At 59.7% G+C, this 230,686-nt stretch carries 186 protein-coding genes, 3 tRNA genes and 5 pseudogenes (2 of these 194 cut by a window edge); 89 read left to right on the forward strand and 105 right to left on the reverse strand.

The window, feature by feature from the left end:
* Positions 1-856 carry the 3' portion of a MurR/RpiR family transcriptional regulator gene (locus IH404_RS22060; protein ID WP_169856377.1) on the forward strand. Its footprint begins 5 nt before the window's first position, so the window shows 856 of its 861 coding nt (coding positions 6-861); the start codon falls outside the window, past its left edge; it ends in the stop codon at positions 854-856.
* 121 nt (positions 857-977) lie between these two features.
* On the opposite strand, the gene IH404_RS22065 is transcribed toward IH404_RS22060, so the two are convergent.
* The 10 genes from IH404_RS22065 to IH404_RS22110 form a co-directional block, all read right to left on the reverse strand.
* Complete coding sequence (locus IH404_RS22065) at positions 978-1,823, reverse strand: D-hexose-6-phosphate mutarotase (protein ID WP_194439033.1); 846 nt, start codon at positions 1,821-1,823, stop codon at positions 978-980.
* A 98-nt stretch (positions 1,824-1,921) separates the two neighbouring features.
* Positions 1,922-3,271, reverse strand: coding sequence for a carbohydrate porin (locus tag IH404_RS22070; RefSeq protein ID WP_005790775.1), 1,350 nt, complete (start codon positions 3,269-3,271; stop codon positions 1,922-1,924).
* Between the two features lie 137 nt (positions 3,272-3,408).
* Complete coding sequence (gene ugpC, locus IH404_RS22075) at positions 3,409-4,572, reverse strand: sn-glycerol-3-phosphate ABC transporter ATP-binding protein UgpC (protein WP_103734747.1); 1,164 nt, start codon at positions 4,570-4,572, stop codon at positions 3,409-3,411.
* 2 nt (positions 4,573-4,574) lie between these two features.
* The gene (locus tag IH404_RS22080) at positions 4,575-5,420 is read right to left on the reverse strand and encodes a carbohydrate ABC transporter permease (protein ID WP_005790778.1); all 846 of its coding nucleotides are present in this window, start codon (positions 5,418-5,420) and stop codon (positions 4,575-4,577) included.
* Positions 5,413-6,321 (reverse strand): sugar ABC transporter permease, encoded by a 909-nt coding sequence (locus IH404_RS22085; protein ID WP_005790780.1) that lies wholly within the window; start codon positions 6,319-6,321, stop codon positions 5,413-5,415. Before IH404_RS22085 ends, IH404_RS22080 begins: the two co-directional genes overlap by 8 nt.
* Before the next feature lie 181 nt (positions 6,322-6,502).
* A complete protein-coding gene (locus IH404_RS22090; RefSeq protein ID WP_194439035.1) occupies positions 6,503-7,789 on the reverse strand; it encodes an ABC transporter substrate-binding protein in 1,287 nt (428 codons plus the stop codon).
* Between the two features lie 104 nt (positions 7,790-7,893).
* On the reverse strand, positions 7,894-9,153 hold the full coding sequence (locus IH404_RS22095; protein WP_194439037.1) for an AGE family epimerase/isomerase: 1,260 nt from the start codon (positions 9,151-9,153) through the stop codon (positions 7,894-7,896).
* 184 nt (positions 9,154-9,337) lie between these two features.
* A complete protein-coding gene (locus IH404_RS22100; RefSeq protein ID WP_194439038.1) occupies positions 9,338-10,162 on the reverse strand; it encodes an ATPase in 825 nt (274 codons plus the stop codon).
* Positions 10,163-10,286: 124 nt separating this feature from the next.
* Positions 10,287-11,285, reverse strand: coding sequence for an NAD-dependent epimerase/dehydratase family protein (locus IH404_RS22105; protein ID WP_194439040.1), 999 nt, complete (start codon positions 11,283-11,285; stop codon positions 10,287-10,289).
* 52 nt (positions 11,286-11,337) lie between these two features.
* The gene (locus tag IH404_RS22110) at positions 11,338-12,231 is read right to left on the reverse strand and encodes a LysR family transcriptional regulator ArgP (protein ID WP_194439042.1); all 894 of its coding nucleotides are present in this window, start codon (positions 12,229-12,231) and stop codon (positions 11,338-11,340) included.
* A gap of 100 nt (positions 12,232-12,331) precedes the next feature.
* Here IH404_RS22110 and IH404_RS22115 point away from each other — a divergent pair, with 100 nt between their 5' ends.
* The 6 genes from IH404_RS22115 to IH404_RS22140 all read left to right on the forward strand — a co-directional run bounded on the left by IH404_RS22115 (position 12,332) and on the right by IH404_RS22140 (position 19,355).
* Positions 12,332-12,931 (forward strand): LysE/ArgO family amino acid transporter, encoded by a 600-nt coding sequence (locus IH404_RS22115; RefSeq protein WP_005790791.1) that lies wholly within the window; start codon positions 12,332-12,334, stop codon positions 12,929-12,931.
* A 178-nt stretch (positions 12,932-13,109) separates the two neighbouring features.
* Positions 13,110-13,706: a Fe-Mn family superoxide dismutase gene (locus IH404_RS22120; RefSeq protein WP_003212997.1), complete on the forward strand. Its 597-nt coding sequence runs from the start codon at positions 13,110-13,112 to the stop codon at positions 13,704-13,706.
* Between the two features lie 156 nt (positions 13,707-13,862).
* Positions 13,863-14,072 (forward strand): hypothetical protein, encoded by a 210-nt coding sequence (locus tag IH404_RS22125; protein ID WP_143508477.1) that lies wholly within the window; start codon positions 13,863-13,865, stop codon positions 14,070-14,072.
* Positions 14,073-14,265: 193 nt separating this feature from the next.
* Positions 14,266-16,317: a GGDEF domain-containing phosphodiesterase gene (locus IH404_RS22130; protein WP_005790793.1), complete on the forward strand. Its 2,052-nt coding sequence runs from the start codon at positions 14,266-14,268 to the stop codon at positions 16,315-16,317.
* 126 nt (positions 16,318-16,443) lie between these two features.
* Positions 16,444-17,772 carry an imelysin family protein gene (locus IH404_RS22135; protein ID WP_078822164.1) on the forward strand — a complete coding sequence of 443 codons (1,329 nt, stop codon included), beginning with the start codon at positions 16,444-16,446 and terminating at the stop codon, positions 17,770-17,772.
* Positions 17,773-17,900: 128 nt separating this feature from the next.
* Positions 17,901-19,355 carry a TrkH family potassium uptake protein gene (locus tag IH404_RS22140; RefSeq protein ID WP_005790797.1) on the forward strand — a complete coding sequence of 485 codons (1,455 nt, stop codon included), beginning with the start codon at positions 17,901-17,903 and terminating at the stop codon, positions 19,353-19,355.
* Here IH404_RS22140 and IH404_RS22145 read toward each other — a convergent pair.
* The gene (locus IH404_RS22145; protein WP_005790800.1) at positions 19,312-20,370 is read right to left on the reverse strand and encodes an AraC family transcriptional regulator; all 1,059 of its coding nucleotides are present in this window, start codon (positions 20,368-20,370) and stop codon (positions 19,312-19,314) included. The genes IH404_RS22140 and IH404_RS22145 overlap by 44 nt on opposite strands.
* Positions 20,371-20,531: 161 nt before the next feature.
* Between IH404_RS22145 and IH404_RS22150 the strand changes: the two genes are divergently transcribed.
* The 3 genes from IH404_RS22150 (at position 20,532) to IH404_RS22160 (ending at position 22,686) form a co-directional block, all read left to right on the forward strand.
* Complete coding sequence (locus IH404_RS22150) at positions 20,532-20,843, forward strand: DUF962 domain-containing protein (protein ID WP_005790802.1); 312 nt, start codon at positions 20,532-20,534, stop codon at positions 20,841-20,843.
* A gap of 360 nt (positions 20,844-21,203) precedes the next feature.
* Positions 21,204-21,386 carry a hypothetical protein gene (locus tag IH404_RS22155; RefSeq protein ID WP_005790805.1) on the forward strand — a complete coding sequence of 61 codons (183 nt, stop codon included), beginning with the start codon at positions 21,204-21,206 and terminating at the stop codon, positions 21,384-21,386.
* 103 nt (positions 21,387-21,489) lie between these two features.
* Positions 21,490-22,686, forward strand: a complete 1,197-nt coding sequence (locus tag IH404_RS22160; RefSeq protein ID WP_005790807.1) for an MFS transporter — start codon at positions 21,490-21,492, stop codon at positions 22,684-22,686.
* Here the strand turns inward: IH404_RS22160 and arfB are convergent.
* Both arfB and IH404_RS22170 read right to left on the reverse strand, forming a co-directional pair.
* Positions 22,683-23,096, reverse strand: a complete 414-nt coding sequence (gene arfB, locus IH404_RS22165) for an alternative ribosome rescue aminoacyl-tRNA hydrolase ArfB (protein WP_003193787.1) — start codon at positions 23,094-23,096, stop codon at positions 22,683-22,685. The genes IH404_RS22160 and arfB overlap by 4 nt on opposite strands.
* Positions 23,097-23,205: 109 nt before the next feature.
* Complete coding sequence (locus IH404_RS22170) at positions 23,206-24,624, reverse strand: amino acid permease (RefSeq protein WP_005790812.1); 1,419 nt, start codon at positions 24,622-24,624, stop codon at positions 23,206-23,208.
* Positions 24,625-25,271: 647 nt separating this feature from the next.
* Here IH404_RS22170 and IH404_RS22175 point away from each other — a divergent pair.
* Together IH404_RS22175 and IH404_RS22180 are read left to right on the forward strand one after the other, a co-directional pair.
* Positions 25,272-25,409, forward strand: coding sequence for a hypothetical protein (locus tag IH404_RS22175; RefSeq protein WP_003237751.1), 138 nt, complete (start codon positions 25,272-25,274; stop codon positions 25,407-25,409).
* Positions 25,410-25,482: 73 nt separating this feature from the next.
* A complete protein-coding gene (locus tag IH404_RS22180) occupies positions 25,483-26,442 on the forward strand; it encodes a hypothetical protein (RefSeq protein ID WP_005790813.1) in 960 nt (319 codons plus the stop codon).
* A 191-nt stretch (positions 26,443-26,633) separates the two neighbouring features.
* Here the strand turns inward: IH404_RS22180 and rluB are convergent, their stop codons facing one another.
* The 6 genes from rluB to IH404_RS22210 all read right to left on the reverse strand — a co-directional run bounded on the left by rluB (position 26,634) and on the right by IH404_RS22210 (position 31,591).
* Positions 26,634-27,854 (reverse strand): 23S rRNA pseudouridine(2605) synthase RluB, encoded by a 1,221-nt coding sequence (gene rluB, locus IH404_RS22185; protein WP_005790814.1) that lies wholly within the window; start codon positions 27,852-27,854, stop codon positions 26,634-26,636.
* 144 nt (positions 27,855-27,998) lie between these two features.
* Positions 27,999-28,190 carry a DUF1289 domain-containing protein gene (locus IH404_RS22190; RefSeq protein ID WP_005790815.1) on the reverse strand — a complete coding sequence of 64 codons (192 nt, stop codon included), beginning with the start codon at positions 28,188-28,190 and terminating at the stop codon, positions 27,999-28,001.
* A 148-nt stretch (positions 28,191-28,338) separates the two neighbouring features.
* Positions 28,339-29,253, reverse strand: a complete 915-nt coding sequence (gene scpB / locus IH404_RS22195; protein WP_005790816.1) for an SMC-Scp complex subunit ScpB — start codon at positions 29,251-29,253, stop codon at positions 28,339-28,341.
* Between the two features lie 12 nt (positions 29,254-29,265).
* On the reverse strand, positions 29,266-29,964 hold the full coding sequence (locus tag IH404_RS22200; protein WP_164365898.1) for a ScpA family protein: 699 nt from the start codon (positions 29,962-29,964) through the stop codon (positions 29,266-29,268).
* A 120-nt stretch (positions 29,965-30,084) separates the two neighbouring features.
* On the reverse strand, positions 30,085-30,714 hold the full coding sequence (locus IH404_RS22205) for an L-threonylcarbamoyladenylate synthase (protein ID WP_003193796.1): 630 nt from the start codon (positions 30,712-30,714) through the stop codon (positions 30,085-30,087).
* A gap of 13 nt (positions 30,715-30,727) precedes the next feature.
* Positions 30,728-31,591 (reverse strand): PHP domain-containing protein, encoded by an 864-nt coding sequence (locus IH404_RS22210; RefSeq protein ID WP_005790818.1) that lies wholly within the window; start codon positions 31,589-31,591, stop codon positions 30,728-30,730.
* 87 nt (positions 31,592-31,678) lie between these two features.
* On the opposite strand from IH404_RS22210, the gene IH404_RS22215 reads away from it, so the two are divergent.
* The 6 genes from IH404_RS22215 (at position 31,679) to IH404_RS22240 (ending at position 36,863) form a co-directional block, all read left to right on the forward strand.
* Positions 31,679-32,275: a septation protein A gene (locus IH404_RS22215; RefSeq protein WP_005790819.1), complete on the forward strand. Its 597-nt coding sequence runs from the start codon at positions 31,679-31,681 to the stop codon at positions 32,273-32,275.
* A gap of 1 nt (position 32,276) precedes the next feature.
* The gene (locus IH404_RS22220; RefSeq protein ID WP_005790820.1) at positions 32,277-32,576 is read left to right on the forward strand and encodes a YciI family protein; all 300 of its coding nucleotides are present in this window, start codon (positions 32,277-32,279) and stop codon (positions 32,574-32,576) included.
* A gap of 100 nt (positions 32,577-32,676) precedes the next feature.
* A complete protein-coding gene (locus tag IH404_RS22225; RefSeq protein ID WP_122733628.1) occupies positions 32,677-33,354 on the forward strand; it encodes a response regulator transcription factor in 678 nt (225 codons plus the stop codon).
* Between the two features lie 251 nt (positions 33,355-33,605).
* Complete coding sequence (locus IH404_RS22230) at positions 33,606-34,064, forward strand: hypothetical protein (protein ID WP_005790823.1); 459 nt, start codon at positions 33,606-33,608, stop codon at positions 34,062-34,064.
* Between the two features lie 65 nt (positions 34,065-34,129).
* Positions 34,130-35,473 (forward strand): HAMP domain-containing sensor histidine kinase, encoded by a 1,344-nt coding sequence (locus tag IH404_RS22235; protein ID WP_194439044.1) that lies wholly within the window; start codon positions 34,130-34,132, stop codon positions 35,471-35,473.
* A 40-nt stretch (positions 35,474-35,513) separates the two neighbouring features.
* On the forward strand, positions 35,514-36,863 hold the full coding sequence (locus tag IH404_RS22240) for a CoA transferase (protein WP_194439046.1): 1,350 nt from the start codon (positions 35,514-35,516) through the stop codon (positions 36,861-36,863).
* Between the two features lie 102 nt (positions 36,864-36,965).
* Here the strand turns inward: IH404_RS22240 and IH404_RS22245 are convergent, their stop codons facing one another.
* Positions 36,966-37,829 (reverse strand): AlkA N-terminal domain-containing protein, encoded by an 864-nt coding sequence (locus tag IH404_RS22245; RefSeq protein ID WP_194439048.1) that lies wholly within the window; start codon positions 37,827-37,829, stop codon positions 36,966-36,968.
* Entirely contained in the window at positions 37,826-39,253 is a 1,428-nt protein-coding gene (gene arcD / locus IH404_RS22250; RefSeq protein ID WP_005790831.1) for an arginine-ornithine antiporter, read from the reverse strand. Before arcD (IH404_RS22250) ends, IH404_RS22245 begins: the two co-directional genes overlap by 4 nt.
* 404 nt (positions 39,254-39,657) lie before the next feature.
* Between arcD (IH404_RS22250) and arcD (IH404_RS22255) the strand changes: the two genes are divergently transcribed.
* The 12 genes from arcD (IH404_RS22255) (at position 39,658) to IH404_RS22310 (ending at position 54,019) form a co-directional block, all read left to right on the forward strand.
* Positions 39,658-41,085: an arginine-ornithine antiporter gene (gene arcD, locus IH404_RS22255; RefSeq protein ID WP_005790833.1), complete on the forward strand. Its 1,428-nt coding sequence runs from the start codon at positions 39,658-39,660 to the stop codon at positions 41,083-41,085.
* 25 nt (positions 41,086-41,110) lie between these two features.
* Entirely contained in the window at positions 41,111-42,367 is a 1,257-nt protein-coding gene (gene arcA, locus IH404_RS22260; protein WP_122733621.1) for an arginine deiminase, read from the forward strand.
* Positions 42,368-42,379: 12 nt separating this feature from the next.
* Positions 42,380-43,390 (forward strand): ornithine carbamoyltransferase, encoded by a 1,011-nt coding sequence (locus tag IH404_RS22265; protein ID WP_005790837.1) that lies wholly within the window; start codon positions 42,380-42,382, stop codon positions 43,388-43,390.
* A gap of 154 nt (positions 43,391-43,544) precedes the next feature.
* Positions 43,545-44,474: a carbamate kinase gene (arcC, locus tag IH404_RS22270; RefSeq protein ID WP_194439050.1), complete on the forward strand. Its 930-nt coding sequence runs from the start codon at positions 43,545-43,547 to the stop codon at positions 44,472-44,474.
* An 18-nt stretch (positions 44,475-44,492) separates the two neighbouring features.
* Positions 44,493-44,855, forward strand: a complete 363-nt coding sequence (locus IH404_RS22275; protein WP_194439052.1) for a DUF5064 family protein — start codon at positions 44,493-44,495, stop codon at positions 44,853-44,855.
* A gap of 185 nt (positions 44,856-45,040) precedes the next feature.
* The gene (locus IH404_RS22280) at positions 45,041-46,549 is read left to right on the forward strand and encodes a sigma-54-dependent transcriptional regulator (protein WP_005790844.1); all 1,509 of its coding nucleotides are present in this window, start codon (positions 45,041-45,043) and stop codon (positions 46,547-46,549) included.
* Positions 46,550-46,895: 346 nt separating this feature from the next.
* Positions 46,896-47,279 (forward strand): glycine cleavage system protein GcvH, encoded by a 384-nt coding sequence (gene gcvH, locus IH404_RS22285; RefSeq protein ID WP_005790845.1) that lies wholly within the window; start codon positions 46,896-46,898, stop codon positions 47,277-47,279.
* 10 nt (positions 47,280-47,289) lie between these two features.
* On the forward strand, positions 47,290-50,127 hold the full coding sequence (gene gcvP / locus IH404_RS22290; protein ID WP_194439054.1) for an aminomethyl-transferring glycine dehydrogenase: 2,838 nt from the start codon (positions 47,290-47,292) through the stop codon (positions 50,125-50,127).
* Positions 50,128-50,289: 162 nt separating this feature from the next.
* The gene (locus IH404_RS22295) at positions 50,290-51,666 is read left to right on the forward strand and encodes an L-serine ammonia-lyase (RefSeq protein WP_005790847.1); all 1,377 of its coding nucleotides are present in this window, start codon (positions 50,290-50,292) and stop codon (positions 51,664-51,666) included.
* 39 nt (positions 51,667-51,705) lie between these two features.
* On the forward strand, positions 51,706-52,830 hold the full coding sequence (gene gcvT / locus IH404_RS22300) for a glycine cleavage system aminomethyltransferase GcvT (protein WP_005790848.1): 1,125 nt from the start codon (positions 51,706-51,708) through the stop codon (positions 52,828-52,830).
* Between the two features lie 393 nt (positions 52,831-53,223).
* Positions 53,224-53,436 (forward strand): cold-shock protein, encoded by a 213-nt coding sequence (locus tag IH404_RS22305; RefSeq protein WP_005790849.1) that lies wholly within the window; start codon positions 53,224-53,226, stop codon positions 53,434-53,436.
* A gap of 94 nt (positions 53,437-53,530) precedes the next feature.
* Positions 53,531-54,019 carry an RDD family protein gene (locus IH404_RS22310; protein WP_005790850.1) on the forward strand — a complete coding sequence of 163 codons (489 nt, stop codon included), beginning with the start codon at positions 53,531-53,533 and terminating at the stop codon, positions 54,017-54,019.
* A 123-nt stretch (positions 54,020-54,142) separates the two neighbouring features.
* Here IH404_RS22310 and nadA read toward each other — a convergent pair whose 3' ends face one another.
* A complete protein-coding gene (gene nadA / locus IH404_RS22315; protein WP_032879720.1) occupies positions 54,143-55,201 on the reverse strand; it encodes a quinolinate synthase NadA in 1,059 nt (352 codons plus the stop codon).
* 471 nt (positions 55,202-55,672) lie between these two features.
* Between nadA and IH404_RS22320 the strand changes: the two genes are divergently transcribed.
* Complete coding sequence (locus IH404_RS22320) at positions 55,673-57,388, forward strand: ShlB/FhaC/HecB family hemolysin secretion/activation protein (RefSeq protein WP_005790852.1); 1,716 nt, start codon at positions 55,673-55,675, stop codon at positions 57,386-57,388.
* A 106-nt stretch (positions 57,389-57,494) separates the two neighbouring features.
* Complete coding sequence (locus tag IH404_RS22325) at positions 57,495-62,450, forward strand: hemagglutinin repeat-containing protein (protein ID WP_194439055.1); 4,956 nt, start codon at positions 57,495-57,497, stop codon at positions 62,448-62,450.
* Positions 62,451-62,593: 143 nt separating this feature from the next.
* Here the strand turns inward: IH404_RS22325 and IH404_RS22330 are convergent, their stop codons facing one another.
* The 4 genes from IH404_RS22330 to IH404_RS22345 form a co-directional block, all read right to left on the reverse strand.
* Positions 62,594-63,055, reverse strand: a complete 462-nt coding sequence (locus IH404_RS22330) for an SRPBCC family protein (RefSeq protein WP_005790854.1) — start codon at positions 63,053-63,055, stop codon at positions 62,594-62,596.
* An 86-nt stretch (positions 63,056-63,141) separates the two neighbouring features.
* On the reverse strand, positions 63,142-64,689 hold the full coding sequence (locus IH404_RS22335) for an MDR family MFS transporter (protein WP_194439056.1): 1,548 nt from the start codon (positions 64,687-64,689) through the stop codon (positions 63,142-63,144).
* Positions 64,682-65,833, reverse strand: a complete 1,152-nt coding sequence (locus tag IH404_RS22340) for an HlyD family secretion protein (RefSeq protein ID WP_194439057.1) — start codon at positions 65,831-65,833, stop codon at positions 64,682-64,684. The genes IH404_RS22335 and IH404_RS22340 overlap by 8 nt, the downstream gene beginning before the upstream one ends.
* Positions 65,830-67,311: a TolC family protein gene (locus IH404_RS22345; protein ID WP_194439058.1), complete on the reverse strand. Its 1,482-nt coding sequence runs from the start codon at positions 67,309-67,311 to the stop codon at positions 65,830-65,832. Before IH404_RS22345 ends, IH404_RS22340 begins: the two co-directional genes overlap by 4 nt.
* Before the next feature lie 1,100 nt (positions 67,312-68,411).
* On the opposite strand from IH404_RS22345, the gene IH404_RS22350 reads away from it, so the two are divergent.
* Positions 68,412-69,800, forward strand: a complete 1,389-nt coding sequence (locus IH404_RS22350; RefSeq protein ID WP_005790861.1) for a lipid II-degrading bacteriocin — start codon at positions 68,412-68,414, stop codon at positions 69,798-69,800.
* 745 nt (positions 69,801-70,545) lie between these two features.
* Here the strand turns inward: IH404_RS22350 and IH404_RS22355 are convergent.
* From IH404_RS22355 to IH404_RS22380, 6 genes and pseudogenes are all read right to left on the reverse strand, one after another.
* Positions 70,546-71,424: a PoNe immunity protein domain-containing protein gene (locus tag IH404_RS22355; protein WP_005790865.1), complete on the reverse strand. Its 879-nt coding sequence runs from the start codon at positions 71,422-71,424 to the stop codon at positions 70,546-70,548.
* A 92-nt stretch (positions 71,425-71,516) separates the two neighbouring features.
* On the reverse strand, positions 71,517-72,116 hold the full coding sequence (locus IH404_RS22360; protein ID WP_005790867.1) for a hypothetical protein: 600 nt from the start codon (positions 72,114-72,116) through the stop codon (positions 71,517-71,519).
* A 13-nt stretch (positions 72,117-72,129) separates the two neighbouring features.
* On the reverse strand, positions 72,130-72,714 hold the full coding sequence (locus tag IH404_RS22365; protein ID WP_005790869.1) for a papain-like cysteine protease family protein: 585 nt from the start codon (positions 72,712-72,714) through the stop codon (positions 72,130-72,132).
* Between the two features lie 382 nt (positions 72,715-73,096).
* Complete coding sequence (locus IH404_RS22370) at positions 73,097-73,837, reverse strand: helix-turn-helix transcriptional regulator (protein ID WP_194439059.1); 741 nt, start codon at positions 73,835-73,837, stop codon at positions 73,097-73,099.
* A gap of 288 nt (positions 73,838-74,125) precedes the next feature.
* Positions 74,126-76,729: an autotransporter outer membrane beta-barrel domain-containing protein gene (locus tag IH404_RS22375; protein ID WP_194439060.1), complete on the reverse strand. Its 2,604-nt coding sequence runs from the start codon at positions 76,727-76,729 to the stop codon at positions 74,126-74,128.
* A gap of 69 nt (positions 76,730-76,798) precedes the next feature.
* Positions 76,799-77,014: pseudogene (locus IH404_RS22380) on the reverse strand (hypothetical protein); the annotation flags it as partial.
* Between IH404_RS22380 and IH404_RS22385 the strand changes: the two are divergent.
* Positions 77,004-77,165, forward strand: a pseudogene (locus IH404_RS22385) (integrase core domain-containing protein); the annotation flags it as partial. The pseudogenes IH404_RS22380 and IH404_RS22385 overlap by 11 nt on opposite strands.
* 97 nt (positions 77,166-77,262) lie before the next feature.
* Here the strand turns inward: IH404_RS22385 and IH404_RS22390 are convergent.
* The 4 genes and pseudogenes from IH404_RS22390 to IH404_RS22405 all read right to left on the reverse strand — a co-directional run.
* Positions 77,263-77,625, reverse strand: a complete 363-nt coding sequence (locus IH404_RS22390) for a hypothetical protein (RefSeq protein WP_032803692.1) — start codon at positions 77,623-77,625, stop codon at positions 77,263-77,265.
* Between the two features lie 181 nt (positions 77,626-77,806).
* A pseudogene (locus tag IH404_RS22395) lies at positions 77,807-79,192 on the reverse strand (IS4 family transposase).
* A 191-nt stretch (positions 79,193-79,383) separates the two neighbouring features.
* A complete protein-coding gene (locus IH404_RS22400; RefSeq protein ID WP_032803693.1) occupies positions 79,384-79,626 on the reverse strand; it encodes a hypothetical protein in 243 nt (80 codons plus the stop codon).
* A gap of 587 nt (positions 79,627-80,213) precedes the next feature.
* A pseudogene (locus tag IH404_RS22405) lies at positions 80,214-82,949 on the reverse strand (DUF637 domain-containing protein); the annotation flags it as partial.
* 423 nt (positions 82,950-83,372) lie between these two features.
* On the opposite strand from IH404_RS22405, the gene IH404_RS22410 reads away from it, so the two are divergent.
* Positions 83,373-83,642, forward strand: a complete 270-nt coding sequence (locus IH404_RS22410; protein ID WP_194439062.1) for a hypothetical protein — start codon at positions 83,373-83,375, stop codon at positions 83,640-83,642.
* A gap of 485 nt (positions 83,643-84,127) precedes the next feature.
* Here the strand turns inward: IH404_RS22410 and IH404_RS22415 are convergent, their stop codons facing one another.
* Together IH404_RS22415 and IH404_RS22420 are read right to left on the reverse strand one after the other, a co-directional pair.
* Complete coding sequence (locus IH404_RS22415; protein ID WP_032803698.1) at positions 84,128-84,382, reverse strand: hypothetical protein; 255 nt, start codon at positions 84,380-84,382, stop codon at positions 84,128-84,130.
* The gene (locus IH404_RS22420; RefSeq protein WP_242462626.1) at positions 84,379-87,393 is read right to left on the reverse strand and encodes a DUF637 domain-containing protein; all 3,015 of its coding nucleotides are present in this window, start codon (positions 87,391-87,393) and stop codon (positions 84,379-84,381) included. Before IH404_RS22420 ends, IH404_RS22415 begins: the two co-directional genes overlap by 4 nt.
* A 375-nt stretch (positions 87,394-87,768) precedes the next feature.
* Here IH404_RS22420 and IH404_RS22425 point away from each other — a divergent pair, with 375 nt between their 5' ends.
* Together IH404_RS22425 and IH404_RS22430 are read left to right on the forward strand one after the other, a co-directional pair.
* Positions 87,769-88,017: a DUF3077 domain-containing protein gene (locus IH404_RS22425; RefSeq protein WP_194439064.1), complete on the forward strand. Its 249-nt coding sequence runs from the start codon at positions 87,769-87,771 to the stop codon at positions 88,015-88,017.
* A gap of 20 nt (positions 88,018-88,037) precedes the next feature.
* Positions 88,038-88,322 (forward strand): hypothetical protein, encoded by a 285-nt coding sequence (locus IH404_RS22430; protein ID WP_194439066.1) that lies wholly within the window; start codon positions 88,038-88,040, stop codon positions 88,320-88,322.
* A gap of 2 nt (positions 88,323-88,324) precedes the next feature.
* Here the strand turns inward: IH404_RS22430 and IH404_RS22435 are convergent, their stop codons facing one another.
* Together IH404_RS22435 and IH404_RS22440 are read right to left on the reverse strand one after the other, a co-directional pair.
* Positions 88,325-88,732 carry a hypothetical protein gene (locus tag IH404_RS22435; RefSeq protein WP_194439068.1) on the reverse strand — a complete coding sequence of 136 codons (408 nt, stop codon included), beginning with the start codon at positions 88,730-88,732 and terminating at the stop codon, positions 88,325-88,327.
* A gap of 9 nt (positions 88,733-88,741) precedes the next feature.
* Positions 88,742-92,344 (reverse strand): annotated as a pseudogene (locus tag IH404_RS22440) (DUF637 domain-containing protein); the annotation flags it as partial.
* 423 nt (positions 92,345-92,767) lie between these two features.
* Here IH404_RS22440 and IH404_RS22445 point away from each other — a divergent pair.
* Both IH404_RS22445 and IH404_RS22450 read left to right on the forward strand, forming a co-directional pair.
* Positions 92,768-93,037, forward strand: coding sequence for a hypothetical protein (locus tag IH404_RS22445; RefSeq protein ID WP_194439072.1), 270 nt, complete (start codon positions 92,768-92,770; stop codon positions 93,035-93,037).
* A 190-nt stretch (positions 93,038-93,227) separates the two neighbouring features.
* Positions 93,228-93,827 (forward strand): RNA 2'-phosphotransferase, encoded by a 600-nt coding sequence (locus IH404_RS22450; RefSeq protein WP_194439074.1) that lies wholly within the window; start codon positions 93,228-93,230, stop codon positions 93,825-93,827.
* A 391-nt stretch (positions 93,828-94,218) separates the two neighbouring features.
* Here the strand turns inward: IH404_RS22450 and IH404_RS22455 are convergent, their stop codons facing one another.
* The 19 genes from IH404_RS22455 to IH404_RS22545 all read right to left on the reverse strand — a co-directional run bounded on the left by IH404_RS22455 (position 94,219) and on the right by IH404_RS22545 (position 120,031).
* Complete coding sequence (locus IH404_RS22455) at positions 94,219-104,736, reverse strand: filamentous hemagglutinin N-terminal domain-containing protein (protein WP_242462627.1); 10,518 nt, start codon at positions 104,734-104,736, stop codon at positions 94,219-94,221.
* Positions 104,737-104,766: 30 nt separating this feature from the next.
* A complete protein-coding gene (locus IH404_RS22460) occupies positions 104,767-106,488 on the reverse strand; it encodes a ShlB/FhaC/HecB family hemolysin secretion/activation protein (RefSeq protein WP_194439076.1) in 1,722 nt (573 codons plus the stop codon).
* Positions 106,489-106,885: 397 nt separating this feature from the next.
* A tRNA-Lys gene (locus IH404_RS22465) sits at positions 106,886-106,961 on the reverse strand.
* A 123-nt stretch (positions 106,962-107,084) separates the two neighbouring features.
* Positions 107,085-107,732 (reverse strand): 7-carboxy-7-deazaguanine synthase QueE, encoded by a 648-nt coding sequence (gene queE, locus IH404_RS22470; RefSeq protein WP_032879702.1) that lies wholly within the window; start codon positions 107,730-107,732, stop codon positions 107,085-107,087.
* 164 nt (positions 107,733-107,896) lie between these two features.
* Positions 107,897-108,727 (reverse strand): tol-pal system protein YbgF, encoded by an 831-nt coding sequence (gene ybgF, locus IH404_RS22475; RefSeq protein WP_005790895.1) that lies wholly within the window; start codon positions 108,725-108,727, stop codon positions 107,897-107,899.
* A 6-nt stretch (positions 108,728-108,733) separates the two neighbouring features.
* Positions 108,734-109,234, reverse strand: a complete 501-nt coding sequence (pal, locus tag IH404_RS22480) for a peptidoglycan-associated lipoprotein Pal (protein WP_003193861.1) — start codon at positions 109,232-109,234, stop codon at positions 108,734-108,736.
* A gap of 55 nt (positions 109,235-109,289) precedes the next feature.
* Positions 109,290-110,570, reverse strand: a complete 1,281-nt coding sequence (gene tolB / locus IH404_RS22485; RefSeq protein WP_032803700.1) for a Tol-Pal system beta propeller repeat protein TolB — start codon at positions 110,568-110,570, stop codon at positions 109,290-109,292.
* A 17-nt stretch (positions 110,571-110,587) separates the two neighbouring features.
* Positions 110,588-111,661 (reverse strand): cell envelope integrity protein TolA, encoded by a 1,074-nt coding sequence (gene tolA, locus IH404_RS22490; protein WP_005790902.1) that lies wholly within the window; start codon positions 111,659-111,661, stop codon positions 110,588-110,590.
* Complete coding sequence (gene tolR, locus IH404_RS22495; protein ID WP_161793227.1) at positions 111,661-112,113, reverse strand: protein TolR; 453 nt, start codon at positions 112,111-112,113, stop codon at positions 111,661-111,663. The genes tolA and tolR overlap by 1 nt, the downstream gene beginning before the upstream one ends.
* Positions 112,114-112,136: 23 nt before the next feature.
* A complete protein-coding gene (gene tolQ, locus IH404_RS22500; RefSeq protein ID WP_003193865.1) occupies positions 112,137-112,832 on the reverse strand; it encodes a protein TolQ in 696 nt (231 codons plus the stop codon).
* A gap of 1 nt (position 112,833) precedes the next feature.
* On the reverse strand, positions 112,834-113,289 hold the full coding sequence (gene ybgC / locus IH404_RS22505; protein WP_005790903.1) for a tol-pal system-associated acyl-CoA thioesterase: 456 nt from the start codon (positions 113,287-113,289) through the stop codon (positions 112,834-112,836).
* Positions 113,290-113,429: 140 nt separating this feature from the next.
* On the reverse strand, positions 113,430-114,488 hold the full coding sequence (ruvB, locus tag IH404_RS22510) for a Holliday junction branch migration DNA helicase RuvB (RefSeq protein WP_005790907.1): 1,059 nt from the start codon (positions 114,486-114,488) through the stop codon (positions 113,430-113,432).
* On the reverse strand, positions 114,489-115,100 hold the full coding sequence (ruvA, locus tag IH404_RS22515; RefSeq protein WP_005790908.1) for a Holliday junction branch migration protein RuvA: 612 nt from the start codon (positions 115,098-115,100) through the stop codon (positions 114,489-114,491).
* A 68-nt stretch (positions 115,101-115,168) separates the two neighbouring features.
* Positions 115,169-115,693: a crossover junction endodeoxyribonuclease RuvC gene (ruvC, locus tag IH404_RS22520; RefSeq protein WP_005790910.1), complete on the reverse strand. Its 525-nt coding sequence runs from the start codon at positions 115,691-115,693 to the stop codon at positions 115,169-115,171.
* A 170-nt stretch (positions 115,694-115,863) separates the two neighbouring features.
* On the reverse strand, positions 115,864-116,610 hold the full coding sequence (locus IH404_RS22525) for a YebC/PmpR family DNA-binding transcriptional regulator (RefSeq protein WP_194439078.1): 747 nt from the start codon (positions 116,608-116,610) through the stop codon (positions 115,864-115,866).
* Between the two features lie 136 nt (positions 116,611-116,746).
* Positions 116,747-118,522, reverse strand: a complete 1,776-nt coding sequence (gene aspS / locus IH404_RS22530; RefSeq protein ID WP_005790914.1) for an aspartate--tRNA ligase — start codon at positions 118,520-118,522, stop codon at positions 116,747-116,749.
* A gap of 108 nt (positions 118,523-118,630) precedes the next feature.
* Positions 118,631-118,852 (reverse strand): zinc ribbon domain-containing protein, encoded by a 222-nt coding sequence (locus IH404_RS22535; RefSeq protein ID WP_003193872.1) that lies wholly within the window; start codon positions 118,850-118,852, stop codon positions 118,631-118,633.
* 170 nt (positions 118,853-119,022) lie between these two features.
* Positions 119,023-119,376, reverse strand: a complete 354-nt coding sequence (locus tag IH404_RS22540; protein ID WP_032803701.1) for a ribbon-helix-helix domain-containing protein — start codon at positions 119,374-119,376, stop codon at positions 119,023-119,025.
* A gap of 181 nt (positions 119,377-119,557) precedes the next feature.
* Positions 119,558-120,031 carry a Dps family protein gene (locus IH404_RS22545; RefSeq protein WP_003193874.1) on the reverse strand — a complete coding sequence of 158 codons (474 nt, stop codon included), beginning with the start codon at positions 120,029-120,031 and terminating at the stop codon, positions 119,558-119,560.
* 428 nt (positions 120,032-120,459) lie between these two features.
* Between IH404_RS22545 and IH404_RS27995 the strand changes: the two genes are divergently transcribed.
* The gene (locus IH404_RS27995) at positions 120,460-121,062 is read left to right on the forward strand and encodes a cold-shock protein (protein ID WP_005790922.1); all 603 of its coding nucleotides are present in this window, start codon (positions 120,460-120,462) and stop codon (positions 121,060-121,062) included.
* A gap of 72 nt (positions 121,063-121,134) precedes the next feature.
* Here IH404_RS27995 and IH404_RS22555 read toward each other — a convergent pair whose 3' ends face one another.
* Entirely contained in the window at positions 121,135-121,341 is a 207-nt protein-coding gene (locus IH404_RS22555) for a SlyX family protein (RefSeq protein ID WP_194439080.1), read from the reverse strand.
* A 3-nt stretch (positions 121,342-121,344) separates the two neighbouring features.
* Positions 121,345-121,770, reverse strand: coding sequence for an HIT domain-containing protein (locus IH404_RS22560; RefSeq protein ID WP_005790926.1), 426 nt, complete (start codon positions 121,768-121,770; stop codon positions 121,345-121,347).
* 740 nt (positions 121,771-122,510) lie between these two features.
* On the opposite strand from IH404_RS22560, the gene IH404_RS22565 reads away from it, so the two are divergent.
* Positions 122,511-123,809, forward strand: a complete 1,299-nt coding sequence (locus IH404_RS22565; protein ID WP_005790933.1) for an OprD family porin — start codon at positions 122,511-122,513, stop codon at positions 123,807-123,809.
* Between the two features lie 182 nt (positions 123,810-123,991).
* On the opposite strand, the gene IH404_RS22570 is transcribed toward IH404_RS22565, so the two are convergent.
* Both IH404_RS22570 and IH404_RS22575 read right to left on the reverse strand, forming a co-directional pair.
* Complete coding sequence (locus IH404_RS22570) at positions 123,992-124,834, reverse strand: mechanosensitive ion channel family protein (protein WP_005790935.1); 843 nt, start codon at positions 124,832-124,834, stop codon at positions 123,992-123,994.
* 136 nt (positions 124,835-124,970) lie between these two features.
* Positions 124,971-125,456, reverse strand: coding sequence for a YajQ family cyclic di-GMP-binding protein (locus IH404_RS22575; protein ID WP_003193880.1), 486 nt, complete (start codon positions 125,454-125,456; stop codon positions 124,971-124,973).
* Positions 125,457-125,579: 123 nt separating this feature from the next.
* On the opposite strand from IH404_RS22575, the gene IH404_RS22580 reads away from it, so the two are divergent.
* The 3 genes from IH404_RS22580 to IH404_RS22590 are packed head-to-tail and all read left to right on the forward strand — an operon-like array spanning position 125,580 to position 129,161.
* Positions 125,580-126,497 carry a putative 2-dehydropantoate 2-reductase gene (locus IH404_RS22580; RefSeq protein ID WP_194439082.1) on the forward strand — a complete coding sequence of 306 codons (918 nt, stop codon included), beginning with the start codon at positions 125,580-125,582 and terminating at the stop codon, positions 126,495-126,497.
* Positions 126,498-126,543: 46 nt separating this feature from the next.
* Positions 126,544-128,580, forward strand: a complete 2,037-nt coding sequence (locus IH404_RS22585; RefSeq protein WP_148852627.1) for an ATP-binding protein — start codon at positions 126,544-126,546, stop codon at positions 128,578-128,580.
* Between the two features lie 2 nt (positions 128,581-128,582).
* The gene (locus IH404_RS22590; protein WP_005790941.1) at positions 128,583-129,161 is read left to right on the forward strand and encodes a cob(I)yrinic acid a,c-diamide adenosyltransferase; all 579 of its coding nucleotides are present in this window, start codon (positions 128,583-128,585) and stop codon (positions 129,159-129,161) included.
* A gap of 117 nt (positions 129,162-129,278) precedes the next feature.
* On the opposite strand, the gene IH404_RS22595 is transcribed toward IH404_RS22590, so the two are convergent.
* The 3 genes from IH404_RS22595 to secA all read right to left on the reverse strand — a co-directional run bounded on the left by IH404_RS22595 (position 129,279) and on the right by secA (position 134,321).
* Positions 129,279-130,223 (reverse strand): Nudix family hydrolase, encoded by a 945-nt coding sequence (locus tag IH404_RS22595; protein WP_194439084.1) that lies wholly within the window; start codon positions 130,221-130,223, stop codon positions 129,279-129,281.
* Between the two features lie 19 nt (positions 130,224-130,242).
* Positions 130,243-131,460, reverse strand: a complete 1,218-nt coding sequence (gene argJ, locus IH404_RS22600) for a bifunctional glutamate N-acetyltransferase/amino-acid acetyltransferase ArgJ (RefSeq protein WP_005790945.1) — start codon at positions 131,458-131,460, stop codon at positions 130,243-130,245.
* A gap of 125 nt (positions 131,461-131,585) precedes the next feature.
* A complete protein-coding gene (gene secA / locus IH404_RS22605) occupies positions 131,586-134,321 on the reverse strand; it encodes a preprotein translocase subunit SecA (protein WP_005790947.1) in 2,736 nt (911 codons plus the stop codon).
* Between the two features lie 306 nt (positions 134,322-134,627).
* Between secA and IH404_RS22610 the strand changes: the two genes are divergently transcribed.
* Positions 134,628-135,083: a DciA family protein gene (locus tag IH404_RS22610; protein ID WP_005790949.1), complete on the forward strand. Its 456-nt coding sequence runs from the start codon at positions 134,628-134,630 to the stop codon at positions 135,081-135,083.
* Positions 135,084-135,086: 3 nt separating this feature from the next.
* Here the strand turns inward: IH404_RS22610 and IH404_RS22615 are convergent, their stop codons facing one another.
* Positions 135,087-136,565, reverse strand: coding sequence for a helicase HerA-like domain-containing protein (locus IH404_RS22615; RefSeq protein ID WP_194439085.1), 1,479 nt, complete (start codon positions 136,563-136,565; stop codon positions 135,087-135,089).
* A gap of 205 nt (positions 136,566-136,770) precedes the next feature.
* Between IH404_RS22615 and IH404_RS22620 the strand changes: the two genes are divergently transcribed.
* The 4 genes from IH404_RS22620 (at position 136,771) to IH404_RS22635 (ending at position 141,772) form a co-directional block, all read left to right on the forward strand.
* Complete coding sequence (locus tag IH404_RS22620; protein ID WP_194439087.1) at positions 136,771-138,660, forward strand: methyl-accepting chemotaxis protein; 1,890 nt, start codon at positions 136,771-136,773, stop codon at positions 138,658-138,660.
* Positions 138,661-138,808: 148 nt separating this feature from the next.
* Entirely contained in the window at positions 138,809-139,930 is a 1,122-nt protein-coding gene (locus tag IH404_RS22625) for a glycosyltransferase family 1 protein (RefSeq protein WP_194439089.1), read from the forward strand.
* The gene (locus IH404_RS22630; RefSeq protein WP_032879686.1) at positions 139,923-140,675 is read left to right on the forward strand and encodes a polysaccharide deacetylase family protein; all 753 of its coding nucleotides are present in this window, start codon (positions 139,923-139,925) and stop codon (positions 140,673-140,675) included. Before IH404_RS22625 ends, IH404_RS22630 begins: the two co-directional genes overlap by 8 nt.
* Positions 140,663-141,772: a lysylphosphatidylglycerol synthase transmembrane domain-containing protein gene (locus IH404_RS22635; protein ID WP_194439090.1), complete on the forward strand. Its 1,110-nt coding sequence runs from the start codon at positions 140,663-140,665 to the stop codon at positions 141,770-141,772. Before IH404_RS22630 ends, IH404_RS22635 begins: the two co-directional genes overlap by 13 nt.
* A 124-nt stretch (positions 141,773-141,896) precedes the next feature.
* Here the strand turns inward: IH404_RS22635 and purU are convergent, their stop codons facing one another.
* Positions 141,897-142,745 carry a formyltetrahydrofolate deformylase gene (purU, locus tag IH404_RS22640; RefSeq protein WP_005790961.1) on the reverse strand — a complete coding sequence of 283 codons (849 nt, stop codon included), beginning with the start codon at positions 142,743-142,745 and terminating at the stop codon, positions 141,897-141,899.
* A 350-nt stretch (positions 142,746-143,095) separates the two neighbouring features.
* On the opposite strand from purU, the gene mvaT reads away from it, so the two are divergent.
* Complete coding sequence (gene mvaT / locus IH404_RS22645; protein WP_005790963.1) at positions 143,096-143,470, forward strand: histone-like nucleoid-structuring protein MvaT; 375 nt, start codon at positions 143,096-143,098, stop codon at positions 143,468-143,470.
* Between the two features lie 90 nt (positions 143,471-143,560).
* Here the strand turns inward: mvaT and sbcB are convergent, their stop codons facing one another.
* Complete coding sequence (sbcB, locus tag IH404_RS22650) at positions 143,561-144,988, reverse strand: exodeoxyribonuclease I (protein WP_194439092.1); 1,428 nt, start codon at positions 144,986-144,988, stop codon at positions 143,561-143,563.
* Between the two features lie 167 nt (positions 144,989-145,155).
* Here sbcB and IH404_RS22655 point away from each other — a divergent pair, with 167 nt between their 5' ends.
* The 6 genes from IH404_RS22655 to IH404_RS22680 are packed head-to-tail and all read left to right on the forward strand — an operon-like array spanning position 145,156 to position 151,826.
* Positions 145,156-145,848 carry an RDD family protein gene (locus IH404_RS22655; RefSeq protein WP_005790966.1) on the forward strand — a complete coding sequence of 231 codons (693 nt, stop codon included), beginning with the start codon at positions 145,156-145,158 and terminating at the stop codon, positions 145,846-145,848.
* Positions 145,845-146,825, forward strand: coding sequence for a stage II sporulation protein M (locus IH404_RS22660; RefSeq protein ID WP_005790967.1), 981 nt, complete (start codon positions 145,845-145,847; stop codon positions 146,823-146,825). Before IH404_RS22655 ends, IH404_RS22660 begins: the two co-directional genes overlap by 4 nt.
* Positions 146,812-148,341, forward strand: coding sequence for a DUF4129 domain-containing protein (locus tag IH404_RS22665; protein ID WP_194439094.1), 1,530 nt, complete (start codon positions 146,812-146,814; stop codon positions 148,339-148,341). The genes IH404_RS22660 and IH404_RS22665 overlap by 14 nt, the downstream gene beginning before the upstream one ends.
* A complete protein-coding gene (locus tag IH404_RS22670; RefSeq protein WP_005790968.1) occupies positions 148,338-149,495 on the forward strand; it encodes a DUF4350 domain-containing protein in 1,158 nt (385 codons plus the stop codon). The genes IH404_RS22665 and IH404_RS22670 overlap by 4 nt, the downstream gene beginning before the upstream one ends.
* Positions 149,492-150,487, forward strand: coding sequence for a MoxR family ATPase (locus tag IH404_RS22675; RefSeq protein ID WP_194439095.1), 996 nt, complete (start codon positions 149,492-149,494; stop codon positions 150,485-150,487). Before IH404_RS22670 ends, IH404_RS22675 begins: the two co-directional genes overlap by 4 nt.
* A gap of 7 nt (positions 150,488-150,494) precedes the next feature.
* Positions 150,495-151,826 (forward strand): DUF58 domain-containing protein, encoded by a 1,332-nt coding sequence (locus IH404_RS22680; protein WP_194439097.1) that lies wholly within the window; start codon positions 150,495-150,497, stop codon positions 151,824-151,826.
* A gap of 9 nt (positions 151,827-151,835) precedes the next feature.
* Here the strand turns inward: IH404_RS22680 and IH404_RS22685 are convergent, their stop codons facing one another.
* Together IH404_RS22685 and IH404_RS22690 are read right to left on the reverse strand one after the other, a co-directional pair.
* The gene (locus IH404_RS22685) at positions 151,836-152,195 is read right to left on the reverse strand and encodes a PilZ domain-containing protein (protein WP_005790973.1); all 360 of its coding nucleotides are present in this window, start codon (positions 152,193-152,195) and stop codon (positions 151,836-151,838) included.
* Positions 152,196-152,418: 223 nt separating this feature from the next.
* Positions 152,419-152,793 carry a hypothetical protein gene (locus IH404_RS22690; protein ID WP_005790974.1) on the reverse strand — a complete coding sequence of 125 codons (375 nt, stop codon included), beginning with the start codon at positions 152,791-152,793 and terminating at the stop codon, positions 152,419-152,421.
* A gap of 176 nt (positions 152,794-152,969) precedes the next feature.
* Here IH404_RS22690 and pyk point away from each other — a divergent pair, with 176 nt between their 5' ends.
* Positions 152,970-154,421: a pyruvate kinase gene (gene pyk / locus IH404_RS22695; protein ID WP_005790976.1), complete on the forward strand. Its 1,452-nt coding sequence runs from the start codon at positions 152,970-152,972 to the stop codon at positions 154,419-154,421.
* A gap of 160 nt (positions 154,422-154,581) precedes the next feature.
* On the opposite strand, the gene IH404_RS22700 is transcribed toward pyk, so the two are convergent.
* Positions 154,582-155,514 carry an iron-sulfur-binding ferredoxin reductase gene (locus tag IH404_RS22700; protein WP_194439099.1) on the reverse strand — a complete coding sequence of 311 codons (933 nt, stop codon included), beginning with the start codon at positions 155,512-155,514 and terminating at the stop codon, positions 154,582-154,584.
* A gap of 217 nt (positions 155,515-155,731) precedes the next feature.
* Between IH404_RS22700 and IH404_RS22705 the strand changes: the two genes are divergently transcribed.
* The 5 genes from IH404_RS22705 (at position 155,732) to IH404_RS22725 (ending at position 162,764) form a co-directional block, all read left to right on the forward strand.
* Positions 155,732-157,255, forward strand: a complete 1,524-nt coding sequence (locus IH404_RS22705; protein ID WP_005790979.1) for a fumarate hydratase — start codon at positions 155,732-155,734, stop codon at positions 157,253-157,255.
* 182 nt (positions 157,256-157,437) lie between these two features.
* On the forward strand, positions 157,438-159,204 hold the full coding sequence (locus tag IH404_RS22710) for an ATP-binding protein (protein ID WP_194439100.1): 1,767 nt from the start codon (positions 157,438-157,440) through the stop codon (positions 159,202-159,204).
* Positions 159,198-160,523 (forward strand): sigma-54 dependent transcriptional regulator, encoded by a 1,326-nt coding sequence (locus IH404_RS22715; RefSeq protein WP_194439102.1) that lies wholly within the window; start codon positions 159,198-159,200, stop codon positions 160,521-160,523. Before IH404_RS22710 ends, IH404_RS22715 begins: the two co-directional genes overlap by 7 nt.
* 214 nt (positions 160,524-160,737) lie before the next feature.
* Positions 160,738-162,057 carry an MFS transporter gene (locus IH404_RS22720; protein ID WP_005790985.1) on the forward strand — a complete coding sequence of 440 codons (1,320 nt, stop codon included), beginning with the start codon at positions 160,738-160,740 and terminating at the stop codon, positions 162,055-162,057.
* A 74-nt stretch (positions 162,058-162,131) separates the two neighbouring features.
* Entirely contained in the window at positions 162,132-162,764 is a 633-nt protein-coding gene (locus IH404_RS22725; protein ID WP_194439104.1) for a flavin reductase family protein, read from the forward strand.
* 124 nt (positions 162,765-162,888) lie between these two features.
* Here IH404_RS22725 and IH404_RS22730 read toward each other — a convergent pair whose 3' ends face one another.
* Positions 162,889-163,137, reverse strand: a complete 249-nt coding sequence (locus IH404_RS22730; protein ID WP_194439105.1) for a hypothetical protein — start codon at positions 163,135-163,137, stop codon at positions 162,889-162,891.
* Between the two features lie 45 nt (positions 163,138-163,182).
* Positions 163,183-163,524: an antibiotic biosynthesis monooxygenase family protein gene (locus IH404_RS22735; protein ID WP_194439106.1), complete on the reverse strand. Its 342-nt coding sequence runs from the start codon at positions 163,522-163,524 to the stop codon at positions 163,183-163,185.
* A gap of 328 nt (positions 163,525-163,852) precedes the next feature.
* Between IH404_RS22735 and IH404_RS22740 the strand changes: the two genes are divergently transcribed.
* Positions 163,853-164,782 carry an AraC family transcriptional regulator gene (locus IH404_RS22740; RefSeq protein ID WP_032879669.1) on the forward strand — a complete coding sequence of 310 codons (930 nt, stop codon included), beginning with the start codon at positions 163,853-163,855 and terminating at the stop codon, positions 164,780-164,782.
* A gap of 123 nt (positions 164,783-164,905) precedes the next feature.
* On the opposite strand, the gene IH404_RS22745 is transcribed toward IH404_RS22740, so the two are convergent.
* The 4 genes from IH404_RS22745 to edd all read right to left on the reverse strand — a co-directional run bounded on the left by IH404_RS22745 (position 164,906) and on the right by edd (position 170,015).
* Positions 164,906-166,375 (reverse strand): ATP-binding protein, encoded by a 1,470-nt coding sequence (locus IH404_RS22745; RefSeq protein ID WP_005790995.1) that lies wholly within the window; start codon positions 166,373-166,375, stop codon positions 164,906-164,908.
* Positions 166,365-167,099 (reverse strand): response regulator transcription factor, encoded by a 735-nt coding sequence (locus tag IH404_RS22750; RefSeq protein WP_005790997.1) that lies wholly within the window; start codon positions 167,097-167,099, stop codon positions 166,365-166,367. The genes IH404_RS22745 and IH404_RS22750 overlap by 11 nt, the downstream gene beginning before the upstream one ends.
* A gap of 136 nt (positions 167,100-167,235) precedes the next feature.
* Complete coding sequence (locus tag IH404_RS22755) at positions 167,236-168,192, reverse strand: glucokinase (RefSeq protein ID WP_005790999.1); 957 nt, start codon at positions 168,190-168,192, stop codon at positions 167,236-167,238.
* Positions 168,189-170,015: a phosphogluconate dehydratase gene (edd, locus tag IH404_RS22760; protein ID WP_005791001.1), complete on the reverse strand. Its 1,827-nt coding sequence runs from the start codon at positions 170,013-170,015 to the stop codon at positions 168,189-168,191. Before edd ends, IH404_RS22755 begins: the two co-directional genes overlap by 4 nt.
* A 222-nt stretch (positions 170,016-170,237) precedes the next feature.
* Here edd and gap point away from each other — a divergent pair, with 222 nt between their 5' ends.
* The 7 genes from gap to IH404_RS22795 all read left to right on the forward strand — a co-directional run bounded on the left by gap (position 170,238) and on the right by IH404_RS22795 (position 179,147).
* Positions 170,238-171,239, forward strand: coding sequence for a type I glyceraldehyde-3-phosphate dehydrogenase (gap, locus tag IH404_RS22765; RefSeq protein ID WP_005791003.1), 1,002 nt, complete (start codon positions 170,238-170,240; stop codon positions 171,237-171,239).
* Between the two features lie 132 nt (positions 171,240-171,371).
* Entirely contained in the window at positions 171,372-171,890 is a 519-nt protein-coding gene (locus tag IH404_RS22770) for a sigma-70 family RNA polymerase sigma factor (RefSeq protein WP_005791005.1), read from the forward strand.
* 75 nt (positions 171,891-171,965) lie between these two features.
* A complete protein-coding gene (locus tag IH404_RS22775; protein WP_194439107.1) occupies positions 171,966-172,934 on the forward strand; it encodes a FecR domain-containing protein in 969 nt (322 codons plus the stop codon).
* 115 nt (positions 172,935-173,049) lie between these two features.
* Positions 173,050-175,614, forward strand: a complete 2,565-nt coding sequence (locus IH404_RS22780; protein ID WP_194439108.1) for a TonB-dependent receptor — start codon at positions 173,050-173,052, stop codon at positions 175,612-175,614.
* Positions 175,615-175,751: 137 nt separating this feature from the next.
* A complete protein-coding gene (locus IH404_RS22785; RefSeq protein ID WP_078822215.1) occupies positions 175,752-176,360 on the forward strand; it encodes a biliverdin-producing heme oxygenase in 609 nt (202 codons plus the stop codon).
* Positions 176,361-176,468: 108 nt separating this feature from the next.
* Positions 176,469-176,870, forward strand: coding sequence for a YbaN family protein (locus IH404_RS22790; RefSeq protein WP_005791013.1), 402 nt, complete (start codon positions 176,469-176,471; stop codon positions 176,868-176,870).
* 138 nt (positions 176,871-177,008) lie between these two features.
* On the forward strand, positions 177,009-179,147 hold the full coding sequence (locus tag IH404_RS22795; RefSeq protein WP_005791014.1) for a methyl-accepting chemotaxis protein: 2,139 nt from the start codon (positions 177,009-177,011) through the stop codon (positions 179,145-179,147).
* Between the two features lie 62 nt (positions 179,148-179,209).
* Here IH404_RS22795 and IH404_RS22800 read toward each other — a convergent pair whose 3' ends face one another.
* Positions 179,210-179,785 carry an NAD(P)H nitroreductase gene (locus IH404_RS22800; RefSeq protein WP_005791016.1) on the reverse strand — a complete coding sequence of 192 codons (576 nt, stop codon included), beginning with the start codon at positions 179,783-179,785 and terminating at the stop codon, positions 179,210-179,212.
* Positions 179,786-179,925: 140 nt separating this feature from the next.
* On the opposite strand from IH404_RS22800, the gene IH404_RS22805 reads away from it, so the two are divergent.
* The 3 genes from IH404_RS22805 to IH404_RS22815 are packed head-to-tail and all read left to right on the forward strand — an operon-like array spanning position 179,926 to position 183,561.
* The gene (locus tag IH404_RS22805) at positions 179,926-181,365 is read left to right on the forward strand and encodes a di-heme oxidoredictase family protein (RefSeq protein WP_194439109.1); all 1,440 of its coding nucleotides are present in this window, start codon (positions 179,926-179,928) and stop codon (positions 181,363-181,365) included.
* A 31-nt stretch (positions 181,366-181,396) separates the two neighbouring features.
* Positions 181,397-182,461 (forward strand): imelysin family protein, encoded by a 1,065-nt coding sequence (locus IH404_RS22810; protein ID WP_005791021.1) that lies wholly within the window; start codon positions 181,397-181,399, stop codon positions 182,459-182,461.
* Between the two features lie 2 nt (positions 182,462-182,463).
* Positions 182,464-183,561 (forward strand): DUF1513 domain-containing protein, encoded by a 1,098-nt coding sequence (locus IH404_RS22815; protein WP_194440705.1) that lies wholly within the window; start codon positions 182,464-182,466, stop codon positions 183,559-183,561.
* A gap of 101 nt (positions 183,562-183,662) precedes the next feature.
* On the opposite strand, the gene IH404_RS22820 is transcribed toward IH404_RS22815, so the two are convergent.
* The 5 genes from IH404_RS22820 to colR all read right to left on the reverse strand — a co-directional run bounded on the left by IH404_RS22820 (position 183,663) and on the right by colR (position 187,432).
* Positions 183,663-183,890, reverse strand: coding sequence for a hypothetical protein (locus tag IH404_RS22820; RefSeq protein ID WP_005791025.1), 228 nt, complete (start codon positions 183,888-183,890; stop codon positions 183,663-183,665).
* Positions 183,887-184,606 carry a lipopolysaccharide kinase InaA family protein gene (locus tag IH404_RS22825; protein ID WP_005791027.1) on the reverse strand — a complete coding sequence of 240 codons (720 nt, stop codon included), beginning with the start codon at positions 184,604-184,606 and terminating at the stop codon, positions 183,887-183,889. Before IH404_RS22825 ends, IH404_RS22820 begins: the two co-directional genes overlap by 4 nt.
* A 3-nt stretch (positions 184,607-184,609) precedes the next feature.
* Positions 184,610-185,290 carry a class I SAM-dependent methyltransferase gene (locus IH404_RS22830; RefSeq protein ID WP_005791029.1) on the reverse strand — a complete coding sequence of 227 codons (681 nt, stop codon included), beginning with the start codon at positions 185,288-185,290 and terminating at the stop codon, positions 184,610-184,612.
* 188 nt (positions 185,291-185,478) lie between these two features.
* Positions 185,479-186,759 carry a HAMP domain-containing sensor histidine kinase gene (locus IH404_RS22835; protein ID WP_005791031.1) on the reverse strand — a complete coding sequence of 427 codons (1,281 nt, stop codon included), beginning with the start codon at positions 186,757-186,759 and terminating at the stop codon, positions 185,479-185,481.
* On the reverse strand, positions 186,749-187,432 hold the full coding sequence (gene colR, locus IH404_RS22840) for a two-component system response regulator ColR (protein WP_003208587.1): 684 nt from the start codon (positions 187,430-187,432) through the stop codon (positions 186,749-186,751). Before colR ends, IH404_RS22835 begins: the two co-directional genes overlap by 11 nt.
* Positions 187,433-187,633: 201 nt before the next feature.
* On the opposite strand from colR, the gene IH404_RS22845 reads away from it, so the two are divergent.
* Both IH404_RS22845 and IH404_RS22850 read left to right on the forward strand, forming a co-directional pair.
* On the forward strand, positions 187,634-189,583 hold the full coding sequence (locus IH404_RS22845; RefSeq protein ID WP_194439110.1) for an LTA synthase family protein: 1,950 nt from the start codon (positions 187,634-187,636) through the stop codon (positions 189,581-189,583).
* Between the two features lie 50 nt (positions 189,584-189,633).
* Complete coding sequence (locus tag IH404_RS22850) at positions 189,634-190,347, forward strand: phosphatase PAP2 family protein (protein WP_194439112.1); 714 nt, start codon at positions 189,634-189,636, stop codon at positions 190,345-190,347.
* Positions 190,348-190,522: 175 nt separating this feature from the next.
* Here the strand turns inward: IH404_RS22850 and groL are convergent, their stop codons facing one another.
* The 5 genes from groL to IH404_RS22875 all read right to left on the reverse strand — a co-directional run bounded on the left by groL (position 190,523) and on the right by IH404_RS22875 (position 195,149).
* Complete coding sequence (gene groL, locus IH404_RS22855) at positions 190,523-192,169, reverse strand: chaperonin GroEL (protein WP_005791041.1); 1,647 nt, start codon at positions 192,167-192,169, stop codon at positions 190,523-190,525.
* A 50-nt stretch (positions 192,170-192,219) separates the two neighbouring features.
* Entirely contained in the window at positions 192,220-192,513 is a 294-nt protein-coding gene (locus IH404_RS22860; RefSeq protein ID WP_003193940.1) for a co-chaperone GroES, read from the reverse strand.
* A gap of 250 nt (positions 192,514-192,763) precedes the next feature.
* On the reverse strand, positions 192,764-193,240 hold the full coding sequence (locus IH404_RS22865) for an FxsA family protein (RefSeq protein WP_032879654.1): 477 nt from the start codon (positions 193,238-193,240) through the stop codon (positions 192,764-192,766).
* 66 nt (positions 193,241-193,306) lie between these two features.
* Positions 193,307-194,038: a HugZ family protein gene (locus IH404_RS22870; protein WP_148852649.1), complete on the reverse strand. Its 732-nt coding sequence runs from the start codon at positions 194,036-194,038 to the stop codon at positions 193,307-193,309.
* A gap of 103 nt (positions 194,039-194,141) precedes the next feature.
* Positions 194,142-195,149 carry a DUF481 domain-containing protein gene (locus IH404_RS22875; protein ID WP_005791049.1) on the reverse strand — a complete coding sequence of 336 codons (1,008 nt, stop codon included), beginning with the start codon at positions 195,147-195,149 and terminating at the stop codon, positions 194,142-194,144.
* Positions 195,150-195,343: 194 nt separating this feature from the next.
* Here IH404_RS22875 and IH404_RS22880 point away from each other — a divergent pair, with 194 nt between their 5' ends.
* From IH404_RS22880 to IH404_RS22895, 4 genes are all read left to right on the forward strand, one after another.
* A complete protein-coding gene (locus tag IH404_RS22880; protein ID WP_050549437.1) occupies positions 195,344-195,658 on the forward strand; it encodes an MGMT family protein in 315 nt (104 codons plus the stop codon).
* A 43-nt stretch (positions 195,659-195,701) separates the two neighbouring features.
* Positions 195,702-197,234 (forward strand): AmpG family muropeptide MFS transporter, encoded by a 1,533-nt coding sequence (locus tag IH404_RS22885; protein ID WP_005791052.1) that lies wholly within the window; start codon positions 195,702-195,704, stop codon positions 197,232-197,234.
* Positions 197,235-197,431: 197 nt separating this feature from the next.
* On the forward strand, positions 197,432-199,147 hold the full coding sequence (locus IH404_RS22890; protein WP_005791054.1) for a proline--tRNA ligase: 1,716 nt from the start codon (positions 197,432-197,434) through the stop codon (positions 199,145-199,147).
* Between the two features lie 20 nt (positions 199,148-199,167).
* Positions 199,168-200,121 (forward strand): hypothetical protein, encoded by a 954-nt coding sequence (locus IH404_RS22895; RefSeq protein ID WP_005791056.1) that lies wholly within the window; start codon positions 199,168-199,170, stop codon positions 200,119-200,121.
* A gap of 129 nt (positions 200,122-200,250) precedes the next feature.
* Here IH404_RS22895 and dinB read toward each other — a convergent pair whose 3' ends face one another.
* Positions 200,251-201,309, reverse strand: a complete 1,059-nt coding sequence (gene dinB / locus IH404_RS22900; RefSeq protein WP_005791058.1) for a DNA polymerase IV — start codon at positions 201,307-201,309, stop codon at positions 200,251-200,253.
* A gap of 278 nt (positions 201,310-201,587) precedes the next feature.
* Between dinB and IH404_RS22905 the strand changes: the two genes are divergently transcribed.
* The 4 genes from IH404_RS22905 (at position 201,588) to IH404_RS22920 (ending at position 206,119) form a co-directional block, all read left to right on the forward strand.
* A tRNA-Met gene (locus IH404_RS22905) sits at positions 201,588-201,664 on the forward strand.
* 176 nt (positions 201,665-201,840) lie between these two features.
* Positions 201,841-201,917 (forward strand) — tRNA-Met (locus IH404_RS22910).
* A gap of 279 nt (positions 201,918-202,196) precedes the next feature.
* Entirely contained in the window at positions 202,197-204,839 is a 2,643-nt protein-coding gene (gene mprF / locus IH404_RS22915; protein ID WP_005791060.1) for a bifunctional lysylphosphatidylglycerol flippase/synthetase MprF, read from the forward strand.
* Positions 204,839-206,119 (forward strand): virulence factor family protein, encoded by a 1,281-nt coding sequence (locus IH404_RS22920; protein WP_194439116.1) that lies wholly within the window; start codon positions 204,839-204,841, stop codon positions 206,117-206,119. The genes mprF and IH404_RS22920 overlap by 1 nt, the downstream gene beginning before the upstream one ends.
* Before the next feature lie 77 nt (positions 206,120-206,196).
* On the opposite strand, the gene recJ is transcribed toward IH404_RS22920, so the two are convergent.
* Both recJ and IH404_RS22930 read right to left on the reverse strand, forming a co-directional pair.
* Positions 206,197-207,906 (reverse strand): single-stranded-DNA-specific exonuclease RecJ, encoded by a 1,710-nt coding sequence (gene recJ, locus IH404_RS22925; protein WP_005791065.1) that lies wholly within the window; start codon positions 207,904-207,906, stop codon positions 206,197-206,199.
* A gap of 157 nt (positions 207,907-208,063) precedes the next feature.
* On the reverse strand, positions 208,064-208,606 hold the full coding sequence (locus IH404_RS22930; protein WP_003193952.1) for a YaeQ family protein: 543 nt from the start codon (positions 208,604-208,606) through the stop codon (positions 208,064-208,066).
* Between the two features lie 137 nt (positions 208,607-208,743).
* Here IH404_RS22930 and IH404_RS22935 point away from each other — a divergent pair, with 137 nt between their 5' ends.
* Entirely contained in the window at positions 208,744-209,943 is a 1,200-nt protein-coding gene (locus IH404_RS22935) for a CaiB/BaiF CoA-transferase family protein (RefSeq protein WP_194439118.1), read from the forward strand.
* Between the two features lie 170 nt (positions 209,944-210,113).
* Here the strand turns inward: IH404_RS22935 and IH404_RS22940 are convergent, their stop codons facing one another.
* A complete protein-coding gene (locus IH404_RS22940) occupies positions 210,114-210,398 on the reverse strand; it encodes a DUF3509 domain-containing protein (protein WP_032803962.1) in 285 nt (94 codons plus the stop codon).
* A gap of 206 nt (positions 210,399-210,604) precedes the next feature.
* On the opposite strand from IH404_RS22940, the gene IH404_RS22945 reads away from it, so the two are divergent.
* A complete protein-coding gene (locus tag IH404_RS22945; RefSeq protein ID WP_005791073.1) occupies positions 210,605-211,267 on the forward strand; it encodes a response regulator transcription factor in 663 nt (220 codons plus the stop codon).
* Here the strand turns inward: IH404_RS22945 and IH404_RS22950 are convergent.
* From IH404_RS22950 to xerD, 6 genes are all read right to left on the reverse strand, one after another.
* Complete coding sequence (locus IH404_RS22950) at positions 211,236-212,480, reverse strand: EAL domain-containing response regulator (RefSeq protein ID WP_032879641.1); 1,245 nt, start codon at positions 212,478-212,480, stop codon at positions 211,236-211,238. The two genes, IH404_RS22945 and IH404_RS22950, sit on opposite strands and share 32 nt — an antisense overlap.
* 233 nt (positions 212,481-212,713) lie before the next feature.
* Positions 212,714-216,283: a transporter substrate-binding domain-containing protein gene (locus IH404_RS22955; protein WP_194439120.1), complete on the reverse strand. Its 3,570-nt coding sequence runs from the start codon at positions 216,281-216,283 to the stop codon at positions 212,714-212,716.
* A 129-nt stretch (positions 216,284-216,412) separates the two neighbouring features.
* Positions 216,413-217,822, reverse strand: a complete 1,410-nt coding sequence (thrC, locus tag IH404_RS22960) for a threonine synthase (protein WP_194439122.1) — start codon at positions 217,820-217,822, stop codon at positions 216,413-216,415.
* 67 nt (positions 217,823-217,889) lie between these two features.
* Positions 217,890-219,194 carry a homoserine dehydrogenase gene (locus IH404_RS22965; RefSeq protein ID WP_005791086.1) on the reverse strand — a complete coding sequence of 435 codons (1,305 nt, stop codon included), beginning with the start codon at positions 219,192-219,194 and terminating at the stop codon, positions 217,890-217,892.
* A 127-nt stretch (positions 219,195-219,321) separates the two neighbouring features.
* Positions 219,322-220,053: a thioredoxin fold domain-containing protein gene (locus IH404_RS22970; RefSeq protein ID WP_005791088.1), complete on the reverse strand. Its 732-nt coding sequence runs from the start codon at positions 220,051-220,053 to the stop codon at positions 219,322-219,324.
* A gap of 148 nt (positions 220,054-220,201) precedes the next feature.
* Positions 220,202-221,098: a site-specific tyrosine recombinase XerD gene (xerD, locus tag IH404_RS22975; RefSeq protein WP_194439125.1), complete on the reverse strand. Its 897-nt coding sequence runs from the start codon at positions 221,096-221,098 to the stop codon at positions 220,202-220,204.
* Positions 221,099-221,205: 107 nt separating this feature from the next.
* Here xerD and IH404_RS22980 point away from each other — a divergent pair, with 107 nt between their 5' ends.
* Complete coding sequence (locus IH404_RS22980) at positions 221,206-223,014, forward strand: sodium:proton antiporter (protein WP_194439127.1); 1,809 nt, start codon at positions 221,206-221,208, stop codon at positions 223,012-223,014.
* Here the strand turns inward: IH404_RS22980 and IH404_RS22985 are convergent, their stop codons facing one another.
* From IH404_RS22985 to ffh, 6 genes are all read right to left on the reverse strand, one after another.
* The gene (locus IH404_RS22985; RefSeq protein ID WP_005791095.1) at positions 223,015-223,428 is read right to left on the reverse strand and encodes an acyl-CoA thioesterase; all 414 of its coding nucleotides are present in this window, start codon (positions 223,426-223,428) and stop codon (positions 223,015-223,017) included.
* Positions 223,429-223,509: 81 nt separating this feature from the next.
* A complete protein-coding gene (gene rplS / locus IH404_RS22990; RefSeq protein ID WP_003175895.1) occupies positions 223,510-223,860 on the reverse strand; it encodes a 50S ribosomal protein L19 in 351 nt (116 codons plus the stop codon).
* A gap of 45 nt (positions 223,861-223,905) precedes the next feature.
* Positions 223,906-224,679 (reverse strand): tRNA (guanosine(37)-N1)-methyltransferase TrmD, encoded by a 774-nt coding sequence (trmD, locus tag IH404_RS22995; RefSeq protein WP_173664496.1) that lies wholly within the window; start codon positions 224,677-224,679, stop codon positions 223,906-223,908.
* Entirely contained in the window at positions 224,661-225,197 is a 537-nt protein-coding gene (rimM, locus tag IH404_RS23000; RefSeq protein WP_194439129.1) for a ribosome maturation factor RimM, read from the reverse strand. The genes trmD and rimM overlap by 19 nt, the downstream gene beginning before the upstream one ends.
* A 5-nt stretch (positions 225,198-225,202) precedes the next feature.
* Complete coding sequence (rpsP, locus tag IH404_RS23005) at positions 225,203-225,454, reverse strand: 30S ribosomal protein S16 (protein WP_003175899.1); 252 nt, start codon at positions 225,452-225,454, stop codon at positions 225,203-225,205.
* 251 nt (positions 225,455-225,705) lie between these two features.
* Positions 225,706-227,082 carry a signal recognition particle protein gene (gene ffh, locus IH404_RS23010; protein ID WP_017139724.1) on the reverse strand — a complete coding sequence of 459 codons (1,377 nt, stop codon included), beginning with the start codon at positions 227,080-227,082 and terminating at the stop codon, positions 225,706-225,708.
* A gap of 241 nt (positions 227,083-227,323) precedes the next feature.
* Here ffh and ccsA point away from each other — a divergent pair, with 241 nt between their 5' ends.
* The 3 genes from ccsA to IH404_RS23025 all read left to right on the forward strand — a co-directional run.
* A complete protein-coding gene (gene ccsA / locus IH404_RS23015) occupies positions 227,324-228,127 on the forward strand; it encodes a cytochrome c biogenesis protein CcsA (protein WP_019817239.1) in 804 nt (267 codons plus the stop codon).
* 12 nt (positions 228,128-228,139) lie between these two features.
* Positions 228,140-229,378 (forward strand): transporter associated domain-containing protein, encoded by a 1,239-nt coding sequence (locus tag IH404_RS23020; protein ID WP_005791125.1) that lies wholly within the window; start codon positions 228,140-228,142, stop codon positions 229,376-229,378.
* 281 nt (positions 229,379-229,659) lie between these two features.
* Positions 229,660-230,686, forward strand: the 5' portion of a protein-coding gene (locus tag IH404_RS23025; protein ID WP_005791128.1) for an MFS transporter. 284 nt of this gene lie beyond the right edge of the window; 1,027 of the gene's 1,311 nt are visible here — the first part of the coding sequence; it begins with the start codon at positions 229,660-229,662; its stop codon lies beyond the right edge, outside the window.

A 230,686-nucleotide genomic window follows, 5' to 3' on the forward strand; every position in this document is an offset into this window, starting at 1 on the left:
AAATCTTCTGGAACAGATCCGGAACCGCCTCGAAGAATTAAACAAGGCCGAGCGCAAAGTCGCTGAAGTCATCCTGCTCAACCCGCAGCAGGCTACACGCTTCTCGATCGCCGCCCTCGCCCAGGCCGCCTCGGTCAGCGAACCGACGGTCAACCGCTTCTGCCGTTCGTTCGGCGTCAGCGGTTACCCTGAACTTAAATTGCAGCTGGCGCAAAGCCTGGCCAGTGGCGCCGCGTATGTCAGCCGTGCCGTGGAGGCCGATGATAACCCCGAGGCCTACACCCAGAAGATCTTTGGCAGCGCCATCGCGTCCCTGGACAGCGCTTGCCAGGCCCTGGACCCGGCGCTGATCAGCAAAGCCGTGGATTTGTTGATCCAGGCGCGCCAGATTCACTTCTTCGGCCTGGGCGCCTCGGCGCCGGTGGCCATGGATGCGCTGCACAAATTTTTCCGCTTCAACCTGGCAGTGACCGCTCATGCGGATGTGCTGATGCAGCGCATGATCGCTTCGGTGGCGCATACCGGTGAGTTGTTTGTGATCATTTCCTACACCGGGCGTACCCGCGAGCTGGTGGAAGTGGCGCGTATCGCCCGGGAAAACGGTGCGTCGGTGCTGGGCGTAACCGCCGAGAACTCGCCTTTGGCCAAGGCCAGTACGGTAAGCCTGAACATCCCGCTGCCGGAAGACACCGACATCTATATGCCGATGACCTCGCGGATCATTCAATTGACGGTGCTGGATGTGTTGGCGACCGGCATGACGTTGCGCCGTGGGGTAGATTTCCAGCCGCATTTGCGCAAGATCAAAGAGAGCTTGAATGACAGCCGGTATCCGGTAGGGGATGAGTTCAACTAAGACTGGACCTGTGGTGGCTGCACTGGCCCCATCGGGAGCAAGCCCCCTCCCACAGTTTGATGTGTGAATACCTTCAAATGTGGGAGCTGGCTTGCCTGCGATAGCGCCATCAGCCACACCGCTAAGCTCCAGCCCGAGCCTGCAGACTCAAATGCGCCCTCTCCCCCGGCGCCAGGCTCGCCCCGGCCATCGCCGACTCCACACACACAAACCCCGACGCCTCGTTAAAGCTCACGCCCAGTAATGGCCGGCTCCCCGGATGCCACACCACCGTGTCGGCGCTGTCGCCGGTGTCGATGCACAGTTCACGCTGCCAGGCGTGGTCCTTGAGCTGTAGTTCGCCCTCATGCTGGAACACCCGCTGGCAACCGCCATCGACCCGCAGTTCACCTTCCTGCTGGCAGACCTGACGGTTGAGCTGATCATAACCTTGCGCGCCGTCGAGCCCAGACAGCGCTACCTCGTCAACGTGACCAATACGCCAGTAAGCGTGCAAAGCATGGCTCAACTGGCACGGCAACTCGTCCTGATGCTCGGTGCTCAGGCGCAGTTCCAGGGTTTCACCCAGGTGTGCGTGCAAGTCCACCTGCCAGTCGCACAATTGCAATTGCCAGTGCAGGCGCACGCCATCGTCATCGGTGCTGCTATCGAGCAGTTTCCAGTCGATCAAGCGCGCCCAGCCATGGGACGGCCATGCGTTTTCGCTGGGGTGACGGCCATACCACGGCCAGCACACCGGTACGCCACCACGGATAGCCCCGACTTGCGGCCATCTGGCGGCGCACCACAGCCACGGCTTCTGGCCCGTCGGTTGAAAGTGCAGCAATTGCGCACCCTGGCGACTGAACACCGCCTGGCACAGGGGGTGGTCGATCACCAACACATCGCGCATCTGAAAGCGCTCCCAGGCGAACACCGGCCGCTCGCGCAGGGATTTGAAAAAGCGTTGCAGCGGTTGCTCATGCATGTGCACAGGTTCCGAATATCACAGTGCAAGCCAAAAAAAAGCGGATAGCCATGGCTACCCGCAAATGCGCACAGAGAGAGGAGCTTATCGCAACAGCGTTAGAAGGTAGACTGAATTTTCAGGCCGGCGACCAAGGCGTTGTCGACTTGATCCACACCACCTGGGTGGGTGATGTATTGCAGGTTAGGGCGTACGGTCAGCCAATTGGTGACATGGAAGCCGTAGTTGATTTCGTAGTTGTATTCGGTACCTTGCAGCGGCATGTAACCGGCCTGGCTGTAGTCAGTGAAACCACCTGCCGCGTTACGCAGCTCTGCGGTTTTCTTCACGTCATCGTTGACATGGATACGGGCAAAACCGATGCCGATGTCATCCTTTGGACGCGCATCGAACGGGCCCTTGTACACAAACATCAGCGACTGATAGTTGTCGATGAAGTTGGTGTCCTTGTCGTGGAAGGTGACGTTAGCCGCAACGTTCAGACCACGGGAGGCATCACCGTTGTGGGTGGTGAGTTGCTGTTGCACCACGCCCCAGTAGCCGCTTTTGCTGTTGCGAACGCGCAGGGCATCGCCAGTGGCGCCAGCGTCGCCGCCGTTGACGTCTTCGCGCACATCATCAGCGTCAGCCGTGCTCTTGTAGTAACCCACGCGGTACTCGCCCGGCAGGCCATTGACCTTCGGCGACCACACCAATTCAACTGGCAACACGGTGCCCTTGGTGCCGCTACCGCTGAGCTTGAAGCCGTTGCCCATTTCGGTTTGCGATGGGTTCTGGTTGTACGCGCCAATTTGCGCATACAGTTCAGGCGTGATGTGGTATTTCACACGCAGAGCGGCCTGGCTGACGGGCCAGTTGTACCAGATGTTGGTGGCCCAGTTACCCACTTGCGAACCGCAGAACGCCAGGTTCTGGAACTCGCAGGGGAAGGTGTTGAAGTCTTCGCCTTCACCGAAGTAACCGGCTTTGACGTCCAGTTTGCCGTCGAGGAACTGGTGCTGGATCCACAGTTGGGTCAGACGCACCATGTGGCCACGGCCATACACTTCCTGCGATGAACTCAAGGTGCCGGCACGCGGGTCGCCAATACGGTCGTTGGAGATGTTCTCGCCATTACGATTGGTCAACTGGATCTTGGCCTGGGTGTTATCCCAGCCCCACAGTTTTTGCAGGTCCAGTGCCACGCCAAGACCAAACTGGTCAGAGTAGCGACCGGTCTTGTCGTCGTTGTAGCCACCGTGAGCGTTGTAGCCCATCTCCCCAACGTAGTCGGCCTTGATGTCGATACCTTGCTCGATCAGCTTGGTACGCTCGCCGCCCCAATCGCCGGTCATCCACTTGGAATCGGCACTGAAGGCTTCATCCGCCATCGCATTGGCGGACAAAACCAGGGCTGCTACCGCTGACAACTGGCAGATCAGCCGGGTGTTGTTGTGTTGCTTTTTCATCCCTACATCCTCGTCTTTATTGTTATTAAACTGTTTTTATCTAACGCGGGTTACATTTTTTAATTAAAACAACTGGTTATCTTCTTTTTCCTGTGGGAGCCGGGCTTGCCTGCGATGCAGGCGCCTCGGTCCTGCAGTTACAACGCGGTGACGCCATCGCGGGCAAGCCCGGCTCCCACAGATGCCCCCAGTGAGCCAGCAGTCCCCAATCGCTCACCGGTCTTGGCGTCAAACAGCAACACCTTGGCCGGGTCGAATTGCAGCGTCAGGGTCTCGCCCACCTGCGGCGCGACGTCCGGCGCCAAGCGGCAGCAGACCTTGGTGTCGTTGAGCTGCACAAACACCAGCGTGTCCGGGCCGGTCGGCTCGGTGACCTGGACTTCGGCACGAATACTCGACGAGCCGTTGCCCTCGCCCGCAGCCAGCACGATCTGCTCCGGGCGCAGGCCGAGGATCACATCACGGTCTTCAAGCCCGGCGTCGTTCATGCTCAGCGGTAGCTCGCAACGGGCCTGGCCGCTGTCCAGCAGCGCGACCAGACGACCGTCCTTGCGTTGCAGGCGCAAAGGCACGAAGTTCATCGGTGGTGAACCGATAAAGCTTGCCACAAACAGGTTCGCCGGGTCGTTATAGATTTCTTTCGGCGTGCCGAATTGTTGGATGATGCCATCCTTCATCACCGCCACCTTGTCGCCCAGGGTCATCGCTTCGATCTGGTCGTGGGTGACATAGACGGTGGTGGTTTTCAGACGCTGGTGCATCAGCTTCATTTCGGTGCGCATCTCGACGCGCAATTTGGCGTCGAGGTTGGACAGCGGTTCGTCGAACAGGTAGATCTTCGGCCGCCGCGCCAGCGCTCGGCCCATGGCCACACGCTGCTGCTGGCCACCGGACAGTTGGCCCGGCTTGCGGTTGAGCAGGTGTTCGATCTGCAGCAGCTTGGCCACGCGTGCGACTTCGGCGTCGATGTCGGCTTGCGGCATCTTGCGGATCTTCAGACCGAACTCGATGTTCTCGCGCACGCTCATGGTCGGGTACAGCGCATAGGACTGGAACACCATGGCGATGTCGCGGTCCTTGGGGCTCATGCCGCTCACGTCTTGATCACCGATCATGATCGCGCCGCCGGTGATGGTCTCAAGGCCGGCGATGCAGTTCATCAGCGTGGACTTGCCGCACCCCGAAGGGCCGACCAGGATCAGGAATTCGCCTTCCTTGATCGACAGTTCGATGTTCTTCAAGGTGTCGGGCAGGCCGGCGCCGTAGGTTTTGTTTACATTGCGAAGTTCAAGCGTAGCCATGATTACCCCTTGACCGCGCCGGCCGTGAGGCCGCGCACGAAATACTTGCCTGCGATCACATAGACCAGCAGGGTCGGCAGCCCGGCGATCATCGCCGCCGCCATATCCACGTTATATTCCTTGGCCCCGGTGCTGGTGTTGACCAGGTTGTTCAGCGCCACCGTGATGGGCTGGGAGTCGCCACTGGAGAACACCACGCCGAACAGGAAGTCGTTCCAGATCTGCGTGAACTGCCAGATCAGGCAGACCATGATGATCGGCGTCGACATCGGCAGAATGATCTGCCGGAAGATGGTGAAGAAACCCGCACCGTCCAGGCGTGCCGCCTTGATCAGCGCATCCGGGATGCTTACGTAGTAGTTACGGAAGAACAGCGTGGTGAACGCCAGGCCGTAGACCACGTGGATAAACACCAGGCCGGTGGTTGTGCTCGCCAGACCCATTTTGCCGAGGGTGAACGACGCGGGCAGCAGCACGGTCTGGAACGGCAGGAAGCAGCCGAACAGCAACAATCCAAAGAACAGTTGCGAACCTCGGAAGCGCCAGAACGACAGCACATACCCATTCAAGGCCCCGATGGCGGTGGAAATCAGCACGGCTGGAACGGTGATCTTGATCGAGTTCCAGAAGTAGCCATCCACAGTGGCCCAGGCCTTGACCCAGCCGATGCCACTGACCACGGTCGGCCAGCTCAGCAGGTTGCCGCTGCTGATGTCTTCGGGAGTCTTGAAGCTGGTGAGCAGCATCACCACCAGCGGCACCAGGTACAGCAGCACGGCGAGGATCAGCACCGCATAGATCGCGATACGACTCAGGCTGATGGCAGGTTTGGAGGCGAGACTAGTCATTACGTTTGGTCCTCAGCTCGGAGTAGAGGTACGGCACGATGATCGCGAGGATCGCACCGAGCATCAGGATTGCACTGGCCGAGCCCATGCCCATCTGGCCACGGCTGAAGGTGAACGAGTACATGAACATCGCCGGCAGATCGGACGAATAGCCCGGGCCACCCGCGGTCATCGCCGCCACCAGGTCGAAGCTCTTGATCGCAATGTGCGCCAGGATCATCACCGCACTGAAGAACACCGGACGCAGGCTTGGTAGCACCACGCTCCAATAAATGCGTGGCAGGCTGGCGCCGTCGATCTGGGCGGCGCGAATGATCGATTGATCAACCCCACGCAGGCCAGCCAGGAACATCGCCATGATAAAGCCCGAGGCTTGCCACACAGCGGCGATCACCAGGCAGTAGACCACGCGGTCGGGGTCGATCAGCCAGTCGAGACGGAAGCCTTCCCAGCCCCAATCCCGCAGAAGTTTGTCCAGGCCCATGCCCGGGTTCAGCAGCCATTTCCAGGCGGTACCGGTGACGATCATCGAGAGCGCCATCGGGTACAGGTAAATGGTGCGGATAAAGCCTTCGCGGCGGATTTTCTGGTCGAGGAAAATCGCCAGCGTCACGCCGATCACCAGGGTGATGCCAATGAACATGCCGCCGAACAGCGCCAGGTTTTTGCTCGCCACCCACCAACGGTCGTTGTCGAACAACCGCTCATACTGAGCCAGGCCCGCCCACTTGTAGCTGGGCAGGAACGTGGAAGTGGTGAACGACAGCACGAACGTCCACAGGATGTAGCCGTAAAAGCCCACCAGCACGATGAACATGCTCGGCGCCAGCACCAGTTTGGGTAGCCAGCGTTGCAGCACATCGAACGGCGAGGCCTTGCTGAACACAGCAACAGAACTCATGGGAAAATCCACTACAGGGAAAAAGGACTACAAGGTGAGTCTCTTGTCGAACGCGGTTTGTGTGGGAGCTGGCTTGTCGAATCGTCGCACCGCTGCGATGGCATCACCTCGGTGTAACCGGTACACCGAGTTGCTTGCATCGCGGGCAAGCCCGGCTCCCACAAAAATCCGCTACCAAGTGTTACTTGGCCGACTTGATCGCAGCACCCAGCTTCTTGGCGGTGTCGGCCGGGTCGGCTTTCGGGTCGTTGATGTAGTTGGTCACTACGTCAAAGAACGCACCTTGCACCGCCAGGGTAGTGGCCATGTTGTGCGCCATGCTTGGCTGCAGGCCGCCGGTCTTGGCGTCGGTCAGGAAGTCCTTGGCGGCGGTCTGGGCGCAGGAGTCGAAGCCGTAGGAATCCATCTTGGTCAGCATGTCGTTACGCACAGGGATCGAGCCCTTGTTGATGCTGAACACTTTCTGGAAGTTTTCACCCAGCACGACTTTGGCAATGTCCTGCTGACCTGCGGCAGTGCCTTTGTCTTTCTGCTTGAACACCGCCAGGGAGTCGATGTTGTAGGTGAAGGCTTTGTCGGTGCCAGGGAACGCTACGCACTCGTAGTCCTTGCCAGCGACTTTCTTGGCGGCAGTCCACTCGGACTTGGCCCAGTCACCCATGATCTGCATACCGGCCTTGCCGTTGATGACCTTGCCGGCTTCGAGGTTCCAGTCCTGGCCTTTGCCGTCCACGTCCATGTAGGTCGCGACTTTCTTCAGCTCAGTGAGGGACTTGACCATTTGCGGACCGGTCAGGGCGTCGTTATCCAGGTCGACCAGGGCTTTCTTGTAACCATCAGCCCCCATGACCGAGAGCACTACCGCTTCGAAAACGGTGCTGTCCTGCCAAGGCTGGCCGCCGTGGGCAAGCGCAATGAAGCCTGCAGCTTTGAGCTTGTCGCCGGCTGCGTAGAATTCTTCGAGGGTGGTCGGGTTCTTGGTGATACCGGCTTTCTTGAAGACTTCCGGGTTGATCCACAGCCAGTTCACACGGTGGATATTCACCGGTACGGCCACGTAGTCACCGTCGTACTTCACGGTATCGGAGACTTTCTTGTCGAGCAGGGAATCCCACTTTTCGTCTTTGGCGACGTCTTTGAGCACGTCGGTGTCGAGCAGGCCAGTGGACGCCCATTCCTGGATGTCGGGGCCTTTGATCTGGGCTACGCCCGGTGGGTTGCCGGCAACCGCACGGCTTTTCAGCACGGTCATGGCGGTGGCGCCACCGCCACCTGCAACGGCACCGTCTTTCCAGGTGAAGCCGTCTTTCTCAACTTGGGCCTTCAGGACATCCACAGCTGCTTTTTCACCACCGGAAGTCCACCAATGCACCACTTCCACCGTACCTTTGGAGTCGGCGGCAAATGCACTGAGGGGAAACAACGAGGCAATGGAAATAGCAACGGCGAGGCGATTAATCGCGTTCATCTGAGTACCTTTTCTTGTTGTTATGCATGCAAGTCTAGAGCTTGCGCTGCACGGAGTTTAAACAGGGATTTTCCAGGCGCAGGTAACAAAGGGACGCACAAATGTCACCACTTGGTGACATAACGTCCGCTGCCCAATGCACTGGCCAGGCTGGGTGCCAAGGGTAACGCAGGCAGCACCACAGCTTGCCAGGCATGGTACAGATCAGGTTTGCCGCCCCAGATTTTGCTGCTGGGTTGGTTGTGCGGGCTGAGTTCGTGGTGCCAACTGCCATGGAGCCGATCGATGAAGTGGGTTTCACAAAACTCCCAGATGCGTCGATACCAGATCTCGTAATGCAGTTCACCCGTACGTTTGAGCAGTGCCTGAGCAGCGGCGCTGGCTTCTGCGTGGGTCCAGTGCAAGCGCTCGCGTACAACCGGGCGCCGACTCCAATCCAAGGTGTAGACAATGCCCGGTGCACCATCCACGGCCCAGGCATATTCACAGGCGCTGGCAAACAGCCCTTTGGCGTCGTCAACCAACCAAGCCGGCGTATCCAGCCCGGCCTGCAGGCGCGCTGCTTCCAGGTGCAGTAGCAGCCGCGCCCATTCGAAACCGTGCCCAGGGGTGATGCCGTAGGGGCGAAACCCATCAGCGGGGTTATCTTCGTTGTAGCCCAGTAGAGGTTTCCACTGCGCGTCAAAGTGCTCGATCACCATGAACTGGTTGCTGGCGGCGTGGGTGTGGATCACCCGCTCGACGATGCGCAGCGCACGGTCCAGCCAACGGCTGTCAGCGGTGACATCGGCCAGGGCCAGGAAAGCCTCGGTGGCGTGCATGTTGCTGTTGGCGCCGCGATAGCCTTCGACACCACTCCAGTCCCGGGCGAAAGATTCAAGCATGACGCCCTCCTCCTCGCTCCAGAAGAACTGGTCGATGATATGAATGGCGTCGTTCAACAAGGTTTGCGCACCCGGCGCGCCAGCCACCACCGCAGAGCTGGCGGCCAGGGCCACGAATGCATGCAGGTACGCCGCTTTGCCGGTGTTGCCATCCAGGGCTTGAGCCGCGGCGAACCACCCACCCTGCTCACTGTCGTGCAGCGGGCCGCTGAGAGCCGTCACGCCATGCGCCATCAGCTCGGCATAACCTGGCAGCCCCATGGCATGGGCCATGGCGAAGCTGTGGGTCATACGGGCGGTGTTCATGGTTTCGGCGCGGGCATCGGCGGGCAACTGGCCTTTATCGTCGAGGTTGCCGAACCCGTCCGGCAGGCGCGATGCCTTGGCGAACGCCAACAGGCGCTGGCCTTCAGCGGCGAGCCAGGCGTGGTGGGCAGGTGCGTTCAGCCAACTGCTGGCAGGCAGTGGATGGGTGGTCATGGGTGGCCCTTATTGTTTTTTTGGGATGACCGGAGTCTAAACAAGGGCGCGGCAAGGGCAAGTAACGAAGGAGAGAAGAAATGTCACTATCCGGTGACAATCAATCTCCAAGTGAAAATCCGAAATGTGGGAGGGGGCTTGCCCCCTCCCACATTTAGATCTCATTCAAAGACCATAACTTCGTTCATTGACCCAGCGGTGTGGCCGCAGCAGGCGCATTGAGGCGCTGGTTCAGATTCTGCACCTGGCTCTGCAAGGTGGTGATATTGCGCGTGGTCTGGATGCGGAACACATCAAACTCCTTGTTGGTCGGCGCATCGACGTTGGCAGGCTGGTTTTCCTGGGCACTCTTGAGTACCAGCAAATCCTGCTCAAGACGGGCGATGGCGGCGCCTGGATTGCCCTGCTTCTTCAAGGCTGCCACATCAGTGGACAAGTCCTTGATCTCACCTTGGGCCGCCTTGAGGCTGGCGACAGCGTCGGTCAGGGCCTGCACCTGGCCTTGCAGCTTGGCATTGGCAGCCGTCAGTTCGGTGGTACTGGCGCTCATCTGGGCCAGGCGACTGTCCAGCTCGGTGGCTTGGCCGGCGACGCCCAACTGTTGCTTGCCCTGCTCCTGCAACTGGGCTTGCAACTGCTTGATCTGCAATTTCAGCGCCTCGCTGCCGTTGTTCACGCTGGCTTCGCTGGCCACGACCTTGCCGGAAATATCCTGCAGGCGCCCCGCCGCTTCCTCGCTGATGCGGGCGAAGCTTTCCTGGGTGGCGACCAGTTGCTGGCCCATCAGGGAAATCTGCTGGAAGCTCCACCAGGCCAGGCCGGCGAAAGCAATCAGCAATGCGCCTACCAACGCCCACAACGGGCCGGTGCTGGCACTTTTAACGTTGACCACTGGTGTGGTTCGCGAGCGCACCGAAGTGGCGGCAGTCGGCACGAAATCATCGTCGTCCCCGAGGTCTGCCCGCAGGCTGGGCACGTTGTCGAAGTCGTCTTTTGCATCGTTACGCATGAATCTACCTTGAATCAATGAGGTGGCTGCTCAGAGGCCGAGCGGCGCAAGTATAAACCGTGCTCCAGACGCATAGGTCGACACGCCGGCGAATTCGGTTCCCGATGTGTTGCTGGTTATGAGCTTACTTGAGGCCCGGATCCTGGGCTTTCCACCAACTGCAGAACTCATCGAGTGCGGCCCACAGGCTGACCTTGGGCTCGTAGTCCAGATAATGCCTGGCACGGCTGATGTCGAGGGTGAAATCTTTGTTCATCACCTGCATGCCCAAACGCGATAACGAAGGCTCCGGCCGCCCCGGCCACATCGCACAGAACGCCTCATTCAAGGCTGCCACGCTGTAGGACAAACCGTAAGACCGATAACGGGTCACTTGGGGCAGCTCCATTTGCCGCATCACATAATTGACCACATCCCATATAGGCACCGGTGCGCCGTTACTGATGTTGTACGCCTTGCCCAGCGCCGAACCGGGTGCGAGCAGGCTGCTGAGCAGCGCTTCATTGAGGTTGTGCACGCTGGTGAAGTCGACCTTGTTCAGGCCGTCGCCGACAATGGCCAGGCGGTTCTTGCGCTGCATCTTCAACAGCCGCGGGAAGATGCTCATGTCGCCGGCACCGGTGACAAAACGCGGGCGCAGGGCCAGCACTTCAAGACCGAACTCCTGGGCACCGAAGACCTTCTGCTCGGCCAGATATTTGGTGGCGGCATAGGGATGCTTGAAACGCTTGGGCACCTGCTCTTCGGTGATGCCTGAATGGTCGCGGCCGTCGAAGTAGATCGACGGCGACGACAGGTGCACCAGGCGCCCCACGCGCTGCTTGAGGCAGGCTTCGACCACGTTTTCAGTGACCAGCACATTGCCTTGGTGAAAGTCCTGATACTTGCCCCACAACCCGACGGCGCCGGCGCAATGCACCACGGCTTCAACGTCGCGGCACAGGTCACGCACCAGGTCGGCATCATTCAAGTCACCCTGGATAAACTCGGCACCGCGCCGGACCAGGTGTTCGACACCCTCGGCGCGTCGCCCGTTGACCCGCACATCCAGGCCCTGTTCAAGGGCAAAACGCGCAAAGCGCCCGCCGATGAAGCCGCTTGCGCCGGTGACCAGAATTTTCATGTAGTACTCCGTGTTCTTTCGTTTTTCATCGCTGTGGCCTTGACGCCCGCCATCACTTCAACGGCACCAACCAGTGGCCACAAACCTGGGCCAGATGGTCGGTCAACAAGCTCAACAGTTGCCCGCCACTGCGCCAATGATGCCAGTACAGCGGCACATCGATGGGCTTATCTGGCAATAACTCGACCAATACGCCGGTTTCCATCTGGTCGCGCACCTGTAATTCGGGCACCAGGCCCCACCCAAGACCGGCTTCCGTCAGGCGAATAAAACCTTCGGACGACGGGCATAGATGGTGCTCAAAACCTCCGTCCACCCCGAGGGAAGCCAGGTAACGGTGTTGCAGGAAATCATCCGGGCCGAACACCAGCGCCGGCGTGCGCGCCAATTGATCGGCGCGCACGCCCGCCGGAAAATGCCGGGCAATAAACGCCGGGCTGGCCAGCGCCCGATAACGCATGGCGCCCAGTAACAGACTGCGAGCACCAGCCACCGGACGCTCGCTGGCACAAATACAGGCCGCGACCTCACCGGCGCGCATACGTTTGAGGCCCACGGTCTGGTCTTCGACCACCAGGTCCAGCAGCAAGTGCTGTTCGGCGCAGAAGTCGCTGATGGCCTCGGCCCACCAGGTGGCCAGGCTGTCGGCATTCAGGGCGATGCGCAAGCGCTCGGGCATACCCTCCTCGTCCAGCGCCGGCACCTGGCTTTGCAGGTCACGCTCCAGCAAACGCACCTGCTGCACATGGTTGAGCAGGCGTCGGCCGATGTCGGTCGGGGTTGGAGGCGAGGCCCGTACCAGCACCGGTTGCCCGATACGTGCCTCCAGCAGCTTGATGCGCTGGGAGATCGCCGACTGCGACAGCCCCAGCACCTGCGCACCACGCTCGAAGCCGGCTTGTTCCACCACCGCCGCGAGGGCAGAAAGCAATTTATAGTCGAACATCAGTTTTCCTAATGAGCGATCAGCAATATTGGTTTTTCTTATACAGGCCCGACCCGCACCATAGCCAGCATCGTTTAAGCATCAACAAGGATTCCTCAGTATGTGGCAGAGCTATATGAATGGCTTGCTGGTGGCCCTCGGGCTGATCATGGCAATCGGCACCCAGAACGCGTTCGTCCTCGCGCAAAGCCTGCGCCGCGAGCATCACTTGCCCGTCGCGGCCTTGTGCGTGATCTGCGATGCGCTGCTGGTGGCCGCCGGGGTGTTCGGCCTGGCCACCGTGCTGGCACAAAGCCCGATACTGCTTGCGGTGGCACGCTGGGGCGGCGCGGCGTTTCTGCTGTGGTATGGCGCATGTGCGCTGCGCCGGGCCTGTTCGAAACAAAGCCTGGATCAGGATGCCAGTCTCAAGACCCGCTCATTGCGCGCGGTCCTGTTGAGCGCGCTGGCGGTGACCCTGCTCAACCCCCATGTGTACCTGGACACCGTGCTGCTGATCGGTTCCCTGGGCGCGCAACAAACCGAACCGGGGGCCTACGTGGCCGGTGCAGCCAGCGCTTCGTTCCTTTGGTTCACCACCCTGGCACTCGGCGCGGCGTGGCTGGCACCCTGGCTGGCACGCCCGGCCACCTGGCGCCTGCTGGACTTGCTGGTGGCGGTGATGATGTTCTCGGTGGCCTACCAATTGATCAGCGCCTGACCAATAGTTGAAAACGCGCTGGAACCTCTATCCCACACAGTTGTTGCGTGGTTATGCCGCACCCCCGGTGCTATGATCGGACCCCTGCGCCGCAAAGAGTACAAACTCCCCGGCGCATGTTTGGCCGCCCGTGATCGGCCTTGCGCTCACCGCAACTGACCTGATTAGGAGAATCATCATGGCTTTCGAATTGCCGCCGCTGCCCTACGCACACGATGCCCTGCAGCCGCACATCTCCAAGGAAACCTTGGAATACCACCACGACAAGCACCACAACACCTATGTCGTGAACCTGAACAACCTGGTGCCTGGCACCGAGTTCGAAGGCAAGACCCTGGAAGAAATCGTCAAGTCTTCCTCGGGCGGCATCTTCAACAACGCCGCTCAGGTCTGGAACCACACCTTCTACTGGAACTGCCTGGCGCCAAACGCCGGCGGCCAACCAACCGGCGCACTGGCTGAAGCCATCAACGCTGCGTTCGGTTCGTTCGACAAGTTCAAGGAAGAGTTCACCAAAACGTCCGTCGGCACCTTCGGTTCCGGTTGGGGCTGGCTGGTGAAAAAGGCTGACGGTTCCCTGGCCCTGGCCAGCACCATCGGTGCCGGCAACCCGCTGACCAGCGGCGACACCCCGCTGCTGACCTGCGACGTATGGGAACACGCCTACTACATCGACTACCGCAACGTGCGTCCAAAGTATGTGGAAGCGTTCTGGAACCTGGTCAACTGGAAGTTCGTGGCTGAGCAGTTCGAAGGCAAGACCTTCACTGCCTAAGCAGCGCGTTCAGTAAAGAGAGCCCGGCGATTGCCGGGCTTTTTTGTGCGCGCCAGGCAGACCGCCCAGAAATAGCGGAACTCAACAGTAACAATTCACCACACAAACGCCAGGAGGAATAAACCTCCTGGTTCTAATTCAATGTGGAGAATAACGATGGATCCTATTTCGATGGCAGCAGGGGTTGCAGGTGCGATCCCAATGGTCGCGGGTGTTGTTGATAAAGGGCTGGATCTGGCAAACGGTGCAATGAATGCCGGAAACAAAGTCCTGGACATGGCAAGCAAAGTCCTGGACATGGCCGGTGAAAGCTCCAAGATCGGTGGGGAAGCGCCAAAGCCCCAGGGTAAAATCGATTTTTCTTAAATCGTCACCCACTCGAAGGCGGACCTCCTCCGCCTTCTCCGCTGCAGGGCTTTGAGCCCCCTGACCTTTCCTGCGTTTATCCGGCCAAAACCTCAATTAAGCTGCGGCCCCAATGTCCCTTTGACTGCCATCCTCAGATTGCCAATACTCATGGCATATTGACGGCCACCCGCATGAGACAAGGAATGCCCCTTTGAAGCTGGAACTCAAAAACAGCTTGTCGGTGAAGTTGCTACGGGTTGTGCTGCTGTCGGCCTTGATCGTCGGCGTGGCGTTGAGCGTGGCGCAGATCGTTTTTGATGCCTACAAGACACGCCAGGCTGTGGCTGGCGATGCGCAACGCATCCTCGACATGTTTCGCGACCCTTCGACCCAGGCCGTCTACAGCCTGGACCGCGAGATGGGTATGCAGGTGATCGAAGGATTGTTCCAGGACGACGCCGTGCGCATGGCCTCCATCGGTCATCCCAACGAGACCATGCTGGCGGAAAAAAGCCGTGCGTTGCAGCAATCCCCCAGCCGCTGGCTGACCGACCTGATTCTCGGCCAGGAACGCTCCTTTACCACCGCATTGGTCGGCAAAGGCCCCTACAGCGAATATTACGGCGACCTCAGTATCACCCTGGATACCGCCACCTATGGCAGAGGTTTTCTGGTCAGCTCGGTCATCATCTTTATCTCGGGCGTATTGCGCGCCCTGGCCATGGGGCTGGTGCTGTACCTGGTGTATCACTGGATGCTGACCAAACCGCTGTCACGGATTATCCAGCACCTGACCTCGATCAACCCGGACCGCCCCAGCGCACACAAGATCCCTCAGCTCAAGGGCCACGAACGCAACGAACTGGGGCAGTGGATAAACACCGCCAACCAGTTGCTCGAATCCATCGAGCGCAATACCCACCTGCGCCACGAGGCCGAATCCAGCCTGTTGCGCATGGCTCAATATGACTTCCTGACCGGCCTGCCCAACCGCCAGAAGCTGCAGGAACAGCTGGACAAGATCCTCACTGACGCCGGCCGCAGGCAGCGCCGGGTGGCGGTGTTGTGCGTTGGGCTGGATGATTTCAAGAGCGTCAACGAACAATTCACCTACCAGGCCGGCGACAAACTGCTACTGGCCCTGGCCGATCGCCTGCGCGCCCACAGCGGACGCCTCGGCACGCTTGCCCGCTTGGGCGGCGACCAGTTCGCCCTGGTGCAGGCCGATATCGACCAGCCCTACGAAGCCGCCGAACTGGCGCAAAGCATTTTGGATGACCTGGAGGCGGAGTTCGCGTTTGAGCATGACCTGATCAGGCTGCGTGCCACCATCGGCATCACGCTGTTCCCGGAAGATGGCGACAGCACCGAGAAGTTGCTGCAAAAAGCCGAGCAGACCATGACCCTGGCCAAGAGCCGCTCGCGCAACCGCTATCAGTTCTATATCGCCAGCGTCGACAGCGAAATGCGCCGGCGCCGCGAATTGGAAAAGGACCTGCGCGATGCGCTGAGCCGCGACCAGTTCCACCTGGTGTACCAGCCGCAAATCAGCTACCGCGACCATCGCGTAGTCGGCGTAGAGGCCCTGTTGCGCTGGCAACACCCGGAACACGGCCTGGTACCGCCGGATCTGTTTATTCCGCTGGCGGAACAGAACGGCACCATCATCCCGATCGGCGAATGGGTGCTGGACCAGGCGTGCCGGCAACTGCGCGAATGGCACGATCAGGGCTTCACCACGCTGCGCATCGCCGTCAACCTGTCCACCGTGCAACTGCACCACACCGAGTTGCCGCGGGTGGTCAACAACCTGATGCAGATCTATCGCTTGCCGCCCCGCAGCCTGGAACTGGAAGTGACCGAGACCGGCCTGATGGAAGATATCAGCACCGCCGCCCAGCACCTGCTGAGCCTGCGTCGCTCCGGGGCGCTGATCGCCATTGATGACTTCGGCACCGGTTATTCATCCCTGAGCTACCTGAAAAGCTTGCCGCTGGACAAGATCAAGATCGACAAAAGCTTCGTCCAGGACCTGCAGGATGATGACGATGACGCAACGATCGTGCGCGCCATCATCCAACTGGGCAAAAGCCTGGGTATGCAGGTGATTGCCGAAGGCGTGGAGACCGCCGAACAAGAGGCGTACATCATCTCCGAAGGCTGCCATGAGGGTCAGGGTTATCACTACAGCAAACCGCTGCAGGCGCGGGAGCTGGCGGCTTATTTGAAGCAGTCCGAGCGTAATAACGCAGTGAGTCTGTGAATTAACCAACCAATACCAAATATTTCCCGCGTATAAGCCTTTACACAAAATGCAAATCTTTCGCATTATGTCGCAGCTTTTGCGCTCCCCGCGCGCCCTATTCACACTCGAAGCAGGATGTTCGCCATGATTCGTATGCCCCTGGCCACCGCCAGTCTGCTGGCCATTGCCATTTCTCTCGCCGGTTGTGGCGAAGGTAAAGACAAGGCCGCCGCGCCTCAAGCACCCGCCGCCGCCAGCACAACCGCACCGGCTGCCGGCCAGGTCGACGAAGCAGCCGCCAAGGCGGTTGTCGCGCACTACGCAGACATGGTGTTTGCGGTATACAGCGATGCCGAATCCACCGCGAAAACCCTGCAGACTGCGGTCGACACCTTCCTCGCCAACCCGAACGACGAAACCCTGAAAGCGGCCCGTACCGCCTGGATCGCCGCGCGCGTCCCGTACCTGCAAAGTGAAGTGTTCCGCTTCGGCAACACCATCATCGACGACTGGGAAGGCCAAGTGAACGCCTGGCCCCTGGACGAAGGCTTGATCGACTACGTCGACAAGTCCTACGAGCACGCCCTGGGTAACCCGGGCGCCAACGCCAACATCATTGCCAACAGCGAGATCCAGGTCGGCGAAGACAAGATCGACGTCAAGGAAATCACCCCGGAAAAACTCGCCAGCCTCAATGAGCTGGGCGGTTCCGAGGCGAACGTTGCCACCGGCTACCACGCCATCGAATTCCTGCTCTGGGGCCAGGACCTCAACGGCACCGGCCCAGGCGCGGGCAACCGTCCGGCCTCGGACTACCTGACGGGTGACGGTGCCACCGGCGGTCACAATGAGCGCCGCCGCACTTACCTGCGCGCAGTGACTCAACTGCTGGTCAGCGACCTGGAAGAAATGGTCGGCAACTGGAAACCCAACGTCGAAGACAACTACCGCGCCACCCTGGAGTCGGATCCGGCTACCGACGGCCTGCGTAAAATGCTGTTCGGCATGGGCAGCCTGTCGTTGGGCGAGCTGGCCGGCGAGCGCATGAAGGTGTCCCTGGAAGCCAATTCGCCGGAAGACGAACATGACTGCTTCAGCGATAACACCCACAATTCGCAGTTCTACGACGCCAAGGGCATCCGCAACGTTTATCTGGGTGAATACACCCGCGTTGACGGCACCAAGCTGACCGGCGCCAGCCTGTCGTCCCTGGTGGCCAAGGCCGATCCGGCTGCCGATGCCGCTCTCAAGGCGGACCTGGCGGCAACCGAAGCGAAGATCCAGGTCATGGTCGACCGCGCCAACGCCGGCGAGCACTACGACCAGTTGATCGCCGCAGGCAACGACAAGGGCAACCAGATCGTACGCGACGCGATTGCCGCCCTGGTCAAGCAGACCGGTTCGATCGAGGCCGCTGCCGGCAAGCTGGGCATCAGTGACCTGAACCCGGACAGCGCTGATCACGAGTTCTGATCCCGCGTGGGAGGGGCGGTCGCACCGCCCCTCCCACATTTTGCTGCGTATAACCTGAAGCACTCTGGTTTACATGCCCTGTACCGTCGGTAGAATGGCGCCTCTGCCCAATCACCCGAGCGAACTTCATGGCGTTGCCGACCCTACGCATCATCGGTTTCATCATCGGCATCTTCCTGATCACCCTTGCCGTCGCCATGGTCATCCCGATGGCCACCCTGGTGATCTTCGAACGCACCAGCGACCTGCCCTCATTCCTGTGGGCCAGCCTGATCACCTTTATCGCCGGGTTGGCGCTGGTCATCCCCGGTCGCCCGGAGCATGTGCACTTGCGCCCCCGGGACATGTACCTGCTGACGGTCAGCAGTTGGGTGGTGGTGTGCATCTTCGCCGCCCTGCCCTTTTTGCTGACCCAGCACATCAGCTACACCGACTCGTTCTTTGAAAGCATGTCCGGCATCACCGCCACCGGCTCCACCGTGCTGAGCGGCCTGGACAGCATGTCACCGGGCATCCTGATGTGGCGCTCGTTGCTGCACTGGCTCGGGGGTATCGGCTTTATCGGCATGGCGGTAGCGATCCTGCCACTGCTGCGTATTGGTGGTATGCGCCTGTTCCAGACCGAATCCTCGGACCGCTCGGAAAAGGTCATGCCCCGCTCGCACATGGTGGCGCGGCTGATCGTGGCGGCGTATGTGGGCATCACTATCTTCGGCAGCCTGGCCTTCTGGTGGGCCGGGATGGGCGTATTCGATGCGATCAACCACGCGATGTCGGCAATTTCCACGGGTGGGTTTTCGACCTCGGATGAGTCCCTCGCGCACTGGAAACAACCTGCGGTGCACTGGGTCGCGGTGGTGGTGATGATCCTCGGCAGCTTGCCGTTTGCCCTGTATGTGGCGACGTTGCGCGGCAACCGACGGGCGCTGATCAAGGACCAGCAGGTGCAAGGCTTGCTCGGCCTGTTAATCGTGACCTGGCTGGTACTCGGCACCTGGTATTGGTGGACCACCAACCTGCATTGGCTCGATGCCTTGCGCCATGTGGCGCTGAACGTAACGTCAGTGGTGACGACTACCGGCTTTGCGCTGGGGGACTACAGCCTGTGGGGCAACTTCTCACTGATGCTGTTCTTCTACCTGGGCTTTATCGGCGGCTGCTCGGGCTCCACCGCAGGCGGCATCAAGATCTTCCGTTTCCAGGTCGCCTATATCCTGCTCAAGGCCAACTTGAACCAACTGATCCACCCCAGAGCGGTGATCAAACAGAAGTACAACGGCCATCGCCTGGATGAAGAAATCGTGCGGTCGATTCTGACCTTTTCGTTTTTCTTCGCGATCACCATCTGCGTTATCGCCCTGGCCTTGTCACTGCTGGGCGTGGACTGGATGACCGCGCTGACCGGTGCCGCCAGCACCGTGTCCGGCGTCGGCCCGGGCCTGGGTGAAACCATCGGCCCGGCCGGTAACTTCGCCACCCTGCCGGATGCGGCCAAATGGATTCTGTCGCTGGGCATGCTGCTGGGGAGACTGGAGATCATTACCGTGTTCGTGCTGTGTATTCCGGCATTTTGGCGCCACTGACCGACGACATTTCCTGCAGCCGTGCCCGGTACTCGCCGGGCGTGGCATTGAACCAGCGGCGAAACGCGCGGAAGAAGTTGCTCGGGTCGGCGAACCCCAGCAGGTAGGCAATTTCCAGCAAGGTCATGTTCGGCTGCGCCAGGTATTGCTCGGCCAGCTCGCGGCGGGTGTCATCGAGCAAGGCCTGGAAACTGGTGCCCTCCTCCTGCAAACGTCTTTGCAAGGTACGTTGGGACAGGTGCAGTGTCTGGGCCACCGCTTCGCGCTTGGGCTCCCCCTGGGGCAGCAGGCGGCACAACACCTGTCGCGCGTTGTGGGTGACGCGACTTTCGGAGAAACGCGCCAGGTACTCACCGGCAAAACGATCGTGCAATAGCGCCATGGCCTCGTTGGCCGTGGGCAGCGGCGCATCCATGTCGGCTTGCTCGAAGATCAGCGCGTCATAGGGCGCATTGAATTGCAGCGGCGCATGGAAGGCCTGTTTGTACGGCGCCAGGTCCGCTGGTTGATCGCCCTGCAGCAGCACTTTGCGCGGTTGCAGGGTGCGCCCGGTAAGCCAGCCGCACAGCGCCAACGCGCTGGCCAGCGAGGCTTCGGCGCTTTGCCGGGTCGGCGGCAGATGATCGCCATGCACTGTCAGAATCAACGCATAGCCTTCGGGTAAGAGTCGGAAGCTCAAGTCGGCGCTTTCGGCGATGATGCGCTGGTAGCGCACCAATCGCATAAAGCCTTCAGCCAGGGTGTTGCTGGACATCAGCGCATAACCGGCCACATGGAACGAGGCCGGCCGCACCACCTTGCCCATGTTCAAGCCAATCGCCGGGTTGCCTGACACCTCCACCGCCCGCTGCCACAGGCGGGTCATGGAATCCTGGGGAAAACGCGCGTCCGGGTCACTGAGGGCGGCATAGTCCAGGCCCAGTTGCTTGAACAACGCACGGCAATCCAGGCCGTCCATTTCCAACGCCTTGACTATCCCCATCGCCCAGCTTGCAGAAGTTGTTCGTTCGCTCATGGCGTCTTCTTATTGAAAGCAGGCTCAAACGGCAGCCAGGAAGCCAAGGATACTAAAGTGGCATCTATTGTCACTGGCTGATACCAGTGATCACTCTAGACTCAAATAAGCTCCCCGCCGAACACCTGTTGGGCGGCACAACAACCAGAGGGCCGGGCACCGTGGAAAACACCAGGAAATTCAACAGCTTTGCCGAGTTTTACCCGTACTACCTGAGCGAACATGGCAATAGCACCTGCCGGCGCTTGCACTTCATCGGCACCACCCTGGTGATCGGCATCCTCGCATACGCCATCGGCCGGGGGTCACTGCTCCTGTTGCTGGCCCTGCCAATCGCAGGCTACACCTTTGCCTGGATAGGCCACTTCTTTTTCGAAAAGAACCGCCCGGCGACCTTTCAGCACCCGTTCTATAGCTTGCTGGGGGATTTCGTGATGTACCGCGACATGATCCTGGGCAAGGTACCGTTCTAGGGTGTGACCTCATGTCACTTGCGTCGCAAGCATGAAAAATTATGCATCCGCCGAGATAAAAGTCTTTTTGTCATTTACGGTGCTGTATCCTGCCAAGGCTTTTTGAGAGCGCGCAATCACCTGCGATTGAAAACAGACCTTGCGAGGAGCGACGACGATGCACGAGATACCTAATCTCCCCTTCCCAAGCCTGCACCCAACCGAGCAGCCAACACCGCAGCAGGCCAGCAACAAGCAGCCTGCGACCAAAGAAGCAAAACCAGTCGACAGCAAACGCCAAGACTGACGCCGTACCAGACCGTGTGGAAAGCGCACCTTTGAGCGCTTTCCACACTGCCTGAATCATTCGAGACGCTCATCATGACCACAACCCTTCCCGATACGCCGGACGCCGCCGTGCTCGACGCTGCCTTGCAGATGGTCGAAGTCTGGAACCGCCTCAGTGCCGACAAGCAAGCGGCACTGCTCAAGCGCTTCGGCACCCAGGAAAACGCCCTGGCAGCCCTGGTGACGACTCAATTGCTGGCTCCCGCCCACGCCTGATGCATCTTTGCTCCGAGGTTTTACATTTTTGCCGCCCTGCCCGGCCTGCGCGCCGGTATCATTAGCAGCCTATCTTTACCTGCTGCGACAGTGGACCTCTCCCATGCCAGATACCCAGCGACCCATGGCCGTCACGCTGCAAGTCGTTTCCATCGTGCTGTTTACCTTTATCGGCTACCTGAATATCGGCATCCCCCTGGCTGTATTGCCGGGCTACGTGCATAGCCAATTGGGCTATGGCGCCGTGATCGCCGGGCTGGTCATCAGCGTGCAATACCTGGCGACCCTGTTGAGCCGCCCCTATGCCGGCAAGATTATCGACAACCTGGGCAGCAAGCGCGCCGTGCTGATTGGCCTGGTGGGCTGCGGTTCAAGTGGCGTGTTCATGTTGCTGGCGGCGTGGTTCTCCAGCCTGCCGGCAGTGAGCCTGGGCAGCCTGTTGATCGGTCGACTGGTGCTGGGCAGCGCCGAAAGCCTGGTGGGGTCCGGCGCAATCGGCTGGGGCATCGGCCGCGTCGGCGCGGCGAACACCGCCAAAGTCATCTCCTGGAACGGTATTGCCAGCTACGGCGCGCTGGCGGTCGGCGCACCACTGGGGGTGCTGTTGGTCAGTCGTTTCGGGCTGTGGAGCATGGGCGTGAGCATCATTCTGCTCGCCGTGCTGGGCGTGTTGTTGGCCTGGAAAAAACAAGCCGCGCCGATTGTGCCCGGCGTACGTCTGCCGTTCATGAATGTGCTGGGCCGCGTGTTGCCACACGGTTGCGCGCTGGCGCTGGGCTCCATCGGCTTTGGCACCATCGCCACCTTTATCACCCTGTATTACACCACCCAGCACTGGGATAACGCGGTGTGGGCCTTGAGCCTGTTCGGCGCCAGTTTTATCGGCGCACGCTTGCTGTTTGGCAATTTGATCAACCGTATTGGCGGCTTTCGTGTCGCGATTGCTTGCCTGTCGGTAGAAGTCCTCGGCCTGCTGTTGCTGTGGCTGGCGCCGGATGCCCAACTGGCGCTGGCTGGCGCGGCGTTGAGCGGCTTCGGCTTTTCCCTGGTATTTCCGGCGCTGGGCGTGGAGGCGGTCAACCTGGTGCCCGCCTCCAGCCGTGGCTCGGCGGTAGGCGCCTATTCGCTGTTTATCGACTTGTCCCTGGGCATCACCGGGCCACTGGCGGGCGCCGTGGCAGCAGGTTTCGGCTTTGCATCGATCTTCCTGTTCGCCGCCCTCGCCGCCGCCGCCGGTTTGCTGCTGAGTCTGTACCTGTACCGCCAGGCACCCAAGGCCCGGGAAACGCGCGACGCCTAGAAGTCGACCTTGCCTCGCCCGGCCTTGATGCTGCCGCGCTTGGTCTTGGACTCCAGGCGGCGCTTCTTGGACCCCAGGGTGGGCTTGGTCGGACGGCGCTTTTTCTCGACCTTGGTGGCGCTCTGGATCAACTCCACCAGGCGCTCCAACGCATCGGCACGATTCTGCTCCTGGGTACGGTATTGCTGGGCCTTGAGCACCAGCACACCTTCGCTGGTAATACGGCTGTCGCGCAGCGCCAGCAGGCGCTCCTTGTAGAACTCCGGCAAGGACGAGGCTGGAATGTCAAAACGCAGGTGCACTGCGCTCGACACCTTGTTGACGTTCTGACCACCGGCGCCCTGGGCGCGGATCGCGGTCAGCTCGATCTCGGCATCGGGCAACTGTACGTTGTTGGAAATCACCAGCATGAGTAACACGGTCCTCCGGAAGAAGCCCTAGGATACGCGAATGCACCTTGGCCATCCCCTCAAACAACAAACCCGGCACAAGGCCGGGTCTGCTTAACAACATTGACGCTTACTTCACCGCAGGGACCGCCATATCCATGGACTGCTGCGCCCGCTTGTTCTTGACCCAGTAACACACGCCCATGAACGCCACCCACACCGGGATCGCGTACACCGAGCGGTCAATGCCCGGAATCATCAACATGGTGCCCAGGATAAACACCACGAACGCCACGCAGATAATGTTGCCATACGGATACCACAGCGCCTTGAACAGCGGCACCTGGCCGGTGCGGTTCATGTGCTGGCGGAACTTGAAGTGCGAGAAGCTGATCATCGCCCAGTTGATCACCAGCGTGGCCACCACCAGCGACATCAGCAGTTCCAGCGCGTTATGGGGCATCAGGTAGTTCATCAGCACCGCCACCAGGGTGATCGCTGCCGAGGCCAGGATCGAGCGCACCGGCACGCCACGCTTGTCGATCTTCGCCAGGGCCTTGGGCGCGTCGCCCTGCTCGGCCATGCCCAGCAACATACGGCTATTGCAGTAGGTGCCGCTGTTGTACACCGACAGCGCCGCCGTCAGCACCACGAAGTTGAGGATATGCGCGGCGGTATTGCTGCCCAGCATCGAGAACACCTGCACGAACGGGCTGCCACTGTAGGCATCGCCGGAGGCGTTGAGGGTCGCCAGCAGGCTGTCCCACGGCGTCAGCGACAACAGCACCACCAGAGCGCCGATGTAGAAAATCAGGATACGGTAGATCACCTGATTGATCGCCTTGGGGATCACGGTGCGTGGTTGATCGGCTTCGGCAGCGGTAAAACCGAGCATTTCCAGGCCGCCGAACGAGAACATGATGATCGCCATGGCCATCACCAACCCGCCAACACCATGGGGGAAAAACCCGCCGTGGTCCCACAGGTTGCTCACCGAGGCTTGCGGGCCGCCGCTGCCACTGACCAGCAGATAGCTGCCCAGGGCAATCATGCCAACGATTGCCACCACCTTGATGATGGCAAACCAGAACTCGGCTTCACCGAAGACCTTGACGTTGGCCAGGTTGATCACGTTGATCAGCACGAAAAAGGCCGCCGCAGACACCCAGGTCGGGATCTCCGGCCACCAGTAGTGCACGTATTTGCCGACAGCGGTCAGCTCCGACATACCCACCAGAATGTAAAGAATCCAGCAGTTCCAGCCCGACAGAAAGCCGGCGAAACCGCCCCAGTATTTGTGGGCAAAATGGCTGAACGAACCGGCTACCGGCTCCTCGACGATCATCTCGCCGAGCTGGCGCATGATCATGAAGGCGATAAAGCCGCAGATGGCATAGCCCAGGATCATCGACGGGCCGGCGGATTTGAGCACCCCGGCCGAGCCCAGGAACAGGCCGGTGCCGATGGCGCCACCGAGGGCGATCAACTGGATATGCCGATTTTTCAGGCCGCGTTTCAGCTCGCCTGAAGAGGAATGGGTTCCACTCATGAAAGGGTCTCACGCAAGGTTTGAGGATATGAATGCAGGTTGCTGCCTTGAATTACCGACTCAAGCAGCGCCGCTCAAACCCCGGCGCAGGCACCAGGAGTACAGCGTCTTTCTAACGGTCATGCGTCACCTGTTTGTTTTTATCTGTGACGAAATCGAACCCGTCCGGCTCGTGGCCAGGCGGAATGATCAGGGGGATCGAACCCTGAGGTCTTGGCCTTTTGCGTGGGTACGCAAGGGGAGTCACAGTACAACGCGGCGCATTGTACACCGCTCGACAGCTTCGGCACGCCCCAACAGAGTGCACGCGACAAACTGTCAGCTAATCCTTACAGCTACAGGTCGCCCAAGACTCTCGGGGCAAATGCGTAAACTTATCGTTACGATGCGGAAATGCTGCGTTACAGCCAGGTTTTACGGACAGCCAACGGAAAATTGTCAGTGTGAATTTTCTGAATAAACGGTTCAGCCAATTAGCTGTTTTTTCTGAATAAAAAATAGCTCGCCAAAAACAGAAGAAAAAATCCAAATGAAACCGTGTCAATAAATTTTTTGCATTTTGAAACACTCTCTTCTAGGTTCTTTCCACTTGCCCGCGAAGCCCGCGGGCAAGCCGTTCTCAATCAACGTCCTCTAGGAGATACACCATGCAAGCACTGGAAAAAGACCTGGAAACCGAACTGCAACTCGACGATTGGTTTGAAGCGCCGACCCATGAGGCCGCCGTTGAAATGATGCAAGCCGATGCCGTTGTGCCTTTCGGCACCGCGATGTGGCCTTTCTAATACCCGGCAGGCATCCGGCAGGTGCTGTGCACGGCACCTGCCCCCTTACCCAAGGCACAGAAGGACACCCGTCATGGACAAGGCCCGCGCCGTCGAACACTTTCTCTACTATCTTGCTCACCATCCGGCCCTCCAGGGCCTGAGTCGCCCCAACGTGCTGCTGGGCCATACCGAACGCTACGACGCCATCGCCCAGGCAATCACCCACGGCAGCGCCGCCCGCTTCAACTTCCAGTTGCAACGCCTGGACCTGGCTCCCAGCGAAGCCCTGGTGCAAGCCATCGAAGCCTGTGACCTGTACCTGTTTCTCTACGACTCCTCCACCCTGCCCAACCCACGCGCCGAAGGCCCGGACTTTATCCGCGCCCTGCACGGCGTGATGGCCGAGCACTGGAAGAAATCCCTGCTATTCAAGGATTATGGTGATTACTTCTACGACACCTTCAGCGTCGAGCCACAGCGTATTGCCGACCTTAACGCCACGCTGATCCGACGCATGTCCCAGGCCAATGTACTGAGCTTTACCGACAAGCACGGTTCACGTCTTGAAGCGCCGATGAGCAGCATCAAGAAGTGGACCAATATCAACGGCGTCGGCAACCACGACCTGGCCCCCGGCGAAATCGCCACCCACAGTGAAGCCATCAACGGCCAGGTGCGGTTTGTGGGTACCTTCCTCAGCACTATTCCGTTTGCGCGCAAATACGGCGTGCTGCAATCACCGCTGGAATTGTGGATCGAGAACTCGACCATTTGCAGCGTGGCCAGCGACGTGCCGGGGCTGGCGGATGATTTCAACAAGTACCTGAATGCCAACCCGTCCAACCGTCGGGTGGAGGAGCTAGGGATTGGCACCAACGAAGGGGTCAAGGATCTTTATGCGCGCAATGCCGGGTTCGAGGAGCGCCATTGCGGGCTGCACCTGGGCCTGGGCGGCGGGCAGAAAGGCAGTCATCACTTGGATTTGATCTTTGCCAGTGGGGTGTTGGCGCTGGATGACAAGCCGGTGTTTGATGGCTCCTTTGCCTTTTAAAAGATCATCAGACGTGTAGATATCCCTGTGGGAGCCAGGCTTGCCCGCGTTAGCGGTGGGTCAGTTAGCACAAAGGTGACTGGCACACCGCTATCGCAGGCAAGCCAGCTCCCACAGTTGATTGCATTTCAAATTCAGATCAAAAAAAACGCCAACCCTAGGGTTGGCGTTTTTATGCAGCGCTTAACGCATCACTGCGGCTTCTTGCGACCAAAACCAGGACGCTGCCCCGAACCTGCCGGTGCGCCACGGCGCTTGCCCGACGGCTCATCAGCTACCAGTTTCGGGCCAGGGCGCTTGTTCGCCGCCGGCTTGGCTGGACGCTTGGTACTGGCATTGTCGGCCGGGCGATCGGCTTCACCACGGTTGCTGCGACCGCCGCTTGGCGCTTCGCCACGAGCAGGGCGCGGCGTGCGTGGCGCACGATCACCTTCCTGGCGGGACGGTGCGGTTGGGCGACGCTCACCTTCGATCTGCGGCTCGCGAGAGATACGACCGCCGGTTGCCGGTGCATTCAGCGCCGGGCGAAGGGTGCGAGCCACGCGCTCGGTACGCGCAACAGGGCGCGACGATTTACGCTGCATACGCTCAAGCTTGTCTTTGCTCTTGGCATTCATCTGCGGCATGGCGACCGGCGTCAGGCCGACTTCGGCGCTGAGGATGTCGACTTCGTACTGGCTCATTTCGCGCCAGCGGCCCATCGGCAGGTCGGAGTTCAGGAACACCGGGCCGAAACGCACGCGCTTGAGGCGGCTGACCACCAGCCCCTGGGATTCCCACAGGCGACGCACTTCACGGTTACGCCCTTCCATCACCACGCAGTGGTACCAGTGGTTGAAACCTTCGCCGCCTGGCGCCTGCTTGATGTCGGTGAACTTGGCCGGGCCGTCTTCCAGCACCACGCCGGCCTTGAGGCGTTCGATCATCTCGTCATCGACTTCACCGCGTACACGCACGGCGTATTCACGGTCCATCTCGTAGGACGGGTGCATCAGGCGGTTGGCCAGTTCGCCGTCAGTGGTGAACATCAGCAAGCCGGTGGTGTTGATGTCCAGACGACCGATGTTGATCCAGCGGCCTTCCTTGGGCTTGGGCATCTTGTCGAACACGGTCGGACGGCCTTCCGGGTCGTCACGGGTGCAGATTTCGCCATCGGGCTTGTTGTACATGATCACGCGGCGCACCGATTCGGCGGCCTCTTCACGCTTGATGACCTTGCCATCAATGGTGATTGCATCGTGCAGGTCGACGCGCTGGCCGAGGGTAGCCTCGACGCCGTTGACCTTGATGCGCTTCTGGGTGATCCAGGCTTCGACGTCGCGGCGCGAGCCCACACCGATACGCGCCAGCACTTTTTGCAGCTTTTCGCCTGCTGGGCCGATTTCCTGGTCTTTCTGGTCTTGGTCATTCATCGTAAGCACCTCCCGGTGGGTCGATTCAGGCGTGGCCTGAGGGGTCTTGAAAGCGGGGCCTTGGCCGAATAGGTCGGCAAGGGGTCGCGAATCATACGCGCATGACGCGTGTTGCGCATCACAGACTAGTCGATAACGCCCAAGTCATTTGCTTTTCCGCCGACCGGTGGCACCCAGCGCCAGCAATCGCAGCTCGGCTTCAGCCAGCACCGTGCGCTTGTCGACTTTGTCGAGCTTCTTCCAGGCACGGATTTCGCGCTTGCTGCGGCCACAGCCGACGCAGATGTCGTCGCTGAACTTGCAGATGCTGATGCAGGGGTCTTTGGTGGAACTCATGTTTTCTCCCAGACAATCCAGACCAATGGAGACAATGGAGATCCAATGTGGGAGGGGGCTTGCTCCCGATAGAAGTGGATCAGTTGATGCATCTGCTGCCTGACACTGCGCTATCGGGAGCAAGCCCCCTCCCACAGTTTTTATTGCGTCAGTCTTCGAGTTGGCGGCGTTCGTTTTCGATGGCTTCGGCCAGCGCCCGGGCTTCGTCTTCTTCGTCGCTCAGCGGCGGCTGTTCCAGGGCGGCGACGGCGGCCAGCAGTTTTTCCCGGGCATCGGCGACGCCGAGGATGTCTGCTTCGACTTCGGGCTCGGGTTCAACGTTCACCTCGGTCTGCGGCTCGTCGGCAGCATCACGCAAGAGGTCGTCAAAATCAGTCTTGATCCCTTGCTCCATATCATCGAGCTCCAACAACAGCGTATGGAAGCTGGTTTCGTCCTTGGGCTCCTCCGGCTCGGCGCTGGCATCGGCCAGTTCCTGCAGGCTTTGCGGTACCGGCGCATCGTCGAAGTCGAGCACCGGCTCGGCCTCCATTTCGCGCAGTTCAGCCAGGGGCGGCAGATCGTCGAGGTTCTTCAGGTTGAAATGATCGAGGAACACCTTGGTGGTGGCGAACATCGCCGGTTTGCCGGGCACGTCGCGGTAACCCACGATGCGGATCCACTCGCGCTCCAGCAGAGTCTTGACGATATGGCTGTTGACCGCCACACCACGCACATCCTCGATTTCGCCACGGGTAATCGGCTGGCGATAGGCGATCAGCGCCATGGTTTCCAGCATTGCCCGCGAATAACGCTGCGGCCGCTCTTCCCACAAGCGCCCCACCCACGGCGAAAACTTCTCACGGATCTGCAGGCGATAACCCGACGCCACTTCGCGCAACTCAAAGGCACGGCCGTCGCAGGACTTGCGCAGGATCTCCAGCGCCTTCTTGAATACCGGCGGCTCCGGGCGTTCGGCTTCTTCAAAGAGTTCGAACAGGCGCTCCAGGGATTGCGGCTTACCCGAGGCCAGGAGAAAGGCCTCCAGCAAGGGTGCCAGTTCGCGGGGTTCAGTCAGATTCATCGATTCAGCTCGTTATTCGGCTCGCGCCCGCACGTGGATAGCCGCAAAAGGCTCATTCTGCACCAGCTCGACCAAGGATTCCTTGACCAGTTCGAGGATCGCCATAAAGGTCACCACCACACCTAGTCGGCCTTCTTCGGCGGTGAACAGTTCGACAAACGGCACAAACCCACCGCCCTTCAGGCGCTCCAGCACATCACTCATGCGCTCGCGGGTAGACAGCGCTTCGCGGCTGACCTGGTGGCTTTCAAACATATCGCCACGGCGCAGCACCTCGGCCATGGACATCAGCAATTCTTCCAGGCTCACGTCCGGCAGCAATTTGCGCGCACGGGCCTCGGGTGCGTCGAGCTTGGGCACCACCACATCACGGCCCACGCGGCTCAGGCCGTCAATGCCTTCGGCGGCGGCCTTGAAGCGTTCGTACTCCTGCAAGCGGCGGATCAGTTCGGCGCGCGGGTCATCCTCTTCGGCCTCCACCGTCTCCGAGCGCGGCAACAACATGCGCGACTTGATCTCGGCGAGCATGGCCGCCATCACCAGGTACTCGGCGGCCAACTCCAGGCGCACCGACTGCATCAGCTCGACGTAGCCCATGTACTGACGGGTGATTTCTGCCACCGGGATGTCGAGGATATTGATGTTCTGCTTGCGGATCAGGTACAGCAGCAAGTCCAGCGGGCCTTCGAAGGCTTCCAGGAAGACCTCCAGGGCATCCGGTGGAATGTACAGGTCCAGGGGCATTTCCATGACCGCCTGGCCATAGACCATGGCGAACGGCAGTTCCTGCTGGGCGCCGGCCTGGGGATCAGCGGTTTCCACGGCCGACATTCAGGCCTCGACCATAAATGGCGCCGGATCGCCACAGCCCACACGCACCACTTCAGGCTCGCCGTCAGCCAGGTTGATCACCGTCGAGGCTTTGTTGCCGCCGTAGCCGCCATCGATGATCAGGTCGACATGCTTTTCCAGCAGGCGCCGCATTTCGTAAGGGTCGTACAACGGTTCGGTTTCACCGGGCAGGATCAACGACACGCTCATCAGCGGCTCACCCAGCTCGGCCAACAGCGCCAGGGCTATCGGGTGTTCCGGCACGCGCAGGCCGATGGTGCGCTTCTTGGGGTGCAGTAAAAGGCGCGGCACTTCGCGGGTGGCATTGAGAATGAAGGTATAAGGCCCCGGCGTATGGGCCTTGAGCAGGCGGAACGTACCGGTGTCGACCTTGGCGAACAGGCCCAGTTGAGACAAGTCGCTGCAAATCAGTGCGAAGTTGTGCTTGTCGTCCAGCTGGCGCAGGCGCCTTACACGCTCGACCGCGCCCTTGTCGCCGATCTGGCAACCGATGGCGTAGGACGAATCAGTTGGATAGATCACCACGCCGCCGGCACGGATAATCTCCACGGCCTGTTTAATCAGGCGCGCCTGAGGGTTTTCCGGATGAATCTGGAAGAATTGACTCACGTGCTCTACCTGTTCAGACGGTGGCAATAATGGGGTCATGCTTGAATCGCCCCCACAACAGCGGCAGATCTTCCGGGACCTGGCGATACTCGCCAATCTCGGACCAGCCGCCTGGGCCATGAAAATCACTGCCGGCACTGACCAGCAGACCAAATTCGCGAGCAAGGATCGCCAGGCTGCCGACCTGTTCCGCCGGTTGATGCCCGTTGACCACCTCAATCGCGTGGCCACCCGCACCAATATAGTCGCTGATCAGCTTGCGGCGCTTGCTGCGGGTGAAATCGTAATGCCAGGGATGCGCCAGGCTGACCCAGGCCCCGGAAGCCCGCAAGGTCTGGACGGTGTCTTCCAGGGTCGGCCAATGCAGCTTCACATCGCCCAACTTGCCGGCCCCCAGCCATTTGCGAAAGGCTTCGGCGCGATCCTTGACATAGCCTTCGCGCACCATCCAGTCGGCAAAGTGCGGACGGGCCGGTGCGTTGCCGCTGTCACCCAGTTCCTGCTGGATGGCACGGGCGCCGTCGAGGGCGCCGGGCATACCTTTAAGGCTGAGCTTGCGGCTTATTTCTTCGGACCGCAGCCAGCGGCCATCGTGCAATTGGGCAATGGCCGCCACCAACGGCGGGGCATTCTGATCGAAACCGTAGCCAAGTACATGAATGGTGGCGCCGCCCCAGGTGCAGGACAATTCCACCCCGTTGACCAACTGCATGCCCAAAGAATGCGCGGCTACGCGGGCCTCATCGAGGCCTTCGAGGGTGTCGTGGTCGGTCAACGCCAGCACTTGCACGCCTTTTTCAAACGCACGCGCAACCAGTACCGCGGGCGCCAGGGCGCCGTCGGAGGCCGTGCTGTGGCAGTGCAAATCAACATTCACGTGGGTATGTAACCTCAAGTCAGCTGGCGCTATCGCAACCAAGGATGTTTGTTATTATGCCGCCACATCCAGCTTCTGGCTCTTACTGTGAAACAATTCATCGACTTCATCCCGCTGTTGCTGTTTTTCATCGTTACCAAACTCGACCCCAGGGTCATCGAAATCGCCGGTCACGAGCTGTCGTTCGGGGGTATCTACAGTGCCACTGCCGTACTGATCATCAGCTCCATCGTGGTCTACGGCGCCATCTTCATCTCCCAGCGCAAGCTGGAAAAAAGCCAATGGCTGACCCTTATCGCCTGCCTGGTCTTTGGCGGACTGACCCTGGCCTTCCACAGCGAAACCTTCCTTAAATGGAAAGCCCCGGTGGTCAACTGGCTGTTCGCCCTGGTCTTTATCGGCAGCCACTTCATCGGTGACCGCTTGCTGATCAAGCGGATCATGGGCCACGCGCTGACCTTGCCGGAACCGGTGTGGGTACGCCTGAACGTGGCCTGGATCGTGTTTTTCCTGTTCTGCGGTGCCGCCAACCTGTTCGTAGCCTTTACCTTCCAGGACTACTGGGTCGACTTCAAGGTGTTCGGCAGCCTGGGCATGACCGTATTGTTCCTGATCGGCCAGGGGATCTACCTGTCGCGTCACCTGCATGACACCGCGCCTACCACGCCGAAAACCGAGGACTGACATGCTCTACGCCATCATTGCCACCGATATTGCCAACTCGCTGGAAAAACGCCTGAGCGTACGCCCGGCCCACGTCGAGCGCCTTAAACAGCTGCAAGCCGAAGGCCGTATCGTACTGGCCGGCCCGCACCCGGCGGTCGACAGCAATGACCCGGGCGACGCCGGTTTCACCGGCAGCCTGATTGTCGCCGAGTTCGCCTCCCTGGCCGACGCCCAGGCCTGGGCCAAGGCCGACCCCTATGTCGCAGCAGGCGTCTACGCTGATGTGGTGATCAAGCCGTTCAAGCAAGTCCTGCCTTGAACCCGGCTGCGTCGAACCTAATCGTTTCGGCGCACTCCTAATGGCTCACGGCGTCACCGGTGGGGTCGTCGCCGTCGACAATGGCTAAATCGAGTGAGTCATGAGCGAGCTGTTACTGATAGATGATGACCAGGAGCTCTGTGAGCTGCTGACCAGTTGGTTGAGCCAGGAAGGCTTCCAGGTGCGCGCCTGCCACGATGGCCTGAGCGCCCGTAAAGCCTTGGCCGAAGCCGCCCCGGCGGCGGTGGTGCTCGACGTGATGCTGCCCGACGGCAGCGGCCTGGAACTGCTCAAGCAACTGCGCAACGACCACCCGGAACTGCCGGTGCTGATGCTCTCGGCGCGGGGCGAACCCCTGGACCGCATCCTCGGCCTGGAACTGGGCGCCGACGACTACCTGGCCAAGCCTTGCGATCCGCGCGAACTGACCGCCCGCCTGCGTGCCGTATTGCGCCGCAGCCACCCGACCGCGGTCTCGACCCAGCTTGAGCTGGGCGACCTGTGCTTCAGCCCGGTGCGCGGCGTGGTGAGTATCGATGAGCAGGAGTTCACCCTGACCGTCTCCGAAAGCCGCCTGCTCGAAGCCTTGCTGCGCCAGCCCGGCGAGCCCCTCGATAAACAGGAACTGGCGCAGATCGCCCTGGGTCGCAAGTTGACCCTTTACGATCGCAGCCTGGACATGCACGTCAGCAACCTGCGCAAAAAGATCGGCCCGCACCCGGATGGCCGGCCGCGGATCGTGGCGCTGCGCAGTCGCGGCTACTACTACAGCCTCTAAACATCACGCTTAACCCTGTGGGAGCTGGCTTGCCTGCGATAGCGGTGGGCCAGTTAGCATAACGGTGGACTGACACACCGCTATCGCAGGCAAGCCAGCTCCCACCATTGATTTCATCACCTTCAAGGGTTTTGTCAGCTCCTGTCAAACCCGTCTTTACCGAAGCTTTACTCTCCCCTGACCGCCGCTGACCTTGCTCTGCGTAACCTACTCACATCCGGACTCACCGGAATAGAGACAGGAGAATCACCATGCGCAAGACCCTTATCGCTTTGATGCTCGCCGCTGCACTGCCTACCGTCGCCATGGCCATGCCTGAAGGCCCGGGCCCGATGGGCGGTCACGAAGGCCACATGATGGGCGGCCCAGGCCACGGTGAACACGGCCCGCGTGGTAAAGGCGGCCCGTTCAGCCAGTTGGACTTGAGCAAGGAACAGCGTGAGCAGATCCGCAAGCTGATGGGTGACCAATGGCACGCTCGCAAAGACCTGACCCAAAAGTACCTGGACAAACTCCCGGCCGCTGACCAGAAAGCCATGCAGGACGAGATCGCCGCCGGCAAGCAGAAAACCCAGGCCAATATCCGCGCCGTGCTCAAGCCTGACCAGCAGAAGCAATACGACGAGATCGTCAAAAAGCAAGCCGAGCGCCGTGCCGAGTGGAAGCAATTCCAGGAATGGAAAGCCCAGCAAGCGCAAAAAGCGCAATAATGCGAACGTAATGCCTACGGCCCAGTGGTTCACACCACTGGGCTTTTCCTGTTTGAGGGTTTCCTGTGCGTTCATTGTTCTGGCGTATCCTGGCGAGTTTCTGGCTGGCCATCGCCCTGGTTGGCGGGTTGTCGATTCTGCTTGGGCATATGCTCAACCAGGACGCCTGGATTCTCAGCCGCCACCCCGGCGTCAACAACCTGGCGCAAGAGTGGACGCAACTCTACGAAGCCCAGGGTGAGGAAGCCGCCCAGGACTTGCTGCAACAGCGCAAACGCCAGTACCACATCGATGTGCAAGTGCTTAACGAGAGCGGCGAGCCGGTAGTGCGCGGTACCTTCCCGCGTCGCGCCGCCGCCTTTGAAGCCCGGCAGAATGACAGCCAGGACGGCCACCTGCCCTGGCGGCGCCTGACCGCCGAGTACACCAGCGAAAAAACCGGCGACACCTACCTGCTGATCTACCGTATTCCCCACCCGGAGTTGGAAGCGTGGCACCGCAGCAGCCTGCTGTGGCCGCTCAGTGCCCTGGCAATCACCCTGGTGGTGCTGACCCTGTTCAGCCTGCTGGTGACCTTGTCCATCACCCGCCCGCTCAGCCGTCTACGCGGCGCGGTGCATGACCTGGGGCAAACCACCTATCAACAAAACAGCCTGGCGCAACTGGCCAACAGGCGCGACGAGTTCGGTGTATTGGCCAACGATTTCAACCGCATGGGCGCGCGCCTGCAAAGCCTGATCGGTAGCCAGCGCCAGTTGCTGCGCGATGTGTCCCACGAACTGCGCTCGCCCCTGGCACGCTTGCGTATCGCCCTGGCCCTGGCCGAGCGCGCCAGCCCCGAAGAGCGGGAAAAACTCTGGCCGCGCCTGACCCGCGAATGCGACCGCCTGGAAGCCTTGATCAGCGAAATCCTGGTACTGGCGCGGGTCGACGCCGATAACGCCAGCGCCGAAGACATTGACCTCAACCCATTGCTCAAGACCCTGCAAAAGGACGCCCAACTCGGCGCACCGGAGCAAGTGGTGCACCTCAGCACCGACGTCGACCTGCGGCTCAAGGGCTGGCCGACCATGATCGAGCGCGCCGTGGATAACCTTCTGCGCAATGCCCAACGCTTCAACCCGGCCGGCCAACCGATTCAATTGCAGGCCCAGCATCAAAACGGGCGCATTCTGATCAGCGTACGCGACCACGGCCCCGGCGTTGATGCCGAGCACCTGGGCCAACTGGGCGAGCCGTTTTACCGTGCGCCGGGCCAGACTGCGCAAGGTCATGGCCTGGGCCTGGCCATTGCCCGCCGTGCTGCCGAGCGCCATGGCGGCACCCTGATCCTGGCCAATCATCCCGACGGCGGTTTTGTCGCCAGCATCGAACTGCCCTTGGTCCCAGGGGCTGCCACAGCGGTGTGATGTTCTTCTATAGTGGCCCTTCTCTTACGGAGGGCCTTAGATGACTGACCTGCTGACTCCCATCCAAGCTGCACTCGATTTACCGCACATTGCGCTGCCCGAGACCTCGGCAGGCGCGCTGCCCTCGTCCTTCGCCGTGACCGACCTGGCCGTCGCCAGCATCGGCGCCGCTGGCCAGGCTGTTGCCCAGTTGATCCAGCAACAGACCGGGCGGCTGCCCAGCGTCAGCGTGGATCGGCGTCTCGCCTCGCTGTGGTTTTCGTCGTCGATTCGCCCCGTGGGTTGGCAAGTGCCGCCGCTGTGGGACCCGGTGGCCGGTGACTACGCCAGCGCCGATGGCTGGATTCGTTTGCACACCAACGCGCCCCATCACCGTGCAGCGGCCGAGCGGGTGCTTGGGCCTGTGGCCCACCGCGCCGAGATGGCGACCAAAGTCGCTACATGGAACGCCGCAGAACTGGAACAGGCCATTGTCGACGCCGGCGGTTGTGCGGCGCAGATGCGTACGTGGCAAGCCTGGCAGCAGCATCCGCAAGGCTTGGCGGTGAATGCCGAAGAGTTGATACAGCGTCAGGTCTTCGACACTGGTATCGACAAACCCTGGCTTGGCTCACCTGCGCGCCCGCTGGCGGGTATCAAGGTGTTGGACTTGACCCGCGTATTGGCCGGCCCCGTGGCCAGTCGTTTCCTCGCCGGATTGGGTGCAGATGTACTGCGCATCGATTCGCCAACCTGGAACGAACCGGGCGTGGTACCGGAAATGACCCTGGGCAAGCGCTGTGCCCGCCTCGACCTGAAAAGCCCTGAAGGCCGGCAGGTATTCGAAGCCTTGCTCAAGGACGCTGACGTACTGTTCCATGGTTACCGCGCCGATGCACTGGAACAGCTGGGTTACACCCTCGGCGAACGGCAACACCTCGCCCCCGGGCTGATCGACGTCAGCCTCAACGCCTACGGCTGGAGTGGCCCGTGGCGCAACCGTCGCGGTTTTGACAGCCTGGTGCAGATGAGCAGCGGAATCGCCGAGGCGGGCATGGCCTGCGAGCAAGCGGATAAGCCCGTGCCGCTGCCGGTGCAGGCGCTGGATCACGCTACCGGTTACCTGATGGCCGCCAGTGCGATCCAGGCCTTGAGCGAGCGGTTTGCGTCAGGCCGGGGCGGTTCGGCGCGGTTGTCACTGGCGCGCACGGCCAAGTTGCTGGTGGACCCAGGACAGGTGCCGCAGCAGGCAGCGTTGCGCGGCGAAGACATCAATGATCAAGGCTTGGTGGTAGAGCAGACCGCCTGGGGCCAGGCCCATCGGTTACTGGCGCCGCTGAGCATCAGTGGCACGCCGTTGCAGTGGGATTTGCCGGCAGGGGAATTGGGCGCGCACCGGCCTCAGTGGTGAACTGAAGACCGCCATCGGGGGCAACCCCCCTCCCACTTTTGAATGTATTCACACATCAAATGTGGGAGGGGCTTGCCCCCGATGAGGCCAGTACAGCCCCCATCAATCCCCCCGCCCCAAAGACGTCCACAAATGCTGCGCCGCATACGCCCTCAACGGCCGCCACGCCTCGGCCCGCGCCAGCAACTGCCGTGCCGACACCGGCTCGCCTTCCAGCGCCGTCAGCGCATTGATCAAGCCAATGTCCCCCGACGCAAACGCATCCGCCTCGCGCAACTGGCGCATGGCGATGTACTGCGCGGTCCAGTCGCCAATCCCCGGCAACGCCACCAACCGTGCAACACCGTCCTTGAGACTGGCCTTGGGCTCGAAAATCCGAGGGTCATCCAACAACGCCTGGGCCACACCGGACAAGGTGCGGCCTCGCGCCTTGGGCATGCCCAGGGCCGCCAGGTCCGCCGCCGCCAGCACCTCGGGTGCCGGGAACAGGTGAGTAATACCGGCGTGGGGGGTTTGCAACGGCTGGCCATACTGCGCCACCAGCTTGCCCGCCAACCGGATCGCCGCCACCACCGTGATCTGCTGGCCCAGCACTGCGCGAATGGCCAACTCCAGGCCGTCCCATGTACCCGGCAACCGCAGCCCTGGTCGAGCCGCAACCAGTTGCGCCATCAACGGGTCCCTGGCCAATTGCAGGTTGATCACGGCGGGCACGGCGTCCAGATCAAACATCCTGCGCAGGCGCCGCTCGATCTCGGGCAGCGCGGTCGGCTCGGGAAAGTCGACCGTCACCTCCAGCCAATCCCCCGCCCCCGGCTCGACGCTGATCCAGCCATGTCGCCCGGCCACACTGATGCTGCGTCGATACACTCCGGCCACCACGGTTTCCAACCCGGTGATTGCCCGGGCCGATAAGAACGCCACCATCGCCGCCCAGTCATAAGGCGGTTGATACGCCAACCTCACAGCGACAATACCCCGCTATACAGCCCATACGCGGCTAACCCGGCGCCCGCGATCACACAACCGAAAATGCCTTTTTCAAGCGAGGTAAACAACGGGCGGCCCTGCTCCCGCTTGGCCAGGGCAAACAGGATCACACCCGGTGCATACAGCAGCGCCGACAGCAGCAGATATTTCAAACCGCCCGCATACAGCAGCCACACCGCGTAACCGAGAGCAATCAAGCCTACCAGCAGATCTTTCATGCGTCGGCGCTGAGCGCCTTGATAGGTTTCGCCACGCGCGCTCAACAGCACCGCATAGGCCGCCGACCACAGGTACGGCACCAGAATCATCGACGACGCCAGGTAGATCAGGGTGGTGTAGGTACTGGCCGAAAACAGCGTGATCACCAGAAATGCCTGGATCATCACATTGGTCAGCCACAACGCGTTAACCGGCACCTGATTGGCATTTTCCTTTTTCAGGAACGCCGGCATGGTCTTGTCATGGGCAGTGGCATAGAGGATTTCCGCGCAGAGCAACGCCCACGAAAGCAATGCCCCGAGCAGCGAAACCGCCAGGCCGAGGCTGATCAATATCGCTCCCCAGGGCCCGACAATGTGTTCCAGCACGCCCGCCAGGGACGGGTTCTGCAACTGCGCCAGTTCCGGCTGGCCCATGATGCCCAACGACAGCACATTCACCAGCACCAGCAGCGCCAGCACCCCCAGGAAACCAATCACCGTCGCGCGCCCCACATCCGAGCGTTTCTCGGCCCGCGCCGAGTACACACTGGCGCCTTCGATACCGATAAACACAAACACCGTGACCAGCATCATGTGGCGCACCTGCTCGACCACGCTGCCCATCTGCGGATTGCCCAGGCCCCAGATATCACGGGTGAAGATGTCGGCCTTGAACGCTACGGCGGCAATCACGATAAACATCAGCAGCGGCACGATCTTCGCCACGGTGGTGATCTGGTTGATGAACGCCGCTTCCTTGATCCCGCGCATCACCAGAAAATGCACCGCCCACAGCAACAGCGATGCACAACCGATGGCCAGTGGTGTATTGCCCTGACCGAACGCCGGGAAAAAGTAACCCAGGGTGCTGAACAGCAACACGAAATAGCCGACGTTGCCCATCCACGCACTGATCCAGTAGCCCCAGGCCGAGGAGAACCCCATGTAATCGCCGAAGCCGGCCTTGGCGTAGGCGTACACCCCGGAATCCAGTTCCGGTTTGCGGTTGGCCAGGGTCTGGAACACAAACGCCAGGGTCAACATGCCAACCGCGGTAATGGCCCAACCGATCAGCACTGCTCCCACTTCGGCGCGGGCTGCCATGTTTTGCGGGAGCGAGAAGATCCCGCCGCCGATCATCGAACCTACTACCAGGGCGATCAGGGCACTGAGCCGAAGTTTCTGGGCTGGTTGAGACATGCAGGTTCCTCGCAATAAATGTTTGAGCCGACCACCGCGCACTCAACTAATTCAATTTAATGACGCTAGCGCTTCATAACATATGGGTATGTAAACGCGGGAAGTTTAGGCTTATTTAGAATTTAAATACGGCAATTATGAAGCGCTCGTCAGACAACGTACAAAAAGTTTGCACATCCGCAAATACGAACTAGCGTCAACATCCATGCCCCTGACCAAATGATTAACCACATTGTAGGAGACCGCTCTAGCGAGCGCCTTTGCACAGGCCGTGTCGCCCCGCAACTGCCACCCTAAGTCGTTAATTCACAATGGAATGTGCCAATGAAGTGATCTGAGTCAGCTGTTTTATTAGCGCACGGAATTATTCTGTGATCTCTCTTCTCCTGCATTGGAGTCACGCAATGTCTGATTCTCCCGGAAAACTTAGGCTTGGTGCGCTGGTTGCACTTGTCGTGGGCTCAATGATTGGCGGCGGGATCTTTTCACTCCCGCAAAACATGGCCGCCAGTGCCGACGTAGGCGCCGTGTTGATTGGTTGGGTGATCACCGCCATCGGCATGTTGACCCTCGCATTCGTGTTCCAGACCCTCGCCAACCGCAAGCCCGATCTCGACGGCGGGGTGTACGCCTACGCCAAGGCCGGTTTCGGCGATTACATGGGGTTTTCATCAGCCTGGGGCTACTGGATCAGTGCCTGGCTGGGCAACGTCGGGTACTTCGTACTCTTGTTCAGCACCCTGGGTTACTTCTTCCCGATCTTTGGCGAAGGCAACACGCCAGCGGCGGTGATAGGTGCCTCGGTACTGCTGTGGGCGGTGCACTTTCTGGTGCTGCGCGGCATCAAGGAAGCAGCGTTCATCAACCTGGTGACCACGGTCGCCAAGGTCGTGCCGCTACTGCTGTTCGTGCTCATCGCCCTGTTCGCGTTCAAGCTGGACATCTTCACCGCTGACATCTGGGGTGTGAAAAACCCCGACCTGGGCAGTGTGATGAACCAGGTGCGCAACATGATGCTGGTCACCGTGTGGGTGTTCATCGGCATCGAAGGCGCGAGCATCTTTTCCTCCCGTGCCGAGAAACGCAGCGACGTGGGCAAGGCCACCGTGATTGGTTTTATCACTGTGCTGCTGTTCCTGATGCTGGTGAACGTGCTGTCTTTGGGGATCATGACCCAACCGGAACTGGCCAAGTTGCAGAACCCGTCGATGGCTGCCGTGCTTGAGCATGTGGTGGGCCACTGGGGTGCGGTGCTGATCAGCGTCGGCCTGATCATCTCGTTGCTGGGCGCGTTGCTGTCGTGGGTGCTTCTGTGTGCGGAGATCATGTTTGCCGCCGCCAAGGACCACACCATGCCGGAGTTCCTGCGCAAGGAAAACGCCAACCATGTGCCGGTCAACGCCCTGTGGCTGACCAACGCGATGGTGCAGATATTTTTGGTGATCACCCTGTTTTCCGCGAGCACCTACCTGTCGCTGATCTACCTCGCCACCTCGATGATCCTGGTGCCTTACCTGTGGTCGGCGGCCTACGCCCTGCTGCTGGCGGTGCGCGGCGAGACCTACGAAAACGCGCTCAAGGAGCGCAAGAAAGACCTGTTCATCGGCGCCATCGCCCTGATCTACGCGATCTGGCTGCTCTATGCCGGCGGCACCAAATACCTGCTGCTCTCCGCCCTGCTCTACGCCCCTGGCGCGATCCTGTTCGCCAAGGCCAAGCGTGAACTGGGCAAACCGATTTTCACCAACGTCGAGAAGCTGATTTTTGCCGCAGTGGTCATTGGCGCCCTGGTGGCGGCCTATGGGCTCTACGACGGCTTCCTGACTCTGTAATTGTATGTTCACTGGAGGATCTGTAATGACCACGGAAAAAGTTAAGTACGGCGTACATTCCGAAGCCGGCAAACTGCGCAAAGTCATGGTGTGCTCCCCAGGTTTGGCCCACCAGCGGCTGACCCCCAACAACTGCGACGAGCTGCTGTTCGATGACGTGCTGTGGGTGGCCCAGGCCAAACGCGACCACTTCGACTTCGTGACCAAGATGCGCGAGCGGGATATTGATGTGCTGGAAATGCACAACCTGCTCACCGATATCGTCGCCATCCCCGAAGCGCTGGACTGGATCCTGCAACGCAAGATCACCGCCAACACCGTGGGCCTGGGCCTGGTCGACGAAGTCGGCTCGTGGCTGCGTAGCCTTGAGCCGCGCAAGATCAGCGAGTTCCTGATTGGCGGTGTCTCGGCCGATGACCTGCCGAGCAGCTTTGGTGGCAAGACCATCGAGATGTTCCGCGACTTCCTCGGCCACGCCAGCTTCATCCTGCCGCCGCTGCCCAACACCCAGTTCACCCGCGACACCACCTGCTGGATCTATGGCGGCGTAACGCTCAACCCGATGTACTGGCCGGCGCGACGCCAGGAAACCCTGCTGACCTCCGCCATCTACAAGTTCCACCCGGAGTTCACCAACGCAGATTTCCAGATCTGGTACGGCGACCCCGACCAGGAGCACGGCGCTGCCACACTGGAAGGCGGCGACGTGATGCCGATTGGCAACGGCGTGGTGTTGATCGGCATGGGCGAGCGCTCGTCCCACCAAGCCATCGGCCAACTGGCGCGCAACCTGTTCAAGAACAAAGCGGTGGAGCGCGTCATCGTGGCCGGCCTGCCCAAATCCCGCGCAGCGATGCACCTGGACACCGTGTTCAGCTTCTGCGACCGCGACCTGGTCACCGTCTTCCCGGAAGTGGTCAACCAGATCGTGCCGTTCACCCTGCGCCCTGACGAAAGCAAGCCTCACGGTATCGACATTCAACGGGAGAAAACCAACTTCCTCGAAACCGTCGCCGCAGCGCTCAACCTCAAGGCCCTGCGCGTGGTCGAGACCGGCGGCAACAGCTTCGCCGCCGAACGCGAGCAGTGGGATGACGGCAACAACGTAGTGGCCGTGGAACCCGGCGTGGTGATCGGTTACGACCGCAACACCTACACCAACACCTTGCTGCGCAAGGCCGGTGTGGAAGTCATCACCATCAGCGCCGGTGAGCTCGGCCGTGGCCGTGGCGGCGGCCACTGCATGACCTGCCCGATCATCCGCGACCCTATCGACTATTAAGGAGATTCCATCATGGCTTTCAATATGCGCAACCGCAGCCTGCTGTCGCTGATGCACCACACTACTCGCGAACTGAACTACCTGCTGGACCTGTCCCGCGACCTCAAGCGCGCTAAGTACACCGGCACCGAGCGTCCGCACCTGCAAGGCAAGAACATCGCGTTGATCTTCGAAAAAACCTCGACCCGCACCCGTTGCGCCTTCGAAGTCGCGGCCCATGACCAGGGCGCCCACGTCACCTACATCGACCCGGTGTCGTCGCAGATCGGCCACAAAGAAAGCATGAAAGACACCGCCCGTGTCCTGGGCCGGATGTTCGATGCCATCGAGTACCGTGGCTTCGAACAGGAAATCGTCGAAGAGCTGGCCAAGTTCGCCGGTGTGCCGGTGTTCAACGGCCTCACTGCCGAATTCCACCCGACCCAAATGATCGCCGACACCCTGACCATGCGCGAACACAGCGACAAGCCGCTGCATGACATCAGCTACGCCTACCTCGGGGACGCCCGCTACAACATGGGCAACTCGCTGCTGATGATCGGCGCCAAGCTCGGCATGGACGTGCGCATCGGCGCGCCGAAAGCGCTGTGGCCGCACGAGGATTTCATCAAGCAATGCCAGGCGTTTGCCGAGGAAAGCGGCGCACGCATCACCATCACTGAAGACCCGAAAGAAGCAGTGAAGGGCGTGGACTTCATCCACACCGATATCTGGGTGTCCATGGGCGAGCCGGTGGAAGCGTGGGACGAGCGTATCGAGCAACTGCTGCCGTACCAGGTCAACGCCAAGATGATGAAAGCCTCGGGCAACCCCCGGGTGAAATTCATGCACTGCTTGCCGGCGTTCCATAACAGCGAAACCAAGGTCGGCAAGGACATCGCTGCGCGCTATCCGCACCTGGCCAACGGCGTGGAAGTGACCGAGGAAGTCTTCGAGTCGCCGGCCAATATCGCGTTTGAGCAGGCGGAAAACCGCATGCATACCATCAAGGCGATCCTGGTGTCGGCGTTGGCAGACATTTAATTTCCACGGTGTGAACACCGTCAGTGTGGGAGCTGGCTTGCCTGCGATAGCGGTGGGCCTGGCAACAGCAGGTCGCCTGCCAGGCCCCCATCGCAGGCAAGCCAGCTCCCACATTGACCAAGGTGTTCATGCGTTCCCTGAAAGGACATTCTCTATGCGCATCGTCGTAGCCCTGGGCGGCAATGCCCTCCTGCGCCGTGGTGAACCCATGACCGCAGACAACCAACGCGCCAATATCCGCATCGCTACCGAACAGATCGCCAAGATCCACGCCGGCAACGAGCTGGTGATCGCCCACGGCAATGGCCCGCAAGTCGGCCTGCTGTCGTTGCAGGCGGCGGCCTACACCAGCGTCTCACCCTACCCGCTGGACGTACTGGGCGCTGAAACCGAAGGCATGATCGGCTACATCATCGAACAGGAACTTGGCAACCTGCTGGACTTTGAAGTGCCGTTCGCCACTCTGCTCACCCAGGTGGAAGTGGACGCCAAGGACCCGGCCTTCCAGAACCCCACCAAGCCTATTGGCCCGGTGTATGCCAAAGCCGAGGCGGAACAACTCGCCGCCGAAAAAGGCTGGGCCATCGCCCCCGATGGCGACAAATACCGCCGTGTGGTTGCCAGCCCGCGCCCCAAACGCATCTTTGAAATCCGCCCGATCAAATGGCTGCTGGAGAAAAAAGCCATCGTGATCTGCGCCGGCGGCGGCGGCATCCCGACGATGTATGGCGAAGACGGCAAGCTGCGCGGCATTGAAGCGGTGATCGACAAAGACCTGTGCTCGTCGCTGCTGGCCGCGCAACTGGACGCCGACCTGCTGGTAATCGCCACCGACGTCAATGCCGCTTTTATCGACTTCGGCAAGCCAACCCAGAAGGCCATCAGCCAGGCCCACCCGGACGACATGGAAAAACTCGGCTTCGCCGCGGGCTCCATGGGCCCCAAGGTACAGGCAGCCTGCGAGTTCGCCCGCCAGACTGGCAAAACCGCGGTGATCGGTTCACTCTCGGACATCGAAGCCATCGTCCAGGGCAGCGCCGGCACCCGCATCAGCACGGCCACACCTGGCATCACCTATCTGTGAAGTAGAGGAGAAACGCCTATGGCTATCTTTGAACCCGGTCACTTGCACGTCGAACGTCACGCGCTCAACAAGGACGACTACAGCTACAACCTGTGCATCGACTATGAAGTCAGCCAGGACCCCAAGGAAGGCAAAGGCATGTTATTCAAACTGCACGGTTCGGTGCAGGGCAAGGACCTCAAGGAGGAGTTCTTCCTGCCCAAGGACCAGGCATTCGACTTTGCACGGCATGCAATGAACATCGCGCAGAAATACGGCATGCCGAAGGTCGCGGTGTTGAACGGTTCGATGCACAAGCAGTACGACTTGATGTTCGAGGATGTGCGGCATCAGCTGGATGTGAAATCAGGTGATCCAGTCAAACCCGAACACCTGGAGTAACCCCGCCCCCACAGCCAAAACAGATCAAGTGTGGGAGCTGGCTTGCCTGCGATAGCGGTGGATCAGTCGCCGCAAGTATTGACTGATCGTTCGCCGTCGCAGGCAACCCCCCTCCCACATTTTTGATCTCCATCACCTCTCAGGCATACTTGCCACCTCTGCTCTCCAGAATTGCCAACCGCCCCATGCGTATCCACGTCAGCTTCATCGACCGCGTCGGCATTACCCAGGAAGTCCTGGCCTTGCTCGGTGGGCGCAATCTCAACCTGGATGCGGTGGAGATGGTGCCGCCCAACGTCTATATCGACGCCCCCACCCTCAGCGCCGAGGTGCTCGAAGAGCTGCGCGATGCGTTGTTCAGCGTGCACGGCGTGCAAGCGGTGAAGGTGGTCGACATCCTCCCGGGCCAACGCCGCCACCTGCAACTGGACGCTCTGCTGGCAGCCATGACCGACCCGGTGCTGGCCCTGGACAGCGCGGGCAAGATTTTGCTGGCCAACCCGGCATTGATCGCGCTGTACGGGCGCGAACCTGCCGGCGAAAGCATCGCCGAGTTGTTCAACGACCCTGCGCTGCTGGAGACCTTGCTGGAGCATGGCTTTCGCTTGCCGTTGCGCGAGATCAGCGTCAATGGCCAGACCCTGCTGCTGGACGCCACGCCGATCACCGACGCCGGTGCCCTGCTCACCCTCTACCAGCCCAACCGCATCGGCGAACAGCTATCGGCGCTGCACCACGACCATGCTGAAGGTTTTGATGCGCTGCTGGGCGAATCCCCGGCGATCCGCACCCTCAAGGCCCGGGCACAACGGGTGGCGGCGCTGGATGCACCGCTGCTGATCCAGGGCGAAACCGGCACCGGCAAGGAGCTGGTGGCCCGCGCCTGCCACGCGATCAGCACGCGCCACAGTGCGCCGTTTTTGGCGTTGAACTGCGCGGCGCTGCCGGAAAACCTCGCCGAAAGCGAGTTGTTCGGTTACGCCCCTGGCGCCTTTACCGGCGCCCAGCGCGGTGGCAAGCCAGGGCTGATGGAACTGGCGAACCAGGGCACGGTGTTTCTCGATGAGATCGGCGAGATGTCACCGTACCTGCAAGCCAAGTTGCTGCGTTTTCTCAATGACGGCAGCTTTCGTCGGGTGGGCGGTGACCGTGAGGTGAAGGTCAATGTGCGCATCCTCAGCGCTACCCACCGCGACCTGGAAAAAATGGTCAGTGAGGGCACCTTTCGCGAAGACCTGTTCTACCGCCTCAATGTGCTTAACGTTGAAGTGCCGCCGCTGCGCGAACGCGGCCAGGACATCCTGCTGCTGGCCCGCTATTTCATGCAGCAAGCCTGCGCGCAGATCCAGCGCCCGGTCTGCCGCCTGGCGCCCGGCACTTACCCGGCGCTGCTGGGCAACCGCTGGCCGGGCAACGTGCGGCAACTGCAAAACGTGATCTTCCGCGCTGCGGCCATCTGCGAAGGAAGCCTGGTAGATATCGGCGACCTGGACATCGCCGGTACGTCGGTGGCGCGCCAGAGCGATGGCGAAGTCGACAGCCTGGAACAGGCGGTGGAAGACTTTGAGCGCGATCTGCTGGAAAAGCTCTACGCCAGCTACCCCTCGACGCGCCAGCTCGCCAGCCGCCTACAGACCTCACATACCGCAATTGCCCATCGCTTGCGCAAATACGGCATCCCCAACAAACCCTGATTCAAGTTGGAATACAAACAAATGTGGGAGCAAGCCCCCTCCCACATTTGGAGAGCATTCCAAAATTTGGTCCAGGAACGACATTCAGTGTACTGAAAGCGCTACAGCGTAACGATATCGCTACAACCCTGTTTTCTACGCGCCCTGCAAGGCTTTGATCCACATAGGCTTTTTTTAACGCACTCGACTGTAGCGAAATCGCTACACCCAAACACGCCAACGTTATAGCTATTTTCATCAAGTATCTGATTTATAAAGATTTAATAACCTTGGCCGCAATATTGCTAAGCAACTCCCCATTATTCCAATCCCGTCCACCAGACGATTCTGGCCCTGAGGAGTTTCCATGAGCGAGTTGCGTTTCACTGAAGATCACGAATGGCTGCGCGCCGAAGCCGATGGCAGCGTCACCGTGGGCATCACCGCTTTCGCGCAGAACGCGCTGGGTGATGTGGTTTTCGTGCAACTGCCGGAGTTGCAGGCTTACGACAAGGGCGCCGAAGCCTCCACCGTGGAATCGGTCAAAGCCGCCAGCGGCGTCTACATGCCGCTGGACGGTGAAGTGCTGGAAGTGAACGACAAACTCGATGGCAGCCCGGAACTGGTCAACGAAGACCCGATGGGCGAAGGCTGGTTCTTCCGCTTTAAACCCGCCGACGCCGATGCAGTGGCTAAGCTGTTGGATCAGGATGCGTACGACCGTCTGATCAAAGCCAACGCAGAAGCCTGAGGAGCGCGCCATGACCGTTAATCTGACCACCGCCAACGAATTCATCGCCCGCCACATCGGCCCGCGCCAGGAAGATGAGCAGCAAATGCTCGCCAGCCTGGGCTTTGATTCCCTCGAAGCCCTCAGCGCCAGCGTGATCCCGGAAAGCATCAAGGGTACCAGCGTGCTCGGCCTGGAAGACGGCTTGAGCGAAGCAGAGGCCCTGGCCAAGATCAAGGCCATTGCCGGAAAGAACCAACTGTTCAAGACCTACATCGGCCAGGGCTATTACAACTGCCACACGCCGTCGCCGATCCTGCGCAACCTGCTGGAAAACCCGGCCTGGTACACCGCTTACACGCCCTATCAACCCGAGATTTCCCAGGGCCGCCTGGAAGCGCTGCTCAATTTCCAGACCCTGATCAGCGACCTCACCGGCCTGCCGATTGCCAACGCTTCCCTGCTCGATGAAGCCACCGCCGCCGCCGAAGCCATGACCTTCTGCAAGCGCCTGAGCAAGAACAAAGGCAGCAACGCATTCTTCGCTTCGGTGCACAGCCACCCGCAAACCCTCGACGTACTGCGCACCCGTGCCGAGCCACTGGGCATCGACGTGGTGGTGGGCGATGAGCGCGAACTGACCGACGTCAGCCCGTTCTTCGGCGCCCTGCTGCAATACCCGGCCAGCAACGGCGATGTATTCGATTACCACGAACTGACCGAGCGCTTCCACGCCGCCAACGCACTGGTAGCCGTGGCCGCCGACCTGCTGGCCCTGACCCTGCTGACCCCGCCGGGTGAATTCGGCGCCGACGTCGCTATTGGCAGCGCACAACGCTTCGGCGTGCCGCTGGGCTTCGGTGGCCCGCACGCGGCGTACTTCTCCACCAAGGATGCGTTCAAGCGCGATATGCCAGGCCGTCTGGTCGGCGTGTCGGTAGACCGCTTCGGCAGGCCGGCCCTGCGCCTGGCCATGCAGACTCGCGAGCAACATATCCGCCGCGAGAAAGCCACCAGCAATATCTGCACCGCCCAAGTGCTGCTGGCCAATATCGCCAGCATGTACGCCGTGTACCACGGCCCCAAGGGCCTGACCCAGATCGCCCAGCGCATTCACCAGTTGACCGCGACCCTGGCCAAGGGCTTGACGGCCCTGGGCTTGAAAGTCGAGCAGCAACACTTCTTCGACACCCTGACAATCAACACCGGCACCCACACCGCCGCCCTGCATGACAAGGCCCGCGCCCAGCGCATCAACCTGCGCGTCGTGGACGCCGAGCGTGTTGGCCTGTCGGTCGACGAAACCACCACCCAGGCTGATATCCAGGCCTTGTGGGCCATCTTCGCCGACGGCAAAACCCTGCCGGCCTTCGCTGCAACCGACAGCACCCTGCCGGCCGCCCTGCTGCGCCAGTCGCCGATCCTCAGCCACCCGGTGTTCAACCGCTATCACTCCGAAACCGAGCTGATGCGCTACCTGCGCAAGCTGGCCGACAAGGACCTGGCACTGGACCGCACCATGATCCCGCTGGGTTCGTGCACCATGAAGCTCAACGCCGCCAGCGAAATGATCCCGGTGACCTGGGCCGAGTTCGGTGCCCTGCACCCTTTCGCCCCCGCCGCGCAAAGCGCCGGCTACCTGCAACTGACCACCGAACTGGAAGCCATGCTCTGCGCGGCGACCGGCTACGATGCGATCTCCTTGCAGCCCAACGCGGGTTCCCAGGGTGAATACGCAGGCCTCCTGGCCATCCGCGCCTATCACCAGAGCCGTGGCGAAGAACGTCGCGACATCTGCCTGATCCCGTCGTCGGCCCACGGCACCAATCCCGCCACCGCCAACATGGCCGGTATGCGCGTAGTGGTAACCGCTTGCGATGCGCGCGGCAACGTGGACATCGAAGACCTGCGCGCCAAGGCCATCGAACACCGTGAGCACCTCGCCGCGCTGATGATCACCTACCCGTCCACTCACGGTGTGTTCGAGGAAGGCATCCGCGAAATCTGCGCGATCATCCACGACAACGGCGGCCAGGTGTACATCGACGGCGCCAACATGAACGCGATGGTCGGCCTCTGCGCACCGGGCAAGTTCGGCGGCGACGTGTCCCACCTGAACCTGCACAAGACCTTCTGCATCCCCCATGGCGGTGGCGGCCCGGGTGTTGGCCCGATTGGCGTCAAGTCGCACCTCACGCCGTTCCTGCCCGGCCACGCGGCCATGGAACGCAAGGAAGGCGCGGTATGCGCCGCACCGTTCGGCAGCGCGAGCATTTTGCCGATCACCTGGATGTACATCAGCATGATGGGCGGCGCCGGCCTCAAGCGCGCGTCGCAGTTGGCGATCCTGAATGCCAACTACATCTCCCGTCGCCTCGAAGAGCATTACCCCGTGCTCTATACCGGCAGCAACGGCCTGGTGGCCCACGAATGCATCCTCGACCTGCGCCCGTTGAAAGACAGCAGCGGCATCAGCGTGGACGACGTGGCCAAGCGCCTGATCGATTTTGGTTTCCATGCGCCGACCATGTCGTTCCCGGTGGCCGGCACCTTGATGATCGAGCCGACCGAAAGTGAATCCAAGGAAGAACTGGACCGCTTCTGCGACGCCATGATCGCCATCCGCGAAGAGATCCGTGCAGTGGAAAACGGCACGTTGGACAAGGACGACAACCCGCTCAAGAACGCGCCGCACACCGCTGCTGAACTGGTGGGCGAATGGAGCCACCCCTACAGCCGTGAGCAAGCGGTGTACCCGGTTGCTTCGCTGATCGAAGGCAAGTACTGGCCGCCGGTTGGCCGGGTCGACAATGTGTTTGGCGATCGTAACCTCGTTTGCGCATGCCCATCGATCGAGAGCTACGCCTGATCTGACTGGAGAAACGCGGTCATTATGGGAGCTGGCTTGCCTGCGATAGCGGTGTATCAGTTGACAGCGATGTTGCCTGAGCCACCGCGATCGCGGGCAAGCCCGGCTCCCACACTGACCGAGTCGGTATTCAGAAAATAATAAGAAACCGGAGAACAACTCATGTCTTTAAGCGTGTTCGACCTGTTCAAGATTGGCATCGGCCCCTCCAGCTCCCACACCGTCGGCCCGATGCGTGCGGCGGCTCGATTCGTCGAGGGCCTCAAGCGTGACAACCTGCTGAGCGCCACCACCGGCATCAAAGTGGAACTCTATGGCTCGCTCGGCGCCACCGGCAAAGGCCACGGCAGCGACAAGGCCGTACTGCTGGGCCTGGAAGGCGAACACCCGGACACCGTCAATACCGAAACCGTGGCTGCACGCCTGGCGCAGATGCGCAGCGACGGGCGCCTCAACCTGCTCGGAGAACACAGCATTGCGTTCAACGAGAAAGAACACCTGGCGATGATTCGCAAACCCCTCGCCTACCATCCCAACGGCATGATCTTCCGCGCCTTTGACGCCGCCGGCATCCAGATTCGCAGCCGCGAGTACTACTCGGTCGGTGGTGGGTTTGTGGTGGATGAAGACGCTGCCGGCGCCGACCGGATCGTCGAAGATGCAACGCCCTTGACCTTCCCGTTCAAGCACGCCAAGGACCTGCTCGGCCATTGCACCACCTATGGGCTGTCCATCAGCCAGGTGATGCTGACCAACGAAAGCGCCTGGCGCCCGGAAGCGGAAACCCGCAGCGGCCTGTTGAAAATCTGGCAGGTCATGCAGGACTGCGTCGACGCCGGCTGTCGCAACGAAGGCATCTTGCCCGGAGGCTTGAAGGTCAAGCGCCGGGCGGCGGCGCTGCACAGGCAATTGTGCAAGAACCCCGAGTCCGCCCTGCGCGACCCGCTGTCGGTGCTGGACTGGGTCAACCTCTACGCCCTGGCGGTCAACGAAGAAAACGCCAATGGCGGGCGCGTGGTCACCGCGCCCACCAACGGTGCAGCGGGGATCGTACCGGCGGTGCTGCATTACTACATGCGGTTTATCCCGGGCGCTAACGAAGACGGCGTGGTGCGCTTCCTGCTCACCGCCGCCGCCATCGGCATCCTGTACAAGGAAAACGCCTCGATCTCGGGCGCCGAAGTCGGCTGCCAGGGTGAAGTGGGCGTGGCCTGTTCCATGGCCGCGGGCGCCCTGTGCGAAGTGCTGGGCGGCAGCGTGTCCCAAGTGGAAAACGCCGCCGAGATCGGCATGGAACACAACCTCGGCCTGACCTGCGACCCGATTGGCGGGTTGGTGCAGGTGCCGTGCATCGAGCGCAATGCCATGGGCTCGGTGAAGGCGATCAATGCCGTGCGCATGGCCCTGCGCGGCGACGGGCAGCATTTTGTATCCCTCGACAAGGTCATCCGCACCATGCGCCAGACCGGCGCCGATATGAAAAGCAAATACAAGGAAACCGCCCGTGGCGGTTTGGCGGTCAACATTATCGAGTGCTGACGCCCACAAGCGCGTCGGCACGTTTTTCAGGAGCTGAATATGTCCACCGAAACCCTGTTGAAAACCCCTCTGCACGCCCTGCACCTCGAACTGGGCGCACGCATGGTGCCCTTCGCCGGCTACGACATGCCGGTGCAGTACCCGCTGGGTGTTATGAAAGAACACCAGCACACCCGTGATCAGGCCGGGTTGTTCGACGTGTCGCACATGGGCCAGATCCGCCTGACCGGTGCCAATGCCGCCAAGGCCCTGGAAACCCTGGTGCCGGTCGACATCATCGACCTGCCGGTGGGCATGCAGCGCTACGCCATGTTCACCAACGAGCAAGGCGGCATCCTCGACGACTTGATGGTGGCCAACCTGGGCAACGACGAACTGTTCCTGGTGGTCAATGCCGCCTGCAAGGACCAGGACCTGGCACACCTGCGTCAACACATCGGCGACCAATGCACCATCGAACCGCTGTTCGAAGAACGCGCCCTGCTGGCCCTGCAAGGCCCGGCTGCGGTGAAGGTGCTGGCGCGGTTGGCACCTGAAGTCACCCGGATGACCTTTATGCAATTCGCCACCCTGCGTTTGCTGGGCGTGGACTGCTATGTCAGCCGCTCCGGCTATACCGGTGAAGACGGCTTCGAAATCTCCGTGCCGGCTGAAAATGCCGAAAGCCTCGCACGCAGCCTGCTGGCCGAAGCCGAAGTACAGGCTATCGGCCTGGGCGCCCGCGATTCGCTGCGCCTGGAAGCCGGCCTGTGCCTGTACGGCCACGACATGAACACCGACACCACCCCGATCGAAGCCAGCCTGCTGTGGGCGATCTCCAAGGCCCGGCGTGCCGATGGCCCGCGTGCCGGCGCTTTCCCCGGCGCCGACCGGATCTTCACCCAGCAACAAGCTGGCGTCAGCCGCAAGCGCGTGGGCCTGCTGCCTCAGGAGCGCACCCCGGTGCGTGAAGGTGCAGAGATTGTCGACGAACACGGCACCGTGATCGGCACCGTGTGCAGCGGCGGTTTTGGCCCGAGCCTGGGGGGCCCGCTGGCCATGGGTTACCTGGACACGGCCTTCACTGCACTGGATACCGAAGTGTCTGCGTTGGTGCGTGGGAAAAAGGTGCCACTACGTGTAAGTAAAATGCCATTTGTGCCGCAACGTTACTATCGCGGCTGAGGGATTGTTTCTATAAGTAACGCGGTTGCGTTAACGTGCACTAAACTGTAACGCAACCGCCATAAAACAGTGCATTTACGATAGTCATTTTTATAGGAATAGCCCTATAACAAGTGAACTACTCTATCGAATAAGCCAGCCGTTCAGCATTCAACAAAGTGTCATGCACCCCAGCAAAACCGGGGCCTTGCGCGGGGCTTGTTTTTTTCATATTAGTTGGCGTAGAGTTTGCTCACTGTGTTTGCATGGGTCGCTTGGAACCTGGACCTGGGCAGTAGCTGAAGTAGTTGCTACAACCCGTTCGACGTCTCTTAACTTTCCTGCAACCCAGCCCAGTACTCTTTCGTGTGAAAGGGGCTGTCATTAATTTTTAGCGTCAAAGGAAAGAAGAAAATGGCTGAGCGTCAGAGCGGTACCGTCAAGTGGTTCAACGACGAAAAAGGCTTTGGTTTTATCACTCCTGAGAGCGGCCCGGATCTGTTCGTGCATTTCCGCGCTATTCAGGGCAATGGCTTCAAGAGCCTGAAGGAAGGCCAGAAGGTCACCTTCATTTCAGTACAAGGCCAAAAAGGCCTGCAGGCTGACGAAGTACAAGCAGAAGGCTGATCCCTACTGCGACAAAAAGCCCCTGATATGACATCAGGGGCTTTTTTATGGGCGCCATTGCGTAAACTGCGTGCTTTCTCCAGAGAGCCCTGCCATGTCCAAACCCCTGTTGAGCCCCCAGGGCGAATTCCCCGCCGTTGGCCTGGGCCGTCGCCTGGCAGCGATGTTCTATGACTTCCTGTTATGCACCGCCCTGCTGATCGTCACGGCGTTCATCTACAAGCTGGTGTGGATCGCCTTCATCGGCGAAGCGAAGATGCGCACACTCACCGAGTCCGGCGCGCTGGACGGTGACCCGTTGTTGTCGACGATCCTGTTGTTTGTACTGTTTGGTTTCTTCGCCAAGTTCTGGACCCATTCGGGGCAAACCCTGGGCATGCAGGTGTGGGGCGTACGCGTGCAAAACGCCGACGGCTCGCGGATCAGCCTGTGGCAGGCGTTGCTGCGTTTTGTGGTGTCGATTGCGTCGTGGTTGTGCGTGGGGCTGGGGTTTATCTGGTCGTTGTTCGATAAACACAAACGCAGCTGGCATGACATCTATTCGGATACGCAACTGGTGCGGATCCCGAAGCAAAAGAAGTAACTCAAGCACATCGCCGATCAACTGTGGGAGCTGGCTTGCCTGCGATAGCGGAGTAACAGTCACAGGTGCTTGGCTGCAAGACCGCTATCGCAGGCAAGCCAGCTCCCACATTTTGATTTGTGTTCAGGCGTTGCCGGCCAGTTTCAACCGTGCAGCCTGGGTAAAATCCAACATCCGCTTGAGCGGCCGCACCGCCTGCGGAATCACCGACGGCTCGACGAAAATCTCGTTACTGCCCTCACGCAAACACTGCAATGTACGCTCCAGCGTATTCATCGCCATCCACGGGCAGTGCGCGCAGCTGCGGCACGCGGCGCCGTTGCCGGCGGTGGGTGCTTCGATGAAGACCTTGTCCGGACACAGCTGCTGCATCTTGTAGAAGATGCCGCGATCAGTCGCCACGATAAAGGTCTTGTTCGGCAAGCGCTGCGCCGCAGCGATCAGTTGGCTGGTGGAACCCACCGCGTCCGCCAATTCGATCACCGAAGTCGGTGACTCCGGATGCACCAGGATCGCCGCATCCGGGTACAGCGCCTTCATGTCTTCCAGCTGCTTGGACTTGAACTCTTCGTGCACGATGCAGGCACCGTCCCACAGCAGCATGTCGGCGCCGGTCTGGCGCTGGATGTAGGTGCCCAGGTGTTTGTCCGGGCCCCAGATAATGGTCTCGCCGTTGTCCATCAGGCTCTCGACGATTTCCAGCGCGCAACTGGAGGTCACCACCCAATCGGCGCGGGCTTTGACCGCGGCCGAGGTGTTGGCGTACACCACCACGGTGCGCTCGGGATGCTGATCACAAAATGCAGAAAACTCATCCACCGGGCACCCCAGGTCCAGGGAGCACGTCGCTTCCAGGGTAGGCATCAGAATGCGTTTTTCCGGGGTGAGGATCTTGGCGGTCTCCCCCATGAATCGCACACCGGCCACCAGCACGGTCTTGGCTGGGTGGGCTGCGCCGAAGCGGGCCATTTCCAGGGAGTCGGAAACACAGCCGCCAGTTTCTTCGGCCAGGGCCTGAATCACCGGGTCGCAGTAAAAGTGGGCGACCAGCACCGCGTCCTGAGCCTTGAGCTCGGCGGCGATGGCAGTACGCAAGCTTGCCTCTTCAGCAACGCTGAGAACCTTGGGCTGTTTGGCGTCGAGGTGGGCTTGAACCAGTAGGCGTTCGGAAATGTGCGTCATGTTCGCAAGACCTGCAGGCGCAGTAGCGCGAAAGTCGAGTGTACCACCGGCTCGGGAGCCCTTCGGGCGCCGCCGGACGAAGTGTTTTTGTTCATCAAGCACGGGTAAAGCTGAAGCTGCGCAAGGCTACAGAATATCCAATGGATTCAAAAGCCTAATCTGGCAACGAGGCGAGCTGCCGTCCCTTGATCGGGTCCAGCCGATTAGGCGAAGTCTTGACAACAATCCAAACCATCCCTCTGCCACTTAAACGCCTTTAAACGCAGGAATGACGGGCCTGCACACCTCAAGCTGCACCAAAAATGTGCATAAAAGCACTTAATTACGCGACCTTTCTTACGTATTGTGTGATAAATCCTACAGCGATGTAACAAACCGTCTACCACTCACTCAAGTGTGGCAAGTCCCGCTGAGTTCACTGTTTGGCTCGGGCGGATGCATCGCGTGTATTTCTACGTTTAAGGAAGTCGAGTGCCACATCAGCTCTCAACCGCACACCTGTGTTGTACCCGAAAACTGGGCATCGCCCTGCTCTGCCTGTGGGCACTGCCAGTGGCTGCCGCCGATGGCCCACAGCCCGGCCAGGAAGCCCTGCGCTTGCAGCAGCAACAGCAGCGCGATTTGCAGCAATTACAATTGGAGCAACGCCAGCGCCAAATGCAGCGCGGCAGTTTCGGCACGCAACCGGCCACGCCGGCCATGCCAAAAGAGACTGCCAAGGATGAAGGTTGCTGGCCCCTGAGCGGTACGCGTCTGGCCGGAGTTACGCTGTTCACCCGTAGCGAGCTGGACAAACACATCGAACCCTACCTGGCCCCGTGCATGGGTGTCACGCAGATCAACCGCCTGCTGGCGCAGATCACCCAGCTGTACGTCGAGGCCGGTTACATCGCCAGCCGCCCGTACCTGATCAGTGCGCCGGCCGCCGGGCAGCCGTTGGATATTCATGTCGAAGAAGGCTACCTGGAGGCCATCGAGCTGGCCGATCAGAGCCTGCCGGTGGCGCTGGGCGGGGCATTCCCCGGGATGCTCGGCAAACCGCTGAACCTGCGCGACCTGGAGCAGGGCCTGGACCAGCTCAACCGCCTGCGCTCGGTGGACCTGACCGCCGACATCGCCCCCGGCAGCACACCCGGCGCCTCACGCATCATCCTGCGCTCGCGCAGCAGTGCCTCGCGCTGGGCGCTCGGGCTTGGGGTCGATAACCTCGGCAGCGCCGGCACCGGGCGTGATCGCAACGCCATCAGCGTGAGCCTGGACAGCCCGTTGCAAATCAACGACTCGCTCAACCTGAGCTTCAGTGACACGCTCAACCATGGGCCACGCTACAGCCGCAGCCACAGCCTGTTCTATTCCATCCCTTACGGTTACTGGACCTACAGCCTGTTCGCCAGCCATGCCGAATACCGCTCACCGTTCAAGCTCAGCCGCACGACGCTTTACAACAGTGGCCGCACCGATCAGCTCAGCCTGCGCAGCGACCGCGTGCTGTGGCGCGACCAGAGCCACCAACTGAGCGCCAACCTGCAACTGGCCTACAAGGACGTCGACAGTTACCTGCAAAAGGTTCATCTGGACATTCAGAGCCCGACGCTGACGGTGGCCGAAGCGGGCCTCAACCTGTTCTGGCTCAACAGTGCGGTGTGGAACCTGGACGTCAATTACGCCCAGGGCCTGACGTGGTTCGGCGCCGATCGGGATGCCGACCAGGTGCAAAAAAAACACCCCAAGGCGCAGTTCCACAAGTACCGCGCCAACCTCACCCAATGGCGCAACGGCCAATGGTCAGCGCAGCCGTGGCAGTGGCAAAGCCAGCTGTCGGTGCAATACAGCCCGGACGCCCTGCCCGCCATCGAACAACTGCTGATCACCGACGACTCGGCGGTGCGCGGCTACCGCGAAAACAGCACCTCCGGCGCGCTTGGCGCGGTGTGGCGCAACACCCTGCGCCTGCCGCTTAACAGCGACTTACCGGTAAAGATCACCCCGCGCCTGGGCGTGGACAACGGCTGGGTCAAGCGCGAACACGGCGCCCAGAGCCAACGCCTGAGCGGTGCCAGTGCTGGGCTCAACCTGAGCTGGAAGAACGTGCAACTGGACATCGATTACCAACGCAACCTCAACACTCCCACAGGTTTTCGCCAGGAGCCGGAGGTCTGGCTGACACGCCTGAGCCTGCAAATATGAACCACCGCTGTTTTTAGCCTGAGACAACCGCCGTACCTGACCACCACAGCAGCGTTGCAACGAACAACGCACGTCGCGGATCAGCCAACACAGAGCGAAATTATTTATGCCGACTACTTCACACAGCTTTCACCTTTCACCCCAGGGCAAACTGCGCTGGGCCATTGCCAGCCTGTTTCTGCTGCCACAGTTGGTACTGGCTGGCGGCGTGACCGTCGTCACAGGCCCAGGCGGCACGCCGCAACTGCAAGACCAGGGCGGTGTACCCATCGTCAACATTGTCGCGCCGAATGCCGGCGGCCTGTCCCATAACCAGTTTCTGGACTACAACGTCGACCGCCAGGGCCTGGTGTTGAACAACGCCTTGCAGGCCGGCCAATCCCAACTGGCCGGGCAACTGGCGGCCAACCCGCAGTTTCAGGGCCAGGCGGCGAGCGTGATCCTCAACGAAGTGATCAGCCACAATGCCTCGGCCCTCAACGGCGCCCAGGAGATTTTCGGCCAGGCCGCCGATTATGTGCTGGCCAACCCCAACGGCATTTCGGTCAATGGCGGCAGCTTCATCAACACCCCGAATGCCAACCTGGTGGTGGGCCGCCCGGAACTCAACGACGGCAAGCTGCAAGCCTTGAGCACCCGCGATGCCAACGGCCAACTGACGATCCAGGGCCAGGGCCTGCACAACCGCGAGGGCTCCATCAAGCTGATCGCGCCACGCATCGACAGCGAGGGTCGCCTCAGTGCCCGTGATCAATTGAACCTCACAGTCGGTCGCAACCAGGTGGATTTCGCCAGCGGCGAAGTACGCCAGGTCGACCCGGCCGGCAAGACCCAGGAGCAACGCATCGACGCACGCCTGTTCGGCGCGATGCAGGCCGGGCGCATCAATATCATCAGCACCGCTGAGGGGGCCGGGGTACGTGTGGGTGGTGTGCAGGTGCAAGGCACTGACGGTGTAAAGATCAGCTCGGCCGGCGACCTCGATATCAGCGGCCAAGTCCACGCCAACAGCCTCGACGCCACCCGCGCCGGGGTGCAGAGCCGCCAGGGCGACGTCGACTTGCGCAGCGCCAAGGACTTGAACCTGGCCGCCACTGACGTAGGCGGGCGCAACGTCAAGCTGGATGCCGGGCGCAACCTGACCCTCAGCAGCCTGGAAAGCCGCAAGCTTCAGGAAAAACGTGAACAGTGGGACAACAGCAACTTCCTGTTCACCTACGAAACCTACGACCGCACCACCACCGACAAGGATTCCCGCCAGCACGGCAACACGCTCGTCGCCCAACAGGACGCGGCATTGTCTTCCGGCGCCAAGGCCGACATCAAAGCCAGCCACGTCGAAGCGGGCCACGCCTTGCGCGTCAACAGCGGCGCCGACCTGCAGGTGACCGCCGCTACCGAAACCCATGAGACCCGCGACCAGGGCAACCACCGCAAGCACCTGTGGAAAGCCAACTGGGACAAATCCAGCAGCGAACAGCGCAGCATCACCAGCAGCCTCAAGGCCGGCCACACGCTGGAGCTGACCAGTAAACAGAAACTGCAATTGCAGGGCGCCGAGCTGAAAACCCCAGGGGACATCCAATTGGCAGGCCGCCAAGTGGACATCACCAGCGCCAGCCGCACCCAAAGCAGCAGCGACAACACCTACGCAGGCGACCTCACCGGCGGCAGCTTCTTCGGCAAGAACGGCGACGGCAACCAGGGCAAGACCTTGAACACCGCCAGCAAGGTGAATGCCGACGGCAAGCTGATCGTCCAGGCCGACGACGTGCGCATCAGCGGCAGCCAGGCCCGAGGCGGCAAGCAGGCCAGTGTCATCAGCGACAAAGGCTCGCTGGTGATCGACGGCGTACAAGACACCTCCCACGACAACCGCTACAGCAACGACAGCAAGTTCTTCGGCATCTCCAAGGATGAAAGCCGCAAGAACCTCAAGGACAGCACCGTGGTTGCCAGTAACCTGCGCTCGGACAGCAACCTCAAGCTGCAAAGCGCCAAGGACATCACGGTGAGTGGCTCCCAGGTGTCCGCCGCGGGTGAACTGCAAGCGAATGCCAAGGGCGATATCAAGGTCGTTGCGGAGCAGAACACCGCCCACGACACCACCAGCACCCATACCCGCGGCTTCGATGGCTACGCCAAGGAAACTGAAGGTGTCAGCCGCCAGTACCGTGCGGGCCTGAGCTATGAAGACCAGCAGCAAACCCGCCAGACCGACACCACCGGGCAGCAGGCTTCAAGCATCAACGGCGCCAGTGTGGCGATTAACGCCGGTGGTGACGTCAGCATCAGCGGCTCCAACCTCCAGGCCACCGATGGCGATGCGAGCCTGAGCGGCAAAAACGTCGAGCTGTTGGCCGCCCACGACCAGCGCACCGAAGCCGTAGACAAGACCACCACCGGCGGCAGTTTCTACTACACCGGCGGCATTGATCGGGCAGGCAATGGTGCTCAGTTCAGCCACCAGAGCAGCCACGACACCGCTGAAAAAACCACCGCGCAAACCAGCACCGTGGCCGCGACCGGCAAGCTGACCATCAATGCTGGCAACACCTTCACCAGCGAGGGTGCACAGGCCAAGGCCGGCACCGAGCTGCGCGTCAACGCGGGCCAGATCGACAACCTGGCCGCCCATTCCACCGAGACCAGTACCCACAAGCAAAACGGCTGGACCGCCGATGTCGGCGCCAATGTGGAATACAAAGGCATTACCCGCCCGATCGAAAAAGCTGTTGAAGGCGTGGCCCAGGCCAAGTTCCATCAGCCGGGTTTGCTGGACGCATTCGAACAACCCAATGTCGGGCTGGATGTGGAAGTCGGGCATACCCACAGCACCCGCACACAACAGGACAGCACCGCCGTGGTCAGCCAATTCAGTGGCGCCACGGTGCAGGTCGATAGCGTCGGCAAGTTGCAGGATGAGGGCACGCAATACCGCGCCACCGAGGGCGGGCTGACCATCAATGCCGGCGAGCATATCGCCAAGGCGGCAGCCAATACCCACAGCAGCAGCGAGCAAGGCGTGGACGCCAAGGTCGGCGTGCGGGTCTACACCACCACCGGCGAGGACGTGAATGTACGTGGCAGCGGCAGCGGCGGCAGCCGTGATGTAAGCCAAGCCAGCAGCACGGCGGTGGTCGGCAGCTACGCGGGCACCCAGGGCGTGAGCCTCCAGACCAAGGGCGATGCGAGTTATGAAGGCAGCCAGTTCAACGGCGGCCAGGCAAGCGTCAACCTCAAGACCGGCGGTGAGTTGGCGCTCAACCAGGCCAACGACACCCAGAGCAACACCAGCAGCACGTTGCGCGGTAACGCGTCATTGACCGTGGGCACAGCGCCCGGCGCCAATGGCACCAACATCAACCTCGGTGCCGGTGTGCAATTGGATAACCAGCGCCTCGACACCCAGGACAGCCAGGCCCGCGTCGCGACGCTCCAGGGCAGCGGGCCGATCCAACTCGGTAGCGGCGGCGACATGACCCTGCAAGGCACGCAGATCGGTACCGACACCGCCAAGACCGGCGATATCAGCCTCAATGCCGGCGGCAAGCTGGACCTGCAAGCCGCCACCCACCGCCACGTCAGCAACGGCAGCAACCTGGGCGGCGGCCTGACCCTTGGCGCCGGCAAAACCAGCAGCGCCGAAAGCAGCAGCAAGACCGGCAACCTCAGCGCCAATTTCAACATCGGCAAGGTGGCCGAAGATGACCAGGCCGTAGTCGTCGGGCAACTGCACAGCACCGGCAAGGTCAGCCTCGCCAGCGGTGCCGATGCAGCCGATGCCATTCACTTGCTGGGTACTCAGGTCAGCGCGGCCAGCGTCAACCTCGACGCACAAAACGGCGGCGTCCTGCAGGAGTCGGCACAGTCGACCCAGGCTCATGACAGCTGGGGCGTGACCCTGGGCGCGGGCGCCAGCGTGGGCAAGACCACCTTGGCCGACGCCGGTGAACACGAGACACCCAAGACCCAACGCGGCATCAATGCGCGGGCCAAGGTCGATGTGGATCACGTGCAAGGCACCACCCAGCACGACAGCCTGATCAAGGCCGATACCGTGGTCATCAACAGTGCCGGCGATACCCGTCTGGCGGGCGCACGCATCGACGCCGAGCAGGTGAGCGGCAAGGTGGGTGGCGACCTCGTTGTCGAAAGCCGCAAGGACCAGGTCACCAGCACCCAGGTTCATGTCGATGCCAAACTGGATGTCGAGAAAAACCAGCCTGGCGTGGTCGATAAACTCGCCAAAGCCAGCGGCCCGCTCAAGGACACCGTAAAAGCCAAGGCCGAAGGCGCGTTCGACAAGCATCGCGACAAATTGGAGAACGTGGTCGACAAGGGCACCGGGCACCTGGCTGCGGCCAAGGACAAAGTGCTCGACAGCGTGGTCAACGCCAAGGAACGCCTCGAAGAAAAACTCACCCGCAGCGCCAGTTACGACGTGAACCCCGAGCCCCGCGGCGCCTTCAGCACCCGCGTGGACAAGGCCAAGGCTTACCTGGCAGACAAGACGGATGCGCTGGGCACGCGCCTGTCGGGCTTCAAGGACAAGGTCTGGCCAAAAACCAGCGACAGCTACGTTGTCAGCGGCAAGAACACCACCGGCAGCAAGGTGGCCGATACGGCTGAAAGCGTGTTGTTCGGTGACAAGAGTGGCAACACCAACTACACCCCGACCCTGAACCTGGACGTCAGCCATGTGATCAAGGACAGCGTCGCTCAGGCGTCAGGCATTCGCGGCAGCCAGGGCGTCAGTCTGCAGGTCGGTGGTGATACGCGCCTCACGGGTGCGCGGATCAGTGCCGAGCATGGCAAGGTCGAGCTGGGCGGTTCCAGGGTCACCGCAACCACACTGGCAGGCAGCGACTACCGCGCCGATGTCGGGCTGAATGTCTCCAAATCACCGGTCAACCTCGCACTCGGGGCCAAGGACGAACTGACCCAGAAACAGGACGACGCCACGCGCAAGGATCAAGCCTTGAACCTGGGCCTTCTGCGCGCCGGTGGCCATCGAGAGAGCCAGGCCTTGCAGGCGGGGATTGATCAGGCCGTCAACTAACGCTTAAAACAGCAGAATGCTTCTGTGGCGAGGGAGCTTGCTCCCGCTGGACTGCGCAGCAGTCCTATTCTCAGGGCCGCTTCGCGCCCCAACGGGAGCAAGCTCCCTCGCCACGGAATCAGCCACTGCCTGCTCGTTCTATGTCAGTTGAACAGCGCCTGCAGGTTCTTCATCGCATCATCGGCAAAGCCTTGCAGGAACGCTTCGAACGCCGGCATATCCTCCTTGCCGCCAGTGCAGGGCTGGCCAATGATGGTCCAGGTCACCAGGCTCTGGTTCGGGCCTTGCGGCGCCACTTCCATCAGCGCCCACAGGTTGCCGATATTCAGTGAGGTGTAAATCAGTGACCAGGTCATCGTCATGGCTTGGTCGTCACGGGTGTTGAGTTGCTCAATCACCACGTTGCCGTCCTTGAACAGTTTCTTGCGGACCGAACGCACGCCCTCGCCCGTCATTTCGATATGGGACAACGCCGGAATGAATTTCGCGAACCCCGCAAAATCTCCGACGATACTCCACACGCTGCGCGCATCGCCATTCACGGTGACGCGGGCGACTACAGGATTGCCGAGCGGGTTACGGACCAGGGTATCGGGTTGTTGCATGAGAGAGCTCCTCTTTTCCGGGGGGCGGATAGTGGGCTCCAACCAAACGCAGTGGGCTGTACAAGTTCAACACCTCCTTGGCGTGGTTAAGCGTTCTTGGCTGACTGCCGTAATGCCAAGGCCGCGACACCACACAAGATCAACGCGATACAGGACACATAGAACGCATCGCTATAGGCCATCAGGTACGCCTCGCGACGCACGATGTGGATCAAGCCCTCGATAACCTGCTGTTGAGCGGGCAACAGTTGGTTGAAGATAAAGCCCTCGCTGTCAGCCATGCTGGCGCGCAGGCGTTCCTGCAAGGACGGGGAAAACAGTGTGATCGACTCCCCTACCCGCTCGGAGTGAAAGCGTTCGCGCAGGGCGACGATCTGCGTCAGGCCCGCCGTACCCACGGCACCGCCAAGGTTACGCAGCATGGAGAACAACGCCGAGGCAGAGCCGGCTTCGTCTTTGGCCAGCCCGGACACCGCCAGTACCGACAGCGCCACCATGATCAGCGGCTGTCCGATACCGCGCACCACCGTGGAAGGAATGATCACGTTAGCGGCGCTATCCACATCCAGATGCGCCCCCAGATAACACCCCAGCGCCATGATGAAAAAGCCACTGGCGACCATCAGTTTCGGATTGAGCCACTTCATCAGGCGCGGCATAAACGGCGCCAGTACCAGTTGCACCATGCCGTAGGCGATCAGGCTGATACCAATCTCCCGAGCGTTGTAACCCTGCAACTGGGAGAGGTAATTGGGCACCAGGAATACCAGGCCGAACGTGGCCCCGCCGAAGATGAACATCGCCGCGCTGGCCACTCCGAAGTTGTAGCTTTTGAGCAGGCGCAGGTTGATAAAAGCGCGGGTGCCATACAGCTGCGACAGTACGAAATACACCAGGGCAACGCCTGCGGCCAGCGACATCCACACGATGAAATCGGAGCCGAACCAATCCTTGCGCCCGCCCTCTTCCAGCACAATCTGCAAGCCCCCCAGGCCGACGATCATGGCGATGATGCCGCTCCAGTCGCCGCGCTTGAGCAGGCTCAACTGCATGGGTTTGGCATCGATGGACCACGCCACCGCCAGCAGCAAAAGAATGCCGGGAGCCAGTTGCAAGTAGAAGATCCAGCGCCAGGAATAGGCATCGGTCAGCCAGCCGCCAATGGACGGCCCGGCGGCTTGGGCGACGCTGTTGGACAGGGCGAACAGGGCCATGCCCATTGCGATCTTGCCGGGCGGCAGCTCGGTGATGATCAACTGGAATGACAACGGGATCAGCACGGCGCCGGCCGCGCCCTGGATCACCCGAATGATGATCATCACCGCAAGGTTGGGCGCCCAGGAACAGGCAATCGACGCCACCAGGAACACAAACGAGCCGACGAGCATCACCCGGCGCAGGGAGAACACCTGCACCAGCCACGCGGTGAGCGGGATCATCACGATCTCCGCGACCAGGTAGGCGGTGGAGATCCACGAGCCTTCCTCGAACGTCGCCCCCAGGGAACCCTCGATCTCCGGCAGCGCGGCGCTGGTCACGTGCACGTTCATGCCGGCCATGAAACAACCGAACAGCCCGCCGATTACCGCCACCCAGGCGCGAAAGGAGACGTTCTTTTCAGCGGCTTCAGTCATGTGCAGCGCCCTGCTCATCTGGGCGGGTGTCCACCGTGGTGATCACCGACATGCCCGGCAAAACTGGCCCGCCCTCGTCATGCTCATCAATGACGATCTTCACTGGAAAGCGCTGCACGATCTTGGTGAAGTTGCCGGTGGCGTTGTCCGACGGCAACAGTGCGAACACCGCCCCGGAAGCTGGCGAGAAACTCACCACATGGCCTTTGAGCTTGCGTCCTGAATAGCTGTCGATGCTGATGTCCACGGGTTGGCCGGCGCGCATGTCACGCAATTGGGTTTCCTTGTAGTTGGCCACCACGTAGGCCTGCTGCAAGGGCACCACTGCCAGCAGCGGCAAGCCTGGCGCGACGTACTGGCGGGTGCGCACTTTGCGCTGCCCTACCACGCCGTCGATGGGCGAGCGGATCAAGGTGTCCTCCAAGGCATGAGCCGCCAGGTTCAACTGCGCCTCGGCCTGGCTGCGCCGTGCTATCTGTTGCTGGAGCGAGGCTTGGGCCAATTGGCGTCGGGTGACGGCCACGGTCAAGCGGGTTTCCTGTTGGCGTTGCATGGCCTTGGCAATTTCCACCGCGGCATTGGCCTGGGTGTAACTGGCGGCGGCTGTTTCCAGACGCTGGGCGCTGGCGGCGTGGTCGCGCACCAACCCTTCGTAGCGGCGCTGGTCGAGGCTTGCGCGGCGCAATTCTGCGGCCACACTGCGGGCGTGAGCCTCAGCCTGGGCAACGCCGGCCTTCTGCTGGGCGATCAGGCTGTCGGTGACGTGCAGGTTGGCCTCTTGCGCCGCCACCGAGGCTTGGGTTTCGGCCAGTTGTGCGCGGGCCTGTGCCAAGCGCGCCTGGTAGTCACGGTCCTCGATGCGCACCAGCACGTCCCCGGCCTTGACGGGCTGATCGTCCTCCACCACCACCTCGGCCACATAGCCTGAGACCTTCGGGCTGATGGGAATCCAGTCGGCCCGCACATAGGCATCATCGGTCTGTTCCAGGTAGCGGCCGACCGTCATCCAGTACACGCCGAACACCACCGCAGCGATCAACAGCGCGGCGCCGCCCAGCAAGAGCAGATGCCTTTTGCGACGTTGCTTGCGCGTATGCGCCTGTTCATCCTGGACAGCACTTTTTTCATCAACGGCGATATTCATGGCTGGGTACCGGAAAAAGTGGTGTGAGCGTGGGTGGGCGCTGAAGGCTGCCAACCACCGCCAAGCGCCCGAAACAGGCTGATCTGGCGTTGCAGCAACTGGCCGTCGGCGTCGGCGCGAGTGGCCTGCAAGCGGATCAGTTCACGCTCGCTGTCCAACACATCCAGAAAGTCGATAGACCCGGCGTCGTAGTTGAATTGGGCCAACCTGTAGGCGTGGCGGCTGCTGTCCAGTGCCTGGCTCAAGGCCGCGTGGCGCTGGCGTTCGCCGTCGTATAACGCCAGGGCCTGGCGCACCTCCTTGAGGGCCTTGAGCACGCTGGCCTCGAATTGCGCCACCTCTACCTGCTCAAGCGCCCGGGCCTGCTTGACCCGCGCGCGGTTGGCGCGCCAATTGGGGAACTGCCAGGTGATCAGCGGGCCAATGCCGAACATCACCGCGCTGCTATCGCCCAGCTCATGGAATTTGTTGGCTGAGGAAGACACTGAAGCGCCGAAGGTGACCTTGGGGTACAGGTCGGCCTGGACGATATCCACTTGCAGCGTGGCCGCCTGCAACGCTCTCTCGGCCTGACGGATGTCGGGGCGGCGCGCCAATAATTGCCAGCCATCGCCCACCGGCAGTTCGGCATTGAGGTGTGGAACCACCTCACAGCTCGCAGCGCCAGCGCCTTGCTCCAAATCAGCCACGCCGGTCAGCATTGCCAGTTCGTACAGCGCAGCCTGTCGACGCGCCTCCAGCATCGGCAGCAAGGCTTGGGTTTCGCCCTGCAAGGCTTGCATACGCGTGTATTCAAGGTCCGTCACCACACCGGCCTGGCGCTGGCGATCAATCAACGCCAGGCTGCGCCCGACCACGTCCAACGAATGACGCTGGACCTTGGCACGAACACCGAGGGCACAAGCATTCACATAGGCGCGGGTGGTTTGCGCCACGACCGTGATGCGCAACAGGTCTTCGGCGTCCTGCGCCGCCGCGGCTTGCACCTGGGCTCGTTCGATCGTGCGCTGGACCTGGCCCCACACATCCACTTGATACGCCAATTCCATGCCTGGGTTGAACGCCCATTCCGACGGTGCATGGCTATCGGTGGCCTTGGCCAGGGTCTGGTCATCGGCGGTCTTGCCGTAAGCGGCACCCAATGACGCTTGGGTGGACGGCCAGCGCTCGGCATCAGCCTGCATGATCCCGGCCAGCATCGCCTGCACATGGGCCTGGGCCGCTACCAGGTCACGGTTGTGCAGCAATGCCTGCTGCACCAGCCCATCGAGCTGTGGATCGTTGTACAACTGCCACCAGCGCTCGGGTAATGCCTGGGCCGAAACACCTTGCGGCAGATGGCTCAGGGCATTGATTCGTTCGGGATGTGGCTGTGCCGGCGTATGCGCGACCCAGGATGAACAACCCGCCAACAACGCCACCGCCACGCCGAGCAGCGAGAGACGGCCATGCCGTGGGGAAAAAGAAGGCGAACCCATCGAGTAAATCCAGAAGGCCAAGTAGAGACGCAGGGTAAAAGCGCAGCGGGGTGCGCATCTCCCGAGTTCTGGACAACCATCGTTTTGATTGGGACAAGGTGCGAGGTGGCTTGGCAGTACTCGATCCAAATGTGGGAGGGGGCTTGCCCCCGATAAGCATGGGTATCTACACAACTCTGACGTAGCAACCATCAGTAACCACGATGCGAAGCGAGCCGCTCTTGATCTTGATCTGCTTTTGATCTCAGGCGCCCCGTCAAACCACGCTGGCCGGAATTCGACAGGGATTTGGGGGGTAAACCGGCAGGGATGCCGGTTTAGCCGCCCCGCGCCATGGATGGCGCGTGGCGGCGGCCCCCCAAATCCCTGTCGGATTACGGGCACACCGAGCCTGAGCGAGGTGCCGAGTGGTGGGGCGAAGGCCTTTTGCTTACTTTTGGGCGTCTCCAAAAGTGAGTCGCTGTAAGAGCGAAACCATAAGCGGCCGTTACCGCAGCAACGGATATGTACTCGGTCTGATCCAACATCCTGGTCGGCTGTCAGGCCGCCTTCGCAGGCAAGCCAGCTCCCACATTTGGATCGCGTCGCATCATTTAGATAGTCGGTGGCTGTCAGGCCGCCACGGGAGCAAGCTCCCTCGCCACAGGTTCAGGGCCATGCCAAAGTTGCGTAGAGACCTATGCCCCGATAAGGGAGTGTCAGTTAGCAAATCTGTAACTGCCCCAACGCCATCGGGGCATAGGTCTCTACACAACTCCTGGCATGGCGCTGTAGCAGGCCATCGCGGGGTTTGCTCGTCTTGGGGGAAGCGAGCTATGTCGGCAATTGCAGGAAGAGGTTGTGGGCATCATATCGTTTCTCCTTTTTAGGGCAGACCGCCAGGAGCGTTCGGCGCGTCTTGAGTGCGCAAATAACCCGCACATCAGAAAAAATGCACAAATGCATATTTTTCCTTGAAAACTTCACTGTATGAATACACAGTATCAGTAGGCCTCATCTTATGCCGATTCATCGCTACCGACGAGCAGCGCGGCGAGGCCGAGCCAGAGGGGTAATTCCCAACAATTGACCGAAATATATATCGATAAGGATATCGACTCATGACTATCGTTCTTCCACCCATCGTCGTCACTGCCACCGAGCCCGGTTACCCGGCAAATCCTGGAGGCCTGCCGTTTCCCGCGCCGAACCCGGCAGTTGTGTTCCAAGGGCAGATGCTGGAGCGCTTTGCTTATTATCGCCAGGGGTTGTGGCGCGAGATGCTAATCAAAATCGCCAACGAACAGGTCACCTGGGGAATGACAGGGGGGCCAGCGCCAGGGATCGTCCATGATTTGCAATCGGTGCCGTTTGCAGATAGCTATCTTTACTTTAATCCGGGCCTGACTTCTGGCCATGGTCTGAATTACGCCCAGCAATATTTCCAATCAGGTGGCGTAACCTCCTCTCCAGGCCTCTCGGGCGGTGACCTGACTCCGGTCGCGGCCGTTGGGCACTTTCTTTACGGCAAAGGTACTCCAACCGAAACCTCAATCAACCTATTCGGGCTGAACTCACCGAGCATCTCAAGCGCTGTGTTCAATGATGTTCTAGCCTCAGCGCCAATTGGAACGTCGCCGATTTCCATTGGCAATATTCCTTTTACGCCAGACGCCACGTCCTGGCAGCTTGCAACGTGGATAGACAATCTTTCCCTGACCTTGCAAGGCACCCTCAATAAGGGTCAAGACGGTAGTTATCAATTTAACGGCTCTGTATCCGCCGCCAACCACACCTACGATTCGATGCCTGCCGGTTTCAAAGCGGCCATCGGCGAAGCGGCTGCAAATACGCTTCAAAGCGTATTTGACGCTCATGGCGCTATGCCCTTTGAGGTCGTGATCAAAGGCGAAACCGCAGTTACCGTTACCAAAGAGCTCACACCCGATGAAAAGGCTGCCTATACAGACGCTGTCAGCTTCGTATCGACCGCCAACGAACAAATGCTTCAAAAATATGGTGCCAACTTGAGCAAAGTCGCCCAAGACATGCAGGCTGAGATCGCTGGCAAGAAAGTCAGAAGTTATGCGGAAGCAATGGCGACCTTTGAGAAAATCAGCGCTAACCCCGCTATGAAACTGAATGCGTTGGACACCCAAGCAGTGGTTGATGCGCTGAATGCACTGGATAAGGCGAGCTTTGCGGATAACATCACCCGTTTGGGCAAAGCATTCGGTGTGGTCGGTAAAGTCGTACAAGCAGAAGCCATCCGCGAGAAAACCGTTTCCGGTTTTCAAACCGGCGACTGGAAGCCTCTGATGCTTGAACTTGAAGCGATGGCAGTCGGCACAGGTGCTGGAATTTTGCTCGCCACCAGCATGGCGTTCTTCTTTCCTGTTTTTGCGTCGGCTGCCGCTGGAGTCGTCGTGGTGGCCTTGATGATGGCAGCCACCGCTGCCTATTTTGATGCAGCCAAAGTCGATGAGATCAACAACCTGATTCTTAACTAAAACAAAGGGTCCGGGCGAGCCGAGTCTTGTCCGGGCCCAGCGTGTTAGGATTAAAAATCGTACAACAGGATTTCCGAGCAATGAACAAGTCAATCAAACAGTGCATACCTCTGCCCTATTTATTCATTGCAATGACCATGGCACCTATATTTTTCATAGCTTTTTTATTTCCTGCAAAGGCCACATCCGCGCCCTATACAAATATTGAAAGCTTCATAAACACCTACCTGCTCGGCGTGGTAGGGTTTTGGTCGTCTAACTTCCCTTTCAGCTCCACAGTCATAACAAACTACATTGGCTTGTTCGGACCGATATTTGCGGTGATCTTTTTCTTGAAGGTCCGCAAGGGGATGATCATCGATGCCGATCAATATGCAAACATGACCATCAGCAAATATCTGTTCGGCCTGATAGTTTTATCGAGCTTTATCTATATGATCATATCCGTGAGCTATTTTTACCCGCATGATCTGGCGACTCACAACTTGAAATGGCGATTGTTTGGCACACACATATTCACATATGCAATATTCTCTTCGGGCGTGCTATTTATTATTTACTTTATTACCTTGATTTCATACTTCTCCTTATTATACATACCGAGACTTTTAATAAAAAAGAATAAACAGCACTAGCTTCACGCCATATAGCAAGATGACGGATAAAAGGATATTTAGTCCCGAAACAGGTGTAAGCCTATTTCGGATTGGAGACCATATCCCCTTCTCCCACTGCCACACCAATACTAGTGCCCTTTGCTGTCTTTACGGCTTTTCAGCCCCAGCAACCGCCCCCACCACCCAGACTCGGCACTTGAATCAGGTGTTGGTATCACTTTCTCATTGGGATGTAGCAAATCACCCGGATAGTGCTCATGCCCAATGCAATCGCTGTCCTCAAGCCCAAATACTTTCACGGCGGCGACCGCCTCAAAACACCAGCGGCCGAAGTAGCTTCCCATCTCAAGTGGGTGCATTACCGGATCACCATAAATGTACCACCACGGTTGCTGTTTACCGCGCCTGTTCAGCTCTGGATACCAATGCTCCACGAACGCCAGCAGTAGAGTTGCTTGCTGCGCCTGTTGCGCATCAATTGCCTTGAGCAGTCTCGCATATGGCTTGGCGTGTAGCAGCTTCTCCCCAATTTCCCGCTCTGGTTGGCGGTACGCAATGATCCGATCCAGCAGAATGTCCTGCCCCCCATCACCTATTAACGCAACCAATCGAAGCCACTGCTCATCGGGAATTTCCAGAGCAAGCGCTAGCCCCACCAGCCAGAAACAATAGATGTAATGGTTTAAATCGGTCAGTTCGAAGGTCCAGTCTCGGCAAGTCTTAAGATCATTTTCAGCGCATATTTTGTCGGACTCTCGGTTGGAAATTTCCCATGCATCCAGAACGCCGGGGAAGAATGTTGCAATCGTCGTAATATTTCCACCACTCGAGTAGCCCCGTATAGCCGCGCGCAAATTATCTTTGGCAAAGTCAAACGTAAATTGCGCTCTATATACGGGATTAGCCGAAGGCTCCGACAGAATCTTGCCGGCACGCTCAATCCATTGCAGATCTTTTGCCTCACGATCATCCCAATACTGCTTACTTCCCCAAGGTGCACGAATCATGGAAAAACTCCATTCAACGCCGCCTTTTTACAGGCGGCGCCTTTATTTACAAGGCAAACCCGGACAGTGTCCGGTGATTACCTAAGAGTTGATCAACTGCCCAACAGTCCACTGGTGTCCGCCTCGAAGCGCTTGCGGGCCTGATCAGCCGCCGGTTTGAGCAGCATGAGCAGCGCCGCCTCACTGTACAACTGAGTGACCGCCAGTTCCTTGGGGGTCGGCTCAATCGGGATCAGCACATCTTCGCTGTCTGCGTGCAGCCAGATTGCCACAACGTGCAATGCCGAGATGAACAGCACTCGCAGCTCAACGGTTTTACCTTGCAATTGCGGGGACTGTTCCGCCATTTTCAGCGCATCCACCGTCGCCGCGGCCAGGGGCCCGTGGTTGAGCGAGGCGAACTCGACATGCCCGCCTACGTCGGCCAATTGCGCATCCGCAATCGTCACGCCATCGGCAAACACCAAGTAATGCCAATCGCCGACCTCAGCGTCTTTCAGACCTTTACCGTGAGTCAAATCCTCGAGGGTGAGCGAGTAGCCACGATAGGCTTCGCTCAGCCTGATGTTGCCCGGTGCGGCGGCCGCGAATGAGTGATTGCGCCCCAGGCCCTGGGTTTGCAGCGCGGCTTGCAACGCCGGACGCAGTGTCTGTACGCCGTTTGAGGGCGCCTTTGGATAAATCAGTTGCATGATGCAGCCCTCCTCAGTTTTTTACGGTGAAGTAAGTGTTGGTCCAATTGCCGCCGCCGTTGTACGAACCGGGGAACGCGTTCAACGCACGGGTCGAGTAACCGTAGATCGAATCTGCGATCAACAAGTAGTTGCCGTTGGTCCCATAGATCACCAAAAAGTGCGCACCGCCACCGTACCAGGCACAACGCAAACCGATGGGGCGGCCCCTGTTAATCTGGTTCTGGATGGCCGACATCTGCAACGAGCCTTGATTCATGCCGTTATAGCTGCGCGTGGTTCGTAAGGCGGAATCCAGATAGCCGTAGACGTTGCACGGTCCAGGTTGGTTGCAGCAGTTGCGGTCAAGCTCGCTGCTGGCTACACCGCACTGGGTCCAGGACCCGGTGCCATAGTAGTTGCCGACCGAGGCAGAGAGCGCCGCCCAGCACCAATTGCTCTGGGTTTGTCTCTGCATGCTGAAATTGAGACTGGCGGCAGCCATTGCTTGGGGCTGTGCAGCCGCTTTGACTTCGACCAGTTGCGGATCGAGCAGATGGCCGACCAGGCAATTGGGCGGTGTGTCGCCGGTGAGTCGGGTTGTTTCAGTGGATAACATTTTTCAATCCTCCATGAATGAAAACCAGCGTCCTGCTGGTAAGCGCGTAGCGGTGTTGCTGAGCTTTCGACGTTCAAGGTGGCCCATATTTGATGGGGGCGTTGCGATCTGGCTCGAGGTAACCCTAGACGCACATATGCATATACGCAAACTCATTAATGCACTGGTGCATTTTTTTGACAAATGCCTGTGGTTTGTCTGGCGGAGTGAACCTCAAAAATCCCTCGCCACAGGTTTAGCGTCGTACCGAAGTTGTGTAGATACCTATGCCCCGATGAGGGAGTATCAGTCAGCAAATCTGTAACTGACGCACCGCCATCGGGGCAAGCCCCCCTCCCACATTTGGACCGAGGCTGACAGGGAAGCCTATCGCCAAATCAAATCACACCAATCGACAGTTACTCGGGGTGTAACCCATGGTGCGTTTGAACATTGCAGTAAACGCACTCGGGCTTTGATAGCCATGCTCCAACGCCACTTCCAGGATCGACACGCCACTGGCCAGCCGCTGCATGCTGAGCAACAAGCGCGTGCGCTTGCGCCATTCGCCATAACTCATGCCCAGTTCTTTCTGGAACAACCGAGCCAGGGTGCGTGAACTCATATTGAGTTGCGCCGCCCAATTCTCCAGTTTCGATTCCTGGGAAGGGTTGTGGATAAAGTCGGCACATAGCGCCTTGAGCCGCGGCTCATCCGGAATCGGCACATGCGCCAGCACCCGCTGCGCCCGGTCGAGCTCGGAGAAAATCAGATCGACAATCTGTAGATGGCGCAGCAACGCCGGCTCATTGTCAGGCTCATCGCCCGCGGCAACAATCAGCTCGCGCAACAACGGCGAAACCCTTATGACCTGACACTCATGCGTCAAGCCGCGATGCGCCCCCGGCGAGATCAACAAAGTGCGCATACGCACCTCGCCGGTCATGCGGATCTGATGCTCCATCGCCGGGGGCACCCACAGCGCGTGCCCGGAAGGCAGCACCCAGGTTGTCTGCTGCACCGACACCAGCATCACACCGTTGATGGCATAGACCAACTGACCCTCGTCATGTCGGTGAGCAGCCACAATGTCGCCGTGAAGATAGTTACCGGCGAGGGCCGCCAATGGGGTATGCACGTTCATTTCAGCAAGCCGCGAGCAGGTCAGGCCGGCCACTGTTGGAAGGATCCTTGGGCATCATGTCGCTTCTCCTTTTTTTGAACAGAGTGACCCATTGGGGCTCAGTAGCCACTGGGTCCAATACTAAACAAAGAAAGGGTGCGGGAAATTGCGTATTAGGGTGGGGACTGTGAAAAAACGTCGAGTAAAAATTAAAAAAACCAAAATATCGGCGAGCAAATTTCAAGAAAAAAAGATTATTGCTTTTGGGGATAACAGGGGCTCGCAAAGAGCCCCTGTTCGGGTTGAACCCTAAAACGCGTAACGCGCCTTGACCATCACCCCATCAGCATCAAACCCGCTACGCGCCTGGCGGGTATAGTTGGCGCCCACCGTCAGCGCCGACACCTGATAATTCAGGCCCAGGCTGGCCTCGTAACTGTCACGTGCGACCGAAGCGCCCGTGACGGTAAACGCCGAACCGCCCAGCACAAAACTGGAGGTTTGCGCCACGCGGTCGCCCATCAGGTCGTGATAAGCCATCAAGGTCGCTTCCGGTTGCAGGCTGCCGGTGGCCAACGGGAAGTTGCCGGCCAAGCGCACACCCGCGCCCAACTCGCCCACTTCATAGCGTTGCGAGCCGGTGCTCAGTGCCGCCGAAGAGCCCTTCTCGGTGAAGCTGTCCATGCGCACGTTGGAATAACGTGCCGCCACTCGCGGCTCTATCACGGCAGCATCCGACAGCTTGAAGCTGTAGCCGCCCAATACGCTGGCCGACAACACATTGCTGTCGTAGCTGCCCTTGGCGGTAGTACCCGCCACACGACGCTTGCTGTCATTGTCGTTATGGCCGTAGCTCAGGCTGCCGTCGACAAACCAGTTCTGCAGCGACCAGTTGCCGTACAACGACAGCGCATGGCCCTGCACGTCGGTCTTGGTACCCAGGTCCGAATGGATGTTGGAATTGAGGTAGCTGTAAGCCACACCCACCGTGGTGCTGTCGTTCAACCGACCATCCACACCCACCGCCATACCGCTGCTGTTGGCCGAATAACCGTTGTCGCCGCTACGGCCATCCTGATCCATGTTGCTGCTCAAGCCTTGCAACCACACACCCACGGCTTCGCGATTATCACGCTGGCCCGAGAGGCGATTGAGGATCGCGCCATTGACCACCGTCTGGCCCGACACGGCCACGTCCAGCGCACCACGGTTGACGTCCGGCTTGAGTTGCTCGCCCACCTGCGCCAACTGCTGCGCCGTGCCCGCGTTGGCCAGGGCCTGGAACACCGGATCATCCGTTGCCAACTGCCCGAGCACGTCATTTTTTGCTTCGTTGACCACAGTCACGACAGGGTCAGTGGCGCCCGCGCTAGTCAGCTCCTCTTGCACCTGCTGATTGCTCTTCAAGCCCACCACGGCCTTGACCGTTTGTGCATCGGCCGAGTAACTGAGCACGTCCAGCAACGACGAAGTGCTGGCAACCGACAGACCGTTGTTCTGCACACTGCTGGCTTGCAGCAAGGTGTACTCGGTGCCGCTCGGCACGGCAGTGAAATCGCCAGGGGTGGCGCTCAAGGTCACTTTTGATGCCTGGGCGAAATTCGCCGCACCGTTGACCGTCAGGTATGGCGTGGTTGGTACCACGCTGTTGGCCAGACGCATATCAATGCCTGCACCGCTGGCGACGTTGAGGTCACCGGTGAGCGCCGTGCCAGGGGCCGACAGGTTCAGAGAGCCCGAGTTGATCGACACCGGCGCGATGATGCGGCTGCCGGAAAAGTCAGCCTGGCCGGCGATGTTGATCGCGTTGACGTTGAGCACATCACCGACGATTTTGCCGCCGGTCCAGTTCAGGGTGGCGCGGTTGGCTGCGTCGATGGCAATGCCGGAATTGCTGCGGATTTCACCGGCTTGCTGGTTGATTTCGAAGACGGAAGTTTGCTCGGCTGCGTCGACGGAAATCGCCGTGCCATCGGCAGTGATCGTGCCGCGGTTGATGATGCCGCGGGAGCCGGTGGGGCTGTTTTGGGTGAAGGTGGCGCCCAGGAGATCGATCGTTTTGGCGTTTGTACCTTTGGCTTCGAGGGTGCCGGTGTTGAGGATCGAGTCGACGGTGCCTGCATAAAAAACAATACCGGAAGCATCTGCGCCGTTCACAGACAGCAAGCCACTGTTTTCAATGCGCAGCGGGCTCGTGGTGGTTTCAACTTCTATGCCCCAGGCGCGCTGGCCCTTTGCAGTGATGGTACCGGAGTTGATGATTTTTCCGCCGATATTGATCGGGTACGCTTGCGGGCCATCCACCGCCAGACCCACCACATCATCCCCCACCATCTCGATCACGCCCGTGTTAGCGACGTCGCCTGCCACTTGGGTGTTATGCAGGAACATGCCCTCGCCGCCAAACGTGCCATTGACAGCAGAGGTGCCCGGTACAATGGGGGTTGATTTGATCGTGCCCGAGTTGATGACGCTGCCGCCGATCACGGCATCACCGATTTCAAAACCTTCATAACCCCCATTGTTCATGGTGATGTTACCGGCCTGAATCAGATCACCCGTAATTGTACTGGGGGTTGAACCGTCGTTTGCAAAACCGAATGGGTCCACGGCAAACGCCCGAATGGAACGTCCGTCAGAGGTCATCACAATATCAGCACGATTGATCAGCGAACCTTGAATACTGGTATTGGAAACACTGACGCCCATCAACGCAGTAGTGCCAGACTCAGGGGTGGGCGTTTGATTGGTTGCTTCAGTCAGCCTCCCGGTGAAGGTCAGAGACTCGTTAAACGTCTCGCCCTTCCATGAGGTTTTGCCTTGACCCAGATCCACTTCAACGGCCAATGCCTGGCTGCTGATTGCACCGACCACTACGGCCAACAGTTTTTGCTTGAACGGATTTCGCTTCATTTGAAAACTCCATGTACGACAGAAAGCAACGCCACAAACCCATGGCGATTACAGATATAAAACGAACGACTACAACAAGCGCCGCTGCACCGCCTCATCCAACGTGCTGCGGGTCAGAGCTTGCACCACCTCGTGGGTGTCCTGGCGGAAAGGTACGGCAACGATCAACAACAATTGCATCCAGGTACGCAGCGACTCACTCTTGCGCACACGGCCCAGTTCTTTACCGTCCTTGTCCTTGAATACAGTCTCCAGGGTGAAGGTATTCTTCGCGGTAGAAGGGATATTGAAGACAGAGCTTTTGCTCCAGCGACAACAGGATTTGATGCAGGCGAAGAAGATGGTGAGTAAGTCAGTGTAGATCTACAACCGCGAGCGTCCGCACCTGTCTTTGAAATACAAAACGCCCGACGCGGTGCACCGGGCGCCAGGGTGAAATAGGTGTAATCCTATTTCAGGTCTAGACAATGCACCTTTACCACCAGAACTGACTTCCACTTCCCGTGAAGCTTGCGCTATTCCTTTTGCACCAATTAATTCACTCCATAGTAACGGTAAAGATCCGCATCAGGCCAAAGTTCGTCATATGCCGTTAACGTGCTTCGCAGGGCCTCGCTACGAGGGTCCTCGGAAGGATTCATCTTTGAAATTACAAATTCTTTAATTTCGGGCCACTGAAGCTCACGCATACAAAATGCCACAACTTCAAATGGCGAGTTTCCAGACATTAAGATCAATTTAAATCTATCTATAAAATCTTCTTTATAGCCAGGATGTTTTTTTACAAACTCCAAAATATTTAACAAAGACATCTCGTAGGAAATGTCTAGCTCTTCACCAAAAGCGGCTATAGCTATATCGCAAAGTTCATCAAACTCTTTAATGACGTCATTCATTTCGGCACCCAGGCACCTTTTCTTGAATTGCTAGGATCTGGCACCCATACTTTTTCTATATATCCCCCCCCACTTCAAGCCCTTTTTGAGAGAAAGCATTTTCTGCTGCGGCTTGAGCAGCCCGACCAGAGGGCTCATAGTGCCCTGATGCGGGAAAAAAGGGGACAGATTTGAATGGCACTTACTTAACCTTCTTCGGGTGTCCATTTCTCCTGACCTCGGCCCTTGCCGCCGAGCGCGTCTGCATCAGCATCGGGTAAGGCTTGGGCCTTCGTTTTATGGCGCGAGGTTCAATCCGTCCCGGCCGGTTTCCGACACGTTTTCTGGCGATCAGTTTGAGTAAATCCTGCACCCTATCGTCCTGTTCGTCGGAGCTGTACTGCTGCATCGCAAGGAATAATTGAAGGCTATGTTTAAAGCTAAGCTCGCGTGGCAAGCAATCAGCTAATAGCGCTGATTTGGCCATGATCATCCGAATCAAATTATGCGCCAGCAGATACACCCACAACTCTTTTACAGCCATGCCAGGCGTCTTGCAGCTCAACGTTTCAAGCCCCAGCGTTGTTTTGATATTGCGCAGATCCAGCTCAACATGCCAACGGTCTTTGTATAGTGATTTGAGCCCCGCTTTGGGGACTTGCTGCGGGCAGTTCAAAGTGGTCACCAGGATTTTTCCGCCGGTTTTCAGCTCACGCACTGTCAGTGTTTCAGGCGCATCGTCGTAATAAGTTTGGCTCATCCAGGAAGGTCGATTCCCAGGTTTTGTCAGCTCAACCAAATGATCTTCCGGCCCCAGCGATTGCCCGAGCCGAAAGTCGGTACTGCGCCGCCTGGCGCCATACTGCTCGAACACGCCATCGATCCCACGACGTTGCAGTTCGCACAGCAGAAAGTACGTTGCGTAGTAGGCATCGCCCAACACAATGTCGCCTCAATTCAGAGTGTCGAGCATCGTCCTGAGTAGCGTCTGTTCATCGCCACCTTTGCCTCGAAAGCGCCCCAGCGAGGCATCTAAAACAGCACCGCTGGCCAAGCAAATGATTCCTACCAAACGGCAGATGGGGAAACCCAGTCCTGCTTTCTGACCACGCGACTGCGGATAGGCAGCTTGGTTGGCCGCAGTGTCTGGCAGGGCCACTGTGGTGCCATCTACGAGGCGCACCGGACGCCCCATCCAGCGCCAGGATGGTGACGCGTTATTACTCATCGTTGATCCCGTGGAGCGCAACAATGTTGAAACCATCTCTACCGGTAACCGCGCCCGTGCTTTGCAATAAGCGCCGGTGTACACGCTGCTGGGGCTTAGCCCATCGCAGCAACGTCTGATCGAAAAATCATTCACGGCCTTCTGACAAGAACGGTCGGCATTCATGGCTTGAGCCAGAAACATCGACAGTGTTTCAGTCGGCGGGAACAAGCGTTGACGATGCTTGGGCATCACTGACTCGGCACGATGTAGCAGCGCCGGATCGGCTAGCAGCTTAAAGAACGCATCGGCATTGCTGTTTCTGGCGTGCTGCTGAATGCGCTGCTGTTGATGCCTGACGATTTGACGTCTACGATTCACGCGGGCTGTCCTTGTTCCAGTGGTGTGTGTTCGCAACTATCACCGTAGACCAAGGGCGGCCTTTTTCTATTTTTTTGTAATCAGATCAGCCGGTTAGCTGTTAAGTAAGTGCCATTCAAATCTGCCCCCTTTTTTCGCTCTTTCTTGTCAAGTAAGTGACGCTCAAATTTGCCCCATTTTTTCTTCTAGCTTCACCCCGACTCGACAATGAAGTCTTTCGCTAAAATCATCGCCTCAAAAAAACCAGAGAATGGAACTCTCAAAGTCGCGCTACTTAAGTCAGCAAAGATCTCCACCTCTAAAGCGTCCCCCCCTTTATCCTGATTAACTTGAGCAATAGGTTCACCTTTATATTGAATCTCCGCAGTTAGCCTTTTATAGCGACTATCACTAAAGCCCAGAACTTCAAAATCCGAATTACTTTCAAGTTTCATGGTTTCGCCTTAGGGTCCAAAAACCCAGAAAATGAGCCATCCTTATTGTAGCGCAGACCTCTTCCATCGGGAGCCCGGACCTCTAGCCCACCGCGACTCAAATTTGAGAATGTTGAATTTGGATTCTTGAGAACGTCATCAATAATACCGAGTGCAGTTGCATTTTGCTTTTCAATTCCACCTGTGAGTTTTGGGAACGTTCCAGTAGCTCGCTGGCCAGAAGCATGCTTTGTGAGCGCCCTAGCAGCCTCTGTCAGACCTTCCTTATTGATAGGATTTGAAGCTGCGGCAGATAGATCATCGAAAGTGCGGCCGCCGAAATTTTGCAGGGCGGAAGGCAATCCTTTTGCACCTCCCATCACAAGCCGACCTAATACAGCCGCGAGCCCCGCACCGGTGAGTTCACCGGCCATAAAATAGCCCCAAGCCTTGACGAACTCGTTAGCCGGTTGAACCCCTTCAAAACCTTGTCCTTGGGCCAGCTTCAGCTGTGCTTGAGCAATTTGGTCGTTAGTGGCACCTTTTTCCAGCATGTCCTTTGCCAGAGTAGTCGCCGCTGATCCGTATTCACTTAAGCCCGGTGGGAGATGTTCCAGAAAATTGTATTGCGTCATGTTCTGCGCAACCCACGCCCCAGTTTGCAGGCTATCCGCATCAGCATTGCTCTGTACCGATGCCGCAAGCACACCAAGCAACTGCGAGTTCATGACCAGCAAACCCTTTTTCTGGTCATCGGGCATGTCGGCGTAATTCTTGGCGAGGCTATCCAGCAATGCCTCATTCACACCCGCTGCCAGGGCCCCTGTGCGGAAATCTCCTCCAGAAGCCTCAGCTGCCAACCCGCCCATCAAGGCATGTAGCCCAATCTTGGTGATGCCACCTTCTGCAAACCGGTTCTTGGAAACATCCCCGACCAGGTTGAATCCATAAGCCGCAAATGCGTTAGCCAAACTATTCTGCAACGCGTCGCCAAGACGGGCTTCGCCCCCGAGCGCCCGATCCACTAATACTGATGTTCCGTTTTGCAGTACCTGGTTGGCCGTGAACTACCCCACGCCTTGCCAAGTGCTCAACGGACTTACGGTGGCAACTGCACCTGAGTTGGGTAGTGCAGTGGAAGTGCCGGTCTGAGTCCCGGTCCATTTGTCATAGACGCCTGCAGTCAAGCCAGCAGTAACGCCGGACACCACGTAGCCTCTCATCGCGTCGCTGGAAGTGACATCCTTTAAGACGGTGCTCAGGTTTCCACAGTTATTGATGGTGCTGATCGCGCCGTTACTCGCCATGCCAGCAAGCACGGTACTGCCCGCAGCATTGGCCCACCCGGCAGACGTGGCCGCAGTCCCAACAGCCGTAGCCCCCGCCATCGATGTCCCCGAACCAGCTGCGGCAATTGCACCGCTCGCGGCCCCCATCGTGAAGTACGTAACAATGATCGCAATGATGATTTGCGCGCCGGCGCCCAAGCCTGAATTGCTGTATTTGAAACTGTCGTGCAGTTCTTTAACCTGGCGCCAATCCACGTCCCCACGCTGCTCGGCCTCTTTTAGCCAGGCCAGTTGCGGGTCGGCTTTGACCATCACATCAATCGTCTGGCTAACCGTATTCTGATCGATCTGCTTGATGTCAATTTTCAAGCCATCGACGGCTTTAATCACCACGCTGCCTTCTGCAATCATCTGCGTCTGGCGTAGCGTCTCGTCGGTATTCCCCTTGCCCTTGGAGCTGGTCCAGGCGAGGTCGCCCTTGCTCTTGGTGTGGCTCTCGTCATGCAGATCCTTCACCGCCTCAAACGTCACCGCCCCACCGCTGACAATCGCAATATCCCCACCACTCTCAAGCTTCGCCGCCTGATACTTCTGATCCCCACCGCTCTCCAGCGTCAGATCCCCCCCAGTCTTGATCTCGCTACCGACATTCTTCACATCGGTCACTTCATCACGCTGAGTCTTCTTGCTGCCCCAACTGCCCTTCTTGCTCATGTCGTACAGCGAGTAGTGGCTGTCCTGCGCCGCCAGCATTTGCAGTTCGTTATCAGCGTGCACATAGGCTTCGTTACCCGCGCTGATCTTGCTGGCAACCAAAGTCAGGTCGGTGCCGGCGATGGCGATCAGGTCGCCGCCGGCTTTGAGTTCGGCGCTTTGCTGGGTGACGTTGTCCAGTTGGGTGGTGGTTTTGGTGCCGCCTTTTTTGCCTTTGGAGTACTCGTGTTCTTCATTGGCGGCGGCGGCCAGGGTCAGGTTTTCGCCGGCTTTGACGCTAAGGTCTTTGGCCGCGCTGACAGTGCTGGCGACTACCGCGATGTCGCGACGGGCGTCGATGGCGAGGTTGCCGCCGACGTCCACGGCGGAGGCGTGTTGCAGGATGGTTTGCTCGGTGCCTTTGACGCGGCGGCGTTGGTAGGCGTAGTCGTCCTGTTCGGTCTGGCTGGCGATCAGCACGTCCCGCCCTGCGCTCACGCTGGCGTTGCCACCGGCCTTGAGGTTGCTGCCAACGTTGAGCACATCGCGCCCGGCGTTCAGCTTGAGCGTGTCGGTAGCCTCAAAGCGTGAGGCTTCGCTGACCACGTCGTTGCGCAGTTGGTAGCCCTGGCCTTCCTGTTTGAAGGTGGTGACGGTGCGTTCGTTGATGATGTCGCCGGTCACCGCGGTGGCGCTGATGTCGCGGCCATTGATGATGCCGCCACGACTGTTGCGGATCGAGTCGGTGGCGAGCATTTCCAGGCGGTTTCCGGCTTGCATCAGGCCGCTGTTGTCGATGTTGCCGGCGACCATGTTCAGGTTGTTGGTGGCACGCAGGGTGCCGCTGTTGTGCAGGTCGCCGCCGGTGATCAGGCTCACGTCCTGGCCCTGGATCAGCGCGCCGTTGGGGGCCAGGCGGTTGTTGGCCTGGGCCAGGTAGAGCACGGGGGTCAGGACTTTCTGGCCGTTGACCTCGGCTTCTTCCATCCACACGATGTCGTGGGTCAGCGCTGCGACTTGCTCGGCGGTGAGGGACACGCCCAGTTGCAGGTTGAGCGAGTCCTTGTAGGAGATGGCGTTGTCCATCAGGTAGCGGAACAGCTGGTCATCGCTGGCGAGGCCGTTGATGTAGCGTTGGCCGGTGCGAGCCACCACGGCTTCGCGGATCAGGCGTTGCTCGTACAGGCCGTCGCCCAGGCGCTTCCAGCTGGCATCGGGGTTGTAACCCAGTTTCCCGAGCAGGTAGTCGGAGCTCATGAACTGCTTGAGGTCGGTGAGCGCCGGGTTGGTTTCGATCAGGTATTTGTGGCTGTTATCCACCGGGGCAATGTCTGGCAGGCCTTGCACGCGGGTGATCGAGGGGGAGCGATTGTCCAGAGCCAGCGGGCCCTGGCCGTTGACTGCGCCGCTGACGGGCTGACTGTCGAGGTTGAAACCGCGTTCTTGCACGGCGGTGTAGTCGAGGTTTTTTTCGCTACGACCACTTAGAGTTGTTACAAGGACAGCTTGGCGACTTGCACCCTTTCATGCCGCAGGCTTATAGTCCGCCGGTCGCCCACATGGCGATTCAGGTTTGGCGACCTGACGGTAGAGAATGCGCAAGCTGATGGCTTTTTTGCAGCCACTTGCGCGCCTGCAAAGTCGTCTTATGACGGCTGTGCGCGGGAGACCTTCGGGTCTGCCGGTTTTCTCTACTGCCGGTTCGCCAACCTGCGTACAGCTGTCACCCATTCGTTTGGCGACGTTTGAGTGGTGGCATCAATCACTTAAGTAGAGAGTTTGAAAATGACCCGATACATCCCCCTGACAGGCCACGATTCAACCATCCCCGCGCTGGTGATCGACACCCAAGCTCCCCTTGATGTTCTCTATGATGCAGCCGCCTACCGTATTCGTGCGGTGACTCAATTTTTGGAAAACTTGGCGTTTCGGGAGCAGATTAGTAGTGATGCGGTTGTGCTTCACGATTTTGCATTGCTGCTGGCCATCCCTCTGAGGGATGGGTGTGATTTGTTGGATGTAATTAGTCGAAAAATGAGTTCGCAGAATTCATAAATAAAAAAGGGCGGTTTTCAACCGCCCGCTTGACTAAGCTCAAGCTTGCCAAGCAAAAAAACTCAATTATTAAAGAGCAATAATACGCCAAGGAAAACAACGGGCCAGGCTCCTTAAAAACCCTCATGCGTACATGCCCTGCTCTCTGACCCCGGTGGGATTTCAATACCTAGCCATTGCGGTATTTCAATGTTGCCTTCCACTATTTATAAGGCGTCGGCTTCCACGCTGCGGACATTTCGAGGCTGTATTACACGGCCTATACACTCGCTGTCTAAGCTTCGCAGTGCCGGTTACCCGAGCGCCACACAAACTCGCTTCCGGTAGATGGCTGGTCCTTGCCGGACGGGGTTAGTACCCGCTCGGTTTCTTACGCCATTTCATGACAGCTTGCGCCGTCAATTCCAGGCGACCACGCTTTGTCTGGCGCACATAAATCCGTCCCCTTTTCCTTTCATCCCATTTCCCCACCGATAGCACAAATACTAGTGCCTTTTTTTGTCTTTACGACTTTTCAGCCATGACAACACCCAAATACCCGCACCTACTGGAACCCCGCAGTAAGCAGCGACTTTCAGAGAGGCATTGATAACGCCAGCCTCAAGCGCCCAATGACCCAGCTTGAAATATGCAATCGTCGCCACAAGTAAATTACCGACAATACCCACCATAAAAAAAACCAGAAAAAAATACACAACTAGCGTACCCAATAGGTACCAACCTACCGTTTTTGGCTTCATTTATTACTTCCCATATTAGATACACCACCGCTGACAATTTCAGACAATACAGAACCTGTCGCAGCTCCTGAGGTTTCGCTCGCAGTATTTCCTATTAATGGTTTCAACTGCCCTGTGATCACATTTCCGGATTTATAACCTATTGCAGTACCTAGCACAGAGCCCAGCAACGAATACTTCGCATCCTCGCCCTTGATTACACTGCCCAAATAAGCGCCGCTCAATCCGTATCCTTGAGTCAGCCAGAACCCCTTCCCTTGCGTTAATCCTCCAACCGTCGCGGCGATGGATACATCGGTGTAGTTAACGTCCTTACCCGTCGATAGCTGATAGCCGAAATTTGCACCGCCGGAAATCAAGGCACCCGCTACCAGCCCTCCTATCCCTACAGCAGGTGCTTCAACTGCCGCCAGGGGCAGACCAACACCGATTGACCATGCTTGTACAAGTCCATTGGCAGGCATTGGCCCATCAAAACCATCGCCCCTCAGGTGCGAACTCATTGCAGCGGTAGCCTGGTCTGGCGTTCCACCCTCTTTAAGCACTTTTTCACCTGCACTCACAGCCCCCGCAATGGCGGGCCCACCAATATGAAACTCATCATTATATTTTTTTGCGTTTCCGGCTACCCAGCTAGCGGTTGCAGGATCACCGTTGACTAGAGCACCCGCCAAAACGCCGACGAGTTGAGCGGTGCCTACCCGGAACTGGGTATCCGTGGCAAACCGGGAGTCCAGGTAGTTACCCAGTTTTTCCGTTGCCAAAGCTGTCAATCCTTCTGAGGCGGCGCCGGCTAAAGCCCCGGTCTTGAAGTCTCCACCTTTAGCGCTTGATAACGCTCCTCCCAATACAGCATGCATCAAGACTTTTTGTGCCGACCCTGGGGTTATTTTCAGGTACTCAGCCAAATCGCCCACCTGCTTGTTGCCAAAGGCTGCCGTCAGGTCCAGCCCTTCGGAAACTGCGGCTGCGCCAAGATTGTCCTTCAAGCTACCGCCGTTAATCGCCGTATTGATGCTGCCGGCTACCAAAGCGTGGGTAGTGCTGCGCAGCACATTGTCACTGACCGTGTTCCAGTCCAGCATGCTCTTGCTATAACCAGGGTTATTGACCCCGTCCGCGTTAAGAATCAACGCCCCGTCGGTATTCCAACCACCGACAGCGGTGTCTATTCCGGCCAGGACTCCGCTAGTGACCACTTGCGTCGCGTAACCCTTGATCGCATCTTTACTGGTGGCCGCTTTCAGTCCCGCACCAATATCACCGCCGCCATTGATTGTCCCAACCGCAAAGTTGCTAGCCATAGCCCCCGCGAGGGGCCCCAGGTAGATGCTGGCGACAATCGAAATAATCAGCGCGGGTGCGGCACCTAATCCCGATTGCTTATAGTCCCAGCTGTCGTGGATCTCCTTGACCATTCGCCAATCAACTTGCCCATTGGCTTCAGCTACTTTGATCCAGGCAAGCTGAGGCTCGGCTTGAACCATTGCATCAATCGTCTGGCTGACAGTTTTTTGGTCAATCTGCTTGAGGTCTATATTGATCTTACCGGCGGCGCGAATAGCGAGTTGCCCCTGCCCCACCATCAAGGTCTGACGTAATGTCTCGTCAGTACTGCCTTCACCTTTGGCACTGTTCCACGCCATATCGCTCTTACTCTTTTCGTGACTTTCCTGCCGCGAGTCTTTAACCGCCTCAAATGTCACCGAGCCACCGCTGACAATCGCAATGTCCCCCCCACTCTGGAGCTTTGCCGCTTGAAACAGCTGATTACTGCCACTTTCGAGCATCATGCTCGAACCGGCTTTGATCTCGCTGCCCACATGGGTGACCTGGGTCACCTCATCACGCTGAGTTTTCTTGCTACCCCAACTGCCCTTTTTATTCATGTCATACAACGAGTAATGACTGTCTTGCGCGGCCAACAGCTTCAGCTCCTCACCCGCCTGAATATAGGCTTCGTTGCCGGCGCTGATTTTGCTGGCAACCAGGGTCAGGTCGGTACCTGCAATAGCCACCAAGTTACCGCCAGCGTTTAGCTGAGCGGTTTGCTGGGTCACGTTGTCCAGTTGGGTCGTGGTTTTAGTATTGCCTTTTTTGCCTTTCGAATACTCGTGTTGCTCATTGGCCGCAGAAATAAGCGACACGTTTTCACCCGCTTCAACGCTCAGGTTCTTGGCAGCACTAACGGTGCTGGCAATAACCGCAATATCGCGCCGGGCCTCAATGGCCATGTGGCCGCCAACCTCCACCGTCGACGCATGTTGCATTGTGGTTTGCTCGGTGCCGCTGATGCGGCGGCGTTGGTAGGCGTAGTCGTCCTGTTCGGTCTGGCTGGCGATCACCACGTCACGCCCTGCGGTCACGCTGGCGTTGCCACCGGCTTTCAGGTTGCTGCCGAGATTGAGCACGTCGCGGCCCGCGTTCAGCTTGAGCGTGTCGGTGGCTTCGAAGCGTGAGGCTTCGCTGGCCACGTCGTTGCGCAGTTGATAGCCCTCGCCTTCTTGCTTGAAGGTGGTGACCGTGCGCTCGTTGATAATGTCGCCGGTCACGGCAGTGGCGCTGATGTCGCGACCATTGACGATGCCGCCACGGCTGTTGCGGATCGAGTCGGTGGCGAGCATTTCCAGGCGATTGCCGGCTTGCATCAGGCCGCTGTTGTCGATGTTGCCCGCGACCATGTTCAGGTTGTTGGTGGCACGCAGGGTGCCGCTGTTGTGCAAGTCGCCGCCGGTGACCAGGCTCACGTCCTGGCCCTGGATCAGTGCGCCGTTGGGGGCCAGACGGTTGTTGGCCTGGGCCAGGTAGAGCACCGGGGTGAGGACTTTCTGGCCGTTGACCTCGGCTTCTTCCATCCACACGATGTCGTGGGTCAGCGCCGCCACTTGCTCGGCGGTCAGCGATACGCCGAGTTGCAGGTTGAGCGAGTCCTTGTTTGAATCATTTTTGAGGACGTAATGCCGTGTTCCCGAGCTTCGGACTTTTCCCACGACCTGCCGAGGTTGAGCCATAGGAAGTAACTTGGCTAGGATTCGCCGTCGCAGTAAATCCTGTGGCTGGGTGTCGCAACCTGAAGTAGTCTGAGGCGCGGTAGCGCCATAGCTCTGTAGCAGGCGCTTTTTTTATGCCTGCTTACCGCATCTATGGTGGACCGTGTGAGGCGGGCTTTTGCCCGGCCGGTACCCTCGGACACCGGTTTGCGACCCTCGCACGGTCCACCACCCACTCGTGTCGCAACGATGGTGGTGGTCCCTTAACTGTCTGAGGATCGAGTGGATGTTTTCTACAAATCGAAACTGTCGAGTTATTGAAATAAAAGTCGTGATGAGGTGTTCGCGCTCTGCCGTTGACGCTCATTCAATGTGTGGTGCATTGGAGTGCCGCTCATGAACACGCAAATAGATGATAATGATTTGCCTACCAGTGTTTTCAATGTGAGGTCAGACTTGAGCTCCGAAGAAGCATTAGTGAATGCGAGTGAGCTTTTGGCTTCGGCATCAGCTATGGCGAATGAACAAGCGTTTTCCTCAAGCGGATCACAGCGACTTCAAACCTTTGGTTTGGCCCAGCTAATCGAAAGCGCGCACCTTCTAGTGAACGATGCTTTGAAAAAAACAAACCCAGTAACCCTCTGATTATTAATAGAGAAAAATAGATGAGGGTAGGTTACCCAATTTTACTCGAAAATCATGGCCTGCCCCATCTATCACTCAAACTTAATCAATTGAATCACTTACAAAAAATGGTTTTTTATAGACCATCCGTCTTGGTTAACCATAAAGCTAGCAGCCCCCTCAAAAAAAAAGAAAAAAATAAAACCACGTTATTAAAGAGCGAACCGCCAACAGACCAATCAAATAAAACCATCCCCCCTTCCCCCTCAAAAGGGATGCAGAAAGGATGCAAAAACACCGGCGCAAAGCCGGTGTCAGTGGAGTAAGCTTAAGAGAACTCTATCTTACACTCTGACAGAGGAATGGAGCGACCATCGCTAATAACAAATTGATCATCCTCGATTCGAGCCAGCAGCAACCCGAGACCCTCGGCACCGACCTTAATATCCTTTCTCCAACCGTTAATATCTCCGTGATATATGACAGCGTGAAATAGTGGGCCACCTAACGGCGTAATGCTACACCCTGCTTCATTGATCCCACCACTAGTTGCGTTCGTAGGATCGGCGAAGCATGTGATATTTTTAAATTGCTTTCGGAATTTATTTTTCCCATCATCAGAGAAATACATAGCCTCCCTGGTGGCTGCACCATCCGTCCCAGGGATGACTCTAGCATCAGACCTTTCGAGCTTCCCACCTAAAATCTTCTCTAACTCATCTATCTGATTAGCCAACACATCACCTCAGTTTTTTACTGGCGTAATTACAAACTTAAAGTTTTTAACACCTGACTCACTAAATATTTTTGAGTAATGACTAGCCAACTCTGGACTATTCGTATGATAGATAACGCCACCCTCGAAGCCGGATGAGTATTTTTTTGCCTGATCTACCATTTTGGTCTGTTCAGCAGCCGACCAAGGCTTTGAGCCCACTGAGCTAGCAGGATTTCGGAGCGAGCTCCTCCAGTCCTCTACAAACTTAGCTTCAACAGCAGTCCGTTGCCCATTAACAATAGTCACATTATCAGCGACACCATTAACACGCTGCCCATTGACAATAGTTGTGTACTGGCGCTCCGCATACGGGACATTACCATATACGTCTCGAAGTGCACCCTCGTAGCTTTGTGCTTTATCAATTGCACGCTTCCCAGTCACGACAACAGGACTGGTTGTCTCTAGGGCCGTTGCTGCGCCTTTTGCAGCGACGCCACCTCCACTCGGCCTCATTCCTCCAAGTGATGCGCCTAGCAGTGTACCAGCAGCAGCGTCCCAGAATGAAGACTGGTCGCCATCCCGCAATGCCGCCAGTTCCGTGGCTATCGTTAAAGTCGCAGTGGTGTTATTGCTGATGATAATTGCCGCAATCGTAGTGGCTTCACTGGTATGACCTTGTGCATAGAGCGATTTGGCCAACTCACGCAGCTTGGGCTCATCCGCGATTAAACGATTTGATGCTGCATCGCATGCGGCGGGAGCAGCTTGGCAAACCGATCGCAGCTCCCCGTTTCTAGCTTCGTCAAGTTGCGCGTAGCGGGCACGAACCTCATTTTTCTCAGCCTCGGTTTTCTTACTAGCGACCTCCTCAGTCATCTCCTCCACTTCTTGGTGGAACAGATAGTTATACTGCGTTGCATTACCCGCCACCCATGCCCCAGTTTGCAGGCTCTGCGCATCCGCATTGCTCTGTACCGATGCCGCAAGCACACCAAGCAACTGCGAGTTCATGACCAGCAAACCTTTCTTCTGGTCATCGGGCATGTCCGCGTAGTTCTTGGCGAGGCTATCCAGCAATGCCTCATTCACACCCGCTGCCAGAGCGCCTGTGCGGAAATCTCCTCCAGAAGCCTCAGCTGCCAACCCGCCCATCAAGGCATGTAGCCCAATCTTGGTAATGCCACCTTCTGCAAACCGGTTCTTGGAAATATCCCCAACCAGGTTGAATCCATAAGCCGCAAATGCGTTAGCCAAACTACTCTGCAACGCGTCGCCAAGACGGGCTTCGCCCCCGAGCGCCCGATCCACCAATAGGGATGTTCCGTTTTGCAGTACTTGGTTGGCGGTGAACTGCCCCACGCCTTGCCAGGTGCTCAACGGACTTACGGTGGCTACTGCACCTGAGTTGGGGAGTGCAGTGGAAGTGCCCGTCTGAGTGCCGGTCCATTTGTCATAGACACCTGCAGTCAAGCCCGCAGTGACGCCGGACACCACGTAGCCTTTCATCGCGTCGCTGGAAGTGACATCCTTTAAGACGGTGCTCAGGTTTCCACGGTTATTGATGGCGCTGATCGCACCGTTACTCGCCATGCCAGCAAGCACGGTACTGCCCGCAGCATTGGCCCATCCGGCAGACGTGGCCGCAGTCCCAACAGCCGTGGCACTCGCCATCGATGTCCCCGAACCCGCTGCGGCAATTGCACCGCTGGCGGCCCCCATCGTGAAGTACGTAACGATGATCGCAATGATGATTTGCGCGCCGGCGCCCAAGCATGAATTGCTGTATTTGAAACTGTCGTGCAGTTCTTTAACCTGGCGCCAATCCACGTCCCCGCGCTGCTCGACCTCTTTTAGCCAGGCCAGTTGCGGGTCGGCCTTGACCATCACATCAATCGTCTGGCTAACCGTATTTTGATCGATCTGCTTGATGTCAATTTTCAAGCCATCGACGGCTTTAATCACGACGCTGCCTTCTGCAATCATCTGCGTCTGGCGTAGCGTCTCGTCGGTATTCCCCTTGCCCTTGGAACTGGTCCAGGCGAGGTCGCCCTTACTCTTGGTGTGGCTCTCGTCGTGCAGATCCTTCACCGCCTCAAACGTCACCGCCCCACCACTGACAATCGCAATATCCCCACTGCTCTCAAGCTTCGCCGCCTGATACTTCTGATCCCCACCACTCTCCAGCGTCAAATCACCCCCAGTCTTGACCTCACTGCCGACATTCTTCACATCGGTCACTTCATCACGCTGAGTCTTCTTGCTGCCCCAACTGCCCTTCTTGCTCATGTCGTACAGCGAGTAGTGGCTGTCCTGCGCCGCCAGCATTTGCAGTTCGTTATCAGCGTGCACATAGGCTTCATTGCCCGCGCTGATTTTGCTGGCGACTAGCGTGAGGTCGGTGCCAGCGATGGCGATCAGGTCGCCGCCGGCTTTGAGTTCGGCGCTTTGTTGCGTGACGTCGTCCAGTTGAGTAGTGGTTTTGGTGCCGCCTTTTTTACCTTTGGAGTAGTCGTGTTGTTCGTTGGCGGCGGCGGCCAGGGTCAGGTTTTCGCCGGCTTTGACGCTGAGGTCTTTGGCGGCGCTGACGGTGCTGGCGACCACGGCGATGTCGCGGCGGGCGTCGATGGCGAGGTTGCCGCCCACGTCCACGGCGGAGGCGTGTTGCAGGATGGTTTGCTCGGTGCCGCTGATGCGGCGGCGTTGGTAGGCGTAGTCGTCCTGTTCGGTCTGGCTGGCGATCACCACGTCACGCCCTGCGGTCACGCTGGCGTTGCCACCGGCTTTCAGGTTGCTGCCGAGATTGAGCACGTCGCGGCCCGCGTTCAGCTTGAGCGTGTCGGTGGCTTCGAAGCGGGAGGCTTCGCTGGCCACGTCGTTGCGCAGTTGGTAGCCCTGGCCTTCCTGTTTGAAGGTGGTGACGGTGCGCTCGTTGATGATGTCGCCGGTCACGGCGGTGGCGCTGATGTCGCGGCCATTGACGATGCCGCCACGGCTGTTGCGGATCGAGTCGGTGGCGAGCATTTCCAGGCGATTGCCGGCTTGCATCAGGCCGCTGTTGTCGATGTTGCCTGCGACCATGTTCAGGTTGTTGGTGGCCCGCAGGGTGCCGCTGTTGTGCAGGTCGCCGCCGGTGATCAGGCTCACGTCCTGGCCCTGGATCAGCGCGCCGTTGGGGGCCAGGCGGTTGTTGGCCTGGGCCAGGTAGAGCACGGGAGTCAGGACTTTTTGGCCGTTGACCTCGGCTTCTTCCATCCACACGATGTCGTGGGTCAGCGCCGCGACTTGCTCGGCAGTGAGGGACACGCCCAGTTGCAGGTTGAGCGAGTCCTTGTAAGAGATGGCGTTGTCCATCAGGTAGCGGAACAGCGCGTCATCGCTGGCAAGGCCGTTGATGTAGCGTTGGCCGGTACGGGCCACCACGGCTTCGCGGATCAGGCGTTGTTCGTACAGTCCATCGCCCAGGCGTTTCCAGCTGGCATCGGGGTTGTAGCCGAGTTTGCCGAGAAGGTAGTCGGAGCTCATGAACTGCTTGAGGTCGGTGAGCGCCGGGTTGGTTTCGATCAGGTATTTGTGGCTGTTATCCACCGGGGCGATGTCTGGCAGGCCTTGCACGCGGGTGATCGAGGGTGCGCGGCTGTCCAAAGCCAGTGGACCCTGGCCGTTGACTGCACCGCTGACGGGCTGGCCGTCGAGGTTGAAACCGCGTTCTTGCACGGCGGTGTAGTCGAGGTTTTTTTCGCTACGACCACTTAGAGTTGTTACAAGGACAGCTTGGCGACTTGCACCCTTTCATGCCGCAGGCTTATAGTCCGCCGGTCGCCCACATGGCGATTCAGGTTTGGCGACCTGACGGTAGAGAATGCGCAAGCTGATGGCTTTTTTGCAGCCACTTGCGCGCCTGCAAAGTCGTCTTATGACGGCTGTGCGCGGGAGACCTTCGGGTCTGCCGGTTTTCTCTACTGCCGGTTCGCCAACCTGCGTACAGCTGTCACCCATTCGTTTGGCGACGTTTGAGTGATGGCATTAATCACTTAAGTAGAGAGTTTTAAAATGACCCGATACATGCCCCTGACAGGCCACGATTCAACCATCCCCGCGCTGCTCATCGACACGCAAGCACCTCTAGATGTTCTCTACGATGCCGCTGCTTACCGTATTCGTGCAGTGACTCAATTTCTGGAAAACCTGGCGTTTCGAGAAGAGATCAGCAGCGATGCGGTTGTGCTTCATGACTTTGCGTTGTTACTAGCTATTCCATTGCGTGATGGTTGTGATTTGATGGATGTTATTGGGCGAAAACTGAGTTCGCAAGCCTCATAAATAAACATGGGCGGCTTATAGCCGCCCTATCTGGTTGAGTTTAGAGTCCCCATACACAAGAAAACAAAGCCAAATATTAAAGAGCGAGATTTCACAAAAAACAAACTATTCGTCTAACCTCCATTATCGCCCTAGAAAAATTGTGATCTGACCCCGTCCTCCCTGAAACCAAAGAAACATGCAGGAAATCATGAACAATAAGCAGATAAACGAAACAAGCAAGTTCCTAAGTTACATCTTGCGTCATGAGCCTCACGCTATCGGATTGCAACTCGATTCAGAAGGCTGGGCAGAAATCAACTCTTTGATCATCGGCGCAGCGAAAGAAGGCCGGATACTTGACCAAGCAATAATTCAGACCGTAGTCAATAGCAGTGATAAGAAACGCTTTACCCTCTCCGACGATGGCCAGCGTATTCGAGCTGCACAGGGACATTCAGCGTCAGACGTAAACCTCCAACACATAGAGAAAGAACCGCCAGAATTCCTCTACCATGGCACTGCAACACGCTTTCTTGAATCTATTCTTCAGCAAGGATTGATTGCAGGTTCACGCCACCATGTGCATTTATCGCAGGAGTTTCTGACGGCTATAGTTGTCGGACAGCGCTACGGTAAACCAGTGGTTCTGAAAATTGAATCCCTGAAGATGTACCAACAGGGATTTAAACTTTTTCAGGCTGAAAACAATGTTTGGCTAACTGAAGCGGTTCCCGTTAATTTTATTTCAATACAAAATCAACTACCCGATAGCTCATTGGATAAAAACACATCTACAGCCAGCACATGAAAAGTAAGATTTTCTGACAAAAACTGAATACTGAAATGCCTCACCTTAGGCGGTTCGTGACTCGATACGGAACGCCAGGCTTTCAGGTTATTTCTTACCAACTCGGAATCTATAAACTCGGTCAACTTACCCAGCCGAAACTCACTTGGACCACCATCAAACACAAAAATAGCCCCCCCAGGGAATGGCTCCCGAATAAAGCATCGCACAGACTTGAACGCAAGCTCCCGCCTTAAATTCAGTACAACCTCTTCGCTATCAACTACAACCTCCTTCTCATACTCAATATCAAGTATCACGTCCGAGCCAACGGAACGGAATGATACTCTTGACTCACCATAACCTGGCAGCCACTCATATGGATCTAGTATTAATTTTGGCTGACTTATTTTCATGGACGCACCGACTTTAATTGCTCTGCGCCTGTCGGCGGCAATTTGTTATTTTTTAACTGATCTGCTGCCAAATCATTGAATGTCTTACCTGGGTAAGCCTCAACACCTGTCTGATTTCGCCCGAACCACTCACTTCGAGGGATAGCTGCCTGCTCAAGTGCGGTAGAAGTTCGCGTATTCAAAATAAGGCGACCCCCATTCATATCTACATAATCAACGGGAAGCTGATTCGGCTTAATTGTCCCAGCCCTCAAAGCGCCCGCTAAGTCATCAACTGTTCTGATCGGTGTGCCAGCCAGCTCTGAGTATACCTTTTGTCCATCCTCACTAAAGGAACGATCAGACTTGATTTTATTTTGAGCAAAATTTGCTTCTGTTAACGTCCCTCTCTCCGCAGTAGCAAGGGTACCTGCACCTTTTGCACCGCCGGTTTCCGCTTTAACCTTACTCCAGTACGCCTCTGATTTACCAGCCTGCGCACCTGCTGTCTCACCCTCTCGAAGCGTAGGTTGCCTAGGACGCACGCCTCCAGCAACACCACCAGCTATGCCTGCAATATAAGGTTCATAGGTGTTAACCAACGTATGGAGCTTATCCAGATTCTCATACGCCCTAGCCTCCAATGTCTGCTTGTAGTTAAAACACACATCTGTTTGGCAGTTGAGCGATTTAAGCGCAAACAAACCACCTTCGAGCGTTGTTATCTGAGACTTTGCCCACGCCGGGCCAGCGGTTTTCATGGCCTCTTCATAATTTCCGAGGCTGATATCGTCGTACTTACCTGCCTTCCACGTTTTCTGCTGGCATGTCACGTCTTTCCCGCAGATATTCATATCTGCTACAAAATCGGCGGCATCTTCATGATTTAAGCTGTTGTAATTGGTGGCATTCTGAGCAGCCCATGCGGCAACTTGAAGATTTTTCGTGTCAGCGCCACCATCAACAACTGCTGCTGCAGCGACACCAATCAGTTGAGCGGCGGTGGTTAGAAGGACGTCCCGCTTCTCAGGGCTTATATCGGTAGCCAAGCGGCGTAGCTGGTTTGCCAGTGCTTCGTTAGCTCCGGCGGCGATAGCCCCGCTAACAAAATCTCCTCCGGCCACCTCCGCGATAAATCCACCAACGAGCGCGTGGGTAGCTACTTTTTCGATACTGCCCGTCTTCAAACCTATTTCACCAACTGCGTTAAAGCTGGTGGCCGCCAATGTGTTGAATAAAACGCTGGTGAGTGCATCACCCAAATCGGCATCCTGCCCCAGCGCTTTTTTAAGCACGGCCGAGGTGCCGTTCTGTAGCGTCTGGTTGGCCGCAAACTGCCCTACGCCCTTCAGCGTATTAAGTTGTAAGTCGATTTTTCCGGAAGCTTGAGTCGTTTTACTTCCCGTCCAACCGTCAAAATATGCCGCCGTGAAACCTGCTGTGAGGCCAGATACTGCGTATCCCTTCATCGCATCAGACGAAGTGACGTCTTTAAATACCGCGCCGAGGTTGCCGCGATTATTAACCGCACTCACCGTGGCATTAGTCGCAGCACCTGCGGCAATAGCGCCCGTGCCAGCCGCGACGCCAATACCAGCCCCTGCGGTGGTCATTGCCCCCATGGCTGCAGGTCCAACAAATGCAGCCATCACAATCGCAATAATGATCTGCGACGCAGGCCCCAACCCCGAGTTGCTGTACTTGAAGCTGTCATGAATCTCCTTGACCTGCCTCCAGTCCACATCCCCACGCGCTTCGGCGTCTTTGATCCACGCCAGTTGCGGATCAGCCTTGACCATCGCATCAATGGATTGGCTGACGGTTTGCTGGTTGACCTGCCTGACGTCGATCTTCAGGCCTTCCACCGCCTTGATCGCGATATTGCCTTCGGCCAGCATCTGCGTCTGGCGCAGGGTTTCATCGGTATTACCCTTACCTTTTGATGCTGTCCAGAACGCATCACCCTTGCTCTTGGTGTGGCTCTCGTCATGCAGATCCTTCACCGCCTCAAACTCGACCGCCCCTCCACTGACAATCGCAATATCCCCACCACTCTCAAGCTTCGCCGCCTGATACTTCTGATCCCCACCGCTCTCCAGCGTCAGATCCCCCCCAGTCTTGATCTCGCTCCCGACATTCTTCACATCGGTCACTTCATCACGCTGAGTCTTCTTGCTGCCCCAACTGCCCTTCTTGCTCATGTCGTACAGCGAGTAGTGGCTGTCTTGCGCCGCCAGCATTTGCAGTTCGTTATCCGCATGCACATAGGCTTCATTGCCCGCGCTGATTTTGCTGGCGACTAGCGTGAGGTCGGTGCCGGCAATGGCGATCAGGTCGCCGCCGGCTTTGAGTTCGGCGCTTTGTTGGGTGACGTCGTCCAGTTGAGTGGTGGTTTTGGTGCCGCCTTTTTTGCCTTTGGAGTAGTCGTGTTGTTCGTTGGCGGCAGCAGCCAGGGTCAGATTTTCTCCGGCTTTGACGCTGAGGTCTTTGGCGGCGCTGACGGTGCTGGCGACCACGGCGATGTCGCGGCGGGCATCGATGGCGAGGTTGCCGCCCACGTCCACGGCGGAGGCGTGTTGCAGGATGGTTTGCTCGGTGCCGCTGATGCGTCGGCGTTGGTAGGCGTAGTCGTCCTGTTCGGTCTGGCTGGCGATCAGTACGTCACGCCCGGCGGTGACACTGGCGTTGCCACCGGCCTTGAGGTTACTGCCGAGGTTGAGCACGTCGCGGCCGGCGTTCAGTTTGAGCGTGTCGGTGGCTTCGAAACGGGAGGCTTCGCTGGCCACGTCGTTGCGCAGTTGGTAGCCCTGGCCTTCCTGTTTGAAGGTGGTGACGGTACGTTCGTTGATGATGTCGCCGGTCACGGCGTTGGCGCTGATGTCGCGGCCATTGATGATGCCGCCACGGCTGTTGCGGATCGAGTCGGTCGCGAGCATTTCCAGGCGGTTGCCCGCTTGCATCAGGCCGCTGTTGTCGATGTTGCCCGCGACCATGTTCAGGTTGTTGGTGGCCCGCAGGGTGCCGCTGTTGTGCAGGTCGCCGCCGGTGATCAGGCTCACGTCCTGGCCCTGGATCAGCGCGCCGTTGGGGGCCAGGCGGTTGTTGGCCTGGGCCAGGTAGAGCACGGGGGTCAGGACTTTCTGGCCGTTGACCTCGGCTTCTTCCATCCACACGATGTCGTGGGTCAGCGCCGCGACTTGCTCGGCGGTGAGGGATACGCCCAGTTGCAGGTTGAGCGAATCCTTGTAGGAGATGGCGTTGTCCATCAGGTAGCGGAACAGCTGGTCATCGCTGGCGATGCCGTTGATGTAGCGCTGGCCGGTGCGGGCCACCACGGCTTCGCGGATCAGGCGTTGCTCGTACAGGCCGTCGCCCAGGCGCTTCCAGCTGGCATCGGGGTTGTAACCCAGTTTCCCGAGCAGGTAGTCGGAGCTCATGAACTGCTTGAGGTCGGTGAGCGCCGGGTTGGTTTCGATCAGGTATTTGTGACTGTTATCTACCGGAGTAATGTCCGGCAGGCCTTGCACGCGGGTGATCGAGGGGGAGCGATTGTCCAGAGCCAGCGGGCCCTGGCCGTTGACTGCACCGCTGACGGGCTGGCCGTCGAGGTTGAAACCGCGTTCTTGCACGGCGGTGTAGTCGAGGGTTTTTTCGCGGTCGGCGGCGGTGATGACACGCCCGTTGACGCTGAAGTCCCCGGTGGCGGTGTCCGCTTTACTCGCTGCGCCGCCTTTCGCTGCCTGGCCGCTGAGACGGAACAGGCCGTTCTGGCTGGTCGGCAAACTGAAGCCGGGCAAGGTCACCGGGTTGACCTGGCGTTGGGCCAGGTCTGGCGGCAGTTGTGCGGTGATTGCCGGTTTTACCGTGGAGGCAAATACGTCGGAGTTGGTGTTGCGGTTGGCCGCCGGGGTGTCGATGTTGGTAGCGTTCGGGCGGATGACGCTGTTGTTGATTTCTTTGGTTGCGTTAACGGTGACCGATCCGGCTGCCTGGATCACCGCTTGGGCGATCACGCTGCCAGAGGTGGGCACGGTGTAGTCGATAGGTGATGTGAAGTAGGTATCCGAGAACCTCGTCTTCTCAATGAACTGGTCGAACGTGTACTGACCCGGCTTATAGTCACTTGAGCTGGGATCGTTGCTACGGTTGAACTGTTCGACTTCGCTCATCAGCAATGAGTAAGCCGAACGGTTACGCGTGTAGTAGGCGTAACCGAAATTACGCTGCTCACCGCCGGCAGCGCCGGTGTTGTTCAGCACGTCGGTGTTGATCAGGATGTTTTTAGCGGCCGATACCGAGCTGTAGAGGTTATCGAACGTCTGGCTGCCTACCGTGAGATCACCACCGGCATTGATGAACGCGGAGGCGGAGCTGCCTTTGATGACGTCCTCATAGGTTTCGACGCCGCTGAAACTCAGTTCGCAGCCTTTACCTTTGCAGTAATCGTTGCCGTAAACACCGATGCTCCCGGAAACCAGGCTTTTCTCCGTGGTGAACTGGTCGCGGCGGTTGCTCAGGGTATCCGTCAGCAATCGCATGTTGCCGTCGCTTTCCAAGGTACCGGAGACGTTTTCAATCAGTGCACTGCGCCCATTGGCATCATCGCGTGCGATGTCGAGGCCACCCAGGCTGTAGACATCACCAAAACGGTTGCTGAAGTCGTTGACGCGCAAGGTCATGTCCTTGCCGCTGAACAACAGGCCTTTTTCATTGAGCAGATGCGTGGCGTTAAGGCGGACATTCTCGGAGCCGCCCAGGGTGCCGTAATTGTTCAGGGCGCCAGCGTTGACCGTCAGGTCGCCTACCGAGGTCACGCGACCACGATTGGTCAGGACGTTGGTGCTCGTGACCTGGGTGATTGCACCACCACCAATACGAGCATTCTCACCCAGGTCCATGTTGGCGGCGGCGAGGGTCATGTCGCCCAGGCTGCTGACCCGGCCGTTGCCGCTGTAGCCGCCGGTGAGGGTCAACTTGAGGGTGCCGTCACTGGCCAACAGGCCGTCGTTGGTCCAGGTGTCGCCGGTGCCGGTCAGGCTTTGTGCGCCGAGCAATTGGCCGCTGGCGGTCTGGGTGAATTGGCCAATGTCCAAGTTCAGTCGTCCGGCCTGGATCACACTGCTGTTGGTCCAGCTTGCTGCCTTGATATCCAGTTGGCCGTTGGTGACGAAACTGCCACCGGCACGGGTGACCTGGTCGGAGGTCAGGTCAAACGTGCCAGTGCCGGTATGCACGATGCGCCCACCGTTGTTGTCCAGGCTGGCGGTTTGCAGGTTGAGGGTTTCGTTGGCGCTTTCCAGCGCGCCGAAGCGGTTATCGAACAGGCCCGTGGTACGAATATCGGTGGTGCCAACCCGGCCCATGGCGCGCAGGTTGCCGCTGACGTTGTTGATGGTTTGCGCGGCGAGGCGCAGGGTGTCGTCGCTTTCAATCAGGCCATAGCTGTTGCTCAGCGTGCCCGTCAGGCCGAAATCAATTGCGCGGGCGCCGACCTTGCCACCATTACCGACCTCAGTGCCCTGGTTATCGAAGTTCGCGGCCGTGACTTTGAGCAAGGTGTCGGCATACACACCGCCGCCCTGGTTATTCAGGGTGGTGGTGACGATCTGGCTGTCACCGCCAAGGGCCGACAGATGCCCCAACTGGTTGAGCAGGCCGCCTTTGGCTTCAATGTTCAACGACTGTGCCTGGGTGATGCCGCTGCCGTTATCGAACAGGCCGGTGACCAGTTTGATCCAGCCTTTGCTGCTGTTGAGGATGCCACCTGCGGTATTGGCGACGCTGGCGGTTTCCAGGTCCAGGTTGCCACTGAGGCTGTCGACGCGGCCGCCCTGGTTATTCAGGGCGCCACTGAGGCGCAGGCGGTTATCGGTCTGGCTTTGCAGCGTGCCTTGATAGTTGGTGAGGGCGCGAGCGGTAAGGTCGAGCTTGCCCTTCTGGCTGAACATCAGACCGTCTTGCTGGTTGTGAACGTCACCGGCCAACAGCTTGATGACCAGGTCTTTCTGGCTGGCGAGCGTGCCTTTGGCGCTGTTATCCAGGTCGCCGTTGGCAAGGGTCAGGTCGAGTCGATCCTGGCTGACCAGTTGGCCGCCACGGTTATCCAGGCTGGCGGCGTTCAGCAACAAGGCTGCTCCACTGGCCAGACGGGCGTTGTTGGCGTTGATCAACGCACCACTGAGGGTGCCTTCCAGGGTGCCCTGGCTGATCAGTTGTCCGCCGCTGTTGTCCAGGCTTTGACCGATCATGGAGATATTGGCCGCGCTGATCTGGCCGCCACGGTTGAGGATTTCACTCTGGGCGTTGTTGAAGTCCAGCTGTTGACCGGCGGAAATCAAGCCGTTGTTGCCGTTGTCCAGGCGACCGGCAACGGTGAGGCCAACATCGGCCTGGCCGGAGATGATCCCCTGATCATTGTTCAGGCTGCCCACGATGAGCGTTTGTTTGCCCAGGCTGACCAGGGCACCCGCCGCGTGGTTATCCAATACACCGGTGAGGTCAGTGTGCAGGGTGCCACTCTTGCTCGACAACGTGCCCTCGGCGCTGTTGTCGAGGCTATTGCCGACCACCGTCAGACCGTTCCATCCGGAGATCAAGCCCTTGTTGGCGTTGAACACTGTATCCGCTTCAAGACGCAATTGATCAGCGCTGAGGATGACCCCACGATCACCGTTATCGATGCGTTTGGCAGCTACGGTGAACGCCGTCTGACTGGAGATTTCGCCTTGTTCGCGGTTGGTCAGGTTGGCCAGGCGCGCGAAGGTCAACGGGCCTTTGGCACTGATCAAGCCTGCGCTGTTATCGAGATTGCCGCCTTGCAGGTCGAGGGTTACGGCGCGTTCGCCGATCAAGCGGCCCTGACGCTGGATCAGCTGTTGGACGATGAGCTTCAAGTCGCCCTTGGCTGAGATTTCGCCATCCAGGCTTGAGTCGACTGTTTGCCCGGTCAGGGTCAGGTCCGCCTGGCTGTTGATCAACCCGGCAGTGTTATCGAGGTTGGCAGTGATCAGGTTCAGCGCCTGTTGACTGCCGATCACACCCGCGCGGTTATCCACATTGGCGGCAGTGACGGTCTGGCTACCGTCGCTGACGATGCGACCGCCCTGGTGATTGTCCAGCGCGCCGGTGTTGAGCGTCTGTAGCGTGCCGGCCGAGAGGCTGCCCTTGTCGCTGTTGTTCAAGGAGCCTGAGGTGGTAGTCAAAACCGTAGCGGCGGATATCTGCCCCTGGTTATGGTTATCCAGCGCGCCGGTGACCTTCAGGTCCAGCGCACCACGGCTGGCGAGCGCGCCACGGGCCTGGTTGTCCAGGCTGTCGGCTGCCACTTGCAGAACGCTCTTGGCGGACAGTACACCTTCCACGCTGTTATCCAGCGCCTTGGCGATACGTACCTGCAGGCTGTCGCCACTGATGACTTTGCCGCCGCGGTTATTCAGCGCATCGGCCATCAACAGGAATGACTGGCTGCTGGAGATTTCACCGCCCTGACTGTTGTCGACGTTGCCCAGGTTGTTCAGCAGCAGTTGGCCCGGTGTCGCGATCAGGCCGTGGTCGCGGTTGATCAGTTGCCCATGGTTCAAGTCCAGTTCGATGTTGGTGTTGCTGACCAGCTCACCACGGTCATGCTGATCCAGCCCACTCAGGGTTGCCTTGACCGTTGACTTGGCGAAGATCGACCCTTGCTGGCTGTTGTCCAGTTGCCCTGCGTTGAGGGTAATACCAGCGTCACTGCTGATACTGCCGCGCTGGCTGTTATTCAGGCCGGCACTGCGTACATCAACCTGCTGCTTGGCGCTGATCACACCGCCCTGGCTGTTGTTGAGCGCAGCGCTGACCAGCGTGGCTGTGCCATCGGCGAGTAGTTTGCCTGCCTGGTTGTTCAACTGGCCCTGAGTGGTGATCGACAACGCATTGGCTGCGGACAAAATGCCGCCCAGGCTGTTGTCCAGCGTACCGGCCTGGACGGTTAACGCGCCCTCGCTGAGTAGCGTGCCCTGCCCTTGGTTAAGCAGGTCGCCGGTCAGGGTGATGTCCAGGTCTTTTTGGCTGGTGACACGGCCACCCTGGCTGTTGTCCAGTTGCGCGCCGTTCAACACAAGGCTCTCACGCCCCGCCAGCAAGCCTTTGCTCTGGTTGAGCAGGCGTTGGACCGTGAGCGTCAGGCCGCTGTCGCCGATGACCTTGCCGGTGGTGTTGTTCAGTTGATCAGCGATCACCAGCACCTTTGCCTGGCTGGATATCTCGCCTTGCTGGTTAAGGATGGTCTGGCTGCGCAGGTCCACGCCGTGGGTGGCAGCGATAAGGCCGCCGTTGCGGTTATCCAGGGACGTGCCGGTCAGGTTCAGCGCACCGTCGCTGACGAGTTCGCCCGCTTGTTGATTGAGCACACCGACCGTTGCCTGCAAGTCGCCCTTGGCGCTGATGCGACCGGCGCCGTTTTCGAGCTGGTTGGCGTTGAGGGTCAGCGCACCATCGCTGCCCAACTTGCCGCCGTTGCTGTTGTTCAACTGATTCAGTTGCACGTGCGCTGCGGCCTTGGTGCTGATCACGCCGGCCAGGCTGTTATCCAGATCGCCGCCGGTGAGGGTCAGCGCGCCGTCGGCAATGACCAGGCCACCCTGGTTGATCAGGCTGTCGCCGTGCAGCGCCAGGGTAGTTTTGCTGGACACCAGGCCGCCCCGGCTGTTGTTCAACTGCCCTGCGGCTATTTGTTGAGCCCCCTGGCTGACGAGGTTGCCTTCATTACGATTGTCCAGCAGCCCGGCGACCGTCAGGTTCATCACGCCCTGGCTGGCAACGGAACCTTTGTCGCGGTTATCCAGGCTGGCAGACTGTACCGTCAGGCTGGTGGCGGAGAAAATCCCCAGACGGTTATCGATGGCACCGCTGGCGGTCACGTTGAGGTTGCTGCCCAGCAATTTGCCCGAACGGTTGTCCAGGGTCGTGGCGATCACGGTAGTCTGATCGGCAGAGACTTCACCCGCCTGGTTGCTCAATTGCCCGGCGGTTACACGGGCCTGCGCCTGGCTGGCGACCAGGCCGTTATCGTTAGTCAGTTGGCCGGCGTTGAGCGCCAGGTTCTTGAGGCCGATCACGCGACCGCTCTGGTTATCCAGTGCAGCGGTTACCGTAACGTCGGTGCTGTTTTCACTGTGCAGCAGACCGTTGGTGCGGTTATCCAGGCCGGTGGCCGTGACCTTGAGCGAGTCCTTCCCCAATACACGACCGCCACGGTTGTCGAGTTGGCCGGCGTTAACCACGGCGCCTATACCGCTCAATGTGCCACCTTGATTGTTCAAGGTTTGGTTGGCTGTCGCGGTGAGGGTTCGGCTGGCAACCACGCTGCCGCTATTGCTCAGGTTCGCCGCGTGCAGGCTGACATCGCCACTGGCATTACGGCTTTCATCGGCGTTGACACCGGCTTCGATGATGCCGCTGTTGACCACCGTGCCACCGCTGGTAATGGTGATACTGTCGCGGGCCGCCAGGCTTTTCTGGTTGTTCAGGCCCGCTGTGGTTTGCAGATCGATTCGCGTGCCGGCATACACAGCCCCAGCAGCGTCTAATTGACCGGCCTTGACCACCACCGCTTCGCTGGCTTTGGCATTGGCCATGCTCAAGCGTCCATTGGCATCGAGCTGAATATCCCCCCCACTGGCCATCAACGCACCGTCGAGCTTCACGCCCACACCGGCTTCAGTCCCCACCAGCTTGATCGCCCCGGCATACATCCCACCCAACGCCGTCGAGTCAATCGCCAGCTCCGGCCTGGCGCTACCGTCATCGGCCCGTGCAGTGGCACTCAAGGTCTGCGCATTAACATCATTGCGCCCGGCAACCACGCTCAAGTTGCGCGCATTGATCTGCGCATTGATCCTGGCCGAGCGGGTGATGATTTCGAAGCGGTCGACGTTGCTGGCGTTCAAGCCCTGGCCGTCGATAGTTACGGCACCGCCATCGACCTGATAGCGATCCAGGCGGCCGTTATCGAGGATGGGTTTGCCAGTGGTCAGGGTAACGTTGGGGGTGTTGATGAAGCCGCAGCCACTGCAGGTGATGCCGTAGGGGTTGGCGACGATGACCTTTGCCGACTGGCCCGCCACTTCGGTGTAGCCGCGCAATTGGCTCGGGCTGCCACCGTTGACTTCGTTGAGGATGATATTGGCAGCGCGGCCCTGCAGGTTCGGGTTGCCGAGGATGATGCCGCCCAGTTGCGTCGATTGGGTACGGTCGGTGGCGTTGTTGAGAATCACGCCATTGGCGCCGACGTTGTAGTCCTTGAACTGGTTGTGGGACAGGCCCGCGCCATTTGGGGTGGCGATATTCACCACCGGCACGCCATTGCCCGCCGCGCCCACGGTGGTGCCGGGCGCGCTGACCACGATGCCTTCGGCCTGGGCCAGCAGCGGCTGCCAGAACAGCGCATTGGCCAGGATCAGCGCCAGGCCACGTTTGGGCAGGCCGAGGAACGCGTCACGGCTTTTCAGGGCAGCAGATGGCTGGCGAACCAGGAAGGCAAATTGGCGAACATCCATTTCAAATTCTCGTTGCAACTGGGCGTTGAATTACAGGAAGAAATCCATGCGGAAGTAGATCGGTGCTTCACGCTCAAGCAGCGCGGCCGGTCGTTCCAGCGAGTGGGCAAAGGTCACGCTGGTACTGACGTGTTTGCCGCGGGCGAACAGCTCAAGGGAGTTGCTTGAGACGCGGCCGTGCACTTCGCCGTTGTAGCGGCCATTGCGGATCACGCCCTGGTCGTAGCCCACGCTGGCGCCGTATTCACCGAACACCGGGCGCAGCCAGCCGAGCGTCACCGGGCGGCTCCAGCGCAGGTCATTGCGCCAGTAGCCGCCACTGTCGCCGGTCAGCTGCTGATCCTTGTAGCCGCGTACCGACGCCGAACCGCCGAGGCTCATGCGCTGAGGACTGAACAGCACGTCTTCACTGCGTTGGCCGGTGGCCAGGCTGGTAAAACTGAACGACTCGCCCCATAGCGTGAACGGTTGCAGGTAGCTGACGGTGGCGGTGTATTTGCGGTAGCGGGAGTTGGCCAGTCGATTGCCGTTCTGATCGCGCTCATGTTGGGCCTGGGCATCAAGCAAACCAATGCCGTCCTGCATACCGAGGTCAATGTTGACAAAAGCACTGCCAACTCGCCGACCGTGGTTGATGCCCCACTGCAACTCGCTGAGCCGATTGCTGCTGACGGCCAAGCGGCTGTCTTCGATGTAATTGTTGGTACGCAGGTGGGACAGGCCGACGTTGAGCGAGGTTTTGCTCACGGCATCACGGTGGATCACCCGCTCAGCGCGCAACTGATGGTTTTCACTGTCCCCGGTTTGCTTGAAGTCGAAACCATCGCCCTGGACGACCGAACGGTAGTCGCTCTGGTTGTAGCTGTAGCTGAAGTTCCACCAGCCCCAGGGCACGTTGTAATACAGCATGGCGTTTTTTGAGGTTTTCTGGTGATCGCTGACTGCGTCATGGCCGCCGCGCAGAATCAGCTGATCGGCCAGGCCCAGCGGGCTGTCCCATTCAAAGCCGGTGCCCCATTGCTGTTCGCCGGTGCTTTTCTGGCCATCGTTGTTACGCGACAGGCTGGCGCGCCATGGCTTTTGCGGGTTGTTTTTGACCAATACCGAGCTGCCGCCGACGGCATCGCCCGGGGTCAGTTCCATTTGGGCTTGATTGGACGGCAAACGGTTGAGTTGATCGACAGCCTGCTCGATTTCTCGCAGGTTCAATATCTCGCCGCTTTTGCCGGGAAAGGCCATGGCCAGCTCGCGGTCCGACAACTTGCCGGTGTCGGCGCCCTTCAGGCCTTCAAGCTTGCCTTCCACCACCAGGACTTGCAGATGCCCTTTGGACATATCCTGCTGCGGCAAGTAGGCGCGGCTGGTCACCAGGCCTTTGTCGATGTAGTAGTTGGTGATGTCTTTGAGCAGGGCATTGAGTTGTGCAACGCCCAGGCACTGACCGGCGTACGGTTTGAGTAGACGCTCGCGTTCAGCGGCAGGCAGGTGGTCGGCACCCTGGAGTTCAATGGTTTGGATCGGGAAGCAACGGCTGTCCACCGGGGCTACGGGCGCTTCGGGCCGGGCCTCTTTGCCAGGCAGTTCCTTGAGCTGCTCAAGGCGGCGCTGTTGGTCTTCCAGCAGGCGGTTTTGCCGCTCGCGGATCAGGTCCTGATCACCGGGGAGGGTTGCCGCCATTACGCTGTGGGAAACGAGACAGGCAAGCAGGGCAATACTCAGTGAATACCGAGTCCGTGGCAGCTGGGAAGACATGTTCGATCCATCGAATTTACGAAGGGTGGCAAATTAACATCGACCACCTTTCTCGCCAATAATCTGACCAAACTTTAGGAAAAGCCCTAAAAAACACGTAACCACCTAATCTTTAACGAAAAAAATCAAACAGAAACAGATCTCGCTTGAAGTTTCTGGTTGTTTTCCGACCAGCGGTATCAGGTTTGATACACATTGAAGACGCACACGAACGACCGGACTATTCGGTCAACGCCGATCCGCGTATGAGTTTTTGATCTAAGGAATGTTTGGACGACAACGGAAATCTGAGCAGACGCTGACCCAAGGTCGACTCGGCCAGGCCAAATGAAAGGCAAAAAAAAACCCGGAAATCCTCACTTGCGTGGGCCTTCCGGATTTTCTAAACCGCCAAAAATGGTGGGTCGTGTGGGATTCGAACCTACGACCAATTGGTTAAAAGCCAACTGCTCTACCAACTGAGCTAACGACCCGCTGTGTGGTGGCGCGTATAATACTGATTTCTAAGGATTATTCAACACCTTATTTGAAATAAATCAGAAAAAACGCATTTGAACGGTAATTCGGTGGGCAGAACGTCTCTCGCAGCAGCCGGATCAGCGCCCCGGCTCGTCGTTCCACAGGTACTTATGCAGCTGCAATTGCAGGCGTACCGGCAGGTTGTCCGCCACTACCCAGTCAGCCAGGTCGCGAGCGTTGAGGTCATGGTGGCTGGGCGAGAACAGCACCTCGCCCGCGCGGCGCTCCAGGCCATACTGGATCAGTTTGGAAGTCGCCCAGTCATAATCGTCACGGGAACAGATGACGAACTTGACCTGATCGTTGGCCGTCAACAAGTCGATGTTCTCGTAGCGGTTGCGGTGGGCTTCCTTGGAGTCGGGGGTCTTGAGGTCGACCACCCGGCTTACACGCGGATCGACAGCGGAAATGTCCAAGGCGCCACTGGTTTCCAGTGAGACCTCGTAACCGGCGTCACACAGCTGCTTGAGCAAGGGAATGGCATTGGGTTGCGCCAACGGCTCACCGCCCGTCACGCAGACGTAGCGCGGCCGGTAGCCGGCAACCTGCTCCAGGATATCGTCGAGGGTGCGCACGGTGCCGCCGCTGAAGGCGTAGGCGCTGTCGCAGTATTGGCAACGCAATGGGCAGCCGGTGAGTCGTACGAATACGGTGGGCAGGCCAGCAGTGCGCGTTTCACCCTGCAACGAGTAAAAGACTTCGGTAATACGTAATGTGTCTTGCATAGTCGCCACGGGCGTAACAGCTAAACAGGCTGTCCGCCTCCGTCAGGCACTTCAAGGGATTGCGCCAACGCGCCAACCCCAGGAAGCGTGTTTCATAAAAGGGTGTGGATTCTAACGAAAAAACCCGCGCCAGGCGCGGGTTTCTTCTAAACGGGCGGTATTGCTTACAAGCGTTGCAGATCGCGCTGGGCCAACTGCGCGGCGGAGGTACCCGGATACTGGGCAACCACCTGCTGCAGAATGCCTTTGACCTTGTCGGTGTGACCTAGGCGGCGCTCTACGTCAGCAAGCTTGTACAACGAGTCCGGCACCTTGGCGTGCTTGGGGTACAGCTGGCTGACCTTGGCAAAAGCCTGGCCTGCCCCCTGCAAATCACCCTTTGCCAGGTTGACCTCACCCAACCAGTACTGAGCATTGCCCGCGTACTGGCTGTTGGGGTACTTGCGCAGGAATGCGGTAAAGGCCTGGCTGGCCTTATCGAAATCCTTGGCTTTGATCAGGTCGAAGGCTGCATCGTAATACAGCTTTTCCTTCGCCGGATCACCCGGTTCACTGCTGGCGGCAGGGGCAGCCGCGGCGGCCCCAGCTGCAGCACCACCGGCAGCAGCGCTTGGCGCGCCACCGGCAGCAGAATTATCAGGAGTAGCGGCAGGTGCAACGCCGGCTCCAATACGACGATCAAGATCCTGGTATCGCTCCAGGCCTTCTTGCTTGAGCTGGTTCACCTGGTTCTGCAGCACTTCAATGGCGCCTTGTTGCTGCGACAATTGATCCTGCATGCGTTGCAGCTGGTTGAACAGCTCGCCCTGTGCCGAGGGAGCGGACGTAGCCGCTCCCCCCGCATAGGCGCCGTTCGTGCCATAACCTGCTGGCGGATAACTGCTCCCGCTATTGTTATAGCCTGAGTTGCTATCCGTTACAGGAACCGCAGCCCACACCGCAAGCGGGGCGAGGCTGAGAGCCAATACAGTCAGAGCACGACGGCACGTTCGCATGACGAATTACTTACGCAGTTCGACGCGACGGTTCTGAGCCCACGACTGTTCGTCGTTGCCAGTTGCAACTGGACGCTCTTTACCGTAGGAAACCAGTTCCAGTTGGCCTGGAGCAACACCTTGCAGTACCAGGTAGCGCTGAACGGCTTTCGCACGACGCTCGCCCAGTGCCATGTTGTACTCACGAGTACCACGGGCGTCAGTGTTACCTTCCAGAACAACGCGAGCGCCGTTAGCTTTCAGGTCCTTGGCGTGAACGTCCAGAGCGCGCATGGCTTCTGGCTTCAGGTCCGAACTGTCGTATTCGAAGTAGAAAGTGGTGATAGCGCGCAGAGCAGCTTCTTCGCTCAGGGAGCCGTCGACCGCACCAGTGTTAGCGCCGTAACCAGCGTTTGGATCAACAGCTGCGCCTTCACCGGCATTGTCGCCGCCTTTAGAGGAGCAACCAACGGCTACGGACAGAGCCAGAGCCAGAGCAGCAAACTTACCAAACTTCAGCATTTCCATCGTGAAACTCCTAATGAACCCCAGTGTGTTAAGTACTTCTTTTTGTAGCGCCGCGTCAGTTCAGGTAAGGGGACCAGGATGGTTCTCTGACTTCGCCTTGTGCGGTAGGAAGTGGGAGCCTTACGCGTCCATTGATGGACACGAGCATCAAGACTCCCCGGCCCTGCTGGCGGGTGGCGTAGATTACCATGGTGCCGTTGGGCGCAACAGTGGCTGACTCATCAAGGTTGGTATCTGTAAGGATTTTAACGGTTCCGCGCTGCAAATCCTGGGCCGCAACCCGGAAATTAGTGAAACCATCCTGACGGTGAATCATCACCAACGTCTTTTCATCGGCCGAAAGCTTGGGGTTGGCGTTGTAGTTACCGATAAAGGTCACACGCTCAGCACCGCCACCGTTCACGTTTGCCTTGTAGACCTGAGGCTTGCCGCCACGGTCGGAGGTGAAGTAGATGGTCGAACCATCCTTACCCCAGAACGGTTCGGTGTTGATGCCCGGGCCGCTGGTCACGCGACTCAGTTGGCGCGAGGCCATGTTCATCACGTAGATATCCGGGTTGCCGTCCTTGGACAGCACGAAAGCCAGGCGCGAACCATCCGGCGACCAGGCTGGCGCACCGTTGAGGCCTTCAAAGTTGGTGATCTGCTCGCGACGACCCGTATCAATGTGCTGCACAAAGATGCGCGGGCGACGCTGTTCGAACGATACGTAGGCAATACGCTTGCCGTCCGGCGCGAAGCGCGGCGACAGGATTGGCTCACGGGACTGCAGCAAGGTCACTGCACGTGCACCGTCGTAGTCCGAACGCTGCAGGGTGTAGCGGGTGTTGTCTACAGAGAAACGCTCAGCCGTGACATACAGCAGGCGCGTCGAGAACGCCCCTTTGATACCGGTGAGCTTTTCAAACGACTGGTCCGAGATGTAGTGGGCCATGTCGCGCAGTTGCTCGGCGGTACCCGATACGCTGCCGGTCAATACCTGCTGCTCGGTGGCCACGTTGAACAAGGTGTACTGGATCTGCAGGCGACCACCGGCCGGCGTGATGTTGCCGACCATCACGTACTGCGCGCCCACGGCTTTCCAGTCACGGAACACGACTTCGCTGGCCTGGTTGGGCTGGCTGATCATGTTGCCTTTGGGAATCGGCGCGTAGTAACCGGAGTTACGCAGGTCGTCGCTGACGATCTGGGCCATGTCGTCCGGCAGCACGCTGCCGCCCTGCCAACCGAACGGTACTACCGCAATCGGTGTGGCCCGATCACTGCCGCTGGTTACCAGGATGTTCTTTTCATCCGCCGCCGCTATCCCTGCCATACAGCAAATAACGACAAGCATTCCTCGAAGAAGGTTTCTCACAAGGCTAGATCCTCAGGTGTGAATGTCATCTTGAATGAACGATAGGGAGCGAAGTCACTTGGTTTCATTCCCTGCATCTCGGTCAACCGGCCAATATTCTTGACCGCGGCAACCGCTGAACTGTCGAACGTACCGTCACCACTGGACTTGGCCACGCTGACCGAAGTCACCGTACCGTCCGGCAACATGCCGATCTGCAGCACTACTGTCATGCCTTTGCGTGCCGAAGGTGGACGTGTCCAGCCTTCCGCTGCCCGCGCCCGAATCAGGTCGTCGAAACTACCCGCGACTTCATCACCACGTTCATCGGCCAGGGCTTGCTGACGCTGCGGCGTGTCGGAAAGCAAATCTGCCAGGGCCTGGGCCTTTTTCTCTTCGGCGGATTTGCGTGCTGCTTCCTGGGCCTTTTTCTTGGAGGCATCGGCGGCAGCTTTCTTCTTCGCTTCGTCGGCGACTTTCTTCTTCGCCTCGTCTGCTTCAGCTTTTTTCTTGGCGTCTTCGGCGGCTTTCTTCTTCGCGTCTTCGACTATCTTTTTCTTGGCTTCTTCAGCGGCCTTTTTCTTGGCCTCTTCCTCGGCAGCCTTCTTGGCTTCTTCTTCAGATTTCTTCTTGGCTATATCAGCCAATTGTTTCTCTTCGGCCTTTTTGGCTTCGGCAGCTTTCTCGGCTTTCTTGGCTTCATCAGCCTTTTTCGCCTCGTCGGCTTTCTTGGCTTCGTCGGCCTTTTTCGATTCCTCGGCCTTTTGAGCCGCCTCTTCTTTCTTTTGTTCCGCAGCAGCCTTCACCGCTTCCTGCTCGACCTTCTTCTGTTCCATCTGCTCGACTTCAGTCTGGCGCGCAGCCGACTTCTGGGCTTCACCCGCAATCTTCTGATTGGTCTGGGTGGTGGCCTGGCTTTTCGATTTCAGCTGATACAGGGTCGCCTGCACGATCGGCTTGGCTGGCGGCAGGTCCGGGGTCATGGCAAAGCTGACGAACAGCATGCCGAACACCAGGACGTGCAGGGCTATCGCCCACACGCCAGGCCAGAAGTAGCTTTCCGAGGCGGACGGCTCTCGCTGTTGCTGCATCAGGGCGCCTCGGTAATCAAGCCAACGTTACCGACGCCGGCTTTCTGCAGCCCGCCCATGGCACCCATGACGGAGCCGTAGTCGACCGATTTGTCGCCGCGGATAAATACCTGGGTGTGCTTGCCGCCTTCGTTGCCGGAGCGAATGATCTTGGTCACCGCATCGGTCATCGCCGGCAAGGTCAGGGCCTTGTCCTGCTGCTTCTGGGTGTCGACTTCGCTGCCAAGGTTCCAGTAATAGGTCTTGTCAGCCTTGATCGAAATGGTCAGGACCTGCGTGTTGTTGTCCTGCGGCAAGGCTTCACTGGAAACCTTGGGCAGATCAACCTTCACGCCCTGGTTGAGCATCGGCGCGGTCACCATGAAGATCACCAGCAGCACCAGCATCACGTCGATGTAGGGCACTACGTTCATCTCGGCGACCGGCTTGCGCTTTTTGCGAGCTCGAGCGATTAAAGCCATTGGGAATTACCTGCTTATTCTTCGCTGGTGTGCACTTTACGGTGCAGGATCGCCTGGAATTCATCGGCGAAGGTGTAGTAACGGCCGATCAAGGTTTCGCTGGTTGCGGCAAAACGGTTGTAGGCGATTACTGCGGGGATAGCGGCGAACAGGCCGATCGCGGTGGCGATCAGGGCTTCGGCAATACCCGGGGCCACGGTGGCCAGTGTGGCTTGCTGGGCCTGGGCCAGGCCGCGGAAGGAGTTCATGATCCCCCATACGGTACCGAACAGGCCGATGTACGGGCTGACGGAACCGACGGTGGCAAGGAACGGCAGGCCCTGCTCAAGTTTCTCTTCTTCGCGGGAGATGGCCACGCGCATGGCGCGGGCCACGCCTTCCATCACCGCTTCAGGGTCGACACCCGGCTGCTGGCGCAGGCGCGAGAATTCCTTGAAACCGGCACGGAAGATCTGCTCGACGCCCGAATCCGGATCCGGGTTGCTGCCGGCCTGGCGGTACAGCTTGGACAGGTCGATACCCGACCAGAAGCGCTCTTCAAAGCTCTCCAGGGCACGTCGACCGGCGCGCAGCATGTTGCTGCGCTGAAAAATCATAACCCAAGAGGTAACCGATGCGGCTACCAGGGTCAGCATGACCAGTTGAACCACAACACTGGCATTGCTGACCAGGCTCCACATGGAGGAATGGTCGACGACGGTAGGTTCCACGCTAAATCTCCTGCTTTGATTGTTGACCCGCGCCGCTCACGGCGGCAAAGGCCGCGCGTAGAGTTTCGGGAATGGCCCGAGGTTTCAAGCTGTTGGTGCGCACACACGCCACCAGGAACTGCCCCTCACAGAGCAGCGTTGCATCCGTGGCCCGCCTGACCTGCTGTTTGAAGCGCAGGCTGGCACGGTTCAATTCGATTACTTCAGCGCTGACCAGCAGCTCGTCGTCCAGTCGCGCCGGTGCGTGATAACGCGCCTCGCTGGAATGCACGACGAATAACAGGTCCTCCCCTGCCAGCGTGGATTGGGCAAAGCCCAGCTCCCGTAGCCGCTCGGTTCGAGCCCGCTCCATGAATTTCAGGTAGTTGACGTAATACACGATGCCGCCGGCATCGGTGTCCTCGTAATAAACGCGACAGCGATGTGCGAACGACTGATCCCCGTTTTGCGCGCGCATACTCTAGTGCTTACTCCTCAGGTTGCCAATCCGGCTGGACAACTGTTTTTTCATTCCTGAACGCTTTTGCAGTGACTCAAATGACGACGCCAGACACTGGGACAGCACAAAGCTCGGATAAATCGTCCGGCGTCAGCTTTTTAATCGTCCACTGCATCAAGGAATTCGTCTACCGCAGGCATCTCGCCCAATCGTGACGGAATGTTTAGCCCAAAGTGCAAATAGGCATGGCGCGTCACCACCCGGCCCCTCGGTGTACGCATGATATAGCCTTGCTGGATCAGGTACGGCTCCAGCACATCCTCAATGGTATGGCGCTCTTCACTGATAGCCGCCGCCAGGCTGTCCACGCCGACCGGGCCACCGTCGAACTTCTCGATCATGGTCAAGAGTAGACGTCGGTCCTGGTGATCGAAGCCGTGCTCGTCCACGTCCAGCAGGTTCAAGGCCAGGTCCGCGACCGCCTTGGTGATGTGCCCTTTGGCACGCACTTCGGCAAAATCGCGCACGCGGCGCAGCAAGCGGTTGGCGATACGTGGCGTGCCGCGGGCGCGCCGGGCGATTTCAAAGGCGCCTTCCGGGTCCAGGGGCAAGCCAAGGATGCTCGCCGAACGGCTGACGATGGTCGCCAGATCAGCGGTGCTATAGAACTCCAGACGTTGAACAATGCCGAAACGGTCTCGCAGCGGGTTTGTCAGCATACCCGCACGCGTGGTCGCGCCCACCAGGGTGAAAGGTGGCAGGTCGAGCTTGATCGAACGGGCTGCCGGGCCTTCGCCGATCATGATGTCGAGCTGGAAGTCCTCCATCGCCGGGTACAGCACTTCTTCGACAATCGGTGATAACCGATGGATCTCGTCGATAAACAGTACGTCATGGGGTTCAAGATTGGTCAGCAGCGCCGCCAGGTCACCGGGACGCTCCAGCACCGGGCCGGAGGTGGACTTGATCGACACGCCCATTTCCTGGGCGATGATATTGGCCAGGGTAGTCTTGCCCAACCCCGGCGGGCCGAAGATCAGGGTGTGGTCCAGGGACTCACTGCGCCCGCGCGCGGCCTGGATAAACAGCTCCATCTGCTCGCGCACGGTAGGCTGGCCGATGTATTCGGCCAGGCTCAGGGGGCGGATGGCCCGGTCCTGGACTTCTTCACGGTCACGCGGGCCGGTGGCCGCGATCAGACGATCAGCTTCAATCACTTAAATCATTCCCTTCAGGGCTCGGCGGATCATGTCTTCGCTGCTCAGGTTCTTGTCCTTGATGGCCGATACCGCCTTGCTGGCTTCCTGAGGCTTGTAGCCCAGGGAGATCAACGCACTGACGGCATCGCTTTCGGCGCTGGCGATCTGGCCTGCCGGCATATCCGGCTGGTTCGGTACCAGGGCGAACATGCTCGGCACCACTTCCCAGGCCTTGAAGCGGTCCTTGAGCTCCACCAACAGGCGCTCGGCGGTTTTCTTGCCCACTCCCGGCACCTTGGTCAGGGCCGAGGTATCCTGGGCGGATACCGCACGCACCAATTCATCCACTTCCAGGCTCGACATCAAGGCCAGGGCCAATTTGGGCCCCACGCCATTGAGACGAATCAGCTCGCGGAAGAAATCGCGGTCGCGCTTGCCGATGAAACCATAGAGCAGTTGCGCGTCTTCACGCACCACCAAATGCGTGTGCAAGGTTATCGGCTCGCCGACCGACGGCAAGCGGTACAACGTGGTCATGGGCACTTCCAGCTCATAACCCAACCCATTCACATCCAGAATCAGGTGCGGCGGCTGTTTTTCGGCCAGGGTGCCGCGCAAGCGTCCAATCACGGTTCAGATCCTTAAAGCTTGGGGGTCAGATCAGGGCCTGACCGCAAATAACCAATGCGCTGATGCTATCAGAGACGCAGCCGCCCGCCACGACTACGTGCCGTTCCCAAGCCGTGAGGCAGCAGGCTGGAACGGGTATGTGCATGGCAAATGGCGATGGCCAGGGCGTCAGAGGCGTCGATCTGCGGTTTTGAAGTGAGCTTGAGCATGTGCATGACCATCATCTGCACCTGTTCCTTGTTGGCTGCACCGGTGCCGACCACGGCCTGTTTGACCTGGGTCGCGGTGTATTCAGCGATCTCCATGCCCTCCTCGGCACCCGCCACGATGGCAGCGCCACGGGCCTGGCCGAGCTTGAGCGCCGAATCGGCGTTCTTGGCCATGAAGACTTTTTCGATGCCCATGGTGACCGGGCCGTAGGTCTGGATGACTTCACGTACGCCGCGATAGACGATCTGCAGCCGCTCGGCCAATTCCCCCGCGCCGGTGCGGATGCAGCCCGAGGCAACATAGATGCAGCCGCGCGGGGTCTGCTGCACCACGCCAAAACCGGTGATGCGCGAACCGGGGTCGATACCTAGGATTAAAGTCATAACGCCTGCGGGTTGGATTTACAACGGTATGTGCCAGGCACACATTTGTGTAACAGCATAGAACCCCTGTGGGAGCTGGCTTGCCTGCGATGCGGGCACCTCGGTACTTCTGTCAAATCGAGGTGATGCTATCGCAGGCAAGCCAGCTCCCACATCGGGTCTCATCGTGCTTAGGCAAGCTGTTCGGCCACAGACTCAGGGATGTCGGCATTCGAATACACATTCTGCACATCATCCAGATCTTCAAGCATATCCAGCATCTTCAACACCTTCTGCGCCCCCTCCAGGTCCAGCTCGGCACTGGTGGTCGGCAGCATCACGATTTCCGCGTCGGTGCCGCTGAAACCAGCGGCTTGCAGGGCATTACGCACGGCGTAGAAGCTGGCGAACGAGGTAAACACATCGATAGAGCCGTCTTCGTTGGTGACCACGTCGTCGGCGTCCGCCTCCATCGCGGCTTCCATCAGCGCGTCTTCATCGATGCCAGGCGCGAAGGTGATCTGCCCTTTGCGTTCGAACAGGTAGGCCACCGAACCATCCGTGCCGAGGTTGCCACCGCATTTGCTGAACGCGTGGCGCACGGCTGCGGCGGTGCGGTTGCGGTTATCGGTCATGCACTCGACCATCACCGCCACGCCGCCCGGGCCGTAGCCTTCATAGGTCAGTTCGACCATATCGTCGGTGTCGGCCGCACCGGCACCACGAGCCACGGCGCGGTCAATGATGTCGCGGCTCATGTTGGCACCCAGCGCCTTGTCCAGCGCCAGGCGCAGACGCGGGTTGGAGCCCGGGTCACCGCCGCCCTGACGGGCTGCGACGGTCAGTTCGCGAATCCACTTGGTGAAGATCTTGCCCTTCTTGGCATCCTGACGCTCTTTGCGGTGCTTGATGTTCGCCCACTTGGAATGGCCAGCCATAACACAACTCCGAAATTCTCTAGAAACCTTATCAATCCCGCTCCCGGCGGGATTTCCCTCTTTTAAACGCAAAGGCGCATCCGAAGATGCGCCTTTTTGACTGCGTACAACCTTATCGCGCTTTCACGCTGCAGCCTTACTCAGCCTTCGGCGTCTCGCGCAGACGGATGTGCAGTTCGCGCAAGGCCTTGGCATCCACCACACCCGGGGCCTGGGTCATGACGTCCGCAGCGCTCTGGGTTTTCGGGAAGGCAATCACTTCACGGATCGACTGGGCGCCGGTCATCAGCATCACCAGACGGTCCAGGCCGAACGCCAAACCACCGTGCGGTGGCGCGCCGTATTTCAGGGCGTCGAGCAGGAAGCCGAACTTCTCTTCCTGTTCCGCTTCGTTGATGCCCAGCAGGCGGAACACCGCTTGTTGCATCTCTTTGCGGTGGATACGGATCGAACCGCCACCCAGCTCAGTACCGTTGAGCACCATGTCGTAGGCACGGGACAGTGCGCCTGCCGGGTTCGCTTCCAACTCCTGCGGGGAGCACTTCGGCGCGGTGAACGGATGGTGCAACGCGCTGAAGCTGCCGTCGTCGTTCTCTTCGAACATCGGGAAGTCGACGACCCACATCGGTGCCCATTCGCAGGTCAGCAGGTTCAGGTCGTGACCGAGCTTGATACGCAGCGCGCCCAGGGCTTCGCTGACGATCTTGGCCTTGTCGGCGCCGAAGAACACGATGTCGCCGTCAACGGCGCCGACGCGATCGAGGATCGTGTTCAGGTTGGCTTCAGGGATGTTTTTCACGATCGGCGATTGCAGGCCGTCAACGCCGTTGGCACGCTCGTTGACCTTGATGTAGGCCAGGCCCTTGGCACCGTAGATGCCGACGAACTTGGTGTAGTCGTCGATCTGCTTGCGCGGCATGCTCGCGCCGCCAGGTACGCGCAGGGCAGCAATGCGGCATTTAGGGTCGTTGGCCGGGCCGCTGAACACCTTGAAGTCGACATCCTTGAGCTGGTCGGCCACGTCCACCAGCTCCAGCGGGTTACGCAGGTCTGGCTTGTCGGAACCGTAGCGGCGCATGGCTTCTTCGAAGGTCATGTGCGGGAATTCGCCGAACTCCAGGTCCAGCACTTCCTTGAACAGGTTGCGGATCATCTGCTCGGTCAGGCCCATGATCTCTTTTTCATCGAGGAAGCTGGTCTCGATGTCGATCTGGGTGAATTCCGGCTGGCGGTCAGCGCGCAGGTCTTCGTCACGGAAGCACTTGGCGATCTGGTAGTAACGGTCGAAGCCGGCCACCATCAGCAGTTGCTTGAACAGCTGCGGCGATTGCGGCAAGGCGAAGAAGCTGCCGGCGTGGGTACGGCTAGGCACCAGGTAGTCGCGCGCGCCTTCCGGGGTGGCCCGGGTGAGGATCGGCGTTTCGACGTCGAGGAAGCCGTTCTCGTCCAGGAAGCGACGGATGCTGGTGGTCATGCGCGAACGCAGGCGCAGCTTCTCGGCCATTTCCGGACGACGCAGGTCCAGGAAGCGGTAGCGCAGGCGGGTTTCTTCGCCCACGTCGGAGTATTCGTTGAGTGGGAACGGCGGGGTTTCCGACTCGTTCAGCACTTCCAGCTCATAGCCCAGCACTTCAATGCCGCCGGACGCCATGTTCTTGTTCACGGCACCGGCCGGACGCAGGCGTACCTTGCCGGTGATCTTGACGACGTATTCGCTGCGCACCCGGTCGGCGGCGGCGAAGCTCTCGGCGCGGTCCGGGTCGAACACTACCTGGGCCAGACCATCGCGATCACGGATATCGAGGAAGATCACCCCGCCGTGGTCGCGGCGACGGTGAACCCATCCGCAAAGGGTGATTTCCTGACCTTCCAGGGTCTCGTTCAGTTGGCCGCAATAGTGGCTGCGCATCATGGTCGTGGTTTCACTTCTCGTAATTCGAAATTCGGTGGCAGGCCCGCCTCGTCACCGTACATTAAAGCAGGGGACGGATAATGCAGGAGCCTGCGCGTAGAGTTCAACTCAGTCTGCTTTGTCGCCGCCGGCCAGGTTCTTCTTGGCACCGGTCTTGAAATCAGTCTCATACCAGCCGCTGCCGCTCAGGCGGAAGCCCGGCATGGACAACATCTTCTTCAACTCAGGTGCCTGGCAGGCAGGGCAATCGACCAGCGGCGCTGCGCTGATCTTCTGAATGGCTTCCAACTGGTGACCACAGGAAGCGCATTGATAGTCGTACATGGGCATGGAGATGTCTCGGCGATCAGATCGTTACAGCGCCACGCCCTGCCCTGTGCATAAAGCCCCGGCATGCGCAGCAAAGCGCGGGATTATATCTGGTAAATCGACACAGCGCAGCCGGCTTTCTGCCCCGGGGCCGGCCCACAAGGATGAAGGCCGGGCCCAGGGCCGCCGAGCTACGACGCGAAGGTGCCCTCAGCGGCGGGAGCAACCCGGCCCTTGAGCACGTGAACCACGCACACCACCCTCACCAGCCCACTGAAGTTCTTCACGCCTCCGTAACGCAGATGCACTTCCCGATCGACATAGGACAACAAGGCACTGACCGAACAGGCATTGATCCTGGCGATCTCCGTCAGGATGTTCCAGTAGATCTGCTCAAGCCGCAGGCAGGTCGAAAACCCATTGAGCCTGACCGACCGCGACAACGGCTTGGCCAGTCCCATATCGAACCCTTTTGCAAAAGGGTCGACCTTTATCTTGTGAAAACCACAGGTTTCCATCACTCCTTTACCCATTCCACGTGACATACACCCGACACTCCATTGCCAAACAGCAGCCAATGGGCTTCTCCCATTGAACGATGGGCCTATAAAACAGCACCCAGCGTGCAGCAGCCAGAAGACGGGGAGTCGTTAGTCGTAGGACAACGCCAGGAAGCGCAGGGAAACAAGCAGGCAGCGCTGAAACAGCGCCGCCCGGGTTCGACAGTTACTGGTTTTCGAGCAGCGAACGCAGCATCCACGCGGTTTTCTCGTGTACCTGCATACGCTGGGTCAACAGGTCGGCCGTCGGCTCATCGCTGACCTTGTCGAGCAGCGGGAAGATGCCTCGGGCGGTACGCGTAACCGCTTCCTGACCGGCCACCAGTTGCTTGATCATCTCTTCGGCGCTCGGCACGCCCTCTTCTTCCTTGATCGAAGACAGACGGGCGTAGATCGAATAGGCGCCCGGTGCCGGGAAACCCAGGGCACGGATGCGCTCGGCAATGGAGTCCACCGCCAGCGCCAATTCGTTGTACTGCTCCTCGAACATCAAGTGCAGCGTACGAAACATGGGGCCTGTGACGTTCCAATGGAAGTTGTGGGTCTTCAGATACAGAACATAGGTATCGGACAGCAGTCGTGAAAGTCCGTCGACGATGGACTTACGGTCTTCTTCACTGATACCAATATCGATTGCCATGTTTTTCCCCTTCAATTGACGAGTATTCATTGATCAGGTGCAGGACCACTCTAGCAAGAGAGCGAGCCGCATGCAGCCCGTCACACCCAGGCGACCTGCGGCAAATCGCCCCGCATCGCTTGCAACTCGCGAATTGGCAAGCCTTTTTAGCCGTAGGAACGGTCTCGCAATGCCCGCCCAAAAATCCTGCACCTGTCTAGGACAAGCGTTTGCCGCATAAATGCCGTTGCCGTCGCAACACCCCGAAATGCTTGATTTGAGTAGGCACAGCCTTTGCTGTTAAATAGACGCCGTGTGGCTGCCGTTTATTTCTGCGGCACTTCACATAGGCTGATACCCGCGCACGTGCTCAACGCCTCCCATTGTTCAGAAGCGAACCGTGCCAGTCAGCTCTTCCTTGTGATCCGTCTTAACGTGAGTTAATCAAAATGTTGAAAATCGTCCACCTGCTAACGGGCGTTGCAGCTTTGCTGCTGTCCTTTATCCCGAGCCTGCAGCCTGAAAGCCTGCCCTACCTGCAACAACATGACGCTCTGTACCTGGCCTTGTTCGGCCTTCTTAACCTGACGCTCGCACCGGTAATCCCTTACTGGAACAAAGGCACGCGTCATCAACTGCAAAACCTGGTCAGTGCGCTGCTGGTGCTGACTGTTGTTGTTCAAACCCTCACCCTTTTGGCGCCTATGCCTGAAGTGGGTGGCCATCCGGCTATCCTGCTCAGCCTGGTGATTGCTGTGGTTGCCATTGTTCTTCACCTGGCCATCAGCTTCTACCGTTCGTCTCCGGCGGCCGCGTCGCAAAACTACGACATGACCAACCGGGATACCGGTACCGTCAAGTGGTTCAACACCTCCAAAGGCTTCGGCTTCATTTCCCGCGATTCGGGCGACGATATCTTCGTCCACTTCCGGGCTATCCGTGGCGAAGGCCATCGCGTGCTGGTCGAAGGCCAGCGCGTGGAGTTCTCGGTGATGAACCGTGACAAGGGCCTGCAAGCCGAAGACGTCATCGCTGCCCTGCCGCGTCGCTGATCCCAAGCCTTCGCAGCAAAAAAACCGCGATCCGGCGTTGGCTGGATCGCGGTTTTTTATGGCCTGTGCATTTCAATAGTGCGGCGGCGGTGCTTCTTCTTCAGATGACTCGAACTGACCGCCCATTTCTTCCTGGCGCTTGAGCAAGGCCATCATTTGCAATTGCAGGCGTTCAACCGCCCGCTGCTGTGTGACCAGGATGTCGTTGAGGGTCTCGATGGTGTCGTCCTGGAAGGCCAGGCGGCTTTCCAGGTCGGTAACGCGCTCTTGCAGGTCCATGATTCAGTCCTGGGTAAAGATGAAGTCGGCAGGCAACAGCGCACGCAATCGAGCGCGAATCGCCGCCACTTGCTCTTGGGTATAGGGCCGGGCCGGGTGCTTGCCCCACACCGGTGCCGGCCAGGCGGCGTCATCGCGTTTGCGCACAATCACATGCACGTGTAATTGGCTGACGACGTTACCCAGCGCACCGATGTTCATCTTGTCAGCGGCCAGCCCCTCGTTAAGCAGTTGCGCCAGGGCCGTTGTTTCTTGCCACAAGGTTTGTTGATCTGCGACATCCAGTTGAAACACTTCGCTGATACCGTCGATGCGTGGCACCAGAATGAACCAGGGGTAATTGGCGTCATTGGACATTAGCAGGCGACAGAGCGGGAAGTCCCCAATGGCCAAGGTGTCTTGTTGCAGGCGTTGATCTAAGGCGAACACGTGGACACTCCGTTCGGCAGGTCGGGACAGGCGCCCAGCATACCTTTGAACGCCCAAGGCTTCACGGCCAATCCTGGCACTGTTGAGGCAGGCGGGTAAAAAATGCACCTTTTGGAGGCAGAAAAACAGTTGATCTACGCTAGACCGGGCCTTTACGGCACGCACCAAAATGACCCATTCGTGCGTCAAAGGGATCCGCCAATTACCCACTGATGGGGGTGAACCGGTAACGTTTTACCCAAGTGAAGGTTTTGCGGGGCACCCGACAGTGGTAACACCCTGAACGTCAAGCCCAAACCAAACGGCGTAAAAGGCCCGTGCTTATGCGGTTTTTACATTCCCATCACGTTTTTCACGAAAAAATGACATTCGGTCGCAGGTTTGAGCACGCTTGTTGCATTCACCCCCGTATCGTCGGCAACGGCACCCGTCTGGAAGCAGGTGTTTCGCGATAAAAGTAGTGGCGTTTCAGTGTGTATCAAGGAAGTGTTCAAACTTTGAAAGAAGTCTGAAAACAGCATTGAAGTTGTCAGCCTGGATACATTTTGGGCTGTGAATTTGCGACATGGATCTAGCGATTTACGACAGCCTCGTAAAGAAGCTGAAAGGATAATTGAGTAAGTATCGTCAATAGAGCCTGCGTGAGATAACTTTGCGCCGGCACAAAAAGAAAGAGCCGCCCAGATAAAAATACAGGTGGGACGGCAGTACTCTTCCTAAAACCAAAGGAGCAAATCACGATGCGCGTGATGAAGTGGAGCATGATCGCCCTGGCTGTTTCAGCAGGCACCTCGCAGTTCGCAATGGCGTCCGCCCAGGACGATTCCAAGGGCTTTGTTGAAGACAGTACTTTCAGCATCAATACTCGCGCTCTGTACTTCAGCCGCGACTTCCGTAATGAGCCAGGGGGCGGTTACAGCACCGTCAACGGCAAGCGTAAAAGCCGCGCCGAAGAAACCGGCCTGGGCTTCAATGCCCTGTACGAATCGGGCTTCACCCAGGGCACCATCGGTGTCGGTGTGGACGTGATCGGCCTGATGGGCCTCAAGCTCGACAGCGGCAAGGGTCGCGCCGGCACGGGTCTGTTCCCTACCGGTTCCGACGGTCGCTCCCAGGACGACTACTCCAAAGGCGGCGGCGCGGTTAAGTTCCGCATCTCCAATACCGTGTTGAAAGTGGGTGACCAATACACCACCGCACCGGTGTTCGCCTCTGATGACAGCCGTCTGTTGCCGGAGCTGCCACAAGGTATCTCGATCACCAGCAACGAGATCAAGGGCCTGAAGCTTGAGGGCGGCCACTTCACCTCAAGCGTCGCGCAGGCGCAGACCTACCACGACAGCCTGGGCCTGACCAAAACCGACTTTGTCGGCGGCGTCTATGCCTTCACTCCAGAAGTCACCGGTAGCCTGTACTACGCGAAAACCGAAGATTACTTCCGCAAGTACTACAGCAACCTGAACTGGACCCACGCCCTGAGCGATGACCAGTCGTTCGCGCTGGACTTCAACATCTACGACACCAAGAGCGATGGCGCCGGCCTGCAACGTGCAGAGAAGGATGGCGTGACCAAGCTCGACAACCGCGCGTTCAGCTTGCAGGGTGCCTACACCATCGGCGCACACACCTTCACCCTGGCAGCCCAGAAGGTTACCGGTGACGGCGACTACGGCTACGGCGTAGACGGCGGCGGCACGGTGTTCCTGGCCAACTCCATCGCCCGTTCCGACTTCAACGCCGAAGGCGAGAAGTCCTACCAGGCGCGCTATGACATCAACATGGCAACCTTCGGCATTCCTGGCCTGAGCTTCATGACGCGTTACGTTACCGGTAGCGGCGCCAACACCGGCACTACCAGCAACGGCAAAGAATGGGAACGCGACATCGAAGCCAAGTACGTGATCCAGAGCGGCCCGGCAAAAAACCTGAGCCTGCGCCTGCGTCAAGCGACTTATCGTTCCGGGGATGGCGTGTACTACGGTTCGCCGTCGATCGACGAGCTGCGTCTGATCGCGAACTACCCGCTGAACATCTTGTAATTGCCGGTTTAATTACAACGATGGCTTGAGGCTTCGGCCTTAAACAAAAAGCCGCTCCTCTGTTTAAACAGGGAGCGGCTTTTTTATTGCAGTTTTATTTCAATCAGCAAAACAACTAGCAAGCTAAGTAACTAGTTTATCAAAGCTGACCTTTCGGCCAACTTCGATAGCAGTACGCCAAGTTATTTCGGCGCACTTTCCTGCATCACGCGAATAACCCGTTGTGGGAACGGAATATCAATCCCTGCCGCTTTCAAACGGTCACGTGCCAGTTCATTAAACATAAACACCACGTCCCAATAATCCGGGGTATTGGTCCAGCAGCGCAGCGAAACGGTGATGGAGCTGTCGCCCAGGGTCGATACCACCGCTACAGGCGCAGGATCAGCCAGCACGCGTGGGTCTTTGGCCAGCTCCAGCAACACTTCACGGGCTTTTTGCAGGTCGGCCTCATAGTCCACGCCTACATCAAACACTACTTTGCGGGTTGGCTGGCGGTTGGTGTTGGTGATGATGCCATTGGACAGGATGCCGTTCGGCACGATCACTGTCTTGTTGTCGCCGGTGCGGATCACGGTGTGGAAGATCTGGATGCTATCGACGGTACCCGAGGTGCCCTGGGCTTCGATCCAGTCACCGATGCGGAACGGACGGAACAGCAGAATCAGCACACCACCAGCGAAGTTCGCCAGGCTGCCCTGCAATGCCAGGCCGATCGCCAGGGTTGCCGCACCGATGGCAGCGACGAACGAGGTGGTTGCCACGCCGATCATCGAGGCCACGCTGACGATCAGCATGACTTTCAGCGCAATGTTCGCCAGGCTGGTGACGAAGTGCTGCAGCGCCAGGTCGGCGTTGCGCACGGCCAGCAAACGGCCTACACGATGGGTAAAGACATTGATCAGCCACCAGCCAATGGCCAGGGTGATCACTGCCAGTAATACCCGGCTGCCATATTCCATGATCATGGGGATCCAAGACTGGGAGGTCTTGATCAGGTGATCCATTTCAGCGTTCAAATCCATCTACTTTCTCCTGTGGTGCGGCGATAGGGCTCTATTGACTGCCTGAAAACGCAATTGAGCCCCGAAGGGCTCAATTGTAGGCACTGATTCTGGGGCGTGGGACGTCAAAAACACCCACAGGTTCCCCAAAGTGCCATCAGTCGCGGAAGTTATTGAACTGCAGCGGCATATCGAAAGTCTTGGCACGCAGGGCCGCAATAGCCTCTTGCAGATCATCGCGCTTCTTGCCGGTGACGCGAACCTGCTCGCCCTGAATGGCGGCCTGGACCTTGAGCTTGGCGTCCTTGATGTGGGCGACGATCTTCTTCGCCAGTTCCTTGTCGATGCCTTCCTTGAGCACGGCTTCCTGCTTCATCAGCTTGCCGGAAGCATAGGCGTCCTTGACTTCAAGGCACTGCACGTCGATCTTGCGCTTGACCAGGGCCAGCTTGAGGATCTCGATCATCGCTTCCAGCTGGAAATCGGCTTCAGCGGTCAGGTTGACGGTCAGTTCCTTTTCCTTGAATTCGAAGCTGCCCTTGCCTTTCAGGTCATAGCGACGGTCCAGTTCCTTGACGGCGTTCTCGACGGCGTTGGTGACTTCGTGTTTGTCCAGTTCAGATACCACGTCGAACGAAGGCATGTGATTTCTCCAATATAAGGGGCAGGCTCAGTAGAGATGGAGCGCGCCCGAGCTAAAATGCCGGGGCATTATAGCGGTTCTTTCGCGCCGTTCACCGCTGGCGACCTTATGGAGCACACACTGATGTCGACCCCCTGGCATATTCTTGGCGCCGGCAGCCTGGGCACCCTCTGGGCCACGCGATTGGCGCGCGCCGGCGTGCCTGTCAGGCTGATTCTTCGTAACCAGGCGCGCCTGGCCAGCTATCGCGCCAGCCAAGGGCTGACCCTGGTGGAACGCGGTGTGGAACAGACTTATCCGGTCATCGGCGAAACGCCTGACAGCCCGGAGCCGATTCGGCGTCTGCTAGTAGCATGCAAAGCCTACGACGCTCAAAGCGCCATCGCCCAGTTGCAGCATCGGCTGGCGCCGGACGCCGAATTGATCCTGCTGCAAAACGGCCTCGGCAGCCAGGACGCGGTGGCTGCGCAATGGCCGTCGGCGCGCTGCATCTTTGCCTCCAGTACTGAAGGTGCATTTCGCGATGGCGATTGGCGCGTGGTATTCGCCGGCCATGGCTACACTTGGCTGGGTGACGCGAGCCATCCCACCCCACCGCTGTGGCTGGATGATCTGCAAGCGGCGGGCATCCCCCATGAATGGGCCACCGATATCCTGACGCGCCTGTGGCGCAAGCTCGCGCTCAATTGCGCCATCAATCCACTGACCGTGCTGTACCACTGCCGCAACGGCGGTTTGAGCGCCCACCACTGCGAGGTCGCCACGCTCTGCGCCGAACTGGCCGAACTGCTGGAGCGCTGCGGCCAGCCTGCGGCTGCACAGGACTTGCACAGCGAAGTCGAGCGAGTGATCCAGGCCACCGCCGCCAACTATTCCTCCATGTACCAGGACGTCGCCAACGCCCGACGTACCGAGATCAGCTACCTGCTGGGCTACGCTTGCCAGGCCGCGGCCCGCCATCAGTTGGCAGTACCGCATCTGCAACAGGTGCATGCGCGCCTGGTGACGCATTTGCTCGCACGCGGATTGGCCAGCGACTGAGGCACGCGCTACCCTGCCTACCTGTCTATCACCTGGGAAAACCCTGATGCCATTGCGCCAGCGTCTTGAAAATCTACCGGTAGGGCAGAAACTGCTGGCGGCCCTGCTAGTACTGTTGACCACCGTATTGCTGGTGGCCAACCTGACGTTTATCAGCGCTGCTTACTGGATCTCCCAGGAAAGCATGGCCCCCCAGGCCTTGCAGGCCATCGGTCGGCTGGTGTCCAACCCGTCGCTTGCCGCACAGGCTCTTGAATCCCCGGCCAAGGCCGAGGCACTGCTCAACGAACTGACCAGCTATTCACCGTTGCGCGCCGCCGCCCTGTATGACGGCGAAGGCAACCGCCTGGCGCAGATGCAACACGGCGACCGCCTGCACCTGCCGGACCACTACCGGCATATTGAAGCGTGGCGTGTTACCGAGTTTCGCAGCAACCAGGTCATCACCCTGCCCCGTGGCAACCAGCCTTCCGGGCATTTGCTGCTGGTGGCCACAAGTGAGCTGCCGGTGGCCTTCTATACCGGCACGCTGACCGCGAGCCTGGGCATCCTGATTTTCAGTGTGTTGCTGTGGCTGGTCATCGCCCGGCAGATCAAACGCCTGATTACCCGCCCCATCCATGAACTGGAAGAGCTTTCGCGCCAGGTCACCCGCGAAGAGAACTACGCCCTGCGCGCAGGGCCTGGCAACCATGATGAAATCGGCAGCCTGGCCGAAGCTTTCAACACCATGCTGTCGCGTATCGAAGCCCGCGAGCAGCAACTCAAGCGCGCCCGCGACGACTCCCAGGCCGCCTACGACCAGGCCCAGGGTTTGGCCGAAGAAACCCGGCATACCAACCGCAAGCTCGAACTGGAAGTTCAGGTGCGCAGCAAGATCGAGAAAAAACTCACCGGTTTCCAGAACTACCTCAACAGCATCATCGACTCGATGCCCTCGGCGCTGATCGCCCTGGATGAACAGCTCTACGTCACTCAGTGGAACCAGGAAGCCACTGCCCTTTCCGGCACGCGCCTGGACGAAGCTCTGAACCAGCCGATCTTTCTGGCCTTCCAGCCGCTCAAGCCGTACCTGCCACAAATCAAGGCAACGGTAGAGCAACACTCGGTGGAGCGGATAGAACGGGTCACCTGGATCAAGGACGACGAGCCCAAGCATTACGCCCTGACGTTCTATCCGTTGATGGGCGGTGCCGGGCGCGGCGTGGTGATCCGGATCGACGACATCACCCAGCGCCTGTCCCTGGAAGAAATGATGGTGCAATCTGAGAAGATGCTTTCGGTCGGCGGCCTCGCGGCCGGTATGGCCCATGAGATCAACAACCCTCTGGGCGCCATCCTGCATAACGTGCAGAACATTCGCCGCCGACTGTCCCCCGACCTGCCCAAGAACCTGGAGCTCGCCGAACAAGTGGGGATTGAACTGGACACGGTCAATCGCTACCTGCAAGGCCGCGAAGTCCCGCAGTTGCTCGACGGCATCCAGCAAGCTGGCGCCCGCGCCGCGAAAATCGTCACCCACATGCTCAGCTTCAGCCGGCGCAGTAATCGTCAGATGGCCCCCTGCGACTTGCCGGCCTTGATCGACCAGGCTGTGGAAATTGCCGGCAACGATTTCGACCTCACCATCGGCTTCGACTTCAAGGGCCAAGCGATCATCCGCCAGTTCGACCCGCAACTGGGCCCCGTGCCCGGCACCGCCAACGAGCTGGAACAAGTGCTGCTCAATTTGCTGAAGAACGCCGCCCAGGCCATTCACCTGCGTGAAGACGACAGCGAACCGGGGCGCATTATCCTGCGCACCCGCCTCAACCCGCCGTGGGCAGAAATCCAGGTGGAAGACAACGGCATCGGCATGAGCGAAAACGTGCGCAAACGCACGTTCGAGCCGTTCTTCACCACCAAGGAAATCGGTCAGGGCACCGGGCTTGGGCTGTCGGTGTCGTATTTCATCATTACCAACAACCACAAGGGCCAGATGGAAGTGCATTCCACCCTGGGCCAGGGCACGTGCTTTACCTTGCGCCTGCCGCTTGCCGGCAGCCAATTGCCCCCCACTGAACTTACCCAACTGGAGCACTGACCATGGGCTTTCGCCTGTCGAAGATCTACACCCGTACCGGCGACAAGGGCGAGACCGGCCTCGGCGACGGCCGCCGCGTACCCAAGGACCACCCACGCGTGGAGGCGATTGGCGAGGTGGATACGCTGAACAGCCAGTTGGGCTTGCTGCTGGCCAACCTTGAAGAGCAAAGCGGCAAGCACCCGGCGCTAATGGATGTGATTGAGGTGCTCACACCTTGCCAACATCGCCTGTTCGACCTGGGCGGCGAGCTGGCGATGCCGGTGTACAAGGCATTGAATGCGGCGGAAGTGGATCGGCTGGAAGCGGCGATTGATCGCTGGAATGAGGAGGTTGGGCCGCTGGAGAACTTCATCCTGCCTGGCGGCTCGGCGTTGATCGCCCAAGCCCATGTGTGTCGTAGCCTGGCGCGCAGTGCGGAGCGGCGGTGTCAGCACCTGAATGCGCTGGAGCCGCTGGAGGGGGTGGGATTGGCGTATATCAATCGGTTGTCGGACTTGCTGTTTGTGGCGGCCAGGGTGATTGCCCGGCGCCAAGGTGTTGCTGAAGTGTTGTGGCAGGCCGCTGCCAAGCCACACTGAGATTGATCGAGTGACTGGCAAGACCTCATCGGGAGCAAGCCCCCTCCCACATTTTGAATTGTGAATACATTCAAGTGTGGGAGGGGCTTGCTCCCGATAGGGCCCATCAGCGCAACATCAAACCTGCGGCCAGAACGCCCGAATCCCAGCCACGCCTTGCGCCCCGGCTTCCCAGGCCTGCTCCCGCTGCGCAGGCCCAACCCCGCCCAGCAGAAACACCGGCTTACTGAAGCCGGCGATCAACTCAGCCGCCTGCTCCCAACCTAAAGGCTGCGCATCCGGATGCGTCTGGGTCGGCTGTACCGGCGACAGCGTGACAAAGTCCACGTCCATCATCTCTGCCAGTGCCAGCTCTTCGGCGTTGTGGCAAGAAGCCGCCAACCAGCGATCCTTCGGCAGCGGTCGGCCTTTGCTCGCATACTTACGCAGTTGCGCCGAGGTCATGTGCCAGCCGGCGGAAGGGAAATCCCCCAGCCATTCGAACGGCCCCTTGAGCATCAGTTGTGCCTTGCCGGCACACAGGCCCACCGCGTCCACCGCCAGATCGCGGTATTTGGGGTCATAACCGTTGGGCGCACGCAGTTGAACCAGCTTGATGCCACCGGCGATGGCCTGCTGGATACCGCGCAACAACATCGGGGTTTCCAGCTCACCGGGGGTGATCAGGTACTCGGCGGGCAGGCGCGCAGCAGCAACAATCGGCGCATTCGCCGCCGGGAACTCGTAGTTGAGCAAGTCCCGCGGCGACACCCATTCCAACGGCTGCCCTTCGGCCCCATGAGGCTCGCCGGTAAAAGCCGAGACTTCCCAGACATCCAGCAATACCTGCTTGTCCGGGTAGTCGTGCTGCACCTTGATCAGCGGCCGCGCCGTGGTGACCTGGATGCCCAGCTCTTCCTGCAATTCACGGGACAAGGCCGTGGCGACCGACTCATCGGCCTCCACCTTGCCTCCGGGAAATTCCCAGAGGCCGCCTTGATGCTGGGTATCGGCACGGCGCGCCAACAGGATCCTGCCGTCGACACCGCGGATCACCGCTGCTGCTACATGCACTCGTTTCACCACCAGTTTCCTCTTGGTATCAGGTACGGTATTCCGCGTTGATCTTCACGTATTCGTGGGACAGGTCGGTAGTCCAGATGGTTTCGCTGCACTCGCCGCGGCCCAGTTCGATGCGGATGGTGATTTCTTCCTGCTGCATCACCGCCGAGCCTTGGGCTTCGGTGTAGGTTTCGGCACGAGCACCGCGGCTGGCGATGCATACGTCGCCCAGGAACACGTCGATCTTGCTCACGTCCAGGTCCGGCACGCCGGCACGGCCAACGGCGGCCAGGATACGCCCCCAGTTAGGGTCCGATGCAAACAGTGCGGTCTTGATCAGCGGTGAGTGAGCCACGGTGTAACCCACATCCAGGCATTCCTGATGGTTGCCGCCGCCATTGACTTCAACCGTGACGAACTTGGTCGCGCCCTCGCCGTCGCGCACGATGGCCTGGGCCACCTCCATGCACACTTCAAACACGGCCTGTTTCAACGCCGCGAACAGCGGGCCTTCGGTGGACGTGATTTCCGGCAAGTTGGCCTGGCCAGTGGCGATCAGCATGCAGCAGTCGTTGGTGGAGGTGTCGCCGTCGATGGTGATGCGGTTGAACGACTTGTTGGCGCCATCGAGCATCAGGCGCTGCAGCACATCGCGGGAGACTTTGGCGTCGGTGGCGATATAACCGAGCATGGTGGCCATGTTCGGACGGATCATGCCTGCGCCCTTGCTGATACCGGTCACGGTGACGGTCACGCCGTCATGCACGAACTGGCGGCTCGCGCCTTTTGGCAAGGTGTCGGTGGTCATGATGCCGGTGGCCGCAGCCGCCCAGTTATCCACAGACAGGTCATCCAGCGCAGCCTGAAGGGCGCCTTCGATTTTTTCCACTGGCAGCGGCTCACCGATCACGCCGGTGGAGTACGGCAGCACTTGGCTGGCGTCCACGCCGGCCAGTTGCGCCAGCTTGGCGCAGGTGCGCGCAGCCGCCACCAGGCCAGGCTCGCCGGTGCCGGCGTTGGCGTTGCCGGTATTGGTCAGCAGGTAGCGAATCGACCCGGCCACCCGCTGCTTGGCCAGGATCACTGGCGCGGCGCAAAAGGCGTTGAGGGTGAATACACCTGCCACGGTCGAGCCTTCGGCACAGCGCATCACTACCACATCCTTGCGCCCCGGGCGCTTGATGCCGGCCGAAGCGATACCGAGTTCAAAACCGGCGACCGGGTGCAATGTGGGCAAAGGACCAAGACCAACAGCCATGTATGCGCTCCTTGAATATAGATGATGTCTGTGCCGTCGCTATCGACGGTGGGAATTAATGGCAAAACGCCGCGACGGCTGGTGCCGGTCGCGGCGCGGGGGTGTTGCAGCGTCAGGCGAAAATCTTATTCGATCTGGCCGTGGCAGTGTTTGTATTTCTTGCCCGAACCGCAGAAGCACAGCTCGTTGCGGCCCAGTTTCTGATCATTGCGAACCGGGCTTTGAGCCAGGGCCACGTCGACCTCTTCACCCAACGCTTCAGGCGCTTCCAGGCCCGGAGCCTCGTCATGCTGGAACTGCATGCGCGCAGCCAGTGCCTCGGCTTCCTGACGCAGGCGTGCCTCTTCCTCGATCGGGTCTTCGCGACGCACCTGAACGTGGGACAGCACGCGAATCGAATCGCGCTTGATCGAATCCAGCAGCTCGGAGAACAGCGTGAACGACTCGCGCTTGTACTCCTGCTTCGGGTTCTTCTGGGCGTAACCGCGCAGGTGGATGCCGTGACGCAGGTGGTCCATGGTCGACAGGTGGTCTTTCCACAGGTCGTCCAGCACGCGCAGCACGATTTGCTTCTCGAAGGTGCGCAATGCTTCGGCACTCGCCTGCTCTTCTTTCTCGTTGTACGCGGCCAGCAGTTCGGCCATCAGTTTTTCGCGCAGGGTTTCTTCGTACAGGTGGTCGTCTTCGTCCAGCCATTGCTGAACCGGCAAGTCGACACCGAAGTCGCTCTTCAACGCGGCTTCCAGGCCGGCAACATCCCACTGCTCAGGCAGGGACTGTGGCGGGATATGGGCGCTGACGGTAGCGTTGAGCACGTCCTGACGGAAGTCAGCGATGGTCTCGCCAATATTGTCGGCGGCCAGCAACGTGTTACGCATGTGATAAATCACTTTACGCTGTTCGTTGTTGACGTCATCGAACTCGAGCAGTTGCTTGCGAATGTCGAAGTTGCGGCCTTCGACCTTGCGCTGGGCTTTCTCGATGGCGTTGGTCACCATGCGGTGCTCGATTGCTTCACCGGACTGCATGCCCAGGGCCTTCATGAAGTTCTTCACCCGATCGGAGGCGAAGATGCGCATCAGGCTGTCTTCCAGCGACAGGTAGAAACGGCTGGAACCGGCGTCACCCTGACGGCCGGCACGGCCACGCAGCTGGTTGTCGATACGGCGCGATTCGTGACGCTCGGAGGCGATCACCTGCAAGCCACCGGATTCCAGCACGGCCTGGTGGCGCTTCTGCCAGTCAGCCTTGATCTGGGCGATCTGCTCAGGGGTCGGGTTGTCGAGCGAGGCCACTTCCACTTCCCAGTTACCGCCCAACAGGATGTCGGTACCACGACCGGCCATGTTGGTGGCGATGGTCAGTGCGCCTGGGCGACCGGCCTGGGCGATGATCTCGGCTTCTTTTTCGTGGAACTTGGCGTTGAGTACCTTGTGCTCGATGCCTTCCTTGTTGAGCAGGTTGGACACGTGCTCGGAGGTCTCGATGGTGGCGGTACCCACCAGGATCGGGCGGCCCTTGGCCATGCCATCCTTGATGTCATTGATGATCGCCGCGTATTTCTCTTCGGCAGTCAGGAACACCAGGTCGTTGTAGTCTTTACGCGCCAACGGTTTGTTCGGCGGGATGACCATCACGGCCAGGTTGTAGATCTGGTGGAACTCGAACGCTTCGGTGTCGGCCGTACCGGTCATGCCGGACAGTTTGTTGTACAGACGGAAGTAGTTCTGGAAGGTGGTGGACGCCAACGTCTGGCTTTCGGCCTGGATGTTGAGGTGCTCCTTCGCTTCGATGGCCTGGTGCAGGCCTTCGGACAGACGGCGACCGGGCATGGTACGACCGGTGTGTTCGTCAACCAGCACGACCTGGCCGTCCTGCACGATGTATTCGACGTTGCGATGGAACAGCTTGTGGGCGCGCAGGCCAGCATACACGTGGGTCAACAGGCCCAGGTTGTGCGCCGAGTACAGGCTTTCACCCTCGGCCAGCTCGCCGATCTGGGTCAGCATCTCTTCGACGAACTGGTGACCGGCTTCGTTGAGTTCGACCTGGCGGGTCTTCTCGTCGATGGTGAAGTGACCTTCTTTGGTCACCACGCCTTCGACTTCCTCGATGTGCTGCTCCAGGCGCGGGATCAACTTGTTGATCTCGGTGTACAGGCGCGAGCTGTCTTCGGCCTGGCCGGAGATGATCAGCGGCGTACGGGCTTCGTCGATGAGGATGGAGTCGACTTCGTCGATCACGGCAAAGTTGAGTTCACGCTGGAATTTTTCTTCCATGCTGAACGCCATGTTGTCGCGCAGGTAGTCGAAACCGAATTCGTTGTTGGTGCCGTAGGTGATATCGGCGGCGTAGGCAGCGCGCTTCTCTTCCGGCGGTTGGAACGGCGTTACCACGCCGACGGTCAGGCCGAGGAATTCATACAGCGGGCGCATCCAGTTGGCGTCCCGGCGGGCCAGGTAGTCGTTCACCGTCACAACGTGCACGCCCTTGCCGGACAGTGCGTTGAGGTAAACGCCCAGGGTTGCCACCAGGGTCTTGCCTTCACCGGTACGCATTTCGGCAATCATGCCTTCATGCAAGGTCATGCCGCCGATCAACTGGACGTCGAAGTGGCGCATGCCCATAACGCGCTTACCGGCTTCGCGGGCGACCGCGAAGGCTTCGGGCAGCAGCTTGTCGAGGGTTTCACCTTTGGCTATGCGGGCCTTGAACTCTTGGGTCTTGGCGCGCAATTGCTCGTCCGACAGAGCAACCATCTGCTCCTCGAAGGCATTGACCAGCTGCACCGTCTTGAGCATGCGTTTGACTTCGCGCTCATTCTTGCTTCCAAAAAGTTTCTTTAACAAAGGCGCAAACATATCGGCAGGTTCTTCCACACATAGGGATGGAGGGCGCACCGTGAGTGGCCCGAGCAGCCCTCACGGCCGCATTGCGAACGCGCATTCTACCCGGAATCGTGGGTGAGGAAAGTAACGTTGTTTCCCGATGCAGGCGCGGCGCTATGAGAGGGCTTGTTTAAAATAAGGGCTTTTGCGCGAACTTCAACCCATAGAGCGCAGAAGTTACTTATTGATTTCATGGGTAAAGCCCAGCCAACGCATGGCTGCGGGGCGTACCGGCGCTTTCTGGTAAGATAACCGCTCTGTTACCTAAGGTGTCTAAACATGGCATTTCGCCCTCTTACAGCCCGCGCTCCCGGCGTGTTGCTTCGCGAAGCCAAGCCGTTGAAAGCCATCTTTGGCCATGCGCAACGCTTGGGCCGTTTGCAGCGCCTGCTTGAAAGCCAGTTGCAACCGGCCGCACGTGAGCATTGTCATGTGGCGTCCTGGCGAGAAGGCAATCTGCTATTAATTGTCACTGATGGCCATTGGGCCACACGCTTGCGCTATCAGCAAAAACGCTTGCAGCGCCAGTTGATGGTCTTTGATGAGTTCGCCGGTTTGACGCGCATTCAGTTCAAGGTACAGCCGCCCACCGTGCCGCAAGGCGCAGTGGGGCATACGATGGACCTGTCGGAAAATGCGGCCGAAACCCTCCAGGCAACCGCCGAAGGGATCAGCGACCCAGGCTTGCGCGCAGCCCTGGAACGGCTGGCCGCCCATGCCCGGCCCAAAGCCTGAACACTACTTGCGTTTGCTGCCGCCCAGCAACGAGCCCAACAGGCCACGCACCAACTGGCGCCCCATTTGATTGGCCGCCTGCTGCATGGCTGACTTCAGCGCCTTGCCGGCAGTAGTCCCCAGGAATGCACCGGCCTTGTCGGTAAAGCTCGGTTCTTCGGCGGTCGGTGCGGTTTCCTCGGTGGGCCCAAGTTCCTTGCGAGCCATCAGCACTTCATAGGCCGACTCCCGGTCAACCGGCTTGTCATAGCGGCCCAACAGCGGCGAACTGGCGACCAATGCCGCACGCTCTGCTGCGCTGAGCGGTCCGATCCGCGATTGCGGCGGAGCAACCAGTACGCGCTGGACGACTTCCGGGGTGCCCTTTTCCTGCAAGGTTCCCACCAACGCCTCACCCGTCCCCAACTCTGTGAGCACCGATAAGGTATCGAAGGTCCGGTTGGGCCGGAAACCGTCGGCCACCGCCCGCAGGGATTTCTGCTCTTTGGCGGTGAACGCACGCAAACCATGCTGAATGCGCAAACCCAGTTGCGCCAGCACCGTATCCGGCAAGTCGCCCGGCGATTGGGTGACAAAGTACACGCCGACGCCTTTGGAGCGGATCAAGCGTACGACTTGCTCCAGACGTTCCTGCAAGGCTTTTGGCGTATCCGCGAACAGCAAATGCGCCTCGTCGAAAAACAGCGCCAGCAGCGGTTTGTCGGCATCGCCACGCTCCGGCAATTGCTCGAACAACTCTGCCAGCAGCCACAACAGGAAGGTCGCGTAGACCTTCGGCGCTTCATGCACGAGCCGGCTGGCATCGAGCAGATGAATGCGCCCGCGGCCATCGCTGGCCGGTTGCAGAATATCTTCCAGTTGCAGGGCCGGCTCGCCAAACAAGGCTTCGGCGCCCTGCTGCTCCAGCACCGCCAGGCGCCGCAACAGCGCCTGGCTGGAACCGGTGGTCATCAACGCCGCGTCGTCACCCAGCAGCTCCGGGTGATAGCGCAGGTGATTGAGCAGTGCCTTGAGATCCTTGAGGTCCAGCAGCAACAGACCTTCGCGGTCGGCCACCTTGAAGGTCGCATAGAGCGCCGATTGCTGGCTGTCAGTCAGCTCCAACAAGCTGCCGAGCAGCAACGGGCCCATTTCGCTGATGGTGGTGCGCAGCGGATGACCGGACTGCCCGTGGATATCCCACAGGGTGACCGGATACGCCTGGGCCGTGTAATCCAGGAACGGCATACCGGCAATGCGCTCGGCCACTTTGCCCTGAGGGTTGGCGGCGGCGCCCAGGCCACAGAGGTCGCCCTTGATGTCGGCGGCGAACACCGCCACGCCCGCATCACTGAAGGCTTCGGCCAGGCGCTGCAAGGTGACGGTCTTGCCGGTGCCGGTGGCGCCGGCGATCAACCCGTGACGGTTGGCCAGGCGCATGGACTGGGCGATGGGCTGGCCGTCAAGGCCGGCACCGATAAGCAGTTGTGTGGAGTCAGGCATTTCGTCACCTATGGTTAATCTTTAGTGCCGCGAGGTCGATATAGACGGATGTAAGCCCGACAAAGACTAAAAAATGGTCAGATAATTCCGATATGGACCAACGGAGCTATCACCAGAAATACCACACCTTTTTTAACGCTGCCATTTTGCGCCTCCCCTATAGGACGCGCCTCGGATATTAAGACCTTAGCGGACCCTACAAGCCATGAATAAAAATCTGCGCTTCAGCCACAAGATCCTGCTTGCAGCCTCCCTTATCGTCATCGCCGCCTTCGCGTTGTTTACCCTTTACAACGACTACCTGCAGCGCAATGCGATTCGTGACGACCTCAATAACTACCTGCACGAAATGGGCGACGTTACCGCCAGCAATATCCAGACCTGGCTCACCGGGCGTATCGCCCTGGTGGAAAACGCTGCGCAAAACATTGCCATCAACCCTGAACCGTCCGTGGTTGCCGGCCTGCTGGAACAGAAAGCGCTGACGTCTTCGTTCATGGCGACCTACGTGGGTGACAGCCAGGGCACCTTCACCATTCGCCCAGACACCAAGATGCCCGACGGTTTCGACCCGCGTGTTCGCCCCTGGTACAAAGGCGCCCAGGCCAGCAATGGCTCAACCCTGACCGAACCTTATATAGACGCGGCCACCGGGCAACTGATCATCTCCGTGGCCACCCCCAGCGCCAAGGGCGGCCAAAGTGTCGGTGTGGTAGGCGGCGACCTGAGCCTGCAAACCCTGGTGGATAACATTGGCGCGCTGGATTTTGGCGGCATGGGCTATGCCTTCCTGGTCAGTGCCGACGGCAAGGTGCTGGTGCATCCGGACAAAAACCTGGTGATGAAGACCCTGGCTGACGTGTATCCAAAGGACACGCCGAAGATCAGCAGCGACTTCAGCGAAGTACAAGCCAACGGCAAAACCAACATCGTGACGTTTACCCCGATCAAGGGTCTGCCATCGGTGAACTGGTACCTGGGTGTTTCGGTGGATAAAGCCAAGTCGTTCGCCATGCTCAGTGAGTTCCGCACATCAGCCGTGATCGCCACGATTATCGCGGTGGTGATCATCATCGCCTTGCTGGGCATGTTGATCCGCGTGCTGCTGCAACCGCTGCACCTGATGACCCGGGCCATGCAGGACATCGCCGACGGCGAGGGCGACCTGACCCGGCGCCTGATCATCCAGAACAACGATGAGTTCGGCACCCTGGGTACGGCCTTCAACCGCTTCGTCGAGCGCATCCACACCTCGATTCGCGAAGTGTCGTCAGCCACCGAGCAGGTCAATGAAGTGGCGCTGCGCGTGGTCAGCGCCTCCAACTCGTCGATGGTCAACTCCGACGAACAGGCCAACCGCACCAACAGCGTCGCCGCCGCCATCAACCAACTCGGTGCCGCCGCCCAAGAGATCGCGCGCAACGCTGCGCAAGCCTCCAATCAGGCCAGCGACGCCCGACATTTGGCTGAAGACGGCCAGCAAGTGGTTGAGCGCAATATCAAGGCAATGACGCAGTTATCGAGCATGATCAGCGCCTCCAGCAGCAATATCGAAGCACTTAACAACAAGACAGTGAATATCGGCCAGATCCTCGAAGTGATCACCAGCATCTCCCAGCAAACCAACCTGCTGGCGCTCAACGCCGCTATCGAAGCGGCGCGCGCCGGGGAAGCCGGGCGTGGCTTTGCGGTAGTGGCCGATGAAGTGCGCAACCTGGCCCATCGCACTCAGGAATCGGCGCAACAGGTGCAAACGATGATCGAGGAGCTACAAGTGGGCGCGCGCGATTCGGTCAGTACCATGAGTGAAAGCCAGCGTCACAGCCTGGACAGCGTGGAAATCGCCAACTTGGCCGGTGAGCGCTTGAACAGCGTGACCCAGCGCATTGGCGAGATCGACGGTATGAACCAGTCGGTCGCCACCGCCACTGAAGAACAGACCTCGGTAGTGGAGTCGATCAACATGGACATCACCGAGATCAACACCCTCAATCAGGAAGGGGTGGAAAACCTGCAATCGACGCTGCGCGCCTGCTCGGATCTGGAACAACAGGCCTCGCGCCTGAAGCAATTGGTGGGTAGCTTCCGGATCTGAGGTCCCCCACCTTAATCCACCTGTAGGAGCGAGCTTGCTCGCTCCTACACAGTGCATTTGTCCGCTCCCGCCACCTTCATCCTGCGAATCTAAACCGAACATCTATCCTTACCTCAGGTCCATCTAGGGAGAGCAATGGATCGGAGGGATGTTCATCGTGCATATCGCTGACATAACCATGTTCTACGCCCCGGCAAGCGGTGGCGTACGCACTTACCTCGATGCCAAGCATCGACGTCTGGCGCTCAAGCCCGGGATTCGCCATAGCCTGTTGATCCCCGGCGCGCACTTGAGCGAACAGGACGGGATCTTCAAAGTGCCGGCGCCTGCCCTGCCCTTCGGCAAGGGTTATCGCTTCCCCCTTCGCTTGGCGCCCTGGCGAAATGTCCTGCACGACTTACAGCCCGATCTGATCGAAGTCGGCGATCCGTACCTGACCGCCTGGGCCGCGCTGGACGCCCGACGTCAGTTGGATGTGCCGGTCATCGGCTTCTACCACTCCGACCTGCCGCTGCTGGTGAGCAACCGCATGGGTCCCTGGTTTACTCCCAACGTTGAAGCCTATGTCAGCAAACTCTATGGGAATTTTGACCGGGTGCTCGCCCCCAGCCAGGTAATGGCCGAAAAACTCAGTGGACTCGGGGTAAAAAACGTCTTCGTCCAACCTCTGGGGGTTGACCTGCACACCTTCACCCCGGATGTGCGCGACCCCGGCCTGCGCGCCGAACTGGGGATTGGCGAGGATACGCGGCTGTTGATCTTCGCCGGACGCGGTTCCAAGGAGAAGAACCTGCCGGTACTGCTCAACTGCATGAAGCGCCTGGGCGAGGGCTACCACTTGTTGCTGGTGGGCTCCGGTATGCCAGCCAGCGTGCCGGACAATGTCACTGTGATAGATGGTTTCCGCCCCGCCCACCATGTTGCCCGCCTGATGGCCAGCGCCGACGCCTTGTTGCATGGCGGCGACCAGGAAACCTTCGGCCTGGTGATTCTGGAAGCCATGGCCAGTGGCATCCCGGTCGTCGCCGTCGCGGCCGGGGCCTTTACCGAGATTGTCGATGAGCGCTGTGGCCTGCTGTGTGCCCCCAACGACCCCAAGGCGATGGCCGATTCGGTGCGCGAACTGTTCAGCACCGACAGCCGGCGTTTGGGCGCCCAGGCTCGGCGCCATGTCGAGCAGCATTACGCGTGGGACACGGTGGTCGACAGCCTGCTGGGGCATTACCACGCGGTGCTGGGCAGTCACAAGCCGATGCTCGCCCATGGCTGAACCTGCGCTGATGCTGGTGCTGCACGACGTGGCACCGAGCACCTGGGCCGACTACCGGCCTTTTGTCGAGGCCGTCGATGCCTTGGGCAACGTGCCCATCACCTGGCTGGTGGTGCCAGACTTCCATCACCATGATGCCCTGGCAGCCCACCGCGATTTTCGCCAACTGCTCGACAGCCGCATCGCCAAGGGCGACGAACTCGCCTTGCACGGCTATTACCACTGCGACGACCAACCTGCGCCGCGTTCGCCGAAAGAGTGGTTCATGCGGCGCATCTACACCCATGAAGGCGAGTTTTACCAGTTGTCCGAGGCCGAGGCGTTGCGGCGTCTTACTGCCGGCATCGAAATATTCCAGCGCAATGACTGGCCGTTGCACGGCTTTGTCGCCCCGGCCTGGTTGATGAGCGAAGGCACCCGCCAGGCGTTGCGCCAGTTACCGCTTTGCTACACCAGCGACCCGCAGCATCTTTATCGCCTGCCTGACTTCACCCCTATCGATGCCCCGGGTCTGGTCTGGAGCGCCCGCAGCGCCTGGCGCCGCAGGCTGTCCAAAGTGCTCAGCGACCGGCGCGAACAGCGCTGGCGCGAGGCCCCGTTGATCCGATTGGGATTGCACCCGGTGGACATGCGCCACGAGTTTTCCCGTCGTTATTGGCTGCAAACCCTGCAACGCCTGCTCAACGCGGGTCGTCGCCCCCACACCAAGGCCGCCTGGCTGAAGACGCAGTCATGGGCCGACTGATCTGGCTGCTGTTGGCCCTCTTGGTCGCACTGTTGATACCCGTATGGCTGGGCGGCGGCGAAACGGTTACGCGCCTGCGGCAGTTTCCCTTACCCCAACTAGTGGGGATGTTTGCCATGATTATCGGCTGCTGGCTGATCAACAGCCTGCGTCTGCGCCTGTTGCTGGGCGAGCAAGGCAGCCAACTGGGACGGCTCAAAAGCCTGGGGGCAGTGATATCGACCGAGTTCGCCATGTGCGCCACGCCCGGCGGCAGCGGCGGACCGCTGACCCTGATGGCGTTGCTGGCGCGCAATGGCATACGCCCTGCCCGTGCGAGCGCGGTATTCGCCATGGACCAGTTGAGCGATTTGCTGTTTTTTCTGTGCGCCTTGGCGGGAATCGTTTTGTATGCGCTGTTCCATAGCCTCAACCCGCGCCTGGAATGGTTGCTGGGGCTCAGTGTCATATCGATGATCGGCGGGATCATCAGTGGCCTGGCGGTGGTGCGTTTTCATCGTCGGCTGATTCGCCTGGCCGGCGCGATGCTCAAGGCCATTAGGGTAAGGGCCCCCGCCCGTCGGCGCTGGGCTCGCAGGTTGCTGCGTTTTCTCGCGGCGTTCACTGCCACACTGAAATTACCCTGGCCCTTGTTGCTCGGAGTGTTCGCGCTGACCAGCCTGCATTGGTTGTTGCGCTACAGCGTGTTGTACCTGGCGCTGCGCGGTTTGGGCGGGGATGTGCAGTGGGCCTTGAGCTTCCTGATCCAGATGCTGTCCCTGACGGCGGGGCAGTTCAGTCTGTTGCCGGGCGGGGCGGGAGCAGCAGAGCTGACATCAGCGGCCTTACTGGCCCCCATGGTCGGCAAGTCCACTGCGGCAGCGGCAATCCTGATCTGGCGGGCGGTCACCTATTACTTCTATCTGCTGGCCGGCGCCCCGGTCTTTGTGCTGATGGTCGGCAAGCCGCTGCTCAAGCGTCTTTTACAGGGCCGACAGGCGGCTCGTCCTGCGCCTGCAGCTGTTCCCACAAACGGGCCGCATCGGGAAACTCAGTACCATCCTCGGCGCCCAGCGCCTGCGGGTCGTAGCGACTCAGACAACCCTCGCCCACCGTAGCGGGCGCCCTGGAGGTGGCTTTATCGAGTGGATCGGTCATAGATGCCTCCTTGATAGCAGGAATAAAAAAGGGCCTGAGGAGTTTTACTCCCAGGCCCCTGCTTATTCAACCAAACCCGAACGATCAGAACACCACGGTCTTGTTGCCGTGTACCAATACCCGATCTTCCAAGTGGTAACGCAGGCCACGGGCCAGCACCATCTTCTCGACGTCCCGGCCAAACCGCACCATGTCTTCGATGCTGTCACTGTGGCTGACACGCACCACGTCCTGCTCGATGATCGGGCCGGCGTCCAGCTCTTCGGTGACGTAGTGGCACGTCGCACCAATCAATTTCACGCCGCGCAGGGAAGCCTGGTGATACGGCTTGGCCCCAACAAACGATGGCAAGAAACTGTGATGGATATTGATCACCTTGCCGGCGTATTCGCGGCACAGTTCAGGTGGCAGGATCTGCATATAGCGCGCCAGCACCACCACATCCGCTTCGTGCTGCTTGACCAGGCGCGACACCTCGGCGAATGCCGGCTCCTTGTCCTGCGGGTTGACCGGTACGTGGTAGTACGGGATGCCATGCCACTCGACCATGCTGCGCAGGTCGTCATGGTTGGAGATCACGCAGGCGATCTCGCAGTCCAGCTCATCGCTGTGCCAACGGTGCAGCAGATCTGCCAGGCAGTGGGATTCGCGGCTGGCCATCAGCACCACGCGTTTTTTCTGTTCCGTGTCGGTGATGTGCCAGGTCATCGAAAACTCTTCAGCGATGGGCGCAAACGCCTCGCGGAAAGCTTCCAGGCCAAAGGGCAGCGTATCGGCACGAATTTCGTGACGCATGAAAAACCAACCGCTGAGATCGTCCGAGTGATGGCTCGCCTCGGTGATCCAACCATTGTGGGAAGCCAGAAAGTTACTGACCTTGGCAACGATGCCAACCCGGTCCGGGCAAGCAATCACCAGCCGAAAAGTGCGCATTAGGGGGAAACTCCAGAACTTCGCAAAGGCCGCTATTCTAGCGATTGCGCAGAAAAACTGCAGTATTCCTTGCGCCTTATTCTGCAGCCGCCTGGTGGCAACAGCCCTTAATAGCGTAAGGCTTTACCATCGCTATATGACCGTACAACGGTACGCCCAGACAGTTAGCGAAAAATTAAGGTATTTATCTTTCGACGTAACGGCTGCCAATTAACACTTTTGCATCGCTTTGCCACAAACATTCAATCTGCTTCACATAAATATCTTCTTAAATGTTTACTTGGTGAAATTGCCTGACTATTATTAGGCCACTCACCCTGTCAATCAGCGTTCTACATAAGGTAGTCCACATGTCCCTGATCAACGAATACCGCGCCACCGAAGAAGCAATCAAAGAGCTGCAAGCCCGTTTGAAGAACCTGTCCCAAGACGACAAGCTGCAAACCGAGCTGGAATTCGAAGGCAAACTGCGCACCCTGATGGGTGAATACTCCAAATCCCTGCGTGACATCATCGCGCTGCTGGATCCAGAATCGAAAGTTAAAGCGCCGCGCGGCGCTGTAAAAACTACTGGCACCAAGCGTGCTCGCAAAGTCAAGCAATACAAAAACCCGCACAACGGCGAAGTGATTGAAACCAAAGGTGGCAACCACAAAACTCTGAAAGAGTGGAAAGCCAAGTGGGGCGGTGACGTAGTTGAAGGTTGGGCGACTCTGCTGGGCTAAGCCTGGTCGGACGTTCACCCGATACGCTACACATTAAAAACGCCAGCTTGCTGGCGTTTTTTATTGTCTGAATACTCAGCAATTACCAGCCTACAGGCTCAGGCGGGCCGCTAAAGAATCGGCATACTCCTGCCATTGATCCAGCACCTGGCACTGAAATGAGGTGGCACTAAGCGCCAACTCCTTGCGCGCCTGCTTAAATGCCATCAGGGTATTCGGTGCTCCCCACTGCGGATCTGACAAACGTTGCTGACAGAAAAGTCTCCAGCGTTGTTGCTCCTCTGTATTCAAGGTTTCAGGGAAGTTACGTGCACGATAGCGAAATAATAATTCCGGCAAACGATGATCATCGAACGGCCACGATTGATGTGCTAATTGAGCGGGCTCTGCCATGCGAACTTGTTCACATAACCGGCGATCCCGATCGCCAATAAAGCCATCGTAGAGCTGCTGCTCCGGGTCTGCATTCGAGGCAAAGTCCTCCTCGGCATAAATGGCCGCCAACTTGTCGCGCCAAACTTCCTGTGCGTCAGTTAGCCGCAGCGCCCGCGCCTGATAGGTGCTCATATCCAATTGCAGACGCTCGCGATCTTGCGCACGCAACACCTTCAACGGTGCTACCACCGGGCAGCGGTTGATATGCAACAACTTGAGGGGCACCGGCAGTTCACCGTCCGCCAACTCATCACGGCGCGTATAGAGGCGCTCGCGCAAGGTCTGTGCATCCAGCTCCAGCAACCCCTGTGGGTCGAGCCCAAGGTCGCAGACGATCAACGCATTGCGGTTGCGCGGGTGCCAGGCCAGGGGCAAGACCACGCCCAGGTAATGGCGCTCGGCGGAAAAACGCCCGGAGATATGCACCATTGGTTGCAACAACCGCACCTCATCCATAACTCGCTGCTTGCTGCGCAGTTGAAATAACCACTCGTACAGCCTGGGTTGCTTTTGCCGAACCAATCGCGCCAGGGCGATGGTTGCACGCACATCAGATAACGCATCGTGTGCCTGACCATGGTCGATACCATTGGCGTGGGTCAGCCGCTCCAGCTTGAGCGTCACGCGCCCGTCCTGCTCAGGCCAGATAATACCCTCCGGCCGCAGCGCGTAGGCAGTGCGCATCACGTCGATCAAATCCCAACGGCTGTTACCGCCCTGCCACTCGCGCGCGTAAGGATCGAAAAAATTGCGGTACAGGCTGTAGCGCGTCATTTCATCGTCAAACCGCAGCGTGTTGTAACCGGCGCCGCAGGTGCCTGGCGCGGCCAACTCGGCGTGCACCCGGGTCATGAAGTCGGCTTCGGCAAGGCCCTTCTGTGCCAGGACGCCTGGCGTGATACCGGTGATCGCGCACGCAGCCGGATGGGGCAGAATATCGTCGCCGGGCTGACAATAAAGATTGATCGGCTCGCCGACCTCGTTGAGTTCGAGATCGGTGCGAATACCGGCAACCTGGAGCGGGCGATCGTTGCGCGGGTTGATGCCGGTGGTTTCATAGTCGTACCAGAAAATCGAGGTCACGGGCTATTCCTGTGCTGAAGACCGACAAAGTCTAGGCGCTGCAAGGTGTCTGGGGCCAGCGATACCTTTACTGTATAAATATCCAGTAAAACCTTGAATGGTTGCTTCCAGCGTCGACACTGCTAGCATCCGTGTCTCCTAACCGCTTTGCACTGCCAGGGATCGCAATGCCGCCAGCTCCTTTGGATACCCATTACCAAATCGAGACCCCGGAGGGGATCGACCTGCCCTTGCGCCCTGCCGGCCTGCCATCCCGGGCATTGGCCTTTGCATTCGACCTGGGTGTGCGTGGCATCATCATGGGCATCCTGCTGGTGCCCCTGGCGCTGCTGGGCAATATTGGCCTCGGGCTGGGGTCGCTTCTGCTGTTCCTGGTGAGCTGGTGGTACATGGTGCTGTTTGAAGTGCTCAACCAGGGCTGCTCGCCGGGCAAGCAGGTCATGGGCCTGCGAGTGGTGCAGGATGACGGCACCCCGATTGGCTGGTCGGCGTCGCTGATCCGCAACCTGCTGCGCTTTGTCGACATGCTGCCTTTTGGTTACTTCCTCGGTGCGATCAGCTGCCTGCAACACCCGCACTTCAAGCGTCTGGGCGATCTGGCCGCCGGTACACTGGTGGTCTACCGCGAACTACCGCTGGTGCGCCCGCGTATCCCTCAAGCCGCCGCGCTGCGGCTGCCCTTTGCACTGGAGTTGAGCGAACAGCGGGCCATCCTCGGTTTTGCCGAGCGCCAGGCCGAGCTGTCTGCCGAACGCGTGCATGAACTGGCGGCGATCCTCGCCACGCCCCTGCAAGTGCCTCCGGCACGCGCCGTGGAGCAACTCAACGGTGTGGCCCGTGGCTTATTGGGGCCGACATGAAGCAGAGTCTTTTTGAAAGCCGCCACCAGCAGCAATGGCAAACCTTCGCGCAACAACTTGAGCAGTTGGAGCAAGGCAAAGCCAAGGCTGGCGGAGTGGCTGACTTCCCTCACCAGTATCGACGCCTGTGCCAACACCTGGCCCTGGCCCAACAGCGTGGCTACAGCAGCTACCTGGTAGACCGGCTGCAGCAACTGGCGCTGCGCGGCCATCAACAGTTGTATCGCCATCGCAGCCAACTGGCGGCCAAGATGCTGGCGTTCCTGCTCGCCGATTTCCCATGCCTGGTACGTGAACAGTGGCGCTTCGTACTGATCTCCGGTCTGCTGTTCTTCGGCAGCCTGGTGGGCATTGCACTGCTGGTCTACCTGTTCCCCGACCTTATCTACAGCATCGTCAGCGCCCAACAGGTGGCCGAGATGCAGGGCATGTACGACCCCGCCGCCAGTCGTCTGGGGCGCGCCGCCGAGCGTGCAGCCAGCGAGGACTGGATGATGTTTGGCTATTACGTGATGCACAACATCGGCATCGCCTTCCAGACGTTTGCCGCCGGCCTGTTGTTTGGCCTGGGCAGCGTGTTCTTCCTGATTTTCAACGGTTTGGTCATCGGCGCGGTCTCAGGGCACCTGACCGACATTGGCTATGGTCAAACCTTCTGGTCATTCGTCATCGGTCATGGCGCATTCGAATTGAGCGCCATTGCGCTGGCCGGTGCCGCGGGTTTGCAATTGGGTTGGTCACTGATCGCTCCCGGGCGGCTGGCACGCAGCGAAGCCTTGCGCCTGGCAGCCCACAAAAGTGTGCGGATACTTTGCGGCGTCATGGTGTTTCTGCTGATCGCGGCGTTCATCGAAGCCTATTGGTCCTCCACCACCCACATCGAGCCCTGGCTCAAATACCTGGTAGGCACCGCGCTCTGGCTGCTGGTGGCCGTTTACCTGATCTTCGCCGGACGGAATCGCCATGCGCCTGACTGACGCCAGCGTGGTGATTCGCCCGCGTACTTCCTGGGAAGCCATGGACCTGGGCGTACTGATGGCCAGGGAACATCGTTTGCTGCTGATGGGCAGTTGGGCGATGGTGAGCCTGCCGGTGTTTATCTCGCTGACCGTACTGCTGTGGAATTACCCGTCGCTGGCCATGTTTCTGTTCTGGTGGCTCAAGCCGGCCTTTGACCGCTTGCCGCTGTACATTCTTTCCAAAGCCCTGTTTGGCGACCCCCCCCGTCTCAAACAGGCCATTCGCCAGTGGCCGCAACTGCTCAAGGGGCAACTGTTCGCCAGCCTGACCTGGCGACGCCTGAGCATGAGCCGCAGCTTTACGTTGCCGGTAAGTCAACTTGAAGGCCTCGAGGGTCAGGCGCGGCAACAGCGCCTGGGGATATTGCTGCAACGTAACGCTGGTGCCGCCCGCTGGCTGACCATTATCGGCGTACACCTGGAAATCGGCCTGTGGTTCGGCGCCATGGCGCTGTTCTATTTATTCATCCCGCAGCAGCTGGAAATGGATTGGGACTGGCAACGCCTGGCACTGGCAACCAGCCCGAACGTGCTGTGGCTGGAGCACCTGGGCAATGCCTTTTACGCGCTGATCCTGGTGTTCTGGGAACCCATCTACGTTGCCTGTGGTTTCAGCCTGTACCTCAATCGTCGTACGGCTCTGGAAGCCTGGGACCTGGAGTTGGTATTCCGCCGTTTGCGTCAGCGCCTGAGCAGTGCCGCGTCGCTGTTGTTGCTGGTCGTCGGGCTGACGCTCATACCGTTCAGCCCACCCGCCATGGCCGATGAATCAACGGGCCATAAGCCACTCAATACCCAGGCTGCCAGTCAGTCCATCAAGGCACTGCTGGACAAGCCGCCCTTCAAGAACCCGGAAACCGTCACCCGTTATCGGTTTGGTGAAGAAAAAACACCGGTTAAAAGCACAGCCCGTGGCGACGGTAAATTACCCGGTTGGCTCCAGGCCTTACTCGACAATCTCAACAGCGACACCTTCAAACCCCTCGCCAAAACCCTGGAAATACTATTGTGGAGCCTGGTGATTGGTGGGCTGGCCCTGGTGGTGTGGCGTTACCGTGAGTGGCTACGCACCTTTGTCAGCCGCAGCCGGCGCGCCCGCCCTGCAACCGCCACCCCTACCCCCGCTCAGTTGTTCGGGCTGGAGCTGGGGCTCGATACATTGCCGCAAGATATCGCCAGTGCCGCCGAACAACTATGGCCCACTCAGCCAAGGCAAGCCCTTGGCCTGCTGTATCGCGGCCTGCTCAGCCGGCTACTGCATGAATTCGACCTGCCGCTCAAAAGCGCCGACACCGAAGGCCAGGTGCTGGAGCGCGTTCGACACTTGCAACAACCGCAGTTGCTGGCTTTCAGTGACGAACTGACGCGTCACTGGCAAAACCTCGCCTATGGTCATCGCCTGCCGCCCTCCTCGACCCAACAAAAGCTGTGCAGCGATTGGCGCGCTCTGTTCAATGACGGAGCCAGCCAATGAACCGGCCATTATTGTGGGTGGCACTGCTGCTGGTATGCCTGCTGGGCGTGGGTGGCTTGTACGCCTGGCACAAGGCAATCCCCTATGACGAAGTGGTGGACCGCGGCCCATCGCCGGATGCACTCGCCAATCCTTATCTGGCTGCCGAGCATTTCCTGCACCAGCAAGGCCTGGTGGTGGAACGCGCCAACGGCCTTGAACGGCTCGCGGACCTACCCGCCAAAGGTCATAGCCTGTTGCTGCTGGGGGAACGCAGCAACATGACCCCGCGCCAGGTCGAGCAACTGCTGGGTTGGACAAACGCCGGCGGGCACTTGCTGCTGGTCGCCGAGGCATTGTGGGACGAGGAGACCAGCAAGAGCGGCGACCTGCTGCTTGATCGCCTTGATATCCACCAGGCTTTGAGCGAAACCTTCGACGAACCGGCGCCTGCCCGTAAAAAGCCTGCGGCAGACTTGACCAGGCTTTATGTCGACAACGAAACCGCCCCGGCGTATTTCAGTTTTGACACCGACTTCAACCTCATCGACCCCAAACACCTGGCGCAGTTTTCCGCCAACAGCGCCCATTCAAGCCACCTGATGCAACTCAACCTGGGGCACGGCCGCGTCACTGTGATTACCGATAGCGACCTGTGGAAAACCCCGAGCATCGGTCAACACGATAACGCCTGGTTGCTGTGGTACCTGACCCAGGAGACTGACGTCACCTTGCTGTTCAACAGTGAAACGGACGATCTGTTTACCCTGTTGATTCGATATTTCCCACAAGCCCTCGTCGCCCTTGCGGCACTGGTTGCCCTGGCGCTATGGCAGGCCGCCATGCGCCAGGGCCCGATCCAGGCACCGGCGCCCAAGGCACGTCGGCAGCTCCAGGAACATTTGAAGGCCAGCGCCGATTTCCTGCTGCGCCGCAGCGGCCAGGGCACCTTGCTGCAAGCCTTGCAGCACGACATCCTGCGCGCCGCCCGGCGACGCCATCCAGGCTTTGAGCATCTCGATACAGCAGAGCAGTGGCAGGTGCTGGAACACCTGACGCGACAACCCCCTCATATCATCAGCCAGGCGCTCGAACCACTGACGCAGAAACGGCTCTCCAGCGCCGACTTCAGCCGACAGGTTGCGTGCCTGCAAACCCTCAGGAATGCCTTATGAGCGACTCTCCAATGGTCACCGCCCTGACCGCCGAGAACCTGCAACGTGCCAGCCAGCAAGCCCAGGCCCTGCGTGTGGAATTGCGCAAGGCAGTGATTGGCCAGGATCAGGTGATTGACGATGTGCTCACCGCCTTGATCGCAGGCGGCCATGTACTGCTCGAAGGCGTACCCGGGCTCGGCAAGACCTTGCTGGTACGTGCCCTGGCCCGATGCTTTGGCGGTGATTTCGCCCGTATCCAGTTCACCCCGGACCTGATGCCCAGCGATGTCACTGGCCACGCCGTGTACGACCTGCAGACCGAACAGTTCAAGCTGCGCAAGGGGCCATTGTTTACCCACCTGTTGCTGGCCGACGAAATCAATCGCGCCCCGGCCAAGACCCAGGCAGCGTTGCTCGAAGCCATGCAGGAACGCCAAGTCACCCTTGAGGGCGAGGCATTGCCCATCGGCGAGCCCTTCATGGTGCTGGCGACCCAAAACCCCATCGAGCAGGAAGGCACCTACCCGTTGCCCGAGGCCGAGTTGGACCGGTTCATGCTCAAGGTCCGCATGGACTACCCCGACGCCCAACAAGAACTGGACATGGTCCGCGAAGTGACGCGCTCATCCAGGGCAGACATGCTGGATGTACAGCCGTTGCGCACCGTGCTGCAAGCCGAGGATGTGGTGCTGATGCAGCAGATCGCCAGTGACGTGCCCCTGGATGAACAGGTGCTCGATTACGCTGTGCGCCTGGCGCGCGCCACACGCAGTTGGCCAGGACTGACCATCGGTGCCGGGCCCAGGGCCTCTATCGCCCTGGTACGCGGCGGCCGCGCCCGGGCTCTGTTGCGTGGTGCAGAATTCGTGACACCCGATGACATCAAGGGCTGTGCCCTGGCAGTGCTGCGGCATCGGGTACGCATTGCGCCGGAACTGGACATCGACGGCCTGGAGGTGGATCAGGTGCTCAAGCAGTTGCTGGATCAAGTAGCGGCGCCAAGGCAATGACACGCCCATGAAACCGACCCGTCTGCTCCTGATCTGGCTGGGTGTGCTGCTTGGCCTGAACACCCTGTTGGGCGCTTCGGTCGCGTTGCAGCTCAAGGTACCTGAAACCTTGCATTCAGTGGCCTGGGGCCTGCTCCTGGCTTTGCTGCTGCTGGCGCTGCTGGATGCCGCACGCTTGCACCGTCGCCCCACGGCCCGCGTCCACCGGAAACTGCCCGGCAGCCTGGCGCTGGGGCGCTGGGAAGAAGTGCGCCTGTGCCTGGAGCACGACTATCCTCAGCCGCTGACCGTGCAGGTATTCGATCACGTGCCCGATGGCCTGAGTGTGGATAACCTGCCTCAATCCATTGAATTGCGCCCTGGCGAGCGCGGCGAGTTGGGCTATCGCGTTCGTCCCTTGCGACGCGGGCATTTCAGCTTCAGCCGCTGCGAACTTTGGCTGCCCAGCCCATTGGGGCTGTGGTCGGCACGGCGATGCATCGAAACCCACGACGCCACCCGGGTCTACCCGGATTTCGCCCGCTTGTACGGCGCGCAGTTGCTGGGTGTGGATAACTGGCTTAGCCAGTTGGGCGTGCGCCAACATCAACGCCGGGGTTTAGGCCTGGAGTTTCATCAACTGCGCGAGTTTCGTGAAGGTGACAGCCTGCGCCAGATCGACTGGAAGGCCACCGCCCGCCAACGCACACCGATCGCCCGGGAATACCAGGACGAGCGCGACCAGCAAATTGTATTCATGCTCGATTGCGGCCAGCGCATGCGCAGCCAGGATGCCGAGTTATCTCATTTCGACCACGCCCTCAACGCCTGCCTGCTCTTGAGCTACGTCGCGCTGCGACAGGGCGACGCCGTGGGGTTGTGCACCTTTGCCAGCGACCAACCGCGTTACCTGAAGCCGGTCAAGGGCAGTGGCCAGTTGAACACTTTGCTCAATGCTGTCTACGATCTGGAGGCCACCCGAAACACCGCCGACTATGAGGCTGCCGCCCATCAATTGCTGGCACGCCAAAAACGCCGGGCACTGGTGATCATCGTCACAAACCTGCGGGATGAGGATGATGAAGCGCTGATGAGCGCCGTCAAACGAATCGGTAGGCGACACCGCGTACTGGTAGCCAGCCTGCGAGAGGAAATCCTCGATCAACTGCGCCAGGCCCCTGTGCAAACATTGCCCGAAGCACTGGCCTACAGTGGCACCGTCGATTACCTCAACAGTCGAAACCAGCTCCATGATCGCTTGAGCGCTCATGGGCTTTCAGTATTGGACACGTTGCCTTCAGAAATGGGCGCCACGCTGGTGACGCGCTACCTGGGATGGAAAAAAGCCGGGGTTTTCTAACTGCTGTGTTCAGACGGAGGCCTGTTGAGGGTCAAAGCTGAAGTACTGCAACAGGGCATCAATCAATTGCCCGTACTCTTCGGGTGCATTCTGCACCCGGAACCCGGAGTCATAGTGCTGAGGATTGACATCCTCATGACTCCATAAACAGGTCGCTGTGAGATCAATCGTCTGAAATTCGCCTTGTGCCGTTGGTACTTTCAGGCACAGCTCAAAATCCACATTGATCATCATGGGTAATTGGCTGATCAACATCAGCCCGTTTTCAGACACATTGCCCAAAAAACCGATTGGTTTGTCGGTGATACGGTTGAACACCTGCAAAAAATAAGGCAATTGATGCCGTTCGATCCGTCGCGCAGTAAACATGATGAAAGTCGCCATCCAATAGCCAAGAGTCTGACTGTGCCAGTGATTCGGAACGAGCAACCGCTCGCTCTCCCTGGATCCCGGTTTGACAACAGGTACCGCTCTTCACCAGACGGCTGCCGAACCCGGGCCTTGCATCCGTTCAAATGGAAACCTATACAAACAGACCTCCAAAGAATAGCCCAAGACTGGCGACGGGCCAGCTATGAAATGACAAATATCATTACAAAGACGCGGGCCGTGGTTTTACAGCGCTCCCGCCTTGGTAATGCCCCAGCTGCTGCAAGGTATCGAGCCGGGCGCGAGCGCGGTAGGCGTACTCGCTCGACGGGTATTGACTGATGATGAACTGATAGGTTTGTGCGGCATCGACAAACAGTTTCTGCCGCTCCAGGCACTGCCCGCGCAACATCGAAACCTCCGGTTGCACATAGCGACGGGTACGGCTTTCGCGATCGACCTGGGACAACTCCAGGGTGACACGTGCGCAGTCGCCCACCCCATAGGCACGGTAGGCGTTGTTCAAATGGTGGTCCATCGACCAGCGGGTACAGCCGACAACACTGACGGCCAGGGCAGCAACAAGCAAAATTCGCATGGGGGTTCTCCTGTCTTGTGCAGTGTATCGACCCCCGGGCGAAAATCTTCAAGGCTGTTTACCCATCCAACTGCAGCAAAAACAAAGGCAATCGTCGATAAGTAGTGCAAACGAACAATGACTACAACGAAAGAGCATAGTAGCCTTCCCCAGCGCTTGAACTCAGGAGTCTGTGCATGTCCGTCCGTCGTACCAAAATCGTCGCCACCCTTGGCCCGGCCAGCAACTCGCCGGAAGTCCTCGAACAGCTGATTCTGGCTGGTTTGGACGTCGCCCGTCTGAACTTCTCCCACGGCACCCCGGACGAGCACAAGGCTCGCGCCAAGCTGGTGCGTGACCTGGCCGCCAAGCATGGCCGCTTCGTCGCATTGCTGGGTGACCTGCAAGGCCCGAAAATCCGTATCGCCAAATTCGCCAACAAGCGGATCGAGCTGAAGATCGGTGACAAGTTCACCTTCTCCACCAGCCACCCGCTGACCGAAGGCACCCAGGACGTTGTCGGTATCGACTACCCCGACCTGGTCAAGGATTGCGGCGTCGGTGACGAACTGCTGCTGGACGACGGTCGCGTAGTCATGCGCGTCGACACTGCGACCCCGACCGAGCTGCACTGCACCGTGATCATCGGCGGCCCGCTGTCCGACCATAAAGGCATCAACCGCCGCGGTGGCGGCCTGACAGCACCGGCCCTGACTGAAAAAGACAAGGCCGACATCAAGCTCGCCGCCGAAATGGAAGTCGACTACCTCGCGGTGTCCTTCCCTCGCGACGCCGCCGACATGGAATACGCCCGTAAACTGCGCGACGAAGCCGGCGGTACCGCCTGGCTGGTAGCGAAGATCGAACGTGCCGAAGCCGTGGCCGACGACGAAACCCTCGACGGTCTGATCAAGGCTTCCGACGCCGTGATGGTTGCCCGTGGCGACCTGGGCGTGGAAATCGGTGACGCCGAGCTGATCGGTATCCAGAAGAAGATCATCCTGCACGCACGCCGCCACAACAAGGCGGTGATCGTCGCGACCCAGATGATGGAGTCGATGATCCAGAACCCGATGCCGACCCGCGCCGAAGTGTCCGACGTGGCCAACGCCGTGCTCGACTACACCGACGCCGTGATGCTCTCGGCTGAAAGTGCCGCCGGCCCGTACCCGCTGGAAGCCGTCCAGGCCATGGCACGCATCTGCGTCGGCGCCGAAAAGCACCCGACCAGCAAGACCTCCAGCCACCGCATCGGCAAGGTCTTCGAAAGCTGCGACCAGAGCATCGCCCTGGCAGCCATGTACACCGCCAACCACTTCCCGGGCGTTAAAGCGATCATCGCCTTGACCGAAAGTGGCTACACGCCGTTGATCATGTCGCGCATTCGCTCCTCGGTGCCGATCTACGCGTTCACCCCGCACCGCGAAGCCCAGGCCCGCGCGGCCATGTTCCGTGGCGTATACACCATCCCGTTCGACCCGGCGTCGCTGGCACCGAACGAAGTCAGCCAGAAGGCTATCGACGAATTGGTCAAGCGCGGCGTCGTGGAGAAAGGCGACTGGGTCATCCTGACCAAGGGCGACAGCTACCACACCACCGGTGGCACCAATGGCATGAAGATCCTGCATGTGGGCGACCCACAGGTCTGAGTGACAGGCTGAAAAAACAAAAGCCCCGCCATGAGAATGGCGGGGCTTTTTGCATTTCAAATGCCGGCTCAGGTGTTAAACCGTCGGGCCTCATCGGGAGCAAGCCCCCTCCCACAGTTAATCGCGTACACCCGCAAAGCCTGTACTCGACAGTCAGCACTCAACCACGGGGCAGGAACACATCGGCCAGCAGTTGATTACGCGGCAGCCCCGCCAGAAACAAGCGCTTGGAAAAGGCTTCGACGCTGGCAGGATGCCCGCAGACCAAGGCCAGGGTTTGTCGCGAAGCAAGCCGCAGTTGCCCCAATGCCTGGGCCAACTCATCTGCAGTCCATAACTCCACCACAATGTTCTGATGCTGCGCGGCCAGCGCCGCCAGGGGTTCGGCCAGGTAGTGAGCCTGGGCATCATGGGCCAGGTGAATGACGCGGATGGCACCCTGGTGTTCCTGGCGCAGCGCTTCGCGCAATACCCCCCACAACGGACCCAGCCCAGTGCCGGAGGCCAGCAGCCACAAGGGCCGGGCTTGCCAGTCAGGGTCGTAGTGCAACGCCCCGCCGCGCAATTCGCCCAGGCGTAACGGCTCACCGACCTTGAAGTGGCGAGCAGCATCACTGAATTCCCCGGGTTGACGGCAATCGATATGAAACTCCAGGTACGGGTCCTGCTGGGGCACGCTCGCCAGGGAATAGGGGCGCGCCACCTGCCCTGCCCACAACACCAGATGCTGCCCGGCGCTGTACCGCAGGCCACGCTCAGGTTGAAGGCGCAGGCGCAGCACCGTCGGACTCAACCAATCGGCACCCTCCACCCGCGCAGGCAGGCCATCACGCAACGGATCAAACGCCTCGACCCTCAGATCAGCGCTGATCCGGCACTGACACGCCAGGCGCCACCCGTCCTGGCGTTGTGCCGAGCTCAGCGCGTCAGGCTGCTGGTCGTCGACTTCGCCCTGGCAACGCACCAGGCACGCATGGCAACTGCCGGCCCGGCAACTGTAGGGCACGGCCACACCTGCCTGATTCAAGGCATCCAGCAGGTTGCTGCCGGTGGTGACCGACCAGTGGCGTTCGCCGACGTACAGTTCAGGCATATCAGGGTCTCAAGCATAAGGAGCGCGCACAGGGAATCATGCCTGCGACAGTTTGACCATAGTCGGGTGTATCGGCCACCGTGCCGGGTTATACTGCCGCGCCTTTTTAGCGTCGCGCCTGCACCACTTTGGCGTGCCTTGGAAAGGTGGGCTCAGCCGACCGATGCAGCACTGAGCCCACCTTTATTGAATGTTCCCTTATAGAGGAGCGCGACTCATGACCGTGATCAAGCAAGACGACCTGATTCAGAGCGTTGCCGACGCCCTGCAATTCATTTCCTACTACCACCCCGTTGATTTCATCCAGGCCATGCACGAAGCCTACCTGCGCGAAGAATCGCCGGCGGCCCGTGACTCCATCGCCCAGATCCTGATCAACTCGCGCATGTGCGCCACCGGCCATCGCCCGATCTGCCAGGACACCGGTATCGTCACCGTGTTCGTGCGCGTAGGCATGGATGTGCGCTGGGACGGCGCCACCATGGGCCTGGACGACATGATCAACGAAGGCGTGCGTCGCGCCTACAACCTGCCGGAAAATGTTCTGCGTGCCTCGATCCTCGCCGACCCGGCAGGCGCGCGCAAGAACACCAAGGACAACACCCCTGCGGTGATCCACTACTCCATCGTCCCGGGTAACACCGTGGAAGTGGACGTGGCGGCCAAGGGCGGCGGTTCCGAGAACAAGTCGAAAATGGCCATGCTCAACCCGTCCGACTCGATCGTCGACTGGGTGCTCAAGACCGTTCCGACCATGGGTGCCGGCTGGTGCCCACCAGGTATGCTCGGTATCGGCATCGGCGGCACTGCCGAGAAAGCCGCGGTGATGGCCAAGGAAGTGTTGATGGAATCCATCGACATCCACGAGCTGAAAAAGCGCGGCCCGCAGAACCGTATCGAAGAGATGCGCCTGGAGCTGTTCGAGAAGGTCAACCAACTGGGCATCGGCGCCCAGGGCCTGGGTGGCCTGACCACCGTGCTCGACGTGAAGATCATGGACTACCCGACTCACGCCGCTTCCCTGCCGGTGTGCATGATCCCCAACTGCGCCGCCACCCGTCACGCGCACTTCGTGCTCGACGGTTCGGGCCCGGCGTCGCTGGAAGCGCCATCGCTGGACGCCTACCCGGAAATCGTCTGGGAAGCCGGCCCATCGGCTCGCCGCGTCAACCTCGATACCCTGACCCCGGAAGAAGTGCAGAGCTGGAAGCCGGGCGAAACCGTATTGCTCAACGGCAAGATGCTCACCGGTCGCGACGCGGCGCACAAGCGCATGGTCGAGATGCTGAACAAGGGCGAAACCCTGCCGGTGGACCTCAAGGGCCGCTTTATCTACTACGTCGGCCCGGTTGATCCGGTGCGCGAAGAAGTGGTTGGCCCAGCGGGCCCGACCACCGCGACGCGGATGGACAAGTTCACCCGTCAGATCCTCGAGCAGACCGGCCTGTTGGGCATGATCGGCAAGTCCGAGCGCGGCCCTACCGCTATCGAAGCGATCAAGGACCACAAGGCCGTGTACCTGATGGCCGTGGGCGGCGCCGCCTACCTGGTGGCCCAGGCGATCAAGAAGTCCCGCGTGGTGGCGTTCGCCGAGCTGGGCATGGAAGCCATCTACGAGTTCGACGTGAAAGACATGCCGGTCACCGTTGCAGTCGATAGCAAAGGCGAATCGGTACACATCACCGGTCCTGCCATCTGGCAGAAAAAGATCAGTGAGAGCCTGGCGGTGGAAGTGCAGTAAGCACTTTCTCCACAAGCATAAAGGCGACTGCGGCCCATGGCCCAGTCGCCTTTTTTATACCTGAAGCGATTGCCATGGCGAACGCTGTGAAATGTGGGAGCTCCCACACAAGCTCGTTCGCCACAAGATCCAGACAGCTCATGCTATGGTGCTCGCCCCTCACTGTGCCTGTTCATCATCGTATGATCGTGATCCCTCGCCCTCTGCGTCTGACGTTTTACTCGTTGCTAATCATCGCCGGCGCAGTGCTGGCCGCCGCCTTGGCCACCCGCCATGCCGAGCGCCAGGCCCTGGTGGATGAAGCCGCTCGCGCCAATCAACAGCTGGCGTTGTATGCCAACTCGCTGCATACCTTGATCGAACGCTACCGCGCCCTCCCCGCCGTGCTGGCGCTGGATTCGGAAATGATCAGCGCGCTGAAGGGCCCACTCGACAGTGCCACCCAGGATGTACTCAATCGCAAGCTCGAACGCATCAACGGCGCGGCCCAGTCCTCCACGCTGGAGCTGATGGACCGCACCGGCCTGGCCGTGGCCGCCAGCAACTGGAATTTGCCCAGCAGCTATGTCGGCCACAATTACGCGTTCCGTCCGTATTTCAGCCAGACCTTGAGCCAAGGCACCGGGCGCTTTTACGCGGTGGGGGTGACGACCGGCATTCCGGGGTATTTCCTGTCCAGCGCGGTGGTCGATGAACACGAGCAGTTCCTCGGCGCCATGGTGGTCAAGCTGGAGTTTCCCGAACTGGAACGCGAATGGGCCCAGGGCAATGACTTGCTGCTGGTCAGCGATGCACGCGGCATTGTGTTTATCGCCAACCAGCCGGGCTGGCGTTATCGCAACCTGCGGCCGCTGTCAGAGAGTGACCTGGCTGAACTCAAGGCCACCCGCCAATACGACAAGAAGCAGCTGCAACCCTTGGATACCCAGACCCTGCAGCGCTTCGACGACAACAGCCACCTGATGCGCGTCAACGGCCCGGACGGCAGCGCCAACTACATCTGGGAATCCCTGCCGCTGAAAGCCGAAGGCTGGACCCTGCACCTGCTGCGCAAACCGCAGTTCCCGTTTGAAGACCAACGCAACGCCGGCCTCGCCGCCGCCGGGTCCTGGCTGGCGCTGGTGTTTCTTGTGCTGTTCCTGAGTCAACGCTGGCGCCTGGCTCGCCTTCGCCAACGCAGCCGCGAAGAACTCGAACACTTGGTAGAAGAACGCACCCAGGCCCTGCGCACCGCCCAGGATGGCCTGGTTCAATCAGCCAAACTGGCGGCGCTGGGGCAGATGTCCGCCGCCCTTGCCCATGAGATCAATCAACCGCTGACCACCCAACGGATGCAGCTGGCCACGCTGCGGCTGTTGCTCGACCATGGCCGTGTGGACGACGCCTACAAGGCGCTCACGCCGCTGGATGACATGCTGACGCGCATGGCCGCGCTGACCGGCCACCTCAAGACCTTCGCGCGCAAAAGCCCCAGCGGCCTGCGCGAACGCCTGGATCTGGCCACCGTGGTCGACCAGTCCCTGCACTTGCTCGACGCGCGCCTGCGCGATGAGGCCATCGGCGTGGTGCTGGACCTGGCCCGCCCGGCCTGGGTACGCGGCGACGCGATCCGCCTGGAACAAGTACTGATCAACCTGCTGCGCAACGCCCTGGACGCCATGGCCGACAAGCCGCGCAAACGCCTGGAAATCCGTCTGCACGCCGATCAGCAGCTGTGGCAGTTAAGCGTCAGCGACAGCGGTGGCGGGATTGCCGAAGAACATCTGAACAACGTATTCGACCCGTTCTTCACCACCAAACCGGTGGGTGACGGGCTCGGCTTGGGCCTGGCGGTGTCCTACGCTATCGTGCATGAATTGGGCGGGCGCCTGATCGCCGGCAATCATGGGGACGGCGCAGTCTTTACCCTGACCCTGCCCGTCGCGCTGGAGACACCTGACCTATGTTGAACGCAGTGATTGTGGTGGATGACGAAGCCAGCATTCGTACGGCCGTCGAGCAGTGGCTGAGCCTGTCGGGGTTTGACGTTCAGTTGTACAGCCGTGCCGAGGAATGCCTGGCGCACCTGCCGAAGGACTTCCCCGGAGTGATCTTGAGCGATGTGCGTATGCCCGGGCTCAGTGGCCTTGAATTGCTGGCCGAGGTACAGCGGCGCGATGCCGACTTGCCGGTGATTTTACTCACCGGCCACGGCGACGTGCCAATGGCCGTCGAAGCCATGCGCGACGGCGCCTACGACTTCCTGGAAAAACCCTTCAGCCCGGATGCCCTGCTCAACAGCCTGCGCCGGGGGCTGGACAAGCGCGGCCTGATCCTGGAAAACCGTCGCCTGCACCAACAGGCCGATCACCGTGCACAACTGGAATCCAGCCTGTTGGGGGTGTCCAAGGGCCTGCAAACCCTGCGTCGCCAGGTGCTGGACCTGGCGACACTGCCGGTCAATGTGTTGATCCGTGGCGAGACCGGCAGCGGTAAAGAACTGGTTGCCCGCTGCCTGCATGATTTCGGCCCACGAGCCAAAAAGCCGTTTGTGGCGCTCAATTGCGCGGCTATCCCCGAGCAATTATTTGAAGCCGAGCTGTTCGGCCACGAAAGCGGCGCCTTCACCGGCGCCCAAGGCAAGCGTATCGGCAAGCTGGAGTACGCCCATGGCGGCACCGTGTTCCTCGACGAAATTGAAAGCATGCCCCTGGCGCAACAGGTAAAACTGCTGCGCGTGTTGCAAGAGCAGAAGTTGGAGCGATTGGGTTCCAACCAGAGCATCAATGTCGACCTGCGCATCATCGCCGCTACCAAGCCGGACCTGCTCGAAGAAGCACGCGCCGGGCGTTTTCGCGAGGACCTGGCTTATCGCCTGAACGTCGCACAACTGCGCCTGCCGCCCCTGCGCGAGCGTCGCGAAGACATTCCGTTGTTGTATGAGCATTTCGCCCAAAGCGCTGCCGAGCGTTTGGGCCGCCATCTTGAGCCATTGAGTGGGCCGCAGCTGAGTCGCCTGCTCAGCCATGACTGGCCGGGCAACGTACGTGAACTGGCCAACGTCGCCGAGCGCCAGGTGCTGGGGCTTGGCGAGCCTGAACCTGAAGGTATTGAACCTGGGCAATCGCTGGCCGCGCAGCAGGAGGCTTTCGAGGCGCATTGCCTGAAAGCCGCGCTGACCCGGCATAAAGGCGATATCAAAGCGGTGCTGGCCGAGCTGCAACTGCCGCGACGGACCCTCAATGAAAAGATGCAGCGGCATGGGTTGGTGCGGGAAATGTTCCTCTGATCCTGCTTATGTAGCGATTGCAAGGACGTCTTCGCGAGCAGCCATAAGCGGATTTCCGCTCATCCCCCAAAAATCATCGGCAACTTTCCGCTCAAAAAAACCTCGCGACCCTTCTATTCCGGGCCTTCATCCACTTGGCACAGCTTCTGCTATAGCCCAAGCCAGGCAGTGCTCAAGCACGCTCCATAAAAACAACTAGATGAAGGATCCTTCAATGGATAACTCCAACTCCCTGCCTCTGGGATCGGCGTCTGCGCCGGCAAAAGAACGCACCACTTCCAGCCGCATCAAGTCGATCTTCAGTGGATCGGTCGGCAACATGGTCGAGTGGTACGACTGGTACGTCTACGCCGCCTTCTCGCTGTACTTCGCCAAGACGTTCTTCCCCAAAGGCGACACCACCGCCCAACTGCTCAACACCGCCGCGATCTTCGCCGTGGGCTTCCTGATGCGCCCTATCGGTGGTTGGCTGATGGGCCTGTATGCCGACAAGGTCGGGCGTAAAAAAGCCCTGATGGCCTCGGTCTACCTGATGTGCTTCGGCTCGCTGCTGATTGCCCTGAGCCCTGGCTATGAACTCATCGGTATCGGTGCGCCGATCCTGCTGGTGTTTGCCCGTTTGCTGCAGGGCCTGTCGGTCGGTGGCGAATACGGCACTTCCGCCACTTACCTCAGCGAGATGGCGACCAAGGAACGTCGTGGTTTCTACTCCAGCTTCCAATACGTGACCCTGATCTCCGGCCAACTCATCGCGCTGGCGGTGCTGATCGTGCTGCAACAACTGCTGACTACCGAACAGTTGTACGCCTGGGGCTGGCGTATCCCGTTCGCCATCGGCGCCTTGTGTGCAGTGGTCGCGCTCTATCTGCGTCGTGGCATGGAAGAAACCGAGTCGTTCACCAAGAAGGAAAAGGCCAAGGAAAGCGCAATGCGCACCTTGATGCGCCACCCCAAGGAACTGATGACCGTGGTCGGCCTGACCATGGGCGGCACCCTGGCGTTCTATACCTACACCACCTATATGCAGAAATACCTGGTGAACACGGTCGGCATGAGCATCTCCGACTCCACCACCATTTCGGCAGCCACGCTGTTCCTGTTCATGTGCCTGCAGCCGATCATCGGCGGGCTTTCGGATAAAGTCGGCCGTCGCCCGATCCTGATTGCCTTCGGTGTCCTGGGTACCCTGTTCACCGTGCCGATCCTCACCACCCTGCACACCATCCAGAGCTGGTGGGGCGCGTTCTTCCTGATCATGGCGGCGCTGATCATCGTCAGCGGCTACACCTCGATCAACGCCGTGGTGAAAGCCGAACTGTTCCCCACCGAAATCCGCGCCCTGGGCGTGGGCCTGCCGTATGCGCTGACGGTGTCGATCTTCGGCGGTACCGCTGAATACATCGCGCTGTGGTTCAAGAGCATCGGTATGGAAACTGGCTACTACTGGTACGTGACCGCATGTATCGCAGTGTCGTTGATGGTCTACGTGACCATGAAAGACACCCGCAAGCACTCGCGGATTACCACGGACTAAAAAATGTGGGAGGGGACAACCCCCCTCCCACATTGGATATGATGTGGGCCCCAGAATCGAGAGCAGAACAGGTCATGTCCGACGATATCCACTTCTACGAACCCGCCAACGGCCACGGCCTGCCCCATGACCCGTTCAATGCCATCGTCGGCCCACGCCCGATTGGCTGGATCTCCTCGCACGACAGCGGAGGCCGCCTGAACCTGGCGCCTTACAGCTTCTTCAATGCATTCAACTACATCCCACCGATCATTGGGTTTTCCAGTGTGGGGCGCAAAGACAGCTTGAATAACATTGAGCAGACCGGCGAGTTTGTGTGGAACCTGGCCACTCGCCCGTTGGCCGAGCAGATGAACCAGAGTTGCGCAGCGGTCTCGGCGGATGTGAATGAGTTCGAGTTGTCCGGCCTGACGCCGGTGGCTTCGAAAGTCGTCGCTGTACCCCGCGTCGGCGAGAGCCCGGTGTCGTTTGAATGCAAAGTGACGCAGATCATCCAACTGCAACGCGCCGACAAGGAGCTGGTGCCAAGTTGGCTGGTGCTAGGCGAAGTGGTTGCGGTGCATATCGCCAAGTGGTTGCTCAAGGATGGCATCTACGACACCGCAGCCGCCGAGCCGATTTTGCGCGGCGGCGGCCCGGCGGATTACTTCCAGTTGGGCCCGCAAGCGCTGTTCAAGATGTACCGACCAGGCGCCGCAAAACCCTGACTGAAATACAGTCAAATTGTGGGAGGGGGCTTGCTCCCGATGGCTATGTATCAGCTAAAAATTTGCTGGCTGATACACCGCTATCGGGAGCAAGCCCCCTCCCACATTTGATCGGCAGCGTTCGTTAGTTGGAAGCCGTTGCCCAAGTCAGTTGACCTTCCACGTCCACGTCGACCAGGTCCTCAAGCTGCACAGTGGCCGCGTCATCGGCATCGGACGCGGTCTTGAACTTCTGCCCGTCAAGGATCTTGTGGAACTTGGGGGCGCCCATGCCATCCAGTGCCTTGACGGCGATGGCAGCGCTATAGCCACCCTCTTCTTCACGCACCAAGGCGGAAACGGCTTCGTGGTGGGCAAATTGTTTACGTGCCATGTTGCAGGTCCTGGCCAATGGAAAAGTCGGCCATTGTAAACCGGTTCAACCGGCCAGTTGCAGGTACTCGCCGTAGGCGTTGACGGCAGATGCATCGGTGAAGGTCTGGAAGTCCATGCTGCGCACGACCATGTCGTTGAGCAACTGCGTAAAAATCATCAAGGTCGGTGAGCTGAAGTAGGCACTCATGGCCTCCTCGCTGCTCCAAAAACCTGATACCAGCCATATATCAGGATCGACCTGGGAATGCTGCAACGAAAATTGCAGGCAACCTGGGGCTTGGCGACCCGGTTCGATCAAACTGCTCAAGCGTGCACCGAGTTCGGTGCTGCACCCGCTACGGGCGCGGATAAAGGCCATGTGGCTCGCGGGAATGGGGGTGGACATGTTCGACTCTCCCGTTGAGAAGTGATGCTCGGCAAGCACGGTGAGGGTGTGTTGCCACAGGATCAAAGATAGCGGCCCGGCTGAGGATGCGGTTAGTCGATTCCTGCAGGCTTATTGCACAATCCTGCGAGAAACATAGAGAGGACGTTTGGCCCCCGGGATTTATTCCATGCACCGGTCCAGTGTTTCAGGGAGATGACAGGCGGCCTGCTTGCCTGATTCACTACCTATCGCAGGATCAGGCAAGGATCCTGCAGAATCGACGTAACACTTTTTGAAAAGCTGCCGCTAAGCTGAGCCCATCAAAGCAGCGTGTAGAGGACGCCCCATGTCGTCGCCCGAACCAAAGCCCATCCCCGTCGATGCCGAGATGGAGAAACAACGCGCCGAGCTGGCCAGTATCGTGCACCGCCACACCTGGGAAGATGGCTCCTACGGCACGGCGATCACCTCGCTGTATCTGAACCGCCACAACACGCCACGGGATTTCATGCCGGTGCTGGTGGAACCTGCGCTGTGCATCCTCGCCAGCGGCAGCAAGGAAGTGCGCCTGGCCGACGAAATCTTTGCCTACGACCCGCTCAATTATCTGGTGTTCTCGGTCGCCATGCCGGTAGCCGGCAGAATCATCGATGCCACCCCGCAAGACCCCAACCTGTCGGTCCGCATCAATATCGATCCGGCCCAGCTCACCGCGCTGATTGCCGAAGCCGGGCCTATGGGTGTGCCGTCGCGTCCCACCTCTCGCGGCATGTATGTGGACCGCATCGACACCCCGTTGCTCGACGCTGTGCTGCGCCTGGCCCGCCTGCTGGACACGCCCAAAGACATCGCCATGCTCGCGCCGTTGATCAACCGTGAAATTCTCTATCGCTTGCTGCGGGGCCCACAGGGTTATCGCCTGTATGAAATTGCCGTGGCCAACAGCCAGAGCCATCGCGTCAGCCAGGCGATCAAATGGCTGAACGGCAACTATGAACAGCCACTGCGCATCGACGACCTGGCCAAGGAAGTGAACCTGAGCGTCTCGACCTTGCACCATCGCTTCAAGGCGATTACGGCCATGAGCCCGCTGCAATATCAGAAGCAGCTGCGCTTGCAGGAAGCCCGGCGCTTGATGATTGCCGAAGGGCTGGAAGCCTCGGCCGCAGGGTATCGGGTGGGGTATGAAAGCCCGTCGCAATTCAGCCGGGAATACAGCCGATTGTTTGGGGCGCCGCCGCTGCGCGACCTGGCCCGGTTGCGCCAAAGCATCTGATGTACGCAGAGCAAAATGTGGGAGCCGGCTTGCCTGCGATGGCGGTGTGTCAGTCACTAATGAGTCAACTGAACCACCGCTATCGCAGGCAAGCCAGCTCCCACATTTGAGCTCAGGTGTTTGTTAGTCCAAGGTTCTTGGTAGTTGCAGGGTGACGCGCAGTCCGCCTTCGCGCAGGTTCTGCAAACTCACTTCACCGCCATGGCTATGGGCAATGTTGCGCGCGATCCCCAGCCCCAGGCCATACCCCTGCTGCTGGCCGGCCAGGCGAAAGTGCGGTTCAAATACCTGCTCCAGACGCTGCTCCGGCACACCGGGGCCTTCGTCATCCACATGCAGGACGAACTGCACACCATCATCTTCGATATGCAGATGTGCGTTCTGCCCGTACTTCAAGGCGTTGTCGATCAGGTTGCCGATGCAACGCTTGAGCGCCAGCGGCTTGCCCGGGTAGGCCGCCAGGGCCGCGCCATCAAGGGTTACCCGCCCATTGCCGTTGGGTGCCAGGTAAGGTTCCACCAGGCATTCGAGTACGTGGTTGAGGTCCACCGGCTGGATGTTTTCGTGGATGTCGGTGTCTTTCACGCATTGCAGCGCGCCTTTGACCAGCAGTTCCAGCTCATCCAGGTCGCGGCCGAATTTGGTTTGCAGGTTCTCGTCTTCGAGCAATTCCACACGCAACCGCAGGCGGGTAATCGGGGTGCGCAAGTCGTGGGAAATTGCGCTGAACAACTGGCTGCGTTCGGTCAGGTAACGGCTGATGCGTTCGCGCATTGCGTTGAATGCGCGGCCCACTTCCACCACTTCACTGCCGCCGCCTTCGGCTACCGGTTCTACATCGGCGCCCAGCGACATATCCCGCGCCGCCCGCGCCAGGCGCTTGAGCGGCCGGCTTTGCCAATGCACCAGCAAACCGATAAAGAGCAGCAAAAAACCACTGGTCAGCACGATAAACCACACCTGCTGGGACGGCAGACCCTGTTCTTCAAGGCTGGTGTACGGCTCTGGCAACAGCGAGGCGATGTACAGCCATTCGCCGGGAGCCAGTTGAATCTGGGTGACCAGCACTGGCGGGTTTACCGGTTCCAGGGTCAATGCGTAATGGGCCCAGGAGCGTGGCAGTTCGTCGAGCTTGAGGCCGGCATTGAAGATGCGCAGGTCTTCGGCGCTGACGAACTCCACCGAGATATGCACATCGGCGCCCAGGGTTTGGCGTAGCACCTCATCGACCGCCTCCAGCACCGCTTGCTTGCGTGGCGTCTGCGGCAGGATCGCCATGTCCAGCGGGCGATCATTGAGGGTCACTACAAAGCGGGTACCGCCCATGCTGCGCAACTGATCAAGGACCAAAGGCCGATAGGCCACCGGCAGCGAACGAAAATAACTCACGCTGGCGGTCATCGAGTGCGCCAGGCTGCGGGCGCTGGTCACCAGGCCCTCAAGCTGGGTGGCGCGCAATTGCGACACCCAGATCACGCTGGACAGCGCCTGGGCGAACAGCACGGCGAGCAAGGTCAGCAGTAACATGCGCCCCAGCAACGAACGTGGCACCGGAAAGCGGCGGCGGCGCTCGGTCAAAGGTTCAGTGGGCATTGCCGGCAACCACGCTGGCTGCCAGTTGATAACCGCTGCCGCGCACGGTGCGGATCAGCCTCGGGGGTTTTTCGGTATCGCGCAGGCGTTGGCGCAGGCGGCTGACCGCCATATCGACGATACGGTCAAGCGGCATCAGGTCACGGCCGCGGGTAGCGTTGCCGATAGTATCGCGGTCGAGGATCTGTTGCGGGTGATCAAGAAACAACTTGAGCAAGGCAAAGTCCGCGCCGGAAAGGATGACCTCTTCGCCATCAACGTGAAACAAGCGGTGGCTGATCATGTCCAGGCGCCATTCATCGAAGACCAGTACATCACCGCCAGTGCTGCGCTCCTGGCCGAATTGGCAACGGCGCAGCAGCGCCTTGATCCGCGCCTGCAACTCGCGAGGGCTGAACGGCTTGCCGATATAGTCGTCAGCGCCCAGTTCCAGGCCGATCACGCGGTCGGCTTCGTCGGAACTGGCGGTGAGCATGATGATCGGTACCTGCGCCTGGCGCGGGTGCTGGCGGATCCAGCGGCACAGACTGAACCCGTCTTCATCCGGCAACATCACATCGAGGATGACCAGGTCGCACGGCGCCTCGTTCATCGCCTGGCGGAACCCCGCACCATCGGCCACGCCACGGACCTGGAAGCCGGCGCGACTGAGGTAGGTTTGCAGCAATTCGCGGATCTCCTGGTCGTCGTCGACGAGGAGAATGGATTTACTGATTACGCTCACGGGGGCCTCCTTGTTGTTATGGGGTGTTCTGTAGGGCCTCATCGGGGGCAAGCCCCCTCCCACATTTGCCTGCATTCCAAAGTTGGAACGCGGTCAAATGTGGGAGTGGGCTTGCTCGCGATGAGGCCATCACAGCCTATGCAAAAGCCTGCTCAAGCGCCACGCCAGCCCCGGTCAGCCCCGAATACGGCGCTGTCACCAACCACACCGGAATACCTTTGAAGTAGTCGCTCATGCAGCCTTTATCCGCAAAACTTTTGGCGAAACCGCTGGCGATAAAGAAGTCGGCAAACCTGGGTATCACCCCACCCACGATGTACACGCCACCGCGCCCACCGGTGGTCAAGACGTTATTGCCCGCGACCCGGCCCAGCCAGATGCTGAACTGGTCCAGCACTTCCATGGCTACCGCGTCACCGGCCAGGCCCGCTGCGGTGATGGCTTCGGGCGTGTCCAGCACCGGCTCGTGCCCGTCCACCGCACAAATAGCGCGATACAGACGCGGCAACCCGCCGCCGCTCAATACGGTCTCGGCGCTGACATGGCCGATCTCCGTGTAAATATGCTGCCACAGCTGGGTTTCCCGCGGGCTGCTCAGGGGCAGGTCGACGTGCCCGCCCTCCCCCGGCAATGCCGCGAAACGCCCGGCGCCAAGGTCCAGCAAGGTGCCAACGCCCAGGCCAGTGCCCGGGCCGATCACCACCGCTGGGCGCAACGGCTCCTGCGTGCCTTCGCAGACCACGCGGAACTCGTCGGGCTTAAGACGCGTCATGCCCAGGGCCATGGCCGAGAAATCATTGACCAGCAGCAGTTCATCCACTTGCAGGGCTTGGCAAAACGCCGTCTTGCTCAGGCGCCAGTGATTGTTGGTGAACTTGAACTCATCGCCACTCACCGGCCCGGCCACCGACAGGCACACCGCACCGATGTCCCCGATTTCCAGGCCTTCCTCTGCGAGATAGACCTTGATCGCTTCTTCAGGGCTTTGGTGATCCGCTGTGGCATGCACGCGGATCGAATGCAGCTCCTGATCTCGCCATAACGCAAAACGGGCGTTGGTACCCCCGATATCACCGACCAGCGCAAGCTTCACTTAAGCGTCTCCAAGGCAGAGGTAAAGGCGCTGGCGCCCTGCTCTGCGGAGCTTGCGGCCAAGCGCATGAATGCAAACAGCTCGCGACCTGCCCCCACGTTATTGCCCAACAGGCCCGTGGCAGGCGTGCGCGCTGCAAATACTTCGGCGTCCACTTTAAGCTCCAGGGTGCCGGTGACGCCATCGACGCGGATGATATCGCCATCCTGCACCCGCGCCAGCGGCCCGCCGCTCTGGGCTTCGGGGTTGACGTGGATCGCGGCAGGGATCTTACCCGAGGCGCCGGACATTCGCCCATCTGTTACCAACGCCACTTTGAAACCACGGTCCTGCAACACGCCGAGAAACGGGGTCATCTTGTGCAATTCCGGCATACCGTTGGAACGTGGCCCCTGAAAGCGCATCACCGCAACGAAGTCTTTTTCCAGCTGGCCCGCCTTGAAGGCGTCGGCCAGGTCTTGCTGGTCCTGGAACACCACCGCCGGCGCTTCAACCACCTGATGCTCGGGCGCGACAGCCGAAACTTTCATCACGCCACGGCCAAGGTTGCCTTCCATCACGCGCAAGCCGCCTTCCGGCGAGAACGCACGGGCCACGGGGCGCAGGATGGTTTCGTCGAGGCTCTCGATCGGGCCATCGCGCCAGACCAGCTCGCCGTCCACCAGGAACGGTTCCTGGATATAGCGGCTCAGGCCCTTGCCGGCCACGGTGTTGACGTCTTCGTGGAGCAGGCCGGCTTCGAGCAGTTCGCGGATCAGGAACGACATGCCACCCGCCGCCTGGAAGTGGTTGATGTCGGCCTTGCCGTTTGGGTACACGTGGGACAGGGTCGGCACCACCTCGGAGAGGTCGGCCATGTCTTGCCAGGTCAGGATGATGCCCGCCGACATGGCGATGGCCGGCATGTGCAGCGTATGGTTGGTGGAGCCACCCGTGGCGTTTAGCGCAACGATGGAGTTGACGATGGATTTCTCGTCGACGATCTCGCCGATCGGCGTGAAGTTGCCATTGGCCTTGGTCAAGCGCGTGACCTGGTGCGCCGCTTCGCGGGTCAACGCGTCACGCAGCGGCGTGTACGGATTGACGAATGACGCGCCCGGCAAATGCAGGCCCATCACTTCCATCAACAACTGGTTGGTGTTGGCGGTGCCGTAGAAGGTGCAGGTGCCGGGGCTGTGGTAGGACTTCATCTCCGATTCCAGCAGCTCTTCGCGGCTGGCCTTGCCCTCGGCGTAGCGCTGGCGCACATCGGCTTTCTGCTTGTTGGAGATACCCGACGGCATCGGGCCGCCCGGCACGAAGATCATCGGCAGATGGCCGTAGCGCAGCGCGCCCATCATCAGGCCGGGGACGATCTTGTCGCAGATCCCCAGCATCAGCGCGGCGTCGAACATGTTGTGGGACAGCGCTACCGCCGTGGACATGGCGATGACTTCACGGCTGAGCAGGCTCAGTTCCATGCCCGGCTCGCCCTGGGTCACACCGTCGCACATGGCGGGGGTGCCGCCGGCGAACTGGCCGACCGAGCCCACTTCACGCAGGGCTTTCTTTATTTGTTCAGGGAAATGTTCGTAGGGCTGATGCGCCGAGAGCATGTCGTTATAAGAAGAAACAATTGCCACGTTGGCGGCATTCATCATGCGCAGGCTGTTTTTGTCTTCGGTGCCGCAACCGGCTACACCGTGGGCGAAGTTGGCGCATTGCAGCTTGCCACGCATCGGACCGTCGCTGGCTGCGCCGCGGATGAGCGCAAGGTAAGCCTCGCGGGTGGCGCGGCTGCGGGCGATAAGCCGTTCGGTGACCTCAAGAACGCGGGGATGCATGTATAGAACTCCAGGCTAACGGATGTGGCGACCTGAGTGTCTATGCTGATCAAACGCCCACGGCTCATGGGATGGCAGGGGGTCGTTTGGATCATCGGACCAGTTGATTCAGGTCACTCGTTGTAGATTGAACAAAATATTGCCACTAAAAAGGCTTGTTTTCTATTTTTATGCGAATAATCTTGTAATTCTTACAACAAATCGACGACAGGCACTTTTCCAATGACTCTACGTATCGCAATCAATGGTTTTGGCCGTATCGGCCGTAATGTCCTGCGCGCACTGTATACCCAAGGCTATCGCCAGGATTTGCAGATCGTCGCCATCAATGATTTGGGCGACAGCTCGATCAACGCCCACCTGCTCAAGTACGACACCGTACACGGCACTTTCGATGCAGAGGTCGCCCACGATCAGGAAAGCCTGACCGTCAATGGTGACCGGATTGCCGTCAGTGCCATTCGCAACCCCGCCGACCTGCCGTGGGCTGCGCACAAGATCGACGTGGTGTTCGAATGCACCGGCCTGTTCACCGACCGTGACAAGGCTGCCGCCCATATTACCGCCGGCGCACGCAAGGTGATCATCTCGGCTCCGGCCAAGGGCGCGGATGCGACCGTGGTCTACGGGGTAAACCATGACATTTTGCGTCAATCCCACCAGATCATCTCCAACGCGTCGTGCACCACCAACTGCCTGGCGCCGGTCGCGCAGGTGCTGCACCGTGAGCTGGGTATCGAAAGCGGCCTGATGACCACCATTCACGCCTACACCAACGACCAGAACCTGACCGACGTCTACCACACCGACCCGTACCGCGCGCGCTCGGCCACCCAGAACATGATCCCGAGCAAAACCGGCGCGGCTGAAGCCGTTGGCCTGGTACTGCCGGAACTGGCGGGCAAGCTGACCGGCATGGCGGTGCGGGTACCGGTGATCAACGTGTCTCTGGTGGACCTGACTGTGCAGTTGAAGAAAGAAGCCACGGCCGATGAAGTCAACGCCCTGCTGAAACAGGCCAGCCAGCACTCGAAGATCCTCGGTTACAACACCCTGCCGCTGGTTTCCAGTGACTTCAACCATAACCCGCTGTCGTCGATCTTCGATGCCAATCACACCAAGGTCAGCGGCAAGTTGCTCAAGGTGCTGGCCTGGTACGACAACGAGTGGGGCTTCTCCAACCGTATGCTGGATAACTGCCTGGCGCTGTGCAACGCCGAGTAACCCCAACTGTGGGAGGGAGCAAGCCCCCTCCCACAGTTACATTTTGTCCAGAGTAGGTTCAGGGAAATAGCCACTTGCCATTTCAGTTGATGATAAGCATTATCATTCGCTGCAAATCGGTCTGGTATCACTGTGAGCCAATCTCGCTTCAACCAAGTCTTTCTCACCCAACGGGTGATTCTGCTACGCACCTTGCAGCGGATGGTGAATAACCACAGCACTGCCGAGGACCTGTTGCAGGAAACCTACCTGCGCGTCACTCGGGCCCTGAGCGAGCGGCCGATCGACCACCTTGAACCCTTTGTCTACCAGACCGCGCGCAACCTGGCGCTGGATCACCTGCGCTCGCGCCGGATCCAGGCCCGCACGTTGCAGGAAGACGTGCCGCTGGACGTGCTGCAAAGCGTTGCCGCCCCTGCCAGCACACCTGAAGAAGCCATTCAGGCCGAGCAACTGCTGGAGCATCTGAGCGTCAGCCTCGGCCAGCTGAGCGCTCGTCAGCAGCGGATTTTCATCCTCAGCCGCCTGCACGGTTGCAGCTACCAGGAGATTGCCGATCAGTTGAACGTGTCCTTGAGCACCGTACAAAAGGAACTGAAATTGATCATGGCCATCTGTGTAGGTGTGGCCGAACGGCTGGATCAGCCTTAAGCTCCATCCGACAGAGCTATCGATCCACGCTGTACGAAAAAATGAATAGAACGTGGCGAAGACCCGAGGAACACCGTGACGGACCCGAATAAACTGCGCCCCCATGCGTTGGCTCATGAGGTGCTGCAAGACACGGCCATGGACCAAGCCCTCGACTGGCTGATCGCCTTGCAGTGCCCGCAACCCGGGCAGCAGGCCGAGTTCGACGCCTGGCTGGCCGAGGACCCGGCGCATGTCCACGCGTTCAGCAAGGCCCAGGCGGCCTGGGCAGGTGCACCGGTACACAGCGCCGCCGTGGCCCTGGCGGTGCCACGCAAGCCAAGCGGTTGGCGCCGGATCAAACCGCACTGGAAGCCCTTGGCCACCGCGGCCGTGCTGTTGATCGGTCTGTTCAGCTTCAGCAACTTGCCGATGCGCTTGCAGGCCGATCACCTCACCGTGGTCGGCGAGCGCCAGCGCCTGCAACTGGACGATGGGTCCAAGGTGCTGCTCAACACCAACTCGGCATTTTCCAGCCGCATCACCGACCACCAGCGCATTGCGCGCTTGTACCAGGGCGAAGCGTTCTTCGACATAGCCCCCAGCCGCGGTCTGGCCCTGGAAATCGACGCCGGCCCCGTGCGTGCCAGCGTGCGCGACACCGCCTTCGCCGTGCGCTACCTCGATGGCGAGGCCCAGGTACAGGTGCAGCGTGGCGATGTCGACCTGAGCAACACCTTCGACGATGCCCGCGTACGCCTGAGTGCCGGGCAAAGCATCCGCATCGGCCCCAAGGGTTTCGGCCAACCGGCCAAGCTCGATGTCGGCAAGGATCTGGCCTGGGTGCAGGGTCGTCTGGTGTTCGAAAATTGCCCGCTGAGCGAAGTCCTGGCTGAACTGCGCCGCTATTACCCTGGCTGGATCGTCAACAACAATGAGCAACTGGCCAGCGTCGCCGTCACCGGCAACTATCGCCTCGACCAGCCCCTGGACGTGGTGCGCTCCCTGGCCCACATCACCTCGGCCAAGCTGTCGGAATACCCGGCGCTGGTAATCCTGAACTAAATGAGAATTATTTTTACTCGATGTTAACCGGCGATACGTCTCGTTATAGCCAATGCAACTGATTCCTATTTGGTTCAGTTCGCAACTATAAGATTCGTATCCCGGAGCGCTCTCGATGTCCTCTCGTTTCAACCGCCGGTGTTCTTCGCCCGTTTTGTCCTTGCTGACCGCTGCGATCCTGCTGGCTGGCGCGCCCGTCATGAGCGCCACCGCCGCCGAACCCGCCCCTCGCAGCCACGGTAATTACAACTTCAGCATCGAGCAGCAACCGCTGGTGTCGGCGCTCAACGCCTTTACCGCGGTGACCGGCTGGCAAGTCGGCCTGCCGGCAGAGCTGGGCCAGGGAGTGTCGTCCCCTGGCGTGCGCGGCCCGCTGTCGCCGGAAAAAGCCCTGGAGCGGTTGTTGGTGGGGACCAACCTGAGCTACCGCAAACTGGGCAATAACAGCATCGTGCTGGAGAAACGCGCCGCGGGCGGCGCCCTCGCCCTGCAACAGGTGACCATCAGCGCCACCCGTAACGAACAGGATGTGAACAGCGTACCCAGCACCGTCAGCGTGCACGACCGCGAGGAACTGGACCGCCAGAACACCAACAACATCCGCGAACTGGTGCGCTACGAGCCCGGTGTCTCCGTCGGCGGCGCCGGCACCCGCTCAGGCAACGCGGGCTATAACATCCGTGGTATCGACGGCGACCGCATCCTCACCCAGGTGGACGGCGTCGAAGTGCCCAACAACTTCTTCAACGGCCCCTACGCCAAGACCCGTCGCAACTACGTCGACCCGGAAATCGTCAAGCGCGTGGAGATCCTGCGCGGCCCGGCCTCGGCCCTGTACGGCAGCAACGCCATCGGCGGCGCGGTGAGCTATTTCACCCTCGACCCGGACGACATCATCAAGCCCGGCAAGGACGTCGGTGCCCGCCTGAAAACCGGCTACAGCTCCGCCGACGAGAGCTGGCTGACCTCCGGCACCTTCGCCGGGCGGGTACAGGACTTCGATGGCTTGCTGCACCTGAGCCAGCGCAATGGTCATGAAACCGAATCCTACGACGGCAACAACGCCACCGGCCTGGCCCGCACCGGCGCCAACCCGGAAGACGCGCGCACCACCAACGTGCTGGCCAAGCTGGGCTGGAACTATGGCGATGACAACCGCCTGGGCCTGACCTACGAGAAGTTCAAGGATGACCGCGACGTCAACCTGAAGAATGCCGTAGGCGGCCCGTTCATCGGCGGTCGAGGCATGAACCTCTACCGTGCCCGCTCGGGCAACGACACCATCACCCGCGAGCGCTTCGGCCTGGAAAACACCTTCGCCCTGGAGTCGCCGATCGCTGATCGCATCAAGACCAGCCTCAACTACCAGATCGCCAAGACCGACCAGACCACCGCCGAGATCTACCAGGCTGGTCGCCGCGTACTGCGTACCCGCGACACCCTTTACGAAGAAAAACAGTGGGTCTTCGACGCTCAACTGGACAAGGCGTTCAGCGTCGGCGAAACCGACCACCAGGTGACCTACGGCACCACCCTCAAGCAGCAGAAAGTCACCGGCTCGCGCGAAGGCTCGGCCTCGTGCCTGGCCATTGGTGGCGGCTGCACCGCCATCGGCGCGCCCAGCCCGCAAGCAAGCGATAGCGTGAAGAAGGCCAGCGACTTCCCCGACCCGACCATCAACACTTACTCGTTGTTTGCCCAGGACCAGATCAGCTGGGATAAATGGACCTTCCTGCCCGCCGTGCGGTATGACTACACCCGGCTCAAGCCCAAGCTGACCCAGGAGTTCCTCAACACCGTCAACCCAACTGGCGAATATGCCGTCGATGGCAAGGACAAAACCTGGCACCGCGTCACGCCAAAGTTCGGCCTGACCTACGCCCTGACCGATAACTACACCTGGTTCGGCCAATACGCCGAAGGCTTCCGCACCCCCTCGGCGAAGGCCCTGTATGGCCGCTTCGAAAACCTCAACATTGGCTACACCGTCGAACCCAACCCCGACCTCAAGCCGGAGACCAGCAAAGGCATCGAGACCGGGATACGCGGCAAGTTTGACGAAGGCTCCTTCGACATCGCGGTGTACTACAACAAGTACCGCGACTTTATCGACGAAGACAACGCCGTGGTCGGCGGCACCGTGGAGCAGTTCCGGGCCGTCAATATCAAGCGCGCCACCATCAAGGGCGTGGAAGCCAAGGGCCGCCTGAACCTGGATGCGTTCGGCGCGCCGAAGGGCCTGTACACCCAGGGTTCGATTGCCTACGCCCACGGTCGCAACGACGACAATGGCGAACCATTGAACAGCGTCAACCCGCTCAAGGGCGTGTTTGGCCTGGGCTACGACCAGGACAACTACGGCGGCCTGCTGAGCTGGACTCTGGTGAAGAAACAGAACCGCGTCGACAGCACCACCTTCCACGCTCCCGACGGCAGCACTGACGGCCCGTTCAAGACCCCGGGCTTCGGCATCCTCGACCTGACCGCCTACTACAAGGTCACCAACGACGTGACCATCAATGGTGGCCTCTACAACCTCACCGACAAGAAGTACTGGAACTGGGATGACGTGCGCAGTTACGACAGCGTCGGCGAAGCTGGCGTAACCGGCCCGGCCAACCTCGACCGCCTGACCCAGCCCGGACGCAACTTTGCGATCAACCTGATCTGGGACATCTGATCCACCCGCCTCACCTCGCCGGAATCCATCAGCGGCGGGGTGAGGATTTTTTACTGTGCCACGTCTTCTTGTTCGTCTAGTTGATAACAGCTCTCTTTAAGGGCACCCAGGCGCTCCCTCTTTCAAGGATTTTTTACATGACCGCTTCTCCTACCGCAGAACGCCCAAGCCTGCGCTCCCAGCGCCTGAACCAGATCACCAATGAACCGCACACCAAGCTGGATGCGTTGGTGAAGGCTCATGCGCCGTTCGAAACCCAAGCCAACTTCGCCCGCTTCGTGGTGGCCCAGTACCTGTTCCAGTCGGAACTGGTGGCGCTGTACAACGATGCCGCGCTGAACACGATCATTCCCGACCTGGCCGCCCGCTGCCGCGCCGAAGCCGCCAAGCTCGACCTGGCTGACCTGGACACCGACGTTCCGGCTCCGGTCGCCGGCGCGGTGAAAAACCCAAGCCAGGCCGAAGCCCTGGGTTGGTTGTTCGTGTCCGAAGGCTCCAAGCTGGGCGCCGCGTTTCTGATCAAGCGCGCCGTGGGCCTGGGCCTGAGCGAAACCTTCGGGGCCCGCCACCTGGGCGAACCGGCCGGTGGCCGCGCCGAAGGCTGGAAAAGCTTCACCCGCACCCTCGACAGCCTGGAGTTCAGCGCCGAAGAAGAAGCTGCGGTAGAAAAAGGCGCGATCGATGCGTTTGTGCGCTTCACCGTGTTGCTGGAACAGGCGTACGCTAGCGCCCCAGAAATGGCGTAAATGTTCCGGTAGACATCGGCTCAATGTGGGAGCAGGCAAGCCAGCTCCCACATTTGAGTGCATTTCATGGCAGATAATGTGTAAACCCTCCCACCAGAAAACTGCAGCATGACCGGCAAAACCCAATCCACCTCAAAGATCGCCCAACTTCTCTATGGCCTGCTGGCCTACGTCAGCCTGGGGATTGGCTTGGTCGCGATTGTCATACCGGGTTTGCCGACCACCGAATTCATCCTGCTGGCCGCCTGGGCCGCCACCAAAAGCTCACCGCGCTTAAGCGCCTGGCTGGAAAACCACCGCCTGTTCGGGCCGATCCTGTTCAACTGGCGCAACGGCAAGATCATTGCGCGCCGGGCCAAGGTCAGCGCCACCGTAAGCATGGTCCTGTGTGCAGTCTTGATGCTGGTGATGCTTGATCATGGCTGGCCGGTGTACCTGGCCATCGCCGGAATGAGCCTGGGCAATCTGTGGATCTGGTCCCGCCCCGAGCAGCTCGCACGGCCCGTATAACGCCCGGCGTAGGCATTTTCCTACCGCTCATCGCCTATTACTCATGAATTGATTTGTGACGCCGATGTTTCAGGAACGGCGCCGAATGGACTTGGCTCTGCTGCGTGCATACCCACAAGTCCATTCGTGAGTGAACCTATGTTCGACACCCTTTCTATCCGCTTGAAAATCGTGCTGCTGTCCGGCCTCTGCCTGCTGGGAGTGATCGCACTGGTGGTCGGCATCAATATCTACAACACCAACCAGAACGATCGGTTGGTCAGTGATTCAAGCTCACGAATGCTCACCGCCAGCGTGGAACAGCTGCTGCAAGCCAAGGCCGCTGAACAGGCCGGGCACTTGCAAAAGACCTTCGGTGAAAACCTGCTGGCGGTTACCGCCCTCGCCGACCAGATCAAGGACCTGCGTCAGCTGGGGACCAAGCGCTCCATTGAAGCCGGCGCCCTGCGCGAAGAAATCAACCAGAGCGTGAAAACCGCGTTCGAGCGCAACACCAAGGTGCTGGGCATCTGGCTGTCGTTCGAGCCCAACGGCCTGGATGGCAAGGACAGTGAATTCGTTGACGACAAGGCCCGCGTCTCCAACGAAAAAGGCCGTTTTTCCAGCTACTGGAGCCGTGCCGGCGGCGAAAGCCTGAACACCATCATGGTCGAGGATGACCTGACCAAGACCACCCTCAACCTCAGCGGCACGCCTTACAACATTTGGTATACCTGCCCACGGGACACCCGCAGCACCTGCCTGCTGGACCCGTATGAAGACACGGTGGCCGGCAAACCTGTGCTGATGACCACCATTTCCCTGCCCCTGATCGTCGATGGCAAAGTCATCGGCGTCGTGGGTGTCGACATCGCCCTCACTGCCCTGCAAGCCACCACCGATGCGGCACAAAAGGACGTGTTCAACGGTGCTGCTCACCTGGAAATCCTGTCCAGCACCGGCCTGATTGCAGCCTACAGCGGCGAACCGGCCAGGGTCGGCAAGAACCTGGTCGACACCCTCGGCGCCGAAGGCAAGGAGATCGTGCAACTGCTGGGCAATGATCGGCCCATGATCCGCGAACAGGACGACACGATTCGCGCCGTGTACCCGGTCAAGCCGATTGCCGATGCCAAATCCTGGGGTGTGGTGATCAAACTGCCTAAAAGCGTGATGCTGGCTGATAACGAAAAGCTGCAAGCCGTGCTCGACGAAGCCCAGGCTACCGGCACCGTCAAAGCCTTGCTGGTGGCAGCCGCCGCCGGCTTGCTGGGCCTGTTGCTGATCTGGCTGACCGCCACCGGCGTGACCCGTCCGATCAACAGCGTGGCGGCCATGCTCAAGGACATTGCCAGCGGCGACGGCGACCTCACCCAACGCCTGGCCTACACCAAGAAAGACGAACTGGGCGAGCTGGTGAACTGGTTCAACCGCTTCCTCGACAAGCTGCAACCGACCATCGCCCAGATCAAACAAAGCATCACCGAAGCCCGGGGTACGGCGGATCAATCCTCGGCCATTGCACGCCAGACCAGCGAAGGTATGCAGGTGCAGTTCCGTGAAATCGACCAGGTCGCCACGGCGTCGAATGAAATGAGCGCCACCGCCCACGACGTCGCCAACAGCGCCTCCAATGCCGCCAGCGCGGCACGTGGCGCCGATCAGTCGGCCCGTGAAGGCATGTCGATCATCGAGCAGAGTACCCGCGACATCACCACCCTTGCCGAGGAAGTCAGCAAAGCCGTGACCGAAGTCGAAGCCCTGGCGGTCAACAGCGAGCAGATCGGTTCAGTCCTGGAAGTGATCCGCAGCATTGCCGAACAGACCAACCTGCTGGCATTGAACGCCGCGATCGAAGCAGCACGCGCCGGCGAAAGCGGGCGTGGATTTGCGGTAGTGGCCGACGAAGTACGCAACCTGGCCAAACGCACCCAGGATTCGGTCGAGGAAATCCGCGTGGTGATCGAACGCATCCAGAGCGGTACCCGTGGGGTAGTGGCGACCATGCACTCCAGCCAGCACCAGGCCCAGAGCAATGCCGGGCAGATCCATCAGGCGGTGCAGGCGCTGGGCAAGATCAGCGACGCGGTCACGGTGATCAGCGACATGAACCTGCAAATCGCCAGCGCTGCCGAAGAGCAGAGCGCGGTGGCCGAAGAGGTCAACCGCAACGTCTCGGCGATTCGCACCGTGACCGAAACCCTCACCGGCCAGGCCACCGAGTCGGCGGCGATCAGCAGCCAGCTCAATGCCCTGGCCAGCCAGCAGATGAAGTTGATGGATCAGTTCAGGGTGTAATCGATCTCAAAGACACTGGGGTCAAAATGTGGAAACGTCGCACCGCCCCTCCCACATTTAGATCACTTTTTGTCTTGAAAGCCGGTCCAGGCCTGGACAAACGGCGTCAGGTCTTCCTTCGGTGCGGTACGCGGCGGGTTCTGCGGTGTACCCAAATAAAGGAAGCCAATCACCTCCTCATCCGCCGTCAGCCCCAACCCTTTGGCGACGTGGGCCGAGTAAGACAGTTCACCGGTGCGCCACACTGCACCAATCCCCTGGGCATACGCCGCCAGCAGGATGCCGTGGGCCGCACAGGCCGCCGCCAGCAATTGCTCGGACTTGGGCACTTTGAAGTGCTCCTGCAAACGCGCAATCACCACAACTACCAACGGCGCACGCAGCGGGCCGTTCTGCGCCTTGTCGATGACCGCTTGCGGTGCGTCGGCGTCCTGCAGCCGGGCGGCTTCGGCCAACAGCGTGCCCATTTGCTCACGGGCTGCGCCTTCTACGGTGAGGAAACGCCAAGGGCGCAATTGACCGTGATCGGGCGCCCGCATGGCGGCAGCGAACAACAGGTCGCGCTGCTCCTGGGTCGGTGCCGGGTCGAGTAAACGCGGCACGGAAACACGGTTGAGCAAAGCGTCGAGAGCCTGCATTGGCCACCTCCAGAAAAAAATGTGCGGTCATTCTAGCGGGAAAGAATCGCGATGCCACCAAACGATAATTGCTCTTATTCAAACCGCCCGGCCCTGTTAGACTTTGCGACCAGATTTTGCCCCCTCGTCCAGGAATCTCGATGTTCCGTTCGCTTTCCTACCTGTCTGCAGCGTTGCTGGCTCTATGCCTGACGGCTTGCGACGACGCCCCTCGCTTCACCAAGGCCGAGCCGGGTGAATCGCGATCCGGTGGCGCGACGACGGTAAACAAGCGCGACCAGAACGCCTTTTCCCTGCCCTCGGCCAACCTGGCACCCAGCCGTCGCCTGGATTTCAGCGTCGGTAACAGCTTCTTTCGCAACCCCTGGGTGATCGCGCCGGCCACCACCACGGCACGGGATGGCCTGGGCCCACTGTTCAATACCAACGCCTGCCAGAACTGCCATATCAAGGACGGCCGTGGCCACCCGCCGCTGCCCGATGCACCCAATGCCGTGTCGATGCTGGTGCGCCTCTCCATTCCCCTCTCCATTACAGAGCAGCCCCCCTACGCCAAGCTGATCGAACAGCTCGGCGTGGTGCCCGAGCCGGTCTACGGCGGGCAGTTGCAAGACATGGCCGTGCCTGGCGTAACGCCGGAAGGCAAGGTGCGGGTCGACTACAGCCCTGTCCAGGTCAGCTTCAAGGACGGCACCGTCGTCGAACTGCGCAAACCCGACCTGCAAATCACCCAGCTCGGCTACGGCCCGATGCACCCCGACACACGCTTCTCGGCACGCATCGCGCCGCCGATGATCGGCCTGGGCCTGCTCGAAGCGATCAGCGACGCCGATATCCTGCGCAACACCGACCCCAAGACCGCCGACAGAGACGCCATCGTCGGCCGCGCTAATTGGGTCTGGGATGACGCCCAGCATAAAACCGTACTCGGGCGTTTTGGCTGGAAAGCCGGGCAACCCAACCTCAACCAACAAAATGTTCACGCGTTTTCGGGTGATATGGGCCTCACGACCTCCCTGAGACCCTTTGATGACTGCACCGACGCCCAAGTGGCGTGCAAGCAGGCGCCAAACGGCAATGGCCCTGACGGCGAGCCGGAAGTCAGCGACAACATCCTGCGCCTGGTGCTGTTTTACACCCGCAACCTCGCAGTGCCTGCACGCCGAGGCGTCAACACGCCGCAGGTGCTGGCCGGCAAGAACCTGTTCTACGAGGCCGGCTGCCAGGGCTGTCACAAGCCGACATTCACCACGGCCGCCAACACCGCCGAACCCGAGCTGGCCAACCAGGTGATACACCCCTACAGCGACCTGTTGTTGCACGATATGGGCGAAGGCCTCGCCGACAACCGTACCGAATTCAAAGCCTCCGGCCGCGAGTGGCGCACCCCGCCGCTGTGGGGCATTGGCCTGACGCAAACCGTCAGTGGTCACACCCAGTTCTTGCATGACGGCCGCGCCCGCAACCTGCTTGAGGCCGTGCTGTGGCACGGCGGGCAAGCACAAGCGGCGCAGCAACATGTGTTGTCATTTAACGCCGAACAGCGGGCCGCGTTGCTGGCGTTCCTGAATTCTTTATAAGCTTTGCCCCACTCACAGAAGGGAGCTCGACATGTTTCGTCCCAAGTTGTTGTTCACCAGCCTCGCCGCCCTTGCCCTGGGCGCGTGCTCGCCCCAGGACCCGCAAGCAGTGACCTCGGCGGCGATCGCCAAGCAGGTGATCCTGCCGACCTACAGCCGCTGGGTTGAAGCCGACCGCCAGCTGGCCGTCAGCGCCCTGGCCTACTGCCAGGGCAAGGAAAGCCTGGACACCGCCCGCGCCGACTTCCTGCACGCACAAAAAGCCTGGGCCGAGTTGCAACCGTTGCTGATCGGCCCACTGGCCGAAGGCAACCGCGCCTGGCAGGTACAGTTCTGGCCGGACAAGAAGAACCTGGTAGGTCGCCAGGTCGAGCAACTGGTCAGCGCCCAGCCGCAGATCGATGCGGCCGCCCTGGCCAAATCGAGCGTGGTGGTGCAGGGCCTGTCGGCCTACGAATACATCCTCTACGACGCCAAGCCCGACGTTGCCGACGAAACCCAGAAAGCCCGCTACTGCCCGCTGCTGATGGCCATCGGCGAGCGTCAGAAAGCCCTGGCTGAAGAGATCCTCGCCAGCTGGAACAGCACCGACGGTATGCTCGCGCAGATGACCAAGTTTCCGAACCAGCGCTACGCTGATTCCCACGAAGCCATTGCCGATCTGCTGCGCGTGCAAGTAACCGCACTGGACACCCTGAAGAAAAAACTCGGCACGCCGATGGGCCGCCAGACCAAGGGCATCCCGCAACCCTTCCAGGCCGATGCATGGCGCAGCCAGTCCTCCCTGCAAAGCCTGGAGGCCAGCCTCGCCGCCGCCCAGACCGTATGGGTCGGTGTCGACAACAAAGGCCTGCGCGGCCTGCTGCCGAGCGATCAGAAGCCGTTGGCCGAGAAGATCGACGCCGCCTATGCTGCGTCGCTGAAACTGTTCGCCAGCAACCAGCGCTCCCTCAATGAACTGTTGAACGATGACGCCGGGCGCCAGCAACTCAACGATATCTACGACAGCCTCAATGTGGTCCATCGCCTTCACGAGGGCGAGCTGGCCAAAGCATTGGGCGTCCAACTGGGCTTCAACGCCAACGACGGTGACTGATGATGCTCAGGCGACAGGCTTTGGCGCTGGGTAGCGTGCTGCTCAGCGCCCTCACGTTGGGCGGCTGGACGCTGTTCAAAGGCAAAGACAAGGGGCCGCTGCTGCTCTCGGCACGCGATGATGCCGACGGCAAGCACTACGCTGTCGGCTATCGCCTGGACGGCAAGCCCGTCTTTGCCACCCAGGTCGGCCAGCGCTGTCACGACATCATCAACCACCCCACACGGCCAATTGCGCTGTTCGTCGCCCGTCGCCCGGGCACCGAGAGCTACCTGATCGACCTGCGCGATGGCACGCTGCTGCAAACCATCACCTCAAAGGCCAACCGGCACTTTTACGGCCATGCGGTGATCCACAAGAGCGGCGACTGGCTGTACGCCACCGAGAACGACACCTCAGATCCCGGTCGTGGGTTGTTGGGTGTGTATAAGTTCGAAGGCGAGCGGTTGGTACACAGCGGCGAGATTTCCACCCACGGCGTCGGCCCGCACCAGGTCTCCTGGATGCCCGACGGCGAAACCCTGGTGGTGGCCAACGGCGGCATTCGCACCGAAGCCGAAAGCCGCGTGGAGATGAACCTCAACGCCATGGAACCGAGCCTGGTGCTGATGCAGCGCGATGGCACCTTGATCAGCAAGGAAACGTTGGGGCAGCAAATGAACAGCGTGCGCCATATGGGGATCGCCAGCGATGGCACCATCCTCACCGGGCAGCAGTTCATGGGGCCGTCCCAGGAACGTTCCGAGTTGCTCGCAATCAAGCGCCCGGGCCAGCCTTTTATGGCGTTCCCGGTAGCCGATGAGCAACTGCAAGCGATGGGGCACTACACCGCCAGCGTGGCGGTACACAGCGAACTGCGCCTGGTAGCGCTCACGGCGCCGCGTGGCAATCGTTTCTTCATCTGGGATATGGACAGCGCCGAGCTACGCCTGGATGGGCCGTTGCCCGACTGCGCCGGTGTGGGTGCAGTGGCGGACGGGTTTGTGGTTACGTCGGGACAGGGACGTTGCCGCTTCTATGATTGTCGTCAGGAACGACTGATGGCCAAGCCATTGGAATTACCGGCGGGGTTTTGGGATAACCACCTGCACCTGATCTGAAAATTGCCCCTCTGCAGGAGCGAGCTTGCTCCTACCGTTAAAGCGTCAGGCGAAAAAAAGGGCCTCGCATCGCAAGGCCCTTTCCAGGAGTTTTACTCGTTTCAACTTTGCGGCCTCATTGCTTGAGACATCCCGAACATGAATAGCAGCAAATCATGATCAGGCCTGGCCGCCACACTTGCCTTGGCAATCCGCGGCAGCAGGCATTGCCCGCCACCGTCTACCGCACTGAGCACTTGTGTGCGAGGTTGTTCCCACGCTGCCAGGGCAAGGGCTGAAATGCCCAACGCCCCGACCAAAAACAAACCTCGTGCTATTTCTAGCTTCATCTGGTTAAACCCTTGATAGCGCTGCCAAACGCCGTCTCGTAAAAGTAGCTGAGTTTTTTCCAGTCGGTATCGTTCCACGACGAATGGCGACGCAATTGCAGCATGTCATGGGACGCCGCCCGATAAGCGGTCAAACGCTGGCGACATTTTTCAAAGTCCAGCAGGGCCACTTCCACAATCGCCGCATCAGGCTCACCGGTTACCCGCACGAAAATGTGCTTGATATACAAGCAACCGTGCTGCCAGCGGCCCTTGTGCATACGGGCCAGGGTGCCGGCCAGCTCCTGGAGCAACCGCTCGTGGACCGCCTCGCCGTACTGCTCACGGCCACCGGCGGCGTACCAGTTTTCGATCTCGTCGAAACCGTCCAGTGACGCGGTCACCAACAGGGCTTTCCATTGATGCTCCGGGTCGCGTCGCGCCTCGCAAAACACCAACTCCGGCACGCGCACATCCAGCAAACGCAGGCCCTTCAAGGCATCACGCTCACGCAGCACGGTCGGACGCCCAAATGGATGCAACCAACTGCGGTAGATGTGCCCGGTCTGACGCTTGCAATACAGCAAACGCCCATTAGGGCTGACCACTCGCTGCACACCACTTTCACCGCCACGCCGGCGATTGGGTTCTTCGACCCACTCACCCTTCTGGCGCCAGAAATAATCAAACCGCTCCTCGGGAGCTACATGACTGCCTGCTACGCACTCAACTGCCATCTGTTACCTCTTGCGCAATACATACACTCGCCACATGGCGTAGAGCGGTATGAAGTCCAGGGATTCCTGAACACGGAAACCGGCCTGCTCGAATTCTGCCTCGACAGTAGCAGCCGGTAACACAAACCGGTTTTGGTAACCTTCCTGCTCACCTCTTTTGCGACGACGTACTTCGCTGCGCTTGCGCTTCCAGGCCTTGAAATTGCCGTCCACCCACAGCGAAATAATCACGCTGTCGCGGGTAACTCGCTGAAACTCACGCAGTATTGTCAGCCTGTGCTCCGCTTCACCGATGTGGTGCATCAAGCGCATGCAGAAAATACTGTCGACGGAGTTATCTGGCAAATCGATATCAAAGGCAGATGTCTGCAAAGGGCGTACCCGTTTCACCACCTCCGCCGGTTGAGCGGTGGTGGCGATCTTCAACATCGACGCCGAATTGTCAGCCCCGATAATCACACGGTTGGGTTTTTCGGCCAGCAACGGCCAGAAACGTCCAGCGCCACAAGGCAGGTCCAGCACCAGGCCCGGCTCACCGGCCATAGCCAGTGCACCACGCGCCAGCTGCTCGTCGCGTTTGTGGGACAACCGGCGAGCCAGATTGTCCTGATGTTTGAGCAAATATTGTTGCGCGTGTTGATCGTCGTACTTTTCGGAAAATTCCAACTTGATTGGGGAAGGCATCGTACGTCTCCGGTAACTGATGCCTGCAACCTTAAGCAGCTAAACGTAATCAACAGGTCAACTCATTGTGAAAATCTTGTCCTGTCCAACTGCATACATTTCAAGACTTTACAGAAACATTCAGTAGCATCGGGCCATCTTCGCTGAAAAGCAGGCAGTCTGCATCCGCAAAACGACAGACTGAACGGTCAGCTTTTGACCTGGCTCAGCTCGACATGAAAACGGCAGCCATTGGGCTCCATCGTCGTCAGGCTCACGCTCCAGCCCTGGCTCTCGCAGATCCGTTGCACCAGCGACAGACCAAGCCCTAGCCCCTCGCCACGGTTCTCGCTGCCGCGCACAAAAGGCTCGAACATCGCTTCGCGCTTGTCTTCAGGAATGCCCACGCCAGAGTCCTCCACCACAAAACCACTCGGCTCCAGCGTGAGGCGGATAAACCCTTGCTCGGTGTAATGCAGTGCATTGCGCAACAGGTTACCCATCACTGCGTGCAGGAACGTGGTGTTGTAGCGAGTATCCAGAGGATTGCCAGGGCAGTAGATCAACTCAAGGCCTTTTTGCTCGATGGGCCCGCGCCAGATCCCCAGCAAATCTTCGGCGACCTGCGTCAGGTTGACCTGAGCCGACATGACGGCATCATCGTGTTTGGCGCGGGCCAGCATCAGGAAGGTCTGCACCAGTTCACGCATTTCCTCACAGGCCCGCGCGATTCGCTGGACCTGGTTACGGCCGCGTTGATCGATGGCGGGGTTTTCCAGCAGCAGCTCACAGGAGCTGGCCAACACCATCAAGGGCGTGCGCAGCTCATGGCTTACATCACTGGTAAACAACTGCTCACGGGACAACGCCTGCCGCAGGCGCCCCAGCGTGGCATCGAACGCCACCGCCAGCTCGCCCACTTCATCAGCTGCGTAATCCGGAGCCAAGGGCGGCGCCAGCCCTAATAACTGGTCACGATGCCGTACCTGGCGAGCCAGGCGTACTACCGGCGCCATCACCTTGCGGGCCAGCACCCAGCCGAGGAACACCGCCAGCGCCAGGCTGAGCACGAACCCCACCAGCACCACGGCAAACAGCACGCGCTCGCGCTCCTCAAAATCGCTTTGATCCTGCAGCAGCACATACCGCCGACCGTCGATCACCTCGACCATGGCGTGGTACGACAGAGACTCGCGAAATACTTCGTGGAAGCCCGGGTCCAGATGCCGAAGATCCTTGGGCAACTCGAAATCGCCTTGCCCGCCGCTGAAGTAAAACAGCTGGTCCGGCTCCGGCCGATGTCGCCAGTCTTCCATGCTGTCCATCAACAGCAGCCGTTGCAGGTCACCGCCCAGGCCCGCCGAGATCAGCTTCTCTTCCACCAGGTGCACCGTCGCAACGATCCCCATGGCGAAGGCCCCCGCCACCAACGCACTCATCAAGGCAAAGGCGATGATGATCCGTTGGGCAAGGCTTTGTCTAAACTCCATCACGGCCCTCGGCCAAGCGATAACCCACCCCGTGCACCGTTTGCAGCAACGGCTTGGCAAAGGGCTTATCGATCACCTGGCGCAATTGGTGAACGTGGCTGCGCAGGCTGTCGCTGTCCGGGCAGTCATCGCCCCACAGGGCTTCTTCGAGAATTTCCCGGCGTAGCACGTGCGGGCTCTTCTGCATCAGCACTGCCAGCAGTTTCAGGCCCACTGGGTTGAGCTTGAGCAGGCGCCCTTCGCGGGTGACTTCCAATGTATCGAGGTCATAGTTCAGGTCGCCCACCTGCAGGGCGCGGCGGCCACCACCCTGGGCACGCCGCAACACCGCCTCGATTCGCGCGGCCAGTTCCGACAAGGCAAATGGCTTGAGCAGGTAATCATCAGCCCCGGACTTGAAGCCTTGCAGGCGGTCATCCAGTTGATCGCGTGCGGTGAGCATGATCACCGGCGTATCGCGCCGTGCGTCTTCGCGCAGGCGTTTGCACAGGGTGTAGCCATCGATGCCAGGCAGCATGATATCGAGCACGATCAGGTCGTAATGCTCGGTGGCCGCCAGGTGCAGGCCCGACAAGCCGTCCTGCGCACAGTCCACTGTGTAGCCTTTAAGACCCAGGTAATCGGCCAGGTTGGCCAGAATATCGCGGTTGTCTTCAACCAATAGAATTCGCATGGGCAGTGTCTCCGTACGCGGTAACGGCCTTGTTGGCTCACGCAGCTTAAGGCCAAGCGAGGCTCAGGGATAGAGCTGAAAGGCGCGTCGATAGGGGTTTCCAACTGTTTGTATGGTCAAACGAGTTTTTCACTATAGCTTCACAAGCTGACTACAGTTTCAGGGCGAAGATCGCCCCCCATTGATATAAGGAACTTGGACATGGGTTTTTTCAAAACAGCGCCAATGCGCTATTTGCTGTTGATAACCGGTGCCTGGTTATTGGTTTTCCTGCTCACTCGCAGCGTGCTGCTCGTGACTCACCTGAATGAAGTGGGCGGCAACTTGCTGCCGGTGTTTGGCGTGGGGCTGCTCTACGACCTGGGCTTCCTCGCCTATGCGGCCTTGCCGCTGGGCTTGTATTTGCTGCTTTGCCCACCCGCACTGTGGCGCCGCCGCGGCCACCGCTGGTTCTTGCAGGCGCTGCTGACGATCAGCCTGTTCGCCATGCTGTTCACCTCGGTGGCCGAATGGCTGTTCTGGGATGAGTTTGGGGTGCGCTTCAACTTTATCGCCGTCGATTACCTGGTGTATTCCGATGAGGTACTGAACAACCTGCTGGAGTCTTACCCGATCGGCAAGCTGCTGAGCCTGCTGGCAATGCTGGCGATCCTCATGAGCCTGGCCCTGCGCAAACCCTTCAATGCCGCCATGGCGGCGCCTTTGCCGGCACTGCGTGGCCGCTTGGTCAATGCCCTGGGCCTGTTGGTGGTCGCCGGCCTCAGCCTGCAACTGATCAGCCAGGACAGCCCACGTGCCCAGGGCGGTAACGCTTACAAGAACGAACTGGCCAGCAACGGTCCTTATCAATTCTTCGCTGCGTTCCGCAATAACGAATTGGACTACACCCAGTTCTATCAGAGCCTGCCCACCGATGTGGTCGCCCGGCAACTGCGCGCCGAACTCAGCGAGCCCAACGCGCGCTTTATCGACCCGGACCCGCTGGATATTCGCCGCGCCATCACCAACCCGGGCACACTGCGCAAGCCCAACATCGTGCTGGTCACCATCGAAAGCTTCAGCGCCAAGTACATGGGCAGCAACGGCGATCAACGCAACCTCACGCCCAACCTGGATGCATTGCGCAAACAAAGCCTGTACTTCAATAACTTCTATGCCACCGGTACACGAACCGACCGGGGCCTGGAAGCCATTACCCTGGCGATCCCACCCACGCCAGGGCGCTCGATCGTCAAGCGCATCGGCCGTGAAAGCGGGTTCGCGAGCCTCGGCCAACAACTCACGGCCATCGGTTACGACAGTGTGTTTGTCTACGGCGGTCGCGGTTACTTCGACAATATGAACGCGTTTTTCAGCGGCAACGGGTATCGGGTCGTAGACCAAAGCAGCGTGCCCGAGTCAGAAATCTCGTTCAAAAATGCCTGGGGCATGGCCGACGAAGACCTGTTCAAACAGACGCTTAAACTGGCCGACGCCGACTACGCCAAGCAACAGCCGTTCTTGCTGCAACTGATGACGACTTCCAACCATCGTCCCTATACCTACCCGGATGGGCGCATCGACATCAAATCCGGCAAGGGCCGCGATGGTGCGGTGAAATACACTGACTACGCCATCAACCAGTTCCTTGAGGCTGCACGCCAGAAACCCTGGTTCGATAACACCATTTTTGTGTTCGTCGCCGACCACACGGCCGGCAGCGCAGGCAAGGAAGACCTGCCGATCACCAACTACCAGATCCCGTTTTTTATCTATGCGCCCAAGCTGATCGACGCACGGGAGTCCGCGCAACTGGCCAGCCAGATCGATCTTGCGCCGACCTTGCTGGGCCTGATCAACCTCAGCTACGAGTCGACGTTCTTCGGCCGTAATCTGTTGCAAGACAACCCGCTGCCACCGCGAGTCGTGGTGGGCAACTACCAGCATCTGGGCTTGTTTGACGGCAAGGACCTGGCAATCCTCAGCCCGCGCCAAGGCTTGCGTCGCCACGATCAGGCCCTTGGAGAAAGCCAGGAGTTGCGCGTCGGTAGCGATGACCCATTGATCCAGCGGGCAATTACCTACTATCAGGCCGCCAGCTACGGCTACAAACAGCAACTGCTGAGCTGGAAAGCGCCCAAGGAAGAGGCGCCAGTCTTAAGCAAACGCTAATCAAAAAGCCCCGTGCAGGTGAGCACGGGGCTTTCTCACCAAGGTTCGTGATGAAATCCCCCTCCTCTTTACCGGTTTCCAAACCGCTCAATTTCTGGCTGTGCCTGGGCCTGCCTGCCGGCGCCGCAGTGGTCTTGCTGTTGCTGGAACTGACCTCATTGGACATGGACCTGGCCAGGCGCTTCTACAGCGCGGAGGCTGGCGGCTTCATCGGCCGCTATAGCTTCTTCCTTGAAGACATCCTGCATGATCGGGCCAAGCAACTGGTGATCCTGTTTTCGGTGTTGGCGATTCTGGGGCTGCTCGGCAGCTTCATTCTGCAACGACTCAAGCCTTACCGTCGCGAACTGGTCTGCCTGGTACTCTCCCTGGGATTGGCAACGGCCTTCGTGGCACCGTTGAAAACCATCACCGCCGTGCAATGCCCCTGGAGTCTCAAAGAGTTCGGCGGCCAGGAAACCTACAGCGAACTGCTCAGCCCGCGCCCACCTACCGATAAACCTGGCCGCTGTTGGCCCGGCGGACATGCAGCCACCGGGTTTGCCTTGTTCGCCTGGTTCTTCGCCCTGAGGGATCGGCGACCAAAGCTGGCGCGCTACGCTTTCATATTCGCCGTCAGCCTGGGCAGCGTGTTTTCAGTCAGCCGTATGCTGCAAGGGGCACACTTTTTTTCCCACAACGTGTGGACAGCGATTTTTTGCTGGCTGATTTGCCTGGGGTTGTATTGCCTGTTGCTGTACCGGCCTAATCGCCTTCTCCTGTAGGAGCGAGCTTGCTCGCGAAAAACGCACAGGCGCCGCGTTTATTCAGGACGCACGCGTTATCGTTGACGTTTTTCGCGAGCAAGCTCGCTCCTACAGAGGAAGGCAAGCCGTGCATAAAAAAGCCCCGCCTGCATCACTGCAGGCGGGGCTTTTTACAGCGCCGGGTGAGGCTGGCTTACATCATGCCGCCCATGCCACCCATGCCGCCCATATCTGGCATACCGCCGCCAGCTGCGCCTTCAGCCTTCGGCTTGTCAGCGATGGCAGCTTCGGTAGTCAGGATCAGGCCACCGATGGAGGCTGCCGCTTGCAGCGCGGAACGGGTCACCTTGGTAGGGTCCAGGATGCCCATTTCGATCATGTCGCCATAGACGCCAGTCGCAGCGTTGTAACCGTAGTTACCTTTGCCGTTCTTGACTTCGTTGACCACAACGCTTGGCTCGTCGCCGGAGTTGGCAGCGATCTGGCGCAGCGGTGCTTCAACGGCACGACGCAGCACAGCGATACCAACGTTCTGGTCGGCATTGTCGCCGGTCAGGTTGGTCAGGGCTTCCAGAGCACGGATCAGCGCAACGCCACCGCCAGGTACCACGCCTTCTTCAACGGCTGCACGGGTTGCGTGCAGGGCGTCTTCAACGCGGGCCTTCTTCTCTTTCATTTCAACTTCGGAGCCAGCGCCAACCTTGATCACTGCAACGCCGCCGGACAGCTTGGCCAGACGCTCTTGCAGTTTTTCACGGTCGTAGTCCGAGGAGGTTTCGGCAACCTGGGCACGGATCTGCGCGATACGGGACTCGATATCGCCTTCAACGCCAGCACCGTCAACGATGATGGTGTTTTCCTTGGAGATGGTCACGCGCTTGGCGCTGCCCAGGTTTTCCAGGGTAGCGCTTTCCAGGCTCAGGCCGATCTCTTCGGAGATAACGGTACCGCCAGTCAATACGGCGATGTCCTGCAGCATGGCCTTGCGACGGTCGCCGAAGCCTGGAGCCTTGACGGCTGCAACCTTGACGATGCCACGCATGTTGTTCACAACCAGGGTCGCCAGGGCTTCGCCTTCAACGTCTTCGGAAACGATCAGCAATGGACGGCCGGCTTTGGCAACGGCTTCCAGTACTGGCAGCATTTCGCGAATGTTGGAGATCTTTTTGTCGACCAGCAGGATCAGCGGGTTGTCCAGCTCGGCAACCATGGTCTCTGGCTTGTTGACGAAGTACGGGGACAGGTAGCCACGGTCGAACTGCATGCCTTCTACAACCGACAGTTCGTTTTCCAGGCCCGAGCCTTCTTCAACGGTGATCACGCCTTCTTTGCCGACTTTTTCCATGGCTTCGGCAATGATGTCACCGATGGAGCTGTCGGAGTTGGCGGAGATGGTGCCTACCTGAGCGATGGCCTTGGTATCGGCGCATGGCTTGGACAGGTTTTTCAGCTCGGCAACGATGGCGATGGTCGCCTTGTCGATGCCACGCTTGAGGTCCATAGGGTTCATGCCGGCAGCGACGGCCTTGTAGCCCTCGTTGACGATCGCCTGAGCCAGGACGGTAGCGGTGGTGGTGCCGTCGCCTGCGTCATCGTTGGCACGGGAGGCAACGTCTTTGACCAGCTGCGCGCCCATGTTCTCGAAACGGTCTTCCAGTTCGATTTCTTTGGCGACGGAAACGCCGTCCTTGGTGATGGTCGGAGCGCCGAAGCTCTTCTCGATGATCACGTTACGGCCTTTCGGGCCCAGGGTCGCTTTTACTGCGTCAGCCAGGACGTTGACACCGGTGAGCATTTTCTTGCGGGCGGAGTCGCCGAATTTAACTTCTTTAGCAGCCATGATCGATATTCCTTAAATACTTTGTAGTAACGGGAAAATGAGCGAGGAAATCAGTCTTCCAGTACGGCGAGAATTTCGTTCTCAGCCATGACCAGCAGGTCTTCGCCGTCGACTTTCACAGTGTTGCTGCCGGAGTAAGGGCCGAAAACAACCTTGTCACCCACTTTCACGGCCAGTGCGCGTACATCACCATTCTCCAGGGTCTTGCCTGGGCCAGCAGCGACGATCACACCGTGGTTGGCTTTTTCAGCAGCCGAACCTGGCAGAACGATCCCGCCAGCGGTTTTCTTTTCTTCTTCGCTGCGACGGATTACGACGCGGTCGTGCAGAGGACGAAGCTTCATTGTCGATCTCTCCTAATTGTGTTTTTCATCGGCCGGTATCAATTCCGGCGGGTTAAATTCCGGCGGTGCCGGTTGCGGCTCGCTTGGCGAGACGCGGAAGTCTGTCTGATGTCACCACCAGAAACCTTGCGGTGACCGTTACATAAGGGCGCATGCGCTTATTACAAGGGGGCCGGGAGGAAATTTTTTCTCAGATTGCTCGCCGGGCCAATGCAACACGGCACCCGAAGGTGCCGTGCCAGTGAAGCGGTTATTTGTTGTCGCGGTGTTCGAACTCGCCTTCGATCACGTCGCCTTCACGCCCCAGCGGTTGACGCGGGGCCGGGCCGCCACGGGGTTGCAGGTCGTCGGCAAACGCGCGTTGGCGAATCGCCGCTTCTTCGGCGCGCTGGCGCATCTTGCCGGCCAGCAGTTTGCGGGTAAACGGCAGCAGCAGGACCAGGCCGAGCACGTCGCTGATAAAGCCCGGCAGGATCAGCAGGCCACCGGCCAGGGCCATCATCAGGCCCTCAAGCATGGTCTGGGCCGGCAGTTCGCCGCGGTTCAGGCTTTCACGGGCACGCAACGCCGTGGCCAGGCCAGCCACGCGCAGCACCAGGACGCCGAGCATGGAGCCTGCGATGATCAGCAGCAGCGCCGGGAAAAACCCGATCGCACCGCTGACTTTGACGAATACGAACAGCTCCAACACCGGGAACAGCAGAAAGAGCAATAAAAAAGGGCGCATCAAATGGTTCCTCAACGCAAGAATGCCTTGCCAGTTCACCTTAGATGACGTCGCCATTGTGTGAATTCAAGCGTCGGCAGTGGTTTTTTTCGGCCATACCGCGGCGTGAGCCAATGAAACCAGGGCCTCGCGTACTTGTGTCGGTGTGTTGCAAGGCGTCTCGAAAGGCAACCAATGCAAGCTTTGGCCAATACGCAGGTGCATGCCTTCGCTGTCGATGCCGGCCAACTGCGCAGGCTCGCCAGTCGGCAAACCGCTGAGGTCGACGTAATGGGCGATGGCCTTGGTGTGATCGCTGTTCATGTGCTCGATCATGCTGCGCTCGGCCTTGCCTGCAAACGGATTGGCCAGGGTCAGCTGGTCGACCCAGTGGATCGCGCCAAACCCACCGATATAACGGTGGCGCACCGGCTTGAGCACCCAGAAATCGAAATCGTGGGCCTTGTGGTAGTTGGCCGAATCGGGGAAGTAGCGATAGTAACGCTCGGCGGCGGCTTCAATGGCTGCGCCGTCTTCCAGTTTCTCGGCCTCGGCCAGGTAGGTCAGGCGTCCCACGGCCTGCACATCATCGGCCTCGCGCTCACCCACCAGCAACGAGCACTTGGGATCTTTTTGCAGGTTATGGGTGTGCTGGGCGATGCGGCTGATCAGGATCAGCGGGCGGCCCTGCTCATCGAGGCAGTAGGGCACGACCGAGCCGAAGGGAAAACCGGGCATGGCTTTTGACTGTGTGGCCAAAGCCCCACGGTATTCCTTGAGCAACAGCTCTCGGGCGTTCTTGGCAACGTGCGCGCTCAACGTATGACTCCTCGGGTGTTCCGCCGCCCATGGCATATGGGAATGGATCTCAACACAAGGTAATCAATATCCGCGCAGGTTGCCAGAGTGGCCGACGCAGCTTTTACCAGGCCACACCAAAGCCTGCGGTGTAGCGAGTCTTGCTCAGGCTGCTCTCGGAACTGCCGCTGACCTCGTTGCGCTCGGCCTTCAAGTTGAGCGAGGCCCACTCGGTGACCTTGTAGCGCAGCCCCATTTCCGCATCCAGGGAATACTCGGACGGCCCGGCAAGCGGTTTGCCCAATTCGCCGTTGGTAAAGAACTCGACAGTCTTGCCCACCAGGTAGCGGTTGTAGTTCCACTTCATGGCCAGGGAATAGAAGTTGTCCTTGCCGCCGTCGGCGTATTCGTAGTCGGTGCGGTTGACCAGCGAACCGAGGGAGAACGCGCCCAGTTCATCGTCCCAGAACTGATAGCCAGGGCCGGTACCGACAACGCGCTGACGGGCCAGGTCTTCGACCTTGTCGCGCTTGTAGGTCAGGCGGCCCTGCCAGAACCAGTGCTCGGTGATGAAGCGGTCCAGGTTGTACTCCAGCGCCCAGTTATCGGTGGTGGTAATGTCGTCCTGGAACTCGCGGTTGTATTCGCCTTTGCCCGTATGACGCCATTGGCCGTGACGGGCCGAGGTCTTGAAGTCGATGTCGTAGTCGTTGGTGTCTTTGTCGGCACGCTTGTAGTCCAGCGCCAGGTCGACGTTGCCCTTCCACACCAGGTCTTCGATCACCGGCTTGGGCTTCATGATCTGTTGGATGCTTGCCAGGTCGACCGTCTTGGGTGCCTCGCCATTGGCCAGCACCACCTTGCCGTCATCCGACGCCTGCAACGACTTGGCCTTTTCGCCGCTGTAGGCGTCCTGCTTGACCAGCAACTCCTGATCGCTTTCCAGGGTCTTGACCTGCTTCCAGTCCACCGGGATCGAGCCCGCGTAGGTGGTTTGGATCAGCAGTTTGCCACCGTCGAAGACTTTGATCTTGCCGGTCAGCCGGTCGCCGTTTTTCAACCAGACGGTATCGGCAAGCAAGGGCGTGGAAGCACTGAAAACAGCAAGGCACAACAGGGTTCTGGACAACATAAGCAGATACGGGGCTCAGGGGTGGCAAAAAATAGGGGCGTTATAGTGTTACATGGCTAGAACTGACTCAAGGATTTATATTGAGTTCAATGCTCATCGTCATGTTTACAGACGTTTCTGACAAAACCGCGACGATCTCAACGGATATCCCCATAGTGAAGCAACCCGCCGATACGCCGCAAAGCCCCGCCGAAATGCGGCGTACCGCGCTGTACCTGACCTTGTCGCAAGTGCCCGAAGGCTGTGTGGTGAGCTACGGCGAGCTGGCTCACTTGGCGGGTCTGGGTCGTGCCGCCCGATGGGTCGGGCGCACCCTGAGCCAGTTGCCCGAAGACACCCGATTACCCTGGCATCGGGTGCTGGGCGCCGGTGGTCGGATAAGTCTGCCGGCGGGCAGCGCCTCAGGCGACGAACAACGTGCGCGTTTGCGTAGCGAAGGCGTCACTATCTTGAACAATCGTGTTGATATTCAGCGCCATGGCTGGCGTCCGGTAGAGCACAGCGGTTAGAGTGCGCGCTTTGTTTCCGCAAACCTGAGGCAGACTCCAGCCCATGCCCCGTAAAACCTGGCGCGCCGCGCTCGCCGCCTATGCCAGCCCCTCGACATTAGTGCTGTTGTTGCTCGGCTTCGCTGCCGGCATGCCTTACATGTTGGTGTTCTCGACGCTTTCCGTGTGGCTGCGCGAGGCCGGAGTGGCCCGCGAGACCATCGGCTATGCAAGCCTGATCGGTCTGGCCTACGCCTTTAAATGGGTCTGGTCGCCGCTGCTCGATCAATGGCGCTTGCCGTTGCTCGGTAAACTGGGGCGTCGTCGCTCCTGGCTGGTGCTGGCCCAATCGCTGGTGATCCTCGGATTGATCGGCATGGGTTTTTGTGACCCGCAAAAACACCTGTCCTGGTTGATCGCCATCGCGGTGATCGTCGCCTTCGCGTCGGCCACCCAAGATATCGCCGTGGATGCCTACCGCCTGGAAATCGCCGACGACAGCCGTCAGGCCGCCCTGGCGGCAAGCTACATGTCCGGCTATCGCATTGCCGCCCTGCTGGCCACGGCTGGTGCGCTGTTCTTTGCCGAAGGCTTTGGCTCCACCGGCTTCAACTATAAACACTCGGCCTGGACCGGCACCTATGTGCTGTTCGGCGTGTTGATGGTGCCGGCGTTGCTCACCACCTTCCTCATGCGTGAACCTGATGTGCCACTGCGCACCCAGTTGCAGGCCGGCCGCTACAGTTTCATGCACCAGTTGGTGTCGGTGTTTGTACTGATCGTACTGTTGGTGTCAGTGCCGGCGATGTTCACCCAGCTGTACAACACCGACTTCGCCAGCGTGCTGTTCCAGGGCGTGAGCCTGTGGGAACTGCTGATGGAAGACCGCGCGTTCCTGCGCGCCATCCTTTATATCATCCTCACCACCCTGTGCCTTTCGGCCATGGGCCGTCGGGGCCTGGCGCCGGTGCTGACGCCGGTCAACGACTTTATCCTGCGCTATCGCTGGCAGGCGCTGCTGCTGCTCGGGCTGATTGCCACGTATCGCATGTCCGACACGGTGATGGGCGTGATGGCCAACGTGTTCTATATCGACCAGGGTTTCACCAAGGACCAGATCGCCGGAGTGAGCAAGATCTTCGGCTTGATCATGACCCTGCTCGGCGCCGGCATGGGCGGCCTGTTGATTGTGCGGTTCGGGATCCTGCCAATCCTGTTCATCGGTGGCGTGGCCTCGGCCGGCACCAACCTTTTGTTCGTGATGCTCGCCGACATGGGCCCCGACCTGCAGATGCTGATCGTCACCATTTCCCTGGACAACTTCAGTTCGGGCATGGCCACCTCGGCGTTCGTGGCGTACCTGTCGAGCCTGACCAATCTCAAGTTCTCCGCTACCCAATATGCGTTGCTCAGCTCGATCATGCTGTTGTTGCCACGCCTGATCGGCGGGTATTCGGGGGTGATGGTGGAGAAGTTCGGTTATCACAACTTCTTCATGATCACTTGCCTGCTGGGGGTGCCGACGCTGCTCCTGATTGCATTGCACTGGTTCCAGGAGAACCGGCGCGCCCGGTTGAATCCGCCGCAGGAAGACTGATACGACTCGGTCAATGTGGGAGCTGGCTTGCCTGCGATAGCGATGGTGAACCCAACGCCGCTATCGCAGGCAAGCCAGCTCCCACACAAGCGACGGTTACCACAGATACGCCTCGCCACCTCACGCCTGTACTCCAGCAGCAACCGCCCGTACAATCCCAAGTCATTTCAAGTCCAAGCAACCGACAACGGCCTACCATGCGTACCAGTCAATATTTGCTCGCCACACAGAAAGAAACGCCTTCCGACGCGGTTGTGATCAGCCATCAGCTGATGCTGCGCGCCGGCATGATCCGCAAACTGGCCTCGGGCCTGTACACCTGGTTGCCCATGGGCTTGAAGGTGATGCGCAAGGTCGAAGCCATCGTTCGCGAAGAAATGAACGCTGCCGGCTCTCTGGAAGTGTTGATGCCGAGCACCCAACCGGCTGAGTTGTGGCAGGAATCCGGGCGCTGGGAAGAGTACGGCCCTGAGTTGCTGCGCTTCAAGGACCGTCATGGCCGCGATTTCTGCGCCGGCCCGACCCATGAAGAAGTCATCACCGACCTGATGCGCAACGAGTTGAGCAGCTATAAACAGTTGCCGCTGAACCTGTATCAGATCCAGACCAAATTCCGCGATGAAATCCGCCCGCGCTTCGGCTTGATGCGTGGTCGCGAATTCATCATGAAGGACGCCTATTCGTTCCACGCCGACCAGGCTTCCCTGCAAGCGACCTACGACCGCATGCACCAGGCCTACTGCAACGTATTCACGCGCCTGGGCCTGAAGTTCCGCCCGGTTGAAGCGGATAACGGCTCCATCGGCGGTGCCGGCTCCCACGAATTCCACGTGCTGGCCGAATCCGGTGAAGACGATATCGTGTTCAGCAACGGTTCCGACTACGCGGCGAACATCGAAAAAGCCGAAGCCATACCACGTGAAACCTCGCGCCCTGCTCCCACCGAGGAGCTGCGCCTGGTCGACACGCCGGACACCAAAACCATCGCGGCCCTGGTGGAGAAATTCAATCTGCCGATTGAAAAGACCATCAAGACCCTGATCGTGCGCGCTGAAGAAGAAGGCAAGCTGATCGCCCTGGTGATCCGTGGCGACCACGAGCTCAATGAAATCAAGGCCGCCAACCAGCCTGGCGTAGCCAGCCCGCTGGTCATGGCCACCGATGCCGAACTGCGCGACGCCATTGGTGCCGGTGCCGGTTCCCTCGGCCCGCTGAACCTGCCGCTGCCGATCATCATCGACCGTTCCGTCGAGCTGATGAGCGACTTTGGTATCGGCGCTAACATCGACGACAAGCACTACTTCGGCGTGAACTGGGAGCGTGACCTGCCGGTTCCGACCGTGGCCGACCTGCGCAACGTCGTAGCCGGTGACCCAAGCCCGGATGGCAAGGGCACCCTGGAAATCAAGCGCGGCATCGAAGTCGGGCACATCTTCCAGCTGGGCAACAAGTACAGCAAGGCGATGAAGTGCGAAGTGCTGGGCGAGAACGGCAAGCCGATCACCCTGGACATGGGCTGCTACGGCATTGGTGTTTCCCGCGTGGTCGCCGCTGCCATCGAGCAAAACAACGACGAGAAAGGCATCATCTGGAGTGACGCTTTGGCGCCGTTCCAGGTGGCCCTGGTGCCGTTGCGCTATGAAACCGAGCAAGTACGCGAAGCCACCGACAAGCTGTACGCCGAACTGACCGCTGCCGGTTTTGAAGTGCTGCTCGATGACCGGGACAAGAAAACCAGCCCGGGCATCAAGTTCGCCGACATGGAACTGATTGGCATCCCGCACCGGATCGTGGTCAGTGACCGTGGCCTGGCCGATGGCAATCTGGAATACAAGAGCCGGACCGAAGCGCAAGCCCAACCGTTGCCGGTGGCTGACGTGCTGTCTTTCCTTCAGGCGCGTATTCGTCGCTGAAAACCAGATCAAGAGAAGTCATGTTCAAGCGAAACACCAAAGCCCTGGGGGGCGCCGCCTTGTGCGGCGCCCTGCTGGTCAGCGGCTGCGCCAATCAGATGTCGCAACGCAGTGAGCACGAGGAGCGGGTCGAGCGTAAATTGCTCGATCACAGCCTGCAGATCGATGTAGGCGAACCCAAAGTGCTGGAGCTGCCGCAACGCCGGGTTCGCATTCATGAGCAGAAGACCTTCGAGGTCACCGAATTCGAAGTCACCCGTCGTTACGATCGCTACACGCCTTACCAGCCCTGGCGCAAACTCTATGAGATGCCGCTGGGTGCCGTGGCGTTGGTCGCGGGCGTGGGTGCCAACGTGGCGAATATCTTCGCCCTCGGCAACCTGCCCACGAGTGTGACGCGAGACTGGCTAAGCTATGGCGTGGACGGCATCAACCCGTTCATGAACGTGCAATCCCATGGCCGTGCGCAACAGAACCTGGCAGCTATCGATGAAGTCCAGCGCGACAAGCGCCTGGAGTATTCGAGCCTGCCGTGGAGCGAGCGCCCGGTACAAGTCACTGCCGGCAAGCAGACCCATGAGCTGACCACCGACCGCAACGGCATCCTGCGCCTGAACCTGTTGGACAGCCCGTTTGCCGAGCAGGACCTGAACCGCGTCACGACCTTGAAGATCAGCGTGGCAGATGGTCAGGACGATGTGCACACAGACTCGACCCTGGCGGTCAGCAACTCCCTGCGCGGCAAGTTGCTGGAAGCCCATGGCCTGATCTACGACGACCTGGAAGATGACGAAGTGAACCAGTGGGTGCACCGCGTCAAGCGCCTGTCGGAACTGGGCCTGGAAGAAGAAGCCAGCGAACTGGAACAAAGCCTGATCGAGCTGACCCGCAATGATCCGGAATTGCAGCAGGAGTTTGTGCAGGCACTGACCAAGGATGCGGGGCGGTTGGTCGCAGATCCTGGCGCACGCTGATCGCGCAATACCTGTGAAGATCAAACTGTGGGAGCTGGCTTGCCTGCGATAGCGGTGTATCAGTTAAAGCATTCTTGACTGACACTCCGCTATCGCAGGCAAGCCAGCTCCCACATTTTTTTCGGGTTTCTACCAGGAAAATTCGAGCTGTTCGTTACCGCCGCTCAGGTCCAGCAACCGCACCCCAATCCCCAGCAATCGCACCGGCTTGCCCCCACGGTTAAACGCCTGGGTCAGCAACTGCTGATAACTCTCCAGATCCCGCCCTGCCCCCGCCTGCTCCAGCGTCGTCTGGGTAAAGTCATGAAACTTCACTTTGACGAACGGCTTGCCCGCCCGGTAGCTGCTGTCGATGCGCGCCATACGCCCCGCCAGGGTTTCCATCAATTCGGGAAGTTTAGCCAGGCAGCTTGAAAGATCCGGCAAGTCCACATCGTAGGTATTTTCCACACTGATGGACTGTCGACGACTGTCGTTTTGCACCACGCGGTCATCAATCCCACGGGCCAGGCTCCAGAGTCGTTCGCCAAAACTGCCGAATTCGCGCACCAGCGCCAGTTTGTTCCACTCGCGCAGCTGCAAGCAGTCTTCGATGCCCAGGCGCGCGAGCTTATCGGCGGTGACCTTGCCAACGCCGTGCAGCTTGCTGACCCGCAGCTGCGAGACAAAGTCTTCGACCTGGTCCGGGGTAATCACAAACAGGCCGTTGGGCTTTTTCCAGTCGCTGGCAATCTTGGCCAGGAACTTGTTCGGCGCCACGCCGGCAGACACGGTGATATGCAACTGGTTGGAGACCCGCCGGCGAATGTCCTGGGCAATACGCGTGGCGCTGCCGCCAAAATGCGGGCTGTCGGAGACGTCGAGGTAGGCTTCATCCAGCGACAACGGCTCGATCAAGTCGGTGTAGTCGCGAAAGATCGTCTGGATTTCCTTCGATGCTTCTTTATAGGCATCCATGCGCGGCTTGACGATGGTCAGGTCGGGGCACAGCTTCAAGGCGTGGCGCGACGACATCGCAGAACGAACTCCATACGCACGCGCTTCGTAGTTGCAGGTAGCGATAACCCCCCGCCGGTCCGCCGAGCCGCCCACAGCCAAGGGCTTTTGCGCCAGGCTCGGGTCGTCACGCATCTCGATGGCGGCGTAGAAGCAATCACAGTCGACGTGGATGATTTTGCGCTGCGTCATATAAACGGGGTGTGAACCAACAGGTGGCCAGTATCGCATTCACCCCTGTATATAGCACCAGTAGTTTGCTTCTTCCTTCCAAGTGGTAGGAAGTTTCCCCGATGAATTTATTTTCTCAATCGAATTCAGGCTTCCGATAGAGCTGAAAGCCTCAGCCTGACTGGCCCGAAGCGCTTCACGACCCAGCCTTGGAGAGCTAACCGATTGAACCACAAGCGCTTTTGTTTGATTTACAGGTTGACACACTCGCGTTCCGCTGTAGAATGCCGACACACAGACGCGGGATGGAGCAGTCTGGTAGCTCGTCGGGCTCATAACCCGAAGGTCGTCGGTTCAAATCCGGCTCCCGCAACCAAACATCAAAAAAGGCTACTCGAAAGAGTGGCCTTTTTTGTGCGTGCCTGTTTTTCACCCCCTGCTTCTGCAAAATGCGGCCAAGGCCTTGATTTCAGAATAATTAGCGCTTATTTGCACCATCGACTCATTAACGGTTGACACCTCGCCGCTTGGCTGTAGAATGCCGCCCACAGACGCGGGATGGAGCAGTCTGGTAGCTCGTCGGGCTCATAACCCGAAGGTCGTCGGTTCAAATCCGGCTCCCGCAACCAAACATCAAAAAAGGCTACTCGAAAGAGTGGCCTTTTTTGTATCCGACGAAAAAGTTCTTCTGAAACAATGGCATGGCATCTTTCATGAAACCGTAGTCGGTTTGTAGAGTCCATCTCATTGCACGCTAGGCTCAATGCTCAAGCGCTACCCTCTACGACCAATGGCCGCAGTCGCCGCCCCCGGTGATCCGCGTTAATATTTGTAATTATTTTGTCCATAGGGATTGGTAACTTGGCCGGATACCCCCATCCTGTCGCGCACAATCCACGAGGTGATTGATGCGCGCCAACTCGTCTGAACCACAAGACACCGTCACAGCAGAACAACCGATCACGCCTACCCGCTTGCGATGGCTGGATTTGTTGAGCAAGTATCGCCAGCCCATTGGCCTGGCCGTAACGCTGCTGTTGTTTGCAATCGCCCTGATCGCCTGCCGACACCTGCTGCTGGAACTGGATCTCTACGCACTCCACGATTCGATTCTGGAAGTGCCCAAGCCAGCCTTGCTCGGTGCATTTGCAGCGGCAGTCGCAGGTTTCATTATCCTGCTCGGTTATGAATTTTCCGGCGCACGCTATGCCGGCGTGAAGTTACCCGCCAAGACCCTGGCCCTGGGCGGCTTCACCGCCTTTGCCATCGGCAACGCCATTGGCTTGTCGATGCTCTCGGGCGGTTCGGTGCGCTACCGTTTATATGCACGCCACGGCATCGGCGCATCGGAAGTGGCGCACATGACCGTGTTCGCCAGCCTGGCCCTGGGCTGCGCCCTGCCGCCACTGGCCGCATTGGCGACACTTAGCAATTTGCCGGCGGCCTCGACTTACCTGCATTTACCGCAAAGCCTGCTCGGGGGTATTTCAGGCGCCGTGTTGGTGTTGTCGGCCATGCTGTGCATCGGCATCTATCGCCGTCGCCTGCCGGAACAGCCCTACCCCGATAACCTGCTGGTCAAGGCCGGGCGTCGCACCCTGCGCCTGCCGGGCCGCCGCCTGACCTTCCTGCAGCTGATCATCACCGCCCTCGACGTGGCCGCTGCCGCTGCCGTCCTTTATATGCTGTTGCCGGAAGCACCGCCCTTCGGCCCGTTCCTGCTGGTGTACCTGCTGGCCCTGGCCGCCGGTGTGCTCAGCCATGTGCCGGGAGGCGTGGGTGTATTCGAAGCGATCCTGCTGGCGGCCTTCGCCGACAAACTCGGTGCCGCACCCCTGGCTGCCGCCTTGCTGCTGTACCGGATGATCTACGTGGTATTGCCGCTGCTGATCGCCTGTGTGTTCCTGCTGGTCAACGAGGCCCAGCGCCTGTTCCAGACCCAGCAAAGCCTGCGGGTGGCGTCGGGGCTGGCAGCGCCGGTATTGGCCGTCCTGGTTTTTTTGTCCGGCGTGGTCCTGCTGTTTTCCGGCGCCACGCCAGAGATCGACTCACGCCTGGAAAACATCGGCTTCCTGATTCCCCACCGCCTGATTGACGCCTCGCACTTCGGTGCCAGCCTGATCGGCGTGTTGTGCCTGTTGCTCGCCCAGGGCCTGCGTCGACGTTTGTCGGCGGCCTGGATGCTGACCATGGTGCTGCTGCTGGTCGGCGCCCTGCTCTCGTTGCTCAAGGGCTTCGACTGGGAAGAAGCCAGCCTGATGACCATGACCGCGGTGCTGCTGGCGATCTTTCGCCGCTCGTTCTACCGCGCCAGCCGCTTGACCGAGCTGCCGTTTTCGCCGCTTTACCTGGTGGCCAGTGTCTGTGTACTCGGCGCCTCGATCTGGCTGCTGTTGTTCGCCTATCAGGATGTGCCTTACAGCCATCAACTGTGGTGGCAGTTCACCCTCGACGCCAACGCCCCTCGCGGTTTGCGCTCGTTGCTGGGCGCTGCGGTGCTGCTGGTGATCGTATCGCTGACCTGGCTGCTGCGCACGGCGCGCCCGGTCATCCACTTGCCCACCCCGGAAGAACTGGAGCGCGCCAGCAAGATCCTGATGGCCTCGTCCCAACCCGACGGCGGCCTGGCGCTGACCGGCGACAAGGCGCTGCTGTTTCACCCCAACGATGAAGCCTTCCTGATGTACGCCCGTCGCGGGCGCAGCCTGGTGGCTCTGTACGACCCGATCGGCCCGACCCAACCGCGCGCCGAGATGATCTGGCAGTTCCGTGACCTGTGCGATATCCACCACGCAAGACCGGTGTTCTACCAGGTACGCGCCGAGAACCTGCCGTACTACATGGACATCGGCCTCACCGCGATCAAGCTGGGCGAAGAAGCCCGCGTCGACCTGAAACGCTTTGACCTGGAAGCCAAGGGCAAAGAGATGAAGGATTTGCGCTACACCTGGAACCGTGGCACCCGGGACGGCTTGTCCCTGGAAATCTTCGAACCGGGCCAGGCGCCGATGGATGAATTAAAAGTCATCTCCGATGCCTGGCTTACAGGTAAGAATGTGCGGGAAAAAGGCTTCTCCCTGGGCCGCTTCAGCGACGACTACCTCAAGCACTTTCGTATCGCGATCATTCGCTTTGAAGGGCGCCCGGTAGCCTTCGCCAACCTGCTGGAGACCTACAATCATGACCTGGCCAGCCTTGACCTGATGCGCGCCCACCCCGACGCGCCCAAGCTCACGATGGAATTCATGATGGTGGGCCTCATTCAACATTATAAGAACCACGGCTACGCCCGCTTCAGCCTCGGTATGGTGCCGCTGTCGGGCTTGCAACCGCGCCGTGGCGCACCGCTGACCCAGCGCCTGGGCTCGATGGTGTTCCGCCGTGGCGAGCAACTGTATAACTTCCAAGGTTTGCGCCGCTTCAAAGACAAGTTCCAGCCCGACTGGGAACCCCGTTACATGGCCGTGCCCGCAGGACTTGATCCGCTGGTGGCACTGGCCGATACCGCCGCCCTGATTGCGGGCGGCTTGACTGGATTGGTGAAACGCTGATGACTCGACGCTCCTGGCGGTATGTGTTGGCCTTTGTAGTGCTGCTCGCGCTGGTCGTGGCGGGTGGCTTTTGGTACTGGAACCGCCCTGCCCCGCAACCGACCCTGGAGCAATTGCCCCAGGCCGATGGCTCGGTAATGACCCGCGTCACCCCCGCCAGCACCGCCAAAGCCCGTGTGGCCGTGGCCGTGATGGCCGATGAAGCGCTGACCGATAGCCAACTGGTTGCCCTGAGCCAGGGCGGCGCGGCGCAAATCGTTCAGGTGATCCTGCCCAAGGATGACTGCAAGCTGCAGGAACAAGCGCTGCAAGGCGCCCTGGCCCAGCTCAAGGGCCCGGCGACCCTGGTCAGTGGCATCGGCCCTGGCGCTGCGCTCGCCTGGCGCTGGCTGGCCACTCAGAATGATGACAAGGCTAACGCGATCTCCGTCGGCTTTGCCCTGAAACAGGAAGGCTGCAACGACCCGCTGCCCAAGACCTCTGCCCACGGCAACTGGCTGGTGGCGTGGAACGACAATCCTGACGATGAAAGCGCCAGCTTCGTACGTGACACGCCGCGTGCAACCACCAGCATCAGCGACTACGACATTCATTACCCGCAAGTGCTGAACAACGAGCTGCGCAAGCAACTGGTCGGTTCGGACAACGGTGGCCTGGCGATTCCCGTGGTGGAAGTTCCTGCCGGGCAGGCCAAAGACACCGTGACCCTGTTCCTCTCCGGTGACGGAGGCTGGCGTGACCTGGACCGCGATGTGGCCGGCGAGATGGCGAAGATCGGCTACCCGGTGGTTGGCATCGACACCCTGCGCTACTACTGGCAGCACAAGAGCCCGGAGCAAAGCGCCAAGGACCTCACCGAGTTGATGCAACACTATCGGCAGAAGTGGGGCACCAAGCGCTTCGTGCTGACCGGTTATTCGTTCGGCGCCGATGTACTGCCGGCCATTTACAACCGTATGCCGGAAAACGAACAGCAGCGCGTCGATGCGATCATCCTGTTGGCATTTGCGCGCACTGGCAGCTTTGAAATCGAAGTGGAAGGTTGGCTGGGCAACGCCGGCAAAGAAGCCGCCACCGGCCCGGAAATGGCCAAGCTGCCACCTGAGAAGGTCGTGTGCATCTATGGTGCAGAGGAAGTCGACGAGAGTGGCTGCACCGACAAGACTGCGGTGGGGGAAGCCATGAAGCTGCCGGGCGGGCACCACTTCGATGAGAACTACCCGGCGCTGGCCAAGCGCTTGGTGGATATTATCGTCAAACACCAGGCCAAAGCCGAGTAGCTCCAGAGCTGTACACAAAACCAAATGTGGGAGGGAGCAAGCCCCCTCCCACATTTGTTTTGTATTGTCAGTAATATCTAGCGCGGTTCGATGTGGGCAATCATCAACTGCACAGTCTCATTGCCCCGAAACTCATTCACATCCAGCTTGTAAGCCAACTCCACCCAACGCACAGTCGGGTTCGGCCACACCTCGCGGTCCACGCCGAAGGCGATGCCATCAAGCTTCACTGACCCGCATTCGCTCTTGAGCACCACCTTCAGGTGCCGCTCCCCCACTACCCGCTGCTCCACCAACTGGAACACACCGTGAAACAACGGCTCCGGAAAGTGCTGCCCCCAAGGGCCGGCGTGACGCAGGGCGCGGGCCAGTTCCAGGTGAAACTCTTCCACAGCCAAAGTGCCGTCGGAGAGCAAGCGGCCGGTGAGGTCTTCTTCACGCAGCTGCCGACGCACTTCGGCATCAAAGGCTTGCGCAAACAGCGGGAAGTTCGCCTCGGGCAGGGTCAGCCCGGCGGCCATGGCGTGACCGCCGTACTTGCTGATCAGGTTGGGATGCTGGCTGGCGACAACCGCCAGCGCATCGCGGATATGAAAGCCTTGCACCGAACGCCCAGACCCCTTGAGCAGGCCGTCGCCCGCGTCAGCAAAGGCAATGGTCGGGCGGAAGTAACGTTCTTTCATGCGCGACGCGAGGATGCCGATCACCCCCTGGTGCCACTCCGGGTCGAACAGGCACAAACCGTACGGCATCGACTCCACCGGCAAGTCCTTGAGCTGGGCCAGGGCCTCGCGCTGCATGCCTTGTTCGATGGATTTACGGTCCTGGTTCATGCCGTCCAGTTGCGCGGCCATTTCCCGTGCGGCGCCAGCGTCGGTGGTGAGCAGGCATTCGATGCCCAGGCTCATGTCATCCAGGCGCCCGGCCGCGTTCAGACGCGGGCCGAGGATAAACCCCAGGTCGGTGGAGGTGATCCGAGCGTGGTCGCGCTTGGCCACTTCCAGGATCGCCTTGATGCCAGGCCGCGCCCGACCGGCACGAATGCGCTCCAGGCCTTGATGAACGAGGATGCGATTGTTGGCGTCCAGCGGCACCACGTCGGCGACGCTGCCCAACGCCACCAGATCAAGCAGTTCACCGATGTTCGGCTGGGGTTTGTTGTCATACCAACCCAGGCTGCGTAACCGCGCGCGCAGAGCCATCAACACGTAGAAGATCACGCCGACACCGGCCAGGGCCTTGCTGGGAAACGTGCAGCCCGGCTGGTTCGGATTGACGATGGCGTCGGCGGCCGGCAGTTCATCGCCGGGCAAGTGGTGGTCGGTGACCAGCACCTTCAGCCCCGCCGCTTTCGCCGCCGCCACACCTTCGACGCTGGAGATGCCGTTGTCCACGGTAATCAGCAACTGGGGCTCGCGCTGCAACGCCACCGCGACGATTTCCGGCGTCAGGCCGTAGCCGTACTCGAAACGGTTGGGCACCAGGTAATCGACATGGGCCGCCCCAAGCAAGCGCAGGCCCAGGGTACCTACGGTGCTCGCCGTGGCGCCGTCGGCGTCGAAGTCACCAACGATCAGAATGCGTTGGCGCTGCTCCAGGGCGGTCACCAGCAAGTCCACCGCCGCGTCGATCCCTTTGAGCTGCTGGTAGGGAATCAACCGCGCCAGGCTCTTGTCCAGCTCGGCTTCCGATTGCACCCCGCGCGCGGCATAGAGACGGGTCAACAGCGGCGGCAATTCACCGAGAAAAGGCAGGACGGCGGGCAATGGGCGGGGATCGATACGCATGGGGTGACGGGCGCTTCTCTTCTAATACATCGGTTAAACACAGATATTGAACGCAACAAAGATCAAGTGTGGGAGCTGGCTTGCCTGCGATGGCATCCACTCGGTGTGTCTGATGTACCGAGTGGTATGCATCGCAGGCAAGCCAGCTCCCACCTTTTCAACCGCGCTCGCCAACCAGCCATTGCAGTTGCACTTCATGCTGGCCACGGTCGTCGGTCACGAAGATCGTACCTTCGCTGATCATCACATCCCACTTGATCACCCGCGGCATGTCCTTGGCCAGGGTCTCCAACACTTCCTGGGGCACGGCAGCGATGTGCACGTTTTTCAGGTTGTTGGCCACCGGCACTACCTTGCCTTCCCACACACGCAGGCTGCCATAGGCCAGCAGGCTGGTGCGTTCGGTACGGCGCGAGCACCAGGTCAGGCGATCGGCATCCGGCTGGCCGACTTCGATCCAGTGCAGGACCCGATCATCCAGGCTTTTTTCCCACAGGGCTGGTTCGTCTACATCCGACAGGCCACGCCCGAACGCCAGCTGCTCGTTGTACCAGAGGGCGTAGGCCAGCAGGCGCACGGTCATGCGCTCTTCGGTTTCCGAAGGGTGGCGGGCAATGGTCTGTTTGACGCTCTCGTACACCGAGCGGTCGAGGTCGGTGAGGTTGAGTTCGAACTTGTAGGTCGTGGACGGCTGGGCCATGAACGGGCTTCTAAAGACAAGGAAAGGCGGCCAGTCTAACCGATGGCGAGGTCATTCAACGAATACTGCGCTGCATCCGGGCGGCTCGCCTATGTTAAAAAGCAGGACACCATCGTCCCGCGCTTGTAAGGATCCCCATGTCGCTCAACGCCAAACCACTTGCCGGCCTGAAAGTCATCGAACTGGGCACCCTGATCGCCGGCCCGTTTGCCTCACGCATTTGCGCTGAATTCGGTGCCGAGGTGATCAAGGTCGAATCCCCGGACGGCGGCGACCCGCTGCGCAAATGGCGCAAGCTGTATGAAGGCACCTCGCTGTGGTGGTTCGTACAGGCCCGTAACAAGCAGTCGCTGACCCTCAACCTCAAGCACCCCGACGGCCTGGCAATCCTCAAAAAACTATTGGCCGACGCCGACATCCTGATCGAGAACTTCCGCCCCGGCGTGCTGGAAAAACTCGGCCTGAGCTGGGAAACCCTGCACGCTCTGAACCCCAAGCTGGTGATGGTGCGCCTCTCGGGCTTCGGCCAGACCGGGCCGATGAAGGATCAGCCAGGGTTTGGTGCCGTGGGTGAATCCATGGGCGGCTTGCGCTATATCACCGGCTTCGAAGACCGCCCGCCGGTGCGCACCGGGATCTCCATCGGCGACTCGATTGCCGCGCTGTGGGCGGTGATCGGCGCGCTGATGGCGCTGCGTCATCGCGAGGTCAACGGCGGGTTGGGCCAAGTGGTGGATGTGGCGCTGTACGAAGCCATCTTCGCCATGATGGAAAGCATGATCCCCGAGTTCGATGTGTTCGGATTTATTCGCGAGCGTACCGGCAACATCATGCCCGGCATTACACCGTCTTCTATCCACACCAGCGCCGACGGCAAGCATGTGCAGATCGGCGCCAATGGCGATGCAATCTTCAAGCGCTTTATGGCGACCATCGGCCGTGACGACTTGGCGAACGACCCGCAATTGGCCAGCAACGATGGGCGTGACAGCCGCCGCGACGAGCTGTATGGCGTGATCGACCGCTGGGTCAACTCGCTGCCGCTGGAGGAGGTGATTGAGCAACTGAACAAGGCTGAAGTACCCGCCAGCCGTATCTACAGCGCCGAAGACATGCTGGGCGACCCGCAATTTCTGGCCCGGGAGATGTTCCTCAAGGCTCAGCTCCCGGACGGCAAGGACTTCAAGATGCCGGGCATCGTGCCCAAGCTTTCGGATACACCGGGCAGTTGTGAATGGGTGGGCCCGCAGCTGGGTGAACACAACAATGTGCTGCTCAATGCCCTGGGCTACGACGCGGCAGCTATTGCACGTCTGCGTGAAAATGGCGCGATCTGAGAATCTCGGGCAAAAAGAAACCCCGAGCAGTGGGGAGACAACTCGGGGTTAAACGTGGCCTTAAAAAGGCACGCACAGCAAGCGACAAACACCGGAGCACAATGATTGCTCTTGCTGTTACGGACTCTGACTGACCGCCGCGTAGGAAGGTTCCGAAGAAAAATAATGTTTCATGCGAGTGCGCCGCCACGGGTTTGGGCAGCATTGCGCAATGCAGCAATGACCGAGGGTTCCAGGCGCCCTTCGGCGATTTTCACGTCGCGAAGCAGGCAATCCGCGACATCCACCAGCGCACGCTTGTCGGACAATTGCGCGCGATCGACGTCGCGCTCGACCACAATCGCGCCGCCGGGATTCTTTACGGTTACCAGGCAGTCTTCCCGCACACCAGAAGTGGTCAGCGTAACCTGATAAGGGCTCAGTGCTTCACTGAGCAATAGGTGGATACTTTCCATCTCGATCACCACTCAATCATTCGAAAAAGGTTCGAAAAACAAAAATGTCACGAAGAGGCTGACATTCAAGTGACCCGTGCTCAAAGCAGAAAGTTCTACCTTTTGTGTAATCCACTGCTTGAGGAAAACGAGCATGCACGGAAAAGATGACAGAGAAAAAACACAGGCTCACACGCTAGAATCCCTGGATTACCTGGGAGCCTGCCTTGAGAGCTGCGTCTGAAACACCTTTGCGCGTCGTCATTGCCGACGATCATCCGATTTTCCTGATTGGCCTGCGCGCAGTGCTTGAGCGTGACCCGCACATCAGCATCGTCGGGGAGGCCAACTCGCCGCAGGCCCTCAATGCGTTGCTGCAAGACTGTGCCTGCGATGTGCTGGTGACCGACTTTATGATGCCTGCCGAGCCCCATGCCGACGGGTTGCGCCTGATTGACCAACTGCGCCGACACTACCCGGACCTGCCGATTGTGGTGGTCACCATGCTCAACAATGCCGGTTTGTTTCATTCGATTCTGACATCGGGCGTGATGGGCCTTTTGAGCAAGGCCAGCCTGGCCGATGAACTGCCGCAGGCGATTCGTCAGGTCCGCCAGCAACGCACCTACGTGGCCCAGACCATTCGCCAGGCGCTGAGCCTGGCCGGAGAAGTCGGTGCCGATCGCCTGCACTCCCAAGAACAGTTGTCACCCCGGGAGCTGGAGGTGATTCGCCTGTTGGCCACTGGCATGACGGTGGGCCAGATCGCCGCGAATCTGCATCGCAGCAAGCAGACCGTCAGTGCGCAAAAAGTCAGCGCCATGCGCAAACTGGGGCTGGCCAATGATGCCGCCCTGTTTATTTATGTGCAGGAACACGGGCTGGCCTAGCCTGGAACGCAATCCATTGCTTAAGCGCCTCGGCCTCCATCGGCCGGGCAATGAAGCAGCCTTGCAACCACGCCGCCCCCAACTCACCCACAGCGTGGTAGTCGGCAGCACTTTCAACCCCGGTAACCACCACCGCGATATCCAGACGCGCGGCCATGCTCATGGCCCCCGCCACCACAGCCGCCTTGCGATCGTCATCGGCCATTCCGCAGGCAAACGCCGGGGGGATTTTCAGTTCAGTGAAAGGCAACTCCAGCAAATGCTGCAAGCTGGTGCCGCCCATGCCGAAATCCCCGATGGATAACTGGCAACCCAGCATCCGCAGGCGCAACAAGCCAGTGAGGTGGGCACTGTCGGTTTTCAGCGTTGAGGTTTCCACCAGCTCCAGGGTGAGGCTATGGGCGGGTATGCCGTGAAGTTGCAGCAGCCCCTGCAATATCTGTGGGAAGTGTGTGCGCTCAAGCATACGTCCGGGAATGTTCACCGCCACCGGCAGCACCTGGCCGGTCTCGCCCATGACCTGGTTGGCCAGGCCAAGTGCCTGTTCCAGCACATGCCAGGTAAAGGCCTCTTCCATGCCGGCAAACTCCAACACCGGCAGGAACTCTTCGGGCAGCAGCAATTGAGCGTGCGGCAACTGCCAACGCGCCAGCGCCTCCACCCCTTGCAACACCCCGGCCTGGCTGACGATGGGTTGGTACCAGACCCTGCCGCAGGCCGCGATGGTGGCTTGGCTGACGTCCGCCGACGGTGGCAGTTGTTCCCGCGCGCTCAACCCCAGCAACTGGCGCACACGCTCCCAGGACAGCACCGCTGGCCCTGGGCGCAAGTGCCGCTGACAATCGGCCAACACCTGCCCGATCAGCGTTGCCGAGGCCGGCTTGGGCAAGCACGCCAGCACGTTGAGGCCCAATTGCCGGGCCATGTTCGCCACGCCTTCGAGCACATCGGGCTCGGCGTTGCTGAGCAGTACCAACACTTGAGCCAAACGGCGCTCGGCCAGTTCGCGGATCAACTCCAGCCCATCGCCCTGCTCCAGGTACAGATCGCAGATGGCGACATCCACCGGGCCTTTGCTGTCCAGGGACTGGCGAGCCGTTTCGACATCTTCAGCAGTCAGTACATTGAACACGCCATTGGCATTGAGCATCTGGTGCAGTGCCATCAGCTGAAACGGGTTGTCTTCGAGGATCAGGACATTGAGAGAGCGCATGGGTCATGAAGTCGGTACTGGGAAAAGTCCTTCACAGTAGCCATAAGACGCGAAGCGTCCCATAGGACGTGTCCGAAATAAGTCACCCTGTAGGAGCGAGCTTGCTCGCGAAAAACGTTAACGATAATGGGTGCTTCCTGAATAAACGCGGAGCCTGTGAGGTTTTCGCGAGCAAGCTCGCTCCTACAATGGAGCTGGCCTCTTCCCACATTTGGAACGAGGCGTATCAGCCGTCAGTCCAGATAAGGCTGCAGATCGCGACGAAACACTTTCAACACCTCAGACAACCTCAACCACGGCTCCTCAAGCTCAGCCCCACGCTGCTCCCGCGCGCATTGCTCAAGCACCACACAAGCCTTGGCCAACGGCAGCGCATCCACCAGCGAACAAATACCCTTGAGCCGATGCAGCGCCGCATTCAAGCGCGCAACATCACGCTCGGCCAATGCGCTGGCCAATACCTCATGCTCGTGATCCAGGCTTTTTGCCAGTTCTTGCAACATGCTATGCAGCACAGGCCCGTCAGCCTGGGTCATGGTACGCAGGGCCTGGATATCAAACGAACGCTGCGGCGCCACCCGCACCAGCACGCGCGTCCAATCCTCCAGAGTCACCGGCTTGACCAGCAGCTCATCCATACCCGCGTCCTCGCAGCGTCTTTGTTCATCTTTCATCGCGTTCGCCGTGCAACCGATCAACGCACAACGGGGCCGTTGTTCTTCGGTTTCGATACGCCGGACCGCCTCGCTCAAGGCATAGCCGGACATACCCGGCATCTGGCAATCGGTCACCAGCACGTCGAAACGCTGCTCACGCCAACGCTGCAACGCGGCCTCGGCCGAATCCAGAGCAATCACCTGATGCCCCAGGAACTGCAACTGCTGCGCCAGCACCAAGCGGTTGGCCGCCAAATCATCCACCACCAGCACCGACAGGCTACGCCCCGCTGGGGGCAACGCTGGCGCTGGCGTGGCCGGCACATCGTCGGTGCTGACCCGATCAAGGCGCAGGTCGATGCACACCTCGGTGCCCTCACCCACCACGCTTGCCAAGTGAATGCGACCGCCCATCAACTCCACCAATTGCTTGCAGATACTCAGGCCCAGCCCGGTGCCGCCATGTTCCGCCGCGGTCAATGCGCTCACTTGGGTAAACGGCTTGAACAACCTTGGCTGCTGTTCGGCGCTGATCCCCGGGCCGCTGTCTTCGACGCACAGGTGCAGGTATTCGGTATCAGACTCATCCCGCTGGCAGGTGACGCTGAGCCGCACCCCACCCTGCTCGGTAAACTTCAGCGCATTACCCAGCAGGTTGTGCATCACTTGGCGTAAACGCAGCGGATCGAACCAGTAATAGCCCTTGGCCGCAGGATCAAACGCCAGGGTCAAATGCAGGCCCTTTTTTTGCGCCGTGGCTTCGAACAGACGCTGGATGCCTTCGAAAAAACCCTTCAACTCGGTGGTTTGCGGAACCAGTTGCAGGTGACCGGCCTCGATCTTGGCCAGGTCCAGGCTGTCGCCCATCAGCGCGATCAGCTCACGCGCTGAACGATGGGCCACCTGTAATGCTTCAGAGACGGGCTGGCCGCTTGCCAGGCAGCGTTCCTGCTCCAGCTCGAGCAAACCGATGATGGCGGTCATGGGTGTGCGAATTTCATGACTTAGCGCAGAAAGAAATGCACTTTTGGCGTAGTTCGCTTCGTCGGCAGCCTGGCGGGCATCCATCAGTTGGTGCTCCAGGTCTTTGCGTTCGTTGATATCGATCCAGCCGCCCAGCAGCCCCTGCAAGCGGCCCTGAGCATCGAAGAACGGAACCGTCCACTGGTAAACATGAAAGCTGCCGCCGTTGAACTCCAGCTCGCGATCGACAAACAACGACTGTTGCGTGGCCAGTTGTTCCATATGGCCGGCGTGCAGGCGCGCCGCCGTGGCCTCGGGCATTACCCCACTCTCCATCAGCGTCAGCCCCTGAATCAGCTCAAGCCGGGTCGCCAGTTGCTGTTCATAGCTTTTGTTGCAGGTCACCAGCCGCCCGGCCAGGTCGCGCACAAACAGCGGGTTGGGCATGCCGTCGAGTAACGCACGTTTGAACGCCAATTGGTCATTGAGCCGCTGCTCGGCCTCCAGCCGCTGGCGAATCTGACGCTTGAGCCGGCTGTTCCACACCAGCGATACCAGCACAAACAGCAGCGCCGTGGCCACCATCCAATACGCCCAGGGCGGCACCCGTTGCCAGGCCGGTAGGGGGATCGCCACAGCGCCGATCCAGCGCAGGCGCAGTGCGCTCAACTCGGCCACCGGCAAGGCTTCCAGGGCCTTGTTCAGGATACTCAGCAGCTCAGGCTGGTCCTTGCGTACCGACAAGCAATTGGATGACCACTTGCCGTCGACACTGCGGCCAATACGCAAGCCTTCCTGGGAGTAACTCTGGACCTCCACCTCGGTCTGCAACGTGGCAGCGGCCTCGCCCCGTTGCACCAGTTCGCGGGCCTGGGCGTAATTGTCCACCAGGCGCAGCTTGATCTGCGGGTGCATCTGGCGGATGTAACTCTCCAGCACATGGCGCGCCGGCAGCGCCAGGACCTTGCCTTCCAACTGCTTCAACCCAGTCAGCGGCGTGGCATCGGCGCGTTCGACGAACACCCAGCCGGAGCCGCCAAAGCCGTGACTGAAGTCAAGCAGCGCCCTGCGCTCCTGATTCGACGCCAGGGTGGTGTTCATCTGCGCCCTGCCCGTTTCCAGCCATTCCAGGGTTTGCGCGGTGGAGTGCACCTCTTCGAAGACAAACTGCAAACCGGTCATGCGCGATATGCGGTGCAGCAGGTCGACATTCAAACCCACCCAGTGACCGTCCTTGTCCTTGAATATGTAAGGTGACATCTGCTGCGCCACCACCACGACATGGGGATGCTGCAACAGCCAGGTGCGCTCCGAGGCCGACAATTCAACGCGCTCACCCCTGAAGCCGACACCGAGCCCTGTGGTCCAGCGGCCCAGGATCTCCCGCTGCACCGACTCGTCAATGCTCGCCAAGGCGCGGTTCATCATCGCCCCCAGCAATGGGTCGGCCTGACGGGTGGCGAAAGCAAAGCCGATGGGCGCCAGCCGGCTTTGTTCCTTGATCTGCAACCCCAGGTAAGGCCGCAGCGATTTGTAGGCCCGCACAATCACTTCATTGCCGATAAACGCATCGGCATCACCTTGCTTGAGCGCTTCCAGGCCGCTGTAGAGGTTGGGCGCGAGCATGATGTGGCTATCGGGGTAGGCCGCCTGCACGTTGTGCACATTGGCGTAGCCATCGAGCAATACGACTTTCTTGCCCGCCAGGTCGTCCTCTTGAAGCTCATCGCGACGCAGCACCACCACTGACCGATCGGGCATGTAGTCCTGGGTGAACTGCAAGCCGGGCACATCGCGCTCATAGCCGTTGGCGCTGGTCAGGATATCGATGGCTCCACTGCGCAGCGCCTCGACCGCCTGGGCCCGCTCGGCAAAGCCCAGCACCTGCATCGGCACCTGCAAGCGCGCGCCGACCAGGCTCAGGTAATCGGCACTGATACCCTGGTAGCGGTTGCGGTCGCGGGTGATATCGATCGGCTGATAGTCATCAATGGAAATGCCCACCTTCAACGTCCGATGCGTCGCCAGCCACTTCTGCTCTGCGGGCGCCAGGGGCAAAGGCTCAAGCGGGATAAACGCCGGCACCAGCTTGAAGGGCAGGCTGACGGCCGCCAGGCTTACCGGTAGTTGGGTGAGCCACAGCATGCACATCAGCCGCACTGTCCATTGAATCAAAACCTGCACCGATTTGGCTTCCTTGATTGGGCGAAGGAACAAGTATGGCTCGCCAAAATAAAAAAGCCCGTCACGAGGACGGGCTTGGCCGACTGCAAAAAAGCTAACTGCCGGATGTAATCTGATCAACTGCGGGCATCAGAGCGGCTTGCCACGATTGCCATGCTGGTTGACAAACGCCTGCACCGCCTTCAGGTCGTTAGCCAACACGGTGCAGCGCTCTTCACGCGCGAACAGGTCGGCCAGGTGCTCCGGCAATTCCAGCGCCTTGCCAACACCGGCCTTCTCCACCGCTTCGGGGAATTTGACCGGGTGCGCGGTACCCAGGATCACCATCGGAATATCCAGGCTGCGGCGGCATTCGCGCGCAGCTTTCACGCCGATAGCTGTGTGGGGGTCGAGCACTTCGCCGCTCTGGGCATAGACCTCGGCAATGGTTTCGCACGTCTGCGCATCATCCACGGCCAGGGAGTCGAACAACTTGCGGGTTTCGGTCCAGCGTTCTTGTTCGACGCTGAAACCGCCACCCTGCTTGAAGCTGCTCATCAGCTCGGCCAGCGCCGCGCCATTGCGACCGTGCATGTCGAACAGCAAGCGTTCGAAGTTAGACGAGACCATGATGTCCATGGATGGCGACAGTGTGGCGTGCAGGGTTTCCTTGACGTACTGGTTGCCGCTCATGAAGCGGTGCAGGATGTCATTGCGGTTGGTAGCAACGATCAACTGATTGATCGGCAGGCCCATGTTGCGTGCCAGGTAACCGGCGAAGATGTCGCCGAAGTTTCCGGTCGGCACCGAGAACGACACCGAACGCGCCGGGCCGCCCAGTTGCAGGGAGGCGTGGAAGTAGTAGACGATCTGGGCCATGATCCGCGCCCAGTTGATCGAGTTCACCGCCACCAGGCGTGTGCCCTTGAGGAAGCTCTGGTCAGCGAAGCTGTTCTTGACCATTTCCTGGCAGTCATCGAAGTTGCCTTCGATGGCGATGTTGTGGATGTTCTCACCGAAGATGGTGGTCATCTGGCGACGTTGCACCTCCGACACGCGCTTGTGCGGGTGCAGGATGAAGATGTCGACGTTTTCGCAGTGCTTGCACCCTTCGATGGCAGCCGAACCGGTATCACCGGAGGTGGCGCCGATGATCACCACGCGCTCGCCGCGTTTTTCCAGCACGTAGTCCAGCAGGCGCCCCAGCAGTTGCAGGGCGAAGTCCTTGAACGCCAGGGTCGGGCCATGGAACAGCTCCAGCACCCACTCGTTGCCGTTCAGCTGGCGCAGAGGCGCGATGGCGCTGTGGGCAAACACGCCGTACGTCTCTTCCAGGATCTTCTTGAAGTCCGCATCCGGAATGCTGCCGGTGACGAACGGGCGCATTACCCGGAACGCCAGCTCGTGGTACGGCAGGCCGGCCCAGGAAGCGATTTCTTCCTGGGTGAAGCGTGGCAGGTTTTCCGGCACGTACAGGCCGCCGTCGGTGGCAAGGCCTGCCAGCAGGACGTCTTCGAAATTCAGGGCCGGTGCCTGGCCGCGGGTGCTGATGTAACGCATGACTGGCTCCTCTAAAACATTCTCGAACAGGGGCCGCCGAAGCTGCGGGGCCCCTGGAACAAATCGGTTAGTTCAAGTGCTCGACGCGAATGCGCACCACCGGGCCGACCACACCTTGCAGGGCTTCGAGGGCGTGGATGGCATCGTTGATATGCTGCTCGAGCACGCGATGGGTCAGCAGGATCATCGGCACCTGGCCGTTTTGCTCCTCGACTTCCTTCTGCATGATCGATTCGATGTTGATACCGCGCTCCGACAGAATGCTGGCGACCTGGGCCAGCACGCCCGGATGGTCCTGGGCCTGGATGCGCAGGTAGTAGGCGCTTTCGCAGGCTTCGATCGGCAGGATCGGGTGGGCCGACAGCGAGTCCGGCTGGAAGGCCAGGTGCGGCACGCGGTTTTCCGGGTCGCTGGTCATGGCGCGAACCACGTCCACCAGGTCGGCGATCACCGACGAAGCAGTCGGCTCCATGCCGGCACCGGCGCCGTAGAACAGGGTGGAGCCGGCGGCGTCACCATTGACCATCACCGCGTTCATCACGCCGTTGACGTTGGCAATCAGGCGGTCGGCGGGGATCAGCGTCGGGTGCACACGCAACTCGATACCGGCCGGGGTGCTGCGCGCCACGCCCAGGTGCTTGATGCGGTAGCCCAGGGCTTCGGCGTAATTCACGTCGGCGGTGGTCAGCTTGGTGATGCCTTCGGTGTAGGCTTTGTCGAACTGCAGCGGGATACCAAAGGCGATGGACGCCAGGATGGTCAACTTGTGTGCTGCGTCGATGCCTTCCACGTCAAAGGTCGGGTCGGCTTCGGCGTAGCCCAGGGCCTGGGCTTCGGCCAGTACGTCTTCGAAGGTACGGCCCTTCTCGCGCATTTCGGTGAGGATGAAGTTACCGGTGCCGTTGATGATGCCGGCCACCCAGTTGATGCGGTTGGCAGACAGGCCCTCACGGATCGCCTTGATCACCGGGATACCGCCGGCCACCGCGGCTTCGAACGCCACGATCACGCCCTTCTCGCGGGCCTTGGCGAAGATCTCGTTGCCGTGCACGGCGATCAGCGCCTTGTTGGCGGTGACCACGTGCTTGCCGTGCTCGATGGCCTTGAGCACCAGCTCGCGGGCCACGGTGTAGCCGCCTACCAGCTCGATGACGATATCGATCTCAGGGTTGGTGGCCACGGCGAACACATCGTTGGTAATCGCAATACCGGTCGTTTCGAACTGAGGCTTTGGCGAACGCGTGGCAATTTGCGCCACTTCAATCCCGCGACCTGCGCGGCGGGAAATTTCTTCAGCGTTACGCTGAAGTACGTTGAAGGTACCGCCACCGACGGTCCCTAACCCACAGATGCCTACTTTGACCGGTTTCACTGAAGAACTCCCCATGAAACGGCCGACGCTAGGTCGGCCGTGAAAACAGCCGCACAACTGCGGCTCTCAATTAATGACCCGTCGACAGTTCGGCGGGTCATGATCGTCAAAGCTCGACGATTAATGCTTACTTGGCACCCAGTGCCAGTTTGGCAACTTGCGGCGCCGGCTGGTAGCCCGGAATCACCTGGCCGTCGGCCAAAACGATGGCCGGTGTACCGTTCACACCAATAGACTGGCCCAGGGCGAACTGCTTGGAAACCGGGTTGGCGCATTTGGCCGATTTGATTTCCTTGCCGTCGACCATCTTGTCCATGGCGGCCTTCTTGTCGGCCGAGCACCATACGGCCTGCAACTGCTCGTCACCCGGCGAACCCAGGCCCTGGCGCGGGAACGCGACGTAGCGCACTTCCACACCCAGCTTGTTCAGTGCCGGTATCTCGGCGTGCAGCTTGTGGCAGTACGGGCAGGTGGTGTCGGTGAACACGGTGATGTGGGTCTTAGTCTCGCCGATGGCCGGGTACACCACGGTTTCAGCCACCGGGATGCCGTTGATCAGCTTGGACACGCCCAGGCGCTCGGCCTTCTCGGTCAGGTTGACCGGCTTGCCGTCCTTGAGCTGGAACAGGTAGCCCTGCACGATGTACTGGCCATCGGCACTGGCGTACAGCACGCGGCTGCCTTTGAGCTTGACTTCATACAGGCCGGCCATCGGGCTGGCGCTGATGCTTTCGATCGGGGTGTCGAGCGCCAGGTTGGCCAGGCTCTTGCGAATGGTCTGCTCGGCCGCATCATCGGCGACAGCAAAGGTGGAAACCAACGCAATGGCTGCGGCGGCAATAATCTGGGTCAAGCGCATGGGAACTCCTGAAGGCAGAGGCAGGGACGGGAGCAGAATACTGATCTGGAACACAACGGGTGCCGTCCCCTTTGCGAACCGGCAAAGCCTACCACAGTTGGGCGGGAGGGCAGACCGCGACAGGTAAAATGGGCCATTTCTGACGGTTTTATCCGCGCGGGTGATGCTTGGCGTGCATATCCTGCAAACGGGCGCGTGCCACATGGGTGTAGATCTGGGTTGTGGATAAGTCGCTGTGCCCGAGCAGCATCTGTACCACGCGCAAATCGGCGCCATGGTTGAGCAAATGGGTGGCGAACGCATGGCGCAGGGTGTGGGGCGACAGGGCCTTGCCGATTCCAGCCACTTTGGCCTGGTGCTTGATGCGGTGCCAGAAGGTCTGGCGGGTCATCTGCTCGCCGCGCAGGCTGGGGAACAGCACATCACTGGGGCGCCCACCGAGCAATTCGTGGCGCGCATCGCGCATGTAGCGCTCGACCCACACAATCGCCTCCTCGCCCATGGGCACCAGCCGCTCCTTGCTGCCCTTGCCCATCACGCGCAATACGCCCTGGCGCAGGTTGACCTGCTCCAGGGTCAGGCTGATCAGTTCGGTCACGCGCAGGCCGCAGGCGTAGAGCACTTCCAGCATGGCGCGATCACGTTGGCCGATGGCTTCGCTGAGATCCGGCGCAGCCAGCAAAGCCTCCACGTCAGCTTCCGACAAAGACTTGGGAAGAGGCCTGCCTAATTGCGGCATATCGACTTGCAGAGTGGGATCGGCCGTGATGAGCTTTTCCCGCAGCAGGTAGCGATAAAAGCCACGCACGCCGGAGAGAAACCGTGCGGTGGAGCGCGGCTTGTAGTTCTGCTCCAGGCGCCAGGCCAGGTGATCGAGGATCAGCTCGCGCCCGGCGTTGATCAGCTCAAGGTTTTTCTCCTGCAACCAGCCGTTGAACAGGGCCAGATCACTGCGGTAGGCCTGGCGCGTGTTGTCCGAGAGGCCTTTTTCCAGCCAGAGGGCGTCGAGGAAACGGTCGATCAAAGGGTGGTCGATGGCGGGCATGGGTACTCAAAGCGGCGCAGCATGGGAGCTGTGCGAATTATTTAGTGAACTGTGGCAAGGGCCGCTAGTCTTTCATAGCCCGCTACTTCAAGGAACAGGAAGCTTCAATGAATGAACAACAGATTTTGCTGGCCTTTGGCGGTATTGGAGTGGCGGCGCTGGGCTGCCAATGGCTGGCCTGGCGGCTCAAGCTGCCGGCGATCCTGTTTCTGTTATTGACGGGTATTTTGGCGGGGCCGGTACTGGGCTGGCTCGACCCTCAGGAGATGTTCGGCCCCCTGCTGATGCCGTTGGTGTCCCTGGCCGTAGCGCTGATCCTGTTCGAAGGCAGCCTGACCCTGCACCTTTCGGAGTGGAAGGAAATCGGCAGCGTGGTGCATCGCCTCGTCACGGTTGGCGCCCTGTCGACCTGGGCAGTGATCACCCTGGCCACTCACTGGCTGCTGGGTTTTGACTGGATGCTCGCGCTGCTGTTCGGCACGCTGACCCTGGTAACGGGCCCGACCGTGATCGTGCCGATGCTGCGCGTGGTACGCCCCAAAGCCTCCATCGCCAATATCCTGCGCTGGGAAGGCATCGTCATCGACCCGATTGGCGCGTTGCTGGCGGTGGTGGTCTACAGCTTCATCATTGCCCGGGCTTCCGGCGACGGCTTGAGCCACAGCCTGCTGACCTTTGGCGGCGTCATCCTCTGCGGCAGTTTGTTCGGGATCGCCGGCGGCTGGGTACTGGGGCAGATCATGCGCCGGCAGTGGTTGCCGGAATACCTGCATAACCTCGCGACGCTGGCCGGTGTGCTGGGCATCTTCATTGCTGCCAACCAGGTGATGCATGAGTCCGGCCTGCTGGCGGTCACGCTGATGGGGATGTGGATGGCCAATATGAAGGGCGTGGATGTCAGGCATATCCTGCACTTCAAGGAAAACCTCAGTGTGCTGCTGATTTCCGGGCTGTTCATCCTGCTGGCGGCGCGCCTGGACCTGAATGCCTTGATCGCCCTGGGGCCATTCGTGCTGATTCTGCTGGTGATCATCCAGTTTATTGCACGCCCACTGAACGTAGCGCTCTCAACCTTTGGCTCCGGACTCAACTGGCGCGAGCGCGCGCTGCTGGCCTGGATCGCGCCACGGGGCATTGTGGCGGCGGCGGTATCGGCGATCTTTGCGATTCGCCTGGACGAGGCAGGGCATGAAGGCGCGTTATTGCTGGTGCCGCTGACCTTCGCGGTGATCATCGGCACCGTGGTGCTGCAAAGTGCCACGGCGCGCCCCTTGGCGCGCCTGCTGAAAGTCGCCGAGCCTGCGCCCAGCGGTTTCCTGATCGTCGGCGCGAACGGCCCGGCGCGGGCGCTCGGCAAGGCATTGCAGCAATTGGGCAGCCGGGTGTTGCTGACGGATTCCAGCTGGGAAAATATCCGCGCCAGTCGCATGGAGGGCCTGCCGACCTACTTCGGCAACCCCGCCTCCCAACATGCCGAGTCCCATCTGGATCTGGTCGGCCTGGGGCATTTGCTCGCGCTCTCCCCGTCCGGCGAGCTGAACGCCTTGGCGACCATGCGTTTTCGCCATGATTTCGGCCATCACCTGTTCGCCCTGGCCAGCAGCCAGGAAAGCCGTCGCACCGACAAACACAAGGCCAGCCACGAACACCGCGGCCACCTGCTGGGCAGCCAACCCCTGAGCTATACCAAACTGGCCAGCCTGTTGGGCCAGGGCGCCGAACTGTATAGCACCAACCTCACCGACGGCTTTGGCTGGGAGCAGTACCAGGCGTTGCACAGGGAGCGCGCCACCTTGCTGTTTGCCCGGGACACCAGCGGCTGGGTGCATGTGGTTACGCCCGAGAGCAGCTTGAAGCCCGTGGCCGGCTGGACCCTGCTGGCGGTGATTCAACCGGAGAACGGCAGCGCCACGTAATCAGTCGGCAAACCCAGGCAATACCGGTACAGGGCGTTTGTCCGCGTCAATCGCGACAAAGCTGAACACGCCCTGGATCGCCTTTTCACGGCCATCAGCGCTCATGCTCTCGACAAACACTTCCACTTCAACCTTGAGGCTGGTGTTGCCGACTTTGATCACCCGGCCGATCAGCTCAACGATGGAGCCGGCCGGGATTGCGTGATTGAAGTCGATACGGTCGGTGGAGACCGTCACCAAAGGCAAGCGACAGAAACGCGTGGCGGCGATGAACGACACTTCGTCCATCCATGCCAGGGCGGTGCCGCCGAACAGGGTGTTGTGGTGGTTGGTGGTCGGCGGGAACACGGCCTTGGTCACGCGGGTGACGGACAGGTCGGTGCGGCGCTGGATTTCTTCGAGACGGGTGGTCATGGTCAATACCGGCAAATGGACAAATTTCAGACACAAAAAAGCAGCCCGTAGGCTGCTTTTTTCTGCATCGGGAAGCTGGACTTAAGCCAGTTTTTCCTTGATGCGAGCTGCTTTACCGGACAGGTCACGCAGGTAGTACAGCTTGGCTTTACGTACGTCACCGCGACGCTTGACGGCCATGCTGTCGATTTGCGGGCTGTAGGTCTGGAAAGTACGCTCTACGCCAACACCGTTGGAGATTTTACGAACAGTGAAAGCACTGTTCACACCACGGTTACGCTTGGCGATTACCACGCCTTCGAACGCTTGCAGACGCGAACGGTCGCCTTCCTTCACTTTCACCTGAACGACAATGGTGTCGCCCGGGGCAAAGGTAGGGATCTCTTTGGTCATCTGCTCTGCTTCGAGTGCAAGGATGATTTTGTTAGTCATGCTGTGCTCCTAAGGTAAGTCAATGGACCTACCATCGATACGTTGTTAACTATCGTCCCGCGCGAGGATGTATTCCTCGAGCAGCTTCTTCTCTTCTCCAGAAAGCGAGCGGCTTTCCAGAAGATCGGCGCGTCGTTCATAGGTCCGACCAAGGGACTGCTGTAAACGCCAACGCCGGATGTGTGCGTGATTGCCACTTAGCAATACGTCGGGAACACGCTGATCCGCATACACCTCCGGTCGGGTGTAGTGCGGGCAATCCAGCAAACCATCCGTGAAGGAATCCTCCTCCGCAGAGTCCACATGCCCTAAAGCTCCAGGCAGCAGTCGTGTAACCGCATCTATCAGGACCATTGCCGGCAGCTCGCCACCAGACAATACATAGTCCCCAATCGACCACTCTTCATCGACATGAGCTTCAATAAAACGCTCGTCAATGCCTTCATAGCGACCGGCAATCAGGATCAAACTTTCCTCATTCGCCAGTTCGCGTACCGCCGCCTGTTTCAGCTGACGGCCTTGAGGGGACAGGTAAATTACCTTCGCCTTCTCCCCGGCGGCTGCCTTGGCCTGAACCAATGCATCTTCCAGGGGCTTGATCTTCATCACCATGCCCGGGCCACCGCCAAATGGGCGATCGTCCACAGTGTGATGTCGATCCGTCGTGTAGTCTCGCGGGTTCCAACAGGTGAGCTGCAACAGCCCCTGTTTCACCGCCCGACTGGTGATGCCGTACTCGCTGATGGCGGAAAACATCTCGGGAAACAAACTGATCACTTCAATGCGCAAATTAGCCACGCTTAGAAGTCCGCGTCCCATTCCACCTTCATCTCGCCCGCTGCCAGGTCGACGGCCAACACGCATTGCTCGGTATAGGGCAACAGGCGTTCGCGATCATCCAGGCTGCCAGCGCAAGGCTTGACCACCATTACATCATTGGCGCCGGTTTCCAGAAGATGATCGATTTTCCCCAGCAATTGCCCGAGTTGATCAATAACCTTCAGACCTTCCAGCTGGTACCAGTAGTACTCGCCGTCGGCCAATTCAGGGAACAGGTTGCGCGGCACGCAGATCTCGTAACCGGCCAGAAGACGAGCTTCTTCACGATCATCAAGACCCTTGAGCTTTGCGACCAGGAACTTGTCGCTCCCGCGTCCACTGACCAGCTCGACCTGTTTCACACTCCCTTCGCGCTTGAGCGTCCAGGTTTTGTACTGCAACAGGTTTTCAGTCGGATCAGTAAAGGAATACACCTTCACTTCGCCGCGAACGCCATGAACAGAGTAAATCTTGCCGATAACGATCAAATCATCAGCAACAGCTGGCGTCGCGTTCATATTGCTCAGGCTGCGGCCTTAGCCGAGTCCTTCAACAGTTTTGCAACGCGCTCGGATGGCTGTGCGCCAACGCTCAGCCAGTAGGCTACGCGCTCTTGGTTCACGGACAGACGAACTTCTTGACCACGAGCAACAGGGTTGAAGAAACCAACCTGTTCCTTGTGCGAACCGTCACGCGGGTTGCGGCTGTCGGTTACGGTCAAGTGGTAAAACGGGCGCTTTTTGGAGCCGCCAAGGGCAAGACGGATTGTTAGCATGTGAACATCGTTCCTGTAGTCGGTGCTGCAAATCTAAATGCACAGCGGGCATAGGTGCCCGAAAGGCCGCATATTCTAAGGAATATCCGGACTTTTGCAAATGTCTTTTTCTGGCGCCTATCAGCGTGCCATTCAGATCTGCTATAGAGCCGTCGGTTAAAACGGCGAGTCAGCCCCCGCCAACGGCGGGTTTGCTGGAGATCCCACATCCCTGTGGGTCGGAGCAGGAGCTGGGCTCCCACTCGAATACTTTACATTTTCGGCATGCCGCCGCCGGGCAACATACCGCCCATGCCGCGCATCATCTTGGCCATCCCACCTTTGGCGGAGAATTTCTTCATCATCTTCTGCATCTGCTTGTGCTGCTTGATCAAGCGACCGATGTCCTGCACCTGGGTACCGGAACCCATGGCGATCCGGCGTTTGCGCGAACCGCTGATCAGCTCAGGGTCGCGGCGCTCGGCCGGGGTCATGGAGTTGATGATGGCTTCCATCTGCTTGAACTGCTTCTCTGCCGCGCCCTGGGCATTGCCCATTTGCGCCAGGTTCACACCACCGATGTTGGGCAGCTTGTCCATCAGGCCGCCGAGGCCGCCCATGTTCTTCATCTGTTGCAACTGGTCACGGAAGTCTTCGAGGTCGAAGCCCTTGCCCTTCTTCAGCTTCTTGGCCAGCTTGTCGGCCTTGTCCTTGTCGAGCGTGGCTTCGGCCTGTTCGATCAGGCTGAGCACGTCACCCATGCCGAGGATACGCGAGGCAATACGCTCGGGGTGGAACGGTTCGAGCGCGTCGCTCTTCTCGCCCATACCGATGAACTTGATCGGCTTGCCAGTAATGGCACGTACCGACAGCGCGGCACCGCCCCGGGCGTCACCGTCGACCTTGGTGAGGATCACGCCGGTCAGCGGCAGTGCGTCACCAAAGGCCTTGGCGGTGTTGGCCGCATCCTGACCGGTCATGGCATCGACCACGAACAAGGTTTCGACCGGGTTGATCGCGGCATGCAGCGCCTTGATCTCGCCCATCATCTCTTCGTCGATGTGCAGGCGACCGGCGGTATCGACGATGACCACGTCGATGAACTTGAGCTTGGCTTCTTTAATAGCCGCGTTGGCAATGTCGACCGGCTTCTGGCTCAGGTCGGACGGGAAGAAGGTCACACCCACTTCGCCCGCGAGCATTTCCAACTGCTTGATGGCCGCCGGACGGTACACGTCGGCCGACACCACCATCACGGATTTCTTCTTGCGCTCTTTAAGGAAGCGCGCCAGCTTGCCGGCGGTGGTGGTCTTACCCGCGCCTTGCAGGCCGGCCATCAATACGACGGCTGGCGGCACAGCGCTGAGGTTCAAGTCTTCGTTGGCCGCGCCCATCAGGCTTTCGAGTTCGGCCTGGACGACCTTCACGAAGGCCTGGCCCGGGGTCAGGCTGCGGGACACTTCGGTGCCGACCGCGCGCTCTTTGACCGAGTTGACGAAATCCTTCACCACCGGCAAGGCCACGTCGGCTTCCAGCAACGCCATGCGCACTTCACGCAGGGTGTCTTTAATATTGTCCTCGGTCAGCTTGGCCTTGCCGGTAACGTGGCGCAGCGTCTGCGAGAGACGGTCAGTCAAGTTTTCAAACATGCGCGATCCTTTCAGGCCCTACTCATCGAAATGCAGGTAGACCGAGGTAATGGCGGCCCAGGCTGTGGTCAATCGCTATTAAAAACAGCGCTCGCCGAGCCTGCGGCGTGGGCAGGTCGCGGATTATAGCGAAGACTGCGTCCATGCACACCCGCTGTCTGGCCCGGGAGTCTTTCTTGCAGCGCAGGTGTGTGCCAAACTCAACGCCTTTCGGGCTTGCCTACCAGGATTTATGCTCCCCTTGTCACCCAGTTTGCTACCCAGCCTCGCCGCCGCCATTCTGTATGCCGCTGCGACTCTCTATCAGGGCACTCGTCTGGCCCAAGGCGCCAAAGCGGACAAACGTCTGCTCGTCGGCCTTGGCGTGCTGGCCCTGCTGGCCCATGCCGCCAGCCTGTTCACTCACCTGATGACGCCGGTGGGCCTGGGCCTGGACTTTTTCAGCGCCGCCAGCCTGATCGCCGCGGCCGTCATCGCACTGACGCTGCTGGCCTGCTACCGCATTCCGGTCGAGAACCTGCTGGTGCTGCTATTCCCCCTGGGAATGCTGACGGTATTGCTGGCGCAATTCACCCCTACCGGCACCGTACAGGTGATCGATGAGGAGCCCGGCATCCTTGCCCATATCCTGTTGTCGATCCTCGCCTACGGCATGTTCACCATCGCGGTGTTCCAGGCCCTGCTCCTGCTGCTGCAGGATCACCAGCTCAAGCACAAGCACCCCTCAGGGCTGATCAAGAACTTCCCGCCATTGCAAACCATGGAAAGCCTGCTGTTCGGATTCCTGTGGGCCGGTTGGACCCTGCTGTCGCTGTCGCTGATTTCCGGCTGGCTGTTCGTCGAGAACCTGTTCGCCCAGCACCTGGTGCACAAGACCCTGCTGGCGTGCCTGGCCTGGGTGGTGTTCAGCGTGCTGCTGTGGGGCCGCAACCGCCTCGGCTGGCGTGGGCACAAGGCAATCCGCTGGACCCTGGCCGGGTTCTGCCTGCTGATGCTGGCCTATTTCGGCAGCAAGCTGGTTCGCGAATACATCCTGCATATCTGACGGGCAGCGATCATGGATAACTTGCCTTTGGAGCCGATGCTCGCCGTCATTGCCTTGCTGATTTTATGGGCGGCGCTGTTTACCGCCATCGAAGCAGCACAACAGCATCTGTTGGCCCTGCGCCCCGGTACCCGTCAGGGCGACAAGGCTGCCGCACGCCTGAGCTTTCCGCGCCATAGCCTGATCCTGTGCAACAGCCTGTGCCGCGCCGCCGTGGTGATCCTTTGCACGCTGCTGGCAATCTATGCCTGGGCGCAGAACGGCCCATGGCTGGGTTGGCTGATCTCTTGTGCACTGCTGCTGATTCTCGCCGACTACCTGCCTCGCATCCTGGCCACCCGCCATCCGCAAGCGGTGTTGGGTTTCGGTAACGCCCTGCTGGGCGTGCCGCTGAAAATCCTCTACCCGCTGGCCTGGCTGCTCAACGGCATCAGCCTGTTGCTGCTGCGCCCGTTCGCGCGCAAATCCGGCGTGGTGAAAAACAGTGATGAGCCGCTGCCGGACCATGACGACCAAGCCCCGCCCGAGGCCGACGAAGACCGTGCGCCCGGTATGCCCGGCATCCACGCGCTGGATAACATCACCGTCAACGACATCCTGGTGCCCCGCAGTGAAGTGGATGGCATCAACCTGGATGACTCGATCGACGAGATCATCGAGCAGCTGCGCAGTTCCCAACGCACGCGCCTGCCGGTGTTCCACAGTGATATCAACCAGGTCGAAGCGGTGCTCAACACGCGCCAGGTCCAGCATCTGCTCCCCGACGCAAGCCTGACAAAAGAGGCGCTGCTCGCTGCCTGTCACGAACCCTACTTCGTCCCGGAAAGCACGCCTCTACAGCTGCAGCTGCTTAACTTCCACAAGCAACAGCGGCGCCTGGGCATGGTAGTGGACGAATACGGCGAAGTGCTGGGCATCGTTACCCTGGAAGATATCCTGGAAGAAATCGTCGGCGAATTCGAAAGCGATCAGGCTGTGGATAACCCCCACATCGAGGCCCAGCCCGATGGCCGCTACATCATTGACGGCGCCGCTTCGATCCGCGAACTGAACAAAAGCCTGGGCTGGCACCTGCCCAGCGACGGCCCCAAGACCCTCAACGGCCTGGTGACCGAAGCGCTGGAAACCATCCCCGATTGCGCGGTGTGCCTGAAGATCGGCCGCTATCGCCTGGAAATCCTCGAAACCGAGGACAACCGGGTGAGCAAGGTGTTGATCTGGCATACCAGCCATGTGCCGGTGGCCGCCTGACCTCAGCAGGCTCAACCAGCTCCCACATTGATCCAGTTCCAGGCCATAGATCCTCACCAGCCCCTTGTTGGATCCTTAGCCCCCTTCCTATAATCCCTGCGGCTTACCCAAGCCCCGCCCGACCGCGTGCTACCCGCACTCAGCGTGTCCAGGCACCGCTTTATCATGTCCGACCGGTGTTTGCTCCCATCCCGAGCCGCCCCGCGCACAACCCTGATCCATGGGTGTTCGACCAATAATAATCCGCGTCCAAACGCGCAATGACCGTCAGGGATACTGCCATGAGCACCACCTACCAAGAGGCTGCGACCGCCGCGCCGACCAATTCGACCGCCCGCGTCGCCACGGCGAGCATCGTCGGCACCGCCATCGAGTTCTACGACTTCTATATCTACGCCACGGCTGCTGCGCTGGTGATCGGCCCGGTGTTCTTTCCCCAGAGCTCCGGTACGGCGCAGATGCTGGCGTCGTTCCTGACCTTTGGCATCGCCTTTATCGCACGCCCGCTGGGCTCGGCGCTGTTCGGCCATTTCGGCGACCGCATCGGGCGCAAATCCACTCTGGTGGCCTCGCTGCTGTTGATGGGTGTGTGCACCACCTTGATCGGCTTGCTGCCAGGCTATGACAGCATCGGCGCCTGGGCACCGATTCTGTTGTGCGTATTACGCTTCGGCCAGGGCCTGGGCCTTGGCGGGGAATGGGGCGGCGCGGCATTGCTGGCGACCGAGAACGCGCCCAAGGGCAAGCGCGCCTGGTTCGGCATGTTCCCGCAACTGGGCCCGTCGATTGGCTTTCTGGCGGCCAACGGTTTATTCCTGATCCTGGCCATGAGCCTGAATGACGAGCAGTTCCGTAGCTGGGGCTGGCGTATTCCGTTCATTCTCAGCGCCGCACTGGTGATGGTGGGCCTGTATGCACGCCTGAAGCTGCATGAAACCCCAGTGTTCGCCAACTCCGTAGCCAAAGAAGCACCGGTGAAGGTGCCACTGGTGGAACTGTTCAGCCAGCATTGGCTGCCGGTGCTACTGGGCGCTGCGTCGATGGTGGTGTGCTACGCGCTGTTCTACATCACCACGGCGTTTTCCCTGAGCTACGGCGTTTCCACACTGGGCTACAGCCGCGAGACGTTCCTCGGCTTACTGTGCTTTGCCGTGCTGTTCATGGGCTTGGCGACGCCGCTGGCAGCGCTGGCCAGTGATCGTTATGGACGTAAGCCGGTGCTGATCGTTGGGGCGATCCTGGCGATTCTCTCGGGCTTTACCATGGAGCCACTGCTGACCCACGGCTCGACCTGGGCCGTGGCGCTGT

Origin of the sequence: Pseudomonas sp. OST1909, from assembly GCF_015277575.1 — a bacterium.
Taxonomy (GTDB): domain Bacteria; phylum Pseudomonadota; class Gammaproteobacteria; order Pseudomonadales; family Pseudomonadaceae; genus Aquipseudomonas; species Aquipseudomonas synxantha_A.

Excerpts from the sequence above, each read along its gene's own strand:
- IH404_RS22970 (WP_005791088.1), bottom strand. The coding sequence starts at position 220,053 with ATGCGCTTGACCCAGATTATTGCCGCCGCAGCCATTGCGTTGGTTTCC.
- IH404_RS27995 (WP_005790922.1), top strand. The coding sequence starts at position 120,460 with ATGTTGAAAATCGTCCACCTGCTAACGGGCGTTGCAGCTTTGCTGCTG.
- IH404_RS22160 (WP_005790807.1), top strand. The coding sequence starts at position 21,490 with ATGCCAGATACCCAGCGACCCATGGCCGTCACGCTGCAAGTCGTTTCC.
- IH404_RS22375 (WP_194439060.1), bottom strand. The coding sequence starts at position 76,729 with ATGAAGCGAAATCCGTTCAAGCAAAAACTGTTGGCCGTAGTGGTCGGT.
- IH404_RS22145 (WP_005790800.1), bottom strand. The coding sequence starts at position 20,370 with ATGAGCGAACGAACAACTTCTGCAAGCTGGGCGATGGGGATAGTCAAG.
- IH404_RS22890 (WP_005791054.1), top strand. The coding sequence starts at position 197,432 with ATGCGTACCAGTCAATATTTGCTCGCCACACAGAAAGAAACGCCTTCC.
- IH404_RS22555 (WP_194439080.1), bottom strand. The coding sequence starts at position 121,341 with ATGGACCTGCAAGAGCGCGTTACCGACCTGGAAAGCCGCCTGGCCTTC.
- IH404_RS22460 (WP_194439076.1), bottom strand. The coding sequence starts at position 106,488 with ATGTCTTCCCAGCTGCCACGGACTCGGTATTCACTGAGTATTGCCCTG.
- IH404_RS22675 (WP_194439095.1), top strand. The coding sequence starts at position 149,492 with ATGAGCGACTCTCCAATGGTCACCGCCCTGACCGCCGAGAACCTGCAA.
- arcC (WP_194439050.1), top strand. The coding sequence starts at position 43,545 with ATGCGCATCGTCGTAGCCCTGGGCGGCAATGCCCTCCTGCGCCGTGGT.
- IH404_RS22980 (WP_194439127.1), top strand. The coding sequence starts at position 221,206 with ATGAATGAACAACAGATTTTGCTGGCCTTTGGCGGTATTGGAGTGGCG.
- IH404_RS22325 (WP_194439055.1), top strand. The coding sequence starts at position 57,495 with ATGCCGACTACTTCACACAGCTTTCACCTTTCACCCCAGGGCAAACTG.
- IH404_RS22835 (WP_005791031.1), bottom strand. The coding sequence starts at position 186,759 with ATGGAGTTTAGACAAAGCCTTGCCCAACGGATCATCATCGCCTTTGCC.
- IH404_RS22875 (WP_005791049.1), bottom strand. The coding sequence starts at position 195,149 with ATGTTGTCCAGAACCCTGTTGTGCCTTGCTGTTTTCAGTGCTTCCACG.
- IH404_RS22455 (WP_242462627.1), bottom strand. The coding sequence starts at position 104,736 with ATGGATGTTCGCCAATTTGCCTTCCTGGTTCGCCAGCCATCTGCTGCC.
- IH404_RS22810 (WP_005791021.1), top strand. The coding sequence starts at position 181,397 with ATGTTTCGTCCCAAGTTGTTGTTCACCAGCCTCGCCGCCCTTGCCCTG.
- IH404_RS22445 (WP_194439072.1), top strand. The coding sequence starts at position 92,768 with ATGACCCGATACATGCCCCTGACAGGCCACGATTCAACCATCCCCGCG.
- nadA (WP_032879720.1), bottom strand. The coding sequence starts at position 55,201 with ATGACGCACATTTCCGAACGCCTACTGGTTCAAGCCCACCTCGACGCC.
- thrC (WP_194439122.1), bottom strand. The coding sequence starts at position 217,822 with ATGCGTTACATCAGCACCCGCGGCCAGGCACCGGCCCTGAATTTCGAA.
- IH404_RS22575 (WP_003193880.1), bottom strand. The coding sequence starts at position 125,456 with ATGCCTTCGTTCGACGTGGTATCTGAACTGGACAAACACGAAGTCACC.
- arfB (WP_003193787.1), bottom strand. The coding sequence starts at position 23,096 with ATGCTGGTGATTTCCAACAACGTACAGTTGCCCGATGCCGAGATCGAG.
- groL (WP_005791041.1), bottom strand. The coding sequence starts at position 192,169 with ATGGCTGCTAAAGAAGTTAAATTCGGCGACTCCGCCCGCAAGAAAATG.
- gcvH (WP_005790845.1), top strand. The coding sequence starts at position 46,896 with ATGAGCGAGTTGCGTTTCACTGAAGATCACGAATGGCTGCGCGCCGAA.
- IH404_RS22825 (WP_005791027.1), bottom strand. The coding sequence starts at position 184,606 with ATGGCAGTTGAGTGCGTAGCAGGCAGTCATGTAGCTCCCGAGGAGCGG.
- IH404_RS22065 (WP_194439033.1), bottom strand. The coding sequence starts at position 1,823 with ATGCATGAGCAACCGCTGCAACGCTTTTTCAAATCCCTGCGCGAGCGG.
- IH404_RS22410 (WP_194439062.1), top strand. The coding sequence starts at position 83,373 with ATGACCCGATACATCCCCCTGACAGGCCACGATTCAACCATCCCCGCG.
- IH404_RS22155 (WP_005790805.1), top strand. The coding sequence starts at position 21,204 with ATGACCACAACCCTTCCCGATACGCCGGACGCCGCCGTGCTCGACGCT.
- ffh (WP_017139724.1), bottom strand. The coding sequence starts at position 227,082 with ATGTTTGAAAACTTGACTGACCGTCTCTCGCAGACGCTGCGCCACGTT.
- IH404_RS22880 (WP_050549437.1), top strand. The coding sequence starts at position 195,344 with ATGCGGCGTACCGCGCTGTACCTGACCTTGTCGCAAGTGCCCGAAGGC.
- IH404_RS22620 (WP_194439087.1), top strand. The coding sequence starts at position 136,771 with ATGAATAAAAATCTGCGCTTCAGCCACAAGATCCTGCTTGCAGCCTCC.
- IH404_RS22420 (WP_242462626.1), bottom strand. The coding sequence starts at position 87,393 with ATGGCTCAACCTCGGCAGGTCGTGGGAAAAGTCCGAAGCTCGGGAACA.
- IH404_RS22535 (WP_003193872.1), bottom strand. The coding sequence starts at position 118,852 with ATGCCCATGTACGACTATCAATGCGCTTCCTGTGGTCACCAGTTGGAA.
- IH404_RS22830 (WP_005791029.1), bottom strand. The coding sequence starts at position 185,290 with ATGCCTTCCCCAATCAAGTTGGAATTTTCCGAAAAGTACGACGATCAA.
- IH404_RS23020 (WP_005791125.1), top strand. The coding sequence starts at position 228,140 with ATGGATAACTTGCCTTTGGAGCCGATGCTCGCCGTCATTGCCTTGCTG.
- IH404_RS22345 (WP_194439058.1), bottom strand. The coding sequence starts at position 67,311 with ATGGGTTCGCCTTCTTTTTCCCCACGGCATGGCCGTCTCTCGCTGCTC.
- tolB (WP_032803700.1), bottom strand. The coding sequence starts at position 110,570 with ATGCTTGTCGTTATTTGCTGTATGGCAGGGATAGCGGCGGCGGATGAA.
- IH404_RS22360 (WP_005790867.1), bottom strand. The coding sequence starts at position 72,116 with ATGCAACTGATTTATCCAAAGGCGCCCTCAAACGGCGTACAGACACTG.
- IH404_RS22540 (WP_032803701.1), bottom strand. The coding sequence starts at position 119,376 with ATGTCACGTGGAATGGGTAAAGGAGTGATGGAAACCTGTGGTTTTCAC.
- gcvT (WP_005790848.1), top strand. The coding sequence starts at position 51,706 with ATGTCCACCGAAACCCTGTTGAAAACCCCTCTGCACGCCCTGCACCTC.
- gap (WP_005791003.1), top strand. The coding sequence starts at position 170,238 with ATGACTCTACGTATCGCAATCAATGGTTTTGGCCGTATCGGCCGTAAT.
- IH404_RS22085 (WP_005790780.1), bottom strand. The coding sequence starts at position 6,321 with ATGAGTTCTGTTGCTGTGTTCAGCAAGGCCTCGCCGTTCGATGTGCTG.
- IH404_RS22845 (WP_194439110.1), top strand. The coding sequence starts at position 187,634 with ATGGGTTTTTTCAAAACAGCGCCAATGCGCTATTTGCTGTTGATAACC.
- mprF (WP_005791060.1), top strand. The coding sequence starts at position 202,197 with ATGCGCGCCAACTCGTCTGAACCACAAGACACCGTCACAGCAGAACAA.
- secA (WP_005790947.1), bottom strand. The coding sequence starts at position 134,321 with ATGTTTGCGCCTTTGTTAAAGAAACTTTTTGGAAGCAAGAATGAGCGC.
- IH404_RS22665 (WP_194439094.1), top strand. The coding sequence starts at position 146,812 with ATGCGCCTGACTGACGCCAGCGTGGTGATTCGCCCGCGTACTTCCTGG.
- ruvC (WP_005790910.1), bottom strand. The coding sequence starts at position 115,693 with ATGACTTTAATCCTAGGTATCGACCCCGGTTCGCGCATCACCGGTTTT.
- IH404_RS22785 (WP_078822215.1), top strand. The coding sequence starts at position 175,752 with ATGACCGCTTCTCCTACCGCAGAACGCCCAAGCCTGCGCTCCCAGCGC.
- IH404_RS22710 (WP_194439100.1), top strand. The coding sequence starts at position 157,438 with ATGATCGTGATCCCTCGCCCTCTGCGTCTGACGTTTTACTCGTTGCTA.
- IH404_RS22720 (WP_005790985.1), top strand. The coding sequence starts at position 160,738 with ATGGATAACTCCAACTCCCTGCCTCTGGGATCGGCGTCTGCGCCGGCA.
- IH404_RS22610 (WP_005790949.1), top strand. The coding sequence starts at position 134,628 with ATGGCATTTCGCCCTCTTACAGCCCGCGCTCCCGGCGTGTTGCTTCGC.
- IH404_RS22585 (WP_148852627.1), top strand. The coding sequence starts at position 126,544 with ATGCCATTGCGCCAGCGTCTTGAAAATCTACCGGTAGGGCAGAAACTG.
- IH404_RS22175 (WP_003237751.1), top strand. The coding sequence starts at position 25,272 with ATGCAAGCACTGGAAAAAGACCTGGAAACCGAACTGCAACTCGACGAT.
- IH404_RS22330 (WP_005790854.1), bottom strand. The coding sequence starts at position 63,055 with ATGCAACAACCCGATACCCTGGTCCGTAACCCGCTCGGCAATCCTGTA.
- IH404_RS22220 (WP_005790820.1), top strand. The coding sequence starts at position 32,277 with ATGCTCTACGCCATCATTGCCACCGATATTGCCAACTCGCTGGAAAAA.
- IH404_RS22390 (WP_032803692.1), bottom strand. The coding sequence starts at position 77,625 with ATGAATGACGTCATTAAAGAGTTTGATGAACTTTGCGATATAGCTATA.
- ugpC (WP_103734747.1), bottom strand. The coding sequence starts at position 4,572 with ATGGCTACGCTTGAACTTCGCAATGTAAACAAAACCTACGGCGCCGGC.
- IH404_RS22080 (WP_005790778.1), bottom strand. The coding sequence starts at position 5,420 with ATGACTAGTCTCGCCTCCAAACCTGCCATCAGCCTGAGTCGTATCGCG.
- IH404_RS22570 (WP_005790935.1), bottom strand. The coding sequence starts at position 124,834 with ATGGATTTGAACGCTGAAATGGATCACCTGATCAAGACCTCCCAGTCT.
- ybgC (WP_005790903.1), bottom strand. The coding sequence starts at position 113,289 with ATGCGCGCGCAAAACGGGGATCAGTCGTTCGCACATCGCTGTCGCGTT.
- recJ (WP_005791065.1), bottom strand. The coding sequence starts at position 207,906 with ATGCGTATCGATCCCCGCCCATTGCCCGCCGTCCTGCCTTTTCTCGGT.
- IH404_RS22680 (WP_194439097.1), top strand. The coding sequence starts at position 150,495 with ATGAAACCGACCCGTCTGCTCCTGATCTGGCTGGGTGTGCTGCTTGGC.
- IH404_RS22335 (WP_194439056.1), bottom strand. The coding sequence starts at position 64,689 with ATGACTGAAGCCGCTGAAAAGAACGTCTCCTTTCGCGCCTGGGTGGCG.
- IH404_RS22705 (WP_005790979.1), top strand. The coding sequence starts at position 155,732 with ATGACCGTGATCAAGCAAGACGACCTGATTCAGAGCGTTGCCGACGCC.
- IH404_RS22635 (WP_194439090.1), top strand. The coding sequence starts at position 140,663 with ATGGGCCGACTGATCTGGCTGCTGTTGGCCCTCTTGGTCGCACTGTTG.
- rluB (WP_005790814.1), bottom strand. The coding sequence starts at position 27,854 with ATGAATGACCAAGACCAGAAAGACCAGGAAATCGGCCCAGCAGGCGAA.
- colR (WP_003208587.1), bottom strand. The coding sequence starts at position 187,432 with ATGCGAATTCTATTGGTTGAAGACAACCGCGATATTCTGGCCAACCTG.
- IH404_RS22230 (WP_005790823.1), top strand. The coding sequence starts at position 33,606 with ATGCGCAAGACCCTTATCGCTTTGATGCTCGCCGCTGCACTGCCTACC.
- IH404_RS22105 (WP_194439040.1), bottom strand. The coding sequence starts at position 11,285 with ATGAAAATTCTGGTCACCGGCGCAAGCGGCTTCATCGGCGGGCGCTTT.
- IH404_RS22660 (WP_005790967.1), top strand. The coding sequence starts at position 145,845 with ATGAAGCAGAGTCTTTTTGAAAGCCGCCACCAGCAGCAATGGCAAACC.
- IH404_RS22615 (WP_194439085.1), bottom strand. The coding sequence starts at position 136,565 with ATGCCTGACTCCACACAACTGCTTATCGGTGCCGGCCTTGACGGCCAG.
- IH404_RS22365 (WP_005790869.1), bottom strand. The coding sequence starts at position 72,714 with ATGTTATCCACTGAAACAACCCGACTCACCGGCGACACACCGCCCAAT.
- arcD (WP_005790833.1), top strand. The coding sequence starts at position 39,658 with ATGTCTGATTCTCCCGGAAAACTTAGGCTTGGTGCGCTGGTTGCACTT.
- IH404_RS22985 (WP_005791095.1), bottom strand. The coding sequence starts at position 223,428 with ATGACCACCCGTCTCGAAGAAATCCAGCGCCGCACCGACCTGTCCGTC.
- rpsP (WP_003175899.1), bottom strand. The coding sequence starts at position 225,454 with ATGCTAACAATCCGTCTTGCCCTTGGCGGCTCCAAAAAGCGCCCGTTT.
- IH404_RS22655 (WP_005790966.1), top strand. The coding sequence starts at position 145,156 with ATGCCGCCAGCTCCTTTGGATACCCATTACCAAATCGAGACCCCGGAG.
- IH404_RS22095 (WP_194439037.1), bottom strand. The coding sequence starts at position 9,153 with ATGACCACCCATCCACTGCCTGCCAGCAGTTGGCTGAACGCACCTGCC.
- IH404_RS22305 (WP_005790849.1), top strand. The coding sequence starts at position 53,224 with ATGGCTGAGCGTCAGAGCGGTACCGTCAAGTGGTTCAACGACGAAAAA.
- IH404_RS22370 (WP_194439059.1), bottom strand. The coding sequence starts at position 73,837 with ATGAACGTGCATACCCCATTGGCGGCCCTCGCCGGTAACTATCTTCAC.
- mvaT (WP_005790963.1), top strand. The coding sequence starts at position 143,096 with ATGTCCCTGATCAACGAATACCGCGCCACCGAAGAAGCAATCAAAGAG.
- queE (WP_032879702.1), bottom strand. The coding sequence starts at position 107,732 with ATGCAAGACACATTACGTATTACCGAAGTCTTTTACTCGTTGCAGGGT.
- IH404_RS22125 (WP_143508477.1), top strand. The coding sequence starts at position 13,863 with ATGGATCCTATTTCGATGGCAGCAGGGGTTGCAGGTGCGATCCCAATG.
- pal (WP_003193861.1), bottom strand. The coding sequence starts at position 109,234 with ATGGAAATGCTGAAGTTTGGTAAGTTTGCTGCTCTGGCTCTGGCTCTG.
- rplS (WP_003175895.1), bottom strand. The coding sequence starts at position 223,860 with ATGACTAACAAAATCATCCTTGCACTCGAAGCAGAGCAGATGACCAAA.
- IH404_RS22800 (WP_005791016.1), bottom strand. The coding sequence starts at position 179,785 with ATGCAGGCTCTCGACGCTTTGCTCAACCGTGTTTCCGTGCCGCGTTTA.
- IH404_RS22850 (WP_194439112.1), top strand. The coding sequence starts at position 189,634 with ATGAAATCCCCCTCCTCTTTACCGGTTTCCAAACCGCTCAATTTCTGG.
- dinB (WP_005791058.1), bottom strand. The coding sequence starts at position 201,309 with ATGACGCAGCGCAAAATCATCCACGTCGACTGTGATTGCTTCTACGCC.
- rimM (WP_194439129.1), bottom strand. The coding sequence starts at position 225,197 with ATGAACGCGACGCCAGCTGTTGCTGATGATTTGATCGTTATCGGCAAG.
- IH404_RS22120 (WP_003212997.1), top strand. The coding sequence starts at position 13,110 with ATGGCTTTCGAATTGCCGCCGCTGCCCTACGCACACGATGCCCTGCAG.
- IH404_RS22865 (WP_032879654.1), bottom strand. The coding sequence starts at position 193,240 with ATGCGCCCTTTTTTATTGCTCTTTCTGCTGTTCCCGGTGTTGGAGCTG.
- xerD (WP_194439125.1), bottom strand. The coding sequence starts at position 221,098 with ATGCCCGCCATCGACCACCCTTTGATCGACCGTTTCCTCGACGCCCTC.
- IH404_RS22920 (WP_194439116.1), top strand. The coding sequence starts at position 204,839 with ATGACTCGACGCTCCTGGCGGTATGTGTTGGCCTTTGTAGTGCTGCTC.
- IH404_RS22860 (WP_003193940.1), bottom strand. The coding sequence starts at position 192,513 with ATGAAGCTTCGTCCTCTGCACGACCGCGTCGTAATCCGTCGCAGCGAA.
- IH404_RS22265 (WP_005790837.1), top strand. The coding sequence starts at position 42,380 with ATGGCTTTCAATATGCGCAACCGCAGCCTGCTGTCGCTGATGCACCAC.
- argJ (WP_005790945.1), bottom strand. The coding sequence starts at position 131,460 with ATGGCTGTTGGTCTTGGTCCTTTGCCCACATTGCACCCGGTCGCCGGT.
- IH404_RS22790 (WP_005791013.1), top strand. The coding sequence starts at position 176,469 with ATGACCGGCAAAACCCAATCCACCTCAAAGATCGCCCAACTTCTCTAT.
- IH404_RS22895 (WP_005791056.1), top strand. The coding sequence starts at position 199,168 with ATGTTCAAGCGAAACACCAAAGCCCTGGGGGGCGCCGCCTTGTGCGGC.
- IH404_RS22275 (WP_194439052.1), top strand. The coding sequence starts at position 44,493 with ATGGCTATCTTTGAACCCGGTCACTTGCACGTCGAACGTCACGCGCTC.
- IH404_RS22355 (WP_005790865.1), bottom strand. The coding sequence starts at position 71,424 with ATGATTCGTGCACCTTGGGGAAGTAAGCAGTATTGGGATGATCGTGAG.
- IH404_RS22415 (WP_032803698.1), bottom strand. The coding sequence starts at position 84,382 with ATGAAGCCAAAAACGGTAGGTTGGTACCTATTGGGTACGCTAGTTGTG.
- gcvP (WP_194439054.1), top strand. The coding sequence starts at position 47,290 with ATGACCGTTAATCTGACCACCGCCAACGAATTCATCGCCCGCCACATC.
- IH404_RS22070 (WP_005790775.1), bottom strand. The coding sequence starts at position 3,271 with ATGAAAAAGCAACACAACAACACCCGGCTGATCTGCCAGTTGTCAGCG.
- IH404_RS22240 (WP_194439046.1), top strand. The coding sequence starts at position 35,514 with ATGACTGACCTGCTGACTCCCATCCAAGCTGCACTCGATTTACCGCAC.
- IH404_RS22930 (WP_003193952.1), bottom strand. The coding sequence starts at position 208,606 with ATGGCCCAGCCGTCCACGACCTACAAGTTCGAACTCAACCTCACCGAC.
- IH404_RS22795 (WP_005791014.1), top strand. The coding sequence starts at position 177,009 with ATGTTCGACACCCTTTCTATCCGCTTGAAAATCGTGCTGCTGTCCGGC.
- arcD (WP_005790831.1), bottom strand. The coding sequence starts at position 39,253 with ATGTCTCAACCAGCCCAGAAACTTCGGCTCAGTGCCCTGATCGCCCTG.
- IH404_RS22280 (WP_005790844.1), top strand. The coding sequence starts at position 45,041 with ATGCGTATCCACGTCAGCTTCATCGACCGCGTCGGCATTACCCAGGAA.
- IH404_RS22425 (WP_194439064.1), top strand. The coding sequence starts at position 87,769 with ATGAACACGCAAATAGATGATAATGATTTGCCTACCAGTGTTTTCAAT.
- IH404_RS22190 (WP_005790815.1), bottom strand. The coding sequence starts at position 28,190 with ATGAGTTCCACCAAAGACCCCTGCATCAGCATCTGCAAGTTCAGCGAC.
- IH404_RS22225 (WP_122733628.1), top strand. The coding sequence starts at position 32,677 with ATGAGCGAGCTGTTACTGATAGATGATGACCAGGAGCTCTGTGAGCTG.
- IH404_RS22565 (WP_005790933.1), top strand. The coding sequence starts at position 122,511 with ATGCGCGTGATGAAGTGGAGCATGATCGCCCTGGCTGTTTCAGCAGGC.
- IH404_RS22700 (WP_194439099.1), bottom strand. The coding sequence starts at position 155,514 with ATGCCTGAACTGTACGTCGGCGAACGCCACTGGTCGGTCACCACCGGC.
- IH404_RS22545 (WP_003193874.1), bottom strand. The coding sequence starts at position 120,031 with ATGGCAATCGATATTGGTATCAGTGAAGAAGACCGTAAGTCCATCGTC.
- IH404_RS22815 (WP_194440705.1), top strand. The coding sequence starts at position 182,464 with ATGCTCAGGCGACAGGCTTTGGCGCTGGGTAGCGTGCTGCTCAGCGCC.
- ybgF (WP_005790895.1), bottom strand. The coding sequence starts at position 108,727 with ATGCGAACGTGCCGTCGTGCTCTGACTGTATTGGCTCTCAGCCTCGCC.
- IH404_RS22140 (WP_005790797.1), top strand. The coding sequence starts at position 17,901 with ATGGCGTTGCCGACCCTACGCATCATCGGTTTCATCATCGGCATCTTC.
- IH404_RS22430 (WP_194439066.1), top strand. The coding sequence starts at position 88,038 with ATGAGGGTAGGTTACCCAATTTTACTCGAAAATCATGGCCTGCCCCAT.
- IH404_RS22740 (WP_032879669.1), top strand. The coding sequence starts at position 163,853 with ATGTCGTCGCCCGAACCAAAGCCCATCCCCGTCGATGCCGAGATGGAG.
- IH404_RS22820 (WP_005791025.1), bottom strand. The coding sequence starts at position 183,890 with ATGAAGCTAGAAATAGCACGAGGTTTGTTTTTGGTCGGGGCGTTGGGC.
- IH404_RS22630 (WP_032879686.1), top strand. The coding sequence starts at position 139,923 with ATGGCTGAACCTGCGCTGATGCTGGTGCTGCACGACGTGGCACCGAGC.
- IH404_RS22450 (WP_194439074.1), top strand. The coding sequence starts at position 93,228 with ATGAACAATAAGCAGATAAACGAAACAAGCAAGTTCCTAAGTTACATC.
- IH404_RS22590 (WP_005790941.1), top strand. The coding sequence starts at position 128,583 with ATGGGCTTTCGCCTGTCGAAGATCTACACCCGTACCGGCGACAAGGGC.
- IH404_RS22625 (WP_194439089.1), top strand. The coding sequence starts at position 138,809 with ATGTTCATCGTGCATATCGCTGACATAACCATGTTCTACGCCCCGGCA.
- IH404_RS22670 (WP_005790968.1), top strand. The coding sequence starts at position 148,338 with ATGAACCGGCCATTATTGTGGGTGGCACTGCTGCTGGTATGCCTGCTG.
- IH404_RS22805 (WP_194439109.1), top strand. The coding sequence starts at position 179,926 with ATGTTCCGTTCGCTTTCCTACCTGTCTGCAGCGTTGCTGGCTCTATGC.
- IH404_RS22935 (WP_194439118.1), top strand. The coding sequence starts at position 208,744 with ATGTCGCTCAACGCCAAACCACTTGCCGGCCTGAAAGTCATCGAACTG.
- IH404_RS22690 (WP_005790974.1), bottom strand. The coding sequence starts at position 152,793 with ATGCGAATTTTGCTTGTTGCTGCCCTGGCCGTCAGTGTTGTCGGCTGT.
- IH404_RS22295 (WP_005790847.1), top strand. The coding sequence starts at position 50,290 with ATGTCTTTAAGCGTGTTCGACCTGTTCAAGATTGGCATCGGCCCCTCC.
- scpB (WP_005790816.1), bottom strand. The coding sequence starts at position 29,253 with ATGAATCTGACTGAACCCCGCGAACTGGCACCCTTGCTGGAGGCCTTT.
- IH404_RS22180 (WP_005790813.1), top strand. The coding sequence starts at position 25,483 with ATGGACAAGGCCCGCGCCGTCGAACACTTTCTCTACTATCTTGCTCAC.
- aspS (WP_005790914.1), bottom strand. The coding sequence starts at position 118,522 with ATGATGCGCAGCCACTATTGCGGCCAACTGAACGAGACCCTGGAAGGT.
- purU (WP_005790961.1), bottom strand. The coding sequence starts at position 142,745 with ATGCGCACTTTTCGGCTGGTGATTGCTTGCCCGGACCGGGTTGGCATC.
- IH404_RS22135 (WP_078822164.1), top strand. The coding sequence starts at position 16,444 with ATGATTCGTATGCCCCTGGCCACCGCCAGTCTGCTGGCCATTGCCATT.
- IH404_RS22780 (WP_194439108.1), top strand. The coding sequence starts at position 173,050 with ATGTCCTCTCGTTTCAACCGCCGGTGTTCTTCGCCCGTTTTGTCCTTG.
- IH404_RS22340 (WP_194439057.1), bottom strand. The coding sequence starts at position 65,833 with ATGAATATCGCCGTTGATGAAAAAAGTGCTGTCCAGGATGAACAGGCG.
- trmD (WP_173664496.1), bottom strand. The coding sequence starts at position 224,679 with ATGGGACGCGGACTTCTAAGCGTGGCTAATTTGCGCATTGAAGTGATC.
- IH404_RS22170 (WP_005790812.1), bottom strand. The coding sequence starts at position 24,624 with ATGAGTGGAACCCATTCCTCTTCAGGCGAGCTGAAACGCGGCCTGAAA.
- edd (WP_005791001.1), bottom strand. The coding sequence starts at position 170,015 with ATGCATCCCCGCGTTCTTGAGGTCACCGAACGGCTTATCGCCCGCAGC.
- IH404_RS22350 (WP_005790861.1), top strand. The coding sequence starts at position 68,412 with ATGACTATCGTTCTTCCACCCATCGTCGTCACTGCCACCGAGCCCGGT.
- IH404_RS22685 (WP_005790973.1), bottom strand. The coding sequence starts at position 152,195 with ATGTTTACTGCGCGACGGATCGAACGGCATCAATTGCCTTATTTTTTG.
- IH404_RS22115 (WP_005790791.1), top strand. The coding sequence starts at position 12,332 with ATGTGGCAGAGCTATATGAATGGCTTGCTGGTGGCCCTCGGGCTGATC.
- pyk (WP_005790976.1), top strand. The coding sequence starts at position 152,970 with ATGTCCGTCCGTCGTACCAAAATCGTCGCCACCCTTGGCCCGGCCAGC.
- IH404_RS22525 (WP_194439078.1), bottom strand. The coding sequence starts at position 116,610 with ATGGCTGGCCATTCCAAGTGGGCGAACATCAAGCACCGCAAAGAGCGT.
- IH404_RS22745 (WP_005790995.1), bottom strand. The coding sequence starts at position 166,375 with ATGCCCACTGAACCTTTGACCGAGCGCCGCCGCCGCTTTCCGGTGCCA.
- IH404_RS22730 (WP_194439105.1), bottom strand. The coding sequence starts at position 163,137 with ATGGCACGTAAACAATTTGCCCACCACGAAGCCGTTTCCGCCTTGGTG.
- IH404_RS22310 (WP_005790850.1), top strand. The coding sequence starts at position 53,531 with ATGTCCAAACCCCTGTTGAGCCCCCAGGGCGAATTCCCCGCCGTTGGC.
- IH404_RS22400 (WP_032803693.1), bottom strand. The coding sequence starts at position 79,626 with ATGAAACTTGAAAGTAATTCGGATTTTGAAGTTCTGGGCTTTAGTGAT.
- IH404_RS22885 (WP_005791052.1), top strand. The coding sequence starts at position 195,702 with ATGCCCCGTAAAACCTGGCGCGCCGCGCTCGCCGCCTATGCCAGCCCC.
- IH404_RS22715 (WP_194439102.1), top strand. The coding sequence starts at position 159,198 with ATGTTGAACGCAGTGATTGTGGTGGATGACGAAGCCAGCATTCGTACG.
- IH404_RS22735 (WP_194439106.1), bottom strand. The coding sequence starts at position 163,524 with ATGTCCACCCCCATTCCCGCGAGCCACATGGCCTTTATCCGCGCCCGT.
- IH404_RS22100 (WP_194439038.1), bottom strand. The coding sequence starts at position 10,162 with ATGCGTAACGATGCAAAAGACGACTTCGACAACGTGCCCAGCCTGCGG.
- IH404_RS22580 (WP_194439082.1), top strand. The coding sequence starts at position 125,580 with ATGTCGACCCCCTGGCATATTCTTGGCGCCGGCAGCCTGGGCACCCTC.
- arcA (WP_122733621.1), top strand. The coding sequence starts at position 41,111 with ATGACCACGGAAAAAGTTAAGTACGGCGTACATTCCGAAGCCGGCAAA.
- IH404_RS22940 (WP_032803962.1), bottom strand. The coding sequence starts at position 210,398 with ATGGAAAGTATCCACCTATTGCTCAGTGAAGCACTGAGCCCTTATCAG.
- IH404_RS22090 (WP_194439035.1), bottom strand. The coding sequence starts at position 7,789 with ATGAACGCGATTAATCGCCTCGCCGTTGCTATTTCCATTGCCTCGTTG.
- IH404_RS22110 (WP_194439042.1), bottom strand. The coding sequence starts at position 12,231 with ATGTTCGACTATAAATTGCTTTCTGCCCTCGCGGCGGTGGTGGAACAA.
- IH404_RS22725 (WP_194439104.1), top strand. The coding sequence starts at position 162,132 with ATGTCCGACGATATCCACTTCTACGAACCCGCCAACGGCCACGGCCTG.
- tolA (WP_005790902.1), bottom strand. The coding sequence starts at position 111,661 with ATGCAGCAACAGCGAGAGCCGTCCGCCTCGGAAAGCTACTTCTGGCCT.
- IH404_RS22950 (WP_032879641.1), bottom strand. The coding sequence starts at position 212,480 with ATGCGCTCTCTCAATGTCCTGATCCTCGAAGACAACCCGTTTCAGCTG.